The sequence below is a fragment of the Streptomyces sp. NBC_01669 genome, from assembly GCF_026339735.1.
Classification (GTDB): Bacteria; Actinomycetota; Actinomycetes; order Streptomycetales; family Streptomycetaceae; genus Streptomyces; species Streptomyces yanii.
On the sequence record NZ_JAPEQG010000001.1, the window covers coordinates 459302 to 689987 of the forward strand.

A 230686-nucleotide genomic window follows, 5' to 3' on the forward strand; every position below is an offset into this window, starting at 1 on the left:
TCACCCTCCACAACCGCCCGGCCCTCCTGTCCGCGCTGCACGCCGAGGGCACCCCCGTACCCGCCCGCTGCTCCGACGGTGAACTGCTGCTGCACTGCTGGGCGCGGCTCGGCGACGCGGGAGTGGCTCTGGCCGAGGGCATGTTCGTGCTGGCCGTGCTGGACGGCACGGACCTGATCCTGATCCGCGACCACGTGGGCGCCCGGACGCTGTTCTACGCCCGCGCCGAAGGAGCCTGGGCGGCCTCGACCTCGCTGAGGGCGCTGCGGCGCTGGCCCGCGCTCGGCACGTCGATGAATCTGTCCGCGGTCCGTTCCTTCCTCACCTTCGCCTATCTGCCGGGCGAGGAGACCCTCCTGACCGGCGTGCGGGAAGTCCTGCCCGGGCGGGTGCTGCGGCTGGCGAAGGACGGCACCGTCACCGAGACCGTGCACTGGGAGCCCCACGAGCACATCGCCCAGCCGGTGCCGCAGGATGCGACGGAGCATGTCCGGGCCCTGCGGGCGCTCCTGGAGCAGGCGACGGCAGAAAGGCTCCCGCAGGCGGAGCCGGCGGCGGTCCTTCTCTCCGGCGGGATCGACAGCTCCCTCGTCACCGCGCTGGCGACGAAGCTCCACAGCCATCCGGTGCACACGTACTCGATCAGCTTCGGCGACGAACTTCCCAACGAGCTGGGCTACTCGGGCCTCGTGGCCGCCCACTGCCATACCCGCCACCGGGTCCTGAACGTGTCGGGGAAGACGGTGGCCTCACGGCTCGCGGAGGCGGCTGCGCTCCTGGACAGCCCGGTGGGCGATCCGTTGACGGTCCCGAACCTGTTGCTCGCGGAGGCCGTGGCCGCGGACGGCGCGTCGGTGGTGCTCAACGGCGAGGGCGGCGACCCCGTGTTCGGTGGCCCGAAGAACCTCCCGATGCTCGTGCAGGAGATTCACCGTGAACCGGGGGCACCCTGGGACGAGGACCGGGCGACGGCGTATCTGCGCTCGTACCGCAAGTGCTGGACGGACCTCCCGACGCTACTGACCCCGCAGACGCTGGACGCGCTGCGGGACGCCCCGCGCCCCCAGCGGTTCGTGGAGCCGTATCTGGCACCGGGCGCCGACAGCCCGCACCGCATGGGCCACCTCCTCAACCAGCTCCTGCACTGCAATCTGCGGACCAAGGGCGCGCACCACATCCTGACAAAGGTGGAGCGCCTGACGGCGTCGCAGGGCATCGAGGGCCGGGCACCGCTGTTCGACCGCCGGGTCGTCGACCACGCCTTCGCGACGCCGCCCACGTACAAACTCCGTGGCTCTGCGGAGAAGTGGATCCTCAAGGAGGCCGTGCGCGACCTCCTCCCCGACACGGTCGTCGACCGCCCGAAGAGCGGGATGCGGGTGCCGGTGCAGCAGTGGCTGACGGGTCCGCTGCGCGACCTCGGAAACGATCTGCTGCTGAGCCGGCAGTCGGCCCACCGGGGCCTGTTCCGCCCGGACACGATCCGCGCCTGGATGAAGGGCGAGGGCACGCTCCTGCCCCGTCACGGCGGCAAGCTGTGGCTGGTGCTGACACTGGAACTGTGGCTGCGGTCGTACGCGTTGTGAGGAACGAGCAGCAGGAAGCGACGAGCGGGAAGCAACGATGAACAGTGAACTCACCGACCCTCGCACGGGACGCCTCCGCGGCACGGCTCCCGTCTCCCGCGAGCCCGAGGTGGCTGCGGCCGTGGCGGCCGCCCGTACGGCGCTCGGCGCATGGAGCGCCCTGACCCCCAAGGACCGGGCGCGACGCCTGGACCGGCTGGCGACGCTGATCGAGGACAGTGCGGCGGAGTACGCGGTTCGTGAGCGGGCCGGTACGGGCAAGCCGGATGCGGAGATGGCGGGCGAGATCGAGCAGGTGGCGGATCTGTTCCGCTTCTTCGCGACGGCGGCACGGACCCGGACAGCACCGGCGGCAGGCCGGCTGGTGACCGGCCACGAGAGCTGGGTGCGCTGGGAGCCGATGGGCGTGGTCGGGGTGATCGTCCCCTGGAACTATCCGCTGATGATGGCGGCCTGGCGCTGCGCCCCGGCACTCGCCGCGGGCAACACGGTGGTGGTGAAACCGGCGGAGACCACTCCGGACACGCTGGAACTGCTGGCGGAGCACGCCGCACGGACCCTGGGCGAGGGCGTGCTCCAGTCGCTTCCGGGAGACCGGCGGACGGGTCGGCTGCTGGTCGAGTCCCCGGTGGACATGGTCGCGTTCACGGGCAGCGGGCAGGCGGGCCTGGATGTGGCGGCGCGGGCGGGGACGCGCCGGATCAGCCTGGAGCTGGGCGGCAACGCCCCGGCCGTCGTTCTCCCGGACGCCCCGGCGGACACGTATGCGTCGCTCGCGGAAGCGGCCACGTACAACGCGGGTCAGAGCTGCGCGGCACCGGCCCGCGTCATCACGCTCACGGAGAACTACGAGGAGACGGTGGCCCGCCTGACGGAGGCGATGGGGGCCAGGCTGGCCGGCCGTGACTTCGGCCCGCTCAACAACTCGGACCAGGTGGCGCGTTACGACTCACTGGTCGCCTCCTCGTCCGCGAAACGACAGCTGGCGGCGGACCTCGCCGTCCCTCCCGGCGAGGAGCACGGCCACTGGCGCGCGGCCCTTCTCCTGGCGGATCTCCCGCACGACGACCCGACGGTCACCGAGGAAGTCTTCGGACCGCTCCTCACGGTCCAGCACGCGGACACCGTGGAGGCGGCCCTGAGCCTGGCAAACGGTGTCCCCCAGGCCCTGGCGGCCAGTGTCTGGACGACCGATCTCGGCACGGGGCTCGATCTCGCGGCCCGCCTCGACGCGGGCGAGGCCTGGCTCAACTGCCATCTGGTGCAGACGGCGGAGCTCCCGCACGGCGGGCGTGGCTCGTCCGGCCACGGCACGGACCTGAGCACGCTGGCGCTCCAGGAGTACCAACGGCCCAAGACGGTGACGGTGCGGCTGACGCCCGGCCCGCGCGAGAGCTGAGGCAGAGGGCCACCGGACAACAGCAAGTCCTGTGCTGCGAAAGGAAGATCGACCATGGTATCGGATGTCGTCCCGAATGCGGGTCCGCTCATCGCGTCGACGAAGGCTTCTTGACGACGCATCACACGCGATGCTCGTCCCAGACGCCCCGGAATCGCCATCATCACCGCCGGTGTCCCGGTCCGTCCCGCCCACCCGGTCCTCGGGCCCGGGACGGACAGGACGGACCGCAGGGACACGTGATCACCATGCGGCACCCGGCCGCGCACGCGGCAGCAGCGCATGAAAGCACCCACCGACGCCGCGGCGCGGCCACCGCCGGCATGTCCAGGCCCCAAGTGACGTCGACGACGTGGCCGACCCGATTACGGGACAGCCCTCAGGCCGGCCGCTCGTTGGGGGTCCGTCGGGCAACGATCCACTCACATCCGATGCTGAGGCCCCGGTGGCGGAGTAAGCCATTCGGTGTATTTACTGAGCTTGGCTTTAAACCCCACCAAGATCATTTCTTGGTGGGGTTTGTCGTTCGCCTGACAGCTGGGCGGCCTCTGCTTGATCATGTGTTTCCGCCAAGAGACACGTTGATCAACCAAAGGCCGTGATGGACAGTCTGCAAGACGGCGCCGTGCGCGTCGAGGCCCTGGCCGGGTTGTCCCGGTTTCGCCGTGAGCTGTACGAGTGCCTGACGTTGCGGGCGGATGCTCTGTTCGAGCTCATGGACGCGGTGCTGTGCGCCGACGGGCCGGTGACGTCCCTGCCGGAACTCTCGCTGTCGGGGGTGCATCGGCGCGGGCACGGAGCGATGTACGACGCGCTGGCCCAGGGGCACATCAACGTGTCCCGGCTTCGGATGGCCCTGGCGGGGCTCGTACTGCCGCGCGGGGCGGACGGGCAGCTGTCCATCGCGCTGGACGTCACTCCGTGGCCGCGTCCGGATGCCGAGTGTTCGCCCCAGCGGCTGCACTGCCACCGTCCGTGCCGGTGCGACGGGGTGCGTCAGACCATCCCGGGCTGGCCCTACCAGGTCGCGGCGGCCCTCGGCGGCGGCCGCTCCTCGTGGACCGGGCCGCTGGACGCGGTGCGATTGGGGCCCGAGGACGATCCCACCGAGGTCACCGCCGCCCAGATCCGCGACCTTGTCGCCCGCCTGGAGCGGGCCGGGCAGTGGCGACCGGGCGACTTGCCGGTGCTGTTCGTCCTGGACTCCGGCTACGACCTCGTGCGCCTGACCTGGCTGCTGCGCGAGGAGCCGGTGCGGCTGCTGGGCCGCATCCGCGCCGACCGGGTGATGCGCGCCCCGGCCGGCAAGCGCCGCGGAACGAACCCCGGGCGCCCGCCCCGACATGGAGCGGAGTTCCGCCTCGCCGACCCCGCCGCCCACCCGGCCCCGGTCCAGGAGTCGGCCGGCGTCCACGACCGCTTCGGCCAGGTCCTCGCCCGCTGCTGGGGCCGCCTGCACCCCAAGCTGGACCGGCGCGGCTCCTGGGCCCACCACGAAGGCGAACTCCCCCTCGTCGAGGGAACGTTGGTCCATCTGGCGGTCGAGCACCTGCCCGGCAACCGCGCCCCCAAGCCGCTATGGCTGTGGCACAGCGACCCCGACGCCACCGCGCACGACGTCGACCGCCTCTGGCGGATCTTCCTTCGACGGTTCGATATCGAGCACACTTTCCGCTTCTTCAAGCAGACCCTCGGCCTGACCCGACCCCGCCTGCGCACCCCCGAACAGGCCGACCGGTGGGTGTGGCTGATCCTCGCCGCCTACGCGCAACTCCGTCTCGCCCGCCCCCTGACCGAGGACCTCCGGCGCCCCTGGGAAAAGCCCCTGACACCGGATCGGCTCACCCCCGGCCGGGTCCGGCGCGGCTATCCCCGCATCCGGCGGATCCTGGGCACCCCGGCCCGCGCGCCGAAAGCCTCCCACCCCGGCCCAGGCCGCCCCAAGGGCCGCACCTCCACCCCCGCACCCCGCCACCCAGTCGGCAAGAAACAGCGCAAAACGGATATGCCTAGACGCGGCGGGGCCGAGCAGCAGCCTTAAAGATCAAGCTGAGATGGTGAGTACGTAGCCCCACCGGCTCCTGAAGCAATGCGACAGGGCTGAACATGGCTGTACCCGTAAGGGGAGTTGTGGCACACATGGCGATGGCCGGCGTCGGCCAGGAGAACGGCACCCCGATCGACATCCGCCACAGCAGCGGGCAGCCGATCGTGCTGATCCAGGGGCGACGCGGACCGCATCCTGCCGTACGAGAACGCCGCCAAGCGGCTGCCGCCGCTGATCAGGGGCCTCACCTCCGTGACGGTGGAGGCGGTCCGCACAACGTCGCCTGGACACACCCGGACGTTGTCAACCCCGCCCTGCTGGACTTCGTGAAGGGATGAGCGGCCTATGACGGGAGTCACCGGTCCGGCCCGGAACCTTCGTGGTCTCCTGGCCGGGGCTGCCGCGGGCGCTGCCGGGACCACGACCCTGGACGCGGTCGGTTACCTGGACATGGTGATCCGCGGCCGAGGCGAGAGCACGACACCCGAGGTCACCGTGGAACGGCTGTCGGAGACCTTTCACGTTCCGATCCCGGGCGACGGGGACGTACGGAACAACCGCGTCAAGGGACTGGGCCCCCTGACCGGCATGGCAGCAGGTGTGGGCATGGGCGCCCTGCTCGGTCTTGCCCTTTCCTGCGGCTGGCGACCGAGCAATGCGGTCCTGACCGCCACGGCGACGACGGGGGCGCTGATCGGAACCAACGGCCCGATGACCGTGCTGCGCGTGACCGACCCGCGCACGTGGTCACGCTCCGACTGGGTTGCCGACATCGTTCCGCACGTGGCCTACGCGCTGGTCACCGTCGCCGTCGTCAGGGGGCTGGGATCCGACCCGGCCGATCACGCCGGCGAGATCCGTACGGGAATGCGGCAATGCGGCGCCGCGCTCCGGCACGCCCTGTGCTCCTGACCGACGAGCACGCGGCGGTCGGCCCTTCACTCCGATGCCCCGCCTCTTCCACCCGGTTGGACGGTGCCGCCGGGCCCGGCGGCACCGATGGGTGAACGCTGAGGTGCTGTTGACCTCGAGGGAAGCGAGAACGAGATGACCGCATGGGCGATCTCCGGCACACGGCGTCGAATACTGCACGCACACGTCACCGTCGCCGGATGTGCAGTGGCTCTGTGCGCATCCGCGGCAACTCCGGTTGCCGCGGAAGGCGACACGACCGTCACGAAACCCACCGTGGTCCTGGTGCACGGCGCGTTCGCGGACGGCTCCAGCTGGGACGGGGTCATTCCACGCCTCGAGCGCAGCGGCTACACCGTCATCGCGCCCGCCAACCCGCTGCGCGGCCTGTACAACGACTCGACCTACATCGCCTCGGTACTCGACAGCATCAAGGGCCCGGTCGTGCTGGTGGGCCACTCCTACGGCGGCGCCGTGATCAGCTCGGCCGCGGCCGGCAACCCCAGGGTGAAGTCTCTCGTGTACGTGTCGGCGCTGATGCCCGACGTGGGCGAGAGCGGCATGTCGCTGGCCGCGCGGTTCCCCAGTGAACTGGGAACCGCCACCAGGTCCGTCCCGTACCGGGAGAGCGGCCGCAGCGGGACCGACCTGTACCTCAAGCGCGACAAGGTCCACCAGGTCTTCGCCGCCGACCTGCCGGAGAGCGAGGCGAATCTGCTGTGGGCCACCCAGCGGCCCGCCGCTACGACCGCGTTCTCCGAGAAGGCCAAGGTCGCGGCCTGGAAGCACATCCCGTCCTGGGCGCTCGTCGGCCGACAGGACAAGACCATCAACCCGGATCAGGAACGCTTCCAGGCGAAACGCGCCGGTTCGCACACGGTGGAGATCAACTCCTCCCACGTGTCCTTGATCGCCCATCCCGCGGCAGTCGCGGACCTGATCCTCCAGGCGGCCGGAGCTCCCTCCGCCACCCAGCCGTCCCGAGCGGCCACCGGGTCCGCGAATGACGTCCGCACCAAGGCCGCCCTCGCTGGTTTCGCGGGAGCGTCCCTGGCCGCCGGCGCAGGGGTCGTCCTCCTCGGCCGCCGGCTGCGACGCACCCGCCGCTGACGGCCGGCCGACACGGCGCGCCCCTCACGCGTTCTCCTCTTCGGGGCCGACGAGCGGTTGCGAGCCGAGCCGTGCCCGGCTCGGCTCGTAGTTTCAACGCAACAGTGCTTCACCGAGGTGACCACCGCTCACGACGGCGTCCTCACCGCAGATGGTCCACGCGCCGCACCTGGCCGTCCCGGTCCGGCTCGCTCCCATCGATCAGATGCGCTTCGTGGGAGCGACCCGGCCCGCGCCGGGACGACAGTTCGGCCGTCAGCCAGCGGAAGACCTGCGGCACTTGGCGTTTCCACACCGCAATGGTGTGCGGCCCGCGCGCCTCGACCACCACCACCCGCGTCGGGGGTGCTGCCGCCCGCCGCAGCGCGAGGCCGTCACGGTAGCCGTCGTTGCGCCGGCCCGAGAGGTACAGCGCGACGCGCGGCGGGACGGTGGCGTGGCGCAGGATCCACAGTGGGTTGTTGACCCGCCGCAGCTCCGGGTCCCCGCCCGTGAGGGAGACCCGCTCGGCGGCCGGGTCGTTGTATCCGGAGAGGCCCACGGCCGCCCGGTACCGGTCGGGGTGGGCGAGCGCCATCTTCACGGCGCAGTGTGCCCCGGCCGAGTATCCGGCCACCGCCCAGCCGCCCGCACGCCTCTGCGCGCGGAAGGTGTCGGTCACCATCTGCCGGACGTCCACACTCAGCCAGGATTCGGCGTCCACGACACCTGGCACGTTGGCGCACCCGGTGTCCTGGCCTGCCAGCAGATTGGTGCGCGGCTCCACAAGAATGAACGGGGCGATCTCCCCGCTCCGCATTCCGGCCTCCAGCTGCGACTGCACCCGCAAGCCGCTGAACCACGCCTTCGCCGATCCGGGGAAGCCGCCGAGGAGCTCGACCACGGGGAACCTCCGGTGCCGGAAGGCCGGTTGGTTGTACTGGGGCGGCAGCCATACGTACACCTCGCCGCGGACCCCCGACACCCGACCGCTCAGCCGGGTGACGCGGACGCCCCGGCCCATCCGGGCGTCATGCGCCGGACTGAAGTCCTGGACGACCTTCGGCTCGTTCGCCAGTCGTTTGTGGTCCCCGAGTCCGTCGCGCCCGAGGTCCGGCGCGGCGGCGATGTGCTGTCCGGTGCCGAGCAGATCGGCCCAGCTGTCATACAGGCCGTTGGTGTTGTTGACCATCACGAAGACACTCAGCACGGCCGACGCCTGCGCGAGGACGACCATCATCAGCCGCAGCGCGCCGCGCACCAGGGCGGGGCCGCGTACCCGGGACCACAACAGCAGGGGAAGCAGCACGGTGACCACGGCCAGCGCGATCGTGGCCAGGAAGAAAGGTGTCCCCGTCAGGCTCATCACGCCTGGGAGGATGCCGTACGCACTGCGTTGGTTACCCGCTTTTCCACCTTTTTACGTCGAACGCGAGAGACTGGGCAACGCCATGTTGACGCCAGGAACCGTCGGCCCGTGTCCTCCTGGCCCGGTCTCCCTGCGCGTGGGTGCACTGCCGTCCCCAGACGAGTCGACAGGCGGTGGCCCAGCGAGTCAGTTCGTGGCGGTTCGAGAGCTGGAGCTCAAGCCGCCGGATGGCCCCGATGACGTTCTCGGCGGCGCCGGACCTCGCCGTCCGTTACGGGCAGCAGTCCGTGCAGCTCAAGGAGATCCGGGCGTTCGACCCGGAGCGTCAGGGCCGCTGGTCGTTCTCCTCCCAGCAGGCGACGCTGCGGCGGTTGGACAAGGCGTTCGCCGCGTTCTTCCGCCGGGTCAAGGCCGGTGAGAGGCCGGGCTGTCCGCGTGTTGGCGCCCGTCGCCTTGATATCGGCCAGCGACTGCGTCTCGCCCGGGTACCAGGTGTGGGCGTGATTGACGCCGCGCATGACGAAGTCGTTGCCGTTGCCTTCGAGCAGGCGGCCGTCGCTTATGTGGAGGCCGGTGGCGAGGGCGCCGGCCGGCTGGGTCCCGGCCTGGGCGGTTGCCGGGCCGAGAGCTCCGACAACGACGAGCCCGAGGAAGACGGCCAGCCCTCTCAGCAGGACGGCAACGGGACCCCTTCGTGCTGTACTTCTTGCTGTTCTCACTGCGACTCCAGAAGGTGGGTGCCAAGAAACCTGAGCATCGGAGGACATGAAATGGGAGCGCTCCCATAAAGCCATCCTGTCGGGTGCACGTCAAGACGTCACACACGGTCCGGAGCAGACTGCGAGGAGACGGACAGCGCCGCAGACACCCGGCGAGTCGGGATCCACCCGCCGACCGTTCCGGGGCGGTGGCAAGCGTCGGCACCCGGCTCCGTGGCCGCGCTCGACAATTACCCCGCGAATCGTGGCCGCCGCAGCCGGGCATTCCGCTGCCGTCGCCCTGGATGCCGCCTCTCGGCCACGCGCCCTCGGCTGCACCGTCGCCAACCCAGGTAACCCGCAGAAGGTATACGGGACCTGTGCACCAGGTCGGTCACTGCGGCAATGTCATCGTCGCGGCCGAGCAGCGGGTTGGGCTCGTACGGGACACCGCGCCGGACCACGGGCATATCGCCTCGCAGCAGTTGTTGATACACATGCTGGAGCGTGGCACCGGGGTCACGGCCGTTCAGGGTGTGGGCGACGGGTAGAGGGTGCTCGCATTGTTCCGGGGCTTCGGTCTGTTCCTGCCGCACGGGCCCTCCGCGAACGCTCGGATCAGGTTCTCCGTCGCTCGGGTGACGAATCGTCCGGTGCGTGCGTCCATGCCATGGTTGCGTCCGTTGTCCCGAGTTCCGGCCATGAGGGCCTCGACCCATCGCATCGTCCCGGAAGCGAAGACGCCCGATCCGCTCGGCACGGTGTAGTACGCGGAGTCGGAATGGCTGGGCGTGCCCTTGTAGAAAAGAGGGGAGTGCGCAACGACCTCAAGCGGCGCCGGGGTGGGCATCCCCGGCGTGACCCGGTCGTACTCCACCCCGACCAGATGGTCGAAGGAGTCTCCGCGCCTGACCCCGGTCCCTTCGAAGAGCCAGTGGTCGTCAGCATGGACCACATACGGAGCGTCGACCGGATAGCCCTCGTAAAGGACGCCGGTGAGGGAGGACTCGGGGTCGGCTCCGGGCGGCTGTCGGAAGTCATGTGTCGGCATGGCCGGATGGTCGGTGAGGTACGGGTCCGCCCGGTAGTCGGATTTGTAACAGACCACCGTGCGTGCGTCGCCGGTGGGTCCCCGCTCCAGCCTGATCCGGCGGAAGCAGGCGTTGGCGCCGAGGAAGGCCACATTGGTACCCGAGTCACGCGCCCGGGTCACGTGGTCCCGTTGCCGTGGGCTCCAGTACTCGTCGTGGCCCAGGGAGAGCGCCGCGCTGGCGCCGTCAAGCACGCCGGGTTCGCGGTGGACGTCCACCCCCGTGGTGTAGGCGAGCGGAATTCCCAGCCGCTCCGCGAGAACGACTACCGCCCTCTCGTAGACCATGAACTTCTCGGCGCCGCTACGGTCATAGGGCCGGTCGAAGCTGACAGCGAGCGACCGTGTCCCGTACGCACCGTCCTCGCCGCGATAGAGGCTGTACCCGCCCCATGCGTTGTACGCCTGCCAGGTCGACGCCGCGTGCATCAGCACTGTCCTGCCCGCGCCGGATGCCGAACGGACGATCAACGGCACATAGCGCTGGTGGCCGTTGTCCGCTTCCAGTCGGAGCAGGTACGCGCCCTCCGGCCAGCCGTCGGTTCGTACGCCGAGCGTGCGCTTCCAGTCGGCCCGCACTGTACGAGTCGCCTCCAGCAGCCGGGGCCGGGCCTGGACCGAGCCGGCGATACGGCGCGAACGCCACACCAGGCGCGCCTGCTGTCCCCCGTACCAGCCGACCCGGTAGGCCGAGACCCGGAAGCCGGACGCGGTCGTGGAGACGTACAGACCGAAATCCTCGCCCGGCAGCACGCTGACTCTGTCGGTGTATCCCTGGACGGCCTCGGCAGTTCCCTCCGAACGGATACGCCAGTCGGGGTTTCCCTCACGGGTCCGCTCATCGTCCCCCGTGGACCGGCCGGAACCGGGCGGGGTCGTCTCGGTGCGGGGCCCCTTGGCAACGGAGGAGCGGCAGCCGGCCGCCATCGCACCAGCCACGGCAACGGCGAGGAAATGCCTGCGCTCCAGGCGACCGAGCACCTCGGCGTCCTGCCCGTCGGCCTGCTCCATGTCCTCCGCCAAGTGTTCCCGCCGCGACACCGTCACAGCCGATCGTCACCCGCCACGCGCTCGCGGACGAGCCGAACCGGGCACACGGGTCAGCGCCCGTGGTGAGCCCGACCACGCGCAGGGCCGCCCGGTGACCGAAGGGGTGCGGACGGACGCATCACGACATGTGGTGCGCCCGCGATCCTCCTGCGGTGGAGGCATGCGGGTGCTGGTGGTCGAGGACGAGGTCCGCACGGCAGAGCTGCTGCGGCGCGGGCTGACCGAGGAGGGGTACGCGGTCGACGTGGCCGCGGACGGTCCGGACGCTGTCTGGCAGGCCACCGAGGTGCCCTACGACCTGATCGTCCTGGATGTGATGCTGCCGGGCTTCGGCGGCTTCGAGGTGTGCCGGCGGCTTCGGGCCGATGGGTGCTGGGCCCCCGTTCTGGTACTGACCGCCCTCGGCTCGGTCGGCGAACGGGTACACGGCCTGGACGCCGGTGCCGACGACTACCTGGCCAAACCGTTCAGTTTCGCCGAACTGTTCGCCCGGCTGCGGGCCCTGGTCCGGCGCGGTACCCACCCGAGGCCCGCGCTCGTCACCGTGGGCGATCTGCGGATGGACCCAGCGAGCCGACGGGTGTGGCGCGGGGAGGCCGAGCTCCAGCTCTCGCCGAAGGAGTTCGCCCTGCTGGAGCTGTTCCTGCGGCATCCGGGCGATGTGCTGACCCGTACCCGGATTCTGGAGCACGTGTGGAACTACCCCTGCGACGGGGTGTCCAATGTCGTCGACCAGTACGTGGCCTACCTGCGGCGCAAGGTCGACCGGCCGGGTGAGCGGTCCCACCTGGCGACGGTGCGCGGCGCCGGCTACCGGTTGCGGGCCCCCGATACCGCTGGACCCTCGGCGAACCCCGCGTACCCGCCCGTCCGGCCGGAGGAGTCAGGTGCTGGGTCCGGGCACGGGCGATGAGCCGAGATGCCCTTGCGGTGACTCCTCCCCCACCCGAAGGTGGGGGCTTCTCGCTATGCCGGTTGGGCTTCGCGACGGACCAGCCCGGCCCGTAGAACGTTCAGGGCGCCCACCGTGTCCGCGTGTGCCTGGTGGCCGCACGCGACGCAGTGGAACTTCTCCTGGGTGGGCCGGTTCTCCTTGGCGGTGTGCCCGCATACGGGGCACCGGCGGGAGGTGTTGCGGGGGTCCACGGCCATCACGTCCCGTCCGGCACATTCTGCCTTGGCGGTGAGGATCGTCAGGAACACCCCCCATCCGGCATCAGCGATCGAGCGGTTCAGCCCGGCCTTGGCGGCGGCCCCGTTGGGCAGGAAGCTATCCGGCGTGGCGGGGTCCGGCTTCGGGGCCGGGGCCTTGCTCATGGTGCGGATCCTGAGGTCTTCGTGCGCGATGAAATCGTGGTCACGCACCAGGTTCAGCGCGGTCTTGTGGGCGTGGTCCAGGCGCTGACGGCGGACCTTGCGGTGCAGCCGCGCCACTGTCTCCACGGCCTTGCGTCGGCGCTTGCTGCCCCGCTTGCACCGGGCGAGGGCCTGCTGCGCGGCTTCGAGCCTGGCGGCGGCCTTCGCTCCGTGCCGGGGGTTGGGCACGAACTCGCCGCCCGAGTCGGCGAGGAAGTTCGCTATGCCCAGGTCGATGCCGATCATGCTGCCGGTCGCCGGCAGCGGCTCGGGCTGTTCCTGGTCGGCGGTGAGGATGACGTACCAGCGCCGCCCTTCGCGCTTGACGCTGATCGTCTTGACCTTGCCGGCCACCGGCCGGTGCTGGTGCACCTTGACGTGGCCGACGCCCTGGAGGCGGACGCGGGTGACGGGGTCGTGCGCGGTGGCATCCCAGCGGCAGCCGTCGCCGTCCTTCGGGAAGTCCACGGTGTCGAACCGCTTGCCCGAACGGAAACGCGGATATCCCGGCTTCTCCCCTGCCTTGACCCGACGGAAGAACCCGGCGAACGCCTTGTCCAGCCGCCGCAACGTCGCCTGCTGCGAAGAGAACGACCAACGGCCCTGGCGTTCCGGGTCGAAGGCCCGGATGCCCTTGAGCTGGGCGGACTGCTGCCCGTACCGGACCGTCGTCTTCGAGCTGTGCTGGTAGGCCTCCCGACGTTCTTGCAACGCGCCGTTGTAGAGCGAGCAGTGGTCACGCAGCATCTCGGTGAGCGCGCCCTGCTGACCCACCGTGGGCCGCATGAGGAACTTGTACGCACGGATCACCCGGCCCACCCCCTTCCCGGCCAGCTTCGGAGATCATATTACGCTTGGCGTATGTCACCACACTGGGAACCAAACCCTGATATTCATATATATTTACAGGACTTCATGTTGCCTACCACCTCCTCCACACTCACTTGGTGTTCGTCACCAGGTACCGGCGTGGCGTGTTCGATGACGACATGCTGAAGCGGTGCGAAGAGATCATGCGTGAGGTGTGCGGCACGTTCGAGGCGGAGCTGCGGGAGTTCAACGGCGAAGCCGACCACGTCCACCTGCTGGTGCACTACCCGCCGAAGGTCACCCTGTCGAAGCTGATCAACAGCCTCAAGGGCGTCAGCTCCAGGTACCTGCGGGCGGAGTACACGGGCCGGATCAACCGGATCGGCATGGGACCGGTCTTCTGGTCCCGCTCCTACTTCGCGGGATCATGCGGCGGAGCACCGCTGACCGTCATCCGCCAGTACATCGAAGGACAGAAACGACCTGCCTGACCGTCACCCCAGGGCGCAGCGAACTCCGGCGCTTCGCGCCTCCGGACCGAGGATGCGTTTCCCTCCCCGGCTGAAGCCGGGGATACCCACGCAAGACCAGGGATGATAGATGCGTCAAGTTCTCACTTCTCGCGTCATCCGTGCCGGAGGATTCCGTGACCGTGGCCCCTCGTCTCGTCTCCACCGTCGCCGCTCCGCTGGACCGAGCGTCGGCGGACGCTCCGCAGGTGCTGTATTGGCCTGGCCGCAGGGTACTTGTGCAGCGCGGTGACACCGAAGTGGTCGCCCTCGACCTGGACGGGCCCGGCGCGGGACAGGCCACCGAGGTCCGCTTCCCGGCGCCCTGGCCGCGCGGCTTCGGAACAGTGACGGTGTCACCGGACCGGGATGTCGCGGTGTTCGCCGCCGTGCACGCGGTGCGCTCGGTGGAGGCGCTCGGCGCGACGCGGTGGGAGGTGCGGCATGGCTGCTGGGACGGCAGCTGTCCCCTGATGCACACGTCCTTCGCCGAATACGCCGACGACGAGGGCCACTTCTACGCCGACATGGGGTCGGCGGCCGTCTCCGCGGACGGCAAGCTCGTCTGGGCGCACGTCCGCGGACCGTTGAGCGACGACGACGAGGCGGCGGACTACGAGGAACTGTGGCTCGTCCTGGACGCGGTCGACGGCAGGGTCCTGGACCGCGTGGACACCGGGACCGTGGCCTCCGGATCGTTCCACACCCCGCACCCGGACCCGGCACAGATGGGGCTGAGCATCGGCGAGGGCGAGGAAGGATCGCCCTCGCTCTGGGGACGGTGGGACGGGCAGCGGCTGACTGCCGAGCAGATCGACATCGAGACGATCCTGCTGACGGTGAACCCGTCGGGCCGGAACCTGCTGTCCGTTCCCCTCGATCAGGGGTCCCTCGACCTGCACCACGTGGAGGGCGGCGCGGTCCTGCGGACACTGGACGCGCAGGGCACCGTGCCGCCGCACCCGCGGAACACGGGCGAGGACCGGCTGTACTGGGACTTCGAGGCGGCCTTCGCGGACGAGGACACCGTCGTCGCGGGCACCACCCAGTGCGACAAGGAGTACGGCACGGTCCGCCACTGGCTCGTCGATGTGCGGGGGATGTCCCTGCGCGGCGAGATCACCTACCCGTTCCCTGTCTCCGGGCCCCCCCGTTCCGCAGGGGACGGCACCTGGTACACGGTCTCCGAGGACGGCACGTCCCTGCACCTGTGGAGCCTGCGGGACGCAGGCTGAGGAGCGGCGCGGGGGCCCGAGGGCCCGGCAGACGGAAACGGCCCGCCAGTCCGACCGGCGGGCCGTTCCTGTGAGGGTGCCGCCAGTACGGCGTCACCGTGCTGGTGCGGCATCATGCGCCACTCGTCCTGTGTGGACATCGCGGAGCGTAATTACGCCACTGCCCGCCTCAGTTCACCGCTCCCGCTACGGAAGCAGGCCGATCCGCTCCCGATAGGCATGCGCGAGCGGCAGCGATGCCGCGTAGAGGCGGTCGATGGCCGCTGCGTCGATGCCGCCCCGGGCGGTGAGCGCACGGACATCGGCAACATCGTCGACCTGGCGCTGGATCTCCAGTTCGCGGAGGTCCGCCGGATCGTCTCCGTCCCTCACCACGGGGATCATCTCTTCCAGGGCGTCCGCGAAGGAATGCATCGCATCCAGGGCGTCCGCGACCGTTTCAGCGCTGGAATCCGGATCGTCCCACGCTTCGAGGACGTAACCTGCGATGTCCAGGACGTCCATTCCCCAGGCACCCGGGCCGTCCGGTTCCTCGATGTGCTCGCCATCGGGCTGGACGAGGTCGTTGTACACCTCCAGAACTTCCGCGAGTTCGTCCGTGGCCGGCTCTCCCGAGGCCAGAGCCTTCGAGACGGCCACAGCCCGCTGGAAGAAGGCCTCCGAACCGGGAAAAGGCTCGGAAAATCCGCCCTCCATCGGGAACAGCGAGACCCTGTGCAGAGCGAGCGACGCGATGACCGCCCGCCCCGCGGGGCTGACCTCGGCCAGCCCCGCGGACGTTACTTCGACTTCGGACATCTTCCCTATCCCCTACCAAGCGAACGACCGGGCGCCGGTGAGGGCATCCCCACTCGGTGTCTTCCGGAACTTGTTGAGGATCACAGTCTTCCAGTGAGTCCCCACGAGGCGGGCAGCGCCCACGGTGTCGCTGAACGGTTGGAACAGCTCGTTCTGGCACCAGGGGCAGACCGGCCGGTTGGCAGCGCCGGCCACAGGAGTCCACCCCATCTTCTTGATGTGGGCGAGAGCGCTCACTTCCGCATCCCCGGGAATGACGTCGGCCAGAATCTCCGAGCCGTCCGTCTTCATCGCGTTGCGGATCTTCGGGTCCACGATGCGGTCCCCGCTGGATGCGAGGACATCGACGAAGGTTCCGTCGCCCTTGTCGGCCCTGATCATGGCCGTGGTGCGCTTGCTCTGGGCCTTCTTGTTCAGATTGCCGTGCAACTGCTGCACGCGCTTGTCGAGATCCTTGGCGATCTGTTCGTTGCAGTTGTGGACAAGGACCCTGGCGCCGCCCGCCAGCACGTAATAGTCGTGGACGGCGTCCACCGTGAGGTTGTGGACACGCTCATGCCGGGTGGTGTGTGAGACCGCGGTGATCTGCACCCACGTACCGGACGAGGTCTGCAGCCACATCCCCGACTTGAGGGCGTCCGCCCTGGCCCAACGGCCGGCGTCCGGCAGCCAGTAGAGGTGGGCCTCGGTCGAAGTGACCTTTCCGGTGGCCTTGCCCTTCTTGCCGTCGGTGTCGACGGTGACGGTGACCAGGTGCTTGGAGCCCTCATGGCTGCGGACGCTCAGCACCTCGCGGGACTGGAGGTCGCCGCGCTCGACGTCCGAGGCCAGGACCTGGTCGCCCTCGGTCAGCTTCTCGATGGCCTTGGTGGAGCCATCCGCGAGGACCACCTGGGTGCCTGGGACAAAGCTGTTCTTGCAGGCCTTGGGGGCAGCCGGTTCCTTCGGGGCCGAAGGGGCATCGGCTCCGTCGGCCTTGCGGGCGGTGCTGCCGGCGTCGACGGCCGCCTCGGCCTTGTCCTCCGCCTTGCGGACGTCATTGGCGGTGTCGAGTGCTTCGACTCCCTTCTTGGCGTACTTGCCGGCCTTGACGGCGCTGGCGCCGTAGCCGACGAGCGGAATGGCCGAGGACATCGACAGGGCCGCGTCGACGTAGTTGCCTTCGGCGGCGTACCAGATGCCGTTGGCGACGTCGGCGACCTCACCCACGACCGGGATCAGACCCACCACGTCCAGCGTCGCGTGACCGATGTCGGACAGCGAGAGCCCGAACAGGTGCCCATCGAGTTCGATGAAGCTGATCGGGTTGCCACCGGCGAACGAGTACCGGTTGCCGGTGAACGGGTCCGAGGCCAGCGACATATCGGCCAGCGCGCCGCCGTACATGTCACGGGTCAGGAACCGGTTCAGCCCCGGGTCGTAGTTACGGAATCCCATGTCGTACGTGCCCGACGCCTTGTCCCAGCGGGAAGAGTTGAAGCGGAAGGCGTTGTACGAGTCCTTGTCGGGGTTGGCCGCGTCCGGCTTGTCCGCACCGGTCATCTGGGACTTGTCGTCCGATCCGTAGGCCGTGTAGCCGTACGTGGACCGGGTGTTGCCGCTCTCCTTCGTGATGGCCTCGACGTCACCGCGCGGGCTGGTGACGTACTGCGAATACTCCTTGGTCCCGTCGTCCTTGTGCTTGATCTGGGTGGCACGCTGCCCGGACGCCTGGTACTGGTACGACTTGTCCGCTTTGCCGTTCAGCTCCTCGCGCAGGACCAACTTGTCGATGCCGAGGTAGGTGAACGCCGTCGTCTTGGCCTGCGCGCCGGACGTCGTCTGCGACACGGTCCGGTCGAACGGGTCGAAGACGTAGGACGTCGTCACCGCGGCGGCGCCCGATCCGGCCCGCGTCCTCACGGTCCGGTCGAAGCCGTCGTAGTAGTACTTCTGCTCCGTCTGGCCGCCACTGCTCACGGTGTCGACACGGCCGAGCGGGTCGTAGTTGTAGGTGGAGGTGACACCGCCGGCCGTGGTGGACAGCAGACGGTTGCGGTCGAAGCGGGACGTCTGGGTCTGCCCGTCGACCGTCTGCGACACGATGTTGCTGTTGCTGTCGTAGGTGTACGACTCGGTGGAAGGAGCGTCACCGGACTTGGTGACCTTCGCGATCCGGTCCTGCGGGTCGTAGTCGAAGGAGTAGGTGTTGTTGATGTACGCCGAGTTGTTGTCGGCGTTCATCAGCTTCAGCACGTCCTTGGAGCGGTTGCCGTTGGGCTCGTACTCCAGGTCGTGCTGGGCCACGACGGTCCCGCCCGACGTCTTCTCCACGGACTGCTTGACCGAGCCGTCCAGGTAGTACGTCAGGTCGAGCACGTTGCCATTGGGCTTGGTCTGTTTGAGCAGGAGTCCGCGGGCCGTGTACGTCAGATTGGTGATCTGCTGGTTGCCGGCGGTCGGCGAGTCCCCGTTGGTCACCTTGCTGACCAGGTCCCGCCCGTCGTAGTCCACCTTCGACCAGGTGAGGTCATGCGTCGTGGAGACGGGGTTGCCGATCTCGTTGTACGCGAGGGACGTGGTGTTCTTCACCGTGCCGGCCGCCACCTCCTCGACCTTGGAGACCTGGTTGAGGCCCTCGTAGTCGATGCGATAGGTGTCGATCTTCGCGCCGGGCGAGTTGTCCTTGACCTCCACCATGTTGGCGTTGGCGTCGTACTTGTAGGTGAAGTCCTTCTTCTCGTTGTCGGTCTCACCCGCGTTCGAACGGACCAGCTTCACCGAGTCGGCGAGGACGGTGCCGTTCGCCTGGTCGGTCACTGTGACCTTCTGCGGACCGTCCTCGACGAACGAGTAGCTGCCGAGCGAGATCCAGGAACCGGCATTCTGGGTCTGGTCGACGGTCTTCGTCACGGACCCGCCGTTGTGATCGACCGTGAACTTGGTGTCGCTCGCGGCGCCCGTCAGCTTCGGATGGCGAACGAAGACCTCGTACGTGCCGTCCTGCGGGATGTTGAGCTGCCACGCGAACGTGTCGTCGCCGGCACCCGCGGGATGCGAGTAGGTGTCGTAGCCGTACTGCGACTCGGCCTGGGTGCGCGACCAGTTGCCCTGGAGCGCGGTGTTGTTGAAGTCCGAGCTGTCGACGACGACGACCTGCTTGCCGACGGGGACACCGTCGTCCGAGCGGGCCTTCTGGTTGCCCGACTGGAAGAAGTCCCAGGTCATGGTGCGCTGCTGGGACCCACCTGCCGAGGTGAGGGTGTTCTTGGTCTGCTGACCGAGCACGTTGTAGTCGTAGGCCGTGGTGATGTCCCACGGGTCCTTCGACGACTTGGTCCAGCCGTTGTCGTAGTAGGTGTAATCAGTGACGTTACGGACCGTCTGGCCCTCGGAGGGAGGCGCGGAGACCGAGCTGAGGTTGCCCACCGAGTCGTAGAAGTAGAACGTCGAGTCGGGGGTGTTGTAGCGGGTGTCCGCCTTGCTGTAAGCCGACCGCGCCTCCTTCACCCGGTCGAGTTCGTCATAGACGGTCTCGGCGGTGAAGTCGGTGTCGTCGCCGGTGGTGGCGACACCGCGTGGGGTGATCGTCTTGGTCTGGTTGCCGACCTGGTCGTACTCGTACTTGGTGGTGCGGTAGCTGATGCTCCCGGAGGCGTCCTTGCTGAGCGGAATCTTGGATTCGACCAGGGCGCCGCGCTCGTCGTACGACGCGAGGGACTCATTGCCTTCGGGGTCCGTGGTGCCGACGGTGCTGCCGTCGAGGTCGAACCGCTCCGACGACTCGTTGCCGAGCGCGTCGCTGGTCCTGACGACCCGGTGGTTGAGGTCGTACGTGTAGGTGTTCGTGTAGTCGTTCGGATCGGCGGTGGCGTTCTTGCGCGGGTCGACGACCTTGATGACGTTTCCGACGCTGTCGTACACCGAAGTGGCCTTGCCACCGTTGGCGTTGACGACCTCGATCGGCTGGTAGACGGCGTCGTACCTGGTCGTCGTCGTGTAGTCGCCCGCCGTCGCCGTCGTGTTGCCCTTGGGCTCCGTGATGGTGAGCGGGTTGCCGACCTTGTCGTACGTCGTCGTGGTCCTGCGGGCCGGATCGGTCGGTTCGTCACCGGGGACGTTCGCCTCGGTTATCTGATCGGCGTTGTCGTACGCCGACGTCGACACCGAGCCGTTGGCCGCGATGACCTTGGTGATGTTGTCGTTGGCGTCGTACTCCGGAGCCGGAGTGGTGATGAAGACGCCCGCCGCCCGGTCCTTGGGCTCCTTCTTCTCCAGCGGCCGGCCGAAGGTGTCGTAGGCCTGGGTGACCTGCGCTCCCTTGGCGTTGGTGACCCTGAGAACGTTGCCACGCTCGTCGTAGTCGAACGTCGACGGGTTGGTCAGCGGGTCGATGATCGTCGCCGGGTAACCGGAGGCCTGGAAGTCGCGGTTCTCCGTGGCGTGACCGTTGGCGTCGATCGACTTCGTCAGCTGGCCATAGGTGTCGTACTCCGACGTGGAGGTGTAGTCGCCCACGGTGGACGTGGCCACACCCTTGGGGTCCGTGACCGAGGTCAGGTTGCCGCGGGTGTCATAGCCGAACTGCCACGTACGGCCCTCCGGGGACTTCTTCTGGAAGAGGTCCGCGATATGGCCGTTCAGGCCGGTGGAGTAGGTGAAGGTCTGCGCCGGGGTCCCGTTCTTGTTGGCCTCGGCATCCTTCTTCTCCAGTGGGTAGCCCGTCTTCGGGTCGTACGACCAGGTGGAGACGGCGCCATTGGCCTCCTCAAGACGCGTGACGTTGTTGTCCGCGTCCCAGGCGAGCTTCGAGGCCTCCAGCTTCGCGTTGGTGATCTCGGTCGGGCGGCCGAAGCCGTCCATGAGATGGGTGGTGGTGTTGTTCTCCGCGTCCGTCACCTTGGTCTCGATGAACGAGCCCGCGGTACCGTCCGGATCCCGGTAGGCGTAATCGGTCGCGAAGGAGAGCCGGTCCGTGATCGTCTTGGTGTTCCAGTGGAACTTCGGGTCGTCCCCGGTCTGCGGGTAGTAGTAGTCCAGCGAGGTGGAGTTGCCCCGCGGGTCCGTGACCTTGACCAGCTTGACGTTCTTGTTGCCCTGCGTCGCGTCGTAGACGAACCCGAAGACCTTGGGCTGGGCGGAGCCGTCGCCGTCGGTCAGCTCACCGAGGAGCCCCTTGTCGGAGTAGACGAAGGAGATCTTCCGCCCGGAGATGTCCGTCATCGACTTGACGTGGTCGATGATCTTCGGGTTGGTGAGGTTGCTGCCCGTGACCTTCGTACCCGCGTCATTGATGTACGGATACGACTGGCCCTTGGCGTAGTACTCGACGGTGAGGGACTGCCGCCCCGCCGGATCGGTGAGGTAGCGGAGGAACTTGGTGGGCTTGTTGTTGGACTTGCGCTCCTCGTAGGTGTAACTCTGCGTGTTGCCGTTCTTGTCGGCGATGGACGTGAGGAAGCCGTCGCAGTCGAAGAAGAACTGGGACCGGTCCGGGCGCGTCAGCGACCAGGCCTTGGGGTCTCCGTCCTTGTCCGGCGTGCAGTCCACACCCGAGCCCTGCTGGAGCAGGTAGTGCACACCCGCCGGGGCCTTCCATGTGCCGTCCGGCTGCTTGCGGAAGACATGCTCCGTGCCGTCGCCGTCCGGGAGGGTCACCTCGGTCGGGTTCGGGTTGGGGTGGAAGTCCAGCGCCGCGCCGAGCCGCAGCGGCATGGCGGCCTGCGCCGACCAGCCGTGGCCGAGCACCGTGTCGGAGGTGTCCTGCGAGTTGTACGCGAAGCGCACCGCGGTCTGCAGACCGCGGCCCGGGTTGGTGAAGGCGTTGTACTGCCAGACCGTGTTGCCCGCGTACAGGTTGGTCATCAGCGAGCTGCCGGCACCGGTGTTCTTTCCCGCATACGAGTAGAACTTCTCCAGGCCGAGCTGGTTCGACGTCGGGTCCTCGACGCGGACGTTCTGCGCGAGCGGCGCGAGGGACTCCGTCGCCGACAGCCAGGTGCCCGCCGTGACGTTGCGCAGATCCCACTTGAGGACGTAGTCGAGGCGCTTGTTGCCCGAGTCCGAGTTGATCGGAGCGCGCAGCGCGGCCGGTATGGTGACCGACTCTCCCGGATAGACGTCCTTGGGCAGTGCCGTGCGCAGCTGGTTCCCGCCGGTGGTGGCGTCCGTGCCGTCCGGCAGGGTCCAGGTGTAGGAGAGCGACTGGTCGGCGGCCCGCCACACGGAGGTGGTGGTGTTGGTCAGGGTGACATCGACGGTGTAGTCGTCGCCCGGAGTCATTCGCGCAGGGGTGTACGGCGCAAAGTACGTGGACTCCGTCGACTTGTCGATGTAGGTGACGACGAGCTGCGGGCGCAGCTGCGCCTCCTCCGCCTCCGAGGAGAGGAAAACGGTCCGTTCCTGCGGTCCCGCCGCCGACTCGTCCTGGAGTCGGAGCGCCACACCCTTGTTGCTGGCCGGGTTCGTGACCCAGTTCTGGGCCAGCGAGGTGAGGTACCAGCTCTGGCGTGCGGGGTCGTTGGTGACCGTGCCGACCGTGTCCGCGACGGCCGCGTCCATGTCGCCGCCGGCCGTCGTCCACGGGGTGGTGGCGGTGGCGTTGTTCCAGGTGGCTGCGGTCTCGTCGAAGTCCTTGGTCAGACCGTGGACCTCGTACACCGCTCCGTCGGTGCCCGTGGTGGTGGTGAAGCCCCACAGGTCGAGCTGGGCCTCCAGGACCCGTGAGCTCGCCGGGATGCCGGACAGCGGGAACTTCAGCAGGGACCGGGTCTTGCCGTACGTGGACGAGTTGTTGCCCACCGACAGCCAGGTACGGTTGATGCCCGAGTCGGAGAGCTGGTCGTGACCGGTGGTCGGCTGGGCCGAGGCCAGCGTGGTGTCCGTCCCGATGCCTTGGAGCACCATGGTCGTCCGCCCCGCCTTGGGCAGTCGGACGATCTGGGTCGGGGCCGGGATGATCTGCCCGTCCTTCGTCTTCACCGCGACCATGTAGTAGAAGACGTTGCCGAACGAGTCGGCCGAATCCGCCGGGGTCGGTGTGGCCGTCGAGTCCGTGAACGCCGTCCGGTCGTTCGCCACGGGCGAGACGAGGGTCTGCGAGGACGGGGTGAAGGACTGGAAGACGCTGCGGTGGACCTGGTACTCGACGATGTCGTCGCCGGTCGCGGTCGACGGGTCGGTGTACGCGGGCCAGGTCAACTCGGCGCCGGTGGAGTGGACGACCTGCGGGGCGTTCACGTTGACGCCTTGCCGGCCCCAGGTCAGGACCAGCTTGGGGTAGTTGGCGACCTCGCCCTTGTAGGCGTACTCGGCGGCCTCGTACCGGGGGCCGCCCTTGGGGCCGCTGGTGGCGGACTCGTCCCCGGCCTTCACGACGAAGCCGTTGTTGCCGTACGTCCCGTCGATCCAGGACTGAACGGTCTTGGTCACCGGGAAGCTGTGCCAGGTGTTGAGCTCACCCGGCTTCTTGGTGACGACGCCGCCCTTGGTGAAGCGGACCGCGTCCGCGATGACCGAGGTGGAGGCGGAGGCGGGACCATCACCGAGGACGATCTTGCCCGTGGTGCCCGCCTTGAACGGGTGGGTGCCGAGCGTCTTCCACACGCCGGCCGTGCCCGCGCTCTGGTCGACCGTGTACGCCTTGGTGCCACCGTTGTAGGTGACGGTGTACGGCGCGTTGGTCGCACGGTCCGAGGCCGGAATGTAGTGCGTCTCGACCTGGTAGTTGCCGTCCTCCGGGAGGTTCGGCTGCCAGGTGTACGACTCTCCGGCGACGGTGTCCTTGTTGTACAGATAGTCCTGGTTGACCGCGTACTGGGTGAACGCGGTGTTGGTGGAGGCGGGCCACGCACCCTGCGCGGCCGTGGTGCCGGCGTCCCGGTCGTCGACCAGGACCGATGTGCCGGACAGCTCACCGGTGATGCCGCTGGCGCTGTTCCAGGTGGCGTTGGTCTCGCTCCACGCAGTGGTGGCGCGGTGCGCCTCCAGCTGCACCTCGGTGTCACCGGTGGTGTGCGTCTGGTCGTAGTAGAGCCTGAGGTCGGCGGAGTCCAGCTTGGTGCCCGCGGGCACCCCGGACAGCCCGAACTTCAGCAGCGCCCTGGAGGAGCCCGTGGTCGTGTTGCCGACCGAGAGCCGCCAGTTCCCGTCGTAGTTCGTCGTCGGCCCGTCCGACGAGATCATGACGTCCTGGGACTGCGAGGGCGTCGGCGAGATGGAGATCGTCGGGTCCACGACCACCGGGTACTGACGCCCGGGGGCGGCCAACCAGTCGGCGTCGGGCCGCAGGACGAGCGCGTACGAACCGTCCTTGCCGGTGAGCCGCTGAGTGACGGCGTCGCTGCTCCGTGTCCCGTACGGTGAGGCGGCGTCCTTCTTCGCGTCCGTCATGAACGGGGCGGGGATGGACAGTTCGGCCCGCGAGGGTCCGGCGCTCTCGCTGAAGAGCGCGACGGAACCGTTCTTCCGCGCCGCGGCAGTCAGCCCGTGGGTGGTCAGCGTGAAATCGTACGTTGGCGAGCCGGCAGGCCGCCCGTGGAGGACGATGCCCTCCTTCACGGTGCCGTTGCCGACCCTGTACGTCAGGTCCGTGCCCTTGCCGAAGGCGTCGCGGTAGGTGACGGTGTCGCCATCGACCTGCGGAACGAGCTTCTTGGGGTGCGTGGCGCCCTTGAGGCCGACGCTGACCCAGTGGCCGGCGTCGACCTCGAAGCGGACCAGCTCGTCGGTGTTCTCGCCGAACCAGGTCCGGGCGGTGTTGGTGGTGTTGGCGTAGACGAAGCCCTCGCGGTCGCTGGGCACGACCGCGGTGTCGATGGCCTTCCACTGCTTGGCCTTGCCCTTGCCCGTGGCGTAGTGGGTGGCCACGCCCGAGACCTCGGACTGGACCCGACCGTCGGAGAGCTGCCAGTAACGGGAGTTGGGCGTCCGTCTTTCCGCTAATTCCTTGATGCGCCGTGGCTTCTTCGCCTGCTTCGATGCGGCGAGATGCTCATTGCTGGGGACGGCGGTCTCCGGAAGGCGGGGCGGTTTCGCCTCGCGCTTCTCGTCATCGTCGTCGAACCAGCCTCTGAGGCCTTCAACGAAGGCTCTGCCATCGGCCGGAGCGGCAAAGGCGGGCTGAGGCGCGACGGTCGCGACGACCGCCATCACCCCACTCACCGCCAAAAGCCGCCGGGCTCGTGGTCCGAACATGCTGTTCCCTTCCGCGGAAAAGAATGTGCGAGCCCCGCCGACACCACATGCGTGCCAGAAACAGGCGCCTCGCAAGAAGAAACGCCTTCGGGGCAGTTCTGGGTCGCAATGGAGCCGGCCGCCGGGTGACGGCCGTCAGCGGCGAGTTCTACAGGGGTTCGCGTGGTACATGTCAAGCACTCGGACGAAGGCGGAATTCTGCTGACATCCCGCCATGTGCCGTTCTCCGGGGGAATTCGTTCCGCCCCATTCATCCGGGCGCTGGCACCCGACCGGGATTCCGGTGCATGGCCGCACCGTTCCGTACCCGATTCACCGCAGGAAGGCCGAACTCCCCTACCTCACCCGCCGCGAGTACCGGCGGACGTCCGTCGAGAAGCGCGTCACGCTGCCGTGGAGGAAAATTCGAGGAGTACGCGATGCCGTTCGGCGCCTGGATGCCGGCGTACCTGAGGGGTGAGGACGTGGGTGTCTGCTCGCGGAACTTCGCCCCTGCGGGCCCCTTCTTCCAGCCCGTCGGCTGACCCTGACGTCGCGCGGCGGCCGGCCGGTTCCGGCGGGCCGTCGCCGCATCCCCCGACATGTGCAACAAGCTGGAGCGTCCGATCCGCAACCAGGTCCAACCTTGAGCAGGATCTCGGGATCCAGTTCACCCGAGGTACCGCGCGCCACGATGGATGCCCTTGCGGCCCGGGGCAGGTCGGGCTCCCACCGGCGCATCGCCATCGGGTGACGCCTGAAAGCGTGGACCGATCGGCACTCGGCCGGACACACCGACGAACAGCTCGCGGGGGCGGACGGCGCGGGTAGGGACGGCTTTGGCGGGGCACTTCCTGAACAGGAAAACAACTTCTCTTCTGTTCGCTCCGGCCTGGGCATATGAAAGCGCAATCACCCGGATGCGGCCCCGATCTCTACTCCGATCGGCCGAATGCCCAGCAGCTCACTTCGTCAGCCGGGACCCTCTCGCCTACAGTGCCCGCGTGGCCGGTATGCCGTCGGCCGAAGGAGCGTTGAAGTGGCGAACAGGGTCACCGTCGGACCCGCTGAATCCGACGATTCATACGAGGACGAACTGCCGGCAAAGCAAAAGCGGCCGGGCAGCATCGTCGTGAAATGGGCGACTACCACCGATCACAAGACGATCGGCACGATGTACCTGGTCACGTCGTTCGCGTTCTTCGTCATCGGCGGTGTGCTGGCGCTCTTCATGCGCGCCGAGCTGGCCCGCCCCGGCACGCAGATCATGTCGAACGAGCAGTTCAACCAGGCGTTCACGATGCACGGCACGATCATGCTGCTGATGTTCGCGACGCCGCTGTTCGCCGGGTTCGCGAACTGGATCATGCCGCTGCAGATCGGCGCGCCCGACGTGGCGTTCCCGCGGCTGAACATGTTCGCGTACTGGCTGTACCTCTTCGGCTCGATCATCGCCGTCAGCGGCTTCCTCACCCCCCAGGGTGCGGCCGACTTCGGCTGGTTCGCCTACTCCCCGCTCTCGGACGCCGTCCGTTCGCCGGGCATCGGCGGCGACCTGTGGATCATGGGTCTGGCCTTCTCCGGCTTCGGCACGATCCTCGGTTCGGTCAACTTCATCACCACGATCATCTGCATGCGCGCACCCGGCATGACGATGTTCCGGATGCCGATCTTCGTGTGGAACGTTCTGCTGACCGGTGTGCTGGTCCTGCTGGCCTTCCCGGTGCTCGCCGCCGCGCTCTTCGCGCTGGAGGCGGACCGCAAGTTCGGTGCGCATGTGTTCGACGCGGCCAATGGCGGCGCGCTGCTCTGGCAACACCTCTTCTGGTTCTTCGGCCATCCGGAGGTGTACATCATCGCGTTGCCGTTCTTCGGAATCGTTTCCGAAATCATTCCCGTCTTCAGCCGCAAACCGATTTTCGGATATGTCGGTCTGATCTCCGCGACGATCGCCATCGCGGGCCTGTCGATTACCGTGTGGGCGCACCACATGTACGTCACCGGCGGTGTGCTGTTGCCGTTCTTTTCCTTCATGACATTCCTGATCGCCGTGCCGACCGGGGTGAAGTTCTTCAACTGGATCGGCACGATGTGGGGCGCTTCGATGTCCTTCGAGACTCCGATGCTCTGGTCCATCGGTTTTCTGGTGACGTTCCTCTTCGGTGGTCTGACCGGCGTCATCCTGGCCTCGCCGCCGCTGGACTTCCATGTCTCGGACTCGTACTTCGTCGTCGCGCATTTCCACTACGTGGTGTTCGGCACCGTGGTCTTCGCGATGTTCGCCGGATTCCATTTCTGGTGGCCGAAGTTCACCGGCAAGATGCTGGACGAGCGGCTCGGCAAGATCACGTTCTGGACGCTGTTCGTGGGCTTCCACGGCACGTTCCTGGTGCAGCACTGGCTCGGCGCGGAGGGCATGCCGCGTCGTTACGCGGACTATCTCGCCGCCGACGGCTTCACCGCGCTGAACACGATCTCGACGATCTCCTCGTTCCTCCTCGGACTGTCGATGCTGCCGTTCCTCTACAACGTGTGGAAGACCGCCAAGTACGGCAAGCCGGTCGAGGTCGACGACCCGTGGGGCTACGGCCGTTCGCTGGAGTGGGCGACCTCATGCCCGCCCCCGCGGCACAACTTCCTCACCCTGCCACGGATCTGCTCCGAATCCCCGGCATTCGACCTCCATCACCCGGAGATCAGCTCCATCGAGGAGATCGACAGACGTCCGGCCGCGTCAGCGGCGGCGGCGCCGGGGGATGAACAGGAGTGAGGACACGTGCCGGAGGACAGCGTGTTCATCGGGGCTGGCATGGAGGACGACGGCCCGCTCGCCGGGCTCGACGACTACCTTCTGTCGAGCGCGGAGGGCGAGGAGGCGCGCCGCCGGGCCATCCGGTTCGCTGAGCGGCTTCCCTGGCTGACGGCTGCCCAGCGGGCCGACATCGAACGTGCTTTCGCTGCCGACTGGACTGCCGCTTCGCGGGCGAACGACGCCCGGGTCTCCGCTCGGTCGGCCGAACTCGTCATCGAGTACGCCACCCGCTACCGGTTTCTCAGAACGCGCTGTCTGTTGGCCGTCACAGCCTGCATCGGCGTGGTGACCTGCGTCTTCGGCATTGCCCTGCTCGTCGCCAGCTGACGTCCGTTCCTGCTCGGGCGCGGGACCGGGGCGCCCGTTCAGCCAAACGGTTGGACGTACGTGGCCCCCGGCTCCCAAAGAATTGCCCAGGTCATGCCGTCCTGGCACTCGACACCGACGACCAAGCGCTCCCCGCTGCTGTCCGGGCGCAGCTCGCCGAGGAGCCTGATCCGGTTCTGGCGTCCGAGGACGGCCGGACACCGGAGCTGTGCGGGAAGTTCGAGTACGCCTGGGCAGACTCCGTCCTCGGTGCCGACGTCAGGGCACCCCAGGCCGCTCACGGTCGTTGCCGACAGGGAAGCACGAGTCGAGGAGAGTGCCCGCAGGGGCACCCGGTTCGAGATCGGAGGCGGTTTGTCGGTGATCACAGAAGTGCGCGGATCGGGTGACTGGCGCGGCGCCGAGGTCGCCGACAGCGGCGAATGGCGGATCAAGTTCAGCGCCGCCCATCAGGCCGAACTGCGCGCTGCGGTCGGCGCCGTGGAGTCGGCGGGCCTGGGGCTCGCCGACTTCTCACGCGAGGACTTTCCGTTGCCGACGCTCGGCCCCATCCTCGACAGTCTCGTCGACGAATTGATGAACGGCCGCGGCTTCGTGCTGCTGCAGGACGCACCCGTTGCCGATCTGAGCGAGCAGCAATGCGAGATCCTCGCGCTGGGACTGGGCCGACACGTCGGCCGCACTGTCCCGCAGGCTCCGGAGAAGTACCTGCAACATGTGCGAGACCTGGGCGTCGACCCGTCGGGCTCGACGAGTTACAGCTACCAGCACAGCGGGCGGCTCGGCTACCACGCCGACCCGAACGACATCGTCGCGCTGCTGTGCATCCGGCCGGCGAAGTCCGGCGGGCTCAGCTGCATCGTCAGCTCGGTCGCGGTGCACAACGAGGTCGTGCGCACCCGCCCCGACCTGGCAGAGGTGCTGTACCGGCCCTGGTGGCGCGACCGACGCTCCGGGGACGGGCCCGACAGCTTCTATCAGCGCCCCGTCTACACCACGGACAGTGCAGGTCGGCTGTCCACGTCCTACGGCCCCGACTACATGCGTTCGGCGCTGCGCGGCGCCCACGTGCCGCCGTTCAGCCCTGCGCAACGGGAGGCGATGGAGCTGCTCGACCGCCTCAACAGCGATCGCCGCTTCATGCTCACCATGGACCTGCGCCCGGGCGACATGCAGTTCCTGAACAACCACGTCACCCTGCACAGCCGCACCGAGTACGTGGACCACCCCGAGCCGGAGCGCCGCCGCGACCTCATCCGACTTTGGCTGAGCACCGATCAGAACCGGCAGGCGCCGTCCTGAAGGAGCGCGGGCAGAAGTTCCGGCATGAACACCGTCCGCAAGGACCTTCCCGACTCGGGTGAACTCGGCGCCTCCGGTCTACGAGGAAACACGTCCTTCCACCCGACCGACCGCCACCCGCCACGACTGAGTTCCGCCGCCCACCCGCTGAGAGCCTGTCGGGTGACCTTCGATCGGATAGCGGACGCGGTCTGGTGCGTGCGATTCCAAGGCGGCGGGATGTCCTCGGATGGGGTCTCCCCTGCTCGAACGAAGCTGAGAGCTCGGGGAAGAAGCTACGAGGACATTTCGGCAACGCGGGAAGCGTGCGTGCCAGGGCGCGGCCGCCCGATCAGAGGTCACCCGACAGGCTCTGAGCGGAGGACTCAGTGGGACGGCTCGGTACGGGTGGCGCGGGAGACCAGGTCGATCCAGCCGGCTTCCAGCCGCTCCAGGGGCATCCCGCACTGCTTCGTCAGATGGTGGATCAAGGCGGGGTCGAGATATCCCATCAGCGCCTGGGCGAGCAGGTCACAGTCGGCATCCGGCACGATCTGCCGCAGCAGAATCGTGACGTGCGTGACGAGCGCCCGAAGCGAGGGATGAGCGAGCCGACGGGCCGCTTCCGGTTGCGCTGCCAGTTGTAGGTCCAATTGCTCGGCCGACCGGCGCAGGGCCGCCACGCCGAACGCCCGCAGCCGCTCGACGGGCGGCGCCCCAGGGCCAAGCGGCGGCGGCCCGCCGAGGAAATCGGCCTGCAGTTTCTTCGCGGAGTGGTCCAGCAGCGCCATCAGCAGGCCGGTGCGGTCGCCGAAGCGGCGGAAGACTGTCCCCTTGCCCACAGATGCCGCCTCGGCCACCGCTTCCATCGTGACCCCGGACGCACCGTGTTCCGCGACCAGCCGGCCGGCTGCCTCCAACAGCCGGGCGCGGTTGCGCGCGGCGTCGGCGCGCAGGCACGGTTCGTCCGCACCGGAGCCGACTTCGAGCAACTGCGGCTGGTCTACGGGCTCCTGGTGCTTCGGGAAGGGCGGCAGGGCGCTGGACATGAAGACAGCGTAAAGCATCGGGAAGGAACTGGACCACGGTCCGGTTAGTCTGGTAGGAATCTAAACGGACCTCGGTCCGGATCCTGACAGTGATGTTTCAGACCTTGGAGTTCCTATGTCTGTTCGTATCCTTGCGCTCGTCGGCAGCCTCCGCGCCGGTTCGCACAACCGCCAGCTCGCCGAGGCGGCCGTCAAGCTCGCTCCCCAGGGCGCCGAGGTCGAGCTGTTCGAGGGGCTCGCTGACATCCCCTTCTACAACGAGGACACCGACATCGAGGGCAGCGTCCCGGCCACCGCGGCCAAGCTGCGCGAGGCCGCGCAGAACGCCGACGCGTTCCTGCTCTTCTCCCCCGAGTACAACGGCACCATCCCGGCCGTCCTGAAGAACGCCATCGACTGGCTTTCCCGCCCGTACGGCGCCGGCGCCTTCGGCGGCAAGCCCGTCGCCGTGGTCGGCACCGCCTTCGGCCAGTACGGCGGCGTGTGGGCGCAGGACGAGGCCCGCAAGGCCGTGGGCATCGCCGGCGGCAAGGTGATCGAGGACGCCAAGCTCTCCATCCCGGGCTCGGTGACCCGTTTCGCCGAGACGCACCCCGTCGACGACGCCGAGGTCGCCGCGCAGCTGACCGAGGTCGTCGCCCGGCTGCGCGGCCACGCGAGCGAGGCCGTGGCCGCCTGATCCCTACCGCGCACCCCGAAGGGGCCCGAGCTGCCACAGCTCGGGCCCCTTTGCGTGTCGTAGGTCCACCTGCTCCGCGTCGCACGTCTACCCACCAGAACCCACTCTCCAGAGGCCACGGCCGCCCGCGACAGCCCGCACAGCTACTCCAGCGCCGCCGCGACCGCCGGGCGGCGTTCGCCACTGGCCCGGGTGCAGGTCAGCAGCTTGCGGCGCGGGTTGCGAGCGCAGGGCACGCGGGTAACGGGCAGGTGTGGGGTCAGCTGGGCCGGAAGGGGGCCCGGGCGACGCCGAGGCAGTGGGCGACGAAGTGGGCCGGGACGTTCCAGGGAGTGGTGGACCCGTCGGGCGTGAAGCCGGCGGCGCCGCACACGGAGAGCAGGATCGGACGGCACGGGCTCTCGGGCACGGGATGGAGCCAGTCCTCGTGGGCCGCGTCGGCCAGGTCTGCGCATGTACACGGACGACGGGGCCCCGCCCCGGCCTGCGCACACTCGTCGTGGATGACCTCGACGCGCACTACTGCATGACCGGGATGGTCTCCATGGCCCGGCCCACAGCTCCGGGGCATCCGCCACTGCGCGCGCAGCGCGGCGGGCGCGACCGACTGGGTCGGCCCTCCGGAGTCGGCACACCATGGCGGTTGCTCGATATGTGCCATGAGCCCCTCACGTCAGGACATGACCGACAGTTCCACCCAAACCCCAACATAGGGTTTGGCTCATGATTTTCTCCTTGGCCACCCGTCCTGTGTCGCCTACGGCAAACCGGACGCGTCCGCTACTCGGCCCCACCTGGTTCGCGGCGGTGATGGGCACTGGCATCGTCGCCAACGCGGCGATCACCCTGCCGCGGAACTTCCACGGGCTGCGGACTGCCACCACGGTGGTCTGGCTGGGCGCCGCGCTCCTTCTGATCCTGCCGGCTGTTGGTTACCTCCGACAGCGTGCCTTGCGGTTGCATGCCGCTGATCCGGTGATGGCCCAGTTCTTCGGCGCGCCGCCGATGGCGCTGCTCACGGTGGGCGCCGGGGCGCTGCTGCTCGGCCGACAGGTGATCGGGATTGAGGCAGCGCTGAAGGTGGACTGGGTGCTCTGGTCGCTCGGTACCGCGCTCGGTCTTGCCACAGCCTGCACGGTGCCTTATCTGATGGTCACCCGGCACCGCTTCGCACCGGACGCGGCGTTCGGCGGCTGGCTGATGCCGGTGGTGCCGCCGATGGTCTCCGCCGCGACGGGCGCGCTGCTTGTCCCCCACACACCGGCCGGGCAGCTGCGGCTCGCCCTGCTCCTGGGCTGCTACGCGATGCTCGGGCTCGGCCTCGTCGCGGCGCTGCTGGGGCTGGCCTTGATATACGGCCGCCTGGTGCACCACGACGCACCCACCGGAGCGGTGGTGCCCACGGTGTGGATCGGCCTGGGGGCGTTGGGCCAGTCGGTGACGGTGCTCGGCGCGCTGGCCGCGGTGGCGCCGAGCGCGCTGCCTGCGCCCTACGCACGGGGCACCGCGGTCTTCGCGCTCCTGGGCGGAGTTGCGCTGTGGGGCTTCGCCATGCTGTGGTTGGCTCTCGCCACAGGGCTGACCGCACGGACGATCCGGGCCGGGCTGCCCTTCGCGCCCACTTGGTGGTCTTTCATCTTCCCGGTCGGCGCCTGCGTGACTGCCACCGCCACCCTCGCGGCGCGGACCGGCTCGGAGCTGTTCATCTGGACGGCCGTCGTGCTGTATGCGCTGCTCGTCATCGCCTGGGTGATGGTGGCCAGCCACTCGCTACACCACGCCGCCAAGCACGTGCGCCGCCGGCCCGTCGATCCGGACCTGCGGCTCGGCATGACAACCGTGCTCAGTGGCACCGTCCGCACCACCACCGACGGCCGCCCGATCTCCGAGGCCCGCGTCACCCTCCTCGACCCGGCGGGCGACGTCGTCGGCAGCACACTCACCGCCGAGGGCGGTCCTCACAGTCCGCTCATGGGACTCGGATGGTCGGGACGACCCGGCCGCAGTTCGTACGCCCCGATGCGGACGTCGTGGCGCGGTCAGATGGGGGGGGGACCCGTGAGAGACCACATGTCAGGGCCCCTCGCCCGACGTGCGTGATGAGCCCGAGTGCGTGCGCACTGCCCGGTCAATGGTTGGCCGGCCCTTGACGGTCAGGGCACTCGGAAGCGAGGACCTCACGAATGACGTGGCGGGCGTTGGCGGAAATGATCGGGTTTGTATTGCGGTAGTACGGGAGTTGGATGACGGCCATCGACAGGGCCCAGCCGCGGCCGCGCATCCACGTCGCGTCGTCGACGTCCACGGCGTCCCGGAACACGTCCCTGGCCGAGGACGGCAGCAGGTTCCACGCGGGGATCAGATCGCAGGCGGGGTCACCCACCCCGACAGTGGCGAAATCAATTACCGCGGTGAGCCTGCCTCGCGCGACGAGCAGGTTGCTCGGCATGAGGTCGGAATGCGCCCACCGGGGTGCTGCGCTCCAAGACGGCGCGGCGAGCGCGTCCTGCCAGGCGGCCACGGCAGCGTCGGCGTCGAAGAGTTCGTCGGAGCGGCGCAGCTCCTCGATCGCGGCGCGTGTCGCGGCATCGACGGTCGCCAGAGGAGCCCCGCGGTAGGCGCTGGGACCGCCTTCGACGTGGGTGTTTCGCATGGCCCTGATGAACTCGGCCAGATCGCATGCCAGGAGCTCGGGCTCGGCGAGGTGGTCCTCGACCGGGTTCTCACCTTCGATCCACCGGTGTACCGACCAGGCCCACGGATATCCCTCGGCGGGTTCTCCCGTTGCGACCACGGTCGGGACAGTGACGGGCAGAGCGGGCGCGAGCGTGGGCAGCCACCGTTGCTCCCGCTCCAGATCCTCGACGCCTCCCTCCCTGAGGGGAAGCCGGACGGACAGTGCGTCACCGAGCCGGTACACCGCATTGACGGTACCCCCGGAGGCGAGCCGCTCGACCGGCAGATCCGCCCACTGCGGAAACCGCCCACTGACCAGCCTCCTGACGAGGTCTGCGTCGCTGTCCGTCTCATCAGCATGCATCTTGACCATCCGTCAAAGAAATCGCCCGGGTACTCCAACCGTCAACTGATTTCGCCCTCGCGATGCGCATCGCCGGGCGCTGAGCCATGCCCACCCCTTCGCCTCACCTCTGCGATCTCCACCTGAACGGGTGATGGACCAATCCGCCGGTCGGTCGGCTCCGAATGACGGGCGCGACGATCTCCGGTACTACTCCGACTCGCGGCGCGGCCGCCGCGCTCGCTGACGGTTGCCGAGCTCGTATCGGCCGTTGTCGGACCCGAGGCAGGTCCGGGGACCGCAGTCGGCGGTGCTGCGCTCGACGGCGCGCGCACGTTCGTGTCGGCACCCGTCGTCGTCACCGTCGAATTGCCTCGTCCCGGCCCTGAGCAGCCCCGGTATCCGGGCCCGGTATCCGGGCCGGGGCAGGCGGAGTCCGGGGGCAACGTGTGGCGCACCGTTCTCACATGTTGATCATGTGCCCGGCGAGTCCGTGTACGGCCTCCTTGACCGCCTCACCAAGTGTCGGGTGTGCGTGGACGTTGCGAGCCACCTCATGGACCGTCAGGTCCCACTGCTGGGCCAAGGTGAGCTCCGGCAGCAGTTCGGTGACGTCCGGGCCGATGAGGTGGCCGCCGATGATCTCGCCGTACTTCGCGTCGCTGATCAGCTTCACGAAGCCCGTCGTGTCGCCCAGGCCGTGCGCCTTGCCGTTCGCGGTGAAGGGGAACTTGGCCACCTTGACGTCGAAGCCCTTCTCCCGTGCCTGCGCCTCGGTCCAGCCGAAGCTCGCGATCTGCGGCTGGCAGTAGGTGGCGCGCGGGATCATCGGGTAGTCGAGCTCCATGGTTTCGGCTCCCGCGATGGTCTCGGCCGCCACCACACCCATCGCCTCGGCGGCGTGCGCGAGCATCAGCTTCGCGGTGACGTCGCCGATCGCGTAGATGTGCGGAACGGATGTGCGGCAGCGGCCGTCGACATCGATCGCGCCGCGCTCTGTGATGCGTACGCCCGTGCTCTCCAGACCGTAGTCGGTGACGTTCGGTGTGAAGCCGATCGCCTGCAGAACCTTGTCGGCCTCCAGAACCTGCTGCGCGCCGTCCTTGCCGGTGACCGTGACGCGGACCTGCGGGCCGGACTCGTCGATCGAATCGACGCGGGTGGAGGTGAGCACACCGATGCCCAACTTCCTGTACTGCCGCGCCAGTTCGGCAGAGACGTCCGCGTCCTCCAGCGGCGCCATCCGGTCCAGGAACTCAACAACGGTGACCTTCACGCCGTAGTTGTGCAAGACATACGCGAATTCGACGCCGATGGCGCCGGCGCCCGCGATCAGGATGGACTGCGGCAGGTCCTCGGCAAGGATCTGCTCTTCGTACGTCACCACGCGAGCGGTGCGGCGGGTCCCGGGCAGCAGCTTCGGAGTCGCTCCGGCAGCGATGATGCAGTGGTCGAAGTTGATTGTCCGGGTCGAGCCGTCGAATTGGGCCACGTCGAGCGTGTGCGAGTCCACGAACGTGCCACGGCCGCTGATCTCCGTGATCCCGTTCTTCTTCATCAGGTAGTGGACGCCCTTGACCCGGCCGTCCGCGACACGACGACTGCGCCGGAACGCCTCGCCGTAGTCGAAGGACACCTGCCCTTCGACCTTGATACCGAAGGTCTTGGCCTCGCGCGTGACGATGTGCGCCAGTTCGGCATTGCGCAGCAAGGCCTTGGTGGGGATGCAACCGACGTTCAGACAGACGCCGCCCCAGTATTTGGCCTCGACGACGGCGACGCGCTTGCCCAGCTGGGCAGCGCGAATGGCGGCGACATATCCGCCTGGACCTGCTCCGAGTACGACGACGTCGAAGCGCTCACCCTGCTCATCCATGGAAATTTCCTTTCTGATGGGGATCGGCCCGGCCTCCGTTGAAAGCCGACTCATCCTGGTCGAACAGCCTGTGCACCCGGCTCGGCGGCTGTGGTTTCCGACACCCCTCCGCTGCAGGAATCACCCGGAAGGCAAGGCGGGCGATCGCTCGGTCGGTCACCTCGTCGATCCCCTTTCCGTCTCCAGCAGCATCCTCCATCAGCCACCAGGGCGCGCTCCAGCCTGCACGCCGCTCTCGGGAGCCGACCTCTTTGGCCCTTCCCTCGGCCGGCTTCCGAAGCTTCCACGGCACAGTCACCGTTGTCCGTCTCCGGCTTCGGCTCGGTGCTGACCCATGGCTGATCGCGACGAGTCCGCCGCCGCACACGATGGCCCCTGCCCACACCATCGCCCTGGCTCGGCAGCTCCTGCGTACACCGACACGGCCGGCCCGCGGCATGTGGTGCTGTCCTGCACCACCGCCCGCAGCCCATCGCCCCGAATGGCGTCGTATCGCGCGCGGAGTCAGCCGGATAGTGTGATCACCGGGCGACGGCGGTAGGACGACAAGGGGCGGGGACAGTGGCCGAAGGTGCGACAGGGACCGGGGCACTCCGGTGTCGCGGCGTGTGTCCGTTGCGGGCGTCCGGTGTTTCCCGGCGCCACTGCGTCGAAGGACAGCACTGAGCGCCGACGGCCCTCGCCCGTCGGGCGGCGCCCCCGTCGCGCCGGATGCGGCAGAGGCCTCCCTGCTCACGTTCCTCGGCCTGGAGCCGATGGAGGACGCCGTGTACCGGCTCCTCGTCGACCGGCCGGACAGTGAACCCGCCGTGCTCGCGGGCGAGTCGACCGGGCGTGTCGAGGAGGTCGCGCGCGCCCTCGATGTCCTGGTGGAACGCGGTCTCGCCAGCGCCCAACCCGTCGGCGACGCCGTCCTCCGCTACCGGGCCTCCTCCCCCGCGCTCTCTCTCGGCCCCCTGCTGGAATCCCGGCGGGCGGCCTTGCACCGCGTCGAGTCGCTCCTGACAACCCTTGCCGAACGTCACCGTTCCGCCCAGGCCCATGCCTCGGGAGCGCCCATCGAGGTGCTGTCGGGGGCGGCTGCGATCCGGCGCAGGCTCCTGCTGATGCAGGATCAGGCCACCATCGAGGTATGCAGCATGATTCCGCTGCACGATTACCACGCGGTGATCACCTTCGAGGACAACCACGACGAGATCGAGAACGTGCTGATGCGGCGCGGGATCGCCATCCGGGGGGTCATCGAGCGCGACTGGCTCGAACGTCCCAAAACAGCGGCGACCATAGCCACCTATGCAGCCCAGGGCCAGTACATCTCCGTCGTCGACAAGCTGCCCATCAAACTGATCATCGTCGACCGGCGGATCGCCCTGCTGCCGCTCGCCCCCGGTCGCGAAGGCATCGACCCGGTCGCGCTGGTCGTGCACGGTACCGGACTGCTCACCGCGCTCAGTTCGCTCTTCGAAGCGCATTTCGAGAGGGGCTGGCGCCTGCTTCCTTCCGACACGGATCCCAGGGCCGGGCACGCCGACGGAGCCGAACTCGACGCCGTGGACCGCCAGATCGTCTCCCTGTTGTACGTGGGACTGACCGACGCGGCCATCGCCCGTCAGCTCGGCATGGGGCACCGTACCGTCCAGCGCCGCCTGCAGTCCCTCATGGTCGAGGTGGGGGCAGCCACGCGTTTCCAGCTCGGGTGGCACGCGGCGTGCAGCGGCTGGCTGGACGGGGCGGACTCGCAAATCCCTCCGAACCGGATTGAAAACAAAGCTACTTGAGGCGTATTTACGCCGCGGCGTGTTCACGCCAGGGACATCTCTTGTACGCGCCACCGACCGTGCCCAAACATCTAGGCACCGACCGCGTGGGGCTCCCGCACCTCACGCAGCTGAGCAATTTCACCCATCAGTGCGATAGGGGAGGGTTCACGTGTTCCCGACACGTCAAAGACGGCTCCGCCGTGTCCTGGCCGCGGCAGTGGTCGTCGCGGCCACCGGCTCGACGCTGCTGACATCACCGGCCTGGGCCGACGAGGAAGCGCCGCCGGCCACCACCGTGACCGGCGACCGGGTGCCCGTCGCGCCCGCCATGACTCAGCGTCTCGACGACACCGTCCGTGAGGGCACTCCGGCCCAAGCCGCACGGGCGCACCTGAAGGCCCACGAGGACACCTACAAGGTTCCGGTCACGGACCTCCAGACCCTGAGCACCAGCAAGGACGGCAAGCAGTCGTCCGTCCGCTTCCAGCAGAAGCACAACGGGGTGCCGGTCTTCGGCGCCGAGTACGCCGTGCAGACCGAGGCGGCCGACGGCGGCCAGAGCGTCACCTCCGCCACGGGCACCCTGTACACGGACCTGTCGGTCTCCACCACGCCGAGCGTGTCCGAGGCCGCCGCCGAGAAGCGGGTGTTCTCCCTCGACCCGAAGCTGTCGCGGGTCAAGGGCGCCAAGACCGAGGGCCACGGCTTGATCGTCCTGCCGGACGCCCGAGGCGGCAAGCTGGCCTGGCACTTCACCGTCACGGGCGGCGCGGCCGACGGCAGCCCGGTGCGCCAGGAGGTGTACGTCGACGCGAACATCGGCGGCATCGCCCTCTCGTACAACAACATCGACGCCGCGGACGCCGCGCCGGCCAAGGGCACGGGCGTGCGCGTGGACGGCTCCGAGTCGGAGCTGGACATCAACAAGGAGACGGGCGGGTCCTACACGCTCGTCGACTCCACCCGGGACATGTACGCGCGGACCGGCGGCCAGATACGCACCTACGACGCCCAGCGCAAGAGCTACGCGCTCGTGGCGGGCGGCCCGGTCACCGAGGACGTTCCCCTGGCGACCTCCGCGAGCGACCGGTTCGACGCCACCAACACGTCGTCCGGCGCCGTCGACGCACACCTGAACGCCTCGAAGGTCTACGAATATCTCAAGGACAAGCTCGGCCGTGACGGCGTCGACGGCAAGGGCGGCACGATCTACTCCGTCGTCAACGTGGCGAACAACGGCAAGGACTACGCCAACGCCTTCTGGGACGGCTCCAAGATGGTCTACGGCCACATGAACGGCGTGCCGCTGTCCGTCGGCCTGGACGTGGTCGGCCACGAGATGACCCATGGCGTCACCGAGCACACCGCCGGCCTCGTCTACCTGAACCAGTCGGGCGCGCTCAACGAGGCGATCTCCGACTACTTCGGCAATGCCATGGAAACCGCCGACAAGGGCATCGCGATGAGCGACCCGACGTCCGGCCTCATCGGCGAGTACCTCTGCAACGGCACCAAGCCGCTGGAAGAGTGTGCGCTGCGCGACCTCAACGACGGCCGCAACGCGCAGAAGGACTACGAGCCCATCACGCTCGACATCGACAACGGCGGTGTGCACCACAACTCCACCATCGTCGGTGGCGCACTGTGGGACATCCGCAAGAACATCGACGCGGACCTCGCCGACCGGATCATTTACCGGGCGAGCCAGAACTATCTCACCCCGCTGTCCGGCTACACCGACATGCGCAATGCGGTCACCCTGGCCGCGAAGTCCCTGAAGGTCTCCGCTGCCGACCTCGACACCATCGGCCGGGCCTTCGACGACCACGGCATCGAGGAGGGATGGGAGCAGAAGGCCGGCACTCATGACGGCACCACCATCGGCGCCGACGTCCTGCCCGCGTACGAGGTGTACAGCGGCGTCGACGAGCAGGCCGCGCAGATCAGCGGCGACGTCTACGCCATCGGCCACGGCGACGCGATCGCCTGGGACCAGGGTGGCGCCGCCTTCGGCATCACGGTTGGCCGGTTCAGCAAGCAGAACGGCGACTCCGCGCACGAGCTGGCCCAGCAGGACGCCTACCTGCTCGACCCGTCCCTCGACAGCGACCGCGTCGTCTTCACCCGGATCACCGCCGATGGCGTCGGCATCTACCAGGCCGGCGACAAGGGCCAGGGCGAGATCAAGAAGCTGGTCGACACCCCGGACGCCGACGAGACCGAGCCGGTCACCGAGAACGGCGCCCTCGCCTACATCAGCACCACGCCGGACGGCGAGCAGGACGTCATGCTGCGCAAGGCAGACGGCACCACGGTCAACGTGACACTCGAGGCCGGAACCCAGGCCTCCCACCTGGCCATGAAGAACGGCACCATCGCGTGGGCCGGCGGTGACGGCACGTACCTCCACATCTACGACATTGCCACCGGCACCACGCAGAAGAAGCGGATCGGCGGCTTCCTGTTCAACTACATCTCGGACATCCAGCTCACCTCGGACCGCGTCTTCTACCGCGTGACGAACGGCTTCCTGATCCCGAGCACCACGCTGGGCTCGACGCCGGTCAACGACGTGAACCAGATGGCGAACCTGCGCTATCCGTCGAGCCTCTACGTCGCCCAGTTCTCTGTGAACGACAACTACTTGGCGTACTCGACGTACAGCATCTGGGGCGCCCTCGGCTCCTGGGACGGCCCCACCAAGGTGAAGGTCGCCAAGACCTCCGACGTGCTGGCCGGTCTGAACAACTTCAGCCGCGTCTCCTGCTCCTCCGGCTCACAGCTGGCCCCGTCGCTCGGTGACGGACAGCGGATCGCCTGGCTGGACACCACGGCCGCAGCGACGGACGTGGTGACGCGCGAGACGTTCGCGGGCACCTGCGAGTAACATCCGTCAACTCGCCGGAGGCGGTCACCGGATCTTCCGGTGACCGCCTCTTCGCGTACGGGTGTCGGCCCGCAGCCTCACGGGACCCCATGCTCGTGATCAACCTGCAAATGACCCGGCTCCGACCCGGATGAAGGGCGTTCGGGGGATCGGAATCCCGACGCCCCAACCGTGGTCGGAGAGTCCGGCTCCGCCTCCGGCGCCCCGGCCCGCAACAACGCGAAAGGGCTCCGCCGAGCCCCGGCAGCGGCACAACGGGAGTACGAACGACACAGCTGTCGGACCAGATACCTCCTTTGACATACCTATGACACCAGACCTAATATCGCGGCATGCCCGATTCCCGCACGCCCGCTCAGGACATCGACCGCGTAGCCTCCGCGCTCGCGGCATGCCTGCCTGCGCTGAATCGGTCCCTCGATCGCCGGGTCGCCCGGGATTTCCCGAGGCCCAAGCCACCTGAGGGTCAGCTCGCGCTGCTGCGGTTCGTCTCGCAGCAGGAGGGCGCCACGGTGCGCGAAGCCGCCGACGCCCTTCTGATGCGGCCGAACAACGTCAGCGCCCTGGTCTCCCAGCTCACCGAGGAAGGGCTGCTGGAGCGCCGGCGGGACGCCGGCGACAAGCGGATCGCGCATCTGTATCCCACGTCCAGGGCTCGACGGGAGCTGGCCGAGGTCCGGCGTCTCGAAGGTGCGCACATCTCCCGCGCCCTGCAGTCCCTCACCGACGGTGAGATGGACGCCCTGGGTTCGGCAGTGGGCGCGCTGAATTCGCTGGCGCGACACCTGCGTCCCGCGCCCGAATAGATCCCGCAGTCCCCCGCCCGGGACGCGACCCACCGCGCGCACGACTTTCTCTGTGCCCGCGGAGCCTTCCCCTGCCCGGAGACGGAACGCTCCGGCCGCCCTCGGCGGCCGGGGCGCAGCGCGTCCTCTTATTCCCTGCTCCGGCACCACTCTCGACAGACAAGGCACTTCCATGCCGTCCACCACCATGGATCACTCTTCCCAGCCCGCTCACTGCCCGCCGCAGGCGGTGAGTGAGCGGGGGCGTCGCTCCAATCCCTGGCTGACACTCCTGGCGGTGGCCTTCGGCCTCTTCATGGTCCAGCTCGACGCTTCCGTGGTCGCCATCGCCAACCCGGAGATCGGCCGCGCGCTCGAGGCGTCCACCGCGGACCTCCAGTGGGTCACCAACGCCTACCTGCTCGCCCTGGCGGCTTCCCTGATCCTGGGCGGCAAGCTCGGCGACCGCTTCGGTCGGCGCACCTACTACATGGTGGGCGTCGTCGGGTTCACTCTCGCCTCGGTCGCGATCGGCCTGTCGGGCTCCATCGACGGCGTCATCGTCTTCCGGGCGGCACAGGGCTTCTTCGGGGGTCTGCTGATGCCCAACACCCTGGGCCTGCTGCGCGCCGTCTTCCCACCGCGTAGGTTCGGCATGGCCGTGGGCATATGGGCCATGGTCTCGGCCGTATCCACGGCGCTCGGTCCCATCGTCGGCGGTCTGTTGGTAGAGAACGTCAGCTGGGAGTCCGTCTTCTACGTCAACGCCCCCATCGGCGTGATCGCGATCCTCGTCAGCGCAGCCGTGCTGGAGCAGAGCAAGAACTCCAGCGCCAGCCATCGCTTCGACGTCCCCGGCGTCATCCTTCTCGCACTGGGCCTGCTGTGCATGGTCTTCGGCGTCGTCAAGGGCGAGACCTGGGGCTGGACCTCCGCCGGCACCCTGGGCGCCGTCGCAGCCGGCGTGCTGATCCTGGTGGCCTTCGGCTGGTACGAAACCCGCGTCGAGCACCCGTTGCTTCCGATGCGCCTGTTCCGCATCCGGGCGCTGACCGTCGGCACGATCGTCACCGCGCTCAACTTCTTCGTGATGCTCGGTGTGATCTTCTTCGTGATGCTCTATCTCCAGAACGTGCGCGGCTTCTCGCCCGTGGAGGCCGGAATGCGAACGCTGCCTCTCAGCCTTGCCTCGTTGGTGGCGTCCCCTCTGGGGGCAGCGCTGACAGGCCGCTTCGGCTCCCGGCTCTCCATGCCGCTGGGCATGGTGCTCCAGGCCGTCGCGACCTTCTCCATGCTGACCTGGGACACCGGCTCGTCGTACGCCACGTTGTGGCCGCCGTTCATCGCGCTCGGCCTGGGAGTCGGCATGGTCCTGTCCGCCTCCTCGGACGCCATCGTCGGTCAGGCCCCCGTCAAGGAAGGCGGCGTGGCAGGCGGCCTCCAGGCCACCGCTCTGCAGATCGGCGGCGCGCTGGGCACCTCGGTGCTGGTCTCGCTCATCAGCAGCAGGGTCGGCGCCACGCTCGTCGGCGAGCTGACCGACGCCGGGGTTCCCTCGGCCGTCGCGGGCGGGCTGGCAGATGCCAAGGACGCGGTGGCCATGGGCATCGCCCCGGTATCCGGTTCCATGTCCGACCAGTTGAAGTCGGCTGTGGTGGAGGGCAGCGGTCAGGCGTTCATGAACGGTATGCACACAGCCGCTGCCGTCACCGGCGTCCTCTGCCTGCTGGGAGCCGTCCTGGCGGCGCTGGGGCTGCGCGGCACCTCCCGGCCCACGCAGGGCTGAGAACCGGCACTTCGCCAAAACCACGCGGAAAGGTGCCCGCCGAAACGGTGGGCACCTTTGGGGGTCCGCACATCGGTGGCCGGCCAGGCACGACCGCAGGCCTAGGCTCCCGCGGCGCGCTCGATCAGGAGATGGCGGGGACCTCGCAGCACCGGGCTGCGCCGGTACGGAGGCGGGTCCTCGACCAGACGGGGGTCGACGAGGTGGCGGAGGAGCGCGTCGAGCGCGATCTGCGCCTCGATACGGGCGAGCGGGGCGCCGAAGCAGTTGTGAATGCCGCTGCCGAAGCCGAAGTGCTGATTGTCCTCGCGCATCGGGTCGAAACGGTCGGGGTCACGGAATCTCAGGGGGTCCCGGTTACCGGAAGCCAGCACGAGGATCAGGGGTGCGCCCTTGGGGACGGTGATGCCCGCGACGTCGATATCGGTGAGCGGTGAGCGCTGTGGCAGGAAGTGAACGGGGGGCTCGTAACGCAGCAGTTCCTCCACCGCCCTCGGAAGGAGTTCGGGCGCGGCGCGCAGCTGCTCCAGGATGTCGGGGTGGCGCAGCAGTGTGAGCATGCCGTTGGTGATCAGGTTGACAGTCGTCTCGTGACCGGCGATGAGCAGCAGCACCCCTGTGGCCATCAGTTCCCGATGTGTGAGGCGTCCTTCGGGCCCTTCGTCATTGGCGAGGGCGGAGAGCATGTCCCCGGTCGGGTGACCGCGCCGCTCTTCGGCGAGGCCGCCCAGATAGTGCGCCATCGCCATCCGTGCCTCCTGAGCCGACCGCCGACGCTGCTCCGGGTCCTCCCCGGGCGTGGGGTCGAAACCGGCGATGATCGCGTTCGTCCAGGCGCGGACACGGGGCACATCCTCCTGGGGCACGCCCAGGAGCCGGCAGATCACGGTGACGGGGAGCGGGTAGGCGAAATCGTCGACGAGGTCGATCCGGTCCTTGTCGTGGAACGAGTGGATCAGTTCCTCGGCGATCCGGGTGATGTCGCCGTGCAGGGCGTCGATCCGTCCCGGGGAGTGCGGCGGACCGAAGGGGCGCATGGCGAGGCGGCGGAGCCGGTCGTGTTCGGGGTCGTCGACACCGATGAAGGACGGCGGCAGTTCGTCCGACCTGGCCAGAGCCGCGTCCGGGTCCGGCTCCTTTCGGTTACGGAGGTCCGAGCTGATCCGTGGATCATGAAGCAGAGCGGCGATCTCATGGTAGGTGCCCACCAGGTAGCTGCCATTGTCCTGTCGCACCACCCCGCTCTCGCGCAGTTCCGCGTAGAGCGGATACGGGTCGGGGCGGTTCGCGTAGTCGGTGATGCGCTCAAAGAGGGTGTCCGGGGGCATGCGTGGGGCTCCTCATCGACAGTGGGCGGCGGTCGGGGACAGTTCGTGCCGCACCAGCGTCAGGTGCCTGTCCGGCAGATGACCGGTGAGAGCCACAGTCGGGCCGTGCGAGAGCAGCTGTGGGGACGGCACGTCGGAGGGGACGGGATCGAACGACCCGGGCCGGTCGGCGGCACCGGGCGCGGGAGGAAACGGTGCCGCCGTCTCGATGAGGTACTGGTAGTGCTCCAGCCACTTGGCGCGATTCACACTGACCGCCGCGGTGACGCGTCCCCGGTAGCCGTAGACGGCGACGAAGCGCCCCTCGCGCAGCGAGCCCTGGGCGATGACCACTTGGTCGGAGAAGGTCGGTACGCCCACGGACTTGATGTTCAGGCCGAACTGGCTGGACCAGAAGGCGGGCACGGTCAGGTGCGGGCGCCTGCGTGGCCCAGGGCTGATCATGTTGTGGGCCGCCACCTCGGCCTGCGCAACCGCGTTGCCCCAGTGTTCGAGGGACAGCATCTGGTACTCGAAGAGCGGGTGCGGGAAGCGTGCCACGTCTCCGGCGACGAAGACATCGTCGGTGACGATCCCGTACATGTCGAAGGCTCGGCACCCCGCGTCGCACGCGACGCCGCGGGGGCCGGCGGCCAGACCTGATCCGTCAAGCCATTCGGTGTTGCGGACGGCGCCCAGCGCGACCACGGCTACATCGGCGTCGATCCGGCCGCCGTCGGAGAATTCGGCGCCGGTGAGCCGGCCGTTGCGACCCTTCAGCGCGGTGACGGTCACGCCGCAGCGCAGGTCGACTCCGTGCGCGCGTTGCAGCTTCCCGGCAAAGGTGCCGAGTGTCCCGCCCAGCGCACCGACGAGGGGCGAAGGTCCGCGTTCGGCGACCGTTACGTCGAGACCGAGCTCCCGGCAGGCGGAGGCGATCTCCGAACCGATGAATCCGGCGCCGATCACCAGCACTCGGCGCGGTCCGGCGTCGAGGCGTTCGGCGAGGCGGGCCGCATCGTCGTTCGTACGCAGGGTGAGTACGCCGTCCAGGCGGGCTTCGTCGGCGTTCGGCCAGGGTCGGGCCCGGGTTCCGGTGGCGATCAGCAGCCGGTCGTAGGCGAGCTGTTCACCGTCGGCGAGGATCACCCGCTTCTCGATCGGATCGACCCCACCGGCACGTACACCGAGCTTCCACCGGGCGTCCACCGCACTGCGGCTCGGCAGCGCGACGTCCTGCGCGCGCACCCGCCCGAGCAGCACCTGCTTGGACAGCGGTGGTCTGTCGTACGGGGGGTGCGGCTCCTCCCCGACCAGGGTCAGCGATCCGGCGAAGCCTTGCTCGCGCAGCGTCTCGGCGGCGCGCAGACCGGCCAGCGACGCGCCGACGACGACGATCCGGCCCTCGCCGATCACGAGGCGCCGAGGCCGGCCGGCTCGCCGACCAGAATGGCCTGTACCGGACAGGCCGCCTCCGCGCGTCGGACGCGCTCATGCTGATCGTCGGGCACGCTCGGCCTGAACATCAGGGCCTCCTCGCCATGCAGTTCGAACACCTGGGGGGCGAGAAACACACATTGCGCGTAACTCTGGCACCGATTGAGGTCGACAACGATCTGCATTCCGGTCCACTCCTCCGTGCCACCGTTATCCCTGTCCTATTACCTGCCGGAGTGCGACGCCAACGGTGCTGGGCCGTACGGGTGCGCGCCGGCCGAAGGATCAGGGAAGGCAGTGGCTGGAGCAGACCGTGCGCCAGGGAAGCACCGGTCCGATGCGCCAACGGCGCGCGATGACACTGCCTCCCCCGCAAACCGCCCGTCGGCCGGCGCTCCGGTGCCCGAGCGATTCGTCGGCCCAGCCCATCGGTTCACCGGCATTCCGCCGGGAGCCGTCCGTCAACGGCATGTCGCGGCATTCAGTCACGGCGACGCCTGTTGATAATGACGCGTCACGGCAGAGCGGCGATGGGAGCCCGATGCTGGGCCGACGACTGCGCATCGGACTGCTGGTGCCCTTGCTCGGAGCAGTGAGCGCATGCGGCCGTACCGGCGAGCACGGCGAGGATGCTTCAGCCCGCGCCAGAGGGTTCGAGCGGTTCCTGGCGCCTGAGGCACGCGCACGGACCTTGGCGCCGGTACGGCTCACCGCAATCCAATCCTGCGGGCGCGACGCGTCGGTCGACAGGCGTCGAAGGTCGGCTGCCCCTCCCTCTCGTCCGGGGCCATCAGAAATCCCACCGCGCAACGACCGTCTCCGGTGAAAGCACGGAGCGGGGCCGTTCCCTTCCCGTACGCGCGGATGCGCAGGCCGGCGCTGTGGCGCTGGGCGAACCGAGGCACCCAAGAGGTCGTCGAAGCAACCAGAAAGGCAACGCCATGGACGAGCGACAGGCAGCCACCGGAATGATTGCGGGGCGTGATGCGAAGCTCGCACTTCCGGTCGCGGACACGGTGGGCTGGGGTCCGCTGGATGTACGAGCGGTGGACACCGTGCGCGTTCTGGCCGCTGACGCGGTCCAGAAGGTGGGAAACGGTCATCCGGGAACCGCGATGAGCCTGGCCCCGCTGGCCTATCTGCTGTTCCAGCAGGTGATGCGCCACGACCCCACCGATGACCAATGGCTGGGACGCGATCGATTCGTGCTCTCCTGCGGGCACTCAAGTCTCACTCTGTACATCCAGTTGTACCTCAGCGGGTACGGACTGGAGCTGCAGGATCTCAAGCAGCTCCGCACCTGGGGCTCCGCAACGCCGGGGCATCCGGAATACCGCCACACCCGGGGTGTGGAGGTCACCACGGGCCCCCTGGGCCAGGGGCTGGCCGCCGCGGTGGGAATGGCGCTGGCGGCACGGCGCGAGCGCGGGCTGCTGGATCCCGACGCCCCGCCGGGTGAGAGCCCATTCGACCATCACGTGTACGTCGTCGCCTCGGACGGCGACCTCATGGAAGGAGTCGCATCGGAGGCGAGTTCGCTCGCCGGCCACCAGGAACTGGGCAACCTGGTCGTCCTCTACGACTCCAACCACATCTCGATCGAGGACGACACCGAGATCTCGTTCAGCGAGGATGTCGCCGCGCGCTACTCCGCGTACGGATGGCAGGTGCAGACTGTCGACTTCACGCACACGGGCTCCTACGTCGAGGACGTCGACGCCCTCGCGGCGGCGATCACGGCCGCCAAGCAGGACGCTTCGCGACCGTCCATGATCGTGCTGCGTACGGTCATCGGCTGGCCCGCCCCCACGAAGCAGAACACCGGCAAGGCCCATGGCTCAGCGCTCGGTGACCAAGAAGTCGCCGCCACCAAGGCCTTGCTGGGCTTCGATCCGGGTCGGAGCTTTGTCGTGGAGGACGAAGTCCTGGCCCACGTCAGGAAGGTGCGGGAGCGGGGCGCTGCTGCGCGTCGCCAGTGGGAGAGCGTGTATGAGAAGTGGCGCGCCGCCCATCCTGACCGGGCCGCGCTGCTTGACCGGTTGCGCGACCGGCGTCTGCCCGATGGCTGGGCCGACAAGCTGCCGACTTTCCCCGCCGACCCTGCCGGAATGGCCACGCGCAAGGCATCCGGCGAGGTGCTGACGGCGCTGGCGCCCGTCCTGCCCGAACTGTGGGGTGGATCCGCCGATCTTGCGGGGAGCAACAACACCACGATGAAGGGGGAACCCTCCTTCATCCCGGTCGCCAAGCAGACGGCCGAGTGGAAGGGCAATGCCTACGGGCGGACGTTGCACTTCGGCATCCGTGAGCACGCCATGGCCGCAATCCTCAACGGCATCGCGCTGCAGAGTCTGACACGTCCCTACGGCGGCACATTCCTCGTCTTCAGCGACTACATGCGTCCGGCAGTCCGTCTGGCAGCGCTCATGCGGCTCCCGGCCACCTACGTCTGGACGCACGACTCCATCGGGTTGGGCGAGGACGGGCCCACCCACCAGCCCGTCGAGCACCTGGCCGCGCTACGGGCGATTCCTGGCCTCGACGTCGTACGGCCGGCCGATGCGAATGAGACCACTGTCTGCTGGCGCACCATCATCGAGCATCAGGACAGGCCCGCCGGTCTCGTGCTCACCCGGCAGCCGCTGCCCGTCCTGGAACGGGGCACCGACACGCATGCCCCGGCCGAGGAAGCGGCCCGCGGCGCGTACGTCCTCGTGGACCGTGCCGACGGGCAGCCCGACGTCGTCCTCGTCGCGACCGGCTCGGAAGTACACATCGCCCTGCAGGCGCGTGAACTGCTGGCCGCCGAAGGGTACGAGGCACGCGTGGTGTCCATGCCGTGCCGGGAATGGTTCCACGCTCAGCCCGTTGCCTATCAGAACGCGGTACTGCCGCCCGCCGTGCGCGCCCGCGTGAGCGTCGAGGCGGCCGTCGGTCAGGGCTGGCGCGACATCGTGGGCGACGCGGGCCGCATCGTCAGCCTCGAGCACTTCGGCGCCTCCGCCGACTACAAGCGCCTCTACCAGGAATTCGACATCACGCCTCAAGCGGTGGTTGCTGCAGCCCTCAGCAGCATCCGTGCGGCCTCCGGCACGGTGAACCCCGGTGGAGAGCGGCACGCCTAGTGCCCCTCCCGGCACCAGCCAGGGTCTGTCGTCGAACTGCCGCTGTCCGGCCGGAGGCAGGCGCGTTCGACGACAGCCCCCGGGGCCTCCAGGCCACCGCGAGCGTGGGCTCTCCCGGCTGACGACCACCTGTCGGAGTGACATGTCGGAAGTGCGTTGCCACGTTGTTCACGCTCGGGTCGTCGCGACCCTCGTCGCGTGTCGACGTATGCCCGGCGATCCCACTGCCCGAAGGTGCTCGTGCACCAGGCGGACCGCCATCGCGCCCTCGCCGACCGCGGAGGCCACCCTCTTGACCGAACCGCTGCGGACGTCGCCGACAGCGAAGAGTCCCGGGAGACCGGTCTCCAGGGCGAGCGGGGCACGGGCAAGGTGGCGCCAGAGGTTCGCGGAAACATCGACCACGTCGTGGCCCGTGCGGATGAAACCCTGCGGGTCCAGGCCGACAGCCGCGTCGAGCCAGGATGTGGCGGGGTGCGCGCCGATGAAGACGAACAGGGCGCTCGCTTCCAGCACCTGCCGTTCGCCGGTTCTGTTGTCCTGGACGAGAACGGACTCGACCCGGTCGCTGCCGGTGACTTGCCGGACCTCGGTGTTCACGAGCACATCGATCCGGGGGTGCCGTTCTATCCGGTCGATCAGGTAGCGGGACATGCTGTGAGTGAGGTCGCCGCCACGTACGAGCAGATGCACCGCGGGCGACTGACGCGCCAGGAACAGCGCGGCCTGGCCGGCGGAGTTGCCGCCGCCGACGACGGCCACGGGGTCCATGCGGCAGTTTCTCGCCTCCCAGAGGGTGGCGGCATAGTGGACCCCGGCTCCTTCGAGCCGTTCGATGCCGGGCGCGGGCAGGCGCCGGTACCGGGCGCCGGTGGCCACCACGACGGTGTGGGCGGAGATCGTGGCACCGTCGGTGAGCGTCACGACGTGGGACCCGTCCCGCTGTTCCAGCCGTGCGGCTTCGGCGGGGACGGTGATCCGGGCGCCGAACCGGTCGGCCTGGAGAGCGGCGCGTTCGGCGAGTTCGGTGCCGGAGATCCCGGCGGGGAATCCGAGGTAGTTCTCGATCCGGGAGGAGGTTCCGGCCTGACCGCCGGTGGCCACGGCTTCCAGGACGACCGTGGCCAGTCCTTCGGAGGCCCCGTACACGGCCGCGGCCAGCCCCGCGGGTCCCGCGCCGACCACCAGCAGATCGCAGACGGCTTCTGTGGGGGTGTCGGAGCGCAGGCCTATCACCCGTGCCAGCTCGGCGTCGGTGGGGTTGCGCAGCACCCGGTCGTCGTGCCAGACGACCACGGGGGTCTCCTCGGGTGTCACTCCCACACGGCGCAGCAGCGCCTCGGCCTCGGTGTCCTTCTCCAGATCGATCCAGCGATGCGGGAGCCGGTTACGGGCGGCGAACTCGAGCAGCCTCCGGGTGTCCGGGGAGAACGCGGAGCCGATGATCCTGAAACCGGTGGCCATCCCGGCCAGCAGCGTCCGACGCAGGAAGTAGGCGCGCAGGATGAGGTCGCCGAGCGCGGGTTCGCGGACGAGCAGGTCGCGCAGTTCGGCCGAACCGACCACCAGGACCTCACCGGGGGCACGGACCACGGCGCTGAGGAAGGCGGCCTGACCCTCGCGCAGGCCGAGCTCGCCGAGGAAACTCCCCGGGCCATGGAGCTGATAGGTCCTCTCGTGACCGCCATGGTCATCTACCACGGCCACCGTGCCGCTGAGGACGACGAAGAATTCCTGACTGGGTCTGCCCGCCTGATAGAGCAGTTCGCCTTCGACGGTCGGCCACCACTGTCCACAGGCGCTCAGCACCTGGATCTGGTCGTCCGTCAATTGCGGGTACGCGTCATACGGCGTGGGCGTTTCAGCGGTCACAGTGCACTTCCCTTGGGACGGATGAGAGGGGGGAGCTCAGACCATGGCTTCGTGGACGAAACACCAGCGCCAGTCCTCACCGGGCTCGAAGGACCGCGCAATGGGATGTCCGGCCGTCTCGGCATGTCCACGGGCATGGCGCATCGGGGACGAGTTGCAGCATCCGACATGGCCACAGGTGAGACAGAGCCGGAGATGGCCCCAGGGGGAATCGCGGCGCAGGCATTCCTCGCATCCCTGCGGGGTCCTGGCGGTGACGGGTCGGACCAGTGAGAGGTGTGGGTCGGGCGGGATGGTCATCGCGACCTCCAGAGTCGGTCAGGCGGGCTGGGCGCTGTCCGTCAGTGCCTGCTCCACGCACTGGCGCAGCACCGGGGCCGACGCCGCGCCGGCCTGGCGGGCGACGGTCCGGCCCCGGTCGAGGACCAGCAGGGTGGGGACGGCCTGGACCTCGAAGCGCCGGGCGAGCGCCGGTGACTTGTCGAGGTCGACCTTCACGAGTTTGATCCGGCCGGCCAGGTCGTTGGCGACCTTCTCCAGAGCGGGGCTGACCATCCGGCACGGGCCGCACCAGGTGGCCCAGAGATCGACGAGGACCGGCAGACCGGCCTGCTCGGCGACGATGCCGAAGTCGGAGTCCCCCGCTTCGGCGATCCAGGGCAGCGGAGCTCGGCAGTTGCCGCACCGGGGGCGGCCCTGTGCGGCGGCGGGCACACGGTTGGTCCTGCCGCAGGTGCCGCAGCGGACGGTGCGACTGACCGGGGAGGCCCTCATGACGACTCCTGCGGCTCGTCCTGGAGGGTGAAGGTCAGTTCGTCGTCCTGGGCGTCGACCAGGATCGTCACGCCCTCGGTCGCCTCGCCGCTGAGCAGCGCGCGGCCGATCCTGGTCTCGACCTCGTGGGAGATGAAGCGGCGCAGCGGACGGGCGCCGTAGACCGGGTCGTAGCCTTCGGCGGCGATGAGGTGGCGGGCCGGTTCGGTGAGGACGAGGGAGATGCGCTGGTCGGCGAGGCGGCGGCGCAGCTCGTCGAGGAGCAGATCGACGATGCGTTCGATCTGCGCCAGGCCGAGCGGGTGGAACAGGACGATGTCGTCGACACGGTTGAGGAATTCGGGGCGGAAGTGGCTGTTGAGCTCGCCCATCACGAGTTCCCGTACCTCGGGCTTGATCTCGCCGGCGTCGGTGGCGTCCTCGAGCAGGTACGGGGATCCGAGGTTCGAGGTCATGATGACGACTGTGTTGCGGAAGTCGACGGTTCGACCCTGGGCGTCGGTGATCCTGCCGTCGTCCAGGACCTGGAGCAGTGTGTTGAAGACGTCGGTGTGGGCCTTCTCGATCTCGTCGAAGAGGACGACGGAGTACGGCTTGCGGCGCACCGCCTCGGTGAGCTGGCCGCCCTCCTCGTAACCGACGTATCCAGGGGGTGCGCCGACGAGGCGGCTCACGGTGTGCCTCTCCTGGTACTCGCTCATGTCGAGGCGGATCATGTTGCTCTCGCTGTCGAAGAGTGCGGCGGCGAGGGTCTTGGCCAGCTCGGTCTTACCGACGCCCGTGGGGCCCAGGAAGATGAACGAGCCGATCGGCCGGCGCGGGTCGCGCACTCCGGAACGAGCCCGGATCACCGCGTCGGCGACCAGTTGTACGGCCTCGTCCTGGCCGATGACCCGCTCGCGCAGGATCTCGTCCAGGCGCAGCAGTTTCTGCCGTTCGCCTTCCTGGAGCCGGGTGACGGGGATGCCGGTCCAGGCGGAGACGATCTCGGCGATCTCCTCGGCGGTGACCACCTCGCGCAGCAGCCGTGTCTCGCCCTGTTTGACGGCGAGTTGCTCCTCTTCGGCGGCAAGGCGGCGTTCGAGCTCGCTGATGGTGCCGTAGCGCAGCTGGGCGGCGCGGCTCAGGTCGTAGGCGCGTTCGGCCTCCTCGGCCTCCTGCCGGGCGCGTTCCAGTTCCTGACGCAGTTCCTGGACGCGGCGGATGGCCTGGCGTTCGGCCTCCCACTGGGCATGTTTGGCGTCCGCCTCGCCCCGCAGGTCGGCCAGTTCACGGCGCAGGTCGTCCAGACGGGCACGGCTTGCCGGGTCGGTCTCCTCGGCCAGGGCCGCCTCCTCGATCTCCAGCCGGGTCACCCGACGGGTGAGTTCGTCGAGTTCGGCCGGCATGGAGTCGATCTCGGTGCGCAGCCGCGCGCACGCCTCGTCGACCAGGTCGATGGCCTTGTCGGGGAGGAAGCGGTCGCTGATGTAGCGGTGGCTGAGGGTGGCGGCGGCGACCAGAGCGCCGTCCTGGATCTTGACACCGTGGAAGATCTCCAGGCGTTCGCGGATCCCACGCAGGATGGAGATCGCGTCCTCGACGGTCGGCTCGTCCACGAGGACGGTCTGGAAACGGCGTTCCAGGGCGGCATCGGACTCGACGTGCTTGCGGTACTCCTCCAGCGTGGTGGCGCCGATCATGTGCAGCTCGCCGCGGGCCAGCATCGGCTTGAGCATGTTGCCCGCGTCCATGGCGCCCTCGGCGGCGCCGGCACCGACGACGGTGTGCAGTTCGTCGACGAAGAGCAGGATCGAGCCCTCGGCACCCTTGACCTCCGCCAGGACGGCCTTGAGGCGTTCCTCGAACTCGCCGCGGTATTTGGCTCCGGCCACCAGCGAGCCCATGTCGAGCGAGAACACCGTCTTGTCCCGCAACCCCTCCGGTACGTCACCGCGCACGATCCGTTGGGCCAGACCCTCGACGATGGCGGTCTTGCCGACGCCGGGTTCGCCGATCAGAACGGGGTTGTTCTTGGTCTTGCGGCTGAGGATCTGGATCACCCGCCGGATCTCTGCGTCCCGGCCGATCACCGGGTCGAGCCGACCGGTGCGGGCCTCCACGACCAAGTCGCGGCCGTACTTCTCCAGAGCCTCGTAGGCGGCTTCCGGGTTGGCGGACGTAACCCTCTGGTGGCCACGCACCTGGGTGAGGGCGCCGAGGAAGGTGTCCTTGGTGACGCCCTGTTCGGCGAGCCGTCGGCCGGCGGCGGTGGCCGGGCCCTCGTCCACCAGGGCCAGAACCAGGTGCTCGGTCGAGACGTATTCGTCCTTGAGGCGTTTGGCCTCCTGCTCCGCCGTGTCGAGCAATCGGGCGAGGCGCTGGGTGACCATCACCTGGCCGGGGGCGGCGCCCGGTCCGGTGGTGCGCGGGCGCTTGGCGAGATCGGCTTCGACGGCGCCCCGCAGCGCGGCCGGGTCGGCGCCGGCGCCGGCGAGCAGCCGGGTCGTCAGGCCGTCCTGCTGATCGAGCAACGCCAGGAGCAGATGCTCACCGTCGACCTCGTTCCGGCCGAGCCGCACCGCCACGCTCTGCGCTTCCTGCAGCGCTTCCTGGGACTTCTGCGTGAGGCGGTTCATGTCCATTGCGTTCGCTCCTCGGCGGCTCGTCGGCTGCGCCGCAGCGCCCTCTCCAGATGATCGATACGGTCGAGCAGGTCCAGCACGACCCCGACGGCCGCGTAGTTGAGCGACAAACCGGCCCGCAGTCGCTGCACGCGGGCGATGGCCGACGGAGCGGTGGTACGGAACCACAGTCGCCCGTGGGCGTCCCGCTCGGCGTCCAGCAGCCCGAGGGCTACGAAACAGCGGACCAGGTCGGGCGAGAGACCGCTGCGTCGCGCGACACCGGCCAGGGACAGCTCGTAGGGAGTGATCCGGCAGATCCGGACCAGGGGATACTGGGCGACGGCACGGCCGTGTGCGGCGTCTTCGCCGGGAGAACGCTGATCGTCACTCATGCCTGCTTCCTCGGGTCGAAGGTCGAGGCCCCGGCCAGTTCCCCGAACAACTCGCGTTCGCGCGGACTCGGCGACGAGGGCACCATCACCTGGATCTCGGCGTAGAGGTCACCGGCCGAGCCCTTGGGGTGGGGCATCCCCTCCCCGCGCAGCCGCAGCCGCCGGCCGGTGGAGGTACCCGGGGGGACGTGGACCTTGGCGGTGCCGCCGGGGCCGGTGACCGGCACGGTCGCCCCCAGGACGGCCTCCCAGGGTGTGACCGGCAGATCGACGTGGATGTCGCGGCCGGTGAGCCGGTACCGGGGGTGAGGGGCGACACTGACCACGAGGTAGAGGTCCCCCGCGGCGCCTTGGCCGCGGCCCCGGCCCCCCTCCCCCGCAAGCCGGATGCGCTGCCCGTCGACGACACCCGCGGGGATGTTCACGTCGTAGCTGCGCTCCCCGCCGGGGCCACCCAGAGTGATCTTCCGCCGACCACCGCGGTAGGCCTCTTCCACGGTGAGGGTGAGCTCGGCCTCCTGGTCGGCACCGGGTACCGGCCCTGGCCCGCGGCCCGCCCGGCCGCCGAACACACCCCCGAAGAGGTCCTCGAAGTCGAAGCCTGCGGTGTCGAAGTCCCCTTCCGTCCAGACCCGGGCGCCTCCGCGGCCCGCGCCCCGGCCCCCCTGGAAGGGTCCGCCGCGGTACGCTCCGGCGCCGCGGAAGCCTTGTGCTGCCGCAACCCGCTCGTCGTAGTCCTCCGGGATCTGCCGGAAGTCGGCGCCGAACCGGTCGTACCTGGCCCGGGTATCGGGGTCGGAGAGGACTCCGTACGCCTCGTTGATCTCCTTGAAGCGCTCCTCGGCGGCCGGATCCTTGTTGACATCCGGGTGGTGACGGCGGGCCAGGGTGCGGAATGCCTGCTGGATCTCGGCCGCGTCGGCGGTCCGGGGGACGCCCAGCACCTCGTAGTAGTCGCGTGCCATGGCGGCTTACTCCTGCTTGCGGCTGACCGCTACCGCCGCCGGTCGCAGTTGGCGGTCGGGGTCGCCGTAGCCGGGGCGCAGCACCTGGACGACGGTGCCCGGGGCGGTGTCCGGGTCCTCGACCACGGTGACCACCTCGTGCAGCACGGGATCGAAGGGGACACCGGTCTCGTCGTGGCGCGGATAGCCGAGGCCTCTCAGGACGTCCAGGGCCTGATCGCGTACCGCCTGCACACCGCGGACGATCGTCTCGGGGTCCGCGTCGGCGTGGGCGAGGGCCAGTTCGAGGTTGTCGACGACCGGGAGCCAGGCGGCCGTGGCCCTGGCTCGTTCCGCCTCCAGCTCCCGGGGGCGGTCGCGGGCGTACCGCTTGCGGAGGTTGTCCAGATCGGCGAGGGCTCGCCGCCACCGGTCCTCCAACTCCTCGGCCTCGAGGGCCGACGGGCCCTGCGGTGCGGGTGTCTCCTCCTGCGGATGCTCCGTCCGAACTGCGTCCTCGGCGGGAGGTGTCTGGTCATGTTCCGACATGACGTCACCTCAGCCCCGGTCGAACTCGGCGTCGATGACGTCGTCGTCGCCACCGGACGGCCGGCCCGAGGCGGACGTTGCGCCCTGGTCCGCGGTCTGTGCCGCCGCGGCGGAGTGGGTGGCCAGTGCGGCGTAGATCTGCTGGAGTTCGGAGGTGACGGCGCGGGCGCGGTCCACGGGCGCCTCCTCCTTGACGGCGGTACGCGCCTCCTCGATGACCATTTCGGCGCGGGCGCGCTCGTGCTGTGGCGCGGCGTCACCGAGTTCTTCCAGCCGGCGCTCCACCTGGTACGCGGCGGCGTCGAGTTCGTTACGGGCGTCGACGGCCTGGCGCAGTGCCTGGTCGGCGGTGCGGTTGCGCTCGGCCTCCTCGATCATCCGATCGACCTCGGCCTGGTCGAGGTTGGATCCCTCGCTGATCGTGATCGACTGTTCGGCGCCGGTGTCCTTGTCCTTGGCGCTGACCTTGAGGATGCCGTTGGCGTCGATGTCGAAGGTGACTTCGATCTGGGTCTGCCCGCGGGGGGCGGGCCTGAGGTTCTCCAGCCTGAAGCGGCCCAGCACCCTGTTGTCGGCAGCCAGTTCGCGTTCGCCCTGGAGCACCACGATGTCGACGGCCGGCTGGTTGTCCTCGGCCGTGGAGAAGACCTCGGACCGTCGGGCGGGGATGGTGGTGTTCCGCTCGATGATCTTCGTCATGACGCCGCCCGCGGTCTCCACGCCCAGCGAGAGCGGAGTGACGTCCAGCAGGAGGACGTCCTTGACCTCGCCCTTGAGCACCCCGGCCTGAACAGCGGCGCCCAGCGCCACCACCTCGTCCGGATTGACGCTCATGTTGGGGTCCTTGCCGCCGGTCAGGCGTCGTACCAGAGCCTGCACGGCCGGCATACGCGTCGAGCCGCCGACCAGGATGACCTCGTCGATGTCGTTGTCACTGATCTTCGCGTCGCCCATCGCCTGCTTGACCGGGGCCAGGCAGCGCTCCACCAGATCCGCAGTGATCTGGTCGAAGGTGGAGCGGCGGACGGTCTCGGTGAGGTGTTTGGGCCCGGAGGCATCCGCCGTGACGAACGGCAGACTCACCTGGGTCTGGGTGACCGAACTCAGTTCGGTCTTCGCCTTCTCGGCCGCCTCGAACAGGCGCTGCAGAGCCTGCGGGTCCTTGCGCAGGTCGATGCCCTCGGTCTTCTGGAACGCGTCCGCCAGATGGTCCACCAGTCGGCGGTCGAAGTCGTCGCCGCCCAGGTGGGAGTCGCCGGCCGTGGACCGAACCTCCACCACACCGTCGCCGACGTCGAGGATGCTGACATCGAAGGTGCCACCGCCGAGGTCGAAGACCAGGACCGTCTCATGGCCCTTCTTGTCCAGACCGTAGGCCAGGGCTGCGGCGGTCGGCTCGTTGATGATCCGCAGAACTTCCAGACCGGCGATCTTTCCCGCGTCCTTCGTGGCCTGTCGCTGAGCGTCGTTGAAATAGGCGGGTACGGTGATGACAGCCTCTGTCACCCGCTCGCCGAGTGACCTCCCCGCGTCCTCGGCCAGCTTGCGCAGCACCTGCGCGCTGATCTCCTCCGGCGCGTACTGCTTGCCGTGCACCTCGAAGCGGGCCACCCCGCCCGGTCCCTCGACCACGTCGAAGGAGACCGCCTTGGCCTCCTCGGGGACCTCGTCGAAGCGACGTCCGATGAACCGCTTCGAGGAGGTGATGGTGCCCTTGGGGTTGAGGATCGACTGCCGGCGTGCCAGCTGTCCGACCAGGCGCTCGCCGGTGTCGGAGAAGGCGACCACCGAGGGGGTGGTCCTGGCTCCCTCGGCATTCGGGATCACGGCGGGCTCACCGCCCTCCCAGACCGCGATGACCGAGTTGGTGGTACCGAGGTCGATGCCTACTGCCTTGGCCATGGGATTCTCCTCCGTCGCGGCACTGACCGAACGCCGCGGCTGCCGGGATCACGATCCCGCTCGCGGCCCCACATGGGGAAAGGGTGGCGCGGTGGCGCACCCGTTTCCCTGCCCCGGCAGGACCAATCCGGGCAGGCCCGCCCGTCCCGTGAGGTCAGGGCGTCCGCAGGGCCGGCTGAGAGCCTGCGTCGGACGGCGTAGCGTGAAAGGCGGAGAGCTGCTGTGTCGAGACACGAATGGATCTCCGATGGATGCTGTCCGCTCCGGATCATCGACGGTGTGTGGTGTACGCCCGATCCCGCAGCGCTGGGCCGGCCGGCACACGTTCCTCCGTCTCACGACGGCGATGTTCGACGCCACCGACGACCGTGAGGTGGTGTGGGCGGCCATGGCGGCGATCGCCGTCACCGGGCCGTTCGCGGCAGAAGCGGCCTATGCAGCTCACCACGGCGTCGCGCAGCGGTGTCGCCGGTGTTCCACGGCCGGCCCCGGTCATTCCCCGCCGGGCATCGTGGCGGTGAACGCCACGGCGGCCGAGCCCGCCGTGACGGACGACGAACCGACAGCCGCCGACGGCGTCGACCGATGGATCGCTGCGCTGGAGGGCCGCAGCGGGCGCTGGGACGACCAGGACGGCCATTGCCTGTGGGCATTGGCGCTGCGCCACCGCGATCGATGTCTCGGCTACCTCGTCGTTCGCATACTGGACACTCCCTCGGCCGAGGAGACCGCCGACGCCGAACTGCTCGCCCGGCAGGCCGCAGCCGCACTCGCGGGACTGGGCCGGCCCTGGGAGAAGCCCGCCCGCGCCGAGAAGGAACAGTGGCCGACTGCGGAGGAACCCGGACCGGGGGTCGATCTCAGCGCCACCGTGTCCGCCCTTTCGTACCAGAACGCCTTTCACCGAGCCCTCACCCGTGTAGGGGCGTCCGGCAAGGGTGAACAGGGGATGCTCCGGGCCCTGCACGATCACACGGGATTCTCCGCACTGACCGAGGACCCCTTCGGCAATCTGCGGGCGTGGGCAGGCCCCGGCCGCGACGGATCGCGCCCCGGATCGGCGAACCGGCCCCGGGACGAGTTGCTGCGGCAGGTGCGGCGCCGGCAGGGCGCCGTCCGCGACCGGGACCGACTGGTCGTCCCCATCGAGGCGGCGGGCGACCTGCTCGGACTGGTCGCCCTGGTGGATCCCGACCGGCGGGCGGGGAAGCTGGACACCGCGGCGCTGGAGGAGACGGGCCTGGCCCTGGCCCCCGAGCTCTCCCACGAGCGCGCTCTCGCCGAGCTGGAGCCGAGGCTGCGCCACGACCTGGTCGAAAGGCTGATCTCCGGTGAGGCGACCGACGGCGTGTTCGTCCATGCGGCCGCCCTCGGTCACGACCTTCACGGGCCGCACCGCATCGCCGTGCTGCAGTGGGACGGAGCAGCGGAGGAGGTGACGCTGGACGACGCCGTCGCGCGGGCGGCCGAGCGCCTGGGACTGGATGTGCTCATCGGTGCCCGCGGGACCACCACCGTCGTCCTGGTGGCGGGTCCCGATCCCGGGGATGCCTTGTACCGAGCCGTGGCGCAGGACCTCGGCACGGCGACCGGGGCCGTCGGCATCGGCAGCCGCTGCGACCTCTTCACCGATCTGCCGCACTCCTACGACGGGGCCGTCCGTGCTCTCACCGTACGGCGCAGATCTCCGGAACCGCACGGCAGCACCAGCTTCGAGGACATCGGCATCTGCCGCATGATGGGAACCGGGGACGGCGAACGGGAGACCGACCGTTTCGTCAGGGAATGGCTCGGAGCTCTTCTGGAGTACGACGCCCGACACCACACCGACTTGGTCACCACGCTCTCGCGCTACCTGGAGAGCGGCGGCAGCTACGACACCACCGCCGACGTTCTCCAGATCCACCGAAGCACCGTGCGCTACCGTCTCCGGCGCATCCGCGAGATCACCGACCACGATCTCAGCGATGTCGAGACCCGGCTCAACCTGCACGTGGCCACTCGCATCCGCAACGTTCTCGGCAAACCAGGAACGGCACGAACATCGCCTCGTTCGACATCCCTTTGACTGCCCTCAGGTGCGAGGGGCACCAATCTGCCGTCGCTTGTCGGTGTGGTGCCGCGTCGTGTCCGCTCCGGAGCCCGCCCCACGTCACAGACGTTCCGGAGCCGATGCTTCTGCGGCTCGTCTCCGGCTGTGATCAGGGGGAACGAGCCGCAGATGTGCGAGCGACGTCGCAGGCAGCCGCCTGTCGCGCGTCCGGATCGGTGCCGCAGCAGACCGAGCGGTTGACGCCGTTCTCGATGCTGCGCGACCCCGGTCGTGGCGCGCTACAACGCGATGTCCGGGCCCGGCGAGTTCTTCCAACCACAGCACGGGCGGCCGACGGAAGGTGTTGCTGTGCCGCACGACCGCCCACGGCCGTGCGCCGTCCAGCTGAAGTCCCTTACCCGGCAAGGCCGGTGTCGGCCATCATCGGTTCCCGAAATTCCGCAGCTCAACCCGCGGGCAGCTCCGCGGCAACGACGATCACACCTCAGTATGATCGCCTGCTTATGGACATGAACGCAGGAATCGAGTTGATCGCCGTTCCGCCGGGGCGGGTGACGCTGTCGGACCGGCGAACGCAGCGGCGCTGGTCGACCGAGCTCGCGCCCTATCGGTTGGCGGCGTTCCCGATCACTCAGGCGCACTATGCGCAGGTCACCGGTCAGCGCCCGAGCAGCGCGCAAGGCGACCGGTTGCCCGTCGAAGGCGTGTCCTGGTGGGACGCGGTCCGATTCTGCAACGCCCTTTCCGAGCAAGAGGGGTTGGCAGCCGCCTATCGCCTCCGCACTGACGTCGAGGGCATCGATTGGGACGCAACTGCCGACGGGTACCGGCTGCCGACCGAGGCCGAGTGGGAACACGCATGTCGTGCCGGTACGGCCGACGCGCGGTACGGGCAGCTCGACGAGATCGCCTGGCACCGCGGCAACTCCCGCGAGCGGATTCACGACGTGGGTGGCAAGCAGCCCAACGCGTGGGGCATGTACGACATGTTGGGCAACGTGTGGGAGTGGTGCTGGGACATCTACGATGCCGAGGTCTACGGCAGCTATCGGGTCCTACGTGGCGGTGGCTGGTTCGACGAGCACTGGAGCTGCCGGGCCTCGGTGCGGCGCCGCAGCCACCCGACCTTCCGGATCGACGACGTAGGATTCCGCATCGCGCGTTCCGTGCTGCGCTGACGTGCGTCATGTGCAGCGACTGCTTCGCCCGCAGGACCGGCACAGTGGTGCATCGACGCCGATCCATGCGGTAGGCCGCCTGCTGTGTCCGGCCGAGGACGTGGGCGCGGCTGCGGCCGCCTGGACCGGGCCGCGCAGACCCGAGGACCGGCTCGACCGCACAGCCCTGACCTCCCCCGGCATCTCCGCGGCGGTGAACCGGCTCGGGATGCCGACACCGTCGCACGCCTCCTGTCAAGGGAGTACGTGCCACTTGGCGGAGGTTCAACTGCCCGAGTCGGTACCGACGGCGTTGCGCCAGACGGTCACGTCCAGAGTCATGTATGTGCTGGGCGAGCCCTCGGCCGAGAAGCCCTGGACCGTCAACAGACCCATGTGTCCCGTACCTGTGGTGACGCAGACCTGCCGCCCCTTCGAGAGCTTGTTCAGATAGAGGTTCTTGGTGAACCGGGTGTCCGCGCGGCAGGCAGCGAGCGATCCCTCCTGCCCCGGATCGAGCAGCACCAGGTTCCCGTCCTGGGTTTCCGCGTCGAGGTATCCGCCGGTGTCGTAGGAGAGTTCGTACCCGCCGTCCTCGCCCTCCTGGGGCCGGACGTCGTCGTCCCCGAGCGTCAGGTGGTAGCCGGCTGTGAGGTTGATGCCCTTGTAGACGGCGGGCTTCGGGTCGGGCTTCGGGGCGGGCTTCGGATCGGCCGTCCGGTCCCCGCTGTCCGTCTGCTCACCCTTCGACGGTCCGCTGCCCTGCGTCTCCTGCCCCTCGTTCTTGAGCAGGAGGTACGCCGCGCCGCCACCCCCGATACCGAAGACCAGCGCGGCGGCGAGGGCGATGACCGCGCCCCGCTTGCCCGCCCGCTTCGGCGGCCGGGCCGCCGGGTGCATGGAGGGTCCGGGGTATACCTGCGCGTGCGTCGGCACCTGGGTAGGGGCGTAGGCGTAGGCGTAGGCCTGCGCCCGGACAGGCGTGGCGTACTGCTGAGGGGCCGGCTGCCGGGCGGGCGGTCCGTAACCCGGGGGCGGGGTGGCCGGCGTGGTGGGCGAGTAGGCGGCGGACGGCAGGGAGGCCGGCGGCGGCGGGGTCTGGACCGGGGCGGGGGCCGCCGTACGCACGGTGATGTCGGCGGCGACCGCGCCCGGCAGCCAGTGCTCGGGACGGCGCAGCACCGTCTCCGCGTTCGCGGACTGGCAGAGCGCGATGACCTCGGTGATCGACGGCCTGGCCTCGGGGTCCTTGGCGAGGCAGCGGGTGACCAGCTCGGTCAGTCGTTCCGGGACGGCGGTGAGGTCGGGCTCCTCGTGGACGATCCGGTAGAGCACGCCGTGCGAGGTCCCCTCGCCGAAGGCGGGCGTTCCCGTTGCCGCGTACGCCGCGACCTGGCCGAGCGCGAAGATGTCGGTGGCCGAGGTCACCCTGCGCCCCGCGGCCTGCTCGGGGGCCATGAACGAGGGGGTGCCGATGGTCACGCCGCTGCCGGTGAGGGAGGTCGCGTCGGCGGCGTAGGCGATACCGAAGTCGATGACGCGCGGCCCGTCCGCGGCGAGCAACACATTGGACGGCTTGAGATCGCGGTGCACGATGCCCGCGCCGTGGATGACGTGCAGGGCCTCGGCCATGCCGGCGATCAGCAGCAGTACCGTCTCGACAGGCAGCGCCCCATGCGCGACGACCGCATCGGCGAGCGACGGGCCCGGTACGTACGCGGTGGCCAGCCAGGGCTGCGCACCGTCGGTGTCGGCGTCGATCACGGGCGCGGTGAACAAGCCCTGCACCCGCTGCGCAGACTGGACCTCCTGGGCGAACCGTCGCCGGAACTCGGGGTCCTCCCCGAATTCGGGGCGGATCACCTTGATCGCCACCGGCCGCCCGCCGGGCGTGTACGACAGATACACCTTGCCCATGCCGCCCGCGCCGAGCTTGGCGGCCAGCCGGTATCCGGCGATGGTGGTCGGGTCGTCTCCCCCGAGCGGCTGGAAAACCTGAGAGGAACTGCTCCGGTCCTGCTGCTGACCACTCATCAGCCTAGGTCTCCCCCACGGATAGTCACTGTCGAACGGCACCCTATCGAAGGACGAGCCGTCTCCGCCTGCCGCGGGGGATGAAGTGGCCGCCGTCGGGTGCGCGGTGCTCCGACGCTTCCACCGCGGCAGCCCGGCGCCGAGCAGGGCTGCGGCCCGGGCCGGGGAGGTCGGCACACCCCCCGGAACACTGCAGGGGCAGGCGACGGCCACTCGACCCGGCTTTGTGCGTTCTCTCGGAACCGGCCAACAGCTACCACCTGGAATGCTTCAATGACCCTCGTCGGGGCGGTACTTGATCGGCGGGGGGCTGGCGCGGAGATGCGGAAGTCGTACATAGCGGCACACATCTACATGATTCTGGGAGTGATCTCCGGCCTGTTCCACCGGGAGTTCACCAAGACCCACGACTTTCGGGGCGACACGCAACTGGCACTCATGCACACCCACTTGCTCGCCCTGGGCATGCTGGGCTTCCTCATCGTCCTCGCCCTCGACAAGCAGTTCCAGCTGTCCGGGACGAAACTCTTCACCGCGTTCTTCTGGTTCTACAACGCGGGCATCGCGATCACCGTCACCATGATGGGCGTCCACGGCACCGAGACAGTGCTCGGCAAACATGTCCCCGAGGCCGTGCCATGGATCGCCGGCCTGGGCCACACTCTGCTCACGGTTGGGCTCATCCTGCTGTTCGTCCTGCTCGGCAAGCGTCTCGACAAGGCCACCACGACAGGGATCACGGAGCCGGAGCCAGCGAAGACCTCGACCTGAGCCGTCGAGGCCGGGGAGACCCTCGTGAAGGCCCTCGCACGCGAGATACGAGGTAGCGGACGAGACCGGGGTGGCGCCTCCGCCACGTTCGGCAAATCCCTGGCAGCACCACCTCGACTGCCTCAAGGGGAACCGGGTGCCCGGAGAGTTCTCGGCCGACGACCTGATCACAGGAGCCGCGCAGGTCCGCCTGGACGGGTCCCGGAGTCCACAGGCCGATGAAAGCGGTAGTCCGCCTGGACGGGTCCCGGAGTCCACAGGCCGATGAAAGCGGTAGAAAGCAGGCGTAGGCTGGCCGAAACGCCGATACACCGCAAGGGGCGACGGAGGCGGCGCATGACCGACCCTTTCGGCTTCCTCAAAGTTCCCCGCCGGCCCGCCCCGGCACGCCCCGTCGATGAACGGCTGAGCGACTGGGACGAGGTCTACGCGGGCCAGCCATGCCTTCCGCTCGTGTCCGAGCAAGCAGGACGCTGCATGGACTGCGGCATACCGTTCTGCCACCACGGCTGCCCGCTGGGAAACCTCATCCCCGAATGGAACGCCTACGCGGCACGGGCCGACTGGCGGGCCGCCGCCGAGCGACTGCACGCAACGAACAACTTCCCGGAGTTCACCGGGCGGCTGTGTCCGGCGCCGTGCGAGGACGCGTGCGTGCTCACCATCAATGCCGATCCAGTGACGATCAAGAACGTCGAACAGGCGATCGCCGACCAGATCTGGGCGCGCGGGTACGCGACACCGCAACCGCCCGAGCGGCTCAGCGGGAAGACCGTCGCCGTCATCGGCTCCGGACCCGCCGGACTGGCGGCAGCGCAACAGCTCACCCGCATCGGTCACACCGTCGTCGTCTACGAGCGGGCGGACCGCATCGGCGGCCTGCTGCGCTACGGGATCCCCGCGTTCAAGATGGAGAAGCACCATCTGAACTGCCGCATCGAGCAGATGCGGGCCGAGGGAACCAAGTTCCGCACGGGTATGGACGTCGGCAGCGATCTCGACGCCACCGAGCTCAGAAGACGCCATGACGCGGTGGTCGTTGCCATAGGAGCCAGGGGACAACGTGATCTGCCCGTCCCCGGTCGCGAGCTGGACGGCATTCATCAGGCCATGGACTACCTGACCCTCGCGAACCGGGTGAGGGAGGGTGACTATGTCTCGCCTCCCGTCACCGCCGAGGGCAAGCACGTCGTGATCATCGGCGGCGGGGACACCGGCTCGGACTGTCTCGGCACCGCCCTGCGCCAGGGCGCGAGCTCCGTGGTGCAGCTGGATATCAATCCGGAGCCCGGCGAGACCCGGCGGGACACCGAGCCGTGGCCCACATATCCGAAGGTATATCGGATCTCCCATGCCCATGAGGAGGCCCGGGGGCGGAAAGGCGCGGATCCGAGAGTCTTCGCCTCCGCCACCCTCCGTTTCGAAGGGGACAGGGCCGGCCACGTGTGCGGACTGCGCCTGGCGAAGGTGGAACCCGTCGTCAGAAGGCCACGGCCGGGCACCGAGCACCTGATCCCGGCGGACCTGGTCCTGCTGGCCCTCGGCTTCTACGGTCCCGAACGGGGCACCGGTCTCATGAAGCAGCTCGGGCTCACCCTGGACGACCGGGGGAACTTCGCCCGGAATTCCGCCTTCACGGCCGAGACGGTCGAGCAGGCCGAGCGGACGGTCCCCACCAGGACGGACGGGGTCTTCATCGCCGGTGACGCAGGACGTGGCCAGTCCCTTGTGGTGTGGGCCATCGCGGAGGGTCGGTCCGCCGCAGCCGCGACTGACCGGTACCTGAGTGGCTCCACCGTGCTGCCGGCCCCCATCGCGCCGGAGGACAGGCCTCTGGCGGCATGAGCGCCTCCGGCGTGGCCGTGCCGGTCGGCACGGAACGCGGCTCGGGGCCGGCCGGAACGCCTCGATGTTCCGCCGATTCTGCACGCGCATTCAGCCGGTCGTTGTCCGCCGTCCGTCCGCTCCCCGGTCCCGGAGCCGTTACGAGCCGCGGCGCACCCGTGCGGCTTTGCGGGCCTCGGCCATCTTGCGGGCCTCGCCTCCGCGGCGGGACCCGCCGGCGGTGCGCCCGGACTCACCCCGGGCCGTGCCCATGCCACGGAACGGGGCGTGGCCGCCGGCGGGACGTGCCGCGGCAGGACCACCGTCGAGAGGAAGGCCGGACGGGGCACGGGCACCGGTGATCCGGCTCAGTTCCGCCTCGCCCGAGCGCACCTTGGTGATCTTCGGCGCAATGCCGGCGTCGGCCATCAGTCGGCTCATGTCGCGGCGCTGATTCGAGAGGACCAGGGTGACGACGCTGCCGGATTCACCGGCACGGGCGGTGCGCCCGGCCCGGTGCAGATAGTCCTTGTGGTCGCTGGGCGGATCGACGTTGACCACCAGGTCGAGGTCATCCACGTGCAGGCCCCGGGCGGCGACATTAGTGGCCACGAGAGCGGTGACCTGACCGTTCTTGAACTGTGCGAGGGTGCGCGTGCGCTGGGGCTGGGACTTGCCGCTGTGCAGCGCGGCGGCGCGGACACCGCTGGCCCGCAGGTGCTTGGTCAACTGGTCGACCGCGTGCTTGGTGTCCAGGAACAGGAGCACCCGTCCGTCCCGGGCCGCGATCTCGGTCGTGACGGCGTACCGGTCGGCGCCGTGGACGGTCAGTACATGGTGTTCCATCGTCGTGACCGCTCCTGCCGACGGGTCGACCGAGTGGACCACCGGGTCGTGGAGGTAGCGGCGGACCAGGAGGTCGACGTCGCGGTCCAGGGTGGCGGAGAACAGCATCCGCTGGCCGTCGGGGCGCACCTGGTCGAGCAGTTCGGTGACCTGGGGCAGGAAGCCCATGTCACACATCTGGTCGGCCTCGTCCAGGACGGTGATGCGCACCCGGTCCAGGCGACAGTCCTTGCGCTCGATGAGGTCGTGCAGGCGTCCGGGAGTCGCGACGACGACCTCGGCCCCGGCCCGCAGTTCGCCGGCCTGCCTGCCGATCGAAATGCCGCCGACCACCGTGGCCATCCGCAGTTTCAGTTCCCGGGCGTACGGGGTGAGCGCCTCGCCGACCTGCTGGGCCAGCTCCCGGGTCGGTACGAGGATCAGTCCGAGCGGCCGCTTCGGCTCCGCACGCCGGCCCGCGATCCGCGTGAGCAGAGCCAGACCGAAAGCGAGGGTCTTGCCCGATCCGGTGCGGCCCCGGCCCAGGACGTCCCGGCCCGCGAGGGAATTGGGCAGCGTGGCCGCCTGGATCGGGAACGGGTGGTTCACGCCGAGCCCGGTGAGCGTCTTCAGCAGGGCGGGCGGAAGATCCAGATCGGCGAACGACGCGGCCGCCGGCAGGGCCGGGGTGATCGTCTCCGCCAGGGCGGACTCGTCCTGCGGGGTGTCCGTGCGAGCTGGGTGCTTCATGGCGAGCCTTCCTCGATGTGCGGCACGTATCGAGGAATTCCCGGCAGGCGCAGAAGCCGGCAAACCGCAAGAACGGGCAAATGAAGATGATGGGATCCGAGCAACGGTAGCAGCCCGGCCCACCGCGAGCGCGCCACCTCGATCAGCCGTCGGCGGACCGGCGCGACGTGGGGAATGACGACGGATCCGAGCCGTTGCACGGGCCGGGCGCACTCGCGCGCCCCGGCCGCCTGCTCGACGCCGCCACGCAGGGCTTCCGCGTGTGGCGGGCAGCGCGCCCGGGATGACCGCTCCGCCGGTCGTCGCTGACGTCGCCACCGGTAGACCCCTGTCCGGCCGATCTTCGCGGTCCCGCGACGTCCGGAGGACCTAGCGGGACACGCCGGTGCGCTCTTCCAGGGCGCGCAGGGCCTGCTCGGCCCATGTGACGTTCTCCTGCTCGAAGGCCCGGCCCCGCATGAGGGTGAGGTAGGGGCCGATGCGCTCGGCGTGGGCCAGGTGCTCCTGCTCCGTCCGCCCGTCGAGCAGGCGGTCGCGGAGCCGGTCGTAGCGGGCGAGCTTGGCCCTGGCCCACTCCAGCCGCTCGGTGACGGCCGCGCGCACGGCGTCGGGGTCGCCTTCGTCCATGGCGTGCACCTTGACCATCAGCTCGTCGCGGATGGCCGTGGGCCTGGGCAGCTCGGCGGTGAAGTCGCGCAGGGCCTGGCGCCCGGCCTCCGTCAGGGAGAACAGCCGCTTGTTGGGACGTCGCACCTGCTGGACGAGCCGGGCCTCGATCAGGCCGTCGGACTCCATCCGGTCGAGCTCCCGGTACAGCTGCTGTGGCGTCGCCATCCAGAAATTGGCCACCGAGGCGTCGAATCCCTTGGCCAGGTCGTACCCGGAGGCCTCGCCGTCCAGAAGTGCCGCAAGTACCGCATTGCGCAATGCCATGGCAGCAGCCTAACATCCGCACCTAATCAACTATTTGCCTATGAGAGGTGGCCGGGATGCACCCCTTCCGCAAGGCGGTCGAGGCCGTGGACCACGCCGCGATCGAGGCTCTGCTGGCCGAGAATGTCGTGTTCACCAGCCCTGTGGCGTTCAAGCCGTACCCCGGGAAGGCGATCACCGCGTCGATCCTGCGCGGCGTCTCGCGAGTCTTCACCGACTTCCATTACGTACGGGAGATAGCGGGAGCCGACGGCCGCGACCACGCCCTCGTCTTCAAGGCGAAGGTTGGCGACCGGGAGATCAACGGCTGCGATTTCCTGCACTTCGACGAGGACGGCAAGATCGACGACTTCATGGTGATGGTTCGCCCCATGTCGGCCGCGCAGGCACTGGCGGCGGCCATGGGCGCCGAGTTCGAGCGGATCACCCGGGAGGCGACGGAGGCCATGGGCGCCTGAAGGAGCGCGCCCATGCGCTCGCCATCGGACTCCCGCTCCTGCCCCGGGGTACGACTCGGCCCACCGTTCCGCGCCGACGCTCACGTCGGCTCGGGGCAGCCGAAGAGGAGCTCGTAGCCCGCGGGCAGCTGCAGCAGGACGCGACGGGTGAGGCCTTCGCCGGCCGCGTCCGCGACGACACTGAGCACGGCGCCGACGTCCCACTTCGCGGTCTGTTCGGTGGCGCCCTCGATCCAGGCCGCGGTGGCACGTACGAATCGGCCGACCTGCTGACGCTTGCCGGGAAGATCACCGACCGGACCAATCTTCCCGCTGCTGCCCGCACCTGCCCAGGACACCTCCGCCAGGCCCTGGCCGACGACGCCGCCACCCGTCCCGTCGCCCCTCCGGCAGCGACACGGCTAGCGCCAACGCCGCGACTCTGTTGGTGATCTTGTGAGGGATGCTGACAGGTCGTCTGTTCGGCGGTTCGCTGGAGTTGGGCGGGGTGGTTCCAGGGAGAGGGCCGGAGATGTCCATACAGGCCAGGAGTTACCAGCGGATTCCGACGCGGACGGTGTTGACGGCGTGGGCGGCGTGTCCGAAGGGCACGCCGGCGATGCTGATGCGGGACCGGTTGGATGTGGTGTTCGAGGATAATGAGTTCGCGGACCTGTATCCGAAGGACGGGCGGCCGGGCTTGTCGCCGGGGCAGTTGGCGCTGGTGTCGGTGCTGCAGTTCGCGGAGAACCTGTCGGACCGCGCGGCCGCGAACGCGGTCCGCACCAGGATCGACTGGAAGTACGCCCTGGGCCTGGAGTTGGACGATCCCGGCTTCGACCACTCGGTGCTGTGCGAGTTCCGGGCCAGGCTGGCCCAGGACGACGCGGCCGACCGGCTGCTGCAGGTGATGCTGCATCGGCTGACCGAGGCCGGACTGCTTAAATCCGGCGGTCGGCAACGCACGGATGCGACCCATGTGCTCGCGGCGGTGCGCACGCTCAGCCGGCTGGAGCTGGTCGGCGAGAGCCTGCGGGCCGCCCTCGAGCAGCTCGCCCAGGCGGACCCGGACTGGCTGCTGCCGCTGGTCGAGCCGGAGTGGGACAAGCGCTACGGGCGCAAGATCGAGATCGGCAAGGTGCCCGGCGGGAAGGCCGGGGTCACCGCCCTGGCCGAGACCTTCGGCCGGGACGGACACAAGGTCCTGGCCGCCGCGTGGGCGGCCGACGCCCCTCCCCGGCTCCGGGCGTTGGCACAGGTGGAAATCCTGCGCCAGGTCTGGGTGCACCACTACTTCTGGGATACTCGCGGGCGGCTGCGCTGGCGCGACGGCCACGCGCTGCCTCCGGCATCGCTGCGGTTCGACTCCCCGTACGACACCGACGCGCACTACTGCGTCAAACGTGACACCGCCTGGTCCGGCTACCGCACTCACTTCACCGAGACGTGCACGTCAGACCTGCCGGAGGTGGTCGTGCACGTGGCCACCACGATCGCCCCGGTCCAGGACGGCGAACTCACCGCCCAGATCCACGACGATCTGGCCCAGGTCGGCCTCATCCCGGCCGAGCACGCGGTCGACGCCGCCTACATCAGCCCCGCGCAGATTGAACGCGCTCACCGGGTGCACAGCATCACCCTGCTCGGCCCGGTCGTGCCCGACCACAGCCACCAGGCCAAAAGCGGGGCCGGCTTCGACAAGGCCGCCTTCGCCATCGACTGGGACCGCTGCCAGGCCACCTGCCCCCAGGGCACCGTCAGCCGCGAGTGGCGTCCCCTGCACATCAGCGGCCACAACTACATCCAGGTCAAGTTCGACAAGGCCACCTGCCTGGCCTGCCCCGTCCGCCCCCAGTGCACCAAGGCGGTCAGTGGTCCGCGCTCGCTCGCGCTGCTGCCCACCCGCGAACTGCACGAGATCCAGCAGCGCAACCGCCTCGACCAGCACACCGAAGACTGGCAGCGCCGATACGCGATCCGCGCCGGCATCGAAGCCACCCTCTCCCAGAACGTCCGCACCTGCGGCCTGCGCCGGACCCGCTACCGAGGCCTGCCAAAGACGCACGTCCAGCACGTACTGACCGGCCTGGCCTGCAACGTCACCCGCATCACCGACTGGATCGCCGACCCTGCGCGCCCCCGGCGAGCACCCAGCCACTTCCACGCCCTCTGCACCGCCGTCACCTGACCCCCACAAGATCACCAACAGAGTCACGCCGCTCAGTTAAGGCCTGGAGGACGAAGTCCTCTTCGCTGTGATCGGCCCGCAGAAGAAGTCCGGGCTCACGAGCGAGCCGCTCCGCCAACTGCGCGCCCGTGTACAGATGCTCGGGCACCGGGTGGTTCCAGTGCACCGTGACCAGGGTCCCTCCGGCGTTCGAGCGAGGCGGTGGTACGTGACAGCAGATCATTCAGCCGGGTCTCGTCGAAGCAGTAGAGCAATTCGGAGAGTACGACGAGGTCGAAGCGCTCCTCGGGCCACTCCTCCGGAACGACGAGCCGGGCGACCTCCACCTGACCGAGGTCCGCGGTATGACGCCGGGCGGTGTCCACGGCGGAGGCGACCCGGTCGACAACGAGCAGCCGCTCGCATCGCGGAGCCAGGAGACGCGACAACTCGTCTACCGAACAAGCGGGTTCGAAAGCGCTCCGTAACTTGGGCCTGGGCAGTGAGGCGAGGGTCAGTGCGTACTTGCGCTGTTCATACCAGCGCTCCTTCAGGTGCCCGGGGTCGTCCTTGCCCGGTACAGGTCGTCGAAGTAGCCCGCCGGGGTGCTCACAGGAACACCACTTCGCGGGGACGCAGATGGTGAGCGAGCGCGCTCACCGAAAGGTTCCGAGCATCCCGCGAGAATCATCCGTCAGCGCGAGTGGCGGAGCACCGGGTCGGACCTCACCCTCGCCTCTGCTCGGTCGGCGGCTCGGGCACGGGATCGCTGCCGTGCGAATCGGCCTGTGCGGAAAGCGCAGGGCGCATCCAGGGATCCCCGGGCGCCTGCGCGGGCGTTCTCCCGCCGAGCATACAACACGCACCTGGCACCTATGAACTGGGCGCCGCCACCTGCCGATGAGGTCCTTCAAGGGTCCGGTTGACGGTGCCTCAGATCGATGTGAGAGATTGTCACTCCACTTATGAAGAACCGATTGGCGGATCGGCGGCGACAGAGGTGGCGAATGGCAGATGTGGGTCGAAAGGCCATGTCAACCCGCTGCTGCGGCAGCCGTGTTGGGCGTATGCGGCGCCATAGCAGGTGTCCGAGGAGGCGAAGATCCGGTGATAGCATCCCGACATCTGTGATCTTGATCCATTTGACGCAGATACTGATTCGCGATCGGCGGCATGCTCTCCGCGTAACAGCAGGTGAACCGTGCCGATCAGCTGTGTTGCGGGTCCTCGCGAGGTGTATCCGCAGCCGTCCGCATGCCATGCGCCGGGAAAGGTTTCCATGAATCGAGACGCACTTGTGTGGTGCTTGGTTGCGGTGGCGGCGATAGCCGTGGTCGCGGTCGTGGCACTCGTCGCCCGCAACAGAGCACTGGGGGCGAAGAAGCAGCATACCGAGGCCGAACTGAGGCGCGAGCTCCTCACGTCAGACAGCCACCTGCACTCAGCTCGCGCCGAACTGCAGAGGTTCCGGAACGAGCAGGACGCCACGCTCCGCGAAGCCAAGGAAGCGGCGGAGGAGAACACCAAGGCCGTCCTCAAGGGTGCCGCCAGCTTCCTGCAGAGCCTCGCAGCCGAGCAGACGACACTTCTGGACGGCATCCAGCACAAGTACGGCGGACACGCCGTCCTCAGCGACCTGTTGGATGTCAACCACGCCAACGCCCAGATGGCGCGCAAGGCTCAGGGCATCGCCGTCATGTGCGGTGCGCCGCTCGGCCGTCGCAACAGGCCCGCCAGCGTCTACGACGTGGTGCGCAGTGCCCAGGGCCAGATTCGCAACTTCCACCGGGTCGCCATCATGCAGCAGGCCGGTCTCGCCCTGAAGGCGTCCGCGGTCGCGCCCGTCGCCCTCGCCGTGGCGGAGCTGCTTGACAACGCGGCCAGCTTCTCGCAGCACGACGCGCCGATCGAGGTGACATTCCAGCGCGTCCAGAACAACCTGTGCATCGTCATCGACGACGCCGGTGTCAGCATGAACGACGAAGAGCGGCAGCGGGCGACCGCGCTGCTCTCCGGAGAAGTCGCCCCCCGTCTGTCGCAGCTCGGGACTCAGCCGAAGTTCGGCTTCCCGGTCGTCGGCCTGATCGCGCGTCAGCACGGTTTCAAGGTGGACGTCACCGGAGTCTCCCGATACGGCGGCGTCAGGGCCGTCGTCCTCTTGCCCGAGGAGCTGTGGACCATGGAGGAGATGCCGCCCGCCCAGGAGGCTCCGGTCAGCAATATCCGGCGCGCCACCGAGAGCCGGCCCCAGAGCGCGACGTCGCGCACGCTGAACGGTCTACCCAAGCGCGGCGCACGCCAGGCCGCCATCACGAGCGTCCCCGATCCCGACACCACCTCGTCGGCGCCGCGGACCCCGGGGGAGACAGGCCGCGCTTCCGGGCGCAGCCTGGGGGCCTTCCAGCGCGGCACGCTCTCCGGCCGCAACCTTGACGCCACCTCGTTCGAAGGATCCGAAGACGCATGACCGCAGACCTGTCGTGGATGCTCGAGGACATCGTGCACAACGTGCCCCGTGCGCGCCACGCCGTCCTGCTGTCCGCGGACGGCCTTCCACGCGGCGCGACCGAAGGCCTGGCCGAGAAGGATGTGCGCACCATCTCCGCCGCCATGGCCGGGATGCAGTCGCTCAGCCGGGCGGCGGCCCACTTCGCCGGACCGGAGGAGGACCGGCAGTGGAACCAGACCATCATCGAGTTCTCGCATGGCTGGAGCTTCCTGATCGGGGCAGGGCAGGGCGCCTACCTCGCCGCCGCAGCCGCGCCCGATGTGGACATGCAGCAGATGTCCTTCCGCATGCACCGCCTTGTCGCCCGGCTGGGCAACAACCTCACCTCGCCGCCGAGGGTGAGCGCCGGGGACGCCGGAGGTGCGCGAGGGAAAGCCCCCCGGCAGCAGAGCTCCGGTGACGCGGGATTCGTCCTGGTCGAGCTCGACCAGGTGATTTCCGAGGTCAAGGGTGCCCGCCACGCGGTGCTGCTGGGATCGGACGGCCTTCCCCGCGGGGCGACCAGCAGGATGAGCCGCGACCTCGCGGACACGATCTCCGCGGCCATGACGGGCATCCACGCCTACAGCCGGGTCACCTCCCAGTTTGCGGGGGTCCTCGAGGACGCGGAATGGTGTCAGACGGTCATCGAGTTCCAGCACGGCTGGATCTTCCTGATGGCGGCCGGTCCCGGTGCCTTGCTGGCCGCTGCCGCCGAACACGACTGCGACATAGAGGAGTTCGCCACGCGTCTGCACGAGGTGGTTCCCAGACTGACCGCGGCGGCGACACCGGGGAAGGGGACAGGCCATGCCTGACGGGCCCGAACAGGACGAAGAGCTGGAACTGACGTCTCCGTTAGTCCCCCTCTTCGTGATCACGAACGGACGAGCACTGCCCCCGGACCACGAATACGAGCACACGACGCTCGTGACGGTGGCGGCAGAGGACGGACCGGTCGCGGCGCGCACGCTGTCCCCGGAATCGGGGCAGGTCATGGACCTGGTCGCGAACGGCTTCCTGTCCGTGGCCGAGGTGGCAGGGCACACGCACCTGCCCCTGGGCATCGTCCGCATCCTGCTGGCGCAGTTGGAAGAGGACAATCTCATCCTCGTGAGGAGACCGATACCGCGCGCCGAACGTGTCGACAAAGAACTGGTCAGCGCCGTGCTCGAGGGCCTGAAGAATCGATTCGGAGCGTAACGCGTGTACCTGGATCCAGATGTCTCCCACGCGGTGAAGATCCTCATAGTGGGGCACTTCGGGGTCGGCAAGACCACCTGCATCGGCAGTCTCTCCGAGATCGAGCCCCTACGGACCGAGGAAGAGATCACCGAGGCCAGCGTGGGCTTCGATGACCTGTCGGGCACACCCGACAAGAAGACCACCACCGTCGCCATGGACTTCGGCCGGCTCACCCTTAGCGACACCCTGGTGCTCTACCTCTTCGGAACGCCCGGCCAGGAGCGCTTCAAGGAGATGTGGGAGGAACTCTCCCGGGGCGCCCTGGGCGCGCTGGTCCTGGTCGACCCGGAGAGACTGCACGAGTCATTCCCCGTCCTGGACCTCGTCGAGCGTTTCGGCCTGACGTACGCCATCGCCGTGAACCACTTCGACGGCACCACGAACTACCCGCTCGACGAGGTGCGCGAGGCCCTGAACCTCACCGCCGAGACCCCTGTCGTGGAGTGCGACGTACGGGACGAGAACTCCTCGGCACAGGCCCTCATCACCCTCGTGAAACACCTCATGTCCCAACTCGGCTAGGAGCGCAGGAATGCAACAGCCACTTGAGCCGCAGGAGATACCTCCCGGCTGCCCCGCGCACGGGAACGTCCAGATGTACGGCCCCGCGTTCGGAGCCGACCCCGACAGCCACTACGCACAGCTGCGTTCGTTCGGTCTCAGTGCGCCCGTGGACATCGCCCCCGACGTCCAGGCCGAGCTCGTCACCAGCTACGACGCCGCTCTGTACGTCCTGCAGAACCCCGCCTCCTTCGTGCGCGACTCCCGCCGCTGGAACGCCCTCAACGAAGGGCGCGTCCCGGCCGACAGCCCGGCACTGCCCATGATGGGTTACCGCCCCAACGCGCTCTTCAGTGACGGTGCGGCACATGCCCGACTGCGTCAGGCCGTTACCGACAGTCTCGCCACGGTCAACGAGCACCAGCTCATCAGGCAGACACAACAGTCCGCCGCCTACCTGATCAGCCAGTTCAGTACCGACATCCGCGGCCAGGCGGAGCTGATGGCCGAGTACGCCCAGCCGCTGCCTCTGCTGGTCTTCAGCAACCTGTTCGGCTGCCCGCCCGAGATCGGCGACCGCGTGATCGCCGGGATCAGTGGCATCTTCGAGGGCACACCCGGGGCCGACGAGGTGCTCGGCGGGGCGCTCACCGAGCTGATCGCCCTCAAGCGGCGGCGCCCGGCAGCCGACCTCACGACGCGTCTGATGGGGCACCCGGCCCAGCTGAGCGACGAAGAGGTGCTGCACCAGCTGGTCACTCTGCTCTCCGGTGGCACCGCGCCGCTGGCCGCGGCCATCGGCACCAGTAGCGCCCTGTACCTCGGAGAGGACTGGCAGGTCGGCCTCCCGGTCGAGGACGCGGTCTCCCAGACCCTCTGGAACTACGCGCCGATCGCCAACTACGCGGCCCACTACCCGACTCACGACGTCGAGCTCGGCGACAGGGTGATCCGGGCCAACGACCCGATCCTGATCTCATTCGCCGCGGCCAACACCGACCCGAAGCTGACCGAACACCGCGAAAAGCTCAGCGCCAAGGCGCACTTGGCATTCGGAGCGGGCCCACACGCCTGCCCCGCCAAGGACCCGGCTTTCATGATCGCCGTGACTGCCGTCGAAGCACTGCTCAACCGGCTTCCCGACGTCGAGATGCGTGTCCCGTTCAAGGCGCTCACCTGGACGCCGAGCCCGTGGAGCCGCTCGCTGGTCACCCTCCCGATCCGCTTCACCCCGAGGGCTGTTCCCCAGGCAGCCGAGTCGGCCGGATCGAACGCGGGCCAGATGCCCCAGCAGCAGACAGCCGCCTCCTCGCCCTCCACCGCCGCACCCTCGCATACGAACGCCGGTGTCGCGCCGCAGCCCAAGGGCGGCCTGTTCAGCCGCTTCCTGGCGTGGACCAGGGGCGAGTGAGGGAAAAGTGATTTTAGTAACCTCCTGAGTACTCAGGGGTAGTGGATGCTTTAACGATCTTGTGGGTATGCATGGCGGCTGGTTCTCAGAAAGGAGCCGCCTCCATGGGCGTTGCCACAACTCCGTCGTACGACCGCCGGGCGTCCGCCTCCCTCTTCTCCCGTCTGCGGACGGCCAGAGGGCAGGCAGACCCCTTCCCGATATACGCCGAACTCCTCTCGCGGGGCGAGGTGGTGCCCGCCCCCTGGGGCGGCTCCGTCGTGACGGGCTTCGCCGCCTGCGACCAGGTTCTGCGCAGCCGTCAATGGCTGGAGCCCGACAAGAGATGGCGGGAGCGCCAGGGGGCCGGGACACGTTGGAACGCACCCTCCTCACGCGAGATGAGCAACACGCTCGCCGCGCTCAACCCCCCCGACCACACCAAGGTGAGACGAGCGGCGGGCACCTTCGACCGAGCCACTGTGGAGCGCATCGGCCGCAATGTGAACCGGACCACGGATCAGCTCCTCGACGCCTTCACGGAGCGAATACGCACCGGCGAGGCGGACTTCTCGGAGCTTGTCTGCGAGGAGCTGCCGGTGGCCACCATAGGCGACTGGCTCGGGCTGCCGCAGGCCGACTGGCCCAGACTCAGGCAGTTGACACATGATCAGGTCTTCACCCAGGAGCTGCTGCCGTCGGCCAGCCAACTGGCATTGTCCGACGCGGCCACGGCCGAACTCCGCACCTATTTCATGGACCTGGTGCGTGATCGGCGCTCCCACCCCGGTGATGACCCCGTCACCCGGTGGATCCAGACGTGGGACGCGATCGAGCCCGACCAGGACAAGGCCGACGAGGCGGTCTACTTCCTGGTGTTGTTCGTCCTGCTGGCCGCCCTGGAGACCACCGCGACCCTCCTCTCGACGATGACACTCCGGCTCGTCGAAAGCCCGGAACGCTGGGACATGATCGCCGATAACCCGGGCCACGTACCCGGGTTCGTGGAGGAGACGCTCCGCTACGACCCGCCCACCCACGTGATCAGCAGGGTCGCCTCGCAGGACTCCGTGCTGGGAGGCGTCGAGATCCGCCGCGGCGAGATGGTCCACCTCATGGTCGGAGCGGCGCACCGAGACCCGGCCAGACACAGCGACGCGGACCGGTTCGACCCCGAACGCACGCCTGGCCACCTCGCATTCAGTGGCGGCATCCACTACTGCCTCGGCGCGCCGCTGGCCCGCCTCGAAGCCCAGACCCTTCTCCGCCAACTGATCCGGCGCCTTCCCCGCCTCACCCTCGTACGCCCCCCGTCGATGGCGCCCCGTGTGGCGTTCCGACGCCTGCTGAACCTGGACGTAGCCCTCGCATGACCGAATCGACCCCCACCCCCGCACTCGCCTGGACCGCTCCCAAGGCGATACGTGCCGAGCAGGACGGCCCCGTACTGCATGTCCGCCTCAACCCCTGGGGACAGGACGACACGTTGGACGCCGCAGTCCTCGACGACCTCGTCACCCTGCTCGACGACCTCCACGAAAGACCCGACGTCCGGATCCTGACGCTGTCGTCACTGGGTACGGATTTCTGCCTGGGTGCCGACCGCAACGAGTACCAGGAGGCACTGGCCGCCGATCCGTCCGGAGCAACCCTGCGGCGCATCGCCGACAAGGCGCACCGCCTGTGCCAGGCCCTGGAGAACACTCACGCGGTCACCATCGCCCGGTTGCACGGGCGGGTCATCGGCGCGGGTCTCGCCCTCGCCTCCTTCTGCGATCTGCGCGCCGGTGCCGACACCAGCCGCTTTCGCATGCCGGAGGTCGGCATAGGGCTACCGCCGGCGTGGGGCGGGGCGATGGGACGCCTGGTCTCCGAGGCCGGCACCTCCAGGATTCGCGAGCTCATGCTCACCTGCGACGTCTTCGACGCCGACACGGCCCACCGTATCGGTCTGCTCCACCGGACCGCCCCACTCGACCAGCTGGACAAGGTGATCGATTCCTGGACCAGGCCCCTCGTCCGACGCTCGCCCGAAGCACTCGTCCTGACCAAACGGATGCTGGCCGGCTACGCACGGGCGGACAGGACGGCAGACGTCTCCCTGCTCGACTCCCATCTCCTGGCAGCCACTCTCCACCAGCGCGCAAGGGGCTGATCCTCCCAGGCTGATACGAGCGTCCGGCCCGCCACGGACCGCCGAGGCATGGGGACGGCCGGGTGCCTCGGCGCGTGTGGCGGGCACAGTGCGCGCGGCGAGGTACCCGGCCATTCACGATCAGATGCGAGGAAGTAGGCGAGCTCGTCGGGCTTGGTGATGCTGCGGCGGGCTGACGCACACCGGCACCTCGCGAGTGGCCGCCCGCGTCAGCCGGTGGCGGGCGAGGTGCCCAGGAAGCCGGACAGGACGTCCAGCAGCCTGTCGACGTCCTCGGCGCTGTTGTAGGGGGCCAGACCGATCCGCAGTCCGCCCTCGTCGCCCAGTCCGAGCCTGCGGGATGCCTCCAGCGCGTAGAACGAGCCGGCCGGAGCGTCGACGCCTCGCTCCGCCAGGTATCGCGAGGCGGCGGCGCTCCGGTCTGCCAGGGTGAGCAGCAGGGTCGGCGTACGGTGGGCGGCCCGGGAGTGCACGGTGACACTGCCGAGGGCGGCCAGTCCTTGCTCGATGCGGGCCCGGAGGGCGTCCTCGTGGGTCTCGATCGCCTCGAAGGCGGCGAGGAGCTGTTCCCGGCGGGTGCCGTCGGAGCCGGGGGCCAGTCCGGCGAGGAAGTCCACCGCCGCGCGGGCGCCGGCGAGCAATTCGTAGGGCAGCGTGCCCAGTTCGAAGCGCTCGGGAACCACGTCGGTGGAGGGCAGGAGCTTGTCCGGGCGCAGCGTCTCCAGCAGCTCGGGGCGGCTCGCCAGCACGCCGAGGTGCGGGCCGAGGAATTTGTACGGCGAGCAGACCAGGAAGTCCGCGCCGAGGCCGGGCAGGTCGACGGCGGCGTGCGAGGCGTAGTGCACCGCGTCCACATGCAACAGCGCTCCGGCCCGGTGTACCAGGTCGGCGACAGCCGGGATGTCGGGGCGGGTGCCGATCAGATTGGACGCTGCGGTGACGGCGACCAAGCGGGTGCGCGCGGAGAGCACCTGTGCGATGTCGTCGGTCGTCAGCTCACCGGTGGCCGGGTCGAAGTCTGCCCAGCGGACGGCGGCGCCCACAGCCTCGGCCGCCTGGATCCAGGGGCGGATATTGGAGTCGTGGTCGAGCCGGCTGACGACCACCTCGTCGCCGGGGCCCCAGTTCTTGGCGAGGGTGCGCGACAGGTCGTAGGCGAGCTGGGTGGAACTGCGGCCGAAGACGATGCCCCGTGGATCGGCACCCAGCAGGTCGGCCAGCGCGCGGCGGGCGCCGGTCACGACAGCCTCCGCGTTACGCTCGCCCTCGGTGGTGAGGCCCCGGTTCGCCAGCGGGTTGGCCAATGCGTCCGCGATGGCGTCGATCACGGGTTGAGGTGTCTGGGTGCCGCCGGGGGCGTCGAAGCGGGCGGAACCCGACTTCAGGGCGGGGAACTGGGCGCGGACGGCGTCGACATCAAAGCTCATGCGTACTCCTGTAGGCGAGATGACGAGGTGAGCGCCACGGTACGGGGTGCGGGAGCACGGCTGCCGGTGCGGGGAGCCCTGCTTGCCCGGGACCGCTGCGGCGAGGGGCCGAGGAACGGGGCTCTCTCCCTTCCGCATGTCTGCCGCCGGTCCTTCGGGATCCCACAGCAACGCCCGGCAAGGATCGCACTCGCCACCACTCATGCGGTCACCATCGCCCGGCTGCACGGCGGAGTGATCGGAGCAGGCCTGGGACTCGCGATCTTCTGTGATCTGCGGGTCGGGGCGGACACCTGCCGGTTCCGCATGCCGGAGCTGGGCCTCGGCGTTCCGCCGGCCTGGGGCGGGGTCCGGCCCCGGCTGCTCGCCGAGTCGGGAGCGGCGAAGGTCCGCGGGCTGATCCTCACGGCGGACAACTTCGATGCCGTACGGGCGACGGAACTCTCCATACTCCACAAGGCCGTCCCGGAGGACGAACTCGACAGCATCATCGTGCGGTGGACCAAGCCGCTGGTCCGCAGGTCTCCCGCGGCGCTGCGGAGCGCCGAGGTCATGCTCAATGCCTACGCGGGCGCTGCCCGCCTCGCGGACGCCTCGCTCTTCGACGCGGAGCTGCTGACCGCCTCGGTGGCGGCGCAGACGGCGCGGGCGCGCTGAGCTGCCGGACCCCCAGGGCATGCGTGAGGCCCGGCACCGCGTTACGGTGCCGGGCCTCACTCGTATGCACACGGATCAGAAGAAGACTCCGCAGCGCAGCAGGACGTTCGCGTAGGGCCGCGCCTCCCCGGTGCGTACGACCAACCGCGCCCCCGCCGACAGCGCCTTGAGCTCGTCGTGCGGCACCAGCTGCAGATCCGGCAGGCATCCTGCCAGCAGTCCGGCGGCCGCCGGATTCGCCTCCCGCACCTCGCACGCGGCCGTGGCACCCTCGATCACCAGCTCGTCCAACAGCCCTTCGAGCACATCGGCGAACGAAGGTATTCCGGCACGGAAGGCCAGATCGACGACCCGCGGACCGGCCGGGACGGGCATGCCCGCGTCGCAGACGAGGACCTCGTCGCCATGGCCAAGCTCGGCCAGCGCCCCCGCCAGATGACGGTTGAGAATTCCGTCCTTCTTCACAGCGCGGAAACCTCCTCGGCGGTCGGGAAGGACACCTGCGCGCCTTCCCTGGTGACAGCTGCGGCGCCCACCCGCACGGCGAAGGCGGCAGCCGTCGCGATGTCCTCGCCCACGCTGAGCCGCCAGGCAAGGGCGGCGGTGAAAGCGTCACCGGCACCGGTGGTGTCCACGGCGTCCACCCGGGGGCTCGGGATCCGTGCCACGGCGTCCGTACGGCCGTCGGCGACCAGCGCGCCGTCCGCGCCCAGGGTGATCACCACCGACTGCGGGCCGAGGGCGAGGAGTGCCCGGGCCCAGTCCTCGGGGCCGGGCCCCGCGGAAGCGCCGAGCACGAACCGGGCCTCGTGCTCGTTGACGACCAGCGGGTCGCAGGCGGCGAGTACATCGTCGGGCAGCGGCGCGGGCGGCGACGGGTTCAGAACGAACCGGGCACCGGGCGGCCGGGTTCGTGCCACCTCGGCCACGGTCTCCAGGGGGATCTCCAGCTGTGCCGAGACGACCCGGGCGCCGGCGAGCAGGTCGGCGGCCGCGCGGATGTCGTCGGGAGTCAGCCGGGCGTTGGCCCCCGGCGAGACCACGATGCTGTTGTCACCCGACGGATCCACCGTGATCAGCGCAACCCCGGTGGGCGCCCCGCCGACGAGGACACCACCGGTGTCCACGCCGGCCTCGCGCTGCGATTCCAGCAGCAGCCGACCATGGGCGTCGTCGCCCACCCGGGCCAGCAGAGCGGTCCTGGCTCCGAGGCGGGCCGCGGCGACGGCCTGGTTGCCTCCCTTCCCGCCCGGATGGACGGCAAGGTCGGAGCCGAGCACGGTCTCTCCCGGCGCGGGGCGCCGCTCGACGCCGATCACCAGGTCGGCGTTGGCCGACCCTACGACCAGCAGGTCGTAGTCCTGCATCGCTGTCCTTCTTTCACTGGGATCCAAGGGTGGGTGGTCAGGAGAAGTCGGCGACGTTCTTCTCCGTCACGACCTTCACGGGCACCTTGACCATGCTGTCGACCTTCTTGCCGCGCGTGGCCTCGACCGCGTTCTGCACGGCGATCTTCCCGAGCTCCTTCGGCTGCTGGGCCACCGAGGCGTACAGCGTGCCCGTCGCGACCGCCTTCAGACCGTCGGGGGTGCCGTCGAATCCGACGACGTCGACGGACGTGCCGGCCTTGCTGCCGAGCGCCTTGACCGCGCCGAGCGCCATCTCGTCGTTCTCGGCGAAGACACCGGTGACTTTCGGGTGGGACTGCAGCAGGTTGGTCATGACGTCCAGGCCCTTGGTGCGGTCGAAGTCCGCGGGCTGGGAGGCGACGACCTTGATCCCCGGGTACGCCTTGATTCCCTCGGTGAAGCCCTGACCGCGCTCGCGGCTGGCGGACGTGCCCGCGGTGCCTTGCAGGACGACGATGTCGCCCTTGCCGCCGAGCTTCTCGGCCAGCGCCTTCGCGGCGAGCCTGCCGCCCGCGACGTTGTCGGAGGCGACGAGCGTCGCGGTGTCCGCCTTGTTGACGCCGCGGTCGGCGGCGATCACCGGGATGTCGGCCTTGTTGGCGGCCCGCACCGCGGGTCCCACCGCATCCGAGTCCACCGGATTGACAATGATCGACTTCACGCCCTCACCGGTGAAGTTCTGGAGCTGGTTGGCCTGCTGCGACGCGTCGTTCTGCGCGTCCGTCACCGTGAGGTCGATGCCCGCGTGCTTGGCCTCCGCCTGCGCGCCCGCCTTCATCTGCACGAAGAAGGGGTTGTTGAGCGTGGAGAGCGACATGCCGACCTTGGTCGTCGTACCGGAGGAGCCGGGGTTGAAGAAGGACACGGCCGCGACCACGGCCGCCACGCACACCGCGGCGATCGCGAGTTTCACCGCTCCCTTGCCGCCCGGACCGGATGCACCGGAGGCTGCCGATGTCGGGGACCCGCCGCCGGCACGCCGACGCACCGTGTCCAGCAGGACGGCGAGCGCGATGACGACACCGATGACGACCTGCTGCCAGAAGGCCGAGACGGACAGCAGGTTGAGCCCGTTGCGGAGCACGGCGAGTATCAGCGCGCCGATCAGCGTTCCGGACGCCTTGCCGACGCCACCCGCCAGGCTGGCGCCGCCGATGACGACCGCGGCGATCGCGTCCAGCTCGTACCCCTGTGCGGCCTGCGGCTGCGCGGAGACCAGGCGGGAGGCGAGGACGATGCCCGCGACGGCGGCGAAAAGGCCGGACAGTGCGTAGATGACGAGCTTCTGCCGCTTGACGCGGAGCCCCGACAGCCTGGCCGCTTCCTCGTTGCCGCCGATCGCGTACATCGAGCGGCCGATGTATGTGCGCCCGAGGACGACTGCCGTGACCAGTCCCATCGCGACCATCACGAGGACCGGAACGGGCAGCCACCCGCCGAGCGTGTCGCCGAGCACCGAGACGGAGTCGGGGAAGGCGATCGGGCTGCCCTGAGAGATGACGAGGGACAGGCCACGGCCGATCGAGAGCATCGCCAGCGTGGCGATGAACGGCGGCAGTTTCCCGTACGAGACGAGGGCGCCGTTGACGAGGCCGCAGGCGATGCCGGTGGCCACGGCGAGGATCACCGCGATCCACACGGGGACGCCCCCGGACGTCGCCATCCAGGCGAGTACGGTCGCCGAGAGCGCGGCCACCGAGCCGACGGACAGGTCGATGCCCGCGGAGACGATGACGAAGGTGACACCGAACGCGAGGATCGCCGTCACGGAGGCCTGCACACCCACGTTGAGCAGGTTCTGAGTGGTCAGGAAGTCGCCGGAGAGCAGCGACATCGCCACCACCAGGACCACCAGGGCGCTCAGTGCGCCATTGTCGAGCAGGATGCGGCGGAGCGCCGAGGCGCCACGCGCGCCCGTATTGCTCTTGAGCGTGTCAGTGGCCACGGGAGCCCTCCACTTCATCGTTCACATCAGGGGTGGTTGTCACGGACGGGGCGCTGACGGCGAGCGCCATCACCGCGTCCTGGGTCGCTTCGTGCGCGGGCAGCTCGCCGGCGATCCGGCCCTGCGCCATGACGAGCACCCGGTCGCTCATGCCGAGGACCTCGGGCAGGTCACTGGAGATCATCAGGACCGCGTGGCCGGAGGCCGTCAGTTCGTTGATGAGCTGGTAGATCTCGACCTTCGCGCCGACATCGATGCCGCGGGTCGGCTCGTCGAGGATCAGCACTCTGGTGTCGGCGAGCAGCCACTTCCCGATGACGACCTTCTGCTGGTTGCCGCCGGAGAGAGTGCGGACATGCTGGCCGAGGCCCGCCATCCGTACGCCCAGCTGCTCGGCGATCCGGGCGGCTGCCGTGCGCTGCCCCTTGAGGTCCACGAGACCGCCGCGGCTGGCCGAACGCAGCGTGACCAGGCCGAGGTTCTCCTGCACCGAGGCGTCGAGCACCAGTCCCTGACCCTTGCGGTCCTCGGGTACGAGTCCGATCCCGGCGCCCATGGCGGCGTTCACGTCGCCCCTGCCCAGGCGCTCGCCCCGCACCTCGACGCTCCCGGCGTCGTAGGGGTCGGCGCCGAAGACGGCGCGGACGACTTCGGTGCGGCCGGCGCCGACGAGTCCGGCGAGTCCGACGACCTCTCCGGCATGGACGTCGAAGCTGACGTCGTGGAAGACGCCGCCGCGGGTCAGCCCCCGCACGGAGAGCAGCACATCGCCGGTCTCCGGACGTTCACGCGGGTACTGCTGATCGATGCTGCGCCCGACCATGAGTCGTACGAGCTCGTCCTCGGGTGTCGAGGCGGGCACCTGGCCGATGCTGCGGCCGTCGCGCAAAACGGTGACCCGGTCGCCGAGCGCCGCGATCTCCTCCAGGTGGTGGGTGATGAAGACGATCCCCACGCCGTCCTCGCGCAGCTGCCGGACGATGCGGAAGAGCTTGTCCACCTCCTCGCTGGTCAGTACGGCGGTCGGCTCGTCCATGATCAGGACGCGGGCGTCCAGGCTGAGTGCCTTGGCGATCTCCACCATCTGCAACCGGGCGATGCCGAGTTCGCGCACCTTGGCCTTCGGTGAGACGCGTACGCCGACCCGGCGCAGGAGTTCCTCGGCGTCCGCCTCCATCTTCTTGCGGTCGATCATCCCGAAGCGCCGCGGCTGGCGGCCGAGGAAGATGTTCTCGGCCACGGTCAGCTCGGGCACCAGGTTGAACTCCTGGTAGATGGTGGCGATCCCGAGCCGCTCGGCGTCCTGGGCGCCGTGGACACGTACCTCGTGGCCGTCGACCAGGATCCGTCCGCTGTCCGGGCGGTAGGCCCCGGAGAGCATCTTGATCAGCGTGCTCTTGCCTGCGCCGTTCTCGCCGAGCAGGACATGCACCTCACCGCGGCGCAGGTCGAAGTCGACGGAGTCGAGCGCGACCACGCCGGGGAAGGTCTTGCGTATTCCCTCGATGCGCAGCAACTCGTCCTGGCTGCTCACAGGTTGCTCCTCTGGTACGAAGCGGGCTCGCCGCAGGACCTGCGTGCGACGAGACGTGCGGGAAGGGTGACGGACTGCGGGGGCCGGCCCTCTATGACGTCGACCAGCGCCCGTACGGCGGCTCGGCCGAGGTCTCCGGTCGGCTGGGCGATCGCCGTGATCGGCGGATCGGTGTGGACGAACCACGGGATGTCGTCGAACGCGGCGAGCGCGATGTCCTGCGGAACCCGCAGACCGCGTGCGCGGATCGCGTCCAGTGCGCCGAGCGCCATCAGGTTGTCGGCGGCGAAGACCACGTCCGGCCGCTCGGGCAGGGCGAGGAACCGCTCGGTGGCACGTCGTCCGCTGTCCGCCTGGAAGTCGCCCTGTCCGATGTAGGCGTCGGGCAGCGTAAGGCCGTGCTCGCCCAGGGCGTCCCGGAAGGCCTCGACTCGCTCGCTGCCGGTCGTGGTGGCGGCCGGGCCCGCGATGATGGCGAGCCTGCGGTGGCCGAGGCGGTAGAGGTGGGCGACGAGGTCTCGGACGGCGGGACAGCCGTCGGCCCGTACGACGGGCACGTCCACACCCGGAATCCAGCGGTCCACGAAGACCATCGGGGTGCCACCGCGCGCGGCGTCCAGTATCTGCGGGGAGCCGCCGTCGGTGGGAGAGACGAGGAGTCCGTCGATCCGGCGGTCGAGGAGCGTGCGGATGTGGTGGTCCTGGAGCTCGGGCCGTTCGTCGGCGTTTCCGATGATGACGCTGTACCCGAGCGCGCGAGCCGCCTCCTCGACGGAGCGGGCCAGCGCGGTGAAGTACGGGTTGAGCACGTCGCTGATGATCAGGCCGAGCGTGCGTGTCTGGTCGGTGCGCAGCGACCGGGCGACGGCGTTGGGCCGGTAGCCGAGCGCGTCGACAGCGGCGAGGACGCGGGCCCGTGCATCGGGGCTGACGGACGGATGACTGTTGAGGACACGCGAGACCGTGGCAACGGACACGCCCGCCTCGGCTGCGACATCTTTGATGCTCGCCACTGCCGGACCACCTCCTTGTGGTTTCCGTGGGCCTCGAATCCAGGGACATCGCGATCGGCGCCGAAGCCATGGAAACGATTACATGGACGATTGGAAACGATTACACGCCTCAAGAGCAACCCCTTACCCCCGCAGCGAGACCCAACCGTAACCAAAAGTGCTCATATGAGCGCACCATGGACGGCACCCCGGCGTGGTGGAGCGCCCGCGCCCTGTAGCTGCACAGCTACGCCGCGCGCAGGGGCGCGGCGCTCTTTGCCGCCGAGCTGCGGGGCGGCCGCGCAACATCGGGCATGCGGACTCCCCTGTGGTCGACCCGCAGGCGTGGATGTCCGCGCCGTTCGACTGCGGCGCCCCGATCGGCTGCGACCCGGAGCAGGCCCGCGCCGTCCGCATGCGGGCCGCCGCGCGACTCGCAGGTGTTCCTCATCCGCCGCACAGGCCGGCAGCCGGATGACTGCCGTGGGCGGTCCGGGCGCCCCTCGCGGCGGGCACGGCCTCACCCTGTGCATCCGGGAGGGCGAAACGGTCGCCCTTCCCACTCGTCAGGCGTCGCGACGACGGGCGTATTGCCGGCCGTGGCCGCCGGAAGCCTCGGTGGCGCCTCCTCCGACGCCCAAGTCAGCAATTTCCGGCGCCAGGTGAACCAGGGTCAGGAACCCCCGGGGCATGGCGCTTCTTCGGGAGCTCCGTGCGGCAGCAGTGCCTTCTCGGCCTCGGTGAGTCCTCAGCCACCGCCCGGCACAGCCGCCCGGCCACCTCACTCCCCCGCAGGTTCAGTGCCAGATACCAGCCCTCTCCCGCCACGACGATGCGCCCGTCCGACATGATGGCATCACTCCTGCCGTTCCGGGCGCTGTGGAGTTCACGGCTCCCGCCCCCTCGCGCCGCAGGAGCGGGAAGTCGAGGTGTACGGAGCCGGCGGGCGCGGCCGTGGGCACCTCGCGGAGGTCGAGTGCCCAGGCGATGGCATGGGCACAGCTGCACACAATGTCTTCGTCCACCATGAATCCGGCCCCGACCACCGCACCCGATGCGTCGCGGATCCGCACCACGGCCGACTTGCTCGCGTCCCCCACCTGGACCACCGCCATGCGCGTCGCCCTCTCCCCGTCTCCCCCTGAGGCATCGCCATGCGCACGCCACTGGACCCAGCGGCCCCTCAGGAGGAGGCTGTGCAACCCTGCCGCAACGTTGCGGGGAGTTGGCTGAGTTCACCGCACTGGCGCCGGACAGCGAAAGGCCGACACGTGACCCCATCGGACGCACCTCTCGTGGAGCTCACGCCCGCAGCCGCCGATCTGGTGCGACAGCTGCGGGAGACCCATGGACCGCTGATGTTCCATCAGTCCGGCGGTTGCTGCGACGGCAGTGCGCCCATGTGCTATCAGGACGGCGAATTCCGTACCGGAGACTCCGATGTGCTGCTGGCCTCGCTCGCCGTCGAAGGAGTCGCGGAGCGTGTTCCCTTCTGGATGTCGAGGAGTCAGTTCGAGGTGTGGGCGCACACCCGGCTGATCGTCGATGTGGTGGCGGGGCGGGGCAGCGGGTTCTCGCTGGAGGCTCCGGAGGGGGTGCGGTTCCTGATCCGTTCGCGGCTCGTCGGTGGCTGATCCGCGTGGGCCGGTCGCGGCCCCCGGGCCGTGGACAGGACCGGATCTCGACGCCCCTGTCCTGGGGACGGCGCCGGGAGCCATCGGTCCCGCATCGCCTCGGACCGTTTCGCGCCCGGGCGGCTGTCGTCCCGGTTGATCGGATCGTGCGCCTCACCCCCCGGATGATCTCCTGCCTGTCGGTACGGGCCTGGATCCGACGTGCTCCGGCCCCCTCTGTGCTCATCCGTGGAATCGGAACGTGCCACAGACAGGCGGGAGCGCGTCAGGGCTGGAGGCTGCTGACAACATTCGCCGTGGCCGTCAGTCCCTCCTGGATCGTCGGCCCCATGCTCGTACCCGCAAGGAAGAATCCGAGCATCGCGCAGACGATCGCATGCGAGGGTTTCAGTCCGCCGTTGCGGAGAAAAAGGACCGCAAGCATCAGCAGAAGCAGCACCAGTGAGATCGAAATGGCCATGGCCAACCTCCTCCGCCGCGCCGGAATGCGGCATTCGGCCGCCAGTGTGGCGCAGCGGAGGGGCCATCCGGCGGACTGGCGTGTCCGCCATCCGGGTGTTGACTGACTGTCACCTCCTCCGGCCGTACGGCCCGTCAGATGCCGCCCCGGGCACCGCTGTCCTTCGCGCGGAGGAAGAGTTCCAGCCCCGCCAGATCGTCGGTGTTGAGGTGGTCGATCCCGGCGGCCAGCAACTCGTCCCAGACGGCGTCCCGTTCGGTGCCCGCCACGTCGGGCGTGGCCCAGAAGCGCACACGCCGGCCCTCGCGATGGGCGGTGGTGACGAGGGCGCGGAGCCTGTCCCGTTCGGCGAGGGGGAAGGGGCCCGCGCCCAGCCAGCTGAAGCTCTGGGTCCAGTTGCTGCTGATGAGCGGGATGAACGAGGCGGTTGCCGCAGTGCCGAGGTCGTCGAGCCGGCCGTCGTAGAAAGCGAGGCGGGTGCGCTGCGCCTCCATGGGGACGCGGGCGGCCCGGTCGCCCGATATGACGGGGGTGACCGCGCCTGCGCGGACCCGGCCGTCGTGGTACGAGGTCAGCATCCGGCGGTAGCGCTGAAGCTGCCGGTCGAGTTCGAGGTAGGCGGCGGCGCCGTCCGTCTTGATGTCGATGAGCAGCTGCACGGGGTCGCGGTGGCCGGGGTACACGGCGCCGTGGTTGGCCCTGACCCTGGCCAGCAGCGGGTCGAGGTAGAGCGACGCGAGGGTGCGGGCGGGGTCGAGATCGGAGGCCTCGTGGGCGACGAGGAGTTCCCCGTCCACGAGAAAGATGTCTGCTTCGACGCTGGTGAACCCGTGGGAGAGCGCATCGTGGAGGGGGTGCGTATGCAGGTAGTCGTTGTGCGCGTGGGCCTGCCGGAGGGGGCGCGGGTGGTGGCGGGCGACTGCGGCGGGCTGCGCGGCCGCGGCCGACTGAAGGGGTACGGCTGCGCCTGCGGCGACCGTGGCGAGAGCGGTGGTGACGACGCGGCGGCGGGTCGGGAACGGCATGGATTCTCCCGGGATCAGGGTGCGGACCCGACGGGCGGACCCGACCGAGTATGGGTCCGGGGTACCTCCGTCGGGCAGGTACCTGCCAAGAGTTGATCCGGGCGTCGTCCGCCCGTCGACTGGTGTTCCCCGGCCCAGCCGGGGTCGTCCCACGCGGGGTGGCGCCACCACGGTTCTGGTTGCCGCCGCCGCTGCAGCTCCGCAGATTCAGCTGCACCTCGGTGCTGCCACCGGGAATGGACGGCCAGGAACCGCCCGCCCGGAACGACGAAGGGACGGGGCTGCCACGCACCCCCGCCCCACGTCCCCTTGTTCGCAAGGCCGATTCTCTACGGTGCGGGCAGCTCCATGAGCTCGGCGATGGCGTCACGGTGACGCCCCGCCGTGCCGTACGCGATCGAGTCGGCCTTGGCCCGCTTCAGATACAGATGCGCGGGGTGCTCCCACGTCATGCCGATGCCTCCGTGCAACTGGATGCACTCCTCCGCCGCACGGACCGCGACCCCGGAGCAGTACGCCTGCGCCACGGCCACCGCGAGCGGCGTGTCGGGGCTGCCGGACGCCAGGGCGTCCGCGGCATTGCGCGCGGCGGCGCGGGCCGAGACGACCTGGAGCCAGAGCTGCGCCATCCGGTGCTTGAGCGCCTGGAACGAGCCGACGGGCCGGTTGAACTGGTGCCGGTCGCGGGTGTACCGGACCGTCTCGGTCAGGCACCATTCGGCGAGACCGAGCTGCTCGGAGGCGAGCAGTCCGGCACCGGCGAGCAGCCCCCGGCGTACGGCGGGGCGCGCGGCCTCCGCGTCCGCGAGGCGGGTGCCGGTGGCCGCGGTGAGGGTGACGGTGGCCAGCGGGCGGGTCAGATCGAGCGCGACGAGCGGCTCGACGGTGACGCCCGTGGCACCGGCCTCGACCGCGTACAGGCCGTCGCTGGTCGGCACGAGCAGCAGATCGGCGGCGGCCGCGTCGGCGACCGCGGTGACGATCCCGTCCAGGGTGCCGGTCACCGCCACGGTCCCGACCTCGGCGGAGAACGGTACGGCGAGGACCGCGACCTTGCGGCCCGCCGCCAGCTCGCCGAGGAGTTCGCCGACCGGTCCGTCCTCCGTCCCCAGTGCGAGGAGCGTCTCGGTGGCGACGACCGCGCTGGTCAGATAGGGGGCGGGGGCGACGCTGCGGCCCAGCTCCTCCAGGACCACCGCAGCCTCACGATGGCTTGCACCCTGACCGCCCAGCTTCTCCGGCACGAGCAGCCCCGCGGCGCCGATGTCCGCGCCGAGGGCCTTCCAGAGCTGCGGGTCGTACGGCGTGTCGGACTCGATTCGGGCGATCACCGTCGGCGCGTCGGCCCGGTCGGCGAGCAACGACCGTACGGCGGCCCGCAGATCGTCCTCGGCCTCCGAGTAGAGCAGATCGGGCGCCACGGTCTCTTCGGTCTGTGCTGTCATCGGGACAGGTCCTTCCAGGCGACGTCCTTGTCGTTGCGCGGCTCGGCGGGCAGTCCGAGGACGCGTTCGGCGACGATGTTCAGCAGTACCTCGCTCGTACCGCCCTCGATCGAGTTGCCCTTGGACCGCAGATAGCGGTAGCCCGCATCGCGTCCGGTGAAGTCGACCAGCTCGGGGCGGCGCATGGTCCAGTCGTCGTACAACAGCCCCTCCTCGCCGCGGAGTTCGACCTCCAGGCCGCTGATCTCCTGGTTGAGACGGGCAAAGGCGAGCTTCATGCCGGAGCCCTCGGGGCCCGGCTGTCCGGCGACGAGTTGCTGGCGCAGCCGCTCGCCGGCAAGCCGGGCGACCTCGGCCTCGACCCAGAGGGTGAGCAGGCGCTGGTGGAGATCGTGGGTGCGCAGTTCGGGATGTTCGCGCCAGGTCCTGGCGACGGGGCCGATCATGCCGCCCTCGCGCGGGATGCGGGATCCACCGATCGAGACACGCTCGTTCATCAGGGTGGTCTGGGCGACCTTCCAGCCGTCGCCGACCGGTCCGAGCCGCCTGCTGTCGGGGATGCGTACGCCGGTGAGGAACACCTCGTTGAACTCGGCCTCGCCGGTGATCTGGCGCAGTGGCCGCACCTCGACGCCCGGGTCGGTCATGTCGCAGATGAAGTAGCTGATGCCACGGTGCTTGGGCAGGTCCGGGTCCGTGCGGGCGATGAGGATCGCCCAGCGGGCCACATGGGCGCTGGACGTCCAGACCTTCTGCCCGTCGACCACCCAGTCCTCGCCGTCCCGGACGGCGCGGGTGCCGAGCGCCGCCAGGTCGGATCCGGCGCCCGGCTCACTGAAGAGCTGGCACCACACCTCCTCGCCGACCCACAGGGGTCGCAGAAAGCGCTGCTTCTGCTCGTCGGTGCCGAAACCCAGGATGGTGGGGGCCGCCATGCCCAGGCCGATGCCGATGCGGCGCGGGTCGTTGTCCGGGGCGCCCGCGGCAGCGAGTTCGGCGTCGACAACGGGCTGCAGCGAGCGCGGCGCGTCGAGTCCGCCGAGCCCGGCCGGGTAGTGGACCCAGGCGAGTCCGGCGTCGAAGCGGGCCTTCAGGAAGTCGGTCCGGTCGGTGCTGGCCGGGGGGTGGGCGGCGAGCAGTTCGCGGGTGAGGCGGCGGAGTTCGGCCGCGTCGACGGTCGTCATCGGGCACCCCCCGCAAGGACGACGATCCGGCCGGTGCTCGTGCCGTCGGCGACACGCTGAACGGCGGCCGCCGCCCCGTCGAGTGCGACACGCTCGCTGATCAGTGGCTTGATGACGCCCTGTGCCGCGAGCGCGGTGAGCTCCTCGTGGCAGGCGCGCACCGCGGCCGGGTCCTTGGTGTTGTACAGACCCCAGTGGAGTCCGACGATCGAGTAGTTCTTGACGAGGGCGTGGTTGAGCGCAGGGGTGGGAATGACACCGCTCGCGAATCCGACGACGATCACCCGTCCCTCGAAGGCGATGCACTTGACGGACTTGACGTACGCGTCGCCGCCGACCGGGTCGTAGACGACATCCGCCCCGCGTCCGTCGGTGAACTCCTTGACCGCTGCGACAATGTCCTCGCTGCGCCGGTCGATGACCAGGTCGCAGCCGACCTCATGGGCGGTCTTGGCCTTCTCGGGGCCGCCGACAACACCGATGACCTTGGCCCCGACAGCCTTGCCGAGCTGGACGGCCGCGCTGCCGACTCCGCCCGCCGCAGCGTGCACGAGAAGAGTCTCGCCAGCCTGGAGGTGCGCCCTGCGGTGCAGTCCGAACCAGCCCGTCTGATAGCCGATGTGCAGGGCGGCCGCCTCGGCGTCGTCCAGGGCGTCCGGGGCCGGCAGGAGCGCCGCCTCGTCCGCGACGACGTACTCGGCGAAGCCGCCGTTCGGCAGGGCGGGAGTGGCGAGCACCCGGCGCCCGTCCGGCGTCTCACCGCAGATCTCCACGCCCGGGGTGAACGGCAGCGGCGGCCGTACCTGGTACTGGCCGCGGCAGAGCAGCGCGTCGGGGAAATTGATGTTCGCCGCGAGCACCTTGAGGAGCACCTGCCCGTCGCCTGGCGTGGGCCGGTCCGTCTCTTCGAGCCGCATCACCTCGTTCGGCTCGCCGTTCCGGTGCACTCGCCATGCCTGCATGAGGGGCCTCCACAACACTGTCGGCATTTCCACTGCTCCGGGGCATACTAAGCGGTCGCTTGCCTCTCTGGGAACAACCTGTCCCGGACCGTTTCGACCGGACCGGGACATGACTGCGCGCCCGGCATGCCCCAGGTGCTACGGGGATGCCGGGCGCGCGGTGGGCCGGAGCAGGGCCGGCCGGGGTCATGGGCCTCCGAGACGGCCCCTCCTGGTTACCGCTTCAGCCGACCACGAGCTCGGCGATCTGCGGTGCAGCGGACCCGGCCCGCCAGGCGAGACGTACCGCATCGGCCGTCCGGCCGGTCGCATTCACCCTGGTGTAGGGGCCGTCGAGCGCGCCGACGGTCCTCCAGATCCCGTCGGTCCCCCGGAGCTGGATGTCGGCGAGGGCGTCCGACCCGGCCGGCTGCAGGACGGTGACGGACCCGACGGAGCGCGCCGAGCCGAGCCCCAGCTCCAGCGCCTCACCGGCCTCGGGCGCGCGCGCCGCCCGGTAGACGGTGCCGAGGTCGCCGTCGGCCGCCGAACGCAGGGTGGATCCGGCGGCGGCGGGCGGCCCGCCGGCCACCGCACCGTCCTCCGTCTCGATGGCGAACTCGCGTACGACGAGCCAGTTCGTCTGGCCCGCGGTTGCCCGCGCCCGCACATAGCGGACCTTCGTCCCGGCGGGGGCGGTCGCGGTGACGTCCGGCTTTCCGGAGAAGGCGGTGAGCTGCTGCCAGGTCTGCCCGTCGGCGGAGTACTCCAGCACCCCGTCGTGGAGGTAGTCGCCGGTGCTTCCCGGCTTGGCCATGGCCAGGGTGATGCCACCGATCTCCCTTACGCGGCCCAGGTCGACGGTGACCTGATCGCCGGCGGCAGGCGCACCGTCGCTCCAGAAGTACGTCAAGTCGTCACCGTCGAGCATCCGGGCGACGGTGTTGGTCTGGTACGTACCAAGGCTGGTCGATGCCGTGGGCCTGCCGCTCACACCGATGATCCGGTCGTGCTCGGCGGTGGCCTTGTCGATGAATCCGTCCAGCACCCCGTTGCCGACGATGACCGGCACCTTGCGGCCGTCAAGTCCCATGTAGGTGAAGGACTTCGCCTCGGCCACCAGCGCGGGCAGCTGCTGGCGGAGCTCCCACGCCTGCGCACCCTTTCCGGCGCGGGCCGCCTCGACCATGCGCAGTGCCGTCCGGGTGGCGGTCGCCCAGGACTCGGTGGCGTCCAGCCAGGGGCCCGAGTCGTCGATGAAGCCGCGGTCCGGGAGGCTGCTGCGCAGGCGGTCCGGGGCGTTGCCCAGGTCGCGGAGCACGGACGTGAGCCGGTCCGCGTCGCCGGACTGCCAGTAGCGGGCGAACTCGCCCGCCAGGTCGGGTGCCTCCTGCTTGTTCAGGGCCGAGCTGTAGTTGATGTCGGCGAAGGCCTGCAGCGCCTTCTCGGTGCGGGCGTCGCCGCCCGCGTACTCCTTGAGCCCCCGCAGCCACGAGCCACGCTCGTTGTAGGCGGCGTCGTTCCAGGAGTAGTCCGCGACCGTGTAGAGCGAGAGCTTGGAGGCGTACGGCTGGATCATCGGGTTGGCGGTGATCCCGGCCAGTTCGCCCGGCAGCCCCTTCTCCCGGCCGTTGAACGGGCCGAGCAGCAGCCGGTTGGTGACATAGTCGTTGACCGGATAGTTGTCCCAGGTCAGGATCGGGTGGTTGAAGACCGTGCGGGCGGCCTTGGCCTGGGCGACGGTCATCGTCGGTGCGATGACGCCGACGCCCGTCCACTCGACGAGGACATTGGGGTCGAGCTGCTCGGCGAGTGCCTTCTTATAGGCCGTGGCCGAGACGTTGTAGTACTCGGTGGGCACCATCTGAAGCGGCTGGGCACCCGGGTGCGTGGCGATGAACTCCTTGTTCACCTTGTTCAGGAGATACGCCTGCGCAGCGCCCGCCGCACCGCCGCCGGTCCCCCATTTCGCCTTGTCCGCCGCACAGTTCCAGTCGGTGTAGCTGATGTCGTCGAGCGGGACCGCGAAGGTGCGAACGCCGATGTCCCAGATCGCCTGGAACTTGTCGACGAGCGCCTTCGCGTCGGCGTCGGAGCTGTAGCAGACGGAGAGTCCGGGCGAGAGGGCGTAGGTGAACTCGACGTGCCGCTGCACGGCCCGGTCGGTGAGTTCCTTGATCTGCGCCAACTGCTCCGCGGGGTACTGGTCGCGCCACTTCTCGCGGAGGTACGCGTCGTCCTTCGGCGAGTACACATAGATGTTCATCTTGTGCTCGCCGTAGTAGTCGAGCTGGTCCAGGCGGGCCTCGTGCGACCACGGGGTGCCGTAGAAGCCCTCGATGACGCCGCGCAGCGCGGTGCCCGGCCAGTCGCGTACCACAAGCCCGTCGACCTCGGCGCCGGGGTGGCTCTGCCGCGGCAGGATCTGACGGAGGGTCTGGGCGGCGTAGTACGTGCCGGTGGTGTCCTTGCCCGCGAGGACGATGCGGTCGGCGCCGACGCCGAGGACGTACCCGTCGGCAGGCAACGCGTCGGGGCCCTCGATGTGCTGGTCCGCGAGGGCGGCGGAGACACCGACGTGGACGGTGAGTCCGCTCCTGCCGGGTCTGTCGCTCCGTACGATCCGCTGCGCACCGGCGCGACGCAGCGCGGCTTCGACAACCTTCACGGAGGGCTCGTCGGAGGTGTCGCCCGTCACCAGGGTGACGGTGGGGCTGATCGTGACCCGGTCGGACCGGGTCCTGACCGACTGCGGGGTCGGGGTGATGGCCGGAGTGCTCTGGCCGGTCACGGCGTTCCCCGGGGCGTCCGGACGGCCGCTGTCGGCGGCCTGGGCGGCCGGCGCGGCGGTGAGCAGGCCGCCGACGAGCAGACTCGCGGCCGCGCCGAGCGCGGCGAGACGGGGTGGGCGAGGCGTCACATGTCCTCCATGGGTCACTCAAGTCACCAGAGTCGCGCAACACAACGAGACCGAATTCAACATCATGGCGCCAACATGTCAATGGTCTGGACAACATCAACGTCTGGACCTGCTGTTTTGTCTTTGCGAGGGGGTATCAATAGGCATGCCGGAGCACTGGTACACCCCGGGACTGGCCGCCCCGCCACCGTCCGGCGCGAGTGCGCTGCCGCCGGGCACATACGACTCCACGGTGGTCCTGGTGACCGGTGGCGGCTCGGGGCCCGGGAAGGCGATAGCGGCGGAGTTCGCCCGTCTCGGCGCGGATCTGATGATCGCGGGCCGCGGCCCGCGGGCCGGAGCGACTGCCGGCCTCGCGGGAGAAGTTGGCGGCGCTCGGGGCGGGCACGGTGACGGCCACCCTCGGCGACATCCGGGAGCCGAAACGGATCGCGGAGGGCTTCGACGCGGCAGAGGCTGCGCCGGGACTCCCGGACCCCACTCGCGCACCTGGCCCATGCCAAAAGCACGGCCGGTACGTCCTCGCCTCCACCGTCGCATCGGCGCACCGGGGCCACCAGTGGGCCGACCGCATCACCGGCCTCGCCCTACGCCCGATTCATCACCGGTCACTCGCTCGTGGTGGAGGGGCGAACCGGCAGCGGCGGTCTCTCGTCGCGCCGCCGGTGGTGCCGGTACGCGAGCAGCCGGGTCGCGGTGCCTTCACCCTCCCTCCGCCTGAAGGGAGTCAGGAGGTGCCCGGCGGATCAGGGTCGGACAGGGCGCAGAGCAGCCCTGTCCGCCGTCAAGGCGAGCAGCTCGGCGACGTTCTCTGCGGCTCCACGGCCACGAAGCCCTCACATCGGCAGGTCCCGCACCGGCCTCCGGCAACGGTGGCCGAGAATCGCCCGGTCGTTATGGCCGCGCGGCTCAGGACGCGCGCCAGCCGCTCCAACGCAGCACCGAGACTTCGACCATCGGTCCTTCGGGAGGGTGGTCGGCGTACTGCCGGTATTTCGCCGTGAGCAGGCCGACCCGGCGGGCGGCCTCGGGGAAGCGGTCCGGTGGGGGGAGCACGCGGGCCTCACCGTCGGCCCGCACCCACCACAGTCGTTCCCAGTCCTCCTCGTAGTGGTCGGTGAGCAGACAGACCGTCGGATTGGCGGCGATGTTGGCCAGACGTTTCAGCCGCGTCGTCCGTTTCGGTTTGTGGTCCACGGCCAGCATCACCGTGTCGCCGTCCAGGGCGAACACCACCGGCACCAGGTGCGGGCGGCTGTCGGTGCCGGTCGTCGCGAGGTGGGCGATGCGCGCCGCGGCGAACCGCTCACGTGCCTCAGCGCTCGTCAGAGTGGGCATCGCGCTCCTCCCCCGGCATCTCAGCGGTACCGGGCAGCCACTTCGGCCAGCCGGTCGAGGTACTCCAGCGTCTCCCGTTCGGGCATCGTCGGCACGTAGAACAGCAGCCGTTCGACGCCCAGACGGCCGTAGCCCTCGATCTGCTCGGGCTCGTCGGGAGCCGCGTACACCGTCACCGGCACCTCTCGTTCGGCACGTGCGCGCAGTCGCTCGATCTGTGGACCGAGCTCCTGCGGCGACACACTGTTGGCCAGCCACGCGTCCCCGAGCTGCGCCACCCGCGGGAACGCGCCCTCGCCGCCGCCGACGTAGATCGGCGGATGGGGACGCTGCACGGGTTTGGGCCACGCGAAGACCGGATCGAAGTTCACGAACTCGCCATGGAACTCGGCCTTCTCCGCCGTCCACAGCTCTCGCATGGCGCGCAGCCGCTCGTCGGTCAGCCGACCACGGGTCGAGGGGTCCGTGCCGTGGTTCCTCATCTCCTCACGGTTCCAGCCGACACCGATACCGAAGATCACCCGGCCGCCGGACACCAGATCGAGCGAAGCTACTTCCTTCGCGGTGATGATCGGGTCTCGCTGCGGAATCAGCGCGATGCCGGTGCCCAGCAGCAGCCGCTCGGTCACCACTCCGATCGCGGTCAGGGCCACGAAGGGGTCAAGGGTTCGGTAGTAGATCTCCGGCAGCTCACCACCGCCCGGGTAGGGCGTCTGGCGGTCGGCCGGGATATGGGAGTGCTCGGCGATGAACAACGAGTCGAAAGCACGTTCCTCGAGGGCGGTTCCGAGCGAGGTCGGGCTGATCCCCTGGTCGGTGATGAACGTTGAGACTCCGAATTTCACGGCGGCTCCGTCGAGGCTTGAGTACAGGAAGGGACGGGTGGCACAGATGTGTTGACTACCCGCCCCGGGCGATCCCGCTCCCATGACCACCCGGGAGAACCATCGCGGAGCACGATTCGGGCTTCGCAGTCCGCAAGAAAGCGTCACGGGGCGTCCGGACGCGTCTCGCAGGCCCCGCCTCTCCGGGACCCCCGGCGTGGCGCCTGCCGAGGGTCCCCGCGCGGGCGTCCGCGCGCATGTGTCCGCACGCACGGCAACGAGGTCGAGCGGATGATCAGGCGGCTCGAGATCTATCGCGCGGTCGCCACCTGTCACGCAAGGAGGGCCTGCGTCCTCCACGGCGCTGTCACGGTCGCGGAGTCCCGGTGACGACCTCGACACGTACGTGCGGTACGTCGGCGGCGAGTGCACTGAACGCCCCGGGGGCGGCGCCCGCGGGTGGCCGCGGCGACGGTCCGGCGGCGCCCGGTGCCGTGACACACGCCCACCGTTCACGCTCACCCGGCGATGCCCTGCACCCACCTTCGGGTCGAACGGTGTCGGTACGCGCCTCGCCGCGAGCGGCGAGCACCTCGGCGACCTCGCGCCGCCGCCGGACCAGGTGAGCGACAGCCACCTGTCGTCCCTTGCGTCACACCAAGATCCGGAAATACCCCCAGGGGTATAAGTGCTAATCTTGACGTGAGATACCCCCTGGGGTAAACCGTACGGAAGGAGTCATGCCGTGTTCTTCGTCGACCCCCTGGAGACCGCCGGCCTCGGCAACCGCAGTTATCTGGCGGGCGGCCGGCACTCCGCGCTCGTGGTGGACCCGCCGCGCGACATCGACCGGGTCATCGCCGCGGCAGCACGGCGCGGCGTGCGGATCGCCCTGGTCGTGGAGACACATCTGCACAACGACTACGTGACGGGCGGCCTGGACCTGGCGCGTGCCACCGGGGCCCAGTACCTGGTGCCCGCCGCCGCACCGGTCTCCTTCGACCGGGTGCCGGTCGCCGACGGGGACACCGCCCCGGTCGACGAGGGGCTGACGCTGCGCGCGATGGCCACCCCCGGACACACCCCGCACCACACCTCGTACGTACTGGAGGAGGACGGTCGCGCGGTGGCCGCCTTCACCGGCGGTTCGCTGCTGATCGGCAGCGTGGGCCGGCCCGACCTGGTGGAGCCCCGGTTGACCGCATCGCTGGCCCGCGCCCAGCACGCCTCCGCGCATCGGCTCGCCGACGAGCTCGACGACGCCGTGCCCGTGCTGCCGACCCACGGCTTCGGCAGTTTCTGTTCCTCTGCGCAGGCCGACGGGAACACCACGACGATCGGCGCCGAGCGGGCCCGTAACGACGCGCTCGTCAAGGACGTGGACACATTCGTCGCCGAGCTGCTCGCCGGGCTGGACGACGTCCCTGCCTACTACGCGCACATGGGCCCGGCCAACGCCGCGGGTCCCCGTCCGCTCGATCTGACCCCGCCCGCCCCGGCCGACGCCGAGCAGATCGCGCGGCGGCTGGCCGCAGGTGAGTGGGTGGTGGATCTGCGCAGCCGGGTGGCGTTCGCCGAGGGGCATGTCGCCGGTTCGTTCAACTTCGAGGGCGAGGGGCAGCTCGCCACCTATCTCGCCTGGCTGATCCCGTGGGGCAGGCCCGTCACCCTGCTGGCGAGCAGCGCCGCCGACGTCGCGCACGCCCAGCGCGAGCTGGCCCGGGTGGGCATCGGCCGCCCGGTGGCCGCTGCGACCGGTGACCCGCGGTCCTGGGTCCGCACGGTGGAAGAGCTGCGCTCGTTCCGCAGGTCGGACTTCGTGGGCCTGGCCGCGGCACGCGAGCGCGGCGAGCAGCCGGTGGTTCTCGATGTCCGCAGGGACACCGAACGCCGCGCAGGTGCGATAGCCGGGTCGGTGCACATTCCGGTGCACGAACTGCCCAAGCGGCTGGACGAGGTGCCGGACGGGGTCGTGTGGGTGCACTGCGCGGGCGGAATGCGGGCGGCGATCGCGGCGTCGCTGCTGGACGCCGCCGGGCGGGAGGTCGTGGCGGTCGACGACGGGTTCGGCGCGGCGGAGGCCACCGGCCTGACGCTCTCGGATCCGGCTGCCGATGCCCGCGACGGGACGACCGGCACCGCACCGGCCGCCGCCTGACCGTCGGACTCCCCGTCCCGCACTTCTGGAGCACTTCCCCATGTCTTCCCTGATGTCCTTCTTCGGGCGCGGCCCCGGCCGTGTCACCCCGGCCGAGGCCCTCCGCCGGACCGCCGATGGTGCGGCGGTTCTGCTCGACGTACGCGAAACCTCCGAGTGGAATGCCGGACACGCCCCGGGCGCCGTCCATCTGCCGCTCTCCCGGCTGGCCGCCGGGCAGTCGCTGCCTGCTTCGGCGGCAGGCCGCCCGGTGGTGGTCATCTGCCGTTCCGGCAACCGGTCCCGGCAGGCCGCCCGCATTCTCGCCGGACGCGGCACCGAGGCCGTCGATGTCACCGGCGGCATGACCGCCTGGGCGGCCGAGGGGCTGCCTGTCCGGAACCGTCACGGAGCGGCGGGCACCGTCGCATGAGCACCCTCATCCTGGCCCTGGCCGCCGGTGCCGTGGTCGGTCTGGCACTGGGCGGGCTGGGCGGCGGTGGCAGTGTCCTCGCCGTTCCCGCGCTGATCTATCTGCTCGGCTTCACCCCGGCCGCGGCCACCACCGCAGCTCTGCTGATCGTCATCGCGACCTCCCTGACCGGACTGGTCGCGCACGCCAGGGACGGTCACGTCCGCTGGCGGACCGGCGGCCTCTTCGCCGTCGCCGGCATCGTGCCGGCGGCGGTGGCCGGCGCCCTGTCGGTCCGGATTCCGGCGGGGGTACTGACAGCGGCCTTCGCGGTGCTCGCGGTGGTGGCGGCAGTGCGGATGATCCGGCCGCGGGCGCCTGCGCGGTGCGAGGCGGCTTCGCCCGGGCCGAACACCGCGGACTCCACCGACCGTACGGGCGCCGGGCGGGTCGCCCGCGCCGGGGCCGGTCTCGGCGCCGTGACCGGGTTCCTCGGGGTCGGCGGAGGATTTCTCGCGGTGCCCGCGCTGGTCACCGTCCTCGCCGTGCCCATGACGGCGGCGGTCGGCACCAGCCTGCTCGTCATCACGGTGAACTCCACGGCCGCCCTGGCCACCCGCCTCACCACGCCCACCTCGCTGGACTGGGCGGTGATCGCCCCGTTCACGGCGGCGGCGGTCCTCGGTGCGTGGGACGGGAAGCGGCTGGCCACCAAGGTGTCCACGGCCGCACTCCAGCGGATCTTCGGCGCCGCGCTGCTCGCCGTGGCCCTCTTCATGCTGGTCGATGCCGTGGCCTGAGCCACGGCATCGACCCCGGTTCCGGGCTCAGAGCCTGTCGGGTGACCTTGGATCGGATAGCGGACGCGGTCTGAAGCGTGCGTGCCAGGGCGTGGCCGCCCGATCAGAGGTCACCCGACAGGCTCTCAGGCCAGCGAGAGGAAGAGCTTCTCCAGCCGGGCGCGCATCTGGTCCCGGTCGGCCGGCTCTGCGCCGTCGTCGGCCATGCAGTGCTGAAGGCCCGTCGCAATGATCGCGAAGCCGGCCCGGTCGAGCGCGCGCGAAACGGCTGCCATCTGCGTGATGACGTCCTCGCAGTCCCGGCCCTCCTCGATCATCCTGATGATCGCGGCAAGCTGGCCCTGAGCGCGGCGAAGGCGGTTGAGTACCGACTTCAGTTCGTCGGCCGCCATGTCGATTTCCACACATCCTCCTCCGAATACCCCAAGGGGTATTCTACCCTGTCCGGGGTACGCCCCCGCGACGAAAGGAAACATCCCTCGTGACCAGCCCCGCCTCCCTCTCCCCCGCCCAGGCCGCAGCCCGGATCGCGGAGTTCACCGTCATCGACGTACGGGCTCCGGGCGAGTACGCCTCCGGGCACGTGCCCGGCGCGCTGAACATCCCGCTGGACCGTCTCGAAGAGGCGCTGCCCGCCCTCAAGGCGTCGGCGGCCCGCGGATCCCTGCTCGTGGTGTGCGCCTCCGGCGTGCGTTCCACCCGCGCCTGCGACATCCTCGCCGCGGCGGACATCGACGCCGTCACGCTGTCCGGCGGCACGTCCGCATGGGAGGGCGAGGGCCACGACCTGGACCGTCCCGCCGGCGCCCGGGCCACCTGGCCGATGGAGCGTCAGGTCCGGTTCGCCGCCGGTTCGCTCGTGGTGGCCGGTCTGCTCATGGGCCGGCGTTTCCCGGCCGCGCGCTGGCTGTCGGCCGGCGTCGGCTCCGGTCTGGTCTTCTCCGCGGTGACCAACACCTGTGGAATGGCTGCCGTCCTGTCGAAGCTGCCGCACAACCGGGCCCCGCGCTCGGCTGCGGACTTCGACGCCACGCTGGATGCCCTGCAGGGCTGAAGCGGTCCGGGCGTACCCGTACGGCAGGAGCTGGTCACGCCAGGCGCGTGACCGGCTCCTGCCGTGAACAAGCAGGTCAGAGCTCATCCCGGACAAGGGCGAGCAGCCGGTCGAGCACCCGCGGTCCCCCGGCGCGCACCCCGTCGTGCTCGAACTCGTTCGTCACCCACGTGCGCAGTCCGCGGATCGACGCGGCGGTGCGCAGCGCGTGCTCGGTGTCGACGTACATGTCGTCGTGATAGACAGCCGCGGCTACCGGTACGTCATTGGCGGCGAGGCGCTCGGTGTCGTACAGCTCGGGCCAGTCGGTACGGGAGGCGAGCAGTTCGGCGGTCTCGCGCAGCGGGCGCAGGGCCGGGTCCACGTCGAAGTGCCAGGGGTGGATGCTCTCGCCGGTGAAGAGCACGGGCGCGTCACCGGCCAGGGCTGTGGCGGCGTCGAACTGCGGGAATTCGGCGCGGACCCGCTCGGCGGCCCAGCCGGTGGGCTCCTTGCCCTGGCCGTAGATCGCCTCGTGCATCAGGGCGTACAGCGGGTGGCCCGCAAATGAGTTGGCGGTGCGCATGGCCTCCTGGAACGTGTCGGAGAGCTCGGTGCCCAGCGGCGTGCGGGCGAAGGCGTTCTCCAGCAGGTAGTGCAGCTGGTGGCTGCCGTTGCCGCTGCCCAGCATGATGCCCAGGGACTGGAATCCCTCGGGCGTCAGGCGGTGTCCGGCACTCTCCGGGCGGTGCTCCAGGAGGTACGCGGCGACCTCACGGGCGCGCTCGACGTCCTGCGGGTAGCGGGCGTAGTGGGCGGCGACCTTCCGCTCGATCCGCGGGTACGCGGCCCGGTACACGTCGTCGGCGTGGGCGTCGAGCGAGGGCAGTCCACCGGTGATCAGGACGGCCTCGAGCCCCTCGGGGGCGGCCGAAAGATAGCGGACCGCGCAGAAGCCGCCGAACGACTGGCCGAGCACGGTCCACGGGGCGCCGCCGGTCAGCTGCGGCCGGATCAGCTCGCAGTCGCGCACGATGTTGTCGGACCGGAAGTGGACGAGATAGTCGGCCTGCTCACGCGGGCCGCCGCGCAGCGGAAGAGTCTGTCGGTTGGCCGGTGTGGACAGCCCGGTGCCGCGCTGGTCGAGCAGCAGCACCCGGAACTCCTTCACCGCCCGCCCCAGCCAGGCCTCGGTACCGACGAAACGACGGGCACCGAAGCCGGGTCCGCCCTCCAGGTACACCAGCCACGGCAGCTCGTCGTCGACCCTGCCGCTCGCGACGGCCTCCCGGCCGAAGATCTCGATCTGCTCGCCGCCCGGATCGGCGTGATCGAGCGGGACGGTGAAACAGCGGTCGGTGAGAACCACGCCGGGCTGCCGGTAACTGGTCAAAAGGTGCTCCTGAATCAGACGTATCACGGACAGTTCAGCACACACCCGTGACTCGGACAGTCCCGGCCCGTGTGCGACGCGCCCTGGGGGCTCCTAGCGTGCAGTCATGATCCGATTCGAGCAGGTCAGCAAGGTCTATCCGGACGGTACAACCGCGGTCGACGGGCTGTCCTTCGAGGTCGCCGAGGGGGAACTCGTCACCCTCGTCGGGCCATCGGGCTGCGGCAAGACCACCACGATGATGATGGTGAACCGGCTGATCGAGCCGACCTCGGGCCGGATCCTGGTGGACGGCGAGGACATCGCGGGGATCGACCCGGTGCGGCTGCGCCGCCGGATCGGCTATGTCATCCAGCAGGTCGGACTCTTCCCGCACCGGACGATCCTCGACAACACCGCGACCGTTCCCTCCCTGATCGGCTGGAAGCGGGGCAGGGCCCGGGAGCGGGCGGCGGAACTGCTGGATCTGGTGGGACTCGACCCGAAGACGTACGGCTCCCGCTACCCCGCCCAGCTCTCCGGCGGCCAGCGCCAGCGGGTGGGTGTCGCACGGGCACTGGCCGCCGATCCGCCGGTGCTGCTGATGGACGAACCGTTCGGTGCGGTCGACCCGGTGGTGCGGGAACGGTTGCAGAACGAGTTCCTGAGCCTGCAGGCAGCCGTCAGGAAGACGGTCCTGATGGTTACCCATGACATCGAGGAAGCGGTCCGGATGGGCGACCGGATCGCGGTGTACGGAGAGGGGCGCATCGAGCAGTTCGACAAGCCGGCCACCGTGCTCGGCACACCGGCGACGCCGTACGTGGCCCAATTCGTCGGCGCTGACCGGGGACTGAAGCGGCTGTCGGTCACCACGATCGAGCGGGACGACCTGGAGGAGCCGCCGATCGCCCTGCTCGACGAACCCGCACGCTCGGCGGCGGCCCGGCTGAACGGCGCGGGGGCCCGCTGGGCGGTCGTGCTCGGTGGCGAGGGCGAACTGCACGGCTGGGTGCCGGCGGACGCACTGCGGATCGCCGGGGAACACGGCACGGTCGGCGAACTGGCGCGCCGGATGGATGCGTGGGTACCGGTCGGGGCCCCGCTGAAGCAGGCGTTCAGCGAGATGCTGCAGCACGACGCCGGGTGGGTGGCCGTGCTGGACGGGTCGCGCTTCCTCGGCGTACTGACTCCGGCGAAACTCCACGAGGCGCTGCGCCGGTCGGTGGACGCGGACGCGCGGGGAGTGGGGCGCGACGAGGTGCAGTTCGACTCGGTGGCGGACGCCTGACGGACCGGTGGGCCGGTGCGACCGATCCGCCGGGCCCCGCGTCGATCGGGTACGCCCGATGCCCGGTGCGAAGATCCCTTGACCCGCCTCTCCCGCGAAGCCTGGGTTTCCGCCGAGGTGGCGGTGCGGGGAGGCAGGGCGACGGTCGCCGAGCGGCTGAGCCGGCATCCCCACACCGGCGACCTGTGGGCGGACGAGGTGCGCCGGGTCGAGGTCCACGACATCGACACCACGACCGGCAGCTGGGCGCTGACCTGGTCGTCCGCGATCACCAACCGCCGGGACGAGGAACTGCGCTTCGGCAGTCCGACCACGCATGGCCGGACGAACGCGGGCTACACCGGGCTGTTCTGGCGCGGCCCGCGCGCCTTCCGGAACGGCAGGATCCTCACCGCGGAAGGCGAGGGCCCGGAACTGATGGGCCGGCAGGCCGCGTGGCTGGCGTACAACGGTGAGCACGACGGGGCCGACGGGCACGCGACGCTCGTCTTCGTCCATGCACCGGAGAACGACCACACGGGCGCGGGCGGAGCGCATCCGGCGCACTGGTTCGTACGCAACGATCCGTTCGCCGCGGTGGCACCGTCGTTCGCGTTCCACGACGAGCTGGTCCTGGCCCCCGGCGCCACGCTGACCCGCCGCTACCGGGTGCTGGTCGCGGACGGTGTCCGGGACCGCGAGCGGATCACCGCACGGATCGCGGAACTCCCCTGGTAGGTGCGCGCACGCCGCTCAGCTGCGCGGAATGAGCTTCTTGGACTCCAGGTAGTTCCGGGCGACGTCCTCGGGGAGCCGTCGCCAGCTGTCCACCTGCTCGTTCATCCGGGCGAGATCGGCGGTCGTCAGCACGGTGTTGAGCCGGTCCAGTGCGTCGCGTACGCCCGGGCTTCCCGCCCGGGACCGGTTGACGACGGGGACGAGGTAGTCGGCGTTCTGCAGATGCTTGTCGTCGGCGAGCAGGATCAGCCCGAAGTCGTCGAGGGTGGCGTCGGTGGTGGTGGTCAGGACCATCTGGTCCCGACCGCTCCGGACCGCCTGTTTCGCCTGGGTGGTGCCGACGCCCTTGGGATCGACGGCGGCGATGTCGATGCCGTACGTCTTCTTCAGTCCCGGAGCGCAGTAGGGCCGCTGCACGCATTCGTCGCCCGCGGCCAGCCGTACGGGAAGCCGTGACCTGCCCAGGTCGCTGAGCGTCCTCAGCCGGTGCTTCGCCGCGTACGGGGCGGTGACCGCGAACGCGTTCTGGTCGACGGCGCGGCCCGGGTCGAGGACGGTGAGGCCACGGGGCGTGGCGAGGGCGCGCAGGGCCTTCATGGTGGTGTCGAGGTCGGGTGAGCCGACGGCGGCGGCGTCTGCGCCGCTCTTCTTCGCGTTCAGCCAGTCGGCGAAGGTGGCGGCGTACTCCGGTACGACGTCGATCTGGCCGCTCTCCAGTGCCGGTTCGTAGATCTCCCGGTTGGTGACGGAGATGACCTTGGTGGAGTAACCGGCCCGGTCGAGCAGCAGCGCGTACATCTGGGCGAGCAGGTCGCTCTCGGTGAAGCCCGCGGATCCGACGGTGAGGTGTTTGCTGTCGCCCGGCGGACCGGTCACCTCGCCCTGGTCCTCCAGGGCGGGCCCGGTGGTGCACGCGGCCGCGGTCAGCAGCAGCGTCAGGAGTACGGGTACGGTCCGGCCGTCCCTCATCGGAATTCCTCGCCGCGCACCCAGTCGGGGGCGAGCCGCTGCCCGAGCTCGAAGCTCCCTTCGACGATCAGGGCGAACACGGCGACGAGGATCGCCCCGGCCACCACCTGCGGGGTGGAGGCGAGGTTGAAGCCGGCCGTGATGATGCGGCCGAGTCCCCCGCCGCCCGCCAGCGCGGCCAGCGTGGCGGTGGCGACGAGCTGGACGGCCGCGAGCCGTACACCGGTGAGGATCAACGGCAGGGCGAGCGGCACTTCGACCCGCAGCAGCAGCTGCCGACCCGTCATGCCCATGCCTCGGGCCGCCCGCACGACATCACGGTCGACCTCCCGCATCCCCACGTACGCATTGGTGAGCAGCGGCGGGACGGCGAACAGCACCAGGGCGATGACGGTCGGCCCCTCGCCGTACCTGCCGATCGGAGTGAGGAGCAGCAGGACCAGGACGGCGAAGGTGGGGACGGCGCGGCCGATGTTGGAGATATTGACGGCGAGTGCCCCACCCTTGCCGAGATGACCGAGGACGAGAGCAGCGGGCAGGGCGATGAGGCGGCGGGCAGAGCGAGCGGCAGCTCCACGGCGACAAGGAGCCGGACGGGCCCGTAGCCCATGCCGCGCGCGGCCTGCCGGGTTTCCTCGGGCACGGCGCGCAGTCCGGCGAGGATGTTCCGTACGAGAAGCGTGAGCGAGTAGAGGACGAGCCCCGCGACGACGAGCGAGGCGGAAAGTCCGTAGACCGGCAGCAGCAGCGAGAACATGGCGAGCGACGGCACGGTGTAGAGGATGGTCGTCACGCCGAGGACGGGTCCTGCCGCCCAGCGCAGGCGACGGGCGGCAAGCGCGAGCGGAAGGGCGAGGAGCAGTCCGATGCACACGGAGACCGCGGTCAGCTGGAGGTGCTGGAGGACGGCGTCCCGGAGGATTTCGCGACGGCTGGTCAGATAGGCACCGCAGATCCAGTCATTGCGCGCGAGGCAGTCGTCGGGGGGCGCGGTCACGAGTTCATTGGAGCGCGGGAGCCGGGCACCCGCGCGTCTTGATCGACTGTTCGTGGGGCTGGCATGCGGGGCGGAGGGAGGCGCCCGGAGCGGCCGCCGTCGCCGCGTCCCTCAGGTGACCAGGCGGGTCCGTTGCCTTGCGCCATTCAGCCTGCCACCCGCCTCAACCGGTCTTATGATCGCCATCCCGCGCCTTCGCGGGCCTGCGTTCACCTGCCGCACCCCGCAGCCGGAGCGCAACCGATCAGGGGACGAGGAGAGGTCATGGGCACTCAGTTCGAGGCGACGGTCGAGATCGACCGGCCGATTACCGAAGTCTTCGCCTATCTCGCCGATGGCGAGCACGACCCGGAGTTCAGCCCGCGAGTACAGCGGATCGACAAGTCGCCGACCGGGCCGACAGCGGTGGGAACGGTCTTCAGGAGCACAGTGAAGGACGCCGGCATGAAGACTCAGCGGGAGTTCGGGATCACCGAACTCGTAGCGCCCACGCGCATCCGCTGGGCGGAACGCTCGAAGAACCTCGTCACCGCAACCACCGGCGGCTACGACCTCGAGGCCACGGCCGACGGGAGGACCCGGGTGCGGATCTTCAATGTCCTGGAGGGCCACGGCATCGGCAAGCTCCTCGTCGGCTTCGCCGCCGGTGCCGCGCGCAAGGACGCACCTGCGTTCGGGCAGCGGATCAAGGTGGCGGTGGAGGCGTCGAGCGCCCATTGAGAGCGCTCGCTCCGTGTATCGCCGGTCGCGACGAACAGTCGACCAGCTCCACGAACACCGCATAGGCACACAGCTGCGGGTGCGAGGCCGGCCGGCGCCGGGCCGCGGGGCCGGACTCGCCCGCCACGGCAGGGCCTGGCCCGCCGACGTCAGGGCAGCGGAGAGCGGCGGTCCGCAGAGGAACACGGACCGGGCCGGTCCGATCGTTCCAGGCGTGCGTGAAACGGGAGGCGAGGCGTCGTCGGAGTCCCTACGACTCAATCGGAGCGGCGGACGCGGCACATGGGTTCTCGTACGCACCTCGCACGCGAGGCGATGGGGTGATCCGCACTTGCTGCGTACGGGTGGCAACCGCGCGCCCATCGTCGGGTGAGCCCGCGCGTGACGGTAGACCATGAGCAGACCTGACCTTCTTCCGTACCCACAGAGGAGCCCCCGCATGGGGACACCCGGCCATGCCGACGACGCGTACGGCTTCGACCCTCTGCACGCGATGCACACCGACTGCACGCTGCAGCGTTCCCCCCGAGATCAGCCACACGGAGGGGCTGATCGACCGCAATCGCGCAGTGAGGGCGGAGCTCGGCGTCACGACCGAACTTGTCCGGGCGATCGACCACGACATCGCGACCGGCGTGTGGGCGGACATCCGGGGGCACGACTGGAAGACGGATGCATGGCCGGGACGCGGGTACGGGTGGCCCGGGGATCGGCTCACCCCTCGCAATACCGCGTTCATGACGAGGAACCTGCTGCACCTGGCGCGGCTGCTCAAGGATGTGGGTGGAATTCCGGCGCACGGAAGCAGCACGGGGAGGGGGACGCCGGCTGTCGCCTCGACGTCGACAACCCCGAGCAGCGCTGATGCCGGGCCCCGCAATGACGAACGGCGCGATCCGAGGAGAGCCCCGCACCGTGGACACAAGGGATTTCCCTGGGGATGTGACGAGGCTCCCGGTGGATGAGTTGCCGAGCAACGTCATCCACCAGGAGCCTCGAGTGCCTGTCCACTCCTCTGCCATCGACCTGCCCAGCTCTGCCCCGGGGGTTCCTGACGTCGGAGTTGACGGCGCACCGGCTGCCGGTCGGGACCTGGTGGCGGCGTCCTTGTCCGACGCGACGCCCCTTGCTGCCCCTGGCCGACCTCCCGGAAACCCCGGACCGATTCCGACGGGCCGCGGGTTCCAAGTGATGCGGGTGGCGCGGTTACCACCTGTAGTGGTCACCGATCACCCGGAAGCTGCCCACGACGCCATCGTTGGCGAACAGGCCCCCCTGGACCGTGGGGGTCACGACGCCGTGGGTGGCGCCGTGGGGACCGACGGTGGCGACCGGAGAGCCGTTGTCGCAGGTGGACCCGCGATAGACCTCGACGGTCTTCCAGCTGTCGTTGCTGATGCTGAAGCTGCTTGAGCCCAGTCCGCTGGCCGCGGTGATGCAGCCCTCGGAGGCGGCGGAGTACGTCCGATCGTTGAACTGGATTTGTCCGTCCCCCCCGCGGTCGTAGCCACCGTCGCGACCGCCATCGCCGCGCCCCCCGTCATCACGGCCTCCATAGCCGCGGCCGCCGTCATCAGGGCCTCCATAGTCACGGCCTCCATAGTCACGGCCTCCGTCATCACGACCGCCGTCATCACGACCGCCGTCATCACGACCGCCGTCATCACGACCGCCGTCCCCCATCCCGTACCCGCTGTCCCCGTCAGGGAGCGTCCCGGCAGGGGCGGACTTCGGGACGGACGGAACGGACTTCGGGACGGACGGGGCGGACTTCGGGACGGACGGGGCGGCTTGAGGGGCGGACGGGGCGGCCGGGGCAGCCTTCTGGACGGACGGGGCGGCCGGGGTGGATCCGTCGGCTGAGGCATACGTGATGCCGGTGACGGCAAGGACCGATGCGCCTACTGCGGCGGCGGTCACGGCGAATTTGCGCGTGGTCATGTCACTTCTTCCTGTCTCAGAGACGCCGACCGTAGAGCCGACATATGACGAAACGTACTAATCTCCACCTTTAGCTGTCATATCGGGCATATCGAAGGTGTGACACCAGGGGGCCGACCGGGCGTACGTACGAGAAGCGGTAGCCCGAGCTGATACGTCAGCCCGGGCGACGGACCCGCCGGCGGCGAGGGGACACGGTGAGCCGTAGCAATCGGAGAGCGGCTCGACGAGCGAAGCAGTGGTCATTCCGTTCGCACCCACGGAGGGATTGGGCAGCCCGGCGACACCCACAGATGACCTCCCCACAAGGAGAACCGATCGTGTGGAGTGCTCCGCCCTGCTCACCGTGAAGTAGTCCCAGGACCTCCGCCGCCCTGAGAGCCTGTCGGGTACCTTCGATCGGATAGCGGACGCGGTCTGGTGCGTGCGATTCCAAGGCGGCGGGATGTCCTCGGATGGGGTCTCCCCTGCTCGAACGAAGCTGAGAGCTCGGGGAAAGAGCTACCAGGATATTTCGGCAACGCGGGAAGCGTGCGTGCCAGGGCGTGGGCGCCCGATCAGAGGTCACCCGACAGGCTCCGAGGGGGTCGGCACAGACGAAAGTGCTCGGCCGGGTCACCCCGGGGCAAGCACCTCAGCCGGTCGTTCATCCCCCAGTCGGCCCAGCACACTGAGAAGATCGGGCCATTGCTCCTCCGGTCGGGAGCCGGTGAGCCGCATGTAGTGCAGCCCTGCCACCCACGCCAGGAAGAACGTGGTGAAGTCGTCTGCCGCCCTCTCGAAGGCGGCAGACTTCCACCATTCGATCCCGGTGTCGGGGAAGTACCAGACCGCCCCCGTCGAACGGTTGACGAAGATCGGTTCGTCGGAGACGACACCGGGGCAGAACCATTCCTCGCGGCCGAGGCTGATCTCGGCCCCGTCGACCCGGTCCGCGTAGAACTGCATGCTGCCGACCGTCGCGGCGTCGAACACGGTGACGTCTCCACACGTGCCCCCGTCGCATACCGCGAGGAACTCCCGGTACCGGTCCGGCAGGTCGGATCCGATCCTCTCGGGCCGAGCCCCGGCGGGCAGCGAATTCAGCATGCTCCACTCATTTCGCGTGGCGGTGGTGGCACGCAATTCCTCCACCACCCGCCGGAGTTCGGCAGTCACCTCGTGTTCCCCTACCATTCGATCTTGACCTCGACCTTGATGGGAGTGAAGTCGTCCAGGCTCTTGATCTGCGGCCGGATCTGCTGGGGCCGAATGCGCCAGTCGGGGAACCGGTCCAGCACCTTGAGGCTATCGGTCACATCGCCCGCCCAGCTGCACCTCATGGACATGATCGGGGTTAACACGGTTGAGGATCCAGTCCTTCAACTTGTCGGCGAAGGCCGGTTTCGTCGATCCGTGCTGGTCGTACACGCGCCTGATCAGATCACCCTTGTAGTTCTCGGTGGTGCTTGTTGCGTGTGCCCGGAGTGGACGAACCGGCATCTCTCGTGAGCAACAGCGTTGTCAGCCGGGCCCACTGGTCATCCGTCAGATCAAGGTGTCCAATAAGCCGATCACGGCAGGACCAGGCCAGCTTCGGCGGTGGGCGTCAGACCCGTCGCGGACAAGATCAACTCCACCGTCTCATCGACGGTCATTTCTGCGTTGTCGATCCAGGTTCCTTCTCCTGCGAGTTCCTGGCGCATCGCCTCGTCCAGGGCAGACCAATGAGTGGCCAGGACTTTGTCCCGCGCCTGATTGCGCCGCCAGGCGGTTGCCGGCCCCGGGGCCAGGAAGATGACATGCAAAGGCGCAGCCGTCAGCGAGGCGCGGTAGAAGTCGAAGTGCGAACGGCGTACCACGACATCGTCGAGTACGGGGACGAATCCGGCCGCCGTGAAGCTGTCGGCCAGCAGACACGCGTTGCGGGCCCGCAAAAGGATCTGCCGGTCGGCTTCCGGATCCACTGTCGCCGAGGGCCACCGGCCGCCACTGACGATCATCGTTTGGAGCTCATCCACCTCAACATGCGCCGCCAGCCGCAGCCGATTGGCCAACGCGCCAGCCACCGTGGACTTTCCACTGCCGGGGATACCGCTCAGCAGGACAACACCAGCAGCAGGTTCGCAGTCAACCGGCAACACACTCAGGGTCATACGGGCACTCCAACGGTAGTGATCGAAACCCTGCGAGAGTAGACGACCGCCTGCCCGTGTGCTCCTGTCTTCACCCGCGCCGGCGTCCACCGCCGGTCAGCCCACCCAAGAGCCAGCGGGCCACGCTCCAACTCCCGTGCCAGCCTGGCTGTCTGCTCGCCGGACAGCCTCGGACACCCAGGTGACCCCTTCGACCGGACACCCTCCCGGCCTTGTTCCCGCCACTGCCGACGCCAGCGTTCCACCGACCACTCACTCACCCTCAGCGCGGCAGCGATCTGCCTGTTCTTCGCGCCACCCTCGAAGTGACCGACTGCCTCCAGCCGGAGCAGCTCCCTCACAGCTCTCTTGGTGTCGGTCAAGCCGCCGCCCTGCGCGTACCTCACACACCACAGCTACCGATCCGCCCCACACCCCGTCAGCCGAACGCCCCGACATCACCCAATCAAGTTCAGTAGTGTCGGGTTCCATGATCGTATGGCTCAACGGCACCCACGGCGCAGGCAAGACGACGACCAGTGCACTCGTGCAGCAGCTCATCCCGGATTCACGGGTGTTCGACGCCGAGAAGGTCGGCGAGACACTCATGGACATCACGCCGGGGCTGCCCTGGACGGGCAATTTCCAGCACTGGCCGCCGTGGCGGCCGCTCGTCGTCGAGACCGCCCGCCACGTACTCGACTACACCGGCGGCACTCTGGTGATGCCCATGACTGTCCTGGTCGAGCAGTACTGGCGCGAGATCAGCACAGGCCTCGCCCAACATGCCATCCCGGTACGACACTTCGTCCTCCATGCTGACCAGGACACCCTCCGCGGACGCATCGAGGGGGACACTCTCATGGGCCCCTCCCCATTCCGTCTCGAATACCTTGAGCCCTACGCCGAGGCGGCCCGCACCTGGCTGCACGACGAGGCCGAGGTCGTCGACACCACGCACCTCACGCCCGCCCAGGCCGCCCTACAGATCGCAGAGGCCGTCAAGAGCTGAGGTTCACCCGCCACGCGAAACAGGCGCAGGTGGCAACAAAGGATGACCTTCCGGTGTCAAGCAGCGCGAACAGGCTCCAACAGGGGCCCGGCTCAGCCCGGCACCGCGGTGTCATCTGCTCCGAAAAGTCGCAGCTGACCATTGCGTTGGTCAGAGAGTTGATCCCTGTTCGGCGAGGTACCTGCGGATGTCGTTGCGGAGCGGGCGCATAGGATCGCCGACATGGCACTGCGACCTGTTCAGGTGAACATAAAGGCTCTTGATGAGTCGGCGGTCGGCCGGTTCTGGGCGGAGGCGCTCGGCTGGAGTGCTTACAGCCCCGGCGTGACCACTTACGTCGGACCCGTCGGCGGCCTCGTTTGGCCGGACCCGGTCGCCGTCTGCGTCGACGTCGTTCCCGTACTGGAACCCAAGACAACAACAAAGAACCGTGTGCACCTCGATCTCGCCACCACCTCTGCGGCCCATAAGGCAGAGTTGGTCACCCGCCTCCAGGCTCTCGGTGCGACGCCCGCCCACGTGGGCCAGGGCAACGTGCCGTGGACGGTCCTCGCCGACCCGGAGGGCAACGAGTTCTGCGTGCTGGAGCCTCGGGAGATCTACCAGGACACCGGTCCGATCGCCGCGGTGGTGGTCGACTGCGCGGATCCGCGGGCCATGGCCCGGTTCTGGGACGAGGCGATGGACTGGCCCCTGCACGAGGTGACTGACGATCATGCGGTGTTGCGCTCCGCCAAGGGTGTCGGCCCGTATCTCGAGTTCCTCCGCACGCCCGACGTGAAGACCGTGCCAGACCGCCTCCATCTTGACCTGCTGCCGTACCCCGGTGACGACAAAGTAGCGGAGGTGGCCCGGCTGCGGGCCCTCGGCGCCACCGACCTCGACCTCGGCCAGGGCGACGTCCCGTGGACGTGCCTGGCCGACCCGGAGGGCCACGAGTTCTGCGTCCTCGCCCCGTCCTGACGCGGGGCCTTGACCTGCGAAGCCCTCGTGGCTTGCTTGAGCCGGATGCGCTGAAAGGTGCACGTCCGGTTCTGAGGGGGCCGGGTCACGGCAACGTGATCCGGCTACCCGACCACACTGACGGCTGGTCGTCCGCTGCGGTATCACCGGAGGCATGCGGTATCCACAAGGGGCGACCTGACCGCCGAACGCGAGGAGCTTCGCGAGGGGTTACGGCTCCAGGCCGCGGAGCGGTTCGCTCGGGGTGAGGCGAGTGCGTTGATCGCCAAGGCCCTGCGGGTCAGCGTCCGGTCGGTGCAGCGGTGGCGGCGGACATGGAACGAGGGCGGTCCGCGGGCGCTGCGGTCGCAGGGGCCGACGTCGCAGCCGAGGTAGGCTCCGCGCGGCTGTACCGGGCCGGCCGCCGGCGAAGACCAGTCCTGGCCACACCTGGCACCGGTGCTGTCCGCGAAGACGATCGGCTGGGAGCTCATCCGCCAGCAGCAGGACCAGATCGTGAAGTACACGACCGCCCTGCGGTTGGGGACGGCCGAGGCTGAGCAGGGCGCAGGCCGATCAGGCCCCGGCCGCTTCCGGCGGCCGCGCCCGGGTGTCCACCGGTGTCGGTGACTTCCACCCGGAGCCGTTCCGGGCCGTATCCGACGGTCACGGTGGCGGTGGCGCCGGACGCGTGCTTCACGGTGTTGGTCAGGGCTTCCTGGACCACGCGGTAGGCGGCGAGTTCGAGGCCGGGCGGGAGGGGACGGGGCGGGCCGGTCACGGTCAGGTCGACGGGCAGTCCGGTGTCCTGGACCCGTCCGACCAGCGTTTCCAGCTGGTCCAGGCCGGGTTGCGGGGCCGGCTCCGCCGCCGTATCGGCCAGGTCCGCACCTCCGTCCGTCCCCTCGCCCTCGTCGGCCATGGTGAGCAGTCCCATGACGTGGCGCAGCTCGGTCATGGCCGCCCGCCCGCCTCCGTCGCGTTGGTCATCACCTCGGTCGTCGTGACCGGACTGGTCGCGGGCGCTCTGGGCGTGCCGCTCGGCGTGGCCCTGCACGGCTGGGTCATCCCCGCGATGGGCGACAGCGTGGGGCTCCGCCTCCTCGGTTCCGTCATCGCCGTCTACCACGAGGCCGAACTGCTCCAGCTCGTACTCGGCGGCCTGCTCATCGCCACCCTGGGTGCGCTCCTGCCCGCCGGCTGGGCCGCCAGGGCCCGAACCGCCACGGCCCTGCGCACCGAATAGGAAGTCAGGTTCAGAGCTCGTGCCTGCGACCCCCACCGCAAGGAGCGGTGGGGGTCGGTTGGCCGGCTCCCTCCAACTGGCGCGGGACGCGGGAGTTCCGGAGCTCTTTCAGCTCCAGGATGTGGTTGTGGAGCGTGCCGACGGAGACGCCTGCCGCGGGCGCGGGCGGCGGCCAGACCCTCGTGGGTGCCTGCGTCGATGAGTTCGCGGATGAACTCCGCCAGGGCGGCAAAGACGTGACCGGCCCTCCATGTCTTCGCCCTCGCCACGGACGGACCGGGCTCGGCGTCATGACCAGGCCAGCAGTTCCTCCACGGGCCACGACGTGATGACCCGTTCGGCGGGCACACCGCACTCCTCTGCCCGGGCGCAGCCGAAGATCTGCCAGTCGAGCTGCCCCGGCGCGTGCGCGTCGGTGTCGATCGCGAACAGCACGCCCGCGTCGACGGCCCGCCGCAGCAGTCGTCGGGGCGGATCGAGCCGCTCCGGACGGCTGTTGATCTCCACCGCGGTGCCCGCCTCGGCACACGCGGCGAAGACCTCGTCCGCGTCGAACTCCGACTCCGGACGTCCCCGGCCGGTGATCAGACGGCCCGTGCAGTGCCCCAGTACGTTCGCCTGCGGATGGCGCACGGCCGCGACCAGCCGGCGCGTCATGGCCCGAGCGTCCATCCGCAGCTTGGAGTGGGCGGACACGACCACCACGTCGAGCTGCTCCAGCAGGCGGTCCTCCTGGTCGAGGGAGCCGTCCGGAAGGATGTCGCACTCGATGCCGGTGAGCAGCCGGAACGGTGCCCACCGCTCGTTGAGTGCGGCCACGACCTCCAATTGGCGGCGCAGCCGTTCAGGCGACAGTCCGTTCGCCACAGTCAGCCGGGGCGAGTGGTCGGTGAGGACCGCCCACTCATGCCCCAGCTCGATCGCCGTCCGTCCCATCTCCTCGATCGGACTTCCGCCGTCCGACCAGTCGGAGTGCAGATGGCAGTCGCCACGCAGCAGAGCGAGCAGCGTTTCACCCCCTTCCATGAGGGGATCCGCGGCGGCGGCCTCCAGCCGCTGGAGGTAGCCAGGGACTTCCCCGGCGAGCGCTTCACGCACCACCTGTGCCGTCTTCGGCCCGATGCCCCTGACCGACTCCAGCGACCCCGACGCCACTCGTTCCGCGATCTCGTGGCCCGTCATCGCCCCCACCGTGGCAGCGGCCTTACGGAACGCCTGGACGCGGTACGTGGCGGCCTGGTCGCGTTCCAGCAGGAAGGCAATCCGCCGCAGGGCATCGACCGGGTCCATCGGCACCTCATTTCCGGCCCCGGCACGACGGGGCTGCGCCGCTGCTCCCTCCACGTTGGCACAGCCCGGCAGCAGGCGGCATCTTGTGCACGGGCGGTGGCCCGAGTCCGGTGAGGTACGTGTCATGGGGTGCGCATTCCGCCGAGTTCGCCCTTGGGCAAACCGATCACCAAGCGGGTCCGATGATGTTCCCGCCGTGCCAGGCCACGACGAAGCCAGTGACGAAGCCAGTATCGAGGCCACGTAGAGTAGGAATCTTCGGCTGGCGGAAGCCCTCTGAAGTACCCGAAGGACGTGCGCCCCCGATGAATCGTGACGAGGCTCCCGCTCGACTCCGTCTCAACGCCGCGCTGGACGGCCTCGCCGTGACCTTCCGTGGCATGACCGCTCGTTCCGACGAATACAACTGCCCGTGTCACTGGGGCAGCGCGGAGGAACTCGCGCAGTTGAAAGTGCCGGGCCTGGAGTTGGACCCCGATCTCCTGCTTCGCACCTGGGATGCCCCGGACTGGACCGACCACGCGGCCGTGCTGCGTCGCATCCTGCCTCAGTTCGCCGCGGCACTTGTCCGTGGCCTCGTCGAACCACTCGGCATGGAGGAGGCCGGACGGTCATTCGCCCGAGGCCACTGGCAGCGGTGGCCTGTCGGGCAAGCCGCAGCGGTGCGGGAGTTCCTGCACGCCTGGTGGGCGCTCAGTCTCACCGACCCGGATCCCACCGTGCCGGCGTACGAGGTCCTGGTCCTGTGCGCCGAGGCGTCCGGCGAGCTCAGTCCGTGGCTCACCGTCTGGGCGGAACTGCGTCACCCCGTGGCCGACCAGAACCTGGCCGAGGCGGTGAGGGAGTGGGAGTTCGACCTGCTGGGGGATCAACTCCCTTGGCACAGCCTTGAGAACAGGGATGAGATGTGCGCCGAGCTCGCCGCCTGGCTCATCCGCCACGCCCCTGACCGGCTGCGAGCCCACGGCGAATCCGAGGAATTGCTCCACCCGATACGGCTGCTCAGCCTCCCGGGCCCCGCCCGCTGGGAGGACCCGCACGCGCCCGGCTGCTGAGGCCCGGACCTGCGGCGCCGGTGACACCGCGGCGCTGCGGACGATGCCCTCTCCGGACGCCACAGTGGCCCGCCCGCGGCAGAGCCCGTGGGAGGGCCACCAAGTGGTGGACGAGGACGTCGTGCGCCGGGACTGTATCCCTTTCTTCCCGGTGGCGCCCGGCTGTCTATGCGTCGGGCTGTTCACCTTCGAGGGGCTGCGCAGCCTGGGTGCCCCCGGGAAGCATCAGTTCTGAGTCCGCGTGGAGCGTGATGCGTACCGGTGTGAAGTCGGTGGCGTCGACCGACGACTCCCCGGTGCCGGGATTGCGGGCGTAGCGCGGATGGGCACCTCCGCTGATCTGCCAGCGGACACGGTGACCGGCGGCGAATCGGTGGGCGGTCGAACTCATCGGTACGGTGACCGTCGAGGGCGCCTCCTCCACCGTCCGCAGCTGAGCCAGGCCGTCACAGACGTTGATGGAACGGCCTTGCGCGTCCACGTCGCACAGTCGGGTGAAGACGTCGGCGTATCCGGTGTCCGTGGAGATGCTCAGCCGCGCGAAGACCGGGCCGAGGACGTCCACGGGCTCGGCCAGCGGCGGGCCGGTGAACGTCAGGACGTCCTCTCGGGCTTCCAGGATGCTGTTGTCTCGGGGTCCGGCGGTACGGGAGAGCAGAGGGCCGCCGATGGACGGGGTGGGGTCGGCCGGGTCGTAGCGGATGGACGTCAGCGGTGTGTTGTCCGTGGGGGCCTGCTGGGTGAGATACCCGTCCGGGGCGGGGAACCATGACGTCGCGGCCGGGGTCAGCGGCCAGTCGTCGAGGTCCCGCCACTCGCCGGCACCACCGACGTGCACGCGCACTCCGGTGGGGCGCAGGCCGGAGGGGTCGGCGCACAGGTGCGCGCGCAGCCAGGCGAGGCTCTCGGCGAACACCTCGGGCCAGCCCTGTTGAAGTGCGGAGGTGTGTGTCCAGGGGCCGACGAGCAGGGCCGTCTCGCACCCGGCCCGACGCAGCCGGCCGTACTGCTCGAAGGTCTGGTCGGCCAGCGCGTCGTGCCATCCGGTGATCAGGCCGGTGGGCACGCTCAGCCGCTTCGCCGCCTCTCCCGGGGACGCGCCCAGCCAGTACGGGTCGTTGGCGTCAGGGTGCGTCATCACGTCGTCCAGCCAGGGCACTTCACCCCCCAGGGCGGACACGTACGCCCCGCGCAGCGGCTGCGCGGTCGTGATGGCGCGCAGTCGACGCTGCAGGCGCAGCGTCGCCCTCACCAAGGGGCCGATCCCCCGATGCTGGTATGTCATGCCGACACCGACGGCGAGGGCGTTCTCCAGGCGGAGTGCACCGTCGGTGTGAAACAGGGCGTAGGGATCGTGCAGACCCACCTGCACCACCATCGCCTTCAGCTCCGGTGGTGGGTCCAGGGCGAGCGCCCACTGCACATATCCCAGGTAACTGGGGCCGACTGTGCCCAGTCGTCCGTTGAACCAGGACTGCTTTCGAAGCCAGGTCACCGTGGCCTGGCCGTCGTCGGCCTCGTTGCGCCACAGATCGAACCGGCCACCCGAGCCGCCGGTGCCGCGGCAGCTTTGCAGGACCACGTGGAAGCCCTGTTCGGCGAAGAGCATGCCGTACATGGGTGACCACGGGACACCCCTGCCGTACGGCGAGCGCACGACAAGGGTGGGGAAATCCCCCGCAGCGCGCGGAAAGTAGTGATCCGTACGCAACGGGCTGCCGTCGGCGGCCGGGACCACCAAACCCGGCTCCCACCCGGCTTCGTGCCGCTTGGCCGGGAGATTGCGCCAAGTCGCCCTCATCATCCGTGCGGACAGCGGCGGCTTCCCGGAAGGCGGCGTCCAGGCCGGCCTCGGCAGGGCGTCGTGCGTGCGTGATGTCATCGTTGCCCTCCACTATTCTCGTACTGCGTACGAGAATAGTGGATGCTTGGATGGCTTCCACACGAGAGGCAGCGGCAAGGAAAGGAAAACGGAGATCGGTACCCCTGACGGCGGGTCCGGCGCCACGAGCGTCGACCCCCAAGAACTCTGGCTCGGCCCCACCCGGCCCCGCAGGGGGCGCAGGCCCACCTTCAGCCGCGAGGCGATCACAGCGGCAGCCGTCGCCCTCGCAGACGCGGAAGGGCTCGACGCGGTCACCATGCGACGGGTCGCCTCACAGGTCGGAGCCGGCGCCATGTCGCTCTACAGCTACGCCCCCGACAAGGAGACGCTGCTGGAACTGATGGTCGACCACGTCAGCGGAGAACTGCCGACGGCGGACGACCGCACCGGCGACTGGCGCACCGACCTGAAGGCCATCGCCCACCTCCAACGCGCTCACATGCTCCGGCATCCCTGGCTGCCCACTGCCCTGTCGGCCCGCCGGACACCCGGCCCCAACACCCTGGCCTTCCTGGAACGCGCCCTTGCCGCCCTGCGGCCCACCGGGCTGGACGGCGCAGCGAGGCTGGAGGTCTTCGCCCAGCTCACCGGATTCGTAGCCGGGCACGTCGCCCACGAGATCGCGCAGACCGCAGCCGCGCGATCACCCGACCGGGCCGCAGCCGAGGCCCGCTACCTGGCCGCTGTCGCCGCGGACGGCCATCATCCGGAGCTCGCCGAGGTCCTCGCCGCACCCGGACGCCCGCTCACCCCGGAAGCCACGTTCACCCGGTTCCTCAACCGCCTGGTCGACGGCCTCGACACCGACTGATCCGGAAGCCCTCCGAGAAGGACACGTCGGCCGCAGCGCCGGGCACATGCGCAGGCCCTCTGCTTCACCTGCGCCCGACCCGCGGAGCAGCGTCGTCGCGCCTTCGGGAGGGAGGGAGCCTCATGGCCTGGCCTTCCCGTTGAGGCTTCCCACCACGAAGGTCGGCACAGGCGACTACGAACAGCGCCACGCGGTCGAGCACGGAATAAACCGGCCGAAACGCCATCGGGTAGTGGCCAACGAGGTACGACAAGCCGACCGTCCGCCATGAGGCCACCGTGCTGGTCACGGCCATCCACGCATGGCTGCGACCAGCACTTTCGCAAAAGACCCAAGCGTATTGATTACGAGCGTTGTTGACACGTCGAGTCAGAACGGGCCGTGGAGCGCGCCGAGCCGCTCTGTGAGCCGCAGATTCTCGGAGTAATCGACGGGGCAGGCGATCACCGACACCCCGTCGCCGGCCAACGCACGCTGCAGCACCGGCAGTAGCTGACCGGCCGTCTCGATGCGGTAGCCCTGGGCGCCGAAACTCTCGGCGTAGGCGACGAAGTCCGGATTGGTAAAACGGGTGTGGCTGTGGCGTTCGAGTTCGAGCTCCATCTTCCAGGTGATCAGGCCGTACTCCTCGTCGACCAGTACGAGGACCACCAGCGGGATGTGTTCGCGAACGGCAGTCTCCAGTTCCTGGGAGTTCATCAGGAAAGAGCCGTCGCCCATCATGGCCAGCACACGCTGCTCCGGACGGGCCAGTTTCGCGGCGATGGCACCGGGCAGCGCGAAACCCATGGTGGACAGTCCGTTGGAGACCAGGCAGGTGTCCGGCTCGTACGCCGGATACAGGCGGGCCATCCACATCTTTCCGGCGCCGGTGTCGGCGAGCACGATGTCGTCGCGCCCCAGTGCCGCTCGCACGTCGGCGACCACGCGCTGCGGCACGAGCGGGCATGCGTCGCTCCGTCGTCCGTACTCCAGCTCCTCGTTGAGCAGGGCCCGGATGCACGCACCGGTTCCTGACTCGTAGTCGAGGCCGTCCGGCAGCGCGGCCGTCAGTGCGTCCAGTGCCTGCGAAAGATCGCCCTCGACGCCGACCGTGACCGGGTAGTGCGCATCCACCTCGGCGGGAAACCGGTGCAGGTGCACGATGCGCTTGTCGCTGTCCGGATTGATCTTCACCGGGTCGAACTCCTGGACTTCGTAGCCGACGCAAATGAGGACGTCTGCGGTATCGAAGCCGAAGTTGGAATAGTCGTGGCGCATGAAGCCGACCGCCCCGAGCGCGTTCGGGTGGTCGTCGGGGAAGACGCCCTTCCCGTGGAAGGTGGTCGCCACCGGCACGTTCAGCCGCTCGGCAAAACGCATGAGAGCCTGTGACGCCTTGCCCCTCGCGGCGCCGTGGCCGGCCAGCACGACCGGTCGGCGCGCCGTCGCGAGAACCTCCGCTGCCCGGGCGATCTGTGAGGGCGACGGCGCGTCGGCATGGACCGTGTCGACCTGCAGGGGGTTGAGCGGCTTGGTGATTCGTGAGGCTTCAATGTCCTCGGGGACTGCTACGAAGATCGCTCCCGGACGCTCGCTCTGCGCGGTCTTGAACGCCTTCCGTACCATCTCGGGCACCGCGACAGGGCTGTCCACACGAGCGGACCACTGGGTGACCGGCGCGAACATCGACACCAGATCGATGACCTGATGGGACTCCTTGTGCACCCGGTCCAGCGATCCCTGCGCGGCGAGAGCCACGAACGGTGTGCTGTTGGTCGTCGCGTCCGCGGCACCCAGCAGGAGATTGATCGCACCGGGCCCCAGCGTGGCCGAGCACACCCCGGCCCGCCCGGTCAGGCGTCCGTAGATCTCGGCCATGAACGAGGCGCCCTGCTCGTGGCGGACCAGGACGTATCGGATGCGCGAGCCGTCCAGGGCATCGACGAAACGGATGTTCTCTTCGCCAGGGATCCCGAAGATGTACTCCACGCCCTCAGCCTCAAGACAGCGGACCATCAGGTTCGCGACGTCCTCGGTCCTCGTCCCGGAGCTCGGCGGACCGGAGGTGGGGTGGGTATCCATGGGTCGAACGTATGCACATGCCGCAGGGCGAACCACGCACCAACCCCCGGTCGGGTGAAGGGCACGTCCATCAAGGGCCGGCCTGCCGGGTGCTCGGCTGTCGGAGTGATCGGCGGTGTTCGACTGTGCCGTAGCAGTCGTAGCCAGATCCCTGACAGCACGATGGTCGGTGTTGCGCCGCCATGACGGCATGGCGGCGGAAGCCAGGAGGATCTGTGACCACCCAGTCGCCCAGTGCCGACTCGTCGCCCGCTCGCTACGACGACCTGCGCGCCGTCGTCATCAACTGCACGCTCAAACGCTCACCCGAAGTCAGCAACACACAGGGGCTGATCGACAGGAGCCGGGCCGTGATGGAGGCGCAGGGCGTAAACGTCGACGTCGTACGGGCTGTCGACCACGACATCGCGACCGGCGTATGGCCGGACATGACGGAACACGGCTGGGCCAGTGACGAGTGGCCCGCACTGTACGACCAGGTGATGGCGGCCGACATCCTCGTGCTGGCCGGCCCCATCTGGCTGGGAGACAACTCGTCAGTCATGAAGAAGGTGATCGAGCGGCTCTATGCCTGTTCCAGCCTGCTCAACGAGAAGGGTCAGTACGCCTACTACGGCAGGGCGGGCGGCTGCCTGATCACCGGCAATGAGGACGGCGTGAAGCATTGCGCGATGAATGTGCTCTACAGCCTCCAGCACCTCGGCTACACCATCCCGCCGCAGGCCGACGCGGGCTGGATCGGGGAGGCGGGCCCAGGACCGTCGTATCTCGATCCCGGATCCGGCGGACCCGACAACGAGTTCACCAAGCGCAACACCACCTTCATGACGTGGAACCTGATGCACCTGGCGGCCATGCTCAAGCGGGCGGGCGGGATTCCGGCGCACGGCAACCAGCGATCCGAATGGGACGCGGGCTGCCGCTTCGACTTCCCGAACCCGGAACACCGCTGAAGCCAGAAGCCGGAACGTCGATGAAGGCGGTTCTGCTCCTGGTCCGGCAACCACAGACCCCGGCGACGCGGGCGGGCGGTCGTCCCGCGCGACGGAGCTCGACCTCCACATAGGTGCTCCACACCCGCAGTCGGCGCGCCACCGTCATTACATTCGGCGAAGTGGGCGCTACCGGTTGTATCGAGGTGCGATGAAGAGCGGCGTCACCACGCTGGCCACGTTGCTGTCGGTGGTCGGTGGCACGGCTGCCCTCGGCACATGGGCCGGGCTGGGCAACGCCTCCGTACAGAACTCCTCGACACCGCAGCGCGCGTCGTCCGCGGTGAGAAGGCCGACCCGGAGCGCACCTCCCGCGAGCTCACCGCTGCGGCCAGATCTCGGCAGGCGCTGGCGGCCGCCGCCCCCGGAACCACCGCCCCGCACCCCGAACAGGCCGCCGCAACCGACCGAGCAATCCATGGCCTGGAAGACATTTCCGTCGTCGCCGGCGTGCTCATCCTCGGCCCCCACCGCGATCCGGAACTGGCCGAGGCCGTCAGCATGGCGACCGATGCCTTGCGGTCAGGCGCAGAATCGGCGCCCGCCAGCGCCCCGCAGGCTGCGGACACAGAAGCCGACCTCCTTCTCGCCGCGCTCACGGCAGACGCACTCCAACTCCGCCGAGCCGGCGCCGCACTGACCTGAACCGAGCACCATCGTCAGATACCGGTCGACGACGTCGTGCGCGACGGCCGACTGCGATCGCCGGCCGAGCGACCGGCTGGAGAACCAATGGTGATCCGGACCTGGTGACGCCTGCGAGCCGGTGCTGCGGGCTGGCCTTGACCTGTCCTCGGCAACGGTACTTGCGTGGGCGGCCGAAGGTCCGGACGGCTGGGAGACGGTGCCCTCGATGCCATCGCCGTGGCGGTCCTCGGCCGTCCCAACGGCCGCCACACAAAGGTGTCTGGCGCCAGGCTCTTCGAGCAGGCCGCCGCCGAGCGTGTCGCCGACCTGCGCAAGCAACTGGGACGCGCCGAGGACTTCGCCGCCACCCCGCGCAGCCCGCTTGGAGCGGGCTGCGACCGCCCACATCCGAGTCGGCCCGTTGCCGGTCAGCGAGACAGATCGGCGTCGGCGGCCTCCTTCAGTGCCAGCCGCAGCCCCTCCAGCGGCGGTACCCCGGACAGGCCCAGCGGGCTCCGGTAGACCCGGCAGGCCAGCCCCGGCTCCCGCCCCTCTTCCGCGAACGGATCGCGCCCGTTGACCAGTACGGTCGGCGAACCGGTGAATCCGGCCCGCTCCGCCTCCGCCTGGGTCGTGACGGTCCGGGTGGCGAACGTGGTGTCGCCCAGGCCGACGTCGTCAAGCGCGCGGCGCAGCTGCTCGGTGGCGGGTATCTCGTTCGGGCAGTCCGGTACGACCAGGATCTCGATCTCCATGTCTCCAGGATCGCGCGCCGCGCGGACAACCCATCACGCAGGGGCTCGGAGATATCAGCGGCGGCTGCACCGGCGCGCCGCCATGAGCAGGCCCGCAAGGGCGCGGACCATCCCGGCCGCAAGCTGGGTGAACGCCGCGGTCGGCGAGATGGCGGTCCACAGCACGTCGGCCACGACGGAGGAGGTGAGGTTGCCAAGCGAGTGGACGGTGGCGAGCAGGCCGAACGCGGAGCCGTGCAGATCCTTGGGGACAAGGGCTGCGCCGAGGGCGTGCTGGGCTCAATCCACCGGAGACGGCCGCAGAGCGGTGCCGTTCAGCCCGGCGGATCGATACCAGTACGTCGACTGGCCCACCACAGGACTGCGACCTCAGGGCAAGCCTCTCCCCTGCCCCCGACCAACTTGGCTCAGTCCGCCGGCTGACGCGTTCTCCCGCCAACCGTCCCGCTCAGTCTCAAATGCTGTGACTGAATCTCTGTCGCACTTCCTGATCCGGCGGCCGCGTCGTCAGGGGGCACCGGGCGGCCAAGCCACTGCAGCCATGGACAGCAGCCGGCCAAGAGTCGCACCCTGCACCCCTGGGCGGCCCAACCATACGGGGGGCTCGACCATCCCGTCCCAGAAACGTCAGGCCAACCAGTGGCTCGTCACGCAGTCTTGCCGGGTAATCGACACGCTACTCCTCGGCCAGCAGACTGCCTCCAGGGTCTGATCTTGGAGGTGGTCGTGGGGCGTCGACCGAGTGTGTTCGTCCGGCCGGTCACGATGGAGGAGGGCTGGAAGCTACAGGCCGGTGCGGCGTCCGCGCCGCCCGCGGGCAACCTATAACCGCTACGGCGGTGTGAGGCACATGCTTGCTGCCCTCGATCTGTCGACCGGCAACCTGCACTACCGGATCCGCCCGCGCAAGCGGTGGCGGGAGTTCCTCGCCCTGCTCAAGGCCCTGCGCGTCCGCCGGCCCGGCCAGAAGCTGTATGTGGTGCTGGACAACTTCTCCCCGCACAAGCACGCCACGGTCCGCACCTGGGTGGCCGACAACGACATCGAGCTGGTCTTCCTCCCGACTTACGGATCCTGACTGAACTGGATCGAGGCCGAGTTCGCGGCCTTGCGCCACTTCGCGCTCAACGGCACCGATCATCGCAGCCACGACGAGCAGAACGCGGCCATCGCCACCTACGTCCGCTGGCGCAATGCCCGCGCCGAGCCGAAGACGAATTTCGCCTCGGGCAACGCGTCGGCGACCAGCAGCCGCGGCAGCAGTTCCGGTTCGAGCGTCATCGCGCGGAAGACCAGTGCAACGCTCACATCGTGGTCGGGCCGGTGCACGATCTCGACCGGGTCACCGGCACGGATTTCTCCCGGCTCGATCACGCGCAGATAGGCGCCCGGCAGTGCGGCCTGCGTGAACCGTTTGATCCAGCCCTCGCGCTCGAGCCAGCCTTGGAACGTGGCGCACGGGATCCGTGGGCACGACACCTCCAGGACCACCTGGGGCCCGATGCGCCAGCGCTCACCGATCAGGGCGCCGTTGACGTCGAGGCCAATGGAAGATCGGACTGCGCAGTCCGAGGCCGGGGTGGCGGCGCAGTGTGTTGTAGCGATGCGGTCGGCAGAACAGGTCGACTCGCTCGCCACCCGCATTCAGGTGTGACGCCGGGCCGCGGGTCCGGGCAGGACGGTGACCTCGACCGGGGTGAGCGCGCCATGCTCACCGGAGCACTCGACCACGACGTGAACCGGCGCGCCGCATGCGCTGTGCCGGATGTCCAGCACCGGCCCCTCGGGGTCGGCGACGTAGGTCTCACCCCACTGCCTGAGCGCCACGAGAATGGGCCACAGATCCCGCCCCTTGCGGGTCAGGCGATATTCGTGCCTGGTACGGCTGCCCTGTTCCTGGTACGGGACCGTATGCAGGATCTCGGCCGCGACCAGCTTGCGGAGTCGGCCGGCCAGGACCGCCTCCGAGAGCCCCACATGGTGGCGGAAGTCATCGAAGCGGCGCACTCCGTTGAAGGCGTCACGCAGGATCAGCAGCGTCCACTTCTCGCCGACCAGGTCGAGGGTGCGCTGGACCGTACAGTTCTCCGTGCTCATCTCGAGCCACTTCATCTCGCCATGGTAGCCGCCTGACTCTGTTATTGACAGTCAGCCGCAGCCACAGCTAGCTTCATCAGACAAAGTCAGGCGAGGAGGCGCAGCCGTATGGGACGGTCACGTACGTACGAGTGGGAAGATCCAGCGATCCCGGCGGCCGCCGTCGGACAGAAAACAGGTCTGGAGTTCCTGCGTGACATCGCCGCCGGACGGCTGCCCGCCCCTCCCGTCGGCACCACCCTGGCCTTCTCCCTCGACGAGGCCGAGCCCGGGCGCGTGGTCTTCTCCCTGATCCCGGGCGAGGAGCACTACAACCCCATCGGCAGCGTGCACGGCGGGATCTACGCCACACTGCTGGACTCGGCCGCCGGTTGCGCGGTCCACTCCACCCTTCCGCAAGGCATGGGGTACACCTCGCTCGACCTGACCGTGAAGTTCCTGCGCCCGATCACCGTCGACACCGGCAAGATCCGCGCAGTCGGCACAGTGGTCAGCAGCGGCCGCCGCACCGCCCTCGCCGAGGCACGGCTCCTCGACGGTGCGGACCGCCTCCTGGCTCACGCCACCAGTTCATGCATGCTCATTCCGGTGCCGACTTCCTGAACACGTCACCTCGCGACAGCCCGACCCCGCATCGGAGCACTCACCAAGGGCGGTCGGCAAACCTCGGGCGACGGTGAGATCCCGGGAAAGGGTTTACTCGGCATGCCGCGAGCGGCCAAGACGTGCGCACGTCCGCGACCGAGCACGGTACACGCCGTCGGCCGACATTCTCGGCAGGCAAGATGTGGGCTCAGATCGCAGCGGACGCGGCGTTGCGCAGCGCCATGATCCCCTCGTCGAGCGCCGCATGGAGATGGCTGGAGCGACCGGTCGACAGCAGGATCGACACCCCTCCCTGGATTCCCGCCAGCAGCGCCGCCGCGGTCCGGTCGGCGTCGAGCGAGATGGGCACGTGTCCCGCGGTTTGCATAGCCCGGATCCCCGTCGCCAGGTGCTCCTGCCACTGGCGCAGCAACTCGATCACGATCGCCCGCGCCCCTGGCGTGTTGCGGCCGATCTGCAGGAACAGCGAACCGAGCGGGCACTGGTCGCCCTGTTCTTCGTAGCGCGCAATGACCGTGTCACGCCACCGGTACCAGGCATCCCACGAGTCCAGGCACCCGAGGTGGGGTTGCTGGTCGTCGAGTACCTGGTCGGCCTCGAACTGCGCGACGGCGAGCAGCAGTTCGTCCTTGCCGCCGGGAAAGTAGTGGAACAGCTGGCTCTTGCTCGTACGAGTGCGTGCAAGAACATCGTCCAGCGTCGCCACCGCGACACCTTTCTCCCGCAGCACCGCGACAGCCCCCTGGACAATCCGGCCACGCGTCGCTTGCCCCTTGGCGGTCAACGATCCACGCATCCCCGCTCCTCCCGTCGGACCAGTCAATCCAACGTAGCAAAATTGGACTTGCAGGTCCATTTTTTGGCAGTCACCATCGGCCCCACAAGCCCTGCGAGAATTGGAGCCGATCGCATCATGAGCAACCGCCTGCAGAACAAGACCGCCCTGGTCACCGGAGCCACCAGTAACATCGGCCGCGCGATCGCCCTGGCCTTCGCCGCTGAAGGAGCACACGTCGCGGTGTCCGGCCGCAGCCAGGAGCGCGGCGAAGAGGTCGTTGCCGCAATCCGCACCGCAGGCGGCAAGGCGGACTTCCTGCCCTCGGATCTCGACGGCAGCGCGCCCGCCTCCCGCGCCCTCGCCGACGAAGCCGCCCGTGCCCTGGGTGGTCGCATCGACATCCTGGTCAACAACGCCGGCATCTACCCGAGCCCTTCCACGCCCGACACCGACGAAGAGACGTTCGACCTGATCTATGCGGTCAATGTCAAAGCGCCGTTCTTCCTGACCGCCGCGGTGGTCCCCGCAATGATCGAGGCCGGCGGCGGCGCGGTGATCAACCTGGGCTCGTGGATCGCCCGTCTCGGTATCCCGATCGGCGCCGTCTACAGTTCCTCCAAGGGAGCGATGGAAGCCCTCACCCGCGCCTGGGCTGCCGAGTTCGGCCCCCGCGGCATCCGCGTCAACGCCATCTCCCCCGGCGTGGTCCACACGCCGGTCCCGGCCGGGACCGGGGTCCACCCCGGCGACATCATGATGAAGGGCACCCCTGCCGGCAGCTTCGGGCTTCCTGACGCGATCGCCACCGCAGCGGTCTACCTTGCCTCCGACGAGGCGAACTTCGTGCACGGCACCGTCCTCGACGTGGACGGCGGACGCACCGGCGTCGCCGTCATCGCCCAATAGCCCGAACTCAAAGAGAGTTCATGGGCCGTGGAATCAGCCGCGTGACGCGGCGGCGGCCGCATCGAGCGCCTTGCCGCTTGAGCATGACATGGATGCTCGGGGATCCATGGGTTCCGCGCGACCCCGTCGGAACGTCGGTGATCTGTTCCGTCAACTCGGCGTCGCGGACCGCTCGGGGACCGGGCTTGCCGATGGGGGGCGCGGAAAGCGGTGCGGGGCACCTTCAGCAGCTCACACGCCCGTCTGGACACTGTGACCACCCTGCTTCTCCGTCTCCCTGAACGGGTGCACCGTCGACCCGACCGCTTCGGGCACAGGATGTCGGGTCCGGCAGGGTGGGCCTCTCTAACGTGAGTGATCGAAAGGGAAGGAGACGGGGGTGCTGGAGCAGCTGAACCAGGCCATGGAGCACATCGAGTCGCATCTCGACCAGCCGATCGACGTGGCCGATCTCGCGCACATCGCAGTGACGTCGGAGTACCACTTCCGCCGACTCTTCTCCGCGTTGGCAGGCATCCCGCTGTCGGAGTACATCCGCCGCAGGCGGCTGACCGTGGCGGGTGCCGAGGTGCTCGCCGATGAGCGGACACTGCTGGAGGTCGCTGTGCGCTACGGCTACAGCTCGGGAGAAGCCTTTGCGCGTGCGTTCCGAGCCGTACACGGTGTGGGTCCGGGCGAGGCCCGGCGGACTGGTGCGGCTCTGCACTCCCAGCCACGGATGTCCTTCCGCCTCATCGTCGAAGGGAGCAGCAGCATGCGATACAGGATCGTGGACAAGGAGGAGTTCCGTGTGGTCGGCAAGAAGGCGCGCGTCCCGCTCGTCCACGAGGGGGTCAACTCGGCGATCGCCGACTTCATCCGGGGCATCGGCCCCGAGACGCTACGGCGCATCACGGCGCTGTCCGACCAGGAGCCCGAGGGGATCGTCGGGGCGAGCGACCAGCTCGATCCGAGCCGGGCGGAGGGGAGTGAACTCGACTACTACCACGGCGTGGTGACGCACGCCCAAGCGCCGGAGGACATGGACGTGCTTGCTGTTCCGGCAGGGATGTGGGCTGTCTTCGAGAACTCCGGCCCGTTCCCGCGGGCGCTGCAGTACCTGTGGCGGGATGTGTTCACGCAGTGGTTCCCGTCGAATCCGTACCAGAGCAGGCAGGGGCCCGAGATCCTGCGCGTCCGCCCGACGCAGGACGGGGCGCAGGCGGACGCGGAGTTGTGGATTCCCGTGGAAAGATCCGTCGCCTGAGCGAGCACCACAAGGCGGCCCGGGACCGGACCCGGGCCGCCTTGAACAAAAAGAACAGCGCGTCGACCAGGGCGTTGACCGCCAGGAAGTCCTTCGCCGGGTCCAGGACGAACGCCGGGACGTTTGTGTACCCGTCAAAAAGCTGCCTCAGCGCCACATCGACGTTTCCCTCGGCAGGTGCCGGTCGCCGTCCTGCACCGTGCCCGCAGGCCGACGCCGACGAGCGGGCGGTGCAGCCCGATGGCGCTCCTTGCATCTCCCCACGCGCCGCTCAGGCGTGGACCGCAGCCGCTCACCCCGCGCTCCCCACCCCTGCGGAGCGCGGTCTCGTTGAGGCGGGCGCGAGGGCGACCCTTCAGGTTCGGTTCTCGCTTCGGTCGCGGATCACCGACATCAGCAGCCCGTGGGTTTCGGCGTCGGCCGCCACGACAAGTCCGCGGCCTCCCTGCCCGATCCGGGCGCCGTCGATCCCGGTGACGACGCAGCCGGCGGCCCGGCACAGAGCGATGCCGGCGGCGAAATGCACGCTCTCGGACAGGTCGCCGCCATCGGTGACGTACGCGGCACGCTTGCCGGCAGCGACCCAGGCCAGCGCCAGCGTCGTGGACACGACCCGCGGCCGGAACCGCTCGATGAACCCCGGGTGGGCCAACAGGTCCACGGCCCGGAAGCCAGGTGCGTTCGGGAACGGCGGATCCAGGTTGACGTCCACCAGTTGGGTGGCGGACGTGGGCACCAGCTGCGCATAGGCCCCGTTGTGCCGTACCCGGGCGGTCTCACCGTCGGTGAAGAAGACTTCGCCGCTGAACGGGTCGGCCACCGCCGCCGCCCCGTCGCGCATCGCCACGTTGACGGCCACCAGCATGTTGCCGACGGCGTAGTTCAGCGTGCCGCACAAGGGATCCACCAGCCACTGGCGCACGGCGTCGGCGGTACCCTGCTGCCCGCCCTCCTCGCCGAGCACGGCATCCTCGGGCCGAGCGGCACGGATGACGCCGAGGATCGTCCTCTCGGCCTCGACATCCGCGGCGGTGGCGAAGTCCCCGGCTCCCTTGTCGATGCGGGTGAGCTGCCGGCCGTACATGGTGCGCACCACGTCGGCGCCGGCATGTGCCGCAGCTATCGCAACCCCAGCATCGTCAAGACTCGCGTATGAGTTGATCATGCCCGGCATGATATCGGTGGCAATTCCACCGGCCGGAACAGAATCGACCCGCTTCCGCCGCCGATGGTGCGGCTCCCGCCATCCCTGCGGTACGACCGGTCCTGCATGCCTGTCGCGCTGTTGAAGCGGTGGTTCAGCTGCCGACGGACCCCGCCCGGGCCAAGACGCACCGCCGGCGGCCTGCGACAGCGAGGCGGCAGGCCGAACAGCGGATCCACTCGGGGAGGCGCCCGCAGCCGGCCGTCCGCCTCACGGAGGCCGACACCGGTCTTCCGGAGCTCCTTGCGAGTCTCACCCGCCTTCCCGGCGAAGGATCTGGGCGCGGCACGGCCGCCGCGCCCACTGCCCAAGCCACGCTCTGGACCTGATGGGGCGCCGGCTGGCGATACACCTGATCAGCGCCACAGCGGAAGGACCCCGGCGACCGGTCGACACACCCACGTCGGTCGCTGACATTCTCGCGAGTCGCACCCCAGGGCTGTCCCGTAATCCCTGGAGGAACAGCGCCCGGCGTCGGATGCGGTGCATCGCAAGGCGGCGGAGCGTCCTCGTGCTGGGCGTATTCGGGCGTTCCGACGACGCAGCGAGATGCCGTAGCTGTGGTCGTGCGTCCGCAGGGGTTACGGGACAACCCGTAGGTCGTCGCCGCCGTCGCCCAGGCGTACAAGTCCGTAGGCACAGCGTTCCCTGAGGGTGTTCCGTGTGGCCTGCGAGCAGGTCGACACGGCCGCGGAGAGGCCGACATCACCCACCCGTTATATCCGCTTGATCCCTATAGTCGGCAAGGTGCGCATCCCATGGATGCTTTCTCCACGACAAGGAGGGCCACCCCATGTGCGGAATCTCCGGCTGGGTGTCCTACCGGCGCGACCTGCGGCAGGAACGCTCCACCGCCGAAGCCATGAACGTGACGATGGCCTGCCGCGGACCGGATGCACACGGCCTGTGGCTCGACAGACACGCGGCGCTGGGCCATCGCCGACTCGCCATCATCGACCTGCCCGGCGGCGTCCAGCCGATGACGGAGCGCACGCCGGACGGCGATGTCGTGCTGCTCTACTCGGGAGAGGCCTACAACTACAGGGAACTGCGCGACGAACTGCGTCGAAACGGCCGGCGTTTCCGCACCGACAGCGACACCGAGGTCGTACTGCGCGGCTACCTGGAATGGGACGCCGACCTCCCCGAGCGACTGAACGGCATGTTCGCGTTCGCGATCTGGGACGGCCGCACCGAGCGGCTGCACCTGATGCGAGACCGGATGGGCATCAAGCCGCTGTACTACTTCCCCACCGACGACGGCGTGCTCTTCGGCTCGGAGCCGAAGGCCATCCTGGCGAACCCGATGGTGCCCCGCGAGGTGGATCTGGAGGGTTTGCGCGAGCTGTTCTCGATGGTCAAGACCCCGGGTCACGCGATCTGGAAAGGGATGCGCGAGGTGGAGCCGGGCACGCTGGTGACCGTCGACCGCTCCGGCCTGCGCACCCACCCCTACTGGCAGCTGCGCTCTGTCGCGCACACCGACAGCCGCGACGACACCGTCGCGCGGGTACGCGAGCTGCTCGACGACATCGTCCGCCGCCAGCTGGTCTCCGACGTGCCGCGGTGCATCCTGCTGTCGGGCGGGCTCGACTCCAGCGCGGTCACCGCGCTGGCAGCCGAACAGCTGCGCGGCAAGGAGACCGTGCGCAGCTTCGCCGTCGACTTCGTCGGCCAGAGCGAGAACTTCGTCCCCGACGATCTGCGGGCCACCCCCGACACTCCCTATGTGCACGACGTCGCCCGGCACGTCGGAACCGACCACCAGGACATCGTCCTCGCCCCCGAGGGGCTGGCGGATCCGAGCGTGCGCGCCGCAGCCGTGCGGTCGCGGGACCTGCCCCTGGGGCTGGGCGACATGGACCAGTCGCTGCTTCTGCTGTTCCGGGCTATCCGCGAGCACTCCACGGTGGCACTGTCCGGTGAGTCCGCGGACGAGGTCTTCGGCGGCTACGCATGGTTCCACGATCCTGCCGCACGAGATGCCGGCACTTTCCCCTGGCTGGCGGCCCTGGAGCGCCAGCACGGCCGCGGCGGCAGTTCGGTGCTCGAGCCCGGGCTGCGCGAACGTTTGGACCTGGAAGGCTACGTGGCCCGGCGCTACGAAGAGGCCATGGCGCAGGTGCCGCACCTGGACGGGGAACGCGATCCGCTGGAGCGTCGGATGCGGGAGGTGTGCTATCTGCACCTCACCCGCTTTGTGCGGGTACTGCTGGATCGCAAGGACCGGCTGAGTATGGCCACCGGTCTGGAGGTGCGCGTTCCGTTCTGCGACCACCGTCTGGTCGAGTACGTCTTCAACACCCCTTGGTCGATGAAGACGTTCGACGGCCGGGAGAAGAGTCTGCTGCGGGCGGCCACCGCGGACCTGCTGCCACGTTCGGTTCTGGAGCGGGTCAAGAGCCCGTACCCCTCGACCCAGGACCCGGCCTACGCTGTGGAGCTGCAGACCCAGGTCCGCGACGTGCTGTCGGCAGGCAGCAGCCCCGCCCTCGACCTGCTGGACCGCGGCCGGCTGCAGGAGATCATTGCCACCGAGCCCGGCCAGGTCGGCACTGCGGACCGCACCGGTCTGGAGCGAACGCTGGACCTGGCCGTCTGGTTCGAACTGGAGCGGCCTACGCTCACGCTCGGCACCGGCGGCTGACGCAGCCCCCACCGGGTGCGCGGCAAGGCGGGGCCCATGGCCGGCAACAACGAAGCGGCCCACAGTGCTGGACGGGCGTCGCCACGAGAGTGTGGTGTATGAGCCAGGGTTCGTGCGTTGCCACAGCGCCGGGGAGGGCCTGCGCGTCCAGCGCGCATGTGCCACGCCCTGGGCGGTCGCCGGACGGTGCTCCGGGTGCCGGCCGCGGCCCTCGTCACGGCCTCGGCCGCCTGAGAGCCTGTCGGATGACCCGAGACAGGACCTGACCCCGGCCCACGGGACCCTGCCTCGGATCGGGTACAGCCGCTCCGGGTCAACGGGGTGTCGTGTGCTGCCTCCTCACCACCAGGCCCTTCGGGGCCTCGATGTGTGCCGTGCCGTCGGCATCGACGGAGATGTCCAGCCGCCCGTCCGCGACAGCGAGCCCCTCGACCTTCAGCGGCCGGTAGGCCTCCGCGAAGCCGGGCGCGACCGTGAGTATTCCGCCGGGGACATCGGCGGAGAGGCCCAGTACCGACTGGAGGATCATGACGGACGAGGCCGCCGCCCAGGCCTGCGGGCGGCAGGACGCCGGATAGGGCGAGGGCCGGGTGTCGGTCGCCGCTCCATGACCGGCGAACAGTTCGGGAAGCCGCGCGTCGAAGGCCGCCGATGCGGTCAGCAGTCCCTCGGACAGGGACGCGGCTGCGTCCGGGAAGCCGGCCCTGACCAGGCCGTGCACCGCGATCGCTGTGTCGTGCGGCCAGATGGAACCGATGTGATAGCCGTACGGGTTGTAGGCCACGGAGTTACTGCTCAGGGTCCGCAGACCATGGCCGGAGTCGAGGTCGGGAGCGCTGAGCCTGGCGGCCAGCAGGGCGCTCTCCTCGTGGTCGAGCAGGCCCGTGCCCAGCAGGTGGCCGAAGCCCGAGGTGACCGAGTCCACCGGCTTCCTCTCCCCGTCGAGCGCCACGGCCGGGTACGGTCCGCGCTCGTCCTCCACCCAGAAGTGCCTGCGGAAACGGTCACGCAACCGCTCGGCCCACTCCTCCCACCGGTCTGCGCCGGGGCGGCCGAAGGCGCGCAGCAGGTCCGCGCCGCCGCGGGCCGCCTCGTAGGCGTACGCCTGGACCTCGCACAGCGCGATCGGGGAGGTGGCGAGGCGGCCGTCACGGTACTGGATGGAGTCGCCCGAGTCCTTCCAGCCCTGGTTGGCCAGGCCGCGACCGGTGTGGTCGATGTACTTCAGAAAGCCGTCCCCGTCCGCGTCGCCGTGGTCGCGCATCCAGGCGAGGGCGGACTCCGCGTGCGGCAGGAGCTGTTCGACCTGCTCGGGCACGAGGCCCCAGCGCCAGGAGTCGTGCAGCAGGGTGATCCAGAGCGGGGTGGCGTCGACCGTGCCGTAGTAGCAGGGCGGCAGGGAGAAGTTGTCGTTGAAGTTCTGGGTGGCGCGGCGCACTTCGTGCAGGATCTTGCCGGGCTGCTCCTCGGTGTGCCGGTCGGACTTCGTGCCCTGCCGACGGGCAAGTGTGCGCAGCGTACCGGCGGCGAGACCGGTACCCAGCGGCAGCAGCATGCGGGCCGCCCACAGGGCGTCGCGGCCGAAGAGGGTGAGGAACCACGGGGCCCCGGCAGCCAGGAACTGGTCGGTGGGATCGACCGGGTCGGTCAGCCGCAGCCGGTCGAGGTCGGCGGCCGACTGACTCAGCCAGTGGTCGAAGCGCCGGTCGGCGCTGCGCAGGACCGGTGTGCGCCAGGGCAGGCTGCCGGCCGGGGGCGCAGGGAACTGGTCGCCGTCCTCATGAGCCGCGTCGCAGTGCAGTTCAGCGGTCCATGCCGAGCCGGGAGCGAGTTCGATGTCGTAGGCCAGCGTTCCGGCGGCCGGGTCGACGGCGGCAGGCCGCGGGTAGCTGGCGAGCCGTACCGCGAAGGTGTCCCTGGACCAACCGAGTCCGCCCTCCGTGACGTTGGCGATGACCGGGCTCTCGGCGTGCCCGGACTTGACGCGCTCGATCGGGGCGAGGTCCGTCCCGGCGGTGACGATCAGCCGGACATGGATATGTTGCCGCCCGGCGTTGGCGACTTCGAGGGTCTCCTCCAGATGCCCGGGGGTGACGTGGCGGCGCCGGTGCAGGGTGACGGCCGGATCCGGTGTCTCCTCGCCCAGGCCGCGCAGCACACTGCGAAAGGCCGCCCGGTCCGCTCCCTCGAAGGCTCCTCGGACAGGGGCGATCGCGACTCCGTCGGCCGCGACGGTCAGCCGGGCAAGGGCTCTGCTGTCGCCGTGGTAGAAGCCGTCGGCGGCACCGCCGATCTGTCCGTCCGCGTGGGAGATCGCGAAGCTCGGGGCGTACAGCGTCACACAGGCGTCATGCAGGAACGGCTGGAGGCCTTCGACCGCCGGGCCGGCCCCCGTGTCGGAGTTCGTCATGTCGTGGGTCTTGACAGTGGTGTCCAACAGAGCAGAACCTCTCAGGCATTGGAGCGTTCCAAGAACCCTAACGACGACTTCAGTGCGTTGACAACGGTTTTGGAACGCTCCAATGAACTCGCCCGCTCGTACGACCGGTTCCGGAGACACTGATGCCCCGCTCACCCAACTCCCCCAGACCCAAGGCCGGTTCAGTCACGCTGGCCACGGTCGCACAGCGGGCCGGAGTCTCTCCACAGACGGTGTCGAACGCGCTCAACTCGCCCGAACTGCTGCGTCCGGAAACCCTGGAGCGGGTCCGCCGCACCATCGACGAGCTGGGCTATCGGCCGCACCGAGCGGCCCAGACCCTGCGTACCCGATCGAGCAAGCTCATCGGGTACGGAATCCGTCCCACCGCCCCTGGCACCTCGGCCCCGGTCATGGACCGGTTTCTGCACGCTCTGTCCCAGACCGCCGACGAGGCCGGCTATCGGATCCTGCTCTTCGCCTCACCCCCCGGCAGCGCCGGTCTCGACGGATACGAGGAGCTCCTCGACCTGCACAGCGTGGACGGTTTCGTGCTGAGCGGCACCGAGCGGGGCGACCAGCGCCAGGCCTGGCTGGAAAAGCGCGGTGTACCGTTCGTGGGCTTCGGCCGAATGTGGTCCGGCCGGCAGATCGGCGACTGGGTGGATGTCGACGGCGCCTCGGGCACGGACGCCGCGGTCGAGCATCTGGTGGCTCTGGGGCATCGCAGGATCGCGTTCCTCGGCTGGCCGCGCGGCTCCGGGGTCGGTGACGACCGTGCCATGGGCTGGCAGCGCGCCATGCAACGGCACGGCCTGCCGGTGCGTGGTAAGCGGGCGCAGAGCATCGATGACATCGCCTCGGCGCAGGCCGCTGTCGGACCACTGCTCGACGCGGGCGTGACGGCCGTGATCGCCGCCAGCGACATGCTCGCACTGGGCTGCTACCACGCCTTGCGCGAGCGACGGGCCGTGCCGGGCAAGGATGTCGCGGTCGTCGGCTTCGACGACTCCCCCACGGCGGCCCTCCTCTCCCCCGGACTGTCCACCGTCGCCCAGCCGCTGGAGGCCGTCGGCCGCGAATGCGTCCGGCTTCTGCTGGCCCGGATGTCGGAACTCGGCGCTCCCCCCGAGCGTGTCCTGCTCGAACCGTCCCTCGTCGTGCGGAACAGCACATCCGCGTCGGACGACTGAACCACCCCCGCGCCTGTTGACGGGCCCCCCATTCACAGCACGCCCTTTCCGGGCAGCTGAGCCGCAACCCTCACCCCACCTGGAGGAATTCATGGCAACCCGTACGGCCGTCGCCGCTCTCGCCACCTGCGCGGCGCTCCTGGCCGCCACCGGCTGCTCATCCAGCTTCGGCAGCGACAAGGAGCCGGCGCAGGACAAGGCCGGCAAGCAGAAACTGACGGTACTGATCGCCACCTCGGGGGACGCCGAGACCCAGGCAGTCAAGACCGCCACTGCCGCGTATGCGAAGAAGTCGGGCAACTCGGTCTCGGTCGAGGTTGCGAAGGACATGAACCAGCAGCTCGCTCAGTCCTTCGCCGGGCACAAGCCGCCGGACGTCTTCTACGTCAACTCCGACCAGTTCGCGAACTACGCGAAGGGCGGCTCGCTGTACCCGTACGGGGACCGGATATCCGACGCCGACGACTTCTCCGAGCAACTGCGCGGCTCGTTCTCGTACGACGGGAAACTGGTCTGTCTGCCGAAAGACTCCTCCACCCTCGCTCTCGCCATCAACACCGACCTGTGGAAGAAGGCCGGGCTGACGGAAAAGGACTATCCGAAGAGCTGGGAGGAGCTGAGGACCGTCGCGGACAAGCTCACCGGCAACGGCGTCACCGGCCTGGTCACCAGCGACGAGTACCAGCGGCTCGGAGTCTTCATGAAGCAGGCGGGCGGCTGGCTCACCGACCCGAACCAGAAGAAGATGACCGCGAGCACCCCGGAGAACGCCAAGGGGCTCGACTTCGTCCAGTCCCTGCTCAAGTCCGGCTCGATGAAGTTCGCCAAGCAGGTGGACACCAGCTGGGGCGGTGAGGCACTGGGCAAGGGCAAGGCCGCCATGACCATCGAGGGCAACTGGCTCGAGGGCGGCATGAAGCTCGACTACCCCGATGTGAAGTACACCGTCGCGCCGCTGCCCGAGGGACCCGCCGGGAAGGGCACCCTCGCCTTCAGCAACTGCTGGGGAGTCGCCGCCGACAGCGCGCACCGGGCGGCGGGAGTCGACCTCGTGAAATACCTGACCTCCGCGCAGCAACAGCTCGACTTCGCCGACGCGTTCGGTGTCATGCCGTCGCGGACGAGCGCGCTCAAGACCTACGCCGAGAAGAAGCCGGCCGCCAAGGCCTGGGTGGAGGGCAACGCCTACGCGCAGGGCCCGGTGACGATCGCCGGCTTCGACAAGGTCCTGAGCCAGTTCAACACCGATCTGCAGTCGCTGCGCACCGCCGACCCGAAGAAGATCCTCGCCGACCTTCAGCGCAACGGCGAACAGGCGATCGCGAAGGGCAACTGAGCCCCATGCCCATCCGCACGATGCGCGCCGGCAGTATCCCCCGCACCACCGGCTCGCCCGGCGCACCTGACAGCGCACCCGGCAGAGCCGGTACGACCGCGAAGGTTCGCGCCCGGCGCGCGGGCCTTCGCGGGGAGGGCACCTGGGGCTGGCTGTTCGTCAGCCCCATGGTGCTCGTCCTCGGCCTGTTCATGGTGCTTCCCATCCTGATGGCGCTGTGGGTGAGCCTGCTGCACTGGGACGGACAGTCCAACCCGTTCTCCGGCCAGGCCGATTTCGTCGGCCTGGACAACTACCGGGCGCTGCTCACGCAGGACGGACTCGACCGCACGCTCTTCGCGACGTCCCTGCGTAACAACGCCTATTACGTACTGCTGACCGTCCCCCTGCAGACCATGCTGGCACTGGGTCTGGCCCTGGTCGTCAACCAGAAGCTGCTCCGGGGGCGTGGCGCCCTCCGCACGACGTTCTTCTTCCCGTCCGTCACCAGCTCCATCGCCGTCTCAACGGTCTTCCTCTTTCTCTTCCAGGGCAGCGGATCCGTCAACACCATGCTGTCCTGGATCGGGATCAAGGGACCGAACTGGTTCGCCGACCCCCGCGGGGTGCTCGCCCTGATCCTGGGCAGCCTGGGAATCGTCGATCCCGAGCGGCCCACCGGAATGCTGGCCGATCACTCGACCCTGGGACTGTCGTGGTTCGAGTGGCTCTCGGGCCCCTCGGTCGCGATGTGCACGCTCATCCTGCTCGCCGTGTGGACCACCTCCGGCACCTTCATGCTGATCTTCCTCGCGGCACTCCAGAACATTCCGCGGGAGCTGGAGGAGTCGGCCGCCATGGAAGGGGTCAACCGCCGCCAGATGCTCTGGCATGTGACACTGCCGGCGTTGCGCCCCGTGCTGTTCCTGGTCCTGACCCTGGGGCTGATCTCCACCTGGCAGGTCTTCGACCAGGTGTATGTGATGGGTCAGGGCGCTCCGGGCAATACGACGCTCACACCCGCCTTCCTGTCGTACTCCGCGGGCTTCGACAACGCGGACTTCGGGCAGGGCTCCGCGATCGCGTTCATCCTGCTCGCCCTGATCCTCATCCTGACCGCGTTCCAGCGCTGGGCGCTGCGGGAGCGCGGCGCAAGCACCGGGAGGAACCGATGACCGCCGCCGGAACGGCCATACGGGACCGGCCTCAGCGCTCCCCCCACCGTCGCGGCCCGCGCGACCGCGGACGCCCTGTTCTGAGTCGTTTCCCCTTGCGGTGGCGGCTGGCGGGATATGCCGCGGTGCTGGGACTGGGGCTGCTCTATCTGCTGCCGTTCGCCCTCCAGCTGGCGACCGGATTCAAGACGGACCCGGACGCTGCCGCGCATCCGCTGGCCCTGCTGCCCACCACTCCGACCACAGCCGCTTACCAGCGGCTGCTCGGGCTGAGCCAGGCCGCTGAGGGGGTGCCCTTCCTGCGCTGGCTCGGCAACTCGGCACTGGTGGCGGTGCTGGTGACCGCGGGCCGGGTGCTGTTCGACTCCATGGCGGGATACGCGCTGGCGCGGCTGCGCTTCTGGGGCCGCTCGACACTGTTCGCCTTTGTGCTCGCAGTGATGGCGGTGCCCGGAGTGGCCCTGCTCATCCCGAAGTTCCTGGTGCTCAACACCTTCGGACTCTTCGACACCTACTCCGGCATGGTCCTGCCGTTGCTGGTGGACGCGGCGGGCATCTTCATCATGAAGCAGTTCTTCGAATCGGTGCCGCGCGAGGTCGAGGAGGCCGCGCGGGTCGACGGGGCGGGTGTGTTCCGGATCTTCTGGTCCGTCGTCCTGCCGATGGCCAGACCGGCGCTGATCACCCTGACGATCCTGTCGTTCCAGGGGTCGTGGAACGAGTTCACGCACTTCCTCGTCAGCACGCAGTCCGGCCAGTACGAGACGCTCACCACGGGCCTGGCCCGCTTCGTCTCGGGCGGACTCGGTGGCGGAACGCAGTATCCGCTGAAGCTGGCGGCGGCCCTGCTCTCCACCCTTCCGGTGGCCGCGCTGTTCTTCTGCTTCCAGCGCTACTTCGTCAGCGGCGCCAACTCGGGTGCGGTCAAGGAGTGAGCGCCGGCCGGCCCGGATCACACCGAGGTCGGCACGGGGCCCGGCGGCCCGTTCGGGTCGACTCGGGCAACCGCAGCAGCGGTGGAGGCCCGCGGTGTCCTCGCTGGGTGGAGGTGCCGGTGCAGAGCAACTGCTGGGCCAGGGAGCTGCCGTGGGGCCGGAACCCGACCCGAGTGAGAACTCGCCTCAGCTGCCCTGGAGCGGATCGGCCGACTTCCCGCTCCGGTGATGCGTGCCGCCGTCGACGACGGACTCGAACTCGTCCTACCGCGCGATGCGGAGCTACCCCCAGAGGGCCCGCGAGCGACACACAGCAACCCTGACTCCTCCACTCCGTCAACGGACAACGTCAACGGACAACAGGGGGCGGCTGACACGCGTCGACCTGTGTCAGCCGCCCGAGGTGGACCGAACGCCGACGCCGGTTCGTGCGACTGACCACCCGTGCTCCGCCAAGCGGTCGAGCGGTGGTGGGGTCGCGCGAAAACCTGGACGGGCAAAGGGCCCGGTGGCACCAGAATGGCAGCGGCTCTCAGGGCACACCGGCGGCGCCAACCTGGGCCGCCTCGGCACCTGCCTCAGAGCCTGTCGGGTGACCTTCGGTCGGATAGCGGACGCGGTCTGGTGCGTGCGATTCCAAGACGGCGGGATGTCCTCGGATGGGGTCTCCCCTGCTCGAACGAAGCCGAGAGCTTGGGGAAGGAGCTACGAGGACATTTCGGCAACGCGGGAAGCGTGCGTGCCAGGGCGTGGCCGCCCGATCAGAGGTCACCCGACAGGCTCTCAGGCGCCGATGAGGTGTTCCGCCTGGTCGCGACTGGTGTGGAGGGCCCAGTAGTCGAGGGCGATCTCGTCGGGCGAGCGGTGCGGGACGCCTTCGGGAGCCTGGCTGCCGATCATGAGGTTGATGGCCACGGTGGCGGCGTAGATGCCCTCAGCGGCGAGGGTGTTGTGGAGGTTGACCGCCCAGTTCCGCAGGCCCGCCTGGGCGATGTTGGTGGTGGCGAGCATCGGGTAGGGGTTGATCGCGCCGCCGCCGGTGGTGAACAGCAGGGTGCCGGCCCCGGACTGGAGCATCCCGGGCAGCACCGCCCGGACGGCGGTGACCGCGCCGTAGAGCAGACCATCGATCTGCACCCGGAGGTTGTCGACGGTCACTTCCTTGGGCGCGGTCATGGCCAGGCCCGCGTGCGGGGAGAACTCCAGGACGTCGATCCGCCCGAACCGCGCGATGGCGGCATCGAGCGCGCCGGTGAGCTGTGCGGCGTCGGCGACGTCGGCCGGGAATCCTTCCGCGGTGATCCCGGCCTCGGTGAGTTCGGCGACCAGGGCGTCGAGCTTGTCCTTGGTACGGGAGATCAGGGCGACGTCGAAGCCGTGGCCGCCGAAGACCTTGGCGATGGACAGGCCCAGGCCCGGTCCGGCTCCGACGATGGCAATCGTGGGCATGCGTGCTCCTCGAGGGGTGGTGCGGTCCCGGCCGGTCGGTCGGGGCGAAGGAAGGGAAGGGGCGCCGGGGTCAGTCCCGGTCGGCCGCAGGGGTGGCCCCGTCCGGGGCCCAGTCCGTGGGACACGGGGCCTGGATGGCGCCGAGGATGCGCTGGGAGGCGGTGCCGAGCTGACGCTGCTGTGCTTTGGTCAGCGGGTCGAAGACCAGGCGGCGCACCGCGTCGACGTGGCCGGGGGCCGCGGCGGCGACCTTGTCCTGGCCCTCGTCGGTAAGGGTGGCCAGGGTGGAGCGGCCGTCGGAGGGGTCGGGGTGGCGGCGCACCCAGCCACGCTTCTCCAGGCGGCCGACCACATTCGACAGCCGGGAGAGTGTGCTGCCTGCGTACTGGGCCACCTCGCTCATCCGCAGGGTGCGCTCCGGCGCCATCGAGAGCGCGGACATGACCACGTAGTCGAAGTGGCTGATGCCCGCGTCCCGCTGCATCCGGGCTTCCAGCGCGGCCGGCAGTTGGGTCAGCACGTAGGCGAACGCGTACCAGTGCTGCTGTTCGTCGGCGTCGAGCCAGCGCGGCTCGGAGGCTTCCCGTGGATCTTCCATGCCCTCACCATACTTCAAGCATGAAGTGATCCGGAAGCATTTTTACTACAACCTTGAAGTTACTGGATGAAGTGGTGAGGGTCGACGAACATCTTTTCGTGGATCGTCACGGGTGCGCTGGCGGCCGTGTTCCTGCTGGCCGGGGCGATGAATCTCAGCCGTACCCCGCAACAGCTCGCCGCCTCCGGTCTGGGCTGGGCCGGGCCGGGCCGGGCCGAGTATTTCGGCACCAGGCCGGTCCGGCTCATCGGCGCGCTGGAAGTCCTCGTCGCCCTCGGGCTCATCCTCCCGCCGCTCGTTGGCGTGGCGGAGGTCCCGGCCCCGGTGGCCGCCGCTGGGCTGGTAGCACTGATGGGTGGCGCGACCATCACCCATGGCCGCTTGTGGAGAGCTCCAGATGATCAGGGTCAACGCTGTTACGAGCGGAGGGAGGCGTGCCCCGAGGCCGTCGCCCGGGCGCACGCCGACTTCGCCGACCTCCCGGACGCCGACGACATTCCTCGCTCCCGCCGAGTCCGCATCCGACGCCCGGACGATCCGTTGACGCCCGAGGAAGCCGGCCTTCGGCAACGCCGTCAGGACCAGGTCCTCCAGGCCACGGAGACCGAGCAGCCGACAAGATCAACCCCTTGGCGCGAACCGCTGTTCCATTCACGGGGCCGTACCAGGGCCACACCCGGATCGTCGTCGACCGTGACCGGAACGTCCTGCTCGAAGTCACCTTCGTCGGCCTCGGCGTCAGCGAACTCCTGCACTCGGCGACCGTGGCGGTCACTGGAGAGGTCCCGCTCAAGCGGCTGTGGCACGCGGCCGCCTGCTTCCCGACGGTCAGCGAGATCTGGCTCTTCCTCCTCGCCGCCTACCAGCGTGGCTGAGCCGCGTCGCGGAAACGCACCATCGGCTATGCCATTGAGGGGATGATTCGGCCGAGAGTCCTTCGCGGGCACGAATGGCCTCCCCCGCAGGTCGGGGGAGGCCATCGGTACCGCTGGACGCGAACGGTGCGTCACTGGGGCGGGAACTCGTCCTTCTGACTGCCGGCACGGCGTCCGGGCCTGTTCTCGGCCGCGCGTCCGCCCTGCTGTATGGGCTCAAGTAGGCGTCGGACCTCGTCGTGCAGCCTACGGCGTTCCATGGGATCGCTCGTGTGCTCGGCACGCTCGTTCAGCTCACGGACCTTGTCCTGCGTCTGCTGCGCACGACTGGCGGACTCGCCTGCAACGCTCATGATCGCTCCTGGGGACGGGAGGGGGTGGGAACACGTCGCAGCCAATCAGTGCCCTCTCTCCGCCGCACCCCGGAGGGTGACCGTGCGCAATCACTGCAGGTCGGTGTACAGCATGGCGAACCAAAGCCGTGACTCGCCCACGAGTGCCCTGTGTCCTGTCCGGGTTCCTTCCACGAGGGCCACAAGCGCGCCGGTCCGCGCGGTGTGTCCCCGCCCAGGTCGACTCTTGCTCTCTGCGAGTTGGCTCCGTGCGTCGAGCTGTTCTCCGCGAGGAAGCCGCTGCGGACGGACTTGAGAGGGGCCGTGACCGGGCTGCACACGCGTCAGGAAAGGACAGGAGTCGCGGGTCATCGAGACCGGCGGGAACGCGGGCAACACACCGTCGGGGGCCTCGCTGTACCGGCCCCTTCGCCGACACCGAAGGGGCCGCCACGCACGGCGAACTGCACCGCAGGTCCACCCCTGCCCGCATCCGACGCACGGACGGCCCGCTCACCCCCGGGAGAGCGGAGTTTCGCCACCCTGTCGAGCCCCGGGAGAGATGCGTTCCGCCTCAGCGAGCAGGAACTGGAGCATCCGAACGATCAAGGTCACGGCTCAGCACCGACGGCTGTTCCCTTGGTCCTCGGTGCCGGATACCCGGATAGTGCCTCCTCGTTGTCGTGGTCAGTGGCTCTGGGCCGCCGGCTCGAGGACGAAGACGGGAATCTGCCGGTCGGTCTTCAGCTGGTAGTCCGCGTAGTCGGGGAACGTCTCGACCGCGCGCTCCCACCACACGGCCTTCTCTTCACCGGTGGCCTCACGGGCATTCATGTCCTGCCGGACCGGGCCGTCCTGGAGTTCCACCCGAGGGTCCGCCGTGATGTTGTGGTACCAGACCGGGTGCTGGGGAGCGCCGCCCTGCGAGGCGACCACGGCATACGTTCCGTCGTGCTCGACCCGCATCAGCGGTGTCTTGCGGATCTTTCCACTCCTGGCTCCGCGCGTGGTCAGGATGATGACTGGCAGACCACGCATCGTGGTCCCCTCCGTGCCGCCCGAGCTCTCGAACAGCTCGACCTGATCGCGGACCCACTGTGCGGGGCTCGGCTCGTACTCACCTTTGAGAGGCATGGAATCTGTCCCATCGTCGGCATACGGACATTCGGACACGCGGACATCGGCGTGTCCCACTGCACCGAGAACTCTTTCATCATTCCGCCGTCGCGAGGGCGTGGACCGTACGTGTGTCACAGCGGCAGCCGGACCGGGGTCAGGAGTCGGTCGGTCTCCGGCGCAGCTGCAAGCATGGCCTCGAATCCCGCCTTCGGGTCTCCGGCCTTCGGGTCGTGGAGACCGATGCCCGCCACTGGGGCCGGGCGCGTGAGGCGGTAGCGGAAGGTGTTGTGCTGCGTGTCGTAGGCACGCAGATGGACGACGGGGGCCGTCGGGAAGATCGACTTCGGCGACGATGCGGTCCGTCAACTCCTGTGGCAGCAAGGCCGCATAGACGTCCGACAGCCAAGCGGTACGGCGCGGCGAACGGCCGGAGCCGAGGACCCGCAACGCCAGGTCCGCGTCGGCGCGCGAGCGGCGCAGTTCAGCAGGGTGGGCAGCGAGCCGGCCGATATCGATGGTGGGCGGGGGACCGGACGATGATCCCGCAGCCCACCTGTACTGGCGGATGCTGGATGCGCTCGCCTACGCACCGGACGCGGAGAAGGTCGCCCGGCCCTGGCGCGAACTGGGGCGGGACGACCTCACCCAGGCTCTGCTCACCAGCAGGCTGGAGGAGTATCTCCAGACGCTCTTCAACCGTTACGGCTGAGCCGCCCGGGGACGGAAGACGGAGTGACGTGCGCGTACTGTTCAACTGACGCTCAGGTCATACCTGTCTCACGTGCACGCCCGCCGCAGTCAGTGCGTCGACCTCTGCCTCGGGCGCGGCCTCGTCGGTGACGACGGCGTGCAGTGCGGTGGCGGGCGCGACAAGAGCAAGGGCGGTACGGGAGAGCTTCGCGCCGTCCGTGACCGCGATGACACGGCGGGCCGACGCGATCGCGGCCCGCTTGACGGCGGCGTCGTCCAAGTCGTACGCGGTCAGGCCGTTCGCGGCGTTCAGCCCGCAGCAGCCGACGACCGCGGTGTCGAAACGCAGGGCGGCCAGCGATGCCTCGGCGAGCGGGCCGGTGAGTGCGAGCTCTCCCGGCCGGGGGCGGCCACCGGGCACCAGCAGCGTGAGGTCCGGTGCTCCGGTCAGTGCGTTCACCGCGTGCAGGGACAGTGGCATGACCGTCAGGCGGCGGTGCTCCAGCGCGCGGGCCACTTCCAGGCAGGTGGTGCCGCTGTCGAGGACGACGGACTCCCCGTCGGCGATCAGCCCGGCAACCTCGGAGGCGATGCGTCGCTTGGCCTCCAGCCCCTCCGTCGCCCGCAGCCCGAAGGGGGGTTCGTCGCCGCGCAGCAGCAGACTCCTCGCTCCTCCGCGGTATCGCTCCAGAATGCCCTGCTCGGCCAGGGTCTCCAGGTCGCGGCGGATGGTCATCTCCGACGCGCCGGTGAGGGCGGCCAGCTCCGCGATGCCGGCACTGCCCGCGTCGCGTACCGCCTCGGTGATCCGTCTCAGTCGCTCTGTGCTCGCCACATCAGCGATGGAACACCACCAGCGTTCGCAACGCAAGCTTTCGAACATCAAAGATGTTCGATATGTTCGTCGATATGGAGAGATCGCTGCGGACCGGCCGGCTGGTCACGACCGCCTACTTCGCCCTGAACGGCTTCGTCCTGGGGATGTGGGTGGTCCACATCCCTGCTGTCGAGCGCCACGTGGGCATCAGTCATGCCGTGCTCGGCTGGCTGCTGCTCATCCTCGGCGCGGGAGCGTTCGCAGGGATGCGGATCACGGGCCCGCTCACCGATCGGTGGGGCGCACGCATCGTCGTCCCTCTGAGTGCGGCTCTGTGCAGCGCGGCCGTGGTCCTTCCGGGTCTGGCCACGGACACATGGACGCTGGGAACCGCACTCGCACTTCTCGGGCTTGGCAACGGCTGCCTCGACGTCAGCATGAACGCCCACGCCATCCAGGTCGAGCGGGGCTACCGACGCCCCGTCATGTCCGCATTCCACGCCACTTTCTCCATCGGCGGCGTCCTTGCCGCGCTGGTGGGCGCGCGCACACTCAGCTGGGGCTGGAGCCCGGCGGCGACCCTCGGCTCAGTGGCCGTCCTCGGCCTCGCCGTCGCCGCACTCGCCGCCCGCGGGCTCCTGTCTGCCGAACATGTCCCCTCCCCTGCCGAGAAGGCTTCCGCCGGTGTGACACAACCGGCGCACCGGACATCCCGCCGCATCTGGGCGCTGGCCGCGCTCGCGCTCATGCTCATGCTCTGCGAAGGAGTGGCCAACGACTGGAGCACTCTGCATCTGCGGGACGTCCTGAACGCCACCGCCGCCACCGCCGCTCTCGCCTACGGTGCGTTCGCGACCGCCATGACCATCGGCCGACTGCTGACCGACCGAGTGGCCATGCGCTTCGGGCCCGTCGCCATCCTCCGCTACGGGGCGGCCCTGGCCGCGGTCGGGCTGACGACAGCCACGTTCTCCACCTGGATCCCGCTGGCCCTGGCCGGCTGGGCCGTGTTCGGGGCCGGGCTGTCCGGCTGCATCCCCCAGCTCTTCAGCGCCGCCGGCCACGCCGACCCGGGCGCCGCCGGGACGAATGTCTCGCGTGTCGCCGGTCTGGGCTATCTCGGCATGCTGGCCGGTCCTGCCGTCATCGGACCGCTGACACACTTCCTCCCGCTCAACCTGACCTTCCTGCTGCCCCTTGGGTTCTGCGTCGTGGCATCGTGCGCAGCCGGCCTGCTCCGCTCGCCGCGCAGCGCTCCCAGCCGGCTGGAGGCCGAGGCGGCATGACCGGCACGGACCACACGAGCCCGGGGTGCAGCACACTGCGGCACTTCACGCTGAAGTGCGACGGCGAGACTCTGAGTTGCGTGGCAGCAGTCCCGCATATGTCGCACCCCACCCTGCTCGCTCGCCCCACAGCCGTACTCCTGCACGGAGCCGGTACAAGCGACACGTCACGCCTCACCGGTCTGCTGTCGGACTTCGCCGCTCGCGGACATCACGCTCTCGCCTTCGATTTCTCCGGGCACGGCGACAGCTCCGGTCGGTTGAGCGAACTGAGTCTGGAGCGCAGATTCGCCCAGGCCCGAGCCGTGATCGACAGTCGTGTTCCCGACGGCGGCCCGCTGGTGCTGATCGGATTCAGCATGAGCGGGCAGACCGTCGCCGACCTGGCGGCGCACTACGGATCCCGGGTCGTCTCCATCGGACTGTGCGCGCCGGCGGTCTACGCGCCCGAGGCATGGTCCGTTCCCTTCGGCGCGGGATTCACCGAGATCATCCGCACGCCGGACAGCTGGCGCAGGTCTCCGGCACTCGACGTCTTCCGCTCCCTGTCCACCCGCGCGGTCCTCGCCACACCACTCACGGACACGATCATTCCCCCGGCCGTGACACACGCGGTGGCCGGTGCGCTGGCCACCTCGCGCTGCCGCTTCACCGGGCTCGTCCACCCCGAGGCCGAGCACCGTCTGGGCCAGTGGTTCGCCGCCAATGCCGTGCCGCGCGGCCGCTTCGTCGACACCGTACTCAGCGACACACCCCCGACGTAGGGACCGTCCGCGAGACCAACGGCGCCCGACCGCACGGCGCCCCCATCAGCCTTGGCGGACGTGGGCGGCCGCAGCCCGAGGGCGTCGCAGAGGCGGCCGACTCCCCTGCCCCGCCCGGCAAACTCGTCTGCTCCGCCCGGCAAAACTCGTCGCGTCGCGGCACTAGGAAGTGACAGGTCCTCTCGCTACCCTCCGCGCATGATTTCCACGGTTGTCTGGGGCACGGGCAACGTCGGTCGCGCCGCGATCCGCGCTGTCGAGGCCCATCCGGCGCTCCGGCTCACCGCCGTGCTCGTCCACAATCCCGACAAGGTGGGACGCGACGCGGGCGAACTCGGTGGGCTCGATCGTCCGCTGGGGGTCGTGGCGGGCGGCGACGTCGATGCCGTGTTGGCCACCGGTCCGCGGGCCGTCGTGTACGCCGCGTCCGGCGACATCCGCCCCGACGAGGCTCTCGCGGACATCACCAGGGCGATCCGGGCCGGGGCCGTGGTCGTCACCCCCGCGCTGTACGCCCTGTACGACCAGTTGGGCGCCCCGTCGGAGCTGCGGGATCCGGTGCTGGCCGCCATCGCGGCCGGTGGCGGCTCGCTGTTCGTCTCGGGTGTCGACCCCGGCTGGGGCAATGACGTACTCCCGCTGCTGATCAGTGGACTCGGCACCTCCGTGGACGTGATCCGCTGTCAGGAGATCTTCGACTACTCCACCTACGACCAGGAGGAATCGGTCCGGTACCTGGTCGGCATGGGTCAGCCGATGGAATACGAGCCTCTGATGCTCGCACCGACCGTCCCGACCATGGTGTGGGGTGGGCAGATACGGCTGATGGCCAGGGCTCTGGGGGCCGAACTCGACGACATCCGCGAGACGTTGGACCGGCGCCCGCTCGACGCCACGCTGAGCACCAGGACAATGGGCACGTTCGAGGCCGGCACGCAGGGCGCCGTGCGGTTCGAAGTGCAGGGCATCGTCGGGGGCGAACCCCGCATCGTCATCGAGCACATCACCCGCATCCACCCCTCCTGCGCACCGGACTGGCCGACGCCGCCCGACGGGGACGGCGCACATCGAGTGATCATCGAGGGCCGTCCGCGCATCGAGGTCACGGTCGAGGCCACCGACGAGGGCGAGAACAGGTCCGCGGGCGGGAACGCCACCGCGGTCGGCCGGCTCGTGAGCGCCATCGACTGGCTCGTGGACGCGGAACCAGGACTCTACGACGCGCTCGACGTCCCGCTGCGCCCCGCAGTCGGCAGGCTCGGAAGGAGACATCCATGAACATCGACATCCCCGAAGGCAAAAACGCGATCGAGTACGTGTGGGGCGAGATGGTGCCAGGGATCGGGATCGCCGCATCGAACTTCTCGCTGTCGGTGTACGCCCACACGACCCTGGGACTGCGCGAGTTCGAAGCCGCGCGGTTACGGATCGCCCAGATCAACGGCTGCCTCTTCTGCCTCGACTGGCGGACCGAACGGGACGGTGTGAAGGTCGAGGGGCAATTCGCCGACGCGGTGACCCAGTGGCGTACCACCGACGCTTTCGACGACCGGACCCGGTTGGCCGCCGAATACGCCGAGCGGTACGCCCTGGATCACCACAACCTCGACGACGCGTTCTGGTCCCGGATGAGCGCGCACTACAGTCAGCTCGAGATCGTGGAACTGAGCATGAGCATCGGATCATGGCTGGCCTTCGGCCGGCTCAACCATGTGCTGGGCCTCGACACCGTGTGCGCGCTGCCCGGCCATTGATCGTCACAGGTCGGTGTCGATGATCTTCTCGATGTTCCGTTCGGCGAGCGCGGTGATGGTGACGAACGGGTTGACGCTGGTGTTGCCGGGGATCAGCGAGCCGTCGATGACGTACAGGCCCACGTAGCCGTGCAGGCGGCCGTAGTTGTCGGTGGCCCGGTTCAGGACCGCGCCGCCGAGCGGGTGGTACGTGAGGTGGTCGCCCCAGATCTTGTAGGTGCCGAAGAGATCGGTCCGGTAGATCGTCCCCTCCTTCTGGTTGATCCTGTCGAAGATCGTCTTGGCGGCGTCGATGGACGGCTGCTTCCAGGCGGTCTGCCAGTTCAGGTCGACCGTGCCCGTCGCGGCGTTCCAGGAGAACTCGGCCCGGTTCGGGTTCTTGGTGATGGACAGGTAGAACGAGGCGTACGTCTCGATCCCGGTGGGCAGCGGCGCAACCTCGGCGAACGCGCCGCCGGCGGCCCAGTTGTCGATGCCGCCCGTGGGAATGGACGCCTGAAGGCTACCGGTCGGGTCCCACAGGTGATTGGCCCGGCCGCACATGACGTTGCCGTTGTCGCCCCACCCTTTGCCGATCTCGTTGTTCAGGCCGGGGAGCGCGCCGGTGGCCTTCAGCTTGACCAGCAGCTTGCTGGTGCCCACGCTGCCGGCCGCGAAGAAGACCCGGTCGGCGGTCACCGTCTTGGTGGCCGTGGTGGCACCGCCGGTGTCGATCTGGTCGATGACGACCGTGTAGCCGCCACCTGCCGCCGGGGCGACCGAAGTGACCTTGTGCAGCGGCGAGATGGTGACCCTGCCGGTGGCTCTGATCCGGTCGATGTACGTCTTCTGCAGCGATTTCTTGCCGTAGTTGTTGCCGTAGAGGATCTCGCCGGCCAGCGCCGACCTGGGGACGGTTCCGGCCTCTTCCTGCCTCATGTAGTCCCAGTCGTACACGGTGGGCACGAAGACGAACGGGAAGCCGGCACGTTCGGCCTGCTTACGGCCGACCCGGGCGTACTGGTAGCACGCGGCGGTGTCGAACCAGGCCGGATCGATGGTGCCGGCCCCGAGCCCGGCATTGGCGCGCGGGTAGTAGATGCCGTACATCTCGTCGGCGTCCACCGACGGGAGGACGGCTCCGAAGTTCTCGCGCTTGGGGGTGACCGCCATCCCGCCGTTGACCAGCGAGCCGCCACCGACACCGCGGCCCTGGTAGACGGTGATCCCGCCGAACTCCTCGGCGTCGAGGATCCCCGTGCTGCGGGTGATGTTCTTGTCGATGGGGAAGCCGAGGAAGTTACTGAGGGGCTGCTTGGTCCTGGTGCGGAGCCAGTACGACCGACTGTCCGGGGAGGTCGTGTTGGCGAAGATCTTGCCGTCCGGGCCGGGGGTGTCCCAGGCCATGCCCATTTCGATCATGTGCACGTCGACGCCTGCCTGGGCGAGACGCAGTGCGGCGACGGAGCCGCCGTATCCGCTGCCGATCACCAGGGCCGGGACATGGGCCCCGGAGTCGATCGGAGCGGCTGCGGAGCCGACCCCGGCCTGGGCCGGGGTGGTGTGACCCGCGAGGGCCACGGCTCCTAAAATAGAACCAGTTCCTGTGATGAATCTTCGACGCGAAACGCCCTTGGGGCCTGCATCATGCATGGTAGAGTCACTCATGTGACACGCCTCACTCTCTTCAGAGTGAAACTGGTTCTACTGCTGTTTGCGTGTTAAGTCACTACATACCGGCGGGTAATATGCACCCGATCGAGGCGCCCGGACACGCAACGTCACGCGTCAGGCGGGCCGCCCCCGGTGGTGTTCGTTCCCCCTCGACGAACGCGCCGCGCGCCTGCGCGAGCAGACCGGTGCGGTAACGCCGGCACCTCTTCGACACGCGGTCTCGTCGCCCGTCTGGACGACGAGCCGGTCGGGTGGTGCGCGAGCGAGCCCCGCACGTCCCACCCCCGTCTGCTCCGCGCCCGCGTCCCCTGGACCGGGCGGCAGGAGGACAGGACCGACGACAGCATCTGGGCAGTGACCTGCTTCGTCACTCGCAAGGGCTTCCGCCTGCGCGGCATCACATGCGCGATCGCACGCGCCACGGTCGATTGCGCGCGATCGCGGAGCTCGCGCGGTCGAGGCCAAACGATGATCACACGGCCGGGAGTGCACATCCCCCGGGGCGAGCTCCATGCCGCGCCCGTGACGTTTTCGCCGACGCAGGGTTCGCCGAGGTCAGCAGGCCCACACTCAGGCCGGCCGTCATGCGGATCGACTTCTGAATTGTCTCCCGTGCGCGACACCGACGGGAACGGGTGGCGAAGCCCCATCGGACCTTCGCCACCCGTCATTCCCGAATCAACGCAACCGGGGGTCAGTAGGCCCCGAACACGTTGTCGATCGAGCCGTACTTGGCGGCGGCGTAGTTGCACGCGGCCGTGATGTTGGCGACCGGGTCGTAGGGGTCCATCGACGTACCGGGCACGTGGTAGGCCCGGAAGGTGGGGTCGATGACCTGCAGGAGACCCTTGGACGGCGTGCCCTTGGCTGCGTTCGAGTCCCAGTTGTTGATGGCCCGGGGGTTGCCCGAGGACTCACGCATGATGTTGCGGTGGATGCCGTCGTAGCTGCCGGGGATGCCGTGCTTGGCCATGACGGCCAGCGACTCCTTGATCCAGCCGTCGAGGTCGTTCGTGTACGTCGTGGGCTTGGAGGTGACAGCAGCGGCGGTGCTCGCGGCCGTCGTGGACTCGACTGCCGCGGGCGCGGCCTTGGCGCCGATGGTGAGCTTCTGGCCCGGGTGAATCTTGCCGGGGTCGGCTCCGATGACCGCTCGATTGTCCTTGTACAGCTGCTGCCAACCGCCGCTCACGGACTGGCTCAGGGCGATCTTGTAAAGGGTGTCACCGGCTATCACGGAATAGGTGGAGGGCGTAGCCGCCCGCACGGCGGTCGGCTTGGCGGGGGCGGCAGCGGGCGCCACCGTCTTGGCGACGGCGGTGACAGGCTGCGCCGGCGCTGCCGAGGCAACGGTGGCCCCGATCATCGGAAGAGCCAGAGCGGCTCCGCCCGTGCTCACGGCAATGATTCCGCGAGTCAGCGAACCGGACTTACGACGACGGTGGTTACCCATTGCGGGCATGGCGCATTCCTCTCCGTCGCCTACGAGGTGAGCTGTCGGGTTGAGGCTGGAGTTGCCTTGCCGTATGGGAATACGACTTCACCCCTAGCCGTTCCGGATACCGGATCGGCGGCTTGCCTGGGTCCCCCGCTCCTGCCGTACGTGAATGGTCGGGTTCCCGGACGGCGGCAGGATTCGGCGTTCCATCCGGATTGACGGTGACCGTAGGCGAGAAACTCCGACCTGAACAAGCCCCCATTTCTCGATCACAATTCATTTACAAGATCGAGTCGCGGAATTTCCCCCAATCCACCCAGGCCCACGAAGCCAACTTTCTTGGCGCAGCAGGGAACCGGGCGGCACGCCGCTGCGCCCGCGCGCCCGAAAGGTGACTCTCACCACTCAGCCCGAAAAGGGCGATTTGCCCAGCGCGTAAGGCCTCGACTCGTGAGGGTTGCGCATGCATCCAGACAGCCGAGCAGCTTCCCCTAATCGCCAAAATTGCGACATTTAGCAGATATTGGCGTCGGCTGGCAGGCACTCGGGCCTCCGACTCGTCGGGAAGGGCGTCCCCGGGGAGACGACCGGGAGCAGCCGCGCGTCACGCGTCTGCGCCGACTGCGGCGCACGAGTGGCCGCCCACCCCGGCCAGGTCGCGCAGGTTCACGCGAACGACACCACGACGGCCGCACGAGGTGCCGTACGCCTTCGGCATGGCCATGATGGTGCGCAAGAATGCCCTGCCCGCCCACCGGGACCGTCCGGCAGCACGAAAGAAGTGATGGCGATGGAGCTGTTCCCACCCATGCCGCTCGCCGAGTGGCGTGACACCAAAGAGACGCTCCACCGCTTCGCGCAGGTCATCGGAAAGATCCGACTCGCGGCCAGTGTCCGGCGCAATCACTGGTGGAACGTTCCGTTTCACCTCACTGGCCGCGGTATCACCACCCGCCCCATGGGGCAGGTCGACGGCAACCCGATTTTCACGGTGGACTTCGACTTCGTCGGCCATCGCCTCGTCATCACAAGACTGGACGGCGTGACGGTCTCGTTCCCGCTTTCGGGTCAGTCCGTGGCGTCCTTCCACAAGAAGGTCATGGCCGCCCTGGAAGCGCTGGGCATCGAGGTGGATATCAACGTGCCCAAGCCATTCGATCTGCCCGACGCCGACCGGCCGTTCGCCGAGGACACCCAGCACGCGACATACGATCCCGAACACGCCAACCGGTATTGGCAGGTTCTCAGTCAAGTGGCGCTGGTACTGGAGGAATTCGCGGCGCGGTTTTCGGGGAAAGTCAGTCCCGTGCACCATTTCTGGCACACCTTCGATATCGCCCACACCCGCTTTTCGGAGCGTCAGATCGACCAGCCCCAGCAGATCGACCCCGTGACGCGGGAGGCCTACTCCCGGGAAGTGATCAGCTTCGGTTTCTGGTTCGGTGACGACAAGTTCGCCGCGCCCGCGTTCTACTCGTACACCGCTCCCGAACCGGCGCGGCTGGCGGAGGAACCGCTCACTCCGGTGTCGGCGCACTGGGTGGATCGTGGCGGCAGCCACCTGGCGGTGCTGCCGTACGACGCGGCCCGCACCGAGAGCGATCCCCGTGCGGCCGTACTCGCCTTCTACGAAAGCGCCTATCAGGCCGGAGCGGGGCGCGCCGGCTGGGACATCAACCGTCTCGCCTGTCCAGGCGGGACGACCGATCCGTGTCTGAGGACCCGTATGTCTGCCGGTGGATGAGGAGCGCGGCTTCAGTGCAGCTGCCGCTCCCAGTCCGCGGGGACCTTGTCCTGGGGACCTGGGGTCGGCTGGTCGACCGGGTGCGAGGTGGGCGGGAGCAGCTCCAACCCCTCGTAGTATTCCTCGGTCTCGATGTTCCAGAGCCAGTTCTCCCCCGGCTCGAAGCTGGCCAGGAACGGATGTCCTGCCTCGCGTGCGTGCTTCGTACCGTGCTGCGAGGGGGAGGAATCGCAGCAGCCGATGTGGCCGCACGCGGCGCAGCGGCGCAGGTGCATCCACCATCCCGGTCCGTCGCCCGCCAAGCAGTCCGCACATCCCGCCCCGCTGGGAGCCGCGGCGAGATCGATGCCTGGGATCTGGTCAGGTGCCATGTGACGTGCCTCCGTGATCAGGCGCGAGACCGCGGACCCTGCGGGTCTCGGCCCCGGCGCTCTGAGGCTTCCGGTTCCCCTCCTGCATCGTAAGGCCGGGCTGCAGGGTCCGCCTGCGTCGAACAGCCGTGCCGGACTCCGGGCGCCGCTCGTTGGTGTGAAGTACCCGCCCTGCAGGGGGCATTCGCGTGTGTGGGCGGCAGCAGGGCCAGGGCATTCGGGCGTCGCGGGGCGCGCGGTCCCCTGTCGGTTCGCCCTCACGCTCCCGGGACTGTCGGCTGCCTGGCCCGGGGGCTGCCGAGCCGCCGCCGCAGTGCGCCGAGCCAGGGATGGCGTTCGTGCAGTTCAGCGGAGTGGCGGTCGAGTTCCTCGCCGAGACGTTCGGCGCGCTTGTCGATGTCCAGTTCATCCAGAATGCGGTCGACCTCGGCGAGCAGCGCGCCGTGCAGTTGCCACTGTCGGGGGTGCTCCTGGACGTCCTCGAGCAGGAGGTCGGCCACCACGTCCCGCGTGGCGCGGCTGGCGGCCAGTGCGGCGGCAAGTCGCGACTCCGCCTCCTCGGCATTGGCGGACACCGGGGTGGTGATCAGCGTGGAGAAGCTCTCGATGGCGTCGGCCATCTGCGCGAAGAGTTCCCGGAGCGAGGCGGCCACGTCCTCCGGGAACATGGTTTCCTCGGTCCGGGCTTTGGCCAGGTCCGTCAGCGTGCGGGCCAGCACGCGGAGCACAACGGCACAGATCTCCAGCGTGTCGAGTCCGGTACGCAGGACGATGCGGTACAGAAGACCCTGCCGGATCCGGGGGTTGAGCAGGAGACTCTCCTCGGCCTGCCGCAGCGAGGCGTCGACGGCCACGATGTCGTGGTCGAGTCTGCGGGCGTCGTGCAGTCTCGCCGCCGCCTGCGGGACGGAGATGTGGCCGCAGACGTCCTCGCCCATGGCCCGGAACATCCGTCCCATCTCCCGTGCCAGTTCGTCGATGGACACGCCCGCGTTCTGCACCCATACGGGCGGTGCGAGCAGGTTGAACAACAGGCCGACGCCCGCACCGATCAGGGTCTCCAGAACGCGGTCCCACGCGGTGGCGGCGACCTGGGAGACGCCGAGGACGAGCATCGCGCTGATGGCGACTTCCGGCACGAACTCGTCCACACGCACCATCCGGCCGATGATCAGCGAGCTGAAGATCGTCAGACCCAGGCTCCACCAGCTCAGACCCACCAGGGCGCTGAAGCCGATGGCGATGAGCACCCCGACGACGACGGAGTTGACGCGCCGGATGCCCGTGGTCAGTGTCGCGTACAGGGTGACCTGGACGACGAGGAGCGCGGTCAGTGGAGCCGTCAGCGGTGCGGGCTGCGGAAGGGTCCACACCGCGACGACATACGCGATGACCGCGGCCGCCGTCGAGCGCAGGGTCTGCGCCGCGACAGGCTCGGTGGTCTGCCGTACGAGCTTGATCACAGGTGCGGAGATTTCAGGCATTTCACTCTCCTTCCCTCGTACGACTGCTTGCAGCACCACGAATCCACCGGACGGGTTGCGCGTGGGCCCTGTCGATGGGGACGTGCCGCCTCCCGGGGTCGGCGGGCGGACAGCAAGGCGCGACGGCGGCGGAGTACCGGAAGTCGGCGCAATGCAGTCCTGTGGGTGTGGGGCGACGATCCCTAGGGTCGTGCCATGCGTGTACTTTTCGCCTCGACCAGCGGATCGGGCCACTTCAACCCCCTTGTCCCGTTCATCGACGCCTGCGCGGCGCGTGGGGACGATGTCCTCGTCGTCGCACCGCCCAGGCTCGAACCGTTACTGGCGACCCGGGAACAGCCCTACCGCATCGGCGGGGAGCCGCCGGAGGCCGAGCTCGTGCCGCTGATGATGCGGGTGTTGGGGCTGCCTGCGGACGAGGGCGTGTCCCTGATGACCAGGGAGGTGTTCGGCAGACTGTGCACCACCGCCATGCTGCCGACGATGGAGGAGCTCTGCCGGGAGTGGCGGCCGGATCTCGTCCTGCACGAGATGTACGAGCTCGCGTCGGTGGTGGCAGCCGAGCACCACGGTGTCCCGCATGCCCAGGTCGCCGTTTCTGCCGCGCAGTTCGCCGAGTCCACCGACGAACTGCTCCGCCCGGTACTCGATTCGTACGGTGCTGGCATCGGGGAACGGCTCCGGGCCTCCCCCTATCTGACCCGGCTTCCCACGTCCCTGGACCCCTCGCCGTACGCGGTGACCCGGCGCTACCACCAGCCACCCGCCCCGGACGCTCTGCCGGACTGGTGGCAGGGCAGCGAAGAACCGCTCGTTTACGTCACGCTCGGCACCGAGGTGGGCGGCATGCCGAACGCCTCCGCCCTCTACCGGGCGGTGCTGGCATCCGTGAGCGGGCTGCCGGCGCGCGTCCTGCTGACCACGGGTCCCCTCACCGATGCGTCGGACTTCGGGGCGATCCCCCGCAATGTCCATCTGGAGAAGTGGGTCCCCCAGGCCGACGTACTGGGCAGCGCCTCCCTCATCCTCTGCCACGGCGGTTCGGGCACGGTCTACGGCGCCCTCGCCGCCGGTGTCCCGCTGGTCTGCGTGCCCCTCTTCGCCGACCAGCCGACGAACGCGGAGCTCGTCACCGGAGCGGGCGCAGGTCTGACCGTCACGGCGGACGGACCGGGGCAGGAGACGGCCGGGTTCGGTCCGGACGGTGTCGCCCGCCTGCGGTCGGCCGTCGAACGGGTACTCAAGGAACCGTCGTACCGGGCGAGTGCCGAGCGCCTGGCGGCCGAGATGTGTGCCACGCCGACAGCCGGCGAACTGCTCGGCAGTCTCGGGGCCGTTCCGGCGCCCGGTCCTCGCTGAGAGCCTGTCGGGGGACCGGGGCAGGGGACGAGCGGCGGTCAGTGCCGGAACCCGGCACACCGGTGCCCGGGCTGCGGCACGCCCACTACTGCGCGGCGCCGGGCGGCTCCTCGTCGGATTCGAGGATCGAGTCCTCCAGCCTGCGCAGCAGCCGCGCGAGCTGGCGGCGTTCGGACGGCGACAGCCCTCCGAGCATCCGGCGTTCGTTGTCGAGATGCTCCGCGAATACGGTGTCCACCGTCGTGAGGCCCTTGTCCGTGAGACGCGAGTAGACGACCCTGCGGTCGTCGGCATCCCGTTCACGGACGATCAGGCCGTCCTTCTCCAGACGGTCGATCCGCAGGGTGACCCCTGCCGACGACACCAGTCCGGAGTCGGCGAGCTGGCCCGCCGTCAACCGGAACGGCTTCCCCGACCGCCGCAGGGCGGTCAGCACGTCGAAGCCCGCCACGGACAGACCGTGCCGCTCGATCGACGTGGTGAGCCTGGTGCTGTAGCGCAGGAACGAGCGGTGGAGCCGCGCGAGGACCTCCAGCGGACTGGTGTCCAGCTCCGGCCGTTCGCGCGCCCAGTCCTCGATCACCTTCGCCACGGCGTCCCGGTCCCCCGGCCTCGATCCAGCCATCCTCAACCCCTCGCACGGCTCCCGCAGACTTCTCACGGCCCTGAGAATCTTACCGCTGAGGGGAAGAACCGGGACCGGGGGTGCCTGCGCCGTAGGGCTTCACCTGCGGGAACGCCGCCGCAGCACCTGGAGCACCACCACCGCGAACAGCACGGCCGCCGTGGGCGCCGCAGCCTTCCTGAGCAGCACGGGCAGCGCCGCGGCACCGAGGTCGATGGCCTCCGGCTCGGGCGCGACCCGGCCCTGAAGCGTTTTCGTCGTGCCCGTCGTGGACACCGCAGACGCAGTCGGCCCGGCGTCCCGCAGCAGCTCTTCGAGGCGGGTGGCGAACTGCTGAACGATGCGGTCGCCGACCTCGGTCATGATGCCCCGGCCGAACTGCGCCGGACGGCCGGTGATGTCGAGGTCCGTGCGTACGCGCACCCGAGTGCCGGCCGGGTCGGCGGTCAGCGTCGCGGTGACCGTGGCCGACGCGGTGCCTGCGCCGCGGGTCTCGCTCCCGCTGAGGTCGAGAAGCATCGAGCGGGCGGCATCGTCGCGGGTGACGGTGCCCTCGCCGCGGTAACTCATCTGTACCGCACCGACCTTGACCTTGACGCGGCCGGTGAAGGAGTCGGCGTCGAAGGTGTCCAGCACGGCGCCGGGCATGCAGGGCGCGACCCGGTCGAGGTCGTGGAAGAGCTTCCAGGCGTCGTCGGGGTCCGCCGGAACGGTAAAGGTGTGGTCGAGCTGCATGGTTGTCCAATCGGGGAGTCGTCCGGCCCGGGCCGGACGTGGATGCGGAGTCGGTTTCAGGTGGGGCCGGACTCAGGTGCGGGCTGCCGTACGGATGAGCGCGCGCACCCGGCTCGGCGAGAGGGGGCCGCGGCGTACGACCACGTCGAAGGGGCGCAGCGCGTCCTCGACGGCGCCGGCGAGTACCGCCTGCGGGGCGATCGCGCCGCCTTCCCCGAGGCCCTTGACGCCGAGGTCGTTCATGGGGCTCGGGGTGAAGATCTCGTCCATGTCGAGGTCGGGGATCTCCGAGGACGTGGGCACCAGATAGTCCATGTAGGTGCCGGTGCGGGGCTGGCCGTCGGGGCCGTAGACCATCTCCTCGTACAGTGCTCCGCCGATTCCCTGCGCAATGCCGCCGGTGACCTGGCCTTCCGCGATCATCGGGTTGACGATGTTGCCCGCGTCGTGGACGACGACGTAGTGCAGGATCTCGATCTCGCCGGTGTTTTCGTCGACCTCGACGACGGCCGCGTGCGCTCCGCTCGCGACCGCGAAACCCGGTGGGCGGAAGTGCACGGTCTCGCTGATCTCGGTGCCGTGCCGGCCGTCGGTGGGTTCGGGGGTGCCGGGCAGCGGTGCCTTCCCGGCCAGTTCCGTCAGGCTGATGGACGGGCCGCCCGGCTCCTTCGCGTGCACGACGCCGTCGCTCAGGTCGAGGCCGTCCGCCGCGACACCGAGGCGCCGGGCCGCCGCTTCGACGATCTTCTCGCGGACGAGGCGGCCGGCCCGGTGGGTGGCGTTGCCCGCATTGACCAGGGCGCGGCTGGCGATGGTGCCCACGCCGAACGGAGTGGCCTCGGTGTCGCCGCCGACCACGTCGATGGCATCGAGCGGCACCCCGATGGCGTCGGCGGCGATCTGCGCCATGGACGTGCGGTGCCCCTGCCCCTGGGAGGGGGCGCCGATGGCGAGCCGCACCCGGCCGCTCGGGGCGATGTCGATTCGCGCGGTTTCGAACGGTCCGAGGCCGGTGGCCTCTATGTACATGGCGAACCCGATGCCGACTCGCTTGCCGTCGCGGGCACCTTCGCGTTGCTGGGCGCGTACCCGCTCGACGTCCGCCTTCGCGACGGCGCGGCGCAGGAGTTCGGGGAAGTCCCCGGAGTCGTAGGACTGCGGTCTGCCCGAGCGGTCCACCAGGCCGGTCGCGTACGGCATCTCGTCGGGCCGCACAAGATTGCGGGCCCTCAGCTCCTCGGGCTCGATGCCCAGTTCAGCGGCCAGCCGGTCCATCGCCCGCTCCATGGCGAACACCGTCTCCGGGCGGCCGGCTCCCCGGTAGGGCGTGGCGAAGGTGGTGTTGGTGAGGACACCGACGACATCGATGTGCACGTTCGGGACGCGGTAGGGACCCAGGAGATGGCACAGCGAGTTGTACGGCACGACCAGGCCGGTCATGTTGTACGCGCCGAAGTTGACGGTGATCCGGTCGCGTACGGCGATGAGGCGGCCTTCGGCGTCCGCGGCGAGCTCGATGCGGTGGATCTGTTCGCGGGCGTGCGAGGAGGCGGTGAGGTTCTCGTTGCGGTCCTCGCGCCACAGCACGGGGCGGCCGAGGCGACGGGCGGCGTGCGGGACGAGGAGTTCCTCGACGTAGAGGATGCCTTTCTGGCCGAAGCCGCCGCCGACGTCCGCCGCGATGACGTGGACCGTGGCGGATTCCAGGCCGAGAGTGTGGGCGATGGCGTCCCGCAACCGGTGCGGGGTCTGGGTGCCCGACCAGACGGTCAGCCGGCCGCTGTACGGATCGACCTGGGCCGAGATCGCACGGGTCTCGATCGGCGACGCGACATAGCGGTGGGCATCGAACTGCTCGCTCACCACCGCGTGCGCGCCGGCGAACGCCGCTTCCGGGTCGCCGACGCGAGTGGCGACGGCGACTGCGGTGTTGTCCGCCAGATCCTCGTGCAGCAGGGGCGCGTCCGGGGTCAGGGCGTGTTCGGGGTCGACGAGCACGGGCAGCGGGGCGTACCGCACTTCGACGAGTTCCAGGGCGTCTTCGGCAAGGTAGCGGTTCTCGGCGAGGACGACGGCGACGGGCTGGCCGACGTAGAGGACCTTCTCGCGGGCAAGCAGTGGCATGGGCGTCATCCGGACCACCGGGTCCAGGAGTTCGGCGAGGCCCGGCGGGGTGCGCAGTTCCTCCTTGTTCAGCATCGCGGGCAGGTCCGCCACGTCGTCGCCGGTCCACACGGCGACGACGCCGGGTGCGGCGAGGGCCGCGGTCACGTCGACCGACTCGATACGGGCGTGGGCGTGCGGGCTGCGCAGGAAGGCGGCCTCGACGGCGCCGGGGAGGGCGATGTCGTCGACGTAGCGGCCGTTGCCGCGAAGCAGCCGGTCGTCCTCGACGCGTGGGACGGAACGGCCGATCCAGCCGCCGTTGCCGGGCCGGGCCCGGTCGAAGTCGTGGGACATGCGGGTCACTCCCCGAATCGCTCGTCGAGTGCCTGGCACACGGCACGGCGGATGTTGCGGTAGCCGGTGCACCGGCACAGATGCCCGCTGAGCGCGTCGGCGACCTGTTCCTCGTCGGGGCGTTCGGACTGCTCGGTCAGGGCGGTCGCCGTCATGACGAATCCGGGCGTGCAGAAGCCGCACTGCATGCCGTGGCACTCGTGGAAGGCCCGCTGCACGGGGGTGAGGGGGGCATCGGCGGGGGCCAGGCTCTCGACGGTGCGGATCTCGGCACCGGCGCATTGCACGGCCAGGGTCAGGCAGGTGCGCACCGGCTCGTCGTCGACGAGGACGGTGCAGGCCCCGCAGACCCCGTGCTCGCAGCCGACATGGGTGCCGGTGAGGCCGAGCCGGTCGCGCAGGAAGTCGCTGAGCAGCAGGCGGGACTCGACCTGGGCTGTGACTGGTCGTCCGTTGACGGTGAGGCCGATCTCGTGCCAGGCGGAGGGCTCGGCGAGCGGCGGTGTGCGCGCGGCGAGCGGGGTGGGGACGGAGGGGGTCATCAGCAGCGCTCCCAGGCGGTGGTGCAGGCGTGGACGAGGAGATGGGCGGCGCCCTCGCGCCGGTACTCGGCAGTGGCGTGGACGTCGTCGGAAGGGGTGAGGCCGGCCAGCACGGCGCGGGCCGCGGCGGCGCGGGCCTGCTCGCCGGCGTCGCTGCCCACGAGCGCGTCCTCGGCGGCGGGCAGACGTACCGGGACGGGGCCTGCGCCGCAGAAGACCACGCGGGCCGTGCGGACGGTGCCCGCAGCGGTGTCCCTTTCCAGGACGACTGCCACGCCGACGGTGGCGAAGTCGCCGTGCCTGCGGGTCAGTTCCTCGAAGGCCCAGCCGTGGTGTGCCGGGGGCGGCGGGAACACGACCTCGGTGAGGAGCTCGTCCGCGTCGACGGCGGTGGAGAAGGTGGCGACGAAGAAGTCCTCGGCGAGGACCGTACGGGTGCCGCGCGGCCCGGTGATCACGAAGCGGGCGTCCAGGGCCAGTGCCGCGGTGGGCAGTTCGGCGGCCGGGTCGTGGTGGGCGAGGCTGCCGCAGACGGTGCCGCGGTTGCGAATCTGCGGGTGTCCGATGTGGCCGATCGCGGCGGCCAGGAGCGGCCATCCGTCCCGTACCGCGTTGTCGGCAGCGGCGTGGGCCTGCCGTACTGCGGCTCCGATGCGGAGGTTGCCCGACTCGTCCACATGGAGGCGGCCGAGTTCGGGAATGCGGGTGATGTCCACGAGCAGCTCGGGTCTGGCGAGGCGCATGCTCAGCATGGGGATCAGGGACTGGCCGCCCGCCACGACCTTGGCCTCCCGCTCCTCGTCGGCGAGGAGGGAGACCGCCTCGCCGACAGTGTTGGGGGCGGTGTAGTCGAAGGATGTGGGTTTCAACCTGCTGCCACCGGACCTCTCGGGTCGTCGTCGCGTCGTGGCATTCGACACGACGAGATCTATCTAATACCTGAAATGATTTACACTAAAGTTTCTTCTTGGCAAGAGGTTGCCCGAGATTTCACTGCCCGAGGAGAGCAATATGCGACACGTCATCGACCAGGCAGCGGCCTGGCAGCGCTCCGGAACCCGCTTCGCCATGGCGACCGTCGTGCGGACCTGGGGATCGTCCCCGCACGGTCCGGGCGCGTCGATGCTCGTGTCCGAGGACGGTCGCATGGTCGGCAGCGTCTCGGGCGGCTGTGTCGAAGCCGCCGTCTGCGCGATCGCGGAGGAAGTACTCGCGGGGGCCGCCCCGACGGTCGAGCGCTGGGGAGTCGGCGACGAGGACGCTTTCGCGGTGGGCCTGACCTGCGGGGGAACGATCGAGGTACTGGTCCGCGAGGTAGGTCCGGAGGTACCGCTCGGCCGGCTTGCCGCCGACATCGCGGCCGGCGCGCCGGTCGCTCTGGTCACCCCCCTCGACAGCGCCGGCGGCCTGGTCGTCGGCGGCGGGACGGCGACGGGTTCACTGGGCGACCCACGCGCGGACCGGGCCGCGACCCTGGCTGCCGAGGGAATGCTCGGCCGCGGCGCCAGCGGGCTCGTGACCAGCGGGGACGGCTCGACCGACGACACCGGCTGCGCACCCCAGCAGGAGTTGCTGGTGCAGTCCTTCGCATCCCGGCCACGGTTGCTGATCTTCGGCGCGGTCGAGTTCGCCCGGCCCCTGGCAGACATCGGCGCCGCGCTCGGCCACAGGGTGACCGTCTGCGACGCCAGGCCCGCCTTCGCGGTGGCCGAACGCTTCCCGAGGGCCGATGATGTCGTCACCGACCGGCCCGACCGCTGGTTCCACGCCCATGAGGACCTGGTCGACGCTGCGACGGCGGTGTGCGTGCTGACCCATGACACCCGGTTCGACGTGCCGGTTCTCGCCCTCGCCCTGCGCAGCCGGGCCGGGTACGTCGGAGCCATGGGCAGCCGCCGGACGCACGAGGACCGTCTCGCACGACTGCGCACGGAGGGCACGACCGAAGCGGAAATCGCACGGCTGCGCTCGCCGATCGGACTGGATCTCGGCGGCCGGGGACCCGAGGAGACCGCCGTGTCGATCATGGCCGAGATCGTCGCGGTGCGGCGCGGCGGAAGCGCACTCCCACTCACTCTGCGAACCGGCCCTGTCCACAGGGTGTGACCGTTTTTGAACGACTGTTTTTATGAACACTCGTTTAATGTGAACCATGTGGATCCAGAGAACAAGAGCCGTCGACGACCGGCCGGAAGCCCCACGTCAGGAACCGGGCAGGGAGAAGGGCAGCCGTCGCAGCGCCGCCCCGGCTCCCACGACCCGGAGGGCAACCGTCACGCGGTCCTCGACGCGGCCCGGCGGCTGTTCGGCGCGCACGGCTACAAGGGCGTAGGGGTCCGTGCCATCGCGGCCGAGGCCGGGGTGACGCCCGGCCTGGTGATGGCGTACTTCGGTACCAAGGACGGTCTGTTCCGTGAGGCGGTGGGCAGCGGGTCGGGCGTCACCACCGACGTTCTCGCGGCCGCGGCCGACAACTCGGGCGAACTGCCCGCGGCTCTCGCCCGCGCGTACCTCGACCGCTGGGACCGCCTGCCGGCCGACGATCCCTGGCCCGCGCTGATCCGCTCGGCCGTCAGCCACCCGCCGAGCGCCGAACTTCTGCGCACGATCCTGGAGAAGCAGGTCGGCGAGCCGCTCGCGCGGCTGCTCGGCGACTCGGCCGACGCCGAGGTGCGCGCCGCCGTGGTTCGGAGCGTCCTTTTCGGCGTAATCATGGAGCGGTATGTCTTCGCTCATGAACCGGCGGCCTCCGTCCCGACCGAGGAGCTCGCTCCGGCGCTGACGGACGTGCTCACCGCCGCTTTCGGCGAAGCCCTCGCCGGCGCTCCCCCATCGGCACCGGGCGCCGCGACCGCAGGCGAGGGCGTGCCCGCGCGCCCGCACGCGGACAGCCCGGCCGGGGTCGGCGCGACCCCGCGGCCCCCCTCGGTGACCGGCTCGGAGCCTGTACGCCCTGAGCCTCTTCGCGCGGAGCCCGTGGCCCCCGGTGCGGACGACTCCCCCTCGGCCCTGTTCGCGACACTGAACGCGTGCGCCGTTCGCCATCAGGCGCTGATCGGCAGGACCGTCCGCGAGTACGGCATCAGCCTGCCCGCTTACGACGTGCTCGCCACCCTCCGTGACGCGGGCGAGCCCTACCGCCGCACGATGGGCGAGGTGGCGGCGGCCGGCGCGGTCCGCGCGGGCGGTCTCACCCAGCACGCGGACCGTCTGGAAGCGGCGGGTCTGATCCGGCGGGAGCGCGACGCGGACGACCGCCGGATCGTCCGGCTGCGTCTCACCACGGAGGGTCTCGAACTCGCCGACCGGGTCTTCGCCGTACGGTCGGCCCAGGAGCGGGAGTTGCTCGCCGGGCTGGGCGCGTCAGACCGGCGCCGGTTCTCCGGGCTGCTCGGAGCCCTGGGGCAAACGCTGGGGGCCGATGTACCGGAGCAGTGATCGCTGCTCCGGGCCACCGGCCCCGCACCGGGACTGCCGATCGCGTTTCAGGAGTTGAGTTCCTCCAGCGTCCTGCCCTTGGTCTCGACGGCGAACCACGCGATCACGGCGCCCACCGCGGCCACCACGGCGAGCTGCGCGAAGACGACGGCCAGACTGCCGCCCGCGCCGATGATCGCGCCGACGGTCACCGGACCGAGGATGACACCGAACCGGTTCCACAGACCGCCGAACGCGGCGCCCTTGGCCCGGTTGAACGTGGGGTACAGCTCGGGCGAGTACAGGTAGAGCCCCGCGTTGATCGCGTACAGGAAGAAGGTCGTGCACGAGGCGAAGACGGCGACCTGACCGCCCGAGGTCGCACCGGCCAGTGCGAGGACGCCCAGCGAGAGCACGGTGCCGACGAGCGCCCCGACCAGCGCGGGCCTGCGGCCGATGCGGTCGATCAGCAGGGCCACGACGAGCGTGCCGAGCAGGCCGGTGACGTTGCTGAGCAGGGTGTAGACGAGCGCGGTGGTCAGATCCAGTCCGAACTGCTTCGTGTACAGCGACGGCAGCCAGGTGGAGATGCCGTGGTTGACGTAGTACGCGACGAACCACAGACCCGACAGCACGGCCGTCCGCCGAAGATAGCGCCCCCGGAACAGGTCGCTCAGCCGGCCCTGGGAGGTCTCGTCGGGCAGCGTCGCGGCGGGTGCCGGCAGCGGCTCGGCAGTGGCCTGGGTGACCTCCGCCTCGATACGGGCGAGGGCCTCCTCGGCCTCCTCCGTACGGCCACGGGACAGCAGCCAGCGCGGGGACTCGGTGACGTGGCGGGGCAGCAGGGCGGCGATCAGCACCGGGAGGGTGCCGACGACGAACATCGCGCGCCAGCCGAAGTTGGGGACCACCCATACGGCGACCAGGGTGGCCACTGCGAGTCCCGCCGGGAAGATCATCTCGTACAGCAGGACGAAGCGGCCCCGCTTGTCGGAGCGGGCGATCTCGTTGATGTAGGTGGCCGCGACGGGCACGACACCGCCGATGCCGAGACCCTGGACGAACCGGAAGAGCGAGAAGGTCTCGATGCTGCCGGAGAAGGCGACGGCGAGGCTGGCGAGACCGGTGACGGCGACGCCGAGGGCGACGGTGCGCACGCGGCCGATCCGGTCACCCATCCAGCCGGCGGCCAGTGCCCCGAGCAGCATGCCGATGGAGGCGGAGGTCACGGCGAAGGTGGCCTGCCCGGTGGTCAGGTGCCATTCCTTCATCAGGACGGGCAGTGCGGAGGCGGCCAGCAGCTGGTCGAACGCCTCGAAGAAGGTAACGGTGCCGATCAGGAATCGGACCTTGACGTGCCAGCGCGAGTGCGGCAGTCGTTCAAGTCTCGCGGCTATGGAGCCAAGGGCTGGCTTGCCGGCCACAGTCGTCATGGAGGGGGTCCTTCCGCTGACAGAGGAGTTGCGGAGACAGTAGGGTCCCGTATCTAAGCGGTCAATGGTTAAGGGCTTAGAAACCTGACGACCATCTATTTGTCGACTATCTTCGCCGCCACAGACCCCATGCTCAAGGCCCCCTCGATATCGATTTCAACTCGAGTCTTGCGCAGAGAAAGTTAAGCCCTTAGATTTCTAGCACTTCGACAGTGCAGGCAGCCCAAGCGCTCCGGTCTCGCGCCGAGCGCATCCGCACCCGAAGTCCCCTCATTCCGCCGCCTCGCCCGGAGGTTCTCCCGTGCCGCACTTCCCCACCGACATCCTGATCGCGGGCCAGTGGCGACGCGGCGCGGGTGAGCCCGTCGACACCGTCGACCCGGCGACCGGCCGCGTTCTCGCCACCGTCCACTCCGCGTCGGCGGACGAGGTCGCCGAAGCGGCCGAGGCCGCGGCGAAGGCAGCTGCGGACCCGTCCTGGCGGGACCTGCTCCCCCACGAGCGCGCCCGGCTGCTGCACCGGATCGCCGAACTGACCGAAGAGGCCGCCGACGAACTCTCGGCCCTGCAGACCGCCGACACCGGCAAGACCCTCGCCGAGACCCGGGCCCTCGCGCTCAGCGCGGCGGGCACCTTCCGCTACATGGCGGCCGCCCTGGAGACGGCGGAGGACTCCGTCACCCCGTCCCGCGGCCCGTACGTCACGATGAGCGTGTTCGAACCGATCGGCGTCGTCGGCGCGATCAACCCCTGGAACTCCCCCGTCGCCAGCGACGCGCAGAAGATCGCTCCCGCGCTCGCGGCCGGGAACGCGGTCCTTCTCAAGCCCGCGGCCTGGACCCCCCTGGTCTCCCTCGCCCTCGGCCGTCTGATCACCCGGGCGCTCGACGAGTTCGGGCTGCCCACGGCCCTGCTGTCGGTGCTGCCCGGCAGCGGCCGGGTGGTCGGGGACGCCCTCGTACGCCATCCCCTCGTCGCCCGCATCGGATTCACCGGCGGCACGGAGACCGGGCGGTCCATCGCCGCGGTCGCGGCCGAGAAGCTCGTCCCCGCCTCGCTGGAGCTGGGCGGCAAGTCGCCGACGATCGTGCGCGCCGACGCGGACGTCGAACAGGCCCTGGCAGGCGTGCTGTTCGGGATCTTCTCGTCCAGCGGCCAGTCCTGCATCGCCGGTTCCCGGCTCTTCGTGGCCCGCGAGATCTACGACTCCTTCGTCGGCGAACTCGTCGAGCGGGTCCGCAAGTTGCGCGTCGGCCCCGGCACCGAACCGAGCACCCAGGTCGGCCCGCTCGTGCACCACCGCCACCGCGACTCCGTCGCCGCCTATGTGGACCTCGCCCGCTCCGAAGGCGCGCGGGTGCTGTGCGGCGGGTCCGCCCCCGAGGGCGAGCGGTACCAGGACGGCGCGTACTACCTGCCGACCGTCCTCGACGGGCTGCCGAACACCTCCCGCACCTGCCAGGAGGAGATCTTCGGACCCGTGCTGGTCGCCCTGCCCTATGACGACGAGGACGATCTGGTCCGCCAGGCCAACGACTCGGTCTACGGGCTGGCCTGCGGCATCTGGACCCGCGACCTGCGGGCCGCGTGGCGGATCGCCCGCCGTATCGAGGCCGGCACCGTCTGGATCAACACGTACAAGCAGTTCAGCGCCTCCACCCCGTTCAGCGGGTGGAAGGACAGTGGCCTCGGTACGGAGAAGGGCCGCGACGCGATCCGCGCCTACCAGCGCCAGAAATCCCTGTACTGGGGCACCTCCGACCTCCCACTCCCCTGGGCCAACTGACCCGGCACGCCTGCCCGTCTTGGAGAGACTCATGCACCAACCACCACCCGGTCCGATCGCCCGGCTCCGATCGCTGCGCTACGTCGAGCTGCACACGCCGGCCTTCACCGAGGCCGCCGACTTCTACGAGGAGGTCTGGGGCCTTCGGACCGTCGAGTCCGACACCGGCGCCCGCTGGCTGCGCGGCACGGGAGACGAGCACCACGTGCTCCACCTGACCGAGCGGGAGCGGGTCGGCCTCGGCCGGATCGCGTTCGCCGTCGCGACGCCCGCCGAGGTCGACGAGGCCGCCCGGCGCCTCGAAGCACGCTCCATCGTTCCCGCCTTCGGGCCCGGCCCGCTGGAACAGGCGGGCGGCGGCTACGGGTTGCGGTTCACCGACCCCGAGGGGCGCCTCATCGAGATCAGCGCCCAGGTCGAGGCGGTCGTCCCGCGCGGCCGGGACGGCGCCGTGCCCGTCGGGGTCACGCACGCCGTGCTCAACACCACCGACATCGACACCGCCGTCGCCTTCTACTGCGATGTACTCGGTCTGCGCGTCTCCGACTGGTCCGAGCACCAGATGGCGTTCCTGCGCTGCAACGCCGACCACCACTGCATCGCCTTCAACCAGGCCGAGTGGACCTCGCTCAACCATGTGGCGTACGAGATGACCTCGGTCGACCACTTCATGCGGGGCCTCGGCCGGCTGCGCCACCACGGCATCACCCCCCAGTGGGGCCCCGGCCGGCACGGTCCCGGGAACAACACCTTCTCCTACTTCACCGACCCGTCGGGGCTGGTCTGCGAGTACACCTCCGAGGTCGCCCAGATCGTCGAGGACGCCTGGATCGCCCGGGTGTGGCGGCGGGTGCCCGACCTGTCCGACCTGTGGGGCACGGCCGGTCCGCCGTCGAAGGAGATCCGCTGCCACATGGCGGGCACGCCGGACCCCGGCCCGCTCGCTCCCCTCGACGCCCAGGAGGCAACCGCATGAGCACCGTACGCAAGGTCGGCGTGGTCGGCTGGGGTGCGATCGGCCGGGTCGTCGGCACCGCCCTCGCCGATGGGCAGGTGGGCGGCGCCGAGCTGGTGTGCGTCGTCGACAACCGTCCCCTCGGTGAAGCCGCGCCCGCGAGTCAGGTCACCTTCGAGGAGGCCCTGGAACTCTGCGACCTGATCGTCGAGGCCGCGGGCCAGGGCGTCGTGCGGGAGTGGGGAGAGCGGGTGCTGGCCTCCGGCACCGATCTGCTGATCGCCTCCAGTGGGGCGCTGACCGACGACGAGTTGGCGAAGCGGCTGCTCGCGGCGGGGCCGGGCCGGGTGTACTTCACGGGCGGCGCCGTCGGCGGTCTCGACCTGCTCCAGGCGGCACGCTCACTCGGCCCACTGGACGAGGTGCGCCTGACCACCACCAAGCTGCCGTCGACCCTCGAACAGCCTTGGATGGATGAGGAGTTGCTGACCCGGATGCGGACGGCAACCGGACCGGTCGAGGTCATGTCCGGCACCGCCCGCGAGGTTCCGGTGAAGTTCCCCAAGTCGACGAACGTGGCCGCGTCGGTCGCGCTGGCCGTCGGCGACCTGGACGCTGTGCGGGTCCAGGTCGTCGCCGACCCGGCGGCGCACCACACCCGGCATGTGATCGAGGCGTCCGGCCCGCACGGTGCGTACCGCTTCGAGGTGGCGCATCTGCCCGACCCGGGCAATCCGGCAACCAGCCAGGTCGTGCCGTACGCGGTGCTGCGCAGCCTCGCGGCGCTCGCCGGACGGACGGGGCAGATCCTTTGAGCGGCCGCGTCGACGTCCATGTGGAGGAGGCCGGTGACCGGGGTCCGCTGCTGCTGTGCCTGCACGGCATCGGCTCGTCGTCGGCCGCGTTCGCCCCACAGCTCGCCGAACTCTCCTCGTACGTAAGGGTCGTGGCGTGGGACGCCCCGGGCTACGCCAAGTCCCCCGACCCCGAGGAGCCGCTCACCCTCGACGACTTCGCGGACACGGCGGCCGCCCTCATCCGCGAGCGTGCCACGAACGCGCATGTGCTCGGCGTCTCCTGGGGCGGTGTGATCGCGCTGCGGCTCGCCGCCCGCCACCCGGAGCTCGTCGCCTCGCTGATCGTCGCCGACTCCAGCCCCGGCTCGGGCACGGACGAAGCGAAGGCCAAGGGCATGCGGGCGAGGGCGGCCGAGCTGGCCGAGCTCGGCGCGCGCGCCTTCGCAGAGGCGCGCGGACCGCGGCTGGTGTCGCCGGGCGCTCCGGACCATCTGGTGCGCCGGGTCGTGCGGACCATGGCGGAATCGGTACGGCTGCCGGGTTACGCGTACGCCGCCGAGTCCATGGCCGCGGCCGATCTGCGCGCCGAACTCCCCTCGATCACCGCGCCCACGCTCGTGCTCTGCGGCGACCAGGACAAGGTCACCGGCATCGAGGCGAGCCAGGCCATCGCCGGGGCCATCCACAGAACCGCCTACGTGATCGTCAAGGACGCCGGTCACCTGGCCAACCAGGAGCAGCCCGGGCACTTCAACGCCTGGGTGCTCTCCCACCTCCGCATCACCGCATCCATTCCCGAATAGGAGCTGTTCCCCATGCCTCTGACCACCACCGAGTACGACAACGGCGGCGACCTGTCCGCGTACACCGACTCCCTCATCGCCACCAAGAGCTCCCGCGTGGCGGACTTCGACACCCTCTCCTTCCAGGAGAAGGCCGGCCCGCAGTACCGTCGCGGCCAGATCCGGTATGTCGGTTCCGGTGCCACCGGCAACCACGAGAGCGACAGCCGCATCATCCCGTCCGGCGGTTTCACGTTCTCCAACATGCTGCTGCCGCCCGGCGCCGAGGGCCCGGCCCACACCCACCACGACGTCGAGGAGGCGTTCTTCGTCCTGGAGGGAGAGGTCAAGGTCGGCATCCACCGCGGTTCCGACGAGGCCGAGTACCGCACCCTCGGCTACCGCGACATGATCGTCGTCCCGGCCGGCGTGACCCGGTCGCTCAAGAACGAGGGCGACACCGACGCCCTGTTCTGCGTCGTCATCGGCACGCAGAAGCCGCAGGTGCCGACCTACCCCGAGTACTCGCCGATGCACGGCGTCACCCGTGGCTGACCAGCCTCCGGCCGACGCACGCACCGTCGTCGTCACCGGCGCGGGCCGTGGCCTGGGACTGGCCATGGCCCGCCGGGCGGGCACCGACGGCTTCCGGGTCGTCGTCGCCGAACTGGAACGGGAGCGGGGCGAGCACGCTGTCGCGGAGCTGCGCGCGGAGGGCTTCGACGCACACTTCGTACGCTGCGACGTCGCCGACCCCGCCTCGGTGGACGCGCTGGCCGACGCCGTGCGCGAGCTGGGCCCGCTGTACGGCCTGGTCAACAACGCGGCGCTCGCCAACGGCGTGGGCGGCAAGGAGTTCCAGGACATCGACGTCGAGGTGTGGGACCGGCTGATGACGGTCAACGCCCGCAGCCCGTGGCTGGTGTCGAAGACGCTGTATCCGCTCTTCGCAGGCCCCGGCCGCATCGTCAACATCGCCTCGGACGCCGCACTGTACGGATCCCCGCGCCTGGCCCACTACATCGCCTCCAAGGGCGCGGTCATCGCACTGACCCGGGCCATGGCCCGCGAGCTCGGCGACAGGGGGATCACCGTGAACGCGGTCGCCCCCGGACTCACCGAGTGCGAGGCGACCGAGACCGTGCCCGCCGAGCGGCACGACCTCTACCGCATGAACCGGGCCATCTCCCGGCCGCAGCAGCCCGACGACCTCACGGGGATCGTCTCCTTCCTGCTCGGCGAGGAGTCCCGCTACCTGACCGGCCAGGTGATCGCCGTCAACGGCGGCTTCACCATGAACTGAACTGTAGGAGAAACGAATTATGGATCTGGGCCTCGCCGACCGCACCATCGTGGTCACCGGCGGCAGCTCGGGCGTCGGCCTGGCCACGGTCCGCGCCCTCCTCGACGAAGGCGCCCGTGTCGCCACCTGCGGCCGCGACGCCGACCGGCTGGCCGAGGTGGCCGCCCGGCTCGGCGCCGGACGTGACCGCCTGCTGACCGGCGTGTGCGACGTACGGGACGCCGATGCGGTGCACGGCTTCGTCCGTCGCACCGCCGAGGAGTTCGGCGGCATCGACGGACTCGTCAACAACGCCGGACAGTCCCGAATGAAGGGTCTCGACGACTCCACCGCCGAGGACTGGCGCGACGAGCTGGAGCTGAAGTTCGCCGGGGTGCTGAACCCACTGCAGGCGGCTCGCCCGTATCTCGCCGCCTCCGGCGCGGCGAGCATCGTCAACATCAACGCGGTGCTCGCCAAGCAGCCGGAGACCCGGCTGATCACGACGAGCGCCGCCCGCGCCGGCATCCTCAATCTCTCCAAGTCCCTGTCGGCCGAACTGGCCGGCGACGGCATCCGGGTCAATTCCGTCTGCCTGGGACTCATCGACACCGGCCAGTGGACCCGACGCCACGCGGCCGCGGACTCCGGCAAGACCTACGAGGACTGGCAGGCGGAACTGGCCGCCGACCGGGGCATCGCGCTGGGACGCCTCGGCCGGGCCGAGGAGGTCGCGTACGCGATCGTCGCCCTGCTCTCACCCCTCGCCTCGTACATCACCGGCACCAGCATCGACGTCTGCGGCGGAGTCGGCCGCTCCATCCTCTGAGGAGACACCATGCGTTACGACAACGGAGGCGATCTCCTCGTCGCCGTCCTCCGCGAACTCGGCATCGACACCGTCTTCGGCATCGTCAGCGTGCACAACCTGCCGCTCGTCGAGGCCGTCGACCGCGAACTGCGGTTCGTCCCCGTCCGGCACGAGGCATCCGCCGTGAACGCCGCCGACGCCTACGGGCGGGCCCGCGGCACCCTCGGCTGCGCACTGACCTCGACCGGCACGGGGGCGGGCAACGCAGCCGGATCACTGATCGAGTCCCTGAGCGCGGGCAGCTCCGTGCTGCACATCACCGGCCAGGTGGAGAGCGAATTCCTGGGCAGCGGCCGGGGCTTCATCCACGAGACCAAGGACCAGCTCGGCATGCTGACCGCCGTCTCGGCGTACGCGGCGAGTGTGCCGGACGCGGAGCAGGCGGGCCGGATCCTGCGCGAGGCGGCCCACGCCACGCTGACCGCGCCGGGCGGTCCGGCAAGCGTGGAGTGGCCGATCGACCTCCAGTACGCGACGCAGACCGACGCACCCGCCGAGCTCCCCGCGCCCATCGTCCCCGCTCCGGCGGAGAGTGAACTGGCGGCCGCCGGAGCCCTCCTGGCCTCGGCGCGCCGTCCGCTGATCTGGGCCGGTGGCGGCGCCGTCACCGCCCGCGGCGAACTGGCCCGGCTGCTGGAGGCGACCGGAGCAGGACTGCTCACCTCGAACTCCGGGCGCGGAGCAGTGCCCGAGGACCACCAGCAGGTCATCGGTAACTTCGCCACCACCCCCGCGGTCCGTGCGCTGCTCGCCGACGCGGACGTACTGCTCACGATCGGCACGCACTTCCGCTCGAACGAGACCGCCGACTACACGCTGAAGCTCCCCGGAGCGCACATCCAGGTGGACATCGACGAGGCCGCGCTCGGCCGCGTGTACCCGGTGACCCACGCCCTGCACGGCGATGCGGCCGCCACCCTGACCGGTCTGCTGCCGCACGCCCGGCCCGCCGAGTCCGGCTGGGCGGACCGCGTCGCCGCCGTACGCACCGAGGCGCGGGCGACCCTGCACGACAGCATCGGCCCGCAGGCAGCGATCTGCGACGCGATCCGTGCCGCGCTTCCCCGCGAGGCGGTCGTGGCGCGCGACGTCACCATCCCGTCCAGCAGCTGGGGCAACCGACTCCTGGAGATGTACGACCCGTGTGACAACGTCTTCCCGCGCGGCGGAGGCATCGGGCAGGGGCTCGGCATGGGCATCGGCGCGGCGCTCGCCCGGCCCGACACGCCCACCGTCGTGATCGCCGGCGACGGCGGACTCGCCGTCCACCTCGGCGAACTCCTCACCCTCGCCCAGGAGCGGCCCCGCCTGACCCTGATCGTCTTCAACGACGGCGGCTACGGCGTACTGCGCAACATGCAGGACCGTTACGGCGAGCGCCGGTCCGGGGTGGATCTGGTCACCCCCGACTTCGAACTGCTGGCACGCGCCTGTGGGCTGCCGTATCTGCGGATCGCCGCCGAGGAGCACGCCGGACCGGTGCTCGGCGAGGCCGTCGCCTCTGGCGGGCCGACCCTCGTCGAGGTCGATCTGACGGCATTGGGCCCGATGAAGAACCCGTTCACCCCACCCGTGAGGATCCCGGGCCAGTAGCCCGGCCCCCGTACTGCCGGTAAGGAGGCAACAGGCCATGAGCGAGAACTCGCTGCAGCTGATCGTCCGTCGTATGACATGGGAGGCCGAAGGCGTACTGTCCGTCGAACTGACCGACCCCGACGGCAAACCCCTGCCCGCCTGGACGCCCGGCGCGCACCTCGATGTCCATGTCGGCGGCCAGGTCCGCCAGTACAGCCTGTGCGGCGACCCCCACACACCGGACGTCTACCGCATCGGCGTGCTCAACGAACCCGCCTCGCGCGGCGGTTCGCGATACGTGCACACACAGCTGCGTCCCGGGCAGCCGGTCACGGTCTCCGAACCGCGCAACCACTTCGCGCTGGAGGACGCCGACGCCTATGTGTTCGTCGCCGGTGGCATCGGGATCACCCCGCTGCTGGCGATGGCCCGGGAGGCCGCCCGCCGGGGAACCTCGTGGCGGATGGTCTACGGCGGCAGGGGCCGGACCTCGATGGCGTTCACCTCGGAACTCGCCTCGCTCGGCGGTGACATCACACTCGTCCCGCAGGACGAGCTGGGCCACATCGACCTGGACGCCGCACTCGCGGAGCTGCCCGGCGGCACGCTGGTGTACTCCTGCGGCCCCGAACCGCTGCTCACGGCCGTCGAGGAGCGCTGCCCCCAGGACCGGCTGCGCCTGGAGCGTTTCGCCGCACCGGTCGTGGAACGCACCGGCGACGACGAGGCGTTCGAGGTCGAGTGCCGCACCTCCGGGGTGACGGTCACCGTCGGCGCGGACACCTCGATCCTCGAAGCCGTGGAGAGCGCCGGGCTGAGCGTGCAGAGCTCGTGCCGCGACGGGATCTGCGGGTCCTGCGAGACCCGGGTGCTCGACGGCACCCCCGACCACCGCGACTTCCTGCTCAGCGAGGCCGAACACGCCGCCGGCGCCACGATGATGATCTGCGTCTCGCGGTGTGCCTCCGGACGACTCGTCCTCGACCTGTGACCCCTTCCCCCGCACTTTCAGGAGACACCGTGACCGACACCTGGCCGTACCTGGACGTCCACCAGTCCCGTACGCACGAGCCGACCCCGTACGAGTACAGGCTCGCCGCGACCCTCGAGGACGTCTTCACCAAGGAGGGCCACGAGCTGACCGACGTGGTCCGCGGGCTCAACGCCCGTCAGGTCCACGCCGCCGACGGCACACCGTGGACCGAGGAATCCTTCCGCGCCGAGATGAACCGACTGGGAGCCTGACCATGACGCTGTCGTCCTCCGCCACCGCGGACCACATCTACGCCACCGGTCTGCGCAACCAGTGGCACGCCGTCGTCCCCTCGCACTTCGTCGCCCCGGGTGCGATGCGCAAGGTGACCGCGCTCGGGGAGCAGTGGCTGCTGTTCCGCCGCTCCGACGGCACCCTGTCGATGCTCGCGGACCGCTGCCCGCACCGCGGCGCGCCGCTCTCGCTCGGCAAGCACCTCGGTGACCGGGTCGCCTGCTGGTACCACGGCGTCGAGGTCCGGACCGACGGCACGGTCTCCTCCGTCCCCGGACTGCCCGGCTGCAGCCTGGAGGGCAAGAAGCTGGTCGCCTCGCTGCCGGTGCGCGAGGTCGCGGGCGCGATCCTCGCCTACTTCGGTGACGAGGAGCACCCCGAGCCGGCCGCGCTGACGCTGCCCGAGCCGCTGACGGACCCCGGGGTGGACGCGTTCCTGTGCTACGCCGAATGGAACGTGCCGTGGCGGTACGCCGTGGAGAACCTGCTCGACCCGATGCACGGTGCGTTTCTGCACCACGAGTCGCACACGATGTTCGACGGAGACACGACAGCCAAGTTCCGCATCCGGGAGACCGGTCGCGGCTACTTCTTCGAGAAGACCGACCAGCGCGGCGTCAACTTCGACTGGGTGGAACTGTGCCGCACCGGCGTGGACTGGGTCGACCTGTCCATCCCGTACCCGCCGTCGGCCGGCCCCGGCGGACCGTTCGGCATCGTGGGCATGGTCTGCCCCGTGGACGAACAGCGAACGGGCGTCTTCTTCTGGCGCTACCGCCGCGTCGAGGACTGGCAGCGCGCGTCCTGGCGCTTCCTGTACAAGACCCTGATCGAGAAGCGCCATTGGGAGGTCCTGGAGCAGGACCGCGTGATGCTGGAGGCCATGCCGACCGACGCCGACCAGCGGGAGAACCTGTACCAGCACGACCTGGGCGTGGTCCGGCTGCGCCGGCTGTACCGCGCGGCGGCGGAGGCCCAGTCGTCGGCGGGCGCCTGAGAGCCTGTCGGGTGACCTTCGATCGGATAGCGGACGCGGTCTGGTGCGTGCGATTCCAAGGCGGCGGGATGTCCTCGGATGGGGTCTCCCCTGCTCGAACGAAGCTGAGAGCTTGGGGAAGGAGCTACTAGGATATTTCGGCAACGCGGGAAGCGTGCGTGCCAGGGCGTGGCCGCCCGATCAGAGGTCACCCGACAGGCTCTGAGAAGGACGGTGCCGGCAACGGCCCGGTGCGTGGCCTCGTTGCCGTCGCACATGACGTGTGGCCGCAGGACTGTCACTGCTCGCGGGAACCTGAGCCGTGTTACCCGACGATCCACTGCGCAACGCGGTCGCCGACCCGGGTGAAGCGCCGCATCTCGTCCGCCGGAACCACTCCCTCGGGCCCTGGCGGAACGGCCAGGGCCACGAGCCGGAAGATCGACCACGTATCCACCCGCCGCCGACCGCAGCGGGCGTGGCACGCGGAACCGCTCGTCTCCCTGAACACCGGCGAACAGCTCCGCAGCCCATTCGACACCTTCGGCGCTGCCTGCCGGCTTCAGGACAGCGCCGCCGGCGAAGACGCTCTGCCCCTGGCCGCCGGCCAACAGCACCGGCCGGCCCCGTCAGACCGAAAGCCGCAAGCACGCGAGGAGGAGGCAGCAACGCGGGCGTCACACCAGTCACGTCGAGCATCGTGCCGGACATGCCTCACCTCACGCATGCCGGTCTCGGCCCGAGGCGGCTATTCGGTACGCAGGGCGGTCGCCGTAGCGGTCCGAGCCGCCCAGCCGGCAGGAAGCATCGCCTGCCACGGCGATGACCGGTCAGCCCAGGATCAGCGGAATGAGGACGGGCAGGTGGTAGATCGCCATGTCGTCGGCCGGGATGACGGTGTCGGTCGCCCGGCTGCCCGGCGTTGGATGTTGACGGGGGTAACACGCGGGATCCTCCGTTCCACCTGGAACACATTGACGGTGTCGCCGTCATCGGTGAACCGACGACCTGCCCGGCTCTCGTCCGCAGGCGCCCGTGGGCCGGCTGCGGCGAACGTACGCGCGTGCACGCGTAGGTGGACCGGCACCTGCTGTCGGTTGGCGGGCGTACGCAGACAGACTCGTGAGATATCCGTTCGTCGGTCTGCTTCGCCGCCCGGGCCAGGACCAGGAAATCCCTCACCCCTCGCCCCTGTCCTCGCTCCTGTTCCCCACCACGGCAGTCCGGATCACATAAGCTCGAAGAATGGCGAAGTACTTCGACGTGCACCCCGAAAATCCTCAGCGGCGCACCATCAGCACGGTGGCTGACACCATCCGCTCCGGTGCGCTCGTCGCGTACCCGACGGACTCCTGCTACGCACTGGGATGCCAGCTGGGCAACCGAGACGGCATCGGCCGGATCCGTTCGATCCGGAACCTCGACGATCGTCACCACTTCACCCTCGTGTGCCAGGACTTCGCACAGCTGGGTCAGTTCGTACACGTCGACAACGACGTGTTCCGCGCGATCAAGGCAGCCACGCCCGGGAGCTACACCTTCATCCTCCCGGCGACGAAGGAGGTACCGCGTCAGCTGCTGCACCCGAAGAAGAAGACGGTCGGAGTCCGTATTCCCGACCATGTGGTCACCCAGGCCCTGGTCGCCGAACTCGGTGAACCTCTGCTGTCCAGCACCCTCCTCCTGCCCGACGAGGACGAGCCGATGACACAGGGCTGGGAGATCAAGGAGCGACTCGACCACGAGGTGGACGCGGTGGTCGACTCGGGTGACTGCGGCACCGAACCGACGACGGTCATCGACTTCTCCGAAGGCGAAGCCACGATCGTGCGCCGAGGAGCAGGAGACACCACCCGGTTCGAATAGACACGAACGGCCTGACCACGTGCGAGGCATGGGCCCGCGTGCCTGGCTCGGACGCCGCCCCGGGGCGGTCGGGCCCGGGACGTGTCCGGCCGCTCATGCTGCTCGCCGGAGTGCGCGGGGGTCGAAGATCCGCGCGAGGAAAGGCCCCCGACCGCCGCCTCATGCCCGCATCTCCGTGCCGGGCGCGGAGCGGGAGCGCCGCATCATGACCACGTAGAGCGCTGACGCCACGGCGATGCCGACAGGCAGAGCGAGGTCAACTCCGTCCAGGGCGCGCGCGAGCGGGCCGGCGTAGACGGTGTTCACGCAGAGGGCCGCCGCTGCGGTGCCTGCCGTGAGCGCGAGGGCGCCCGCCCAGTTGACGCCGGCGGTGAACCAGAAGGGGCTGTCGGGGGTCTCGTCGGTCAGCCCGGGGCCGTCATAGCGGTTGCGGCGCAGCAGGATGTCCGTGGCGTAGATGGCCATGCTCGGGCCGAGCAGGACGACGGTCAGCTGGAGGACGTTGCTGACGGTGTCGAGGAAGTTGGACACGAGCAGCGCGTACAGGGTCAGGGCGACACCGACGACTCCGTCGACGATGACGCTGAGGGAGCGGCGGATGCGGACGCCGACGGCCTGGAGCGCGAGGCCGGAGCTGTAGGCGGTCATGGCGTTGATGGCGATCGTCCCGAGCACCAGGGCGAGCAGGAAGACGGGGGTGAACCAGGTGGGCAGGATCGTCTCCAACGCGGTCTGCGGGTCGGTCATGTCGACCGCGGTCGCGGCCAACGCGCCCAGTGCGGTGACGACGACACTGGGCAGGAAGCCGCCGAGCGCGGTCCAGCCCACGATCGCCTTCGGGGATGTCGCCCGGGGAAGGTAGCGGGAGAAGTCGGCGCTGTTGGTGTACGAGAGCGGGCCCGAGGCGATGAGCGTGACGCCGCCCGCGAGGGCCGCCCACAGGCTGCCGCCGGTCAGCGGTTCGGCGGGCTCGTAGCCGAAGTCCGCGTGCCCGAGCACGCTGAAGGCCACGACAGCGAACGCCGCGGTGAGGACCACGGTGATCGGGAGGTAGAGCTTCACGATGGTGGCGTGGCCGTACACGCTGATGGCCAGCGTGAGCGCGGCAATACCCACCACGACTGCGGTCTTGACGCCCGTGTTCGGCGTGATGCCGGCCTTCTCGACGAGGGAGAAGGCGGCGAGCGCGGCCGCCGCCAGGTTGAGGGCGATGTAACAGATACAGATCACCCAGCCGGTGACCGCGATGTTCACCCGGTTGCCCCGGACGCCGAACATCGCGCGCATGATCACTTCGCTCGGCGTCCCCGAGGCCGGACCCGAGACGGCCAGCAGGCCGACCGGCACCCAGAACAGGTTGCCCACCACGATCACGGTGAGGGCCTGCCACAGGCTCAGGCCCATGAGTATCAGCGCACCGCCGACCACCAGGCTCAGGTAGTTGACGTTCGCCGCCGCCCAGACGGCGAACAGCTCCCGCGCACGGCCGTGTCGTTCCCGCTCGGGAATGTGGTCGATGCCGTGGACCTCGATGCGGCGCGCCCGGTCCGAGGACGGCGGTCCGTCGGCAGCGCCTGTGTTCGGGGCGGAAATCGTGGAAGCCATTGAGCCCTCCGAGTGCTGGGCGTACCCACCTGCTTGCTTATTGGTCGCACACTCAATAACATCACGGGTATGCCGTCAAGCGTCCAGCGCAAACGAATTCGAAAATCACCGGCGGACCGACGTGCGGAAATCGTCGACGCGGCCGCCACCGTCGCCCTGACAGAAGGGCTGGAGTGCATCACTCTGCGGCGGATCGGTGAAGAGCTCGACGTCCGCCCGGGGCTGATCAGTCACTACTTTCCAGCAGTGGAAGACCTCGTCGGCGAGGCATTCGGCAGCGCCGCGAGCGCCGAACTCGACCGCCTCGTCCCGGCGGACAGGCCCGACGGGACCCCCGTCCAGCACCTCGCACGCTTCTTCGCTCACGCAACAGGAGAGGCCTACGACGACATCAGCCGGCTCTGGATCAACGCCCGGCACCTGAGCCGCTACCGGCCCGTCCTGCGCGACCGGGTCGGCACGCAGGAGGAGGCCTGGCGCGGACGGCTCGAAGGCCTCATCCGTGAGGGGGTCGCGCGCGGCGATTTCCGCACGGAGGACCCCTATGTGACGACCATTCAGATCCTGGTGGTGATCGACGGCCTCGGCGCCCACGCCAACACCGACACCGACACCAGCAACCGTCCGCCCGCGGTGATGCGCATGGCCGTCGCCATCGCGGAACGCGAACTCGGCCTGCCGAGCGGCATGCTCACCCGCCTCGCCGACGAACTCGGTACGGGCCCGGCCGGCGCGCCCGCGACAGCCGGCGACGACGACCTTCCCGCTGCCGGGCAGCCGGCCACCCCCAACTGACCATTCCTCGAAGGAGCCGCTGTGCGCGCCCTCCCCCAAGCTCTCGACTTCGCTCGAGCAGGGCGGGACCCCCTTGTCCTGCTTTCCGCCCGTCTGCTCGACCCGGTCACCGGCGAGCTGCTGCCGGACACCGCCCTGGCCGTGTCCGGAGGGCGTATCGCCGCCCTCGGCGACGACCGGCAGATACGTTCGCTGGCAGACTCCTCGACCACGGTGATCGACCTGAAAGGGGCCGTGGTGACTCCCGGCCTGGTCGACGGGCATCTTCACCCGGTCTCCGGGGCCGAACTGACCCAGGGACTGGACCTGTCGGGTTGCGCCGGCCTGGAAGAGGTACGCGAAGCCCTGGCCCGGGAGGTCCGGACCCTCGCGCCCGGAGCTTGGCTGCACGGGTGGGGTCTGGACCCGAACGTCTTCGGGGACCGGCCCATCGAGGCTGCCGCCCTCGCCCCCGTACTGGACGGCGTTCCGGCCCTCCTCCAGCTCTTCGATGCCCATTCCATGCTGGCCAGCCCCCGCGCGCTCGAACTCGCCGGCGTCGACGGGCCGCGCAGGTTCGATCAGGCCGCCGAGATCGTCTGCGACGAGGCGGGCCGGCCGACGGGCCTGCTGCTTGAGGACGCCGCCTGCGAACTCGTGGAGCGCGCGGCCCCCCGGCCCACGCACGCGGAGCGCCGGGCCCGCCTCGCCGCCGCGCTGCGGAGCATGGCCGCCGCCGGTCTCACGGGCGGTCACGCCATGGACGCCAACGGCGACAGCCTCGCGCTCTACACCGACCTCGACGCGGCCGGCGAGCTGCCGCTGCGGCTGCGGGTCGCGCCCTGGTGCCAGCCCGGTACCGACGCCGACGCGTTGCGCGCCCTCATCGAGGAGCAGGGCACCGGGGGCGGGCTCTGGCGCACCGAGGGCGTCAAGCTCTTCATGGACGGCACCATCGACAACGGCACCGCCTGGCTGGAACGCCCCGACTGCCACGGCGAGTCCACGCACGCCTTCTGGCCCGACCCCGATGCCTACACCCGCATCGTCGGCGAGCTCCACCGGGCCGGGGTCCCCACCGCGACCCACGCCATCGGTGACGCGGCCGTCCGGCACGTCCTCGACTCCGTCGACAAGGCTCTGGCCGCGGGCGATCGCGTGGTTCGGCACCGGATCGAGCACATCGAGACCGTGCCCGACGACACCCTGCGCCGCTTCGCCGAGCTCGGCGTCGTGGCCTCCATGCAGCCCACCCACTGCTGCGACTTCACCCGGGCCGACCACACCGACAACTGGTCCCGCCGCCTCGGTGAGGAGCGCGCCTCCCGCGCCTGGCGCTGTCGCGATCTCTGGGACTCCGGCGCCACCGTCGTCCTCGGCTCCGACTGGCCGATCGCTCCCTATCCCCCGCTGGCCGTCATGGCGGGAGCCCGCCACCGCCGCCCCAGCCGCGATCTCACCCAGCCTCCGCACGGCCCCGACCAGGCACTGACCGCCCTGGAAGCCCTCCAGTCCATGACCATCAACCCGGCCTACGCGGCGGGCGAGGAACACGAGGCCGGCCGGCTCGCCGTCGGCCACCGCGCCGACCTCACGGTCTTCGCGGACAACCCCCTCACCACTCCCGCCACCGATCTGCCCGAACTCCCTGTGGTGCTCACCGTCCTCGACGGCCGGCCCACCCATCGCGACCCGAGCCTCTGATCGGTCATGCCGGCTGACGCGCGGCCGGCGGTCCTGGAGGCCGGTTCCACAGGCCCGGACCACGCGGCGCGGGAACGTCGGCCGACCGCACGGGCGTCGGTCCTCGCGCAGCTGACCGCGGCAGCGAGCGCTGCCGCGGTCAGCTCCATGTGCTCAGCACACGCGGCAGGTGGGAGCCGTGCCGCCGACTGCGCGGCTCCCACCCGGTCGGCTACTTCCGCACGCCGACCGCGCGGATGATCTCCTGCTTGACCGAGCCGCCCTTGTCGTCGGCGGCCGAGGCCCGCACGGAGATGTACCGCGCGTCGTCCGGCACCTGCACCGAGCCGGCCCAGGCGGCGGACTTGCCGCGTACGCCATCGAGTGCGACGGATGTCCACGTCGCGCCGTCGTCGAAGGAGACCTCCAGCGTGGAGCCGTTGATCCTCCCGGTGTCCGACGCGTCCTTGACGTACTCGGAGAAGATCCCGAAATCGAGACGCTTTCCGGCGGGCACATCACCATGCAGGTCGGTGTCGACGTCGAACCCGAGGTTGAGCATCGGCAGATACGTCCACCGGTCGGCCGGCGTGGCGGACGACTTGAAGGTCCATTCGGAGTGGCCCTTCGTGGCGAGCCGCCAGACGTCTGGGTCCAGGGTGGTGTCGGTGACCACCTTGAAGTCCTGCTCGGTCGGCTTGACGTCCCGGGCGTACGCCCCCGAGCTGCGCTTGCGGTCGACCCGCACCCCGTCCACGTACACCTCGGTGAACTGAGTCATCGAGCTCTCGTTATACACATCGCCGAAGCCGGTGTGGTCCGGTCCCGAGTCGCCCCAGCCCGGCGTGTTGAACTGCAGGTAGTTGCCCGCGCGCTGCTGGCCCCAGCCGAGGCCGGTACCCAGCCACGGGTGCCAGACAGGCTTGAACCAGTCCGTCCCGGAGCGGGTGCCGCCGCGGTAGTGCACGACGCCGCTGCGCTCCTCGATGGCGCCCGGGCCGTTGGACATGGACTCGTGCCAGCCCTCGCCAGGGCCGGAGCTGATGTAGTCGGTGCGCTCCGCGGGGAACTTGATCTTCTCCTGGAATCCGATGCCGTAGGGGAAGCTGTCGGTGATCGAGTAGCGGAACTCGCCGCCGTCGGCGGCCTTCGTCGCGTGGAACTTGTTCTTGACGACGGCCAGTTCGCTCCTGTCCGGCCGGTACGTCAGATCGGCGGGGATCGCCCCCGGGTATCCCTCGGTGAGGTCGTAGACAAACGGGGTGAACTGAGTACCGGTCAGGTCCACGCCCCGGCCGAGCCGGGCGGCCTCGATCAGTCGCGCCCCGTCCGCCGCGTTCACCGTCGCGATGTACAGCGGACGTGTCGCCCCGCCGGCCCCGCTGAAGTTGGCCATCAGCCGCCCGGGAACCTCGTCGGTGACAAGCAGGGCCTTGGCACCCGCGTCCTGCGCGTTCTGGGCCAGCTCGGCGGGCGTGATCGCGTCGGTGCGGCGCACGACGACCGCGTCGCCCGTCACGTCCTTGCCGGCGTAGTCGGCGGGGCTTCCAGTGCCCGCGTCCACCAGGGACATTCGCTTCCGCCCGGTGAACAGATCCGATCCGTACTGGACGGCCGTCTCGCCGAGCTGCCGGCCGCCTGCTTCGACATCGAGTTGCGGCTTGCCGAGCCGCCAGACGGTCCGGTACTCGAAGGTGCCTGTGGCGGGCTTGCGGGTCGGCGCGGCGAAGATGCTGTCGTACTTCGGCGGGACCTGCACGGCCGGCGCGAAGGACTCGCCGTTCGCGGACCGGTTGAACTTCATGATCAGCTGACGGGTCTGGGTCCGCTGGTCCACCTCGGCCCGGATCTCCCGCAACTTCGTTCCGTCGAGGGTGACTTCGCGGTCGCGGTCCATGGTGACCTCGGGCTCGGTGAGCAGACCGAGGCCGAGCGAGTCCTTGCCCTTGCTGCCACGCACATCGAGGAAGCTGGACAGGGTGTACATGCCCGGCTTCACGCGCAGCTTGAGCGTGCCGGATTCGCCGACCGAGGCCGGGATGACCGACGTGTCCTTGGCCAGCTGCTTTACAGCCACGTATGCGGCGGATGGGGCACCGTCGCGGTCCTTGACGTGGACGGTGAGGTTGTAGCGCTCCTCCTCCTTGGTCAGGCCGAAGGCCGTGTGCGCCACCACTGTGTCGCCGTCCTTGGCGACGATCCGGCCGGAGGTGGCGCCGACGGGCGCGGCGGTGCCGTCACCGGTGACCGTGGTCTGCGCGGTGCCGTGCGCGGGCACGGTGAGGGTGGAGTCGGCGAGGGTGACCACGCCGGTGGGAGCGCCCTCGGCGGTCAACGCCAGGGTGACCGGCCGGTCGGAGGCGTTGGTGTAGGTCAGCGTCTTCGTGACCGGCTTGTTCGCCTCGTAGGGCCAACTGGTGAATCCGAGGTCGGCGCTGCCGGTCGCGGTGATCTGCGCGGCGACCGCGGACGGGACGTCCACGCGGCCCGCACCCACCTCGTACGACGTGCCGCTGATCTGCTTGGACGTGCTCATCAGCCCGTCCTTGAGCTGCTGTCCGCTCCAGTCGGGGTGCTTCTCGGCGAGCAGCGCCGCCACGCCCGCGACGTGCGGGGTGGCCATGGACGTACCGCTCTTCGATGTGTACGGGCCGCTGCCGCTCACGAGCTGCGAGCGGGCCGCGAGGATGTCCACGCCCGGCGCGGACAGGTCAGGCTTCAGCGCGTTGTCGCCGAAACGCGGACCCTGACTGGAGAAGGGGGCACGCCGGTCGGCGGAGTCAACCGCGCCGATCGTCAGTGCGGAGTCGGCTGCGCCGGGGGAGCCGATGCTGCCGGGGTAGCCGGCGTTGCCGGCCGCGATCACGAACAGGGCGCCCGTGTCCTTGGAGAGGGTGTTCACCGCCTGGGCCATGGGGTCGGTGCCGTCACTGCCCTGCGACGATCCGAGGCTCATGGAGACGATCTTGGCCTGGACGTCCTTGGCCGCCCACTCCATACCGGCGATGATCTGCGATTCGGATCCGAAACCCTGGTCGGTGAGAACCTTGCCGACGGCGAGCGTGGCGCCGGGCGCGACGCCCTTCTCCTTGCCGTCGGACGCAGCACCGCTGCCACCGACAGTGGAGGAGACATGCGTGCCGTGCCCGTTCCGGTCGGCGACCTCCTGCCCCTCGATGAAGCTCTTGGTCTCGCTCACCCGGTCCTTGAGATCGGGGTGGGTCAGGTCCACGCCCGTGTCGAGGACGGCAACCTTGACACCCTTGCCGGTCAGCCCGGCCTCCCAGGCCGCGGGGGTGCCGATCTGGGCGTTGCTGGTCTCCATCGCGGCGTCGACGCGGGCGTCCAGCCAGATCTTTTCGACGCCGCCCGACAGACGTATACGGCCCGAAGTCGCGCTGCGCGCCTGGGAGGTGACGTCCGGTGCGACCGTGCGCCAGAACTCCCCGGACGTCGATGCCTCCAGGGCCGCGCCGCCCACGCTCGGAAGACCACGGACCTGGCGGGCTCCGTGGGGCGTCGCGCTGCGGGCGTTCTTCGTGTACGTCACGATGAGCGGGAGGCCGTCGGACGACGGGTCACCGAGCCCCTGCTCGATCAGAGCGGTGACGTCGAAGAGCTCGGCGTCGAGGACGCCCGCCTGGAGGTAGGGCCGGGCCTCGTCAGGTACGACGGTGATCCGGCCGTCGGATATCTCACTGCGAACCGCTCCGGTCGCGCCCTTGGGACGCTCCACGGCGACCGACTTCCGGCCCGCGCCGAGGTCGGTCACGGTCACCTGGTCACCGGTGATCAGGGTGACGGTTCGCGCGGTGCTGGGTGCGTGCACGGGTGACGTGGCACGGTCGGTGCCCGCCCCCGCCGTCCCCGTTGCCCCGGCTGCGACGGCCTGCCCGGCCGGCAGCAGTACGAGCGACACCCCCACTGCGAGCAGCCGGGATCTCCGCCTCGCGGATAATCTGGTCATGGATGACTCTCCTCCACGCACCCGGTGAATGGGTGGTTCCGGGTGCTGCGAAGAGTTTTCGCGGCGGCACCGTGCGTGTCGACCCTTCTGCCCTGGCGGATAGCTGCCTTGGCGGAGACCCGTCAGCGACGGCCGCGGAGCACGGACTCGCCCTACGGCCTCCCCCACGGCAGGGAGTGGATCAGCGAGCGGCGTCATGCGGCTTCGATTGCAAGGCGGAGGAGGGAGTCGACGCGGAGCGTCGGTGACTGACGACAACGCGGCAAGCGGAGTCGCAGGGCGTCGGGAGCCCACTCCCTGTCACGGGGGAGGCCGTTACGCCCAGCCGTGGTGGCGGGCGTACCAGCCGAGCTGGATGCGGGTGGTCGCCCCGGCCTGGACCATCAGCCCCTGGATGCGCCGCTGCACAGTGCGCGCCGACATGTCCACCTGCGCGGCCACCGCATGGTCGGTGAGACCGGCGAGCAGAAGACGCAGTATGCGGGTGTCCAGGACATCGATCCCGTGGTGCGGTTCGCCGTAGGGGCGGGCCCGTTCCCACACGGCGTCGAAGAGGGCCTGAGCAACGTTGGCGAGTCCGCCGCGCAGGACGAGGCTGGGGTCGACGTCGCTGCCGGAGCCGTGCAGCGGAAGCATCGCCATCTCGCCGTCGCAGACGATGAGCTTGAGCGGTACCCCGTCGACCGTCCGGATCCGCATGCCCCGGGCAAGCGACTCGTCCACATTGTCGGCCGCGCTCGGTTCGCCCAGGAACGACTGGTCGATGACGGCGCGCACCAGCAGGCCGCGCGACAACACGGTCGGCTCCTCGGTGTTCTCCGGGCCGACCACCTGGACGTCGCCGGTGACGAACGTGTCGATGGCGTGCCGGGAGGAGAGCTGGAGCTGGAGGTACCGCTGGCGCACGGCATCCCGCCCCTCGACGACCTCCACGAGATCGCGCTGCGCGCGTCCCATGGACCCGGTCCGGTAGGTCTCGACCAGCTCGGCGAGAGCGAGTTCCGCTCGGTGGAGGCGGATGCGGCGCTCGGTCAGTTCCGTGCCGAGCGCGACCGACGGCGGCGCGGCGACATAATGGCCGCTTCCGGGCTGTCTGTTGACCAGGGCGCGAGCCGCGAGCGAGTTCAATGCGTCCGCGATCTCCGCGTCGGGGGCGGCCGCCGCCGCGGCCACCTCGGCGAGCGAGGCCGAGGGCCGCTCGATCAGCACCCTGTATACGGATTCCTCGCAGGCGCCGAGCCCGAGATCTTCCAGTGCCAAAGCCACCCTCCGGTCCGTGTGTACCGCCGGATTCTCGCAGCTCGGCCCGGCGCACCCGACCGCGGGGCCCGGACGGTGCAACCGGAGCCGTCGAAACCGCGGCGGCCGGTGAGCCTGCCCCGCCGGGCAGGCCCACCGGCTGTCCGCCGAGCCGGTATGCCGTGGGGCGGTCGCGCGGTCAGCGGACCAGGGTGACCTCCGGGGAGGTCCAGATCTGGGTGCTCGGTGACTTCTGCGGGTCGCCCAGCGCCTTGTCGAAGACGAGGCGCAGCCGGTACGTGCCGGCGGGCGCCGGGGTACCGTCGGCACGCGTGGCGTCCCAACTGTAGAACGCCACCCCGGTGCCCGCGCCGGAATTACGGGTCACCCACGACGCGTCGTACGGGGTGTCGATCACCTCGCCATGGGTGTCGAGGACCTGGAGCCGCATCCGCTCCAGCAGGGGGAAGCCGTGGGACAGCATGACCCAGGCCTTGTCGTTGGCCGTGGACGTGTCGGTGAGGTCGACGGTGGTGGGCACACTCTTGCCGAAGGTGAAGTAGGCGGGACGCAGCGCCGGGTTGTCCAGCGTCTTGTTGATCGAGGTGAAGGTGGGGTTGATCGCCGACACCGCGTCGAAATCGCCCGCCATGCCCAGATACGGCACCCGGATCTCCGGGGCCGTCGAGTCGGACCGGGTGAACTCCACCCAGCCGCCGAACAGGGTGCCCTCGGCGACGTCGCGGGGCTGCCTGATGTTCACGGTGACGGTACGGCTGCCGTGCGCGGCCACGGTGATCCTGTCCCGGTCGTCGACCTCGGCGTCGCCTGTGGCGTCGGTGGGCTGCCACTCGCTGGTGTACGGCGGGGCTGCGGACACGGCGGCGCTCTGCCCGACCCGGTAGGTCACCGGACGGGCGGTCGGATTGTGGACCGTGATCTGACGGGTCCGTTGCCGGCCCTCGAGGTCGCCCAGGGCGAGTTCGGACGGCGTTGCCGTCACGGTGTCGCCGGAGACCGACGCCAGTGCGGCGACCGCGTCGACCCGGCCAGCGCCCTGCTGGGCGACGGGCTGCCGGCCGCGCTCGTGATCACCGGTCATGGCGAGCGGAGTGGCCGTGTTCTGCAGCGCGGTCTGCACCTGGGCCGGAGTGAGATCCGGCCGGGCCTGGAGCAGCAGGGCGACCACTCCCGCGACGTGCGGGGACGCCATCGAGGTACCGGACATGACGCCGTACCAGTCCTGGCCCGGGGGCAGCGCGGACAGGATGTACCCGCCGGGAGCGGCGACGTCCGGCTTGAACTCCAGCTCGTTGCCCGGGCCCCAGGAGGAGCTGGGATCCATCAGTCCGGCGGCGTCGGCGGTCATCGGTGCACCGGCGTACGCCCCCCAGGACAGCTCGGTTCCGGCCGGCGCGGCCTTGATGCGCTCGGCGTCCCGTGCACGGATCCCCACCACGGGGATGCCGATGCTGCCGCAGCAGGGCGAGAACGGCAGCGCATCCGGATCGGTGCCCGACGGGTTGTAGTGGACCGCGGCGATTGCACCCGCGGCCTCGGCGGTGCGGGCCAGGTCCATCACCCGGCACTTGAACACGTCGGTACCGGTGTACTCGGCGAACAGCGCGATCTTCCCTTGGAGGCTGCCGGCGGGAAGCGGGTCGCAGCTCGACGGTATGACGGTCACCGGGTGCGCGCCGGTCGAGGGAGCGGCCGGGGCCCGCCCGGAGTCCAGGTACGGGACGGGAGCAGAGGAGCCGTCGCCGAGCGTGAACGCGAGGAACGGGTAGCGGCTGCTGTAGGTGCTGCCGACCGCGATCGCCCCGTCCGCCACCGCGGGCGCCGCCGCGTTGAACGGACCGGCGTAACCGTTTCCATTGGCGACGACCGTGGGAACGCCGGAGTCCACCAGGTGGTTCACGGCGAGCGACAGCACACTGCTGCTGCGGTTACCGGTTGCGCCGAGGCTCATGTTGACGACATCCACCCCGTCGGCGGCGGCTCGGTCGAGGGCGGCCAGAATGATGGCGTCGGTCGGTGAGTTCTTCGTACCGAACACCCGGTAGGAGCGCAGTGTCGCGTCCGGGGCGACGCCCTCGATGTGCGTGTCGTCCCCGGCGACGATGCCCGCGACATGGGTGCCGTGCCCGGCAGCCGGGCCGAACTTGTCGTCGTACGGGTCGGCGTCCTCGTCCGCGAAGTCGTAGCCGCCGACCACCTTCGCGTTGGGGAAGCCCCCGCCGCCGAGGGCCGGATGGTCGTACGCGATACCACTGTCGATGATGCCGACGGTGACACCCTTGCCCGTGTAGCCCAGGCGATGGGCCTGCGGGACGCCGGTGAGATCCGTGGCCGTGACGATTTCCCGGCCCGACGGGGCCGCATCGCCGGACCGTGCGTCATGGCCCGCCTGGGCGACGGCCTTTGCGAGGACGTCCTTGGACACCGGGGTGGGCTTTTCGGGCATCTCGTACGTCACCGGCTCGGTGACCTGGGCCACACCAGGGAGTTCGGTCAGTCGGCCGGTCTGACCCGCGGGCACCTCGACGAGGAGACCGTTGACGACATTGCGGTACTGGCGTTCCACGGACAGCGCGATGCCCGCGTCGTGCGCGGCGTCGATCAGTGTCCGCTGCGCATGGGAGACCGTACGGCGGGCCGTTGCCCGGTCCTGCGGGGCGGCCTGCTGCGCGGCCGGGGCGCTGTCGAGCGTGACGATGCGCGTCACCCACGGCCCGGACCGGTCGTCCGAGTCCGCGTGCGCCAGGTCACCGGGCAGGATGAGCGAGACGAGGAGCAGCGCGGACGCTGCGGATATCGAGTGTCTGTACACGACGGTCGATCAAATGTGACCGGCCCCGGAAGGGCAACGGTCACCGCGTGTCGAGTCTCCGCCATGGCGGAGACTCGACGTCCCTCGTCCCCGATCTCGTCACAGACGTCCTCACCCGCAACTCGCCACATCAGCCTGTGGCCGCCCGGTCAGAGGTCACCCGACAGGCTCTGAGGTGGGAAAAGGCTCCATAAGAGTGCCTGGCAGCAGGCAGCGCGGGTGAAGGAGCGGGGCTGGGGTGCGTGCATCGCAAGGCGGAGGATTGAGCCAACGCGAAGGGGGTCCCCCATGCCCCTTCAGGACTATGGGGAAGTTGGTGATGGACGACAACGCCGCGAGGTGCGTGCACCGGCCCCGCGACGCCTACTGCCGGGCACTCTTACTCATCACGGCCTGTTCAGTGAGGTGCGTGCAGGCCTGTGATCATCATGTGGATCAGCAGGTCGTAGCTCTCGTCCAGCTTCTCCGGGAGCCCGAACGCGCCCTCGGCCTCCAGAACTGCGAAGCCGTGAACGGCCGCGCGCAGACAGCGGGCTGCGTGGATCGCTGCGGAGTCTGCCATGCCATACGCACGGAAAGTGGCGAGCATGATGTTGATCAATCGCGTCCCCGCCTCGACCGTGCGAGGCTCGGGCGTCTGGACGAGTGCCGAGTAGCGGTGCGGGTGCCGCAGCACGTAGTGCCGCCAGGCCATCATGAGCGCGCGGATCGCCTCGTCGGCGGAGCGGCCCAGCACGGCTTCACCGACCTGGTCCGCGATCTCGTTCATGATCCGCGCCGACATGAGGTCGCGCAGCTCGGCCAGATTACGCACGTGCTTGTAGAGGGACGGGGTGGCGACGCCTGCCCGGCCGGCCACCGCCGACAGGGTCAGGGCGGCGGGACCGCTCTCGTCGGTGATCAGCAGCGCGACATCGACGACGGCGTCCGTGGTGAGCGTGGTCCTAGCCACGTGCGCCGGCCTTGAGGAAGGCCAGGATGGCCGTGGCGACTTCGGCCGGGAACTGGACGTGCGGGTAGTGACCAGCGCCTTCGATCATCTCGAGCCGACCGAGCCCTGCGGGCATAGCGGCCACAATGCCCTCTCCTTCGGCCCTGGGGTCGGCCCAGTCAGGGTCGAGGGTGCCCTGGATGACCAGAGCGGGGCACTGGATGGCGTCGAGACATGCGCCGGCGTCCGTGGGCGCGGACATTCCCATCTTGCTGACGACTGCCATCCGGCCCGGCCTGCGCAGGTCGGTGTCGAGGGCGGCGACATGGTCGGCGTAGCCGGCGGGCTTGACGCCCGGGTAGGCGTGATCGAGGTAGCGCTTCCACAGCCCGACGCTGCGCAGCAAGCCGGCGCCCATGAGCAGACTCATGCCCTTGCGGTAGCGGGCTCGGGAGACCAGAGCTCCCACGTTGATCTTCTGCGCGCGGGTGAACGGGCTGATTTCGACGATGGCGCTGACCAGTTCGGGCTCCTTGGCCGCTGCGATGGTGGCGGCGCCGCCGGCGAAGGAGTGGCCCACGACGACGGCGGGGCCGCCCAGGTGTCTGATCAAGGCGAGGAGATCGGCCGCGGCGTCGGTACGGGTGTAGGACGCCCAGCCGGTGCTGGACTCACCGTGACCGCGCTGGTCCATGCTCGCGACCCGCAATCCGGCCGTCGCAAGCCGGGCAGCCACATCGCGGTAGGCCGCCCTGTTGTCACCCATGCCGTGGGCGAGCACGACCAGCGGACCCTCGCCCTCCACGCCGTATGCGAGCCGTCCGCCGCCAATCGCCAGGAAGTCAGCCATATCCACCCTCAGAAGCTAATCGATGTAGCCCTAAGGCTAACGTCATTAGCCATCTTCGTCAACTCCCGTTCCTGGGGCGCCAGCACCTGGTAGAGCTCGCGTGTGCCCGCCTTGTCAGGAGTACGTCCCGGCTGCAGCGTGTGGTCCAGAAAGCCGTCGGCGAAAAGCTCGTCGAAGAGGGCGAAGCCGCCGCCGCCCTGTACCTCCTCTGTGTTGCGACGGACGACCGCCTTGGCGGCCTCGCTCAGATTGTTCTCGTTCATGGGATTCCTTCGTGGAGAGGTGCGGTCGGTCCCGCGGTCACAGGTCGGGAGCAGGTGTCAGATCACCGTGGTCAGGCCGCCGTCGACGACGAGGGCGGCTCCGGTCACATAACTCAGCAGATCCGATCCGAGATACGCCACGGCGTCACCGATCTCGGACGGCTGCCCCAAGCGCCGCAGCGGAGTCCCCTGCCGGAACCCGTCCGCGGCCTGCACGATGTCGGGTGTGGACCGCAGCAGATGGGTGTCGATGGTGCCCCGCGGTGCTGGTCACGGACCCCGGCCAGGCCCTGCCGCCGGACCCGAGCCACGTCCGCCGCCTCGGACCCGGGCCACGTCCGCTGCCGCGCCACCACACCGAACCTGTGAGCCTGCGCCGGCACGTCCTTGCCGCCGGGCGCGACAAGCTGCTGCCGGTCACCTGGCGCGGCCGAGGCGAGTCGGCGCGGAAGGCGTAGACGTCCCTGTTCGCGCACAGCACGAGGCGGCCGTCGGGGGTGAACTCCAGGGCGCTGATTCTGGCCGGGTCGGGCACGGTGAAGGTTGGAAGTGCTGTCCCCGCCGAATCGTTGCATGCCGGGGCCGCATGCGGCCCGGCCCGGGCGAGGGAGCGCGACGTGTCGCGCGTGCCCGTCCGGTCCGCGGGAGCCCACCCGGTGGCGCACGATGGAAGCAGGGCCCGAGCCAGATCTCGTCGCTGCCGACCGGAGTGTCTCCACATGTCCCGTACACCGCATGGCATCCAATGTGCGAAGCCGGGGCTGTGATGCGTCGATCGACGGAAATCAGGCGATAAGTTACCCAATGGGCATACATAGCTAGAAAGTGTTAGGAATGTCGACATGGTCGACCATTCCGACCGATCCCGGAGCGGATCGGCTCGGTCACTGAGTGGCAAAGGACCGCGAAGCGTAGCCGGGCAGGTGTTCATCCTGCAGGCGGTGGTCATTGTCCTGCTTGTGGCGGGCGCGGTTGTGGCGCTGGTTCTCCAGTCGCTCCATGATGCCGAGACGGAGGCGGAGCGCCGTTCGGTGGCTGCGGCAGAGACGTTCGCGCACTCGCCGGGGATTGTGCAGGCGATCCAGTCTCCCGATCCCTCCAAAGTGCTGCAGCCGCTCACCGAGGTGGCGCGGAAACTGGCGGGCGTCGACTTCATCGTGGTGACGGACGCACATGGGACTCGTTACACACACCCCCGTCCGGAGCTCATCGGAAAGCAGTTCGTCGGCACCATCAAACCTTCGCTGGCGGGCCAGGTCCACGTGGAAAACGTCCAGGGGCCCCTTGGCCATGAAGTCCAGGCGATTGTCCCCGTCAACGCTCCCGACAAGACCGTCGTGGGCCTGGTGGCGGCCGGTCTCAAGGTCGAGAACATCTCCAACGCGGTCGACAAGCAGCTGATGTTCATCTTTGCCAGCGGGGCCGCCGCGCTCGGCCTGGCCACGGGCGGGGCGGCCCTGGTGGCCAAGCGGCTGCGAAGGCAGACCCACGGGCTCGATCCCGCCCAGATGACCCGCATGTACGAGCACCATGACGCGGTGCTCCACGCCGTCCGGGAAGGGGTGCTCATCGTCGGACACGACGGTCGGCTGCTGCTGGCGAACGACGAGGCCGAACGGCTTCTCGATCTGCCGCCCGACGCCCAGGGGCGCCCCGTCAAGGAACTGAAGAGCCTCGACCCGGCCACGGCGGAGCTGCTCGTCTCCGGTCGCGTGGCCACGGACGAGATGTACTTGGCCGGGGATCGCACGCTGGTGGTGAACCAGCGGCGCACCGCCCGTAACGGAAGCCCCCTGGGAACGGTGGCGACCCTGCGCGACTCCACCCAGCTCCTGGCACTGACGGGCAAGGTGGAAACGACGAACGAACGCCTCAGGCTGCTGTACGACGCGGGGGTGGGCATCGGCACCACCCTGGACGTGACGCGCACGGCCGAGGAACTGGCCGAGACGGCCGTCCCCCGGTTCGCGGACTTCGTCACGGTCGACCTCGCCGCCCCCGTCCTGCACGGGGAGGAGCCGACCGGCACGGCTGCCGACCTGCGCCGCACCGCCGTCAGCGGCATCCGGGACGACCACCCCCTCTACCCGTGCGGCGCGCTCATCACCTTTCTTCCCTCCACGCCTCAAGCACGCGGATTCGCCACCGGCCGGTCGGTGGTGGTGCGCGATCTGTCCTCCGCACCCGAATGGCGTGCTCAGGACCCGGAACGGACAGGCAACGTCGTCGACTACGGAATCCACTCACTCCTCACGACGCCGCTGCAGGCGCGGGGCGTGGTGCTGGGCCTGGCCAACTTCTGGCGCTCGCGGGAGGCCGGAGCGTTCGACGAGGAGGACCAATCGCTCGCCGAGGAACTGGTCGCCCGTGCCGCGGTCAGTATCGACAACGCACGCCGGTACACCCGCGAACACGCCCTGGCGGTGATGTTGCAACGCAGCCTGCTGCCGCGCGCTCTGCCCGAACAGAACGCCCTGGATGTCGCCCACCGCTATCTGCCCGCACAGTCCGGAGTCAGCGGTGACTGGTTCGATGTGATTCCGCTGTCGGGCAACCGCGTCGCGTTGGTCGTCGGCGACGTCGTCGGCCATGGGCTGCACGCCGCCGCCACCATGGGACGGCTACGTACCGCGGTGCACAACTTCTCCACGCTCGATCTGCCTCCCGATGAACTCCTCGACCACCTCGACGACCTCGTGGACCGCATCGACAAGGAAGAGGGGGGCGCGGACGTCGGTGCAGGCATCGTGGGAGCCACGTGCCTGTACGCGATCTACGATCCGGTCGCCCGGCACTGCACCATGGCCCGCGCCGGACATCATCTCCCGGCGCTGGTCCACCCCGACGGCAGCGTGGAGTTCCCCGAGCTTCCTGCCGGGCCACCGCTGGGGCTCGGCGGCATGCCGTTCAAGACCGCCGAACTGGATCTGGCCGTCGGTGCCCAGCTGGTCCTCTACACCGACGGGCTGATCGAGGACCGCACCCGGGACATCGATGTGGGGATGGAGCTGCTCCGCCAGGCCCTCGCCCATCCCGGCCGTTCGCCGGAACAGCACTGCCGGGCGGTGCTCGACGCGCTCCTCCCCACCCAGGCCAAGGACGACGTAGCACTGCTCATCGCCCGCACCCGCGCGCTTTCCGCCGACCAGATTGCCGAATGGGACGTTCCGCTCGACCCCGCCGCCGTAGCCGGGATACGAGCCGCCGTCGCGGAGAAGCTCGACGAGTGGGGCCTGACGGAACTGGCGTTCACCTCCGAGTTGATTCTCAGCGAGCTGATCACCAACGCCATCCGCCACGCCTCCGCGCCGGTCCGGGTGCGGCTCCTGCGTGACCGCAACCTGATCTGCGAGGTATCCGACGGCAGCAGCACCTCACCCCATCTGAGGTACGCGGCCACCATGGACGAGGGAGGCCGCGGACTGTTCCTCGTCTCGCAGATCGCCGAGCATTGGGGCACACGGTATACCCACGAAGGCAAGGTCATCTGGGCGCAGCAACCGCTGCCTCAATCCGCCCCGGGCGCGAACGACACGGACCCGTCGTCGGCTTCGTCGTCCTGATCACCACCCACGGCGGACGCGCCACAGGCCTGCCGTCGACCGGCGTGCATCGGCCCAGGGCCTCTCGGGTGAAGGTGCCGGGCCCGAACGCTCCAGCACTCCGGTGATCGAACGCTTGTGCCGGTCCGTCGGCGGGGTCGTCAGCGTCGACCAGCCCCTCGGCCACACCCACGGCGACCTCGCGGCGGATCCTGACACCCCCGCGATCGTGGCCACCGGTGAGCCGCCGCTCCACGCGAGGGCGGAAAGAGCCCATCCGCTTCTCGCGGATCCCGATTGTGCGGTGCACGGCCGCCAGCCGCTTCTCCGCATCCTGGTACGGACTCTTTCCGTCAATTTCATGAAAGCACCCCGAGTGGCAGGCCACCACCGCCCGGTCGGCCTCGTCCGGGTGTGCCGGAGCGTCGACGGAGTGGTGAACGTGGCCAATCGGCTCACGTACGAGCAGGACGACATGTCGGTCGACGCCCAGGAAGCCGCAGAGCGATAGGAGTGGACGGGTGAGACATCGAGACATTGGCGAGCTGATGACCCGCGCGGTCGTGACGGTCCCGGGGAATGCAGCGTTCAAGGACATCGTGCGCACACTCACTGAGCACCAGGTCTCGGCCGTCGCGGTCGTCGACGACGTGGGGCACCCGCTCGGAGTGGTATCGGAAGGCGACCTTCTGCCGAAGTCGGCCGATCAGGGGGACTTCCTGCGGTCCCTGCCGGCGCCCGAGCCGCGTGAGCGGGAGAAAGCGGAGGGCACGCGGGCCGAGGAACTGATGTCGGCGCCCGCCGTGTGCGCCAGGGCGGACTGGACCGTGGCCGAGGCGGCCCGGCTCATGGAGGCGCAGAGCGTCAGACGATTGCTGGTCGTGGACGAGGCGGACACATTGGTGGGCATCGTCAGCCGGCGCGATCTGCTGAAGATCTTCCTGCGCGACGACGAGACCATCCGCCACGAGATCACCGGCGACGTACTCGACCTGACCTTGCACCAGGACCCCGGCGCCATCACCGTCGAAGTGACCGACGGCCGTGTCGAACTGAACGGCTCGGTGCGGTTCAAGAGCCTGATCCCGGTGATCGAACGGTTGTGCCGCACCGTCGACGGAGTGGTTCACGTGGCGCAGCACCTCGGATACGCCGTCGACGACGCATCCGTCCCCTGACGTACGGCGTTCTCGCGGCACCGGCGGTCCGCGACCGCTGCCCCGGATCGCGCCCTGCACCGGTCCAGTCACCGAGGGGGGCCCGCCGTTCCACTCCGACATGGGCGAGGACAAATCCTCCGGCACACCCCACAGCACCGCACTCCTGAGGAGGGCGCCGTGGACCGCCACATCACCGTCGGCCTCGACGGATTTCCTGAAAGCGCAGCCGCTGCCCGTTGGACGGCACGCGCGGCCCGTCTGCGGGATGCGGCCCTGCACCCCGTCCATGCCCAGGCACGCCCTGCGCAGTTGGCCGCCCACGGTCCGCCCACCTCCTTGACTCGGCGGTGCTTCATGGACGGTGGGGTACCACTGCGACAGGACAGCTGGAGTGATGGAGCGCCGTGTGGGCCGTCCGGCCGAGTTGCAGACCCATGTGCCCCTTGCGCCGCGATGCACCCACGACAAGGAGGTCGGCGGCGGCGGAGCGCCGGACGAGAACTTGGTGGGCCGGCCCCTCGACAGTGGAGCGGGAGACGGCAACGGCCGGGAACTCCTCGATCGAGGCCTCAAGCGCTTGGTCAAGCTCTGTCGCCGCCCGCATCTCCCAGGTGAGGGCGGGCGGAGAGTCCTTGGCGCGCGGCAGGCCGACCGCTTCGGACGCGGGGCATCGCCAGGCACGTACTGCGTCGATCTCACAGTGCCGGGTCGCAGCCTCACGGAAAGCGAACCTCACGGCAGCCGACCCGTGGGCCACGTCCGCGACGCCGAGCAGGATGCGGCCGTGCGCTCCGGCTGTTCCTGCCGCGTCGCCGCGTACCACGATGACAGGACACTGGGCCCGGGACGCCAGGGCCAGACTCACGGAACCCAAGAGGAGCTCCTTGAGCTGGCCCCGGCCCCTGGATCCGACAATCAGCATCGCAGCCTTGTGCGCCTCGTCGAGCAACGCCTTGACCGTGTCCTCCGCCAGAACCTCGGTGGTGATCTTCAGATCCGGATTACGCATGCCTGCGCGCTTGACCGCGGTGGCCACGATGGTTTCGGCCAGAATCTGCTCGGAGGGGCGCTCGATGCCCCGATGCAGACCTGCCCCCTCGTAGCGTTCCCATCGGGAGGCGTAGACAACTCTCAGAGGAAGGCCGTGACGGGCTGCCTCCTCCACGGCCCAGTCGACCGCCCGCAAGCTCGAATCCGATCCATCCACGCCCACGACCAGGGGCTGCTCCATGGTCCCCATCGCCTCTCGTCCTGTTGTCGTCAGATGCCCACGTCGCCACCGCGCCATCCCCCTGAACTTCCCAGGAGGGACGATCAAGACCCAATCCTGAACATTCGACCTAATATTCGTAATAAACGGTGCGATCGATATATACCCCTCAGGAGGACCTGACGTATGTGTTCGGTGTGGATCCATCCCGCTGCCCCGGCTCGCATGTAGGGCCGATTGGTCCCCAGGTCGCCCCCGTAGAGCCCCTGGGGACCACAGATCTTTCGGCGCAGGCTGTTCTCAGTTCCGCCGGAGGAAGCGATATGACGGCAGCCTCGGCCCGCGGATGGCACGACCCTGTGGATCCCCACTGGTAGGACCCGCACGCAGTACAAGGATGCACAGTGCCGAGAGGAGCACGGCTCCGGCTCAGGCACTGCCGACAACGATCTCAAGATCCGTGCCGCCCTGTGGAGGAGACCAGATCATGACCACTCCAACCATCCGGTCGCTGGGCACCAAGCACCGAGACCGGCTCATGCAGTTCACCCGGGAAGTGTCGTTCCCGGAGGGGACACGCATCTTTGAGGAGGGGCAGAGGGCCGACCACTTCTGGATCGTGCGGACCGGCACCGTCAGCCTCGACTTTCGCATGCCGAAAGGACCGCCGGCGGTCATCGAGTCACTCGGGCACGGAGAGCTGATCGGCTGGTCATGGTTGTTCAGCCCTTATGTGTGGCAGCTGGGAGCCGAGGCGATGACGCACGTGCGCGCCTACGAACTCGATGCCGCGCAGGTGCGCCACGCCTGCGACTTGGATCCGGAACTGGCCGCCGCCGTGGCCCTGTGGGTCGGCCGGGTGATAGCCCACCGACTTCAGTCCGCCAGGGCCCGTCTGCTGGACCTGTACGCACCGCACGGAAGTGGGCTGCCCCATGTCACCTGATCCCCCGTCCCGGCCGGACGGGCCCCGGTGAGGAGATCGCCATGCCTCATTCACCGCACACGGTCAGCGATGTCATGACCCACACCGCCATCGCGGTGGGAGGACAGGCCAGTTACAAGCAAATCGTCGAGCTGATGAAAGAGTGGAAGGTGAGCGCCCTTCCCGTACTCGAGGGCGAGGGACGAGTGATCGGCGTGGTCTCGGAGGCCGATCTGCTCCCCAAGGAGGAGTCCCGGACCGACGACCCGACCCGGCCGGAGCTGCCTCTGACCGACCGGGTGAAGGCGGGCGCCGTGAGCGCAAAGGAGCTGATGTCGAGCCCGGCAGTGACCGTCCATCCCGACGCCCTCATAGCAGAGGCGGCACGCATCATGGCCCAGCGCCACCTGAAGCGGCTGCCTGTGGTCGGCGCGGCCGGACTGCTGGAGGGAATCGTCAGCCGCAGTGATCTGTTGAAGGTCTTTCTCCGCTCGGACGAAGACCTTGCCGACGAGATCCGCCGCACCGTCACAGACTTGTCCCACCCCGGAGGAGCCGTGACCGTATCCGTCGTGGACGGAGTGGTCACGCTCGGAGGCTCGGTACGCGACCGGACACTCATCCCGTTGCTGGCCCGAGCCATCCGAGCGGTCGAGGGCGTTGTGGACATCCACCTGGACCTGAACCGGACCACGGGTTAGGAGGCTGATTTTCGCCGGCGCCGGTGGGCTCGCGCGTTGTGACGACCAGTCGTCGCCGAGAGGCGACCGCCCTTCGCGAGCCACCCCGTGCGGCTCCGACCGGTTCCCCCAGCCAGCCGGGGCGCCCGGTGTGCATCGTGCCCTCTACGACGACGGGCAACTGGTGGTGGACCTGTGGGAGGGCGAGCAGGTCATGGCTGTGCCCCGCAGGGTCAAGGCCTGCGGGGCACAGCGGATCAGGGCAGCCCTCAGTGCGCCGAGAATGTGTGGACCGTGCTCGTGCGGTACGTCTGGCCCGGGCGGAGCACCGTCGAGGGCCAGGACGGCTGGTTCGGGGAGTCCGGGAAGTGCTGGGTCTCCAGGCACATGCCGTCGCCCTGCCGGTAGATCTTCCCCGAAGTGCCGACCAACGTGCCGTCCAGGAAATTGCCGGAGTAGACCTGCAGCCCCGGCTCGGTCGTGGACAGCCTCACCGTCCGGCCCGATGACGGGTCGCTCAGCGTCGCGATGTGCTCGGGCGCCGCGGTGACCCCCTTGTCCAGAACCCAGTTGTGGTCGATGCCCTGGCCGTACAGCAGTTGCTGGTTGCCGACCCGGATGTCCTCGCCGACCGTCTTGGCCCGGCGGAAGTCGAAGGGCGTGCCGGCGACCTTCGCCAGTTCGCCGGTCGGGATGAGTCCGGAGTCGACAGGCGTGTAGCGGGAGGCGGCGACGGCGAGTTCGTGGTCGTATATGGTGCCGCTGCCCTCACCGGCGAGGTTCCAGTAGATGTGGTTGGTGAGGTTGACGACCGTCGGCTTGTCGGTCGTCGCCTCGTAGTCGATGTGCCAGTCGCCGCGCGCGGTGAGGGCGTACGTGACCTTCGTCTTGAGCGTGCCGGGGTAGCCCATCTCGCCGTCGATGCCGGTGTAGTGCAGGTGGAGGCCGACGCGCGTGGAGTCCCGGAACGGCTCGACGTCCCAGACCCGCGTGTTGAAGCCCTTGGCGCCGCCGTGCAGGCTGTTTTCGCCGTTGTTGACCGAGAGCTGGTAAGTGGTTCCGTCCAGGGTGAAGCGGCCCTTGGCGATGCGGTTTCCGTAGCGGCCGATGAGTGCGCCGAAGAAGGTGGTGCCGGCGACGTACGACTCGATGTTGTCGTAGCCGAGGGAGACATTGGCGCGCCGGCCGTGACGGTCGGGGATCTCCAGGGACTGGATGATCCCGCCGTAGGACAGGACCTTCATCCGGGTCCCGCCGTTCTCCAGCGTCCACCGGTACACCTTCGTACCGTCGGCGAGTCTGCCGAAGAGCTCCTTCACCGGCACTCCGTGCGTGCCTGTCGCGTGGGCCGTTCCGACCGACGTGCTCGCTGCCAGCCCGGCGGCCGCGGCCGCCGTTATCACCGTGCGTCTGCTCGTGTCCATGTCGTGCGGCTCCTTCTGAGAAGTTACGAACCGACCTTGCGCTTGTTCCACACGTCGAAGCCGACCGCCGCCAGCAGCACCAGGCCCTTGATGACCTGCTGCCAGTCGGAGCCGACCCCGACGAGGTTCATGCCGTTGTTGAGCACGCCCAGCACCAGACCGCCGATGATCGCGCCCAGCACGGTGCCGACGCCGCCGCTCATGGACGCGCCGCCGATGAACGAGGCCGCGATCGCCTCCAGTTCGAAGTTGATGCCGGCCTTGGGGGAGGCGGCGTTGAAGCGGGCTGCGAAGACCAGGCCGGCCAGGGCGGCCATCATTCCCATGTTCAGGAAGACCAGGAAGACGACCTTCTTGTCCTTGACACCGGACAGCTTGGCCGCCGGGAGGTTGCCGCCGATCGCGTACACATGACGGCCGATGATCGCGTTGCGCATCACATAGCCGAAGCCGACGACCAGAACACCGAGGATCAACAGCACCACCGGTGCACCGTTGTAGCTGGCCAGCAGCATGGTGACGGTGAGGACCGCGGCGATCAGCGCGGTCAGCTTGAGGGCGAACAGTTTGGCGGGCAGGACGTCCAGCGCGAACTCCTGCTGCCGCTTGCGGTCGCGTACCTCCTGGTAGACCACGAAGGCGATCAGCGCGAGCCCCAGCAGCAGGGTGAGGTTGTGGTAGTTGGTGTCCGGTCCGACCGCGGGCAGGAAGCCGTTGGCGACCGTCTGCAGGCCGTCCGGGAACGGGCCGACCGTCTGGCCCTTCAGGAAGATCTCCGTCAGACCTCGGAAGAGGAGCATTCCGGCGAGGGTGACGATGAACGACGGTATGCCCAGATACGCGATCAAGTAGCCCTGCATCGCTCCCGCGACGGCACCGAGCAACAGCACCAGGACCACGGCCAGCGGCCAGGCCATCTTGTGGTCGACCATCAGCACCGCGGCCGCCGCTCCGACGAAAGCCGTGAGCGAGCCGACCGAGAGGTCGATGTGGCCGGCGATGATGACGAGCATCATGCCGATCGCGAGGATCAGGATGTAGCTGTTCTGCAGCACCAGATTGGAGACGTTGCGCGGCAGCAGCAGGTCGCCGCTGGTCCAGACGGCGAACAGGACGACGATCAGGCCGAGGGCGATGAGCATGCCGTACTGGCGCATATTGCGACGCAGCCCGTCCAGCATCAGCTGCAGGAGGCTGTCCCCGGCCTTGTCCTTGCCACCGGACGGGGCCGCCGTCGGGGTCTTGGCGGTCAGATTCGCGCTCATCGCTCTTCCCTCTTGTCCTTGGTCATCTGGCGCATCAGCACTTCCTGCGTGGCCTCGGCCCGCGCGACTTCTCCGGTGAGCCGGCCGGCGGCCATCGTGTAGATGCGGTCGCACATACCGAGCAGTTCGGGGAGCTCGGAGGAGATGAAGACGACCGCCTTGCCCTCGGCGGCCAGCCTGTCGATCACGGTGTAGATCTCGTATTTGGCGCCCACGTCGATACCGCGGGTCGGCTCGTCCAGGATCAGCACATCGGGACCGGCGAAGATCCACTTGCTGAGGACGACCTTCTGTTGATTGCCGCCCGACAGCCTGCCGACCCGTTCGAAGACGTTCGGCGCCTTGATGTTCATGCTCCTGCGGAAGCCCTCGGCGACCTTGCGCTCCCCGTGCTCGTCGACGATCCCGCGGCCGGCCACCTTGGGCAGGGCGCTCAGAGTGATGTTGCGCGTGATGGTGTCGATGAGGTTGAGCCCGTAGTGCTTGCGATCCTCGGTGACGTACGCGATGCCGTGCGCGACCGCCTCGGGGACGGTTTTCGTACGGATCTCCTTGCCGTCCTTGAGGACGGTGCCGCCCGCGTAACGCCCGTACGTACGGCCGAAGACGCTCATCGCGAGTTCGGTGCGGCCCGCGCCCATCAGGCCCGCGATGCCGACGATCTCGCCCCGCCGCACCTGGATCGACACCGAGTCGACGACCTTGCGCTGCTGGTCGATCGGGTGGCGTACGGTCCAGTCGCGGATCTCCAGCGCCGGGGCGCTGCCCGCCTCCGCCTCGTGCGGGGTGCGCTCGGGGAAGCGGTGTTCGAGGTCGCGGCCGACCATGCCGTTGATGATCCGCTCCTCGGTGGTCTGAGCGGCCTTCACGTCCAGGGTCTCGATGGAGCGGCCGTCGCGGAGGATGGTCACCGAGTCGGCGACCCGCTCGATCTCGTTGAGCTTGTGCGAGATGATGATCGAGGTGATGCCCTGGGTCTTCAACTCCAGGATGAGATCGAGGAGTTTGCCGCTGTCCTCGTCGTTGAGCGCTGCCGTCGGCTCGTCGAGGATCAGCAGCTTCACCTCCTTGGAGAGCGCCTTGGCGATCTCCACGAGCTGCTGCTTGCCGACGCCGATGTCCGCGACCCGGGTCTCCGGGTGATCGCTCAGACCGACCCGCCTCAGCAGCTCGGTGGCGTGCCGCAGGGTGTCGCGCCAGCTGATCACGCCGTGCTTGGCATGCTCGTTGCCGAGGAAGATGTTCTCCGCGAGGGAGAGGTAGGGCACGAGGGCGAGCTCCTGGTGGATGATCACGATGCCGCGCCGTTCGCTCGCCCTGATGTCCTTGAAGTGGCAGGGCTCGCCCTGGAAGAGGATCTCCCCTTCGTAACTCCCGTGCGGGTGCACGCCGGAGAGGACCTTCATGAGGGTCGACTTGCCGGCGCCGTTCTCCCCGCAGATGGCGTGGACCTCGCCCTGGCGAACGGTCAGGGAGACGTCGGAGAGCGCCTTGACGCCGGGAAAGGTCTTGACGATCGAGCGCATGTCCAGGACGGGTCCCGCCATGGTCGTGCCTTTCTGATCTGCGTTGCCGCTACTGATGGGACTGAGAGACCTGGTGGGTCACTTGAGGTCGTCGGCCGTGTAGTAGCCGGTGTCGATGAGCTCCTTGGTGTAGTTGCTCTTGTCGACACTCACCGGCTGCAGCAGGAACGAAGGCACGGTCTTCTTCCCGTTGTTGTACGACGTGGTGTCGTTGATCTCGGGCTTCTTGCCGCTCAGCGCCGCGTCCACCATGTTGGTGGCGACCTCGGCAAGCTTGCGGATGTCCTTGTAGACCGTCTGGTTCTGCTCGCCCTTGATGATCGACTTCACCGAGGCGACCTCGGCGTCCTGGCCGGTGACGATCGGCCACGGCTTGCTCGCCGTGCCGTAGTGGTCGGAGCGCAGCGAGGACAGAATGCCGATCGAAATGCCGTCGTACGGCGAGAGCACCGCGTCCACCCGGCCCGAGGTGTACGAGGACGTCAGCAGGTCGTCCATGCGCTTCTGCGCGGTGCCGCCGTCCCAGCGCAGGGTGGTGACCTGATTGAGCTTGGTCTGGCCGGACTTGACGACCAGCTGCTTCTTGTCGATGTACGGCTGGAGGACCTTCATCGCGCCGTTGAAGAAGTACTGGGTGTTGTTGTCGTCGTTGGAGCCGGCGAACAGCTCGATGTTGAAGGGCCCCTTCTTGCTGCCGTCTGCGAGCCCCAGTTTCTGCACGATGTAGGTGCCCTGGAGCGTGCCGACCTTCTCGTTGTCGAACGAGGCGTAGTAGTCGACGTGGTCGGTGCCGAGGATGAGCCGGTCGTACGAGATCACCGGGATATGGGCGTCCGCGGCCTGTTGCAGCACGTTGTTCAGCGACTTGTTGTCGATGGCCGCGATGACCAGGGCTTTGACGCCCTGGGTGATCATGTTCTCGATCTGCGAGACCTGGGTGTCGGGGTCGTCCTCGCCGAACTGCAGCTTGGTCTTGTAGCCGGCCGCCTGCAGGTCCTTGACCACGTTCTTGCCGTCGGCGATCCACCGCTCGGAGGACTGGGTGGGCATGGCGATGCCGACGGTGCCGCCCTTGGCGCTCTCCGCGCCGGTGTCCTTGCTGCCGCCCGAACTGCTCTGACCGCAGGCGGTGAGGGAGAGGCACAGGGTGAGGGAGGCGACAGCAGCCGTCGTGATGGTACGGATTCTCATGGTCATCAGTCCTTGTTGGTCTCATCGTCGAGAACAGGGAAGCGGCGAAGGATGCCCGGCAGCCGGGAACCGAGCGGTGACATTCCGGCCTCGGCCCCGTGCCGGGCCAGCAGGTCGAGCGCAAGACGGCCGCGGCGGACGCGTTCGCGCGCGGTGTTGAGGGTGTGGTCGCGCAGCTGCGCGCCGTAGGGGTAGATACCGGGGGACTTGGAGAGCCCGAACTTGAGATAGATCGGGGCGCCGCGCCTGATCAGCTCGGCCGCCTCATACATCCGGACGTAACCGCCGAGATCGTCCGGGGCCTCGATGTAGAGGTCCATGGGGGTCGCGGAGGCACGCCGGATCTCCGTGAAATGAGCGAGCGTCAGGTCGGAGGGGATGTTGATCGAGTCCGCGCCGAGCTGCTCGTACACCGCGTAGGAGGCCGGGTTGACCGGCCCGATCAGCGCGGAGACCTTGAAAGTGGTTTCGGCGGGCAGCACGCCCCGTGCCCGCAGCCGGTGGAGCGTCCAGAGCACGCCCTCATCGGCGACGAGCAGACAGGTGACGCCCAGCTCCGTTGCGCGCAGGGCATCTTCGACACATCCGGCGAGCGCGTCGTGGCCGCGGGCGCGCAGGCCGGCGCCGCCCGAGTCCGTACGCGTGGAGCCGCCGATGTCCCAGGTGCCGCGCGGTCCGGTGAACAAGCAGAGCTCGATGTCGCGCTCGGCGCAGGCCTCCACCATCTCGGTGATCTCGGCGTCGGTGAGCATCCAGACACCGCTGCCCTGACTGATGCGGTGGACGGGGACGTCGAGGCGCGAGGACTCCTTCAGTACGACGGCGAGCGCCTCGGGGCCCTCCACCGAGGGGATCTCGGTGCGCCAGGTGCCACCGTCGGGGAAGGCGTGCGGGGAGGAGTCGGCAGGATTGTCGGCGGGCGCGGCGAGGCCGAGCGTGGCGAGGGCGGATTCGCCGGGACGGCGGGCTCCTGAGGCAGTGGTCACGTGACCCCCCATGATTGTTCGATATTTCGTACACAGTTCGGAAACAACGGCACGGATCTGCCACGACGAGCACAGCAGGATCGCACCGACCTCGGGATCACCCCTGCCCACCACGTCGATGGCGCGCGAGAGCTCCTCCAGGGCCAGTTCATGCGCGACAAGCGATGCAGGCCCGATCGGACCGGCTCCCTCCGACGCCGATGGCACCTTCGCCGGCGTGGAGCGGCACCCAGGCGCGGACGCCACTGGGCGTTCCGGCGACGTGGGTGGTGATTCCCGTGATGCGCAAGGCAGTTACCCCCGAAGCTGTTCGGTATTTCGTCACACGTTCGAAATGCTGGCGTGAACGTAGTCGCGGACAGCGTGCATCGTCAATGGCCCTGCACCGGTCGATTTCATCGATGCGGCGGGGTGTTGACGAGAGGCGTACGGAACGGCAAGCTCCCGCCAGTCGATATACCGACAAGCATCCGAAATCTCGAACCCGCATATCGAGCTTGAGGAGCACCACGTATGACCGATCACCACATGAGCCGCCGCACCCTGATTGCCGCCGCGACGGCCGTACCGTTCGCGTACGCACTCGGAGGCGTCGCGGCCCCCGCCGCGGCCGCCGAAGCGCTCCCTGCCCCCGCAGCCCACTGGGCCTTCGACGAGGGGACGGGCACCAGCGCTACCGACACCTCGGGCAACGGCTACACCCTCACCCTGACCGGTGCGGCGGCCTGGGGCGCCGCCAAGGCCGGCGCGTACAGCCTCGACACGACGGCAAGCGGCTACGCCGAGCACGCGGGCGCAGTCGTCGACACCTCGGCCGCCTTCTCCGTCGCCGCCTGGGAGCGCCTGAGCCGTACCGGCGGATACCAGACCTTCGTCTCCGTCGACGAAACGCCCTCGCCGCCCCGGACAACCTGACCCCCCGCACCTCCCGGATCACCGGGCCGGCCCCCACCTTCTCGTACTCGTTCCCGGCCTACTCGGTCACCGTCCTGGAGATCGACGTCCCCCGCTGATCCGACGTCCCACGTGATCCGGGCAGCTCGTTCGGATCATCTGACCGTTGGTCCGGAAGTGCCGTCCACGGACGCGCAATGGGCGCGGATCGAGCCGCTGCTTCCGGACCGGACGCTCCGGCAGGGTGGGCGGTGGCGTGATCACCGACGGGTGATCGATGGGTTGGGTGACATGTTCGACATCGCCCGCGACCGCGACGGGACAGCGCGCCTCACCGTTCACTGCGACTCACCCGTCGTCGGCTTGCCCTGCCGCGGGATCAGTTCGACCGGGCAGTTCGCATGGTGCAGCAGGCTGTGGGTGACCCGGCCGAGCGTCGGGCCGAAGTTCCCGGGCGAGCGCCGCCCACCCATGATCAGCAGATCCGCGTGCCGAGTCGCCTCAACCAGGACACCGGCGGCGGACATGCTCTTCTCCGCATCCGCCTCCACGGTGAGTCCCGGGAAGTCGGCACGGATACGGTCCGTCACTCCCATCAACGTGCGAACGTGGTTGCGAGCCATCTCGTCCACGGCGTCGAGCATCGTCACGACATTCCCGACCGACTCCAGCACGTTCCATACGTGCACAAGTCGCAACGACGCCTTGCGCAGCTCCGCCTCACTCGCAGCGTGGCGTGCGAAGTCCACGTCGTGCTCGTCGTGGATGGCGGCCACCACAACGTCTGCCGCGGGAGCGCCTTCGGCGCCGCGCACCACGACCACCGGCGTCCTCGCACCCGCAGCAACCTTCAGGCCGACCGAGCCGAGCAACAGTGAATTGAAACCTCCGAGACCACGGTTGCCCACCACGATCGTGCCGTGGTTTCCCGCCGCGGTGTGCAGGCTCACCACCGGCTCACGACGGCTCAGCTCCTTCGTCACCTTCAGGCCTGGGTACCGCTCGGACACCATGGCTGCGGTCTCCTCGAGAAGATCTCGACCCGCGTTCCGGACCTGCTCGATGGTTTCCATGGACGCGTAGATCATCCGGCTGTCCGTGTCGGCCGCGTAAACGAGGTGCAGAGGACGATCACGCCGTCGGGCTTCCTCGGAGGCCCAGAGCACGGCCCGCATGGCGGGTTCGGAGCCGTCCACCCCGGCCACGAGTGCTCCGAGGACCGGCCCACCCCTGTCACTGGAATTCATGGTTCCTCCTCACCGATGCTGCCGGTGCAACTCTCACCCTGGCACCGCGGCCCAACACTGCGAGAGGGCCGCTCAGGACCCCGCGGGGGCCGAAGGTCCCTGTCGACTCCTCCGCCCCGTGTGCTTCTCCCGCACCATGGCGTGCCCGAACGACCCCGGGTGAGGCCCGTTCGGCCCTGCTTTCGGTGTCGCGGTCCAGCAGATCCTGAGTTCGGGACGAGAACGGGCGCCACGCCCCGGTGAATCTCTGAGAATGGGCAGGGGGTTGCCTCCATGAAGCACATCACGGTGGGAGACCTGATGACCGACGAGGTCGTTTCGGTCGTCTCCGCCAACTCCTTCAAGGATGTCGCGAAGTTGCTCGCGCAGCACAACATCAGCGGACTCCCCGTGCTCGACAGCGAAGACCGGGTGGTCGGTGTCATCTCCGAGAGCGACCTACTGGTCAGACAGACGGGCACCGAGCCGGCGACCGGCACCTCTCCCGAGGGCGCGGGCCGGCCGGTGGCCACCACCGCGGGAGAGGTGATGTCGTCGCCGGCGGTGACCGTCCTCGCCGACGAGACCGTGAGCGGTGCCGCCCGCCTGATGAAGCGCCGCGGTCTGGAGCGCCTCCCGGTCGTGGACGAGGAGGGCCGGCTCATCGGCATCGTCACCCGCCGCGATCTGCTGGGGCTGTTTCTGCGACCGGACGCGGAAATACGACGCCGTGTCGTCGAGGACGTACTCGTCGCCACGATGGGGCTGAGAGCCGATGTGGTCGCCGTCCACGTGGTTGACGGCGTGGTCACCCTCGAAGGCGAACTTGAGAGGCAGAGCGAGATACCCGTCCTGATACGTCTCACCGAGCAGCTCGACGGGGTGGTCGCGGTGATGTCCCATCTCACCACCTGCTTCGACAACGGCCGGCTCCGTCCTCCGGAGCGGACTGCCCACCCCATGTGGTGACCCGCGAATCGCCCCCACAGCTCGACCGGTGGGTGTGGCAGGGCAAGATCGGCGGATTACGCGCCGCGGGGCCGGGGCCGGAGCGCTGCGGCGGTGCTGGGCGGGCCGCACCGCGCCCACCGGATGCCTGCGGGCCCCCGCGCCCGGATCCGAGCCGCACGCCAGTTCGACCCCTGCCCTTCGCGCAGGACGCGGAAAGGGCCCTCCCCCGCTGCTCGTGATTTCCCGCGCATGTGCCCGAGGGCCGAACAGCCCCCGGCGAACCCCGGAAGGCCCTACCCCCTGCGCACGCCGGTGCCCACGCTCGGAGTATGGGCACCCCTCCCCGGGAGGAATCATGCAGCACCTGCGCACCGTCAACGACGTGATGGCCCACGCTGTGGTCTCGGTCGACCGCGGAGCGGCGTTCCAGAACATCGTGGAGTCCATGCAGCAGTGGCGTATCAGCGCGCTGCCGGTCGTAGCGGACGACGGGTGGGTCGCCGGTGTGATCTCCGGGGCGGACCTGCTGCCCGAAGCGCAGGGGGTGGACGTGCCGCGCTCCGATACGGCCGGACAGCTCATGACCGCGCCGACGGTGACGGTGACGCGCGACGCGACCCTGGCCGGCGCCGCCCCCGGAGTCGTGGAGGTCACGGTTCGGGTGAACGCCGACAATCCCCCGCGAAGGTGATCGCCGATGAGGCATCGCAGTGTCGCGGATCTGATGACGCCCACGGCCGTCAGCGTCCAGCGCGGCACGGGTTTCAAGGAGATCACCAGACTTCTGGACGAGTTCGGTATCACGGCCGTGCCCGTACTGGATGACGACAGGCATCCCGTGGGCGTCGTCTCCGAGGCCGATCTGCTCCGTCGCCGGAACGCCGGAAGTGGTACGCCCACCGCGGTCGATCTCATGTCCAGCCCTGCCATCACCGCTCGCCCCGACTGGAGTGCGGTCCGTGCTGCTCGTGTGATGGAGGAGCACAGAGTGAAGAGGCTCCCGGTCGTCGACGCCGAGGACAGGCTGATCGGGATAGTCGCCCGCAGCGACCTCCTCCAGTTGTTCCTGCGAAGGGATCGCGCGATCCAGGAGGAGATTCTTGAGGATGTGCTGACCTGCGCACTCGGGCTCAGCCCGTCTGCTTTGACCGTAGAAGTAGCCGACGGTCTGGTCACCCTCAGCGGCACCGTGCCCCGGCGCAGCCTCGTTCCCGTCATCCTGCGGATGTGCCAGAGCGTCGACGGCGTCGTGGATGTGATCGATCGGCTCGACTACGAGCAGGACGACCTGTCGGACGGCCAGATGAGAACACAGGACGGGGGGAGAACTCAGTGAGACATCGGGACGTACGTGAGCTGATGGCCTGTGCGTTCGGCGCGGTTCCCAGGAGCGCACCGCGCAAGGACCGCATGAGCCACCTCACGGCTACCAGGTGTCGTCGGCCGGGCGCGCCACTCGCCCGAAGCGGCCCCGGCAGGCCTTCCCCTGCCACCGTCGACGGGGCAGGAGGCTGCCCCCTGTCGTGAACTCTCGTACATCCGGCGATCCACCCGGTACGCGCTGCGACGAGCCCCGTGTCCGCGTGTCCGCATCCGTAGGAGACGAGTCGTCATGAACCACAGCATCGTCGTCGGCCTGGACGGGTCGACGGAAAGTACCGCAGCGGTTCACTGGGCCGCACGCGAGGCGCTTCTGCGGGACGCGCCGCTGCATCTTGTCCATGCCGCGGATTGGTCGTCCCCCCTCGGTATTCCGGCCACCGGCACCGCCGCCGGCCGTGAGTGGGCCGATGCGCTCCTGCGCGACACAGTGGACGAACTTCGCCGCCTTCATGGTCGACTGGAGGTCCGGGCCCGGTCGGTCGACGGCCGGCCGGCCGTCTCGCTCGCGACCGCAGCGGCCTCTGCGGACATGCTCGTTCTCGGCTCCCGCGGGCTCGGCACACTGACCGGGTTCGTCCTCGGTTCGGTCGGGATGGGTGTCATCCCCGCGACCGAGCGACCCGTGATTCTGGTACGTGCGCACGAGGACGCCCTGCCACACGCCGAAGGCCTTCACACGGACCGGGACATCGTGGTCGGCATCGATATCGGCCGGCCGTGCGACGCACTCCTGGACTTCGCCTTCGAGGAGGCATCACGTCGGCGATGCACTCTGCGTGCGCTGTTGACCTGGACGCTTCCGCCCCTCGCCGGGTACGGCGCGGCGTACGATGCGAGCCTCCATGAACAGATGGCCGACAGCATGACCGTCGGCCTGGACGACAGACTGCAGCCTTGGCGCGACACGTTCCCCTCCGTCGACGTGGTCGCGCGGGCGACGGTCGGCCACGCGGCGGAGCAGCTCGTGGAGACCGGAGCCGAGGCGGGTCTCGTCGTCGTAGGGCGTCGCATCCGTCAGTCCTCCGTGGGCGCGCACATCGGGCCCGTCGCCCACGCCGTCCTTCATCATTCCCGTGCGCCCGTCGCCGTCATCGCCCACCGGTGAGGAGCAGTATCTCCTGCCCTTCGCCGACCTGGATGCGTGGCGTCGGATCACCCCGGCGGCGGGCCGCCTCTTGCCCAGAGAGGCCGCGCGGGCCGGTGCCGAGTTCCCGGCGCAGCAGTGGAAGCGGCTCCAGCGGGTCCCTGCTCGGCATCGGAGCAGAGGCGGTGGTCCTGGCCCCGGTGGAGCCGTCAGTCGTCATCGGCCCCCGAGTCCCGGCGCAGCCGGCCGGACCAGCGCGGCTCCACGCGCTCCCACTCCTGGTCCCAGTGGGCAAGGCTGCGTGTCTCGACGCGGCGGAGCCTGAGGCGGACGACCAATCCGGCGGACAGGGCGACCACGCCCATGGCACAGGCCCCGGCTGCGGCGGCCTGCACGGCGCGATCTCCACGGGAATGCGGGGCAGCCGAAATCCTGCCCGAGTCATCCACCCACAGCGTGACCGTCCGGCCCACTGGCGTGTTCGGGGTGACCGCGATGGTGTCCGTGTGAGGTACGGAGGCGGGATACTCCCAGAAGGCCCGAGCCGTTGCTTCCGAAGCCCCCGCAAACCGGGCAGGGAGTCGGCCTTCGGCCTTGCTGACCGTTGTCGCCGTCACCTGGTGGCGGTGTCGGGCCTCGTGCTGCGCGGTCACGCTGTCGGCGTCCCAGACTTTGATTCCGACAGCGACGCCGCAGAACACTGCCACAAGCGCAAACACCAAGGAGGCGGCGAGCCAGCGGCTGCAGACACGGTCGGCAGTCCGTTGCAGCGGATTCCGGCGGCGCTCGAACGGTCGTCGTATGCGGCTTCTGTGCCACTTCCTGGGCCACATGGGCTCGGATCCGGGCGAGTCGGCCTGGAACATGTCACGCCTCCGCCCTGTGCCGTCGCCGTCCCCGCACGCAGCGGTGGGTTCGGCACCCGGGAGATGAGCTCTGGTCTGGCCCCCGGAAGAGTGCGGAAGTCTTCACCCCGGCCCGCTCCCGTGCGGGGTGGACACCGCCTCCGGCGGGTTGCAAGGGCACCCGCACGGTGAGGATGCCGTCCTCGCACGCCTCCTTGACGTCTTCCGGCGGACTCTCGGCCGGCAGGCGGACGGTGCGCCGGAACGAGCCGTGGCGGAGCTCCGAGTGTTCCTGCTCCGTCTTGCTCCCGGTGTGCTCGGCGCCGATGGCGAGGGTGTTGCCCTCGACCGGGGTCCGGATTTCTTTCTCGGGGTCCATCCCGGGCAGTTCGGCTCGCAGCGCCCACGCCCGTCCTCGTCGCTCACCTCGTTCGGGATCGGGTGAACATCGATGATCGGCCGCCACGCCGGGGACCGGGGGAAGCCGACGCCGAACCAGTCCATGAGATCGGGGAAGAGGCCTTGTCTCCGCTCCATCTGCGTTCCTGACATCGCGTGCTCCACTTCCGGCGCCTCGGGGGCGCCACCGCCACCATCGATGTCCGTCTTCAATTTCGCCCGGCAGGGCACACTCCCGCTTGGGGCCAACGGGCCTCTGCGGGGGCCGTCCGGCCCCCTCCTTGCCGGTGAACCTCGGCGGATGCCCACCGTCGTCGTCCCGGCTTTCGCGATCCATCCCACCGAAATCGGCACGCCGGAGGCCGCCTCATGCCGCCGTCTCCTGTCCGCGGTGCCGCGGCGGGACGGCTGCGGACATGGGCCGTCGGGTCCCGTCGGAGACCGGACGGCCCATGTTCGAACCTTTGGTCGGATCAACCCGTGAGCCGTCGAATCAGCGGCCCCGGCCCGGGAGACGTCATGCCAGGCAACCCGGACATCGTCGGTGATGTGATGACACGCGGCGTAATCACCGTCCGTGATGTCACCCACCCGGCCCCGGCCCGGAAAGGGCCACCGGTGGTGGGATCTCAGTCCTGACGTCCCTTCCTGTGACGGCGGGCGGGGCGTCGGCCCGACGGGAGATCGAGCCATCGCACCGTGCCGGGGACGATCATGTGGGTGTGGCCGCCCAGGACCAGCCGGACGGCTGGGTGGTGCGAGTCCGATATCGCGATCCGGAGCCGCTGCTCCCGTATGCCCAGGTCCACCTCGTGCCCGCGGAATCCGATGCGTACCCCGAATTGCGAGAGTTGGGGAAGCGGGGCGGGGGAGAGCCACAGTGCGTCGTCACGCGTCTCCAGCCCGGTCATTCCGCGCTGCACGAAATCGAGAGTGCCGGCCATCGCCCCCAGATGGATGCCTTCCGCCGTGGTGCCGCCCTGGATGTCGATCACGTCACCGGTCAGTGCTTCCTCGCAGTACGCCCACGCCTCCTCGCGGTGCGCCCGTGCCAGCACCCAGGCATGAACCAGGGAGCTGAGGGTGGAACCGTGGCTCGTACGCGCGAGGTAGTAGTCGACGGTGGCGCGCCAGGTGTCGTCATCCAGCACATGTCCGAGGCGCTGGAACAGGCCACCGAGTTCTCCCGGGGAGAACAGGTAGCCGAGCATCAGCACATCGGCCTGTTTGGATGCCTGGTAACGGTTGACCGTGTCGCCCTCCGCCTCAAGGATGCGGTCGAGCCGCCGGATGTCGCCGTAGCGCTTCCGGTAAGCGGCCCAGTCGAGTTCGTCCAATTCTCCGTATCCGGCGAACTGGCTGATGACACCACGGTGATACGGCACATGCAGCCGACGGGAGACGTCCTCCCAGCGCTCCAGCTCCGCGGGGTCGAGGCGGATGCGCTCCAGCAGGAGCTTCCTTCGATGTTCGGGCAGGTCGCGACACAGCTCCGTGGCCCGTGCCAGCACCCAGGCCGCCGTCACGTTCGTGTACGTGTTGTCGTCTATGCCTGCAGTCCCGGCTCCCGGATAGGCGTCGTGGTACTCGTCGGGGCCGACCACACCGCGGATGCGGTACCGGGCCGACGACGCGTCCCATGCGGCGCTGTCCGCCCAGAACCGGGCGATCTGCAGCAGCATTTCCGCGCCCTTGGAATGCAGGTAATCCGTGTCCGCGGTGGCCTGGCAGTACTGCCACACGTTGTAGGCGACAGCCGAACCGACGTGGTGCTGCAGACGTGAACGGTCGGGCAGCCAGCGCCCCGAACGGGGATTGAGATGGATTTCCTGGGTCTCCTCCCGGCCGTCGTCGGCACTCTGCCACGGGTACATGGCCCCGGCCCGTCCCACCTGTTGTGCCGCGCGGCAGGCCGCGGTCAGCCTCCGGTGGCGGTAGTCCAGAAGTCCCCGGGAAACCTCAGGGAAATGCAGACTCAGGAACCTCAGCACGAAGAGCTCGTCCCAGAAGACATGACCCCGGTATGCCTCTCCGTGCAGTCCTCTCGCCGGCACGCCCACATCGAGCTCTGCCGTGTGCGGGGACAGCGTCTGCAGCACGTGGAAGAGGTGAAGTCGCAGAATCCTGCCCGCTTCGCCCGGAACCTCGATCCGGGTCCGCTGCCACAGGCCGGCCCACGCCCGATGGTGGGAGGCCAGCAGCTCTGTGAACTCCGGGGCCGTTCGCACGCCGGCCACGGCAGCCCGCAGCGGGCTGCCGATCGCCGGGTCACGCGACGTGTAGAGCGCCACCGTCTTGTCCACGACGGCGTCGCATTCCGGATCCAGCGGCAGCACCAGTGTCTGGAAGACCTTCCGTGGGGTCTGCCGAGGACGGGGACGCCGCCCGGACTCATCGGGCTGCTGCCGCCCAGGACCGCCGGACGTGGCCACGATGCGGGAGGCCAGCGCGAAGCCGATGTCCGACTCCACGGTGCGACATCCGAGCCACACCACGTCGTCCTGTTCCGTTCCGGTCGACCAGCCGGTCAGATGACAGTCCGACAGGTCCCGGTACCGCGCGACACCGGCGTTCCGGATGTCGCCGTCGATCGCCGCCTCCACCTCGACCGCCCCCACCCACCCGGCCGCGGTGAAAGCCGTGCGCAGGGCGGCGAGATGCGGGTTGCCCATGTGCACCAGACGGCACTGCTCGACATACAGGCGACGGCCTGCCTCGTCCTGGTAGACGGACCGCCGGGTCAGCGTGCCGCGGCGCAGATCGAGCGTCTGCCGGTGTTCCGCGAGGTGATCGTGGTCCGGTGACAGCCACGGTCCGGGGCCTGTGCCGGCGGGGCGGATGCGGTAGCGCAGCGGCAGCCAGTTCGGCAGGTTGACCAGGTCGGCGTTCTCCACCTGTCGGCCCCGGACCGATGAGGTCAGCCGGTCGTAGCAACCCGCGACGTAGGTGCCCGGGTAGTGGGACCTGCTGGTGATGGTCTCGGATGCGGCTCCGCGGGTGGCGAAGTACCCGTTGCCGAGTGTGCACAGCGCCTCGCGCAGCCGCTCCGCCTCCGGCTCGTACCCCTCGTACAACCACTCCCAGGCCCCCGCCATCAGTCGTTGCCGATCAGCAGTTCACCGGGATCGGACACCACGATGTCGGCGCCATGGCGTCGCAGGTCCGCGGCCTTGCCGGGACCGCCTGTCCGGTCCACGCCGACCACAAGTCCGAATCCGCCGCGGCGGCCGGCCTCGACACCTGCCAGGGAGTCCTCCACCACAGCGGTGTCCGAGACGGGAACGTCGAGGCGCCGCGCCGCCTCGACGAAGAGCGCGGGATCCGGTTTCCCCGCGAGCCCCAGCCGCCGTGCCTCATTTCCGTCGACCACGGCACCGAACTGCCCGATGAGGCCGGCCCGCGACAGGAGTTCCGTCGCGTGGCGGGAGGCGGACACGGCAGCACAGGGCATCCGCTCACTGCGCAGTGCGTGAAGGAGACGAACCGTGCCGGGCCAGACATCGACCCGGTGGGTACGCAGCGTTTCCGTGAACAGCTCGTCCTTGCGTGCGGCCACCGCCCATACCGTCGCCGTGCCGGGCGGGTCGTCCGGGCTGCCATCGGGAAGGTCCAGCCCTCGCGACGCGAGGAAGGCCGCCGCACCGTCCTGTCGTGAACGGCCGTCGACGTGGCGGAGATAGTCGTCGACCGGATCGAAGGGCCGCTGTCCTTCCCGCTCCGACAGACAGGCGTCGAATGCCTTCTTCCAGGCCGCGGCGTGGCTCCGGGCGGAGTCGGTGATCACTCCGTCGGTGTCGAAGACCACGGCCCGCACGGAGTGCAGGCACGGGGCAGGAGACGGTACGGATGCCATGAACGGGGCGGTCCCTTCGCCAGGGCTTCGTTTCATGGCATCACGATTCCGGGACACGGGCGCGTCGTGGATCTCAGTAGGGCAGAGGCCGCCCGGACGGAGTACGCAGGTCGAGGGGCGGAGGCCCCGAGGGAGGCGGTGGGCGACGGACGATTCTGATGCGGCTCACTGCCACCACCTCCTGGCGCTCACCGGGTATGTGCCCAGGTGCGTCCTCCACAATCCTGCGGCGGGAGATCAGAGCCCATGGGCCGATCGGTCCCGGACCGCCCCCGTACGGCCCAAGCGGGCGGGTCGGTGAGCGGATCACCGTGAAAATCACGTGGAATGCCGGTCAACGGGCTGATGCCGTTCAGCGGGTTCGGGTGCGGCAGACCCCGGGGGTGCCCCATGACCGGGCCTCCCCCCGGAGCCCCGCCTATCGTTCACACCGGACGGTGGGGCACGCGGCCGCGCTGTCACGCGCGGAGCCGCCATTGCCCGCCAGGGACGGAGGACCCCATGTCGACGCACAGTCTGCTCGACGCGCTCCCGCCCGAGAGCCGGCAGCGCCTTCTCGACACGGCGGCACACGAGGTGCCGCTGGTCCTCGACTCACGCGTCTTCGAGGAGGGCAGGCGGGCCGATCGTTTCTGGATCATCCGCTCCGGCCGGGTCGAGGTCGACCTCCATGTGCCCGGCCGCCGCCCGGCGGTCGTCGAGACCCTGGGCCAGGACGACCTGCTGGGCTGGTCCTGGCTCTGCTCCCCGCATGTGTGGCACATGGGTGCGCACGTGGTCCACGCGGGTCAGGCCCTGGAGTTCGACGCCGCTACCGTCCGCGCGCTGTGCGCGGCCGATGCGGTGCTGGGCCGGGCGGTGTACAAGTACGTGGCCGAGACAGTGGCGGAGCGGTTGTACGGAACGCGGAAGAGGTTGCTCCAGCTGTACGGTCCCCAGGCCGACATCGCCGAGGACTGAATGGCCCGGGTGGTGCAGGGGCCGATCGGCTCTGGTGCACCGTCGGCGTGCGGGCCACGATGAACATGGGGCCGGTGGAGAGCCCTGCAGAAGCGAGGTGGGCGCCATGAGCGGCGAAGCCGCGTTCTCCGCGCAGAATCCGATCCGGGTGTTCCTGCTCGACGACCACGAGGTGGTCAGGCGCGGGGTGCAGGATCTGCTCGACGCGGAACCCGACATCGAGGTCGTCGGCGATGCCGGTACGGCCGATCATGCGCTGGCCCGTGGCCCGGCGTTGCGCCCGGATGTCGCGATCCTCGATGTGCGGCTCCCCGACGGCGACGGAATCAGCGTCTGTCGTGAACTGCGTTCGCGGATGCCGGACCTGGCCTGCCTGATGCTCACCTCGTTCGATGACGACGAAGCGCTGCTCGACGCCATCATGGCGGGCGCAGCAGGCTACGTGCTCAAGGAGATCAAGGGGTCCGACCTCGTCACAGCCGTCCGCACGCTGGCTTCCGGGCGCTCCACCCTCGATCCGGCGACCACCGCACGGTTGATGAACAGCCTGCGCGGAGAGGGTTCCGGCGCCGAGGCCGAGGCCGAGGATGCGCTTTCCACACTGTCTCCACGGGAGAAGGACGTACTTGCTCTGATCGGTGAGGGACTGACCAACAGCCAGATCGGCAAACGCCTCTATCTGTCCGAGAAGACGGTCAAGAACCACATTTCCCGCCTCCTGGCGAAGCTCGGCGTGGAGCGCCGTATTCAGGCAGCCGTGATCGCCGCGCACAGACCGGCACCCTCCTCGCCGCCCTCGGCGAGCGGTCGCGAGTACTGACGCCGAAACTGCGGCCTGCCGCGCGGTCCACGGATCATGTCAGTCGCAGAGGCACGCGCCACCTCACCCGGGTGCCGCCCTCCGCCGATGGCTCGACCGTCATGTCACCGCCGAGGTTCTTGGCGCGCTGCGCAAGGTTGTCCAGCCCACTGTGTGCGCCGTCGTGTTCCGGCATGCCCACTCCGTTGTCGGACACGACCAACGTCAGCGCTCCCTCACCGACCACCATCGAGACGTCCGCCGAGGTCGCCCGGGCATGGCGTGCGACATTGCTGAGCGCTTCGCCGAGCACCGCGATCACCTGGTCCGCGGTCTCAGCCGGCACGTCTGTGTCGATGAGCCCTCCCATGCGGAGGGACGGCTGGAAGCCCAGGGCACGTGCGGCCTGCTCCACCGCGGTCAGCGTGCGGACGCGCAGACCTTGTTCGGCACGGCCCGATTCGCGTGCGCGGAGGCCGAAGATCGTGGACCGGATGATCTTGATGGTCTCGTCGAGATCGTCCACGGCACGCAGCAGTCGTTCACTGGCCCGGGGATGGTCCACGAACCGCACCACGCTCTGGAGGGTCATACCGGTGGCGAACAGCCGCTGAATGGCGAGGTCGTGCAGGTCCCGGGCAATCCGGTCCCGGTCCTCCAGCAGGGCGATCTGCTCGGCGGACTCGCGCCGTTCCGTGAGTTCCATCGCCAGCGCCGCCTGCCCGGCGAACGTCAGCAGGGGCGCGGTCTCCCACTCGGTGAATGCGGGACGCTCCCGTACACGGGCCAGCAGCAGCACCCCCAGGACCCGTCCCCCCGTCTTCATCGGCACCGCGACAGCCGGACCGAGCCCTGCCCATCGCGGGGGCCCAGCGGTGATCCTCGGATCACACTCGACATCGAGGCTGATGATCGGCTCGCCGGCGTGGAGAGCTGAGCCGACGAACGAACCTTCGCGTGGCAGAACCAGTCCGCGGTGCGTGTCGGCGTCCACGCCGGAGGCTATCGCCACACGCAGGGCGCCCTCCCCCTCGGGGAGCGCCAGAACACCCAGGTCGGCGGAGAGGATACGGGAGGCATGGTCGACGATCATCTGCAGGACGTACGCCTCGTCCACCCCGCTCAGCAGACCCTCGACGATCTCGCTGTTGGCCTCCTGCCAACGCTGCCGGTCACACGTCTCCGAATACAGGCGTGCGTTCTCGATGGCGACCCCGGCTGCCACAGCGAGGGTGGAGAGCACCGTCTCGTCCTCGGCGTCGAAGGCGCGGCCACCCCGTTTCTCGGTCAGGTACAGGTTGCCGAACACCTCGTCGCGGACCCGGATGGGCACCCCCAGAAACGAGTGCATGGGGGGATGGTTCGGCGGGAACCCGTGGGACGACCGGTGGTCGGCGAGTTCAGTGAGCCTCAGGGGCACGGGGTGGCGGATCAGCTCGCCGAGGATGCCGTGCCCCTCGGGCAGCGAGCCGATGGCTTCTCTCTGTTCGTCCGTGATGCCCACGGGCAGAAACTGTGCAAGGCGGGTCCCCTCGCCGAGCACCCCGAGGGCTCCGTACTCGGCATCGACCACGACGACCGCGGCTTCGACGATCCGGCGCAGCACCTGCGGCAGATCGAGCCCCCTTCCCACCGACATGACGGCGTCCAGCAGCAGCGCCGCCTCGGCGGGTCCGCGCTTCGAAAGATCGAGGCGTTCCTGGAGGTCGCCGGGGAGTGTGCCCAGCCGACGGCGTTCCTCGCCGTTGCGGTCAGTGCCCTTGTCGCCCACGGTGCCTCCGCCGTGGCCCGCGCGTCACGGGCGGGCCATATGTCCACGGTAACGGCCGAACACCACGCGGCATCCGGTGGAGCGCACCCGAGGGAACACGTCCTGGTACGGAAACCTTCCGGCCGACGCGTCCTGAACGGCCCCGCCGAGGAGTCCGTCCGGCCCGACCGAGGGACGAATGGCCCATATCCCCGGGGAGGACGCCCCCTCCATCCTGAAGACGCTCCGACCGATATCCGCTTCCGGGGAGGCCCCCGATGCTCGCGCAGACGCCCGACGACACGACGGTGGCCGGCCTTGTCTCCGATGCCATCACAGCTCCGTCGATGCACAATGCCCAGCCCTGGCAGTTCCATTACGGACGTTCCCGTCGCACTCTTACTCTTCGGGCGGATTTCGGCCGTGCCATGCCGGAGGCCGACCCGGCCACCCGCGGACTGCATGTGGGATGCGGCGCGGCCCTCCTGAACCTGCGGGTGTCCGCAGCTCACCGGGGCCTCGCCCTGGAAACCACGCTGCTGCCCGTCCCCTCGGACCCGGCGCTGCTGGCGAGCGTCCAGCTGAAGGACGCCCCTCGGAATCCCGAGGAGGGTGCGCTCGTCGGTCTCCACCGCGCGATGCGGGAGCGGCACACCAGCCGGTACCCGTTCGACGACCGGGCGGTACCCGAGGACGTCCGCGTGCTCTTCACCGAAGCGGCCCGTGCCGAAGGGGCGGACTTCTCGTTCCTGACCCCGACGCACCTGGAGACCGTGCTGGCACTGATCCGGGATGCCGAGGGGTACGACCGGAGGGACCCCGCACGGGAGGCGGAGCAGCACCACTGGACCCGGGACACGGAGGCGGAGGCGTCCGTCGACGGGATCCCGGACTACGCCTTCGGCCCCTGCGACGCGTCCGGAAGGTCGACGGTCCGCGACTTCGCGGGCACCGCTGTCCTGGCGGGCCGCGCACGCGTCCTGTTCGAGAAGCAGCCGCAGCTGGCCCTTCTGAGCACTGCGGGAGACCGCCCCGTGGACTGGTTGCGCGCCGGTCAGGCCCTGGAACGTGTTCTGCTCACAGCCACGCTGAAGGAGGTGTCCACCTCGTTCGCGACGCAGCCCCTCGAATGGCCGGACCTGCGGTGGATCCTCCGTGACCCCGTCTCCGGCACGGGACACCCACAGATGATCATCCGCATGGGTTACGGGCCGACGGGGCCCCGCACACCACGCCGCCCCCTGGAAGAGGTTCTGACGATCGAACCGTAGAACCCTCCCGGACTGACCGGACGCCGCCGGGTGCGCCCCCCGGCACCGGGCAGTCGCAGCATGCGCGAACTCCCGCCCGCTGCACACCGCCCGCTGCACACCGTTTGCGGCGCGATCGGCGTGCCGGCGACGGCAGGCATCTTTGTCACTTCTGCACCACGCGACGCCCGGTGATACGGGTGGGGGTGACCACCATCCAATGGGTGCGGGGGCCACCCGCCCAGGGAAGGGAGCGGGCAACATGGTCCAGTCGCTGGATGGCCTGGGCAGCCGTGACACCTGATGCATCGCCCACCACCAGCACACTCCAGCCCTGGCTCATCACATCGTCGATGTGATCGGCCTCGAAGGCCACCTCGGTTCCCGCGGACGCGGCCAGAAGTCCGTCGCCGGTGGTCCGGAACGCAATCTCGTTGCCCTCCAGCACGTAGTTGACCGGGAAGATGGCCGGCCCGTCCGCCGTGACGATCGCGATCCTGCCCACACCGTGCGTCGACAGCAGTCGAAGGCACTCGGTGTCACTGAGCGCGATGAGTTCGGCGCCCGGCAGTGCCGCTGCCCTGCCCGGCGGACGTTCCACCGTCATACCGGTCAGCTCGGCCACGGTCGTCTCCAACGCATCCGCGAGGCGCACCAGAACACTGACGGCCGGTACGGCGGCCCGATCCTCCACATAGGCGATGTACGAGGGAGCGGCGCCGCAGCGTTCGGCCACCTCCTCACGGGTGAGACCGAGTTCCTGACGGCGCGCTGCCACCCGCCGACCGAGGTCGCTGCGGCCGGTCGGAGACTCGGTGGAAGCGGATGCAGGCGTGCCCTCGCTCATGGTCCTCACGTCCTTCGGGTCACGGCAGGTCGGGGACGGAGACGGCGTTGTGCTGCGGGCCGCCCAGCGTCACCTTAAGGGCTCCGGTTTCGGCGGCGCGGGAGAAGATGTCGTACGCCTCCTCCATCTGGCCCAGCTCGAATTGGTGGGTGACCAGCGAAGCCGACGGAAGGCGCCCTGCGGCCATCATGCCCAGCAACATCGGCGTCGAGTGGGTGTCCACCAGCCCGGTGGTGATCGTGACGTCCTTGATCCAGAGGTCTTCGAGGTGCAGGACCGCAGGCTTGCCGTGGACCCCGATGTTCGCGACCCGGCCACCGGGGCGGACCATCCGGGTGCACATTTCGAATGTCTCGGGTATGCCGACGGCCTCCATGGCGACATCGGCACCGAGTCCATCGGTGAGGTCCTCGACGAGGCGCTCGGGTTCCTCGCTCGCGCTCACGGTCGCGTCCGCACCGAGTGCGCGCGCGGTGGTCAGCCGGGACTCCGCGAGGTCCACCGCGATGATGCGGCCGGGGCTGTACAGACGCGCGGTGATGATGGCCGCCAGACCGATCGGCCCCGCACCGACCACGACGACCGTGTCGCCTGGCCGCACGTTGCCGTTCAGCACCCCGACCTCGTACGAGGTCGGGAAGATGTCGGCCAACAGGACCGCGTCGTTGCTGTCGACGGCACCCGGCAGCGGATGTACGGACAGGTCGGCGAACGGCACCCGCACGTATTCGGCCTGGGTGCCATCGATCGTGTGGCCCAGCACCCAACCACCGCCCTCACGGCACTGGCCGTACTGCCCGCCGCGGCAGAACCGGCACCGCCCGCAGGCGGAGATGCACGAGATCAGTACGCGGTCACCGGGGCGCACCGTGCTGACATCGCCGCCCGTCTCGACCACGGTGCCCACCGCTTCGTGCCCGAGCACCCGGCCCGGAACCACCTCGGGCACATCGCCCTTGACGATGTGCAGATCGGTGCCGCAGATAGTGACCGTGTCGACGCGGACGATCGCGTCCGCGGCGTCCTTGATGCCAGGATCCGGTACATCCCGCCATGAGGTCCGGCTGGGGCCCTGGAAGACGAGTGCCTTCATGACATCGCCCTTCTTCCTCTCAGGTCCGGTACGGGGCACTGTCAGGCTGACTCGGCAGGAGCTCGGCGCGCATGGGCCGGATGGTCCCCGGACGAGGACCTGGCGGGCCCTCCACTCCCGCCGACGCAGCAGCCGCCCCGATCTGCGGTTCCCGAAGCACATGGGGAAACCGGCCGGTTTGCCGGACCCACCCAGCGGCCGCAGGCTGGAGGTATGGGGCTCCCCCACTCACAGATGCTCAGCGGCTGGGCCGTCGGGACACCCGGACCGATCGGTACCGGCCCGCTGGTGCGGAGACACCGCCAAGTGAGCGCGCCCGCCCCGGATGAACTCCTGCTGCGGGTGGAAGCCTGCGGTGTCTGCCGCACGGACCTGCATCTCGCCGAGGGAGACCTCACGCCCCACCGTCCGTCGACGATTCCCGGGCACGAGATCGTCGGCCGGGTGGCAGCGGCCGGCGAGGCGACCGACGTGTTCCGTGTGGGCGACCGGGTCGGCGGTGCCTGGTTGCGCCGTACCTGCGGGTCCTGCCGCTACTGCCGCTCCGGACGCGAGAACCTGTGCCCCCGGTCCACGTACACGGGGTGGGATGCGGACGGCGGCTTCGCCGACCTGGTCCTTGTACCCGAGGCGTTCGCCTACCGGCTCCCCGAGTCCCAGGACGCGGCCCTGCTCGCCCCTCTCCTGTGCGCGGGAATCATCGGCTACCGGTCGCTGCGCCGCAGTGCGTTGCCGAAGGGTGGCAGGCTCGGAATCTACGGTTTCGGCGCGTCGGCCCATCTGGCCGCTCAGGTGGCTCTGGCCGACGGCGCGACCGTCCATGTGATGACGCGTTCCGCGCAGGCGCGTGAACTCGCTCTGTCCCTGGGTGTTTCATCGGTAGGCGGCGCCTACGACAGCCCACCGGAGCCGCTCGACTCGGCGATCCTGTTCGCTCCGGTGGGTGATCTGGTGCCGGTGGCCCTGGAGGGACTCGACCGGTCGGGCACCCTCGCGATCGCCGGTATCCATCTCTCCGACATTCCCGCGCTGAACTACCAGCGGCATCTCTTCCAGGAGCGGAATCTGCGGAGCGTCACCTCCAACACCCGCGAGGACGGCCGCGACTTTCTCGAACTCGCCGAACGCATCGGTATCCAGGTCACCGTCAGCCGCTATCCCCTGAACCGGGCTGATCAAGCACTGGCCGACCTGGCCGCGGACCGCGTGAACGGCGCAGCGGTGCTCACCCCCGACTGACAGGAAGCCGGTCCGCAGCCGCTCAGTCACTCCCGGGCCGGCGATGCTTGACCGGTCGCGCCGTCCGAGCACGCTGCGTGCAGCATCATCCACCCTGAGGAATGACGGCAACCCGGCCATGCGCGTGATGCAGGACTCCATGCGCGACCCGCACCGGTGGGGAACCAACACGGCGTGGGCGTCGACGGACCCTGCAGATCCACGTCTCCGGAAGTCTCGGCCAAAGCCCTGTCACCGACTGCATCCGGCGGATCACCGCATCAGTCCTGCACGCGCCCGGGCTGTTCGCACCGCGGCGGACAGCGCGTCGATGTCGTAGGCGCCGCGGTGCAGCAGGCCGTTGATGAAGAAGGTGGGGGTTCCTGTCACCCCGCTCAGATCGGCCGATTCCCTGTCCTCGGCGACCCGGTCGGCCCCCGCGTGAGTGCGCAGACTGCGATGGAAGCGCTCGGCGTCCAAGCCCAGTTCGTCCGCGTAGCGCATCAGGTCGGGCGCCCGGAGTGCGCCTTGGTGCTCCAGGAGAAGGCCGTGCATCTGCCAGAAGGCCCCCTGATCCGCCGCGGCCTCGGCCGCCTCGGCGGCGAGTTGCGCGCCGGGATGGACATCGGTGAGCGGCAGGTGCCGCCACACGTAGCGCAGATCGCCGAAGTCGGCGAGCAGGTCACGGACCACGGGTTCGGCCTGGCCGCAGTAGGGGCATTCGAAATCGGCGTACTCGACCAGTGTCACCGGAGCGATCATCGGGCCCCGCACGTGGTCACGATCGGGGTCGACCGGGACCACGAGATCGATCACCCTCTCGGCTGTGCCGAGCAGTACTCGTGCACGCCGCTGCGGCGGCAGGAGCCTGATCGCCATCGCCACGGCGCAGGTTGCGAGGAAGGAACAGGCCACCGCGCCCAGGATGCCCACCTTCGCCTCTTCCAGCCGGTCTCCGTCGAAGGCCAGCGTGGAGATCAGCAGGGCAACGGTGAACCCGACCCCGGCGATCGTGCCGCCCCCGGCGAGGGCGCCCCAACCGACCGGAGGCCGCAGCCGATTGCGGCTCAGCTGGGCAAGCAGCCAGGAGGCACCGGTGATGCCCACCGGCTTGCCGACGAGATAGCCGAACAGGATGCCCAGAGTGACCGGGGACGTTGCCGCCCGCGACAGCAGTCCCGCGTCGATGGTGATGCCGGCATTGGCGAGGGCGAACAACGGCACGATCACATAACTCGTCCACGGGTGGTACATCCGTTGCAGCCGCTCGTTGAGTGACAGCGCCGACGCCAGTCCTTGGCGCGCCGAGCGCTCCAGCTCAGGTGTGGGCTGCTCGCGGAATGAGATGAACAGATCGCTCGCGCGTTCCAGGTCGCTGCGTGCCGCCGGGTAGGCGTAGGTCAGCAGTCCCATGGCCAGACCCACGACCACCGGATCGACACCGGACTTGAGCAGCGCGACCCAGGTCGCGGCCCCCATCAGCAGGTACGTCAGTCCGTGGCGCACGCCCGCCGCCCTGACCAGCAGGATCAGGCCGAACAAGGTCACGGCGGAGAGCAGGGCGGGCACGGTGATGTGGTCGCTGTAGACGAGGGCGATGACCACCAGAGCCAGCAGGTCGTCGACGACGGTCACCGTGAGGATGAACGTGCGCAGCGCGTCGGGGAACCGTCGTCCCAGAATCGCCAGCATGCCCAGGGCGAACGCGGTGTCCGTGGACATGGCCGCTCCCCAGCCGTGGGCCGAGGCATCGCCCGAGTTGAACGCGAGGTAGATCCCGACGGGGACGAGCATCCCGGCGAGCCCCGCGGCCAGGGGCAGCATGACCCGCTGCCGCTCCCGGAGCTCGCCCATGTCGAACTCCCGGCGCGCCTCCAGCCCGATGACGAAGAAGAAGAACGTCATCAGGCCGCTGTTCACCCACTCGCGCAGGTCCAGCGATACCCCTGCCGATCCCACGGTCACCGACAGGTGCACCTCCCAGAAGGATGCGTACGCCCCGGGAGCCGCGTTCGCCCACACCAGTGCCGCCACGGTGGCGGCCAGCAGCACCGCCGCGCTGCCGGACTCGGTCCTGAGGAACGCGCGCAGCGGGGTCCGGGTCTCCGGGGCACGTGTGCTCTGCTCCCGGAAGGGAGAAGGGGAGGGGGAATCATGGGTCACGGGGCCATCACCGTGTGCCGAGGCCTTGTCGTCGGTGCAATGGCCCACCAGCGGCCGCACGGCGCTCAACCGCCACATGCATCCGGGTGGTTCCCGGGACAGGCCGCGGTTGTGATCGAGCACGGCGTCGAGCGCCACGGTGAGGGGATCGGGCGAGCGCCGTGACTGAGCCGGTATCGGCCTTCCCTGGAAGGCCGCCTGCAAGGCACTCCCCGGAGTCTTCCGACCCGGGCCGACCAGTCGACACACCGGCTGAGGCCGCTCCGCTCACGGCCTGGCGGGCGAGACGGTCCCCGCAGCAGCGGCTGGTGGAGGCCCGCACGATGTCTGCTGTCACCTTCACCAGTGAAGATCCCCTCGGAGCCCTTACCGTCGAC

General features: G+C 69.4%; 189 protein-coding genes, 17 pseudogenes and 1 riboswitch (1 of these 207 only partly in view). Of the genes and pseudogenes, 103 read left to right on the forward strand and 103 right to left on the reverse strand.

The annotated features are described in order from the left end of the window. From OG972_RS02135 to OG972_RS02160, 6 genes are all read left to right on the forward strand, one after another. Positions 1-1586, forward strand: the 3' portion of a protein-coding gene (locus tag OG972_RS02135) for an asparagine synthetase B (RefSeq protein ID WP_266977984.1). Its footprint begins 190 nt before the window's first position; only the last 1586 of its 1776 coding nucleotides appear in the window; its start codon lies off the left edge, out of view; it ends in the stop codon at positions 1584-1586. Positions 1587-1623: 37 nt separating this feature from the next. Continuing rightward, positions 1624-2985, forward strand: coding sequence for an aldehyde dehydrogenase family protein (locus tag OG972_RS02140; RefSeq protein WP_266977985.1), 1362 nt, complete (start codon positions 1624-1626; stop codon positions 2983-2985). A gap of 601 nt (positions 2986-3586) precedes the next feature. Continuing rightward, positions 3587-5026 (forward strand): NF041680 family putative transposase, encoded by a 1440-nt coding sequence (locus OG972_RS02145; RefSeq protein WP_266977986.1) that lies wholly within the window; start codon positions 3587-3589, stop codon positions 5024-5026. A gap of 98 nt (positions 5027-5124) precedes the next feature. Further along, the gene (locus OG972_RS02150) at positions 5125-5370 is read left to right on the forward strand and encodes a hypothetical protein (RefSeq protein ID WP_266977987.1); all 246 of its coding nucleotides are present in this window, start codon (positions 5125-5127) and stop codon (positions 5368-5370) included. Positions 5371-5377: 7 nt separating this feature from the next. Then, positions 5378-5944 carry a hypothetical protein gene (locus OG972_RS02155; RefSeq protein ID WP_266977988.1) on the forward strand — a complete coding sequence of 189 codons (567 nt, stop codon included), beginning with the start codon at positions 5378-5380 and terminating at the stop codon, positions 5942-5944. Between the two features lie 135 nt (positions 5945-6079). Beyond that, on the forward strand, positions 6080-7054 hold the full coding sequence (locus OG972_RS02160) for an alpha/beta fold hydrolase (protein WP_266977989.1): 975 nt from the start codon (positions 6080-6082) through the stop codon (positions 7052-7054). A 142-nt stretch (positions 7055-7196) separates the two neighbouring features. On the opposite strand, the gene OG972_RS02165 is transcribed toward OG972_RS02160, so the two are convergent. Then, positions 7197-8399, reverse strand: coding sequence for an esterase family protein (locus OG972_RS02165; protein ID WP_266990228.1), 1203 nt, complete (start codon positions 8397-8399; stop codon positions 7197-7199). A gap of 160 nt (positions 8400-8559) precedes the next feature. Next, a pseudogene (locus OG972_RS02170) lies at positions 8560-8649 on the reverse strand (DNA-binding response regulator); the annotation flags it as partial. 16 nt (positions 8650-8665) lie between these two features. On the opposite strand from OG972_RS02170, the pseudogene OG972_RS02175 reads away from it, so the two are divergent. Continuing rightward, a pseudogene (locus OG972_RS02175) lies at positions 8666-8839 on the forward strand (RNA-guided endonuclease TnpB family protein); the annotation flags it as partial. On the opposite strand, the pseudogene OG972_RS02180 reads toward OG972_RS02175, so the two are convergent. Continuing rightward, positions 8837-9121, reverse strand: a pseudogene (locus OG972_RS02180) (beta-mannosidase); the annotation flags it as partial. The pseudogenes OG972_RS02175 and OG972_RS02180 overlap by 3 nt on opposite strands. A 359-nt stretch (positions 9122-9480) precedes the next feature. On the opposite strand from OG972_RS02180, the gene OG972_RS02185 reads away from it, so the two are divergent. After that, a complete protein-coding gene (locus tag OG972_RS02185) occupies positions 9481-9651 on the forward strand; it encodes a hypothetical protein (protein ID WP_266991035.1) in 171 nt (56 codons plus the stop codon). On the opposite strand, the gene OG972_RS02190 is transcribed toward OG972_RS02185, so the two are convergent. Then, entirely contained in the window at positions 9630-11201 is a 1572-nt protein-coding gene (locus tag OG972_RS02190) for a N,N-dimethylformamidase beta subunit family domain-containing protein (protein WP_266977990.1), read from the reverse strand. The two genes, OG972_RS02185 and OG972_RS02190, sit on opposite strands and share 22 nt — an antisense overlap. Before the next feature lie 199 nt (positions 11202-11400). Here OG972_RS02190 and OG972_RS02195 point away from each other — a divergent pair, with 199 nt between their 5' ends. Continuing rightward, complete coding sequence (locus OG972_RS02195) at positions 11401-12153, forward strand: response regulator transcription factor (RefSeq protein ID WP_323135839.1); 753 nt, start codon at positions 11401-11403, stop codon at positions 12151-12153. Between the two features lie 53 nt (positions 12154-12206). Here the strand turns inward: OG972_RS02195 and OG972_RS02200 are convergent, their stop codons facing one another. Further along, positions 12207-13406, reverse strand: a complete 1200-nt coding sequence (locus tag OG972_RS02200) for a transposase (RefSeq protein WP_266977991.1) — start codon at positions 13404-13406, stop codon at positions 12207-12209. 89 nt (positions 13407-13495) lie between these two features. On the opposite strand from OG972_RS02200, the gene tnpA reads away from it, so the two are divergent. Both tnpA and OG972_RS02210 read left to right on the forward strand, forming a co-directional pair. Continuing rightward, the gene (tnpA, locus tag OG972_RS02205) at positions 13496-13897 is read left to right on the forward strand and encodes an IS200/IS605 family transposase (protein ID WP_266990230.1); all 402 of its coding nucleotides are present in this window, start codon (positions 13496-13498) and stop codon (positions 13895-13897) included. Positions 13898-14052: 155 nt separating this feature from the next. Further along, positions 14053-15150: a hypothetical protein gene (locus OG972_RS02210; RefSeq protein ID WP_266977992.1), complete on the forward strand. Its 1098-nt coding sequence runs from the start codon at positions 14053-14055 to the stop codon at positions 15148-15150. A gap of 186 nt (positions 15151-15336) precedes the next feature. On the opposite strand, the gene OG972_RS02215 is transcribed toward OG972_RS02210, so the two are convergent. Then, entirely contained in the window at positions 15337-15948 is a 612-nt protein-coding gene (locus OG972_RS02215) for a hypothetical protein (RefSeq protein ID WP_266977993.1), read from the reverse strand. Between the two features lie 12 nt (positions 15949-15960). Next, positions 15961-25122, reverse strand: a complete 9162-nt coding sequence (locus OG972_RS02220; protein WP_266977994.1) for a DNRLRE domain-containing protein — start codon at positions 25120-25122, stop codon at positions 15961-15963. A 1018-nt stretch (positions 25123-26140) separates the two neighbouring features. Between OG972_RS02220 and ctaD the strand changes: the two genes are divergently transcribed. The 3 genes from ctaD (at position 26141) to OG972_RS02235 (ending at position 29542) form a co-directional block, all read left to right on the forward strand. Beyond that, positions 26141-27871: a cytochrome c oxidase subunit I gene (gene ctaD, locus OG972_RS02225; protein ID WP_266977995.1), complete on the forward strand. Its 1731-nt coding sequence runs from the start codon at positions 26141-26143 to the stop codon at positions 27869-27871. 6 nt (positions 27872-27877) lie between these two features. Then, complete coding sequence (locus OG972_RS02230) at positions 27878-28240, forward strand: hypothetical protein (protein WP_266977996.1); 363 nt, start codon at positions 27878-27880, stop codon at positions 28238-28240. 360 nt (positions 28241-28600) lie between these two features. After that, positions 28601-29542 carry a TauD/TfdA family dioxygenase gene (locus tag OG972_RS02235; RefSeq protein ID WP_266977997.1) on the forward strand — a complete coding sequence of 314 codons (942 nt, stop codon included), beginning with the start codon at positions 28601-28603 and terminating at the stop codon, positions 29540-29542. 365 nt (positions 29543-29907) lie between these two features. Here OG972_RS02235 and OG972_RS02240 read toward each other — a convergent pair whose 3' ends face one another. Then, positions 29908-30588, reverse strand: a complete 681-nt coding sequence (locus OG972_RS02240) for a TetR/AcrR family transcriptional regulator (protein ID WP_266977998.1) — start codon at positions 30586-30588, stop codon at positions 29908-29910. A 97-nt stretch (positions 30589-30685) separates the two neighbouring features. Here OG972_RS02240 and OG972_RS02245 point away from each other — a divergent pair, with 97 nt between their 5' ends. After that, positions 30686-31249 (forward strand): NADPH-dependent FMN reductase, encoded by a 564-nt coding sequence (locus OG972_RS02245; protein ID WP_266977999.1) that lies wholly within the window; start codon positions 30686-30688, stop codon positions 31247-31249. A gap of 143 nt (positions 31250-31392) precedes the next feature. Here OG972_RS02245 and OG972_RS02250 read toward each other — a convergent pair. Then, positions 31393-31697 (reverse strand): annotated as a pseudogene (locus OG972_RS02250) (LysR substrate-binding domain-containing protein); the annotation flags it as partial. 287 nt (positions 31698-31984) lie between these two features. On the opposite strand from OG972_RS02250, the gene OG972_RS02255 reads away from it, so the two are divergent. Next, positions 31985-33349, forward strand: a complete 1365-nt coding sequence (locus OG972_RS02255) for a C4-dicarboxylate ABC transporter (RefSeq protein WP_266978000.1) — start codon at positions 31985-31987, stop codon at positions 33347-33349. A 28-nt stretch (positions 33350-33377) separates the two neighbouring features. On the opposite strand, the gene OG972_RS02260 is transcribed toward OG972_RS02255, so the two are convergent. Next, entirely contained in the window at positions 33378-34289 is a 912-nt protein-coding gene (locus OG972_RS02260) for an aminoglycoside phosphotransferase family protein (protein WP_266978001.1), read from the reverse strand. A 442-nt stretch (positions 34290-34731) separates the two neighbouring features. Next, on the reverse strand, positions 34732-36144 hold the full coding sequence (gene lpdA, locus OG972_RS02265; protein ID WP_266978002.1) for a dihydrolipoyl dehydrogenase: 1413 nt from the start codon (positions 36142-36144) through the stop codon (positions 34732-34734). A gap of 755 nt (positions 36145-36899) precedes the next feature. Here lpdA and OG972_RS02270 point away from each other — a divergent pair. The 4 genes from OG972_RS02270 (at position 36900) to OG972_RS02285 (ending at position 43362) form a co-directional block, all read left to right on the forward strand. Beyond that, positions 36900-37922 (forward strand): hypothetical protein, encoded by a 1023-nt coding sequence (locus tag OG972_RS02270; protein WP_266978003.1) that lies wholly within the window; start codon positions 36900-36902, stop codon positions 37920-37922. A 151-nt stretch (positions 37923-38073) separates the two neighbouring features. Further along, positions 38074-40791 carry a M4 family metallopeptidase gene (locus OG972_RS02275; protein WP_266978004.1) on the forward strand — a complete coding sequence of 906 codons (2718 nt, stop codon included), beginning with the start codon at positions 38074-38076 and terminating at the stop codon, positions 40789-40791. A 332-nt stretch (positions 40792-41123) separates the two neighbouring features. Then, entirely contained in the window at positions 41124-41597 is a 474-nt protein-coding gene (locus OG972_RS02280) for a MarR family winged helix-turn-helix transcriptional regulator (RefSeq protein ID WP_266978005.1), read from the forward strand. Positions 41598-41769: 172 nt separating this feature from the next. Beyond that, entirely contained in the window at positions 41770-43362 is a 1593-nt protein-coding gene (locus tag OG972_RS02285) for an MFS transporter (RefSeq protein ID WP_266978006.1), read from the forward strand. Between the two features lie 101 nt (positions 43363-43463). On the opposite strand, the gene OG972_RS02290 is transcribed toward OG972_RS02285, so the two are convergent. From OG972_RS02290 to OG972_RS02300, 3 genes are read right to left on the reverse strand one after another with little or no spacing between them, the layout of a single operon-like run. Next, entirely contained in the window at positions 43464-44690 is a 1227-nt protein-coding gene (locus OG972_RS02290; RefSeq protein WP_266978007.1) for a cytochrome P450, read from the reverse strand. A gap of 12 nt (positions 44691-44702) precedes the next feature. After that, entirely contained in the window at positions 44703-46085 is a 1383-nt protein-coding gene (locus OG972_RS02295) for an NAD(P)/FAD-dependent oxidoreductase (protein ID WP_266978008.1), read from the reverse strand. Beyond that, the gene (locus OG972_RS02300) at positions 46082-46291 is read right to left on the reverse strand and encodes a ferredoxin (protein ID WP_266978009.1); all 210 of its coding nucleotides are present in this window, start codon (positions 46289-46291) and stop codon (positions 46082-46084) included. The genes OG972_RS02295 and OG972_RS02300 overlap by 4 nt, the downstream gene beginning before the upstream one ends. Positions 46292-47047: 756 nt before the next feature. Here OG972_RS02300 and tkt point away from each other — a divergent pair. Next, positions 47048-49231, forward strand: coding sequence for a transketolase (tkt, locus tag OG972_RS02305; protein WP_266978010.1), 2184 nt, complete (start codon positions 47048-47050; stop codon positions 49229-49231). A 168-nt stretch (positions 49232-49399) separates the two neighbouring features. Here tkt and OG972_RS02310 read toward each other — a convergent pair whose 3' ends face one another. The 8 genes from OG972_RS02310 to dnaK are packed head-to-tail and all read right to left on the reverse strand — an operon-like array spanning position 49400 to position 58270. Next, on the reverse strand, positions 49400-51103 hold the full coding sequence (locus tag OG972_RS02310; protein WP_266978011.1) for an FAD-dependent oxidoreductase: 1704 nt from the start codon (positions 51101-51103) through the stop codon (positions 49400-49402). A gap of 36 nt (positions 51104-51139) precedes the next feature. Next, positions 51140-51403: a UBP-type zinc finger domain-containing protein gene (locus OG972_RS02315; RefSeq protein WP_266978012.1), complete on the reverse strand. Its 264-nt coding sequence runs from the start codon at positions 51401-51403 to the stop codon at positions 51140-51142. An 18-nt stretch (positions 51404-51421) separates the two neighbouring features. Beyond that, positions 51422-51877, reverse strand: coding sequence for a thioredoxin (trxA, locus tag OG972_RS02320; protein WP_266978013.1), 456 nt, complete (start codon positions 51875-51877; stop codon positions 51422-51424). Next, positions 51874-54501 carry an ATP-dependent chaperone ClpB gene (clpB, locus tag OG972_RS02325; protein ID WP_266978014.1) on the reverse strand — a complete coding sequence of 876 codons (2628 nt, stop codon included), beginning with the start codon at positions 54499-54501 and terminating at the stop codon, positions 51874-51876. Before clpB ends, trxA begins: the two co-directional genes overlap by 4 nt. Beyond that, positions 54492-54875 carry a chaperone modulator CbpM gene (locus tag OG972_RS02330; RefSeq protein ID WP_266978015.1) on the reverse strand — a complete coding sequence of 128 codons (384 nt, stop codon included), beginning with the start codon at positions 54873-54875 and terminating at the stop codon, positions 54492-54494. Before OG972_RS02330 ends, clpB begins: the two co-directional genes overlap by 10 nt. Beyond that, the gene (locus OG972_RS02335; protein WP_266978016.1) at positions 54872-55840 is read right to left on the reverse strand and encodes a DnaJ C-terminal domain-containing protein; all 969 of its coding nucleotides are present in this window, start codon (positions 55838-55840) and stop codon (positions 54872-54874) included. Before OG972_RS02335 ends, OG972_RS02330 begins: the two co-directional genes overlap by 4 nt. Before the next feature lie 6 nt (positions 55841-55846). After that, on the reverse strand, positions 55847-56368 hold the full coding sequence (locus OG972_RS02340) for a nucleotide exchange factor GrpE (RefSeq protein ID WP_266978017.1): 522 nt from the start codon (positions 56366-56368) through the stop codon (positions 55847-55849). A 9-nt stretch (positions 56369-56377) separates the two neighbouring features. Further along, positions 56378-58270, reverse strand: coding sequence for a molecular chaperone DnaK (gene dnaK, locus OG972_RS02345; RefSeq protein ID WP_266978018.1), 1893 nt, complete (start codon positions 58268-58270; stop codon positions 56378-56380). Between the two features lie 247 nt (positions 58271-58517). On the opposite strand from dnaK, the gene OG972_RS02350 reads away from it, so the two are divergent. Both OG972_RS02350 and OG972_RS02355 read left to right on the forward strand, forming a co-directional pair. Further along, positions 58518-60338 carry a CdaR family transcriptional regulator gene (locus OG972_RS02350; RefSeq protein ID WP_266978019.1) on the forward strand — a complete coding sequence of 607 codons (1821 nt, stop codon included), beginning with the start codon at positions 58518-58520 and terminating at the stop codon, positions 60336-60338. A 488-nt stretch (positions 60339-60826) separates the two neighbouring features. Then, positions 60827-61501, forward strand: coding sequence for an SUMF1/EgtB/PvdO family nonheme iron enzyme (locus tag OG972_RS02355; RefSeq protein ID WP_266978020.1), 675 nt, complete (start codon positions 60827-60829; stop codon positions 61499-61501). A 264-nt stretch (positions 61502-61765) separates the two neighbouring features. Here the strand turns inward: OG972_RS02355 and OG972_RS02360 are convergent, their stop codons facing one another. Next, positions 61766-63514 carry a serine/threonine-protein kinase gene (locus OG972_RS02360; protein WP_266978021.1) on the reverse strand — a complete coding sequence of 583 codons (1749 nt, stop codon included), beginning with the start codon at positions 63512-63514 and terminating at the stop codon, positions 61766-61768. A gap of 321 nt (positions 63515-63835) precedes the next feature. Between OG972_RS02360 and OG972_RS02365 the strand changes: the two genes are divergently transcribed. Together OG972_RS02365 and OG972_RS02370 are read left to right on the forward strand one after the other, a co-directional pair. Beyond that, complete coding sequence (locus tag OG972_RS02365; RefSeq protein ID WP_266978022.1) at positions 63836-64285, forward strand: DUF2871 domain-containing protein; 450 nt, start codon at positions 63836-63838, stop codon at positions 64283-64285. A 336-nt stretch (positions 64286-64621) separates the two neighbouring features. Then, entirely contained in the window at positions 64622-66130 is a 1509-nt protein-coding gene (locus OG972_RS02370; RefSeq protein WP_266978023.1) for a glutamate synthase subunit beta, read from the forward strand. A gap of 138 nt (positions 66131-66268) precedes the next feature. Here the strand turns inward: OG972_RS02370 and OG972_RS02375 are convergent, their stop codons facing one another. Further along, positions 66269-67684: a DEAD/DEAH box helicase gene (locus OG972_RS02375; RefSeq protein WP_266978024.1), complete on the reverse strand. Its 1416-nt coding sequence runs from the start codon at positions 67682-67684 to the stop codon at positions 66269-66271. Between the two features lie 369 nt (positions 67685-68053). Next, positions 68054-68617: a PadR family transcriptional regulator gene (locus OG972_RS02380; protein ID WP_266978025.1), complete on the reverse strand. Its 564-nt coding sequence runs from the start codon at positions 68615-68617 to the stop codon at positions 68054-68056. A gap of 56 nt (positions 68618-68673) precedes the next feature. On the opposite strand from OG972_RS02380, the gene OG972_RS02385 reads away from it, so the two are divergent. Further along, positions 68674-69075: a nuclear transport factor 2 family protein gene (locus OG972_RS02385; protein ID WP_266978026.1), complete on the forward strand. Its 402-nt coding sequence runs from the start codon at positions 68674-68676 to the stop codon at positions 69073-69075. Between the two features lie 80 nt (positions 69076-69155). Here the strand turns inward: OG972_RS02385 and OG972_RS02390 are convergent, their stop codons facing one another. Then, entirely contained in the window at positions 69156-69380 is a 225-nt protein-coding gene (locus OG972_RS02390) for a DUF2267 domain-containing protein (RefSeq protein ID WP_323135944.1), read from the reverse strand. A gap of 206 nt (positions 69381-69586) precedes the next feature. Here OG972_RS02390 and OG972_RS02395 point away from each other — a divergent pair, with 206 nt between their 5' ends. Further along, entirely contained in the window at positions 69587-71242 is a 1656-nt protein-coding gene (locus tag OG972_RS02395) for an IS1182 family transposase (RefSeq protein ID WP_266978027.1), read from the forward strand. Positions 71243-71285: 43 nt separating this feature from the next. Here OG972_RS02395 and OG972_RS02400 read toward each other — a convergent pair. Then, positions 71286-71834, reverse strand: a pseudogene (locus OG972_RS02400) (SAM-dependent methyltransferase); the annotation flags it as partial. Positions 71835-72500: 666 nt separating this feature from the next. On the opposite strand from OG972_RS02400, the gene OG972_RS02405 reads away from it, so the two are divergent. The 7 genes from OG972_RS02405 (at position 72501) to OG972_RS02435 (ending at position 79000) form a co-directional block, all read left to right on the forward strand. Continuing rightward, the gene (locus OG972_RS02405; RefSeq protein WP_266978028.1) at positions 72501-73688 is read left to right on the forward strand and encodes an ATP-binding protein; all 1188 of its coding nucleotides are present in this window, start codon (positions 72501-72503) and stop codon (positions 73686-73688) included. After that, a complete protein-coding gene (locus OG972_RS02410) occupies positions 73685-74527 on the forward strand; it encodes a roadblock/LC7 domain-containing protein (RefSeq protein WP_266978029.1) in 843 nt (280 codons plus the stop codon). Before OG972_RS02405 ends, OG972_RS02410 begins: the two co-directional genes overlap by 4 nt. After that, the gene (locus OG972_RS02415) at positions 74520-74912 is read left to right on the forward strand and encodes a DUF742 domain-containing protein (RefSeq protein ID WP_266978030.1); all 393 of its coding nucleotides are present in this window, start codon (positions 74520-74522) and stop codon (positions 74910-74912) included. Before OG972_RS02410 ends, OG972_RS02415 begins: the two co-directional genes overlap by 8 nt. 3 nt (positions 74913-74915) lie before the next feature. Then, positions 74916-75476, forward strand: a complete 561-nt coding sequence (locus OG972_RS02420) for an ATP/GTP-binding protein (RefSeq protein WP_266978031.1) — start codon at positions 74916-74918, stop codon at positions 75474-75476. 10 nt (positions 75477-75486) lie between these two features. Next, positions 75487-76866, forward strand: a complete 1380-nt coding sequence (locus tag OG972_RS02425; RefSeq protein ID WP_266978032.1) for a cytochrome P450 — start codon at positions 75487-75489, stop codon at positions 76864-76866. Between the two features lie 104 nt (positions 76867-76970). Further along, on the forward strand, positions 76971-78218 hold the full coding sequence (locus OG972_RS02430) for a cytochrome P450 (protein WP_266978033.1): 1248 nt from the start codon (positions 76971-76973) through the stop codon (positions 78216-78218). Further along, positions 78215-79000, forward strand: coding sequence for an enoyl-CoA hydratase/isomerase family protein (locus OG972_RS02435; RefSeq protein WP_266978034.1), 786 nt, complete (start codon positions 78215-78217; stop codon positions 78998-79000). The genes OG972_RS02430 and OG972_RS02435 overlap by 4 nt, the downstream gene beginning before the upstream one ends. A gap of 209 nt (positions 79001-79209) precedes the next feature. Here the strand turns inward: OG972_RS02435 and OG972_RS02440 are convergent, their stop codons facing one another. Next, positions 79210-80427 carry a cysteine desulfurase-like protein gene (locus OG972_RS02440; RefSeq protein ID WP_266978035.1) on the reverse strand — a complete coding sequence of 406 codons (1218 nt, stop codon included), beginning with the start codon at positions 80425-80427 and terminating at the stop codon, positions 79210-79212. Between the two features lie 27 nt (positions 80428-80454). On the opposite strand from OG972_RS02440, the gene OG972_RS02445 reads away from it, so the two are divergent. Then, a complete protein-coding gene (locus OG972_RS02445) occupies positions 80455-81084 on the forward strand; it encodes an enoyl-CoA hydratase/isomerase family protein (protein WP_266978036.1) in 630 nt (209 codons plus the stop codon). A 75-nt stretch (positions 81085-81159) separates the two neighbouring features. On the opposite strand, the gene rbsD is transcribed toward OG972_RS02445, so the two are convergent. The 6 genes from rbsD to OG972_RS02475 all read right to left on the reverse strand — a co-directional run bounded on the left by rbsD (position 81160) and on the right by OG972_RS02475 (position 88079). After that, on the reverse strand, positions 81160-81549 hold the full coding sequence (gene rbsD, locus OG972_RS02450; protein WP_266978037.1) for a D-ribose pyranase: 390 nt from the start codon (positions 81547-81549) through the stop codon (positions 81160-81162). Further along, complete coding sequence (locus tag OG972_RS02455) at positions 81546-82451, reverse strand: ribokinase (protein ID WP_266978038.1); 906 nt, start codon at positions 82449-82451, stop codon at positions 81546-81548. Before OG972_RS02455 ends, rbsD begins: the two co-directional genes overlap by 4 nt. Positions 82452-82488: 37 nt before the next feature. Beyond that, a complete protein-coding gene (locus OG972_RS02460; protein ID WP_266978039.1) occupies positions 82489-84438 on the reverse strand; it encodes a substrate-binding domain-containing protein in 1950 nt (649 codons plus the stop codon). After that, positions 84428-85972: a sugar ABC transporter ATP-binding protein gene (locus OG972_RS02465; RefSeq protein WP_266978040.1), complete on the reverse strand. Its 1545-nt coding sequence runs from the start codon at positions 85970-85972 to the stop codon at positions 84428-84430. Before OG972_RS02465 ends, OG972_RS02460 begins: the two co-directional genes overlap by 11 nt. Beyond that, a complete protein-coding gene (locus tag OG972_RS02470; protein WP_266978041.1) occupies positions 85969-86985 on the reverse strand; it encodes a LacI family DNA-binding transcriptional regulator in 1017 nt (338 codons plus the stop codon). Before OG972_RS02470 ends, OG972_RS02465 begins: the two co-directional genes overlap by 4 nt. 776 nt (positions 86986-87761) lie before the next feature. Next, complete coding sequence (locus OG972_RS02475; protein WP_266978042.1) at positions 87762-88079, reverse strand: hypothetical protein; 318 nt, start codon at positions 88077-88079, stop codon at positions 87762-87764. 156 nt (positions 88080-88235) lie between these two features. Here OG972_RS02475 and OG972_RS02480 point away from each other — a divergent pair, with 156 nt between their 5' ends. After that, positions 88236-88598 (forward strand): DUF779 domain-containing protein, encoded by a 363-nt coding sequence (locus OG972_RS02480; RefSeq protein ID WP_266978043.1) that lies wholly within the window; start codon positions 88236-88238, stop codon positions 88596-88598. A gap of 265 nt (positions 88599-88863) precedes the next feature. Here the strand turns inward: OG972_RS02480 and OG972_RS02485 are convergent, their stop codons facing one another. From OG972_RS02485 to OG972_RS02520, 8 genes are all read right to left on the reverse strand, one after another. Then, on the reverse strand, positions 88864-89058 hold the full coding sequence (locus OG972_RS02485; RefSeq protein ID WP_266978044.1) for a hypothetical protein: 195 nt from the start codon (positions 89056-89058) through the stop codon (positions 88864-88866). Positions 89059-89192: 134 nt separating this feature from the next. Next, a complete protein-coding gene (locus OG972_RS02490; RefSeq protein ID WP_266978045.1) occupies positions 89193-90083 on the reverse strand; it encodes a phosphatidylinositol-specific phospholipase C/glycerophosphodiester phosphodiesterase family protein in 891 nt (296 codons plus the stop codon). A gap of 329 nt (positions 90084-90412) precedes the next feature. Continuing rightward, positions 90413-91528, reverse strand: a complete 1116-nt coding sequence (locus tag OG972_RS02495) for an acyl-CoA dehydrogenase family protein (protein WP_266978046.1) — start codon at positions 91526-91528, stop codon at positions 90413-90415. Next, positions 91525-92712, reverse strand: a complete 1188-nt coding sequence (locus tag OG972_RS02500) for an acyl-CoA dehydrogenase family protein (protein WP_266978047.1) — start codon at positions 92710-92712, stop codon at positions 91525-91527. Before OG972_RS02500 ends, OG972_RS02495 begins: the two co-directional genes overlap by 4 nt. After that, on the reverse strand, positions 92709-93674 hold the full coding sequence (locus tag OG972_RS02505) for an NADPH:quinone oxidoreductase family protein (RefSeq protein WP_266978048.1): 966 nt from the start codon (positions 93672-93674) through the stop codon (positions 92709-92711). Before OG972_RS02505 ends, OG972_RS02500 begins: the two co-directional genes overlap by 4 nt. A 223-nt stretch (positions 93675-93897) precedes the next feature. Beyond that, a complete protein-coding gene (locus OG972_RS02510; protein WP_266978049.1) occupies positions 93898-96573 on the reverse strand; it encodes a beta-N-acetylglucosaminidase domain-containing protein in 2676 nt (891 codons plus the stop codon). Between the two features lie 909 nt (positions 96574-97482). Continuing rightward, positions 97483-97911 carry a TIGR03668 family PPOX class F420-dependent oxidoreductase gene (locus OG972_RS02515; protein ID WP_266978050.1) on the reverse strand — a complete coding sequence of 143 codons (429 nt, stop codon included), beginning with the start codon at positions 97909-97911 and terminating at the stop codon, positions 97483-97485. Between the two features lie 20 nt (positions 97912-97931). After that, complete coding sequence (locus tag OG972_RS02520) at positions 97932-98756, reverse strand: LLM class F420-dependent oxidoreductase (protein WP_266978051.1); 825 nt, start codon at positions 98754-98756, stop codon at positions 97932-97934. A gap of 255 nt (positions 98757-99011) precedes the next feature. Between OG972_RS02520 and OG972_RS02525 the strand changes: the two are divergent. The 4 genes and pseudogenes from OG972_RS02525 to OG972_RS02540 form a co-directional block, all read left to right on the forward strand. Further along, a pseudogene (locus tag OG972_RS02525) lies at positions 99012-99125 on the forward strand (IS5/IS1182 family transposase); the annotation flags it as partial. A 355-nt stretch (positions 99126-99480) separates the two neighbouring features. Beyond that, entirely contained in the window at positions 99481-100893 is a 1413-nt protein-coding gene (locus tag OG972_RS02530; RefSeq protein WP_266978052.1) for a rhodanese-like domain-containing protein, read from the forward strand. A gap of 52 nt (positions 100894-100945) precedes the next feature. Then, on the forward strand, positions 100946-101305 hold the full coding sequence (locus tag OG972_RS02535) for a rhodanese-like domain-containing protein (RefSeq protein ID WP_266990234.1): 360 nt from the start codon (positions 100946-100948) through the stop codon (positions 101303-101305). Continuing rightward, positions 101302-102084, forward strand: coding sequence for a sulfite exporter TauE/SafE family protein (locus tag OG972_RS02540; RefSeq protein ID WP_266978053.1), 783 nt, complete (start codon positions 101302-101304; stop codon positions 102082-102084). Before OG972_RS02535 ends, OG972_RS02540 begins: the two co-directional genes overlap by 4 nt. Positions 102085-102209: 125 nt before the next feature. Here the strand turns inward: OG972_RS02540 and OG972_RS02545 are convergent, their stop codons facing one another. Further along, positions 102210-102488 (reverse strand): metal-sensitive transcriptional regulator, encoded by a 279-nt coding sequence (locus OG972_RS02545; protein ID WP_266978054.1) that lies wholly within the window; start codon positions 102486-102488, stop codon positions 102210-102212. 77 nt (positions 102489-102565) lie between these two features. Here OG972_RS02545 and OG972_RS02550 point away from each other — a divergent pair, with 77 nt between their 5' ends. Continuing rightward, positions 102566-103138 carry a rhodanese-like domain-containing protein gene (locus OG972_RS02550; protein ID WP_266978055.1) on the forward strand — a complete coding sequence of 191 codons (573 nt, stop codon included), beginning with the start codon at positions 102566-102568 and terminating at the stop codon, positions 103136-103138. 76 nt (positions 103139-103214) lie between these two features. On the opposite strand, the gene OG972_RS02555 is transcribed toward OG972_RS02550, so the two are convergent. Then, positions 103215-104510, reverse strand: coding sequence for an alpha/beta fold hydrolase (locus OG972_RS02555; protein WP_266978056.1), 1296 nt, complete (start codon positions 104508-104510; stop codon positions 103215-103217). 106 nt (positions 104511-104616) lie between these two features. Between OG972_RS02555 and OG972_RS02560 the strand changes: the two genes are divergently transcribed. Continuing rightward, on the forward strand, positions 104617-105780 hold the full coding sequence (locus OG972_RS02560) for an ABC transporter ATP-binding protein (protein WP_266978057.1): 1164 nt from the start codon (positions 104617-104619) through the stop codon (positions 105778-105780). A gap of 135 nt (positions 105781-105915) precedes the next feature. After that, a pseudogene (locus tag OG972_RS02565) lies at positions 105916-106497 on the forward strand (DUF6807 family protein); the annotation flags it as partial. A 15-nt stretch (positions 106498-106512) separates the two neighbouring features. Here OG972_RS02565 and OG972_RS02570 read toward each other — a convergent pair. Genes OG972_RS02570 through OG972_RS49520 form a run of 3 tightly spaced genes read right to left on the reverse strand, consistent with a single transcriptional unit; the run spans position 106513 to position 108463 of the window. Then, positions 106513-107466 (reverse strand): ABC transporter substrate-binding protein, encoded by a 954-nt coding sequence (locus tag OG972_RS02570; RefSeq protein WP_266978058.1) that lies wholly within the window; start codon positions 107464-107466, stop codon positions 106513-106515. Continuing rightward, complete coding sequence (locus tag OG972_RS49515; RefSeq protein ID WP_353961637.1) at positions 107463-107753, reverse strand: ABC transporter permease subunit; 291 nt, start codon at positions 107751-107753, stop codon at positions 107463-107465. The genes OG972_RS02570 and OG972_RS49515 overlap by 4 nt, the downstream gene beginning before the upstream one ends. Beyond that, on the reverse strand, positions 107750-108463 hold the full coding sequence (locus tag OG972_RS49520; RefSeq protein ID WP_353961638.1) for an ABC transporter permease subunit: 714 nt from the start codon (positions 108461-108463) through the stop codon (positions 107750-107752). Before OG972_RS49520 ends, OG972_RS49515 begins: the two co-directional genes overlap by 4 nt. A 264-nt stretch (positions 108464-108727) precedes the next feature. Here OG972_RS49520 and OG972_RS02580 point away from each other — a divergent pair, with 264 nt between their 5' ends. Further along, a complete protein-coding gene (locus tag OG972_RS02580) occupies positions 108728-109183 on the forward strand; it encodes an SRPBCC family protein (RefSeq protein WP_266978059.1) in 456 nt (151 codons plus the stop codon). Between the two features lie 439 nt (positions 109184-109622). Then, positions 109623-110048 (forward strand): annotated as a pseudogene (locus OG972_RS02585) (hypothetical protein). A gap of 341 nt (positions 110049-110389) precedes the next feature. Here the strand turns inward: OG972_RS02585 and OG972_RS02590 are convergent. The 5 genes from OG972_RS02590 to OG972_RS02610 form a co-directional block, all read right to left on the reverse strand. After that, positions 110390-111124, reverse strand: a complete 735-nt coding sequence (locus OG972_RS02590; RefSeq protein ID WP_266978060.1) for a hypothetical protein — start codon at positions 111122-111124, stop codon at positions 110390-110392. Positions 111125-111739: 615 nt separating this feature from the next. Next, the gene (locus OG972_RS02595) at positions 111740-112282 is read right to left on the reverse strand and encodes a hypothetical protein (protein WP_266978061.1); all 543 of its coding nucleotides are present in this window, start codon (positions 112280-112282) and stop codon (positions 111740-111742) included. A gap of 11 nt (positions 112283-112293) precedes the next feature. Continuing rightward, on the reverse strand, positions 112294-112446 hold the full coding sequence (locus OG972_RS02600) for a hypothetical protein (protein WP_266978062.1): 153 nt from the start codon (positions 112444-112446) through the stop codon (positions 112294-112296). A 231-nt stretch (positions 112447-112677) separates the two neighbouring features. Then, entirely contained in the window at positions 112678-113259 is a 582-nt protein-coding gene (locus tag OG972_RS02605; RefSeq protein WP_266978063.1) for an AAA family ATPase, read from the reverse strand. Continuing rightward, on the reverse strand, positions 113256-113645 hold the full coding sequence (locus OG972_RS02610) for a helix-turn-helix domain-containing protein (protein WP_323135840.1): 390 nt from the start codon (positions 113643-113645) through the stop codon (positions 113256-113258). Before OG972_RS02610 ends, OG972_RS02605 begins: the two co-directional genes overlap by 4 nt. A gap of 83 nt (positions 113646-113728) precedes the next feature. Between OG972_RS02610 and OG972_RS02615 the strand changes: the two genes are divergently transcribed. The 4 genes and pseudogenes from OG972_RS02615 to OG972_RS02630 all read left to right on the forward strand — a co-directional run. Then, entirely contained in the window at positions 113729-114250 is a 522-nt protein-coding gene (locus OG972_RS02615) for an ATP-binding protein (protein ID WP_266978064.1), read from the forward strand. Positions 114251-114472: 222 nt separating this feature from the next. Beyond that, positions 114473-115213 (forward strand): VOC family protein, encoded by a 741-nt coding sequence (locus OG972_RS02620; protein WP_266978065.1) that lies wholly within the window; start codon positions 114473-114475, stop codon positions 115211-115213. A 177-nt stretch (positions 115214-115390) separates the two neighbouring features. Beyond that, on the forward strand, positions 115391-115588 hold the full coding sequence (locus OG972_RS02625; protein ID WP_266990238.1) for a helix-turn-helix domain-containing protein: 198 nt from the start codon (positions 115391-115393) through the stop codon (positions 115586-115588). Positions 115589-115633: 45 nt separating this feature from the next. Further along, positions 115634-115822: pseudogene (locus tag OG972_RS02630) on the forward strand (hypothetical protein); the annotation flags it as partial. Here OG972_RS02630 and OG972_RS02635 read toward each other — a convergent pair. The 3 genes and pseudogenes from OG972_RS02635 to OG972_RS02645 all read right to left on the reverse strand — a co-directional run. Continuing rightward, positions 115758-116171: pseudogene (locus tag OG972_RS02635) on the reverse strand (sensor histidine kinase); the annotation flags it as partial. The pseudogenes OG972_RS02630 and OG972_RS02635 sit on opposite strands and share 65 nt — an antisense overlap. 413 nt (positions 116172-116584) lie before the next feature. Continuing rightward, a pseudogene (locus OG972_RS49525) lies at positions 116585-116677 on the reverse strand (recombinase family protein); the annotation flags it as partial. 49 nt (positions 116678-116726) lie between these two features. After that, positions 116727-117728 carry a PHP domain-containing protein gene (locus tag OG972_RS02645; protein ID WP_266978067.1) on the reverse strand — a complete coding sequence of 334 codons (1002 nt, stop codon included), beginning with the start codon at positions 117726-117728 and terminating at the stop codon, positions 116727-116729. Positions 117729-118033: 305 nt separating this feature from the next. On the opposite strand from OG972_RS02645, the gene OG972_RS02650 reads away from it, so the two are divergent. Continuing rightward, positions 118034-118783 carry a hypothetical protein gene (locus OG972_RS02650; RefSeq protein WP_266978068.1) on the forward strand — a complete coding sequence of 250 codons (750 nt, stop codon included), beginning with the start codon at positions 118034-118036 and terminating at the stop codon, positions 118781-118783. Between the two features lie 166 nt (positions 118784-118949). Here the strand turns inward: OG972_RS02650 and OG972_RS02655 are convergent, their stop codons facing one another. Then, positions 118950-120665, reverse strand: a complete 1716-nt coding sequence (locus tag OG972_RS02655; RefSeq protein WP_266978069.1) for a CocE/NonD family hydrolase — start codon at positions 120663-120665, stop codon at positions 118950-118952. 94 nt (positions 120666-120759) lie between these two features. Between OG972_RS02655 and OG972_RS02660 the strand changes: the two genes are divergently transcribed. Next, positions 120760-121479 carry a TetR/AcrR family transcriptional regulator C-terminal domain-containing protein gene (locus OG972_RS02660; protein ID WP_266990240.1) on the forward strand — a complete coding sequence of 240 codons (720 nt, stop codon included), beginning with the start codon at positions 120760-120762 and terminating at the stop codon, positions 121477-121479. A 369-nt stretch (positions 121480-121848) separates the two neighbouring features. On the opposite strand, the gene OG972_RS02665 is transcribed toward OG972_RS02660, so the two are convergent. Then, entirely contained in the window at positions 121849-123543 is a 1695-nt protein-coding gene (locus OG972_RS02665) for an acetolactate synthase large subunit (RefSeq protein ID WP_266978070.1), read from the reverse strand. A 215-nt stretch (positions 123544-123758) separates the two neighbouring features. Here OG972_RS02665 and OG972_RS02670 point away from each other — a divergent pair, with 215 nt between their 5' ends. Together OG972_RS02670 and OG972_RS02675 are read left to right on the forward strand one after the other, a co-directional pair. Then, positions 123759-124496: a flavodoxin family protein gene (locus tag OG972_RS02670; RefSeq protein ID WP_266978071.1), complete on the forward strand. Its 738-nt coding sequence runs from the start codon at positions 123759-123761 to the stop codon at positions 124494-124496. A gap of 258 nt (positions 124497-124754) precedes the next feature. Next, on the forward strand, positions 124755-125180 hold the full coding sequence (locus OG972_RS02675; protein WP_266978072.1) for a hypothetical protein: 426 nt from the start codon (positions 124755-124757) through the stop codon (positions 125178-125180). 410 nt (positions 125181-125590) lie between these two features. Here the strand turns inward: OG972_RS02675 and OG972_RS02685 are convergent, their stop codons facing one another. Next, a complete protein-coding gene (locus tag OG972_RS02685; RefSeq protein WP_266978073.1) occupies positions 125591-125917 on the reverse strand; it encodes a hypothetical protein in 327 nt (108 codons plus the stop codon). 742 nt (positions 125918-126659) lie between these two features. Between OG972_RS02685 and OG972_RS02690 the strand changes: the two genes are divergently transcribed. Next, positions 126660-126995 (forward strand): transposase, encoded by a 336-nt coding sequence (locus OG972_RS02690; protein WP_266978074.1) that lies wholly within the window; start codon positions 126660-126662, stop codon positions 126993-126995. 98 nt (positions 126996-127093) lie between these two features. Here the strand turns inward: OG972_RS02690 and OG972_RS02695 are convergent. Both OG972_RS02695 and OG972_RS02700 read right to left on the reverse strand, forming a co-directional pair. Further along, positions 127094-127462 (reverse strand): annotated as a pseudogene (locus OG972_RS02695) (MOSC domain-containing protein); the annotation flags it as partial. Between the two features lie 99 nt (positions 127463-127561). Next, entirely contained in the window at positions 127562-128029 is a 468-nt protein-coding gene (locus tag OG972_RS02700; RefSeq protein ID WP_266978075.1) for a helix-turn-helix domain-containing protein, read from the reverse strand. A 93-nt stretch (positions 128030-128122) separates the two neighbouring features. Between OG972_RS02700 and OG972_RS02705 the strand changes: the two genes are divergently transcribed. Continuing rightward, positions 128123-128617: a PaaI family thioesterase gene (locus OG972_RS02705; protein WP_266978076.1), complete on the forward strand. Its 495-nt coding sequence runs from the start codon at positions 128123-128125 to the stop codon at positions 128615-128617. 190 nt (positions 128618-128807) lie between these two features. Here OG972_RS02705 and OG972_RS02710 read toward each other — a convergent pair whose 3' ends face one another. Continuing rightward, positions 128808-129416 (reverse strand): TetR/AcrR family transcriptional regulator, encoded by a 609-nt coding sequence (locus OG972_RS02710; RefSeq protein WP_266990242.1) that lies wholly within the window; start codon positions 129414-129416, stop codon positions 128808-128810. A gap of 117 nt (positions 129417-129533) precedes the next feature. Between OG972_RS02710 and OG972_RS02715 the strand changes: the two genes are divergently transcribed. Continuing rightward, complete coding sequence (locus tag OG972_RS02715) at positions 129534-130304, forward strand: SDR family NAD(P)-dependent oxidoreductase (RefSeq protein WP_266978077.1); 771 nt, start codon at positions 129534-129536, stop codon at positions 130302-130304. Between the two features lie 7 nt (positions 130305-130311). Here OG972_RS02715 and OG972_RS49530 read toward each other — a convergent pair whose 3' ends face one another. Beyond that, the gene (locus tag OG972_RS49530) at positions 130312-130458 is read right to left on the reverse strand and encodes an IS3 family transposase (protein WP_353961639.1); all 147 of its coding nucleotides are present in this window, start codon (positions 130456-130458) and stop codon (positions 130312-130314) included. A 225-nt stretch (positions 130459-130683) separates the two neighbouring features. Between OG972_RS49530 and OG972_RS02720 the strand changes: the two genes are divergently transcribed. Further along, a complete protein-coding gene (locus OG972_RS02720) occupies positions 130684-131550 on the forward strand; it encodes an AraC family transcriptional regulator (protein ID WP_266978078.1) in 867 nt (288 codons plus the stop codon). A 52-nt stretch (positions 131551-131602) separates the two neighbouring features. Here OG972_RS02720 and OG972_RS02725 read toward each other — a convergent pair. Beyond that, positions 131603-131704, reverse strand: a pseudogene (locus OG972_RS02725) (transcriptional regulator); the annotation flags it as partial. Positions 131705-131905: 201 nt separating this feature from the next. Further along, positions 131906-132715: an inositol monophosphatase family protein gene (locus OG972_RS02730; protein ID WP_266978079.1), complete on the reverse strand. Its 810-nt coding sequence runs from the start codon at positions 132713-132715 to the stop codon at positions 131906-131908. Between the two features lie 832 nt (positions 132716-133547). On the opposite strand from OG972_RS02730, the gene asnB reads away from it, so the two are divergent. Next, a complete protein-coding gene (gene asnB / locus OG972_RS02740; RefSeq protein WP_266978080.1) occupies positions 133548-135401 on the forward strand; it encodes an asparagine synthase (glutamine-hydrolyzing) in 1854 nt (617 codons plus the stop codon). A gap of 313 nt (positions 135402-135714) precedes the next feature. On the opposite strand, the gene OG972_RS02745 is transcribed toward asnB, so the two are convergent. Next, positions 135715-137838, reverse strand: coding sequence for a glycogen debranching N-terminal domain-containing protein (locus OG972_RS02745; protein ID WP_323135841.1), 2124 nt, complete (start codon positions 137836-137838; stop codon positions 135715-135717). Positions 137839-137963: 125 nt separating this feature from the next. On the opposite strand from OG972_RS02745, the gene OG972_RS02750 reads away from it, so the two are divergent. The 4 genes from OG972_RS02750 (at position 137964) to OG972_RS02765 (ending at position 142438) form a co-directional block, all read left to right on the forward strand. Beyond that, entirely contained in the window at positions 137964-139013 is a 1050-nt protein-coding gene (locus OG972_RS02750) for a LacI family DNA-binding transcriptional regulator (protein ID WP_266978081.1), read from the forward strand. A gap of 91 nt (positions 139014-139104) precedes the next feature. Further along, entirely contained in the window at positions 139105-140349 is a 1245-nt protein-coding gene (locus OG972_RS02755) for an extracellular solute-binding protein (RefSeq protein WP_266978082.1), read from the forward strand. 5 nt (positions 140350-140354) lie between these two features. Further along, the gene (locus OG972_RS02760) at positions 140355-141503 is read left to right on the forward strand and encodes a carbohydrate ABC transporter permease (RefSeq protein WP_266978083.1); all 1149 of its coding nucleotides are present in this window, start codon (positions 140355-140357) and stop codon (positions 141501-141503) included. Next, complete coding sequence (locus OG972_RS02765; RefSeq protein ID WP_266978084.1) at positions 141500-142438, forward strand: carbohydrate ABC transporter permease; 939 nt, start codon at positions 141500-141502, stop codon at positions 142436-142438. The genes OG972_RS02760 and OG972_RS02765 overlap by 4 nt, the downstream gene beginning before the upstream one ends. A gap of 783 nt (positions 142439-143221) precedes the next feature. On the opposite strand, the gene OG972_RS02770 is transcribed toward OG972_RS02765, so the two are convergent. Continuing rightward, positions 143222-143887, reverse strand: coding sequence for an SDR family oxidoreductase (locus OG972_RS02770; RefSeq protein ID WP_266978085.1), 666 nt, complete (start codon positions 143885-143887; stop codon positions 143222-143224). Positions 143888-143957: 70 nt separating this feature from the next. Continuing rightward, on the reverse strand, positions 143958-144485 hold the full coding sequence (locus OG972_RS02775; RefSeq protein WP_266978086.1) for a MarR family winged helix-turn-helix transcriptional regulator: 528 nt from the start codon (positions 144483-144485) through the stop codon (positions 143958-143960). A gap of 147 nt (positions 144486-144632) precedes the next feature. Here OG972_RS02775 and OG972_RS49535 point away from each other — a divergent pair. Then, positions 144633-144830 (forward strand): annotated as a pseudogene (locus tag OG972_RS49535) (DoxX family protein); the annotation flags it as partial. A 317-nt stretch (positions 144831-145147) separates the two neighbouring features. Beyond that, positions 145148-145360, forward strand: a pseudogene (locus OG972_RS02785) (pyridine nucleotide-disulfide oxidoreductase); the annotation flags it as partial. A gap of 131 nt (positions 145361-145491) precedes the next feature. On the opposite strand, the gene OG972_RS02790 reads toward OG972_RS02785, so the two are convergent. Further along, on the reverse strand, positions 145492-145713 hold the full coding sequence (locus OG972_RS02790; protein ID WP_266978088.1) for a DUF6381 family protein: 222 nt from the start codon (positions 145711-145713) through the stop codon (positions 145492-145494). Between the two features lie 666 nt (positions 145714-146379). Further along, complete coding sequence (locus OG972_RS02795; protein WP_266978089.1) at positions 146380-146826, reverse strand: nitroreductase family deazaflavin-dependent oxidoreductase; 447 nt, start codon at positions 146824-146826, stop codon at positions 146380-146382. A 520-nt stretch (positions 146827-147346) separates the two neighbouring features. Between OG972_RS02795 and OG972_RS02800 the strand changes: the two are divergent. After that, positions 147347-147520 (forward strand): annotated as a pseudogene (locus tag OG972_RS02800) (aminoglycoside phosphotransferase family protein); the annotation flags it as partial. Between the two features lie 57 nt (positions 147521-147577). Here the strand turns inward: OG972_RS02800 and OG972_RS02805 are convergent. After that, a complete protein-coding gene (locus tag OG972_RS02805) occupies positions 147578-148336 on the reverse strand; it encodes a DeoR/GlpR family DNA-binding transcription regulator (RefSeq protein ID WP_266978090.1) in 759 nt (252 codons plus the stop codon). A 74-nt stretch (positions 148337-148410) separates the two neighbouring features. On the opposite strand from OG972_RS02805, the gene OG972_RS02810 reads away from it, so the two are divergent. From OG972_RS02810 to OG972_RS02825, 4 genes are all read left to right on the forward strand, one after another. Next, positions 148411-149604: an MFS transporter gene (locus tag OG972_RS02810; protein WP_266978091.1), complete on the forward strand. Its 1194-nt coding sequence runs from the start codon at positions 148411-148413 to the stop codon at positions 149602-149604. Positions 149605-149684: 80 nt separating this feature from the next. Beyond that, positions 149685-150368: an alpha/beta fold hydrolase gene (locus OG972_RS02815; protein WP_323135842.1), complete on the forward strand. Its 684-nt coding sequence runs from the start codon at positions 149685-149687 to the stop codon at positions 150366-150368. A 198-nt stretch (positions 150369-150566) separates the two neighbouring features. Then, entirely contained in the window at positions 150567-151646 is a 1080-nt protein-coding gene (locus OG972_RS02820; RefSeq protein ID WP_266978092.1) for a dihydrodipicolinate reductase, read from the forward strand. Next, complete coding sequence (locus tag OG972_RS02825; protein ID WP_266978093.1) at positions 151643-152122, forward strand: carboxymuconolactone decarboxylase family protein; 480 nt, start codon at positions 151643-151645, stop codon at positions 152120-152122. Before OG972_RS02820 ends, OG972_RS02825 begins: the two co-directional genes overlap by 4 nt. 3 nt (positions 152123-152125) lie before the next feature. Here the strand turns inward: OG972_RS02825 and OG972_RS02830 are convergent, their stop codons facing one another. Together OG972_RS02830 and OG972_RS02835 are read right to left on the reverse strand one after the other, a co-directional pair. Then, positions 152126-153769 (reverse strand): GMC oxidoreductase, encoded by a 1644-nt coding sequence (locus OG972_RS02830; RefSeq protein ID WP_266978094.1) that lies wholly within the window; start codon positions 153767-153769, stop codon positions 152126-152128. Positions 153770-154469: 700 nt separating this feature from the next. Further along, the gene (locus OG972_RS02835) at positions 154470-155237 is read right to left on the reverse strand and encodes a LysM peptidoglycan-binding domain-containing protein (protein ID WP_266978095.1); all 768 of its coding nucleotides are present in this window, start codon (positions 155235-155237) and stop codon (positions 154470-154472) included. 4 nt (positions 155238-155241) lie between these two features. Continuing rightward, positions 155242-155427: riboswitch (cyclic di-AMP (ydaO/yuaA leader) on the reverse strand. A gap of 576 nt (positions 155428-156003) precedes the next feature. On the opposite strand from OG972_RS02835, the gene OG972_RS02840 reads away from it, so the two are divergent. Then, a complete protein-coding gene (locus OG972_RS02840) occupies positions 156004-156957 on the forward strand; it encodes a DUF5996 family protein (RefSeq protein ID WP_266990248.1) in 954 nt (317 codons plus the stop codon). A gap of 11 nt (positions 156958-156968) precedes the next feature. Here OG972_RS02840 and OG972_RS02845 read toward each other — a convergent pair whose 3' ends face one another. Together OG972_RS02845 and OG972_RS02850 are read right to left on the reverse strand one after the other, a co-directional pair. Continuing rightward, positions 156969-157328: a UBP-type zinc finger domain-containing protein gene (locus OG972_RS02845; protein WP_266978096.1), complete on the reverse strand. Its 360-nt coding sequence runs from the start codon at positions 157326-157328 to the stop codon at positions 156969-156971. 257 nt (positions 157329-157585) lie between these two features. After that, on the reverse strand, positions 157586-158812 hold the full coding sequence (locus OG972_RS02850; RefSeq protein ID WP_266978097.1) for an aromatic acid exporter family protein: 1227 nt from the start codon (positions 158810-158812) through the stop codon (positions 157586-157588). A gap of 195 nt (positions 158813-159007) precedes the next feature. Between OG972_RS02850 and OG972_RS02855 the strand changes: the two genes are divergently transcribed. Beyond that, positions 159008-160171, forward strand: coding sequence for a glycosyltransferase (locus tag OG972_RS02855; protein WP_266978098.1), 1164 nt, complete (start codon positions 159008-159010; stop codon positions 160169-160171). A gap of 85 nt (positions 160172-160256) precedes the next feature. Here OG972_RS02855 and OG972_RS02860 read toward each other — a convergent pair whose 3' ends face one another. The 5 genes from OG972_RS02860 to OG972_RS02880 form a co-directional block, all read right to left on the reverse strand. After that, on the reverse strand, positions 160257-160796 hold the full coding sequence (locus tag OG972_RS02860) for a MarR family winged helix-turn-helix transcriptional regulator (protein ID WP_266978099.1): 540 nt from the start codon (positions 160794-160796) through the stop codon (positions 160257-160259). A gap of 99 nt (positions 160797-160895) precedes the next feature. Continuing rightward, positions 160896-161531, reverse strand: a complete 636-nt coding sequence (locus tag OG972_RS02865; protein ID WP_266978100.1) for an SRPBCC family protein — start codon at positions 161529-161531, stop codon at positions 160896-160898. A 72-nt stretch (positions 161532-161603) separates the two neighbouring features. Next, positions 161604-163991, reverse strand: a complete 2388-nt coding sequence (locus OG972_RS02870; protein ID WP_266978101.1) for a xanthine dehydrogenase family protein molybdopterin-binding subunit — start codon at positions 163989-163991, stop codon at positions 161604-161606. 5 nt (positions 163992-163996) lie between these two features. Beyond that, positions 163997-164533 carry a (2Fe-2S)-binding protein gene (locus tag OG972_RS02875; RefSeq protein WP_266978102.1) on the reverse strand — a complete coding sequence of 179 codons (537 nt, stop codon included), beginning with the start codon at positions 164531-164533 and terminating at the stop codon, positions 163997-163999. Further along, positions 164533-165402: a xanthine dehydrogenase family protein subunit M gene (locus tag OG972_RS02880; RefSeq protein ID WP_266978103.1), complete on the reverse strand. Its 870-nt coding sequence runs from the start codon at positions 165400-165402 to the stop codon at positions 164533-164535. Before OG972_RS02880 ends, OG972_RS02875 begins: the two co-directional genes overlap by 1 nt. A gap of 142 nt (positions 165403-165544) precedes the next feature. On the opposite strand from OG972_RS02880, the gene OG972_RS02885 reads away from it, so the two are divergent. Continuing rightward, positions 165545-166639, forward strand: a complete 1095-nt coding sequence (locus OG972_RS02885; protein WP_266978104.1) for an XdhC family protein — start codon at positions 165545-165547, stop codon at positions 166637-166639. Between the two features lie 48 nt (positions 166640-166687). Beyond that, positions 166688-167971 (forward strand): TetR family transcriptional regulator, encoded by a 1284-nt coding sequence (locus OG972_RS02890; protein WP_266978105.1) that lies wholly within the window; start codon positions 166688-166690, stop codon positions 167969-167971. A 47-nt stretch (positions 167972-168018) separates the two neighbouring features. Here the strand turns inward: OG972_RS02890 and OG972_RS02895 are convergent, their stop codons facing one another. Beyond that, positions 168019-169383, reverse strand: a complete 1365-nt coding sequence (locus tag OG972_RS02895; RefSeq protein ID WP_266978106.1) for an MFS transporter — start codon at positions 169381-169383, stop codon at positions 168019-168021. Positions 169384-169684: 301 nt separating this feature from the next. Between OG972_RS02895 and OG972_RS02900 the strand changes: the two genes are divergently transcribed. The 12 genes from OG972_RS02900 to OG972_RS02955 all read left to right on the forward strand — a co-directional run bounded on the left by OG972_RS02900 (position 169685) and on the right by OG972_RS02955 (position 181540). Further along, positions 169685-171169: an aldehyde dehydrogenase gene (locus OG972_RS02900; protein ID WP_266978107.1), complete on the forward strand. Its 1485-nt coding sequence runs from the start codon at positions 169685-169687 to the stop codon at positions 171167-171169. Between the two features lie 31 nt (positions 171170-171200). Continuing rightward, on the forward strand, positions 171201-172145 hold the full coding sequence (locus OG972_RS02905) for a VOC family protein (RefSeq protein WP_266978108.1): 945 nt from the start codon (positions 171201-171203) through the stop codon (positions 172143-172145). Further along, complete coding sequence (locus OG972_RS02910) at positions 172142-172939, forward strand: aspartate dehydrogenase domain-containing protein (RefSeq protein ID WP_266978109.1); 798 nt, start codon at positions 172142-172144, stop codon at positions 172937-172939. The genes OG972_RS02905 and OG972_RS02910 overlap by 4 nt, the downstream gene beginning before the upstream one ends. Further along, positions 172936-173724, forward strand: a complete 789-nt coding sequence (locus OG972_RS02915; RefSeq protein ID WP_266978110.1) for an alpha/beta fold hydrolase — start codon at positions 172936-172938, stop codon at positions 173722-173724. Before OG972_RS02910 ends, OG972_RS02915 begins: the two co-directional genes overlap by 4 nt. A gap of 12 nt (positions 173725-173736) precedes the next feature. Further along, on the forward strand, positions 173737-174258 hold the full coding sequence (locus OG972_RS02920) for a cupin domain-containing protein (protein WP_266978111.1): 522 nt from the start codon (positions 173737-173739) through the stop codon (positions 174256-174258). Further along, complete coding sequence (locus OG972_RS02925) at positions 174251-175006, forward strand: SDR family oxidoreductase (RefSeq protein ID WP_266978112.1); 756 nt, start codon at positions 174251-174253, stop codon at positions 175004-175006. The genes OG972_RS02920 and OG972_RS02925 overlap by 8 nt, the downstream gene beginning before the upstream one ends. 19 nt (positions 175007-175025) lie before the next feature. Further along, positions 175026-175814 carry an SDR family oxidoreductase gene (locus tag OG972_RS02930; protein WP_266978113.1) on the forward strand — a complete coding sequence of 263 codons (789 nt, stop codon included), beginning with the start codon at positions 175026-175028 and terminating at the stop codon, positions 175812-175814. Positions 175815-175823: 9 nt separating this feature from the next. After that, positions 175824-177449 (forward strand): thiamine pyrophosphate-binding protein, encoded by a 1626-nt coding sequence (locus tag OG972_RS02935; RefSeq protein ID WP_266978114.1) that lies wholly within the window; start codon positions 175824-175826, stop codon positions 177447-177449. Between the two features lie 37 nt (positions 177450-177486). Further along, positions 177487-178422: a PDR/VanB family oxidoreductase gene (locus OG972_RS02940; protein ID WP_266978115.1), complete on the forward strand. Its 936-nt coding sequence runs from the start codon at positions 177487-177489 to the stop codon at positions 178420-178422. Between the two features lie 29 nt (positions 178423-178451). After that, positions 178452-178676, forward strand: a complete 225-nt coding sequence (locus tag OG972_RS02945; protein ID WP_266978116.1) for a recombinase-like helix-turn-helix domain-containing protein — start codon at positions 178452-178454, stop codon at positions 178674-178676. A gap of 2 nt (positions 178677-178678) precedes the next feature. Then, positions 178679-179695: an aromatic ring-hydroxylating dioxygenase subunit alpha gene (locus OG972_RS02950; protein WP_266978117.1), complete on the forward strand. Its 1017-nt coding sequence runs from the start codon at positions 178679-178681 to the stop codon at positions 179693-179695. A 1224-nt stretch (positions 179696-180919) separates the two neighbouring features. After that, on the forward strand, positions 180920-181540 hold the full coding sequence (locus OG972_RS02955; RefSeq protein ID WP_266978118.1) for an L-threonylcarbamoyladenylate synthase: 621 nt from the start codon (positions 180920-180922) through the stop codon (positions 181538-181540). 159 nt (positions 181541-181699) lie between these two features. Here the strand turns inward: OG972_RS02955 and OG972_RS02960 are convergent, their stop codons facing one another. Then, positions 181700-183145 (reverse strand): cytosine permease, encoded by a 1446-nt coding sequence (locus tag OG972_RS02960; RefSeq protein ID WP_266978119.1) that lies wholly within the window; start codon positions 183143-183145, stop codon positions 181700-181702. 69 nt (positions 183146-183214) lie between these two features. Between OG972_RS02960 and OG972_RS02965 the strand changes: the two genes are divergently transcribed. Next, entirely contained in the window at positions 183215-183940 is a 726-nt protein-coding gene (locus tag OG972_RS02965; protein ID WP_266978120.1) for a TetR/AcrR family transcriptional regulator, read from the forward strand. Positions 183941-183961: 21 nt separating this feature from the next. Continuing rightward, on the forward strand, positions 183962-185623 hold the full coding sequence (locus OG972_RS02970) for an amidohydrolase (protein WP_266978121.1): 1662 nt from the start codon (positions 183962-183964) through the stop codon (positions 185621-185623). A gap of 211 nt (positions 185624-185834) precedes the next feature. Here OG972_RS02970 and OG972_RS02975 read toward each other — a convergent pair whose 3' ends face one another. The 7 genes from OG972_RS02975 to OG972_RS03010 all read right to left on the reverse strand — a co-directional run bounded on the left by OG972_RS02975 (position 185835) and on the right by OG972_RS03010 (position 195901). After that, positions 185835-189569 carry a S8 family serine peptidase gene (locus OG972_RS02975; RefSeq protein ID WP_266978122.1) on the reverse strand — a complete coding sequence of 1245 codons (3735 nt, stop codon included), beginning with the start codon at positions 189567-189569 and terminating at the stop codon, positions 185835-185837. Positions 189570-189884: 315 nt separating this feature from the next. Beyond that, on the reverse strand, positions 189885-190829 hold the full coding sequence (locus OG972_RS02980; protein WP_266978123.1) for a helix-turn-helix domain-containing protein: 945 nt from the start codon (positions 190827-190829) through the stop codon (positions 189885-189887). Between the two features lie 178 nt (positions 190830-191007). Beyond that, a complete protein-coding gene (locus tag OG972_RS49190; RefSeq protein WP_323135843.1) occupies positions 191008-193641 on the reverse strand; it encodes a S8 family serine peptidase in 2634 nt (877 codons plus the stop codon). A gap of 397 nt (positions 193642-194038) precedes the next feature. Continuing rightward, positions 194039-194593, reverse strand: coding sequence for a TetR/AcrR family transcriptional regulator (locus OG972_RS02995; protein WP_266978124.1), 555 nt, complete (start codon positions 194591-194593; stop codon positions 194039-194041). After that, positions 194586-195422, reverse strand: coding sequence for an alpha/beta fold hydrolase (locus tag OG972_RS03000; protein ID WP_266978125.1), 837 nt, complete (start codon positions 195420-195422; stop codon positions 194586-194588). Before OG972_RS03000 ends, OG972_RS02995 begins: the two co-directional genes overlap by 8 nt. An 8-nt stretch (positions 195423-195430) precedes the next feature. Further along, positions 195431-195685, reverse strand: coding sequence for a hypothetical protein (locus OG972_RS03005; RefSeq protein WP_266978126.1), 255 nt, complete (start codon positions 195683-195685; stop codon positions 195431-195433). Between the two features lie 57 nt (positions 195686-195742). Continuing rightward, the gene (locus tag OG972_RS03010; protein WP_266978127.1) at positions 195743-195901 is read right to left on the reverse strand and encodes an SDR family oxidoreductase; all 159 of its coding nucleotides are present in this window, start codon (positions 195899-195901) and stop codon (positions 195743-195745) included. A 47-nt stretch (positions 195902-195948) separates the two neighbouring features. Here OG972_RS03010 and OG972_RS03015 point away from each other — a divergent pair, with 47 nt between their 5' ends. The 5 genes and pseudogenes from OG972_RS03015 to OG972_RS03035 all read left to right on the forward strand — a co-directional run. After that, positions 195949-196143, forward strand: a complete 195-nt coding sequence (locus tag OG972_RS03015) for a hypothetical protein (protein WP_266978128.1) — start codon at positions 195949-195951, stop codon at positions 196141-196143. A gap of 384 nt (positions 196144-196527) precedes the next feature. Further along, positions 196528-199248: a SpoIIE family protein phosphatase/ATP-binding protein gene (locus OG972_RS03020; protein ID WP_266978129.1), complete on the forward strand. Its 2721-nt coding sequence runs from the start codon at positions 196528-196530 to the stop codon at positions 199246-199248. Between the two features lie 103 nt (positions 199249-199351). Next, positions 199352-199738 carry a hypothetical protein gene (locus OG972_RS03025; RefSeq protein ID WP_266978130.1) on the forward strand — a complete coding sequence of 129 codons (387 nt, stop codon included), beginning with the start codon at positions 199352-199354 and terminating at the stop codon, positions 199736-199738. Positions 199739-199748: 10 nt separating this feature from the next. Next, positions 199749-200405, forward strand: coding sequence for a CBS domain-containing protein (locus tag OG972_RS03030; RefSeq protein WP_266978131.1), 657 nt, complete (start codon positions 199749-199751; stop codon positions 200403-200405). A gap of 159 nt (positions 200406-200564) precedes the next feature. Beyond that, positions 200565-200705 (forward strand): annotated as a pseudogene (locus tag OG972_RS03035) (universal stress protein); the annotation flags it as partial. Positions 200706-200739: 34 nt separating this feature from the next. On the opposite strand, the gene OG972_RS03040 reads toward OG972_RS03035, so the two are convergent. Then, positions 200740-201618 (reverse strand): universal stress protein, encoded by an 879-nt coding sequence (locus OG972_RS03040; RefSeq protein WP_266978132.1) that lies wholly within the window; start codon positions 201616-201618, stop codon positions 200740-200742. Between the two features lie 466 nt (positions 201619-202084). Here OG972_RS03040 and OG972_RS03045 point away from each other — a divergent pair, with 466 nt between their 5' ends. Both OG972_RS03045 and OG972_RS03050 read left to right on the forward strand, forming a co-directional pair. Then, positions 202085-202543, forward strand: a complete 459-nt coding sequence (locus tag OG972_RS03045; RefSeq protein WP_266978133.1) for a Crp/Fnr family transcriptional regulator — start codon at positions 202085-202087, stop codon at positions 202541-202543. 41 nt (positions 202544-202584) lie between these two features. After that, positions 202585-203223 carry a CBS domain-containing protein gene (locus OG972_RS03050; RefSeq protein WP_266978134.1) on the forward strand — a complete coding sequence of 213 codons (639 nt, stop codon included), beginning with the start codon at positions 202585-202587 and terminating at the stop codon, positions 203221-203223. Positions 203224-203471: 248 nt separating this feature from the next. Here the strand turns inward: OG972_RS03050 and OG972_RS03055 are convergent, their stop codons facing one another. From OG972_RS03055 to OG972_RS03075, 5 genes are read right to left on the reverse strand one after another with little or no spacing between them, the layout of a single operon-like run. Continuing rightward, entirely contained in the window at positions 203472-204626 is a 1155-nt protein-coding gene (locus OG972_RS03055; RefSeq protein ID WP_266978135.1) for an aldose epimerase family protein, read from the reverse strand. A gap of 23 nt (positions 204627-204649) precedes the next feature. Beyond that, on the reverse strand, positions 204650-205891 hold the full coding sequence (mmsB, locus tag OG972_RS03060) for a multiple monosaccharide ABC transporter permease (RefSeq protein ID WP_266978136.1): 1242 nt from the start codon (positions 205889-205891) through the stop codon (positions 204650-204652). After that, positions 205888-207438: a multiple monosaccharide ABC transporter ATP-binding protein gene (mmsA, locus tag OG972_RS03065; RefSeq protein ID WP_266978137.1), complete on the reverse strand. Its 1551-nt coding sequence runs from the start codon at positions 207436-207438 to the stop codon at positions 205888-205890. Before mmsA ends, mmsB begins: the two co-directional genes overlap by 4 nt. Before the next feature lie 57 nt (positions 207439-207495). Beyond that, positions 207496-208614, reverse strand: coding sequence for a multiple monosaccharide ABC transporter substrate-binding protein (gene chvE / locus OG972_RS03070; RefSeq protein ID WP_353961640.1), 1119 nt, complete (start codon positions 208612-208614; stop codon positions 207496-207498). Continuing rightward, a complete protein-coding gene (locus OG972_RS03075) occupies positions 208614-209594 on the reverse strand; it encodes a hypothetical protein (protein WP_266978139.1) in 981 nt (326 codons plus the stop codon). Before OG972_RS03075 ends, chvE begins: the two co-directional genes overlap by 1 nt. A 513-nt stretch (positions 209595-210107) precedes the next feature. Between OG972_RS03075 and OG972_RS03080 the strand changes: the two genes are divergently transcribed. Then, the gene (locus OG972_RS03080) at positions 210108-210509 is read left to right on the forward strand and encodes a hypothetical protein (protein WP_266978140.1); all 402 of its coding nucleotides are present in this window, start codon (positions 210108-210110) and stop codon (positions 210507-210509) included. Between the two features lie 317 nt (positions 210510-210826). On the opposite strand, the gene OG972_RS03085 is transcribed toward OG972_RS03080, so the two are convergent. Then, positions 210827-211735, reverse strand: coding sequence for a universal stress protein (locus OG972_RS03085; RefSeq protein WP_266978141.1), 909 nt, complete (start codon positions 211733-211735; stop codon positions 210827-210829). Between the two features lie 273 nt (positions 211736-212008). Here OG972_RS03085 and OG972_RS03090 point away from each other — a divergent pair, with 273 nt between their 5' ends. From OG972_RS03090 to OG972_RS03105, 4 genes are all read left to right on the forward strand, one after another. Further along, positions 212009-212683 carry a CBS domain-containing protein gene (locus tag OG972_RS03090; RefSeq protein WP_266978142.1) on the forward strand — a complete coding sequence of 225 codons (675 nt, stop codon included), beginning with the start codon at positions 212009-212011 and terminating at the stop codon, positions 212681-212683. Positions 212684-213020: 337 nt separating this feature from the next. Next, a complete protein-coding gene (locus tag OG972_RS03095; RefSeq protein ID WP_266978143.1) occupies positions 213021-213356 on the forward strand; it encodes a CBS domain-containing protein in 336 nt (111 codons plus the stop codon). A 6-nt stretch (positions 213357-213362) separates the two neighbouring features. Further along, positions 213363-214001, forward strand: coding sequence for a CBS domain-containing protein (locus OG972_RS03100; protein WP_266978144.1), 639 nt, complete (start codon positions 213363-213365; stop codon positions 213999-214001). 276 nt (positions 214002-214277) lie between these two features. Continuing rightward, on the forward strand, positions 214278-215153 hold the full coding sequence (locus tag OG972_RS03105; protein WP_266978145.1) for a universal stress protein: 876 nt from the start codon (positions 214278-214280) through the stop codon (positions 215151-215153). Between the two features lie 188 nt (positions 215154-215341). On the opposite strand, the gene OG972_RS03110 is transcribed toward OG972_RS03105, so the two are convergent. The 4 genes from OG972_RS03110 to OG972_RS03125 form a co-directional block, all read right to left on the reverse strand. After that, positions 215342-215527: a hypothetical protein gene (locus OG972_RS03110; RefSeq protein WP_266978146.1), complete on the reverse strand. Its 186-nt coding sequence runs from the start codon at positions 215525-215527 to the stop codon at positions 215342-215344. A gap of 472 nt (positions 215528-215999) precedes the next feature. Beyond that, a complete protein-coding gene (locus OG972_RS03115) occupies positions 216000-216713 on the reverse strand; it encodes an Hsp20/alpha crystallin family protein (protein WP_266978147.1) in 714 nt (237 codons plus the stop codon). 292 nt (positions 216714-217005) lie between these two features. After that, positions 217006-219471: a glycoside hydrolase family 65 protein gene (locus OG972_RS03120; protein WP_266978148.1), complete on the reverse strand. Its 2466-nt coding sequence runs from the start codon at positions 219469-219471 to the stop codon at positions 217006-217008. Further along, complete coding sequence (locus OG972_RS03125) at positions 219471-220229, reverse strand: HAD family phosphatase (RefSeq protein WP_266978149.1); 759 nt, start codon at positions 220227-220229, stop codon at positions 219471-219473. Before OG972_RS03125 ends, OG972_RS03120 begins: the two co-directional genes overlap by 1 nt. Positions 220230-220730: 501 nt before the next feature. On the opposite strand from OG972_RS03125, the gene OG972_RS03130 reads away from it, so the two are divergent. Beyond that, on the forward strand, positions 220731-221189 hold the full coding sequence (locus tag OG972_RS03130) for a cyclic nucleotide-binding domain-containing protein (RefSeq protein ID WP_266978150.1): 459 nt from the start codon (positions 220731-220733) through the stop codon (positions 221187-221189). A gap of 106 nt (positions 221190-221295) precedes the next feature. After that, positions 221296-222009, forward strand: coding sequence for a response regulator transcription factor (locus OG972_RS03135; protein ID WP_266978151.1), 714 nt, complete (start codon positions 221296-221298; stop codon positions 222007-222009). A gap of 34 nt (positions 222010-222043) precedes the next feature. Here OG972_RS03135 and OG972_RS03140 read toward each other — a convergent pair whose 3' ends face one another. Continuing rightward, positions 222044-223759 (reverse strand): GAF domain-containing sensor histidine kinase, encoded by a 1716-nt coding sequence (locus OG972_RS03140; RefSeq protein ID WP_266978152.1) that lies wholly within the window; start codon positions 223757-223759, stop codon positions 222044-222046. Positions 223760-224016: 257 nt separating this feature from the next. On the opposite strand from OG972_RS03140, the gene OG972_RS03145 reads away from it, so the two are divergent. Beyond that, positions 224017-225009 carry a nitroreductase gene (locus OG972_RS03145; protein ID WP_266978153.1) on the forward strand — a complete coding sequence of 331 codons (993 nt, stop codon included), beginning with the start codon at positions 224017-224019 and terminating at the stop codon, positions 225007-225009. A 145-nt stretch (positions 225010-225154) separates the two neighbouring features. Here OG972_RS03145 and OG972_RS03150 read toward each other — a convergent pair whose 3' ends face one another. Together OG972_RS03150 and OG972_RS03155 are read right to left on the reverse strand one after the other, a co-directional pair. Continuing rightward, positions 225155-225835 carry a pyridoxamine 5'-phosphate oxidase family protein gene (locus OG972_RS03150; protein WP_266978154.1) on the reverse strand — a complete coding sequence of 227 codons (681 nt, stop codon included), beginning with the start codon at positions 225833-225835 and terminating at the stop codon, positions 225155-225157. 19 nt (positions 225836-225854) lie between these two features. Beyond that, complete coding sequence (locus tag OG972_RS03155; RefSeq protein ID WP_266978155.1) at positions 225855-226928, reverse strand: zinc-dependent alcohol dehydrogenase family protein; 1074 nt, start codon at positions 226926-226928, stop codon at positions 225855-225857. A gap of 213 nt (positions 226929-227141) precedes the next feature. On the opposite strand from OG972_RS03155, the gene OG972_RS03160 reads away from it, so the two are divergent. Continuing rightward, entirely contained in the window at positions 227142-228167 is a 1026-nt protein-coding gene (locus OG972_RS03160; RefSeq protein ID WP_266978156.1) for a zinc-binding alcohol dehydrogenase family protein, read from the forward strand. 252 nt (positions 228168-228419) lie between these two features. Here OG972_RS03160 and nhaA read toward each other — a convergent pair whose 3' ends face one another. Beyond that, the gene (gene nhaA, locus OG972_RS03165) at positions 228420-230309 is read right to left on the reverse strand and encodes a Na+/H+ antiporter NhaA (protein WP_266978157.1); all 1890 of its coding nucleotides are present in this window, start codon (positions 230307-230309) and stop codon (positions 228420-228422) included. Positions 230310-230686 lie beyond the last annotated feature (377 nt).

Coding starts and splice junctions, on each gene's coding strand:
- OG972_RS03000 (WP_266978125.1), bottom strand. CDS start 195,422: ATGGCTGACTTCCTGGCGATTGGCGGCGGACGGCTCGCATACGGCGTG.
- OG972_RS02430 (WP_266978033.1), top strand. CDS start 76,971: ATGGGCGTTGCCACAACTCCGTCGTACGACCGCCGGGCGTCCGCCTCC.
- OG972_RS02710 (WP_266990242.1), bottom strand. CDS start 129,416: ATGCGTGGATCGTTGACCGCCAAGGGGCAAGCGACGCGTGGCCGGATT.
- OG972_RS02190 (WP_266977990.1), bottom strand. CDS start 11,201: ATGGAGCAGGCCGACGGGCAGGACGCCGAGGTGCTCGGTCGCCTGGAG.
- OG972_RS49515 (WP_353961637.1), bottom strand. CDS start 107,753: ATGACGGGTCGGCAGCTGCTGCTGCGGGTCGAAGTGCCGCTCGCCCTG.
- OG972_RS02215 (WP_266977993.1), bottom strand. CDS start 15,948: ATGTCCGAAGTCGAAGTAACGTCCGCGGGGCTGGCCGAGGTCAGCCCC.
- OG972_RS02930 (WP_266978113.1), top strand. CDS start 175,026: ATGGATCTGGGCCTCGCCGACCGCACCATCGTGGTCACCGGCGGCAGC.
- OG972_RS02370 (WP_266978023.1), top strand. CDS start 64,622: ATGACCGACCCTTTCGGCTTCCTCAAAGTTCCCCGCCGGCCCGCCCCG.
- OG972_RS02355 (WP_266978020.1), top strand. CDS start 60,827: ATGGACATGAACGCAGGAATCGAGTTGATCGCCGTTCCGCCGGGGCGG.
- OG972_RS02290 (WP_266978007.1), bottom strand. CDS start 44,690: ATGCCCCCGGACACCCTCTTTGAGCGCATCACCGACTACGCGAACCGC.
- OG972_RS02140 (WP_266977985.1), top strand. CDS start 1,624: ATGAACAGTGAACTCACCGACCCTCGCACGGGACGCCTCCGCGGCACG.
- OG972_RS02330 (WP_266978015.1), bottom strand. CDS start 54,875: ATGAGTGACGATCAGCGTTCTCCCGGCGAAGACGCCGCACACGGCCGT.
- OG972_RS02505 (WP_266978048.1), bottom strand. CDS start 93,674: ATGCAGGCATGGCGAGTGCACCGGAACGGCGAGCCGAACGAGGTGATG.
- OG972_RS02810 (WP_266978091.1), top strand. CDS start 148,411: ATGGAGAGATCGCTGCGGACCGGCCGGCTGGTCACGACCGCCTACTTC.
- OG972_RS02605 (WP_266978063.1), bottom strand. CDS start 113,259: ATGACCCTGAGTGTGTTGCCGGTTGACTGCGAACCTGCTGCTGGTGTT.
- OG972_RS02415 (WP_266978030.1), top strand. CDS start 74,520: ATGCCTGACGGGCCCGAACAGGACGAAGAGCTGGAACTGACGTCTCCG.
- OG972_RS02775 (WP_266978086.1), bottom strand. CDS start 144,485: ATGGAAGATCCACGGGAAGCCTCCGAGCCGCGCTGGCTCGACGCCGAC.
- OG972_RS03040 (WP_266978132.1), bottom strand. CDS start 201,618: ATGGAGCAGCCCCTGGTCGTGGGCGTGGATGGATCGGATTCGAGCTTG.
- OG972_RS02405 (WP_266978028.1), top strand. CDS start 72,501: ATGAATCGAGACGCACTTGTGTGGTGCTTGGTTGCGGTGGCGGCGATA.
- OG972_RS02435 (WP_266978034.1), top strand. CDS start 78,215: ATGACCGAATCGACCCCCACCCCCGCACTCGCCTGGACCGCTCCCAAG.
- OG972_RS02280 (WP_266978005.1), top strand. CDS start 41,124: ATGCCCGATTCCCGCACGCCCGCTCAGGACATCGACCGCGTAGCCTCC.
- OG972_RS02375 (WP_266978024.1), bottom strand. CDS start 67,684: ATGAAGCACCCAGCTCGCACGGACACCCCGCAGGACGAGTCCGCCCTG.
- OG972_RS02145 (WP_266977986.1), top strand. CDS start 3,587: ATGGACAGTCTGCAAGACGGCGCCGTGCGCGTCGAGGCCCTGGCCGGG.
- OG972_RS02495 (WP_266978046.1), bottom strand. CDS start 91,528: ATGACAGCACAGACCGAAGAGACCGTGGCGCCCGATCTGCTCTACTCG.
- OG972_RS02645 (WP_266978067.1), bottom strand. CDS start 117,728: ATGGACCCGGTCGATGCCCTGCGGCGGATTGCCTTCCTGCTGGAACGC.
- OG972_RS02360 (WP_266978021.1), bottom strand. CDS start 63,514: ATGAGTGGTCAGCAGCAGGACCGGAGCAGTTCCTCTCAGGTTTTCCAG.
- OG972_RS02795 (WP_266978089.1), bottom strand. CDS start 146,826: ATGCCTCTCAAAGGTGAGTACGAGCCGAGCCCCGCACAGTGGGTCCGC.
- lpdA (WP_266978002.1), bottom strand. CDS start 36,144: ATGGATGAGCAGGGTGAGCGCTTCGACGTCGTCGTACTCGGAGCAGGT.
- OG972_RS03095 (WP_266978143.1), top strand. CDS start 213,021: ATGCAGCACCTGCGCACCGTCAACGACGTGATGGCCCACGCTGTGGTC.
- asnB (WP_266978080.1), top strand. CDS start 133,548: ATGTGCGGAATCTCCGGCTGGGTGTCCTACCGGCGCGACCTGCGGCAG.
- OG972_RS02500 (WP_266978047.1), bottom strand. CDS start 92,712: ATGACGACCGTCGACGCGGCCGAACTCCGCCGCCTCACCCGCGAACTG.
- OG972_RS02590 (WP_266978060.1), bottom strand. CDS start 111,124: ATGACCACGCGCAAATTCGCCGTGACCGCCGCCGCAGTAGGCGCATCG.
- OG972_RS02300 (WP_266978009.1), bottom strand. CDS start 46,291: ATGCAGATCGTTGTCGACCTCAATCGGTGCCAGAGTTACGCGCAATGT.
- OG972_RS02220 (WP_266977994.1), bottom strand. CDS start 25,122: ATGTTCGGACCACGAGCCCGGCGGCTTTTGGCGGTGAGTGGGGTGATG.
- OG972_RS02570 (WP_266978058.1), bottom strand. CDS start 107,466: ATGAGGGACGGCCGGACCGTACCCGTACTCCTGACGCTGCTGCTGACC.
- OG972_RS02790 (WP_266978088.1), bottom strand. CDS start 145,713: ATGAGCGTTGCAGGCGAGTCCGCCAGTCGTGCGCAGCAGACGCAGGAC.
- OG972_RS03090 (WP_266978142.1), top strand. CDS start 212,009: ATGAAGCACATCACGGTGGGAGACCTGATGACCGACGAGGTCGTTTCG.
- OG972_RS02535 (WP_266990234.1), top strand. CDS start 100,946: ATGTCCTTCTTCGGGCGCGGCCCCGGCCGTGTCACCCCGGCCGAGGCC.
- OG972_RS02580 (WP_266978059.1), top strand. CDS start 108,728: ATGGGCACTCAGTTCGAGGCGACGGTCGAGATCGACCGGCCGATTACC.
- OG972_RS02395 (WP_266978027.1), top strand. CDS start 69,587: ATGTCCATACAGGCCAGGAGTTACCAGCGGATTCCGACGCGGACGGTG.
- OG972_RS02835 (WP_266978095.1), bottom strand. CDS start 155,237: ATGCCCGCAATGGGTAACCACCGTCGTCGTAAGTCCGGTTCGCTGACT.
- OG972_RS02485 (WP_266978044.1), bottom strand. CDS start 89,058: ATGGCCATTTCGATCTCACTGGTGCTGCTTCTGCTGATGCTTGCGGTC.
- OG972_RS02440 (WP_266978035.1), bottom strand. CDS start 80,427: ATGAGCTTTGATGTCGACGCCGTCCGCGCCCAGTTCCCCGCCCTGAAG.
- OG972_RS02665 (WP_266978070.1), bottom strand. CDS start 123,543: ATGGATACCCACCCCACCTCCGGTCCGCCGAGCTCCGGGACGAGGACC.
- OG972_RS03135 (WP_266978151.1), top strand. CDS start 221,296: ATGAGCGGCGAAGCCGCGTTCTCCGCGCAGAATCCGATCCGGGTGTTC.
- OG972_RS02830 (WP_266978094.1), bottom strand. CDS start 153,769: ATGAGTGACTCTACCATGCATGATGCAGGCCCCAAGGGCGTTTCGCGT.
- OG972_RS02895 (WP_266978106.1), bottom strand. CDS start 169,383: ATGACGACTGTGGCCGGCAAGCCAGCCCTTGGCTCCATAGCCGCGAGA.
- OG972_RS03045 (WP_266978133.1), top strand. CDS start 202,085: ATGACCACTCCAACCATCCGGTCGCTGGGCACCAAGCACCGAGACCGG.
- OG972_RS02350 (WP_266978019.1), top strand. CDS start 58,518: ATGGATGCTGTCCGCTCCGGATCATCGACGGTGTGTGGTGTACGCCCG.
- OG972_RS02150 (WP_266977987.1), top strand. CDS start 5,125: ATGGCGATGGCCGGCGTCGGCCAGGAGAACGGCACCCCGATCGACATC.
- OG972_RS02820 (WP_266978092.1), top strand. CDS start 150,567: ATGATTTCCACGGTTGTCTGGGGCACGGGCAACGTCGGTCGCGCCGCG.
- OG972_RS03145 (WP_266978153.1), top strand. CDS start 224,017: ATGCTCGCGCAGACGCCCGACGACACGACGGTGGCCGGCCTTGTCTCC.
- OG972_RS02850 (WP_266978097.1), bottom strand. CDS start 158,812: ATGCCTGAAATCTCCGCACCTGTGATCAAGCTCGTACGGCAGACCACC.
- OG972_RS02245 (WP_266977999.1), top strand. CDS start 30,686: ATGTCTGTTCGTATCCTTGCGCTCGTCGGCAGCCTCCGCGCCGGTTCG.
- OG972_RS02840 (WP_266990248.1), top strand. CDS start 156,004: ATGGAGCTGTTCCCACCCATGCCGCTCGCCGAGTGGCGTGACACCAAA.
- tkt (WP_266978010.1), top strand. CDS start 47,048: ATGGACGAGCGACAGGCAGCCACCGGAATGATTGCGGGGCGTGATGCG.
- OG972_RS02270 (WP_266978003.1), top strand. CDS start 36,900: ATGGAGGACGCCGTGTACCGGCTCCTCGTCGACCGGCCGGACAGTGAA.
- trxA (WP_266978013.1), bottom strand. CDS start 51,877: ATGAGGGCCTCCCCGGTCAGTCGCACCGTCCGCTGCGGCACCTGCGGC.
- OG972_RS02620 (WP_266978065.1), top strand. CDS start 114,473: ATGGCACTGCGACCTGTTCAGGTGAACATAAAGGCTCTTGATGAGTCG.
- OG972_RS02615 (WP_266978064.1), top strand. CDS start 113,729: ATGATCGTATGGCTCAACGGCACCCACGGCGCAGGCAAGACGACGACC.
- OG972_RS03005 (WP_266978126.1), bottom strand. CDS start 195,685: ATGAACGAGAACAATCTGAGCGAGGCCGCCAAGGCGGTCGTCCGTCGC.
- OG972_RS02165 (WP_266990228.1), bottom strand. CDS start 8,399: ATGAGCCTGACGGGGACACCTTTCTTCCTGGCCACGATCGCGCTGGCC.
- OG972_RS02490 (WP_266978045.1), bottom strand. CDS start 90,083: ATGCCGTTCCCGACCCGCCGCCGCGTCGTCACCACCGCTCTCGCCACG.
- OG972_RS02905 (WP_266978108.1), top strand. CDS start 171,201: ATGCACCAACCACCACCCGGTCCGATCGCCCGGCTCCGATCGCTGCGC.
- dnaK (WP_266978018.1), bottom strand. CDS start 58,270: ATGGCCAAGGCAGTAGGCATCGACCTCGGTACCACCAACTCGGTCATC.
- OG972_RS02685 (WP_266978073.1), bottom strand. CDS start 125,917: ATGGAGATCGAGATCCTGGTCGTACCGGACTGCCCGAACGAGATACCC.
- OG972_RS02705 (WP_266978076.1), top strand. CDS start 128,123: ATGGGACGGTCACGTACGTACGAGTGGGAAGATCCAGCGATCCCGGCG.
- OG972_RS02715 (WP_266978077.1), top strand. CDS start 129,534: ATGAGCAACCGCCTGCAGAACAAGACCGCCCTGGTCACCGGAGCCACC.
- OG972_RS03130 (WP_266978150.1), top strand. CDS start 220,731: ATGTCGACGCACAGTCTGCTCGACGCGCTCCCGCCCGAGAGCCGGCAG.
- OG972_RS03050 (WP_266978134.1), top strand. CDS start 202,585: ATGCCTCATTCACCGCACACGGTCAGCGATGTCATGACCCACACCGCC.
- OG972_RS02960 (WP_266978119.1), bottom strand. CDS start 183,145: ATGGCTTCCACGATTTCCGCCCCGAACACAGGCGCTGCCGACGGACCG.
- mmsA (WP_266978137.1), bottom strand. CDS start 207,438: ATGGCGGGACCCGTCCTGGACATGCGCTCGATCGTCAAGACCTTTCCC.
- OG972_RS02260 (WP_266978001.1), bottom strand. CDS start 34,289: ATGCATGCTGATGAGACGGACAGCGACGCAGACCTCGTCAGGAGGCTG.
- OG972_RS02760 (WP_266978083.1), top strand. CDS start 140,355: ATGCCCATCCGCACGATGCGCGCCGGCAGTATCCCCCGCACCACCGGC.
- OG972_RS03160 (WP_266978156.1), top strand. CDS start 227,142: ATGGGGCTCCCCCACTCACAGATGCTCAGCGGCTGGGCCGTCGGGACA.
- OG972_RS02335 (WP_266978016.1), bottom strand. CDS start 55,840: ATGGCACGCGACTACTACGAGGTGCTGGGCGTCCCCCGGACCGCCGAC.
- OG972_RS03020 (WP_266978129.1), top strand. CDS start 196,528: ATGGTCGACCATTCCGACCGATCCCGGAGCGGATCGGCTCGGTCACTG.
- OG972_RS02870 (WP_266978101.1), bottom strand. CDS start 163,991: ATGTCCCACGACTTCGACCGGGCCCGGCCCGGCAACGGCGGCTGGATC.
- OG972_RS02655 (WP_266978069.1), bottom strand. CDS start 120,665: ATGACATCACGCACGCACGACGCCCTGCCGAGGCCGGCCTGGACGCCG.
- OG972_RS03115 (WP_266978147.1), bottom strand. CDS start 216,713: ATGGATCGCGAAAGCCGGGACGACGACGGTGGGCATCCGCCGAGGTTC.
- OG972_RS02380 (WP_266978025.1), bottom strand. CDS start 68,617: ATGGCATTGCGCAATGCGGTACTTGCGGCACTTCTGGACGGCGAGGCC.
- OG972_RS02560 (WP_266978057.1), top strand. CDS start 104,617: ATGATCCGATTCGAGCAGGTCAGCAAGGTCTATCCGGACGGTACAACC.
- OG972_RS02730 (WP_266978079.1), bottom strand. CDS start 132,715: ATGATCAACTCATACGCGAGTCTTGACGATGCTGGGGTTGCGATAGCT.
- clpB (WP_266978014.1), bottom strand. CDS start 54,501: ATGGACATGAACCGCCTCACGCAGAAGTCCCAGGAAGCGCTGCAGGAA.
- OG972_RS02910 (WP_266978109.1), top strand. CDS start 172,142: ATGAGCACCGTACGCAAGGTCGGCGTGGTCGGCTGGGGTGCGATCGGC.
- OG972_RS03100 (WP_266978144.1), top strand. CDS start 213,363: ATGAGGCATCGCAGTGTCGCGGATCTGATGACGCCCACGGCCGTCAGC.
- OG972_RS02240 (WP_266977998.1), bottom strand. CDS start 30,588: ATGCTTTACGCTGTCTTCATGTCCAGCGCCCTGCCGCCCTTCCCGAAG.
- OG972_RS02475 (WP_266978042.1), bottom strand. CDS start 88,079: ATGGCGGTGGTCCAGGTGGGGGACGCGAGCAAGTCGGCCGTGGTGCGG.
- OG972_RS02920 (WP_266978111.1), top strand. CDS start 173,737: ATGCCTCTGACCACCACCGAGTACGACAACGGCGGCGACCTGTCCGCG.
- OG972_RS02845 (WP_266978096.1), bottom strand. CDS start 157,328: ATGGCACCTGACCAGATCCCAGGCATCGATCTCGCCGCGGCTCCCAGC.
- OG972_RS02950 (WP_266978117.1), top strand. CDS start 178,679: ATGACGCTGTCGTCCTCCGCCACCGCGGACCACATCTACGCCACCGGT.
- OG972_RS02955 (WP_266978118.1), top strand. CDS start 180,920: ATGGCGAAGTACTTCGACGTGCACCCCGAAAATCCTCAGCGGCGCACC.
- chvE (WP_353961640.1), bottom strand. CDS start 208,614: ATGACCATGAGAATCCGTACCATCACGACGGCTGCTGTCGCCTCCCTC.
- OG972_RS02340 (WP_266978017.1), bottom strand. CDS start 56,368: ATGTCGGAACATGACCAGACACCTCCCGCCGAGGACGCAGTTCGGACG.
- OG972_RS02750 (WP_266978081.1), top strand. CDS start 137,964: ATGCCCCGCTCACCCAACTCCCCCAGACCCAAGGCCGGTTCAGTCACG.
- OG972_RS02975 (WP_266978122.1), bottom strand. CDS start 189,569: ATGACCAGATTATCCGCGAGGCGGAGATCCCGGCTGCTCGCAGTGGGG.
- OG972_RS02410 (WP_266978029.1), top strand. CDS start 73,685: ATGACCGCAGACCTGTCGTGGATGCTCGAGGACATCGTGCACAACGTG.
- OG972_RS02965 (WP_266978120.1), top strand. CDS start 183,215: ATGCCGTCAAGCGTCCAGCGCAAACGAATTCGAAAATCACCGGCGGAC.
- OG972_RS02540 (WP_266978053.1), top strand. CDS start 101,302: ATGAGCACCCTCATCCTGGCCCTGGCCGCCGGTGCCGTGGTCGGTCTG.
- OG972_RS02825 (WP_266978093.1), top strand. CDS start 151,643: ATGAACATCGACATCCCCGAAGGCAAAAACGCGATCGAGTACGTGTGG.
- OG972_RS02770 (WP_266978085.1), bottom strand. CDS start 143,887: ATGCCCACGATTGCCATCGTCGGAGCCGGACCGGGCCTGGGCCTGTCC.
- OG972_RS03155 (WP_266978155.1), bottom strand. CDS start 226,928: ATGAAGGCACTCGTCTTCCAGGGCCCCAGCCGGACCTCATGGCGGGAT.
- OG972_RS02455 (WP_266978038.1), bottom strand. CDS start 82,451: ATGCAGGACTACGACCTGCTGGTCGTAGGGTCGGCCAACGCCGACCTG.
- OG972_RS02195 (WP_323135839.1), top strand. CDS start 11,401: ATGCGGGTGCTGGTGGTCGAGGACGAGGTCCGCACGGCAGAGCTGCTG.
- OG972_RS03125 (WP_266978149.1), bottom strand. CDS start 220,229: ATGGCATCCGTACCGTCTCCTGCCCCGTGCCTGCACTCCGTGCGGGCC.
- OG972_RS02935 (WP_266978114.1), top strand. CDS start 175,824: ATGCGTTACGACAACGGAGGCGATCTCCTCGTCGCCGTCCTCCGCGAA.
- OG972_RS02700 (WP_266978075.1), bottom strand. CDS start 128,029: ATGAAGTGGCTCGAGATGAGCACGGAGAACTGTACGGTCCAGCGCACC.
- OG972_RS02940 (WP_266978115.1), top strand. CDS start 177,487: ATGAGCGAGAACTCGCTGCAGCTGATCGTCCGTCGTATGACATGGGAG.
- OG972_RS02515 (WP_266978050.1), bottom strand. CDS start 97,911: ATGCCCACTCTGACGAGCGCTGAGGCACGTGAGCGGTTCGCCGCGGCG.
- OG972_RS02765 (WP_266978084.1), top strand. CDS start 141,500: ATGACCGCCGCCGGAACGGCCATACGGGACCGGCCTCAGCGCTCCCCC.
- OG972_RS02875 (WP_266978102.1), bottom strand. CDS start 164,533: ATGACCCCCTCCGTCCCCACCCCGCTCGCCGCGCGCACACCGCCGCTC.
- OG972_RS02650 (WP_266978068.1), top strand. CDS start 118,034: ATGAATCGTGACGAGGCTCCCGCTCGACTCCGTCTCAACGCCGCGCTG.
- OG972_RS02855 (WP_266978098.1), top strand. CDS start 159,008: ATGCGTGTACTTTTCGCCTCGACCAGCGGATCGGGCCACTTCAACCCC.
- OG972_RS03055 (WP_266978135.1), bottom strand. CDS start 204,626: ATGGACACGAGCAGACGCACGGTGATAACGGCGGCCGCGGCCGCCGGG.
- OG972_RS02860 (WP_266978099.1), bottom strand. CDS start 160,796: ATGGCTGGATCGAGGCCGGGGGACCGGGACGCCGTGGCGAAGGTGATC.
- OG972_RS02675 (WP_266978072.1), top strand. CDS start 124,755: ATGGGCCGGGCTGGGCAACGCCTCCGTACAGAACTCCTCGACACCGCA.
- OG972_RS03120 (WP_266978148.1), bottom strand. CDS start 219,471: ATGGCGGGGGCCTGGGAGTGGTTGTACGAGGGGTACGAGCCGGAGGCG.
- OG972_RS03150 (WP_266978154.1), bottom strand. CDS start 225,835: ATGAGCGAGGGCACGCCTGCATCCGCTTCCACCGAGTCTCCGACCGGC.
- OG972_RS02755 (WP_266978082.1), top strand. CDS start 139,105: ATGGCAACCCGTACGGCCGTCGCCGCTCTCGCCACCTGCGCGGCGCTC.
- mmsB (WP_266978136.1), bottom strand. CDS start 205,891: ATGAGCGCGAATCTGACCGCCAAGACCCCGACGGCGGCCCCGTCCGGT.
- OG972_RS02385 (WP_266978026.1), top strand. CDS start 68,674: ATGCACCCCTTCCGCAAGGCGGTCGAGGCCGTGGACCACGCCGCGATC.
- OG972_RS02285 (WP_266978006.1), top strand. CDS start 41,770: ATGCCGTCCACCACCATGGATCACTCTTCCCAGCCCGCTCACTGCCCG.
- OG972_RS02155 (WP_266977988.1), top strand. CDS start 5,378: ATGACGGGAGTCACCGGTCCGGCCCGGAACCTTCGTGGTCTCCTGGCC.
- OG972_RS02365 (WP_266978022.1), top strand. CDS start 63,836: ATGCGGAAGTCGTACATAGCGGCACACATCTACATGATTCTGGGAGTG.
- OG972_RS02885 (WP_266978104.1), top strand. CDS start 165,545: ATGCGACACGTCATCGACCAGGCAGCGGCCTGGCAGCGCTCCGGAACC.
- OG972_RS02600 (WP_266978062.1), bottom strand. CDS start 112,446: ATGAGGTGCAGCTGGGCGGGCGATGTGACCGATAGCCTCAAGGTGCTG.
- OG972_RS02315 (WP_266978012.1), bottom strand. CDS start 51,403: ATGACCATCCCGCCCGACCCACACCTCTCACTGGTCCGACCCGTCACC.
- OG972_RS03080 (WP_266978140.1), top strand. CDS start 210,108: ATGACCGATCACCACATGAGCCGCCGCACCCTGATTGCCGCCGCGACG.
- OG972_RS03105 (WP_266978145.1), top strand. CDS start 214,278: ATGAACCACAGCATCGTCGTCGGCCTGGACGGGTCGACGGAAAGTACC.
- OG972_RS02160 (WP_266977989.1), top strand. CDS start 6,080: ATGACCGCATGGGCGATCTCCGGCACACGGCGTCGAATACTGCACGCA.
- OG972_RS02425 (WP_266978032.1), top strand. CDS start 75,487: ATGCAACAGCCACTTGAGCCGCAGGAGATACCTCCCGGCTGCCCCGCG.
- OG972_RS03085 (WP_266978141.1), bottom strand. CDS start 211,735: ATGAATTCCAGTGACAGGGGTGGGCCGGTCCTCGGAGCACTCGTGGCC.
- OG972_RS02865 (WP_266978100.1), bottom strand. CDS start 161,531: ATGCAGCTCGACCACACCTTTACCGTTCCGGCGGACCCCGACGACGCC.